Consider the following 188946-nt stretch of genomic DNA (forward strand, 5'->3'; position numbering starts at 1 on the left):
GCACGAACCTCGGGTGAAAACTTGTTCGTTGTCTTGCTCATAAGGGCTCCACCTTCTCAGGAGTTGGAGCCTCCGACAATCCCGGGGCGGTTCATTGCGCTGGCGCAAGCCCGGCGTGAGGCCGGTGTTCAGCAGTTTCCGCCTGAACGCCTGCGCTACTGCCCCACGGACGATTTTCTTGACCTGCACCACGGCCGTCGGCTGACCGAGGGCACCAGCATCGACTTTCGCTATCAGAGGTTCGGTGAAGGCGATGGAGGTGAAGACTACGCCGCCGTTGCGCTTCAGCGCGGACGAAACGGTGTAGTCTCTGCGGTAAGCAACGGAGGGCCGCTGCTCCAATCCATTAGCGATCCGAGCGGATTTTTCTCGATTTACGTCCCCGGGTTGGCCGGGATCACGATACGCGAGGAGTATCGATCCGACGCGGTAGTAAGCAACGGCATCGCCCGTGGCGACGCCAACCTTTACCTTCGTAATGTCTTGCTGAGGATCGAGCGCAGCCAGGTCCGGAAGGACCGCTTTGACGGATACATAGACCGTGTGTTTCCAGGCGTTCGCGTCGACACGCAGTTTCATGAAACCGCCGACCTCTGGATCAGATCGACGGTCACTCGTGAAAACGCCGGCACCCGAGCACTTGACCTCGTCGGAACTGGCCTCCTGCAGGCGATCCAGCTCATCGCGTACGTGGCCAACTACGAACCCAAGGTGCTACTCTTGGACGAGCCAGACGCCCACTTACACCCCAGCAACCAGCGACTCTTGGCTGATACCTTGGCGATGATCGCCGGCACAACCGACACCAAGATCATCCTCGCCACTCATTCTCGACACCTTCTCGACGCACTCAGCGAAATCGAAGACGCCAAGCTTTTCTGGGTAAAGAACGGTGCGGCAACACCGCAGCAGGGTTGGTCTGATATCGCCGTCTTGATGGACCTTGGCGCGCTCGACAAGGGAGAGCGATTCCTCGCCGGCAATTACAAGTACCTCGTGTGGTCGGAGGACAGAGACACCAATCCGCTATCGATAGTCCTAGAGGCGAACGGCATACCTCGCGAAGAAACGCTCGTGTTTAGCTACCAAGCTAGCAGCAAGGTGGACGCGGCCAAACTGATGGCGGCCTTTGCTGAACGGGTTAGGCCAGGCGTAATCACGGTCGTCCATCGCGACCGGGACTTCATGAGCGATGACGAGGTTGAGCGCCTTCGAGCTCAGTTCGAACTCGACAAAGCACCCAACATGCGGCTCCTGATCACGCAGGGTTCTGATATTGAATCCTACTTTACACGTCCCAACCACGTTGCAGAGGTGATGGCCAGTGATCCAGTCGAAGCGCAAGCGCTCGTGGAAAATGTCCTACATGAAAATATGATCGAGTTCGTTACCGCGTTCATCAACAAACGTGGGGAAATAAAGCGGACTCTATACAAAAAGGATCCCGAGGCCTGCCCGGACATTGACGAACTGATAAATGGGCACCAGATTCCGGTAGAGAAGGCGGTTGGCAAGCTTCTGCTGAAGCGTATTAAGAAGCGACTACAGGCCGATGGCTTCAACGGCGGCGACATTGTGCGGCTCAGCGGGGCGCTCGCCGACCCCGATGTTGCAGCCGTGTTTGCTTAAGACAACTTGGAACTGTCCACGTTGGGGTGAACTAAAGTCTAAAATGACAACCCGTGGCACCCGGAGACATAATCCGACTGTGGATCGGCCGCCGACCGGCGGCTTCATGATGCCCGGTCAGTAGCTGCTGTCAGATCCGGACATCTGCATCACCAAAAGAACGGCGATACCTGGGTCGGCAGCAGACGGTCGCAGCCTCGTTGATAACGACTGCACTGGGGCATGAGTCACCCTATCTGGTGGTTCTAATGTCTGGAGCATCGTCGTGCGCTACCGGCCACCTGCTCGTGTGACAGGTCGCGGCACGACATGTGAAACTGTTGTATCTCGCGATGTCGTCGCTCGCTAACGCTGTAGGCAAACCAGATCGCGAGCGGGCAGCAAAAATCCAGGTCCTCCCGAGCGCTTCGCGTAAATACATTCAATATGGCTGTAACTATCTGTTGAATAAGTAAAATTCCTCTTGCTCCGTCGATGATCAGAGGCTTAGGCCATGCGCTTGGGTGATACAGGTGGGCAGGGGGTTTGATTTTGCGCAATATTTCCTTCGGATTGATTGTATGTTTGCTGGCAGCCCATCCTGTGGCCGCCCAAGTCGCGCCTGCACTTCCAAGTCGTCAGGAGTTGCAGCCGGGACAGACGCTGGCGCCAGCTCTCGCACCGCGCGATCCCTCCGGATTGTTCGAGCAATTGCCCGGTGGCCCTTGCCCGTTCCTCGGTTCCGATCTCAGCTTCACGCTACGGACAGTCGACCTCTCGGGTTTGCCGCCCGAATGGGAGGGAATTGCAAGTGAGGCATGGGCTGCCCGTATTGGCCAGTCGATCTCGGTAGCCGAACTCTGCACGATCCGCGATGACGTGGCGCGGCTGCTGCTGGCGCGCAACCTTCTGGCCCGCGTCGAAATTCCCGAGCAGAAGATTGTCGACGGCACGGTTCGGCTCGAAGTTGTGCCTGGTCGCTTCGAGGAGGTAAGGGTGACGGGATCGGCGCCCGCCACCGCGCTGGTGCGAAAGACGCTGGAGCCGGTCACCGAAGCCGAACGCATCGATCTGAATGTCATCCAGCGGTACCTGCTGCTCGCGGCCGACATCCCCGGTGTGGTGCTTGTGCCGACCATTCGGGCGGGTTCGACACGGGGCGGCCTCGTTCTGGAAGTTGCCGTGGATCGCAAGCCAGTGACCCTCTCGCTGGGTGGCCAGAATTTCAACAGCCGCACGCAGGGGCGCATTTCCGGTATAGCCCGGCTTTCCATCGACGGCCTCACTGGCCATGGCGACCGAACGACCCTGCTTGCTTCGACCAGCGCGGACTTCCGCGAGCTGCAGGTCTACCAGATCGGTCAGGAGTATCGAATCGGAGCCGAAGGGCTAACTGCGAGAGGCTCTTTCACTTATGCCATCGGGCGACCAGGCGATGTGCTTGCGCCGCTTGATCTGCGCAGCCGGTCGCTGGTCGGCAATATCGAGCTTGCCTATCCCCTGGTCAGGCATCGCAGGCGCAATCTCAGTCTTGTCGGCGGGCTTGACCTGGTCGATCAGCGCACGCGCGTCTTCCAGACACTGCCGCTCAGCCGCGAGCAGGCTCGCATTGCCTATGTGCGCGCATCGGGCAATGTATCCTCGCGCTATGGAGACGATCCGGCCTCGCTGTCGGCTTCTATCGAACTGCGGCAGGGTCTGGATGTTCTCGGCGCGACCGAGCAGGGGTCATTTGACCTGACCCGGCCATTCGCCGATCCGCAGGCCATGGTGGTGCGCGCCAATCTGGGGGGCAGGTACAGCCCCGCACGGAACGTCAGCTTTATCGCCAACGGGTTCGCCCAGTATACGAGCAGTGCCCTCGTCACCTATGAACAGATGGGCATCGGCAACCTGTCGATCGGACGTGGATACGATCCGAATGCAGCGCCTGGAGATCGGGGCGCGGCGCTGGCGCTTGAGGTTGAATTCGGGCCCATTGTTCGCACCCAAGGCATAGTTGCTCCGTTCGTGTTCTTCGATGCAGCTCGGGTCACCAACCTCGGTCCTCGCGGCTATTCCGACACACTCCGCTCGGTCGGTGGCGGGCTTCGCGGCAATATCATGAATCACCTCGATTTCGGGCTGACCTATGCCCACCCCCTGGATCCGGCCTTCCCCGGTGGCCCTCGCGCCGATGATCGCGTCCTGGTGACGCTGTCTGCAACTTTCCTCTGATTCAAGGAGCTGTTCGATGACTGCTCGCACTATCCGTCGCCGCCTTCTTGTCTGTTCCGCACTGATCTGCGCATCCGTCGCGACTTCCCCTGCCTTTGCCGCGCCCGGCAGTGGTTCGGTCGCGTCCGGGAACGTCACGATCACGCAATCGGGCAGCCGGACAACCGTCAGCCAGGCCAGCGACAAGGCGATCATTAACTGGTCGGGTTTTAATCTGAACAATGGCGAGCAGCTCAGCATCACGCAGCCTTCGGCCAGCGCGATGCTGCTCAACCGCGACATTTCCGGCCGGGAATCGGTCATCGACGGATCGATTACGGCCAATGGGCGCGTCTGGATCGTCAATGCGCAGGGCATAACCTTCGGAAGCAATGCGCGGGTGAACGTCGGAGGACTCGTCGCGTCCACGCTCGATGTCACAGATGCCGATTTCCTCGACGGCGACAATCGCTTCACCCTGTCGGCACCGATCGGCCATACCAGCAAGATCAGGACGCTGAGCGGCGCGCAGCTGGCCAGCACTGGCTCGATCGCGCTGGTCACGCGGCAGATCGACATTGCCAGGGGGTCGACCGTTACCGCAGGCGGCCAGGCCATCCTGGGTTCTGGGCGCGACGTGACCCTGCAGTTCATGCCTGCGCGGACCGACGATCTCGATTTGTTCCGGTTCGTCGCCAATGGCCAGAGCGAGATTTCGTCAACCGCGCTCGGCGATCCGATCACGATCAGCGGCAACGTCACCGCCAAGCAGATCTATGCCGTGGCGATGGACCGCGTGAATGTCGTCGGCCTGATCAAGTTCGACGGCAACCTGATCGCTAATGGCGCGGCGAGCGATGGGCAGGGCGGCATTCTGCTCTCGAACAGCGGCGGCGGGGTCACTGCGCCTGGCACGCTGGGAGCGGGATGGTTTCGAAGCCAGATTCGCGGTTATACCGGTGGTGGTGACAGCCCGATTGTCCAAGGCGTCAGCCAGTCGAATTCACTTGCGGTCAGCGGCTCAATTGCTTCCTTTTTTGGAGGGGGTGCCAGCACTGTCAGTTCCATCACGCAACTCGACGTGGAATCATTCGGCTTTACTTCAGTCGGCACCGGCGCTCTGGTCGTTGGGCCAACACCTGGAACATTTGGCACGTTTAGCATTAGTGCCCCGAATGCATCCATTCAATTGACGGATAATCTAACGGTAACCTTTGGCCCGGTCATCTCGGGTGGAAACGGAATATCGACCCGAAACATCACCACCTTGGGCGAGGGCGGATTGATATTCCTGTTAAGCCAAAACGGCAATATTTCTGTCAACGGCACCTTGATTAACCGTTCCACAGCGACTGGATCAAGCTCATTCCCGATTACTCTCATATCGAGCCGCGGAAGTATCGCTATCGGTGGGCTGGAAGGGTCTGAGGCCTCGGTAGAGGCGGCTGGTAGCTTTACGTCCAACCTTCGTCCGATCATTACGGGTGGCCGATATATCGTTTCTGCTGCAAGTTTTGCTGGAAGTGCCCTTTCCCCGACATTCCGCGCAGCAGGCAGCATTTTCAACGTCCGCACGGGTGGCGAAGCGATCATTCGGGATATCAGCCTAAACGGCACCCTGATCCTCAATGCATCCAGTGGCACGATCGAGAATAGCTCGATTCAGACGATTCGCTCGACAGAATCGGCGGTCGGCAGCCTGACGCTTCGTGGTGCCAACACCATCAACGCTTTCGGTATCACCACCAATCGCATCGATCAGCAGGGTGGGTCGCTCACCGCCAACAAGATCGATCTGCGAAGCAATGGTGGCCTTGCAGTTTACGATCTGCTGGGTGCCAATCTTCTGACCGGGGCAGATGCAGAACTGAGGTTGACCAATGCCAACAGCGCGTCGCAGCTGCGCTTCAACCAGGTTGCGAACAATCGCTTTGCCTTTATCGGCAATGTCGGGGCCAATCCGCTGCTCACCAACGGTCTTCTCGACATCCGAACGGCTGGCGGCCTGGATGTGCAGAGCACGGGGCAGTATCTTGGCGGTGCAACGATCGTCTCAGGGGGGACGCTGACTCTGGCGAGCCAGCTGCGTGCCAGCAATATCGAGCTGCAGGCCGCGACGCTGGACAACCGGTTCGGCCCCAATGCGCTGGTCACCGGCACCGGCGGCAAGTGGGCGATCTATCTGAACGCACCGACGGGCAACAATTTCAACGGGCTCGACAGCGGGCAGACGGCTGTATGGGGCGCGACGCGGGTCACGCTTCCCGCCGCCAACCTGATCACCAACCGCTATGTTTTCGCCATGCGTCCAGTGCTGACAGTCACCCCAGGAAATGTGACGAAGGTCTATGGCCAGACCGTCAATCCTGGAGCAGTGCCGGTGACCATCACCGGTATTCAGCCAGGTGTGCCCGGTGCTTTTCTGGGAGATACGGCAGCGACCGCATATCGAGGCATCCCCATGCTGCAATCCGTAGGGTTCGGCGAACGCGCTCAGGTGATCCCGGCCCCGGCACCATTCTATTCGATTACGGTTGATCCTCAGAGCATCATTGCCTTGAACGGCTATTCGCTCGAACTTCGCGTCGGCCTTTTGCAGGTGACGCCAAAGCCTCTCGACCTTGTCGTCCTCGCAAGGGACAAGACCTATGACGGAACCACGGCGGCCAGCGGCAGCTTTGGCCTGACGGGCATACTCTTCGACGATGCCGTATCGGCGAGCGGAACGCTGAGCTTTGCCGACCGCAATGCAGGCACAAAGGCGGTGACGGCCAGCGGCGTCACGCTTTCGGGCGCTGCGGCCCAGAACTATGCGATCGGCACGATCACCAGCGGCACGGCATCCATTCTGCGCAAGGCGCTCACAGCTGCGGCGCTGGTCGATACCAAGACCTATGACGGCACGACCAACGCCACGGGCCGGGTCAACCTTGCCGGCGTGGTGGCGGGCGACAATGTGACCGTCAACGGGGCTGTATTCAGATTCCTCGATCGGAATGCCGGCGAAGCCAAGGTCGTTGCCGTATCGGGAGCGCAGTTGGCAGGCACGGACGCCGGCAATTACACATTAGGCGCGGTGGCTGACGCGACCGGAACGATATTGCGCCGCGCGGCGGGCGTGACGGTTGCCGCAGACAGCAAGACCTATGATGGCACAACGACTGCGACGGGCCGCATCACAGGGATCACCAATCTGGTCGCTGGCGATGCGGTGACGGCCTCGGTACAGGGCTTCCAGTTCGCCTCGCGCAATGCCGGATCCGGCGTCATGGTAACGGCCAATGGCGTTCAGCTGCAAGGTGCAGACGCAGGCAGCTATGTGTTGTCAGGCCCGGTCACGGCGGTGGCCGATATCCTCGCACGGTCGATCACTGCGCTCGTCCAGGTCAACAGCAAGGTCTATGACGGGACGGTCAGTGCAACCGGCGCCGTGACGGGCTTGCAGGGCGTGATTGCGGGCGACCAGGTGGCTGCCTCGGGTGGCACTTTCAGTTTTGCCAACAAGAACGTCGGCAGTGCCAAGCCGGTTTCGGTCAGCGGCATTGTCCTCAGCGGTACCGATGCCGGCAATTATGTCCTCACGATCCCCACGGGGCTGCTTGCCAACGTGACCCCCAAATCGCTCTCGGCAACCGTGCGGGTCGATGACAAGACCTATGACGGCACCACCGCCGCGCGTGGCACGGTAAGCCTGGGCGGCATCGTTGCGGGAGATAGTGTTGCGGCTACCGAAGGCAGCTTCGCATTCGCCTCGAAGGATGCAGGCACCGGAAAGCCGGTATCGGTCACGGGCCTCAGGCTGGTCGGCGACGATGCTGGCAACTACACGCTCGTTCTGCCGGAGTCGGTAACGGCCACCATTCTGCGTCGTGCTGCGGCGATCCTGATCGCTGCCGATGGCAAGACCTATGATGGCGTCGCAGCCGCTACGGGCAGGGTCACCGGACTCAGCAATGTCATCGCTGGTGACGATGTCCGGGCATCTGGCGGCAGCTATGCCTTTGCGGACAAGAATGCTGGCACGGGCAAGCAGGTCACGGGCTCGGGCTTCGAGATCTCCGGCAGCGATGCGGGCAATTATACCTTCACTTTGACGGCAACAGCCTTCGCCGACATTCTTCGACGGGCGATAACCGGAACGGTGTCGGTAGATGACAAGACATATGACGGCACGACGGCGGCAACCGGCCGGATCGCGCTTTCGGGCGTCCTCGCCGGAGACAGCGTCAGTGCAGCGGCGGCCTTCGCGTTTGCGGACAAGAACGCGGGCAGAAACAGGACTGTCAGCGTCTCGGGAGCCACGCTGACCGGCGGCGACGCCGGAAACTACACGCTCAGCCTGCCGAGCTCCGCTGTCGCCAGCATTCTGCAAAAGGCCCTGGTCGCCAATGTTTCGGTGAACAACAAGACCTACGATGGCACCACCCAGGCAACGGGAAGCATCAGCCTGAACGGTGTGGTGGCTGGCGATGCCGTCCAGGCCAGTGGCGGCAGCTTCCAGTTTGCGGACAAGGCAGCCGGGACTGGAAAGCGCGTATCAGTGTCCGGTGTGTCGCTCAGCGGTGCCGATGCCTCCAACTACACGCTGGTTCTGCCGGAAACGGTAACAGCGACCATTCTGCAGCGGCTGTTGCAGGCCGAGGTGGCGATCAATCCGCGCACCTACGATGGTACCACCAGCGCGACAGGCAGGATAACGCTGGCAGGTCTCATCGCTGGTGACCAGGTCGGCGTGACAGGCGAGCGCTTTGTCTTTGCTGACAAGAATGCCGGGTCGCGCAAAGTCGTGACCGTGTCCGGCGTGACCCTGACTGGCAGCGACGCTGGCAACTACAGTCTTTCCATCCCTGCATCGGTGTTCGGCGATATCCTGCGGCGTGCGATCGCCGGGACCGTTACCATCAATGGCAAGACCTATGATGGCACGACCAGCGCAACAGGCTCGATCGGTCTGGCTGACATCGTTGCAGGCGATGAGGTGTCGGCCTCTGCCAGTTTTGCCTTTGCGGACAAGAATGCCGGCAGCGGCAAGAGGGTGACCATCGCCGATGTCGTTTTGCGCGGTGCCGATGCCGGGAACTACGACGTCACCGTCCCGGCCTTCGTGCTAGCCGATATCGCCAGAAGGCAGCTGACAGCGACCGTGCGGGTCGACGACAAGGTCTATGATGCGACGACAGCAGCAACCGGCAGGGCGACGCTCAACGGCGTTGTTGCAGGCGACAATGTGGCAGCAACAGGCGGGCAGTTCACGTTCGACACCAAGAACGCGGGTGCGAACAAGTCGGTGTCGGTGGCCGGGTTCACGCTCTCCGGGTCGGATGCGGCCAACTACACGATCAGTTTTCCAGCCAGCGCGTTCGCATCCATCACGCCGCGTGCGCTAACGGGCAGCGTCGTCATTGCCGACAAGACATATGACGGCACCACCGGAGCCAATGGGACAATTGCCTTGTCCGGGGTACTGGCGGGTGATCAGGTCAATGCAGCAGGCGGGACTTTCGCCTTTGCCGACAAGAACGCAGGCATAGGCAAATCGGTCTCGATCTCGGGCGTCACGCTGTCAGGGGCCGATGCCGGAAACTATATGCTTTCATTGCCGGCAACAGCCATGGCATCGATCCTGCGTCGCGCGATCACGGCTACCGTGACCGCTGCCAGCAAGACCTATGATGGGACCACGGCGACAACGGGCAGTGTGACCTTGTCGGGTGTCCTGGCTGGAGATCAGGTCGCAACCACCGGAACCAGCTTTGCTTTTGTCGATCCGAATGCCGGTGCCGGCAAGCGCGTCAACATATCCGGCACGGTGCTGACCGGACTGGATGCAGCCAATTACAGCCTGACGGTGCCGGGCAGTGTCTTGGCCGATATTCTTCGCCGTGCCATAACCATTGCAATCGGCGATGCGCGCAAGCGGGAGGGCGATTCCGATCCGGTTTTCGGGTTCACAGTAGAAGGCTCACTTGCTGCAGGGGATGCTGTAACGGGCTCGGCTCAGCGCAGCCCAGGTGAAGCGCCGGGGCAATATGCCATTGGCAGCGGTTCACTGGGCGTTTCAGACAATTACGTCATCACTTTCCGGAACGGTACTTTGACTATCGAGCCTGCGCCCAGGGCACTCGTGGAAGCATCTCCAGATCAGGCGACGCAAATCGAGCAGTCGCAGATTCTCAAGGAGGCGATTGCCGGTGTAGCCGCAGTCGAAGAATGCTCCGAACCGGATGGTTCCTGCCTCGTTGTCAACTATCGTCCAGCTTTAGATGAATGAGCGTGTTGCGGAGCGAAAATGGCTTGGGTCTGAATTTACAAACGAAATCAAACCTTACGTATCCTATACGAATCCGACCACCAGAATGGTGTTTTTGGGCAACGCACGGGATTTCGAGTGATTTTCTTCAATGTTTCTGGGTACTTAGTAATTGCTCCGAAACACCCTGACCTAACAGTGTTAGGGCAAAATGCTCACCGACCAATGCCTTGATCGGTGAGCATCCGCTACATTCTCATCAGATCCTTATAGGTGAATCGTCTCTCTTCTCGCCTATGTGGTAGACGGTCCAGCCAGCGCCTTCGGAATAGAAGCCAATCCCTTCAGCTCCGCTCCTCATGACGTTGCGCGTGTGCCGAGAGAAGTCGCCTTCAATCTTGAACCTGACGAGATCCTCTATCGAAAATGAACCGGGAGCATCTCCGAATCGATATTGCCACTCCGATACAAAAAGTTCAGCGGCTTTATGATTAGAGATAGCGAAGATGCACAGATTACCCATGATATGATGGACGCGAAAAAGCTTGGTTTTCATTTATACCTCACGATTGTTGTTGGTGAGGTGTGTATAGACGATTAATAAATCGATTGCGGGTGGGATCTGCAGTTTATACGTAGGAAATATTTTCTAAGATGAGACTATTCAAAAGTCAATTTGTGAACTTCCAGTGGAACTTGTCGGCTGCCCTGTAGTTAGGCTAGCGCGTCTAGCGAGAAGTCCTAGAACCGCGCAGCAGGTTCCATCCTGATGCAGCCAATCAGCCGTACTGCTCCTAACCCGCATATCCCCTTTGATGTCTGAGATCAGTCGCCCGCTGTCCGGTTGAAGCCGAAAAGGGTCTATCTCATGCGAGTTTGCGATGGTGCGCCAGATTCAGCCGCACTTGCCTCATGTGGTCAGGACCCAACAATGCTCGCGCGGCATCTCACAATCCGTGCTGAACCGGTGTGCGTCCAATATGGTGAAGCTATGGGTTCCTCTGCCGCTCTTGCAGGTCGGGGCAGCTGAAAACAAAAGACCCGCCCAGTGTGCATATCCTTGCGGACAGAGGCCGGGCGGGTGCGATTGCGTTTCAGATAAGCGGGATATCCCAACAAATCAATAACAGTCTCACTCGGCTGGCCACAACAATATGAGTCAAAGTCCTCAAGCTCTCGACAGTCAGGCGCACCTTGGAGAGCAACTGGTCCCTGCATCCTCACAGCCGCTCGATGCGCTCCAGTGCTGCCTCGGCTGCGGCGCGGAAGGGGGCGAGGTCGAGACCGTTGGCGTAGCGGATGGTCTTGTCCTCCCAAGAGAACTGCTCATCTTCCCATTTCCAGGGTGACGGTAGTCCGCCTTTTCTGAGCACCGTGATGTCACCCTCCATCACGTCGACACCAAGCTCAACCTCTGAAAGGTCGGTGAGCCATAACCACAAGCTGGCGCGCATTCCCTTGGACTTAAGCTCGAAATCGCACTGAAAATACTGCTCATCCCAGCGAACCACGGGATCGAGGTTGAGATCTTCATCCGCCGGGTCGAGCGGGACCGGGGTCCAGCCCTTCGGGGCGCGCCAGATGCGGTGCCAGAGGTCCGCCATGTCCATCACGAACTCGATCTGCGTCTGCCGCGCAGCGAGGCAGGCGGTGTAGAAATCGGTGATCTGGCCGTGGTCGAACACCTGCGGCAGATAGCCGATCTTGCGGTCGAGCAGCAGGTTGACCGCGTGGCGTATCTCGGGCTTTTCCAGATAGCTGAGCACACTTTCGCGGAACACGAAACGATCGGCAGTGTCGGTCATCGATAGGCCCTTTCCCAGATCGTCCGGCGGAACCGGGCGAAGTCCTCGCAATCGTCGGCAGGCGACAATTCGCGCTCGAATGCGTCGAGCAGCGTCCACCAGCTCTGCACCGTCCATTCCGAATTGTCCGCCAGCACCTTCGCGCAGAGATCGCGCGGATGCGGGGCGATGACCAGCAGCACGGTATCTTCCGGGCACCAGCCCGCGCGCTCCTCAGAATGATGTTGATAGCACTGCAATTGGTTGGCGCTCAGATCCGCGCCGAATTTCGCCTCGATCACCGCGCCCGCGCAGCTGCCGTCGTCAAAGCCCAGCTCGACCAGAATGTCGATCCGCGCGCCGTTATCGAGCCGCAGTTCTGCCTCGGCGAGCGCATGGGCGATGTCCTGGCGCTCCAGCCGTTCGCACGAGCGCCCGGCACAGCGAAAGGCGGCGCGGAGCAGGGCGAGCGTCCGCGCCTGGCAGCGCGCGGCGGGGCCGTCGGAGAGGAAATGCACCAGCCCGCCGGTAATCTGCGGTTCGTGGAACACGCTCCAGCGGTGCGGCTCCATGGTGAAACAATGGCCGGGGCGGTCGAGCCCGAACAGCCGCGACAGCGCGGCGCGCCCCTGCGTGGGCGAGGGCGGCGGCAGGGCGTTGAGCGGGGTAGAGAGCATCCGCTCGTTGCCGCCGAACAATCGCACCGCGCGGGCCAGCGCCGCGCCGTCATAAGCCGGGGAAGCATGCCCCGCGAGCCGCGCGATATCGCCTGCGGCCACTCTCGGCCCCCTAGGGCGCAGCGCGGGGCCGCGCAGGCTCTGCCGCTCGGCGATGATCACCGATAGCCCTCGGTCCGGGGGCGCAGGCCTTGGATCGTCAGTTCGTCATAGGCGGCGAGGAGAGGGCGGCGGGAGCAGTATTCACCATAGCTGGCGATCAGATCAGCATCGAGTTCGAAAACGTTCATGACAACTCGCACACTCAACGGAAAAGCCAGCATCCATCAATGCATGAAGCCCAGCGCTTTGTCAGCGCCATTCACATCCAAAATGGGCCCGTCCACAATCAAGCTGTCCTAGCTGGCATCAGGACGTACCGCGACGCGTGATCGGGCGCGCTTGAACGCCGCGCCCGCATAACGGTGGGACAGGGGCTGGGGGTGATCGCATACCCATCGGGTCGGTGTTGCCGGTGCGCGATCTGTTTCAGGTCAGATCCAAAATTGGGTGGCAACGAATGACTGCCACCTGATGCACATCAAAAAGATGTATGATCACATATCATATTTCTCTTGCATTTAATGCTCTCCGTGATATGTAGACTTACATATCACGGAGAATCGCAATGGACATACCTTCCCTGTTCGACCTGAAAACCGCCTTTCGGAATGCCCTCGTCGTCAATGCCGAGACGCTCTTCGTGCTGCACGGCGAGAATGGCCTCGGAGCCGAGCTGGCTACGCTGTATCTGGGCCGCACGGTCGACTGCCTGCCGAGCGACGAATATCTCGGCACCAGCACCCTTCAGGCGATCGATCTCGATCGTCATCATGTCTGGCACCGGATCGCAGGCCTGCACCGCATGCTGGACGAGCGGCGGATGTCCTCCTCGCCCGGCACGATCAACACCGATGATATCGGGTTGGAAATGCTCGTCCATCTGGAGATGTTCCTGGCGACCATTCCCCATATCGCGCTGGGTGCTTACGATGGCACCAGCGTCAGGTCAGGTTGCCTCCGGCGCCTGTTCGAGCTGGCATCCGCATGGCATCGCCTTGCCGAGGACATCAGCGATGCCCTGAGCGGACACGCTGGCTTGATGAATTTGCGGCCTGCAGATCTCGCATTGCTGGGCAGCATGAACGAGCGCTCGCTGCGAAACCTTGTGGGTCCGAAAAACCGCATACGCACCCTGCAGGCCGACAAGAAAGCTGCGTCCCGCAAGGGCAAGTCGTCCGTCCAGTCGAGAGCCTTTGTGGCGGTCGACCTGATCGACGCGCTTGACTGGCTGGGGTCGCGCAAGGGCTTCGCGATCGAGCCGCTCAAGCCCGCATTCGTTGTGGAGCACGTCAGCGGGATCGAGGACCCGCGCAAACGCGCGCGAGCAGCACTTGTCGCCCTCCTGGTCGCCCATGGGGAGCTTCGATACGTCTCCGCCAACGAGAGCCTGTCAGAAAAGGATCTGAGAGCCGCCGGCGACGGGAAGGCTTCGGATGCAACCATCAAGCGCCTCGACGATCACATTGCCTTCCTGGCCCGGCAATGAACCTCAATTGGGCCAGATCATCATCATGAAGGAGAATTGAGTATGAACGATAATGCGCATGCCACCCCTGGATTTGGAGCCTCTGCCCAGCTGGGCGGTCAGCCTCAGCAGCCGCTGCGCCTGCTACGGCTGGCCGACGTGATGGACCGTGTCGCGATGGGCAAGTCTACCATCTACGCGCTTGTCGCCCGCAACGAGTTCCCGGCACCGATGCACCTCGGCAGGGCATCCCGGTGGTTGGAGGAGGAAGTGAACCAATGGATTCACCAACGCTCGTCGAGCCGCCCCCAGGCCGCTCACCCTGAATGCTGACAGCACTGGCATTCCAAGGCCGGCCATGGTCGGCCGCATGGCTCCAATCGCAATCGGATTTAGCGCGGAAAGGAAGGTAAGGACCAAAAAGTGGCAAAAAAGTACGGCAGGCATTGGCGCAAATTGCAGCGATCATGGCGTAAGCGCGACAGTCATATCATTGAAAAGGCTCATTTTTATATACAGCAGCGCAAAATGCTCCACGATTGGAACATTGGACGCAGCACTCAGACGAGTAGGAATAAACGAAAGGGGACAGCGACAAGCCACAGTCCGAGGTCGAGAGAAAGAACGATCCTCTCCCGCTCACAGGATCGACCCTTCACTATAAACCGTCATCACCCCTTGTGGTCATCTCTTCCTATCACATGGTTCAACGGCAAGAGACCACCGAACTGGGAGAATCTATCCCAGTGGTGCAAGGTGCAACTGGCACTCATTCCTCTGGCAGAGCTTGGATGCATTACCTTCACGGGAAACCTCAGCCCAGCCTTGGAAGCAAAGCTTGTTGCAAGAGGAGAGAAAGGTATCGTGGAAGAGCTTCGCAACAGGCTTCGCAGGAACCTGCGAGCGGTAACAGGTGTCGAGAAGCTGGAATTCCTGTTCATGCTGGAAGGGCATTCAAAGGACGACGGTAAGGAGACGTATCTTCATATCCATGGTGTGGCCGCTTCTGATCGGCTTACCCCAATCCCAGACGACAATAGAGACATGATAAAGGAGGCTGTAGCGAAAACCGTCGGGCAATGGGAAAGAAGGCGGATCAACGACCGAGCAGTCCATGCAAAAGCATATTGGAAGGCTGGCAGGGCTTACGGGAACTATATCTTCAAATACTTTTCCCGCAAGGACGACCGGATGGGGGGGTATCGGTTGGCTGCTTCTCAGCCGCTCATCGCTGGTACTCGTGAATTCTGGCTGGCCATCAGCGGGCTGGATGGAACCAGGAAAGTTCCTCGCAATGCTCGCCGGGTGCCTCCTGGCTCAGAATACGGAAGGATCGTCGCAGCGCGCAAGGCAACTCGGAAGCGGATCAGCCTTCGACAGTCCGAGATCATGCGTTGGCGTCATGCCATGAAGCGGATGGCAAAGGCCACCAATGGTGCTTCTGCGGTACCCTGAAGGTGCTCAGGCACGTTTCCCATGGGCCGTGGCGATCACGTCGCGGCCCACTTGTCATGGCAACCAATGACATTGCAGCCTGAACCAACCCAGCCTCAGCACCCGATGACAACAAAGCCATCTGGACTGGAAGCGTCTCACGTTCCTGCCAATCGGCTTCAACCTGAAAACATCAGTGGATCGTGTCGGAGCGCCACCGGTTGGCGCCTCGGCCACTTCAACATGCCCTCAGGCGGGCTATAGGGCACGATGTCCGTTCAAACGTGCCAATGGCAGCCACGCAATATGCTGCTGCTTCCTATCCCAAGCCACAAAGGGATCGCCGTGGGCGATGGGCGCTCTGGTCGGCGCTGTGCGCAGCCTCAACGGAATCGTCACCCACGTTTTGCATACTCGTTACATACGCAGTGCGTGAAGCTGTGCTAAGTCATTGAAAAACTGGCGCACCCGACAGGATTCGAACCTGTGACCTCTGCCTTCGGAGGGCAGCGCTCTATCCAGCTGAGCTACGGGTGCATCGCCAAGGGGCATGCCCTTAGCAAGCCGATTGCCGCGCCGCCAGTCCCTTTGTGCAGCGATCATTGACCCCATGGGCGATGGGGCGCTATAGCTGGGGCCCGCACGCTGGCGGCCCTGTTCCCGGGGTCGCCTTTTTACTTTTGGTGCAGTGGCCTCCTGCGCCGATCGTTGGGCGGTTGCGGTTTTTCATGCTCGGGGCCGTTTGAAGGAAGGACAAGGCTGTCATGACGATCACGCCGCTGATGCCCGTTTACCCCCGGTGCGCCGTGCGCCCGGTGCGCGGCGAAGGCTGTTACCTGATCGGAGAACGTGGCGAGCGATATCTGGACTTCGCGAGCGGCATCGCGGTCAACCTGCTGGGCCACGGCCACCCGCACCTGACGCAAGCCATCCAGAAACAGGCCGAGACGCTGATTCACGTCTCCAACCTCTATGGAAGCCCGCAGGGCGAGCATCTGGCGCAGCGGCTGGTCGATTCGACCTTTGCCGATACCGTGTTCTTCACCAATTCGGGCGCCGAGGCGTGCGAATGCGCGATCAAGACTGCGCGCGCGTATCACCAGTCCGAGGGCGGCGATCCCAACCGCACCGTGCTGATCACCTTTAGGAACGCCTTTCACGGTCGCACGATGGCAACGATCAGCGCGTCCAATCAGGAAAAGATGCACAAGGGCTTTGCCCCCCTGCTGCCGGGCTTCCGCTATGTCGATTTCGACGATCTGGAAGGCGCCAAGGCTGCGATCGGCCCCGATGTCGCAGGCTTCCTGGTCGAGCCGGTCCAGGGCGAGGGCGGCGTGCGTCCTGCTTCCCCTGAGTTCATGAAAGGCCTGCGCGCACTGTGCGACGAGCACGACCTGATGCTGGTGCTGGACGAGGTGCAATGCGGCGTCGCGCGCACCGGAACGCTCTATGCCTATGAGCAATACGGGATCGAGCCCGACATCATGGCGACCGCCAAGGGCATTGGCGGCGGTTTCCCGATGGGCGCATGCCTTGCCACCGAAAAGGCGGCGCGCGGCATGGTCGTCGGGACGCACGGCTCCACCTATGGCGGCAATCCGCTGGCCATGGCGGCGGGCGAGGCGGTGCTCGACGTGGTCGACAATCCCGAGTTCCTGGCGCATGTCCGCAATATGGGCGAGCGGCTGCGTGGCGCACTGGAGCAGCTCATCCCCAATCATGATGCGATCTTCGATTCGGTCCGCGGCATGGGTCTGATGCTGGGCCTCAAGCTCAAGGACCGGGCGGAAAACCGCGCTTTCGTTGCGCATCTGCGCGATCATCACGGGCTGCTGACCGTGGCGGCGGGCGAGAATGTCGTGCGCATCCTGCCGCCGCTGGTGATCGAGCAGGCACATATCGACGAGTTCATCGAGCGCCTGTCCGCAGGTGCACGAGACTTCGCGCTGCCTGAGGCTGCTTGATACCTGGCTAGCCCTCTCTCCTTCAGGGGAGAGGGCTGGGAGAGGGGTGAAGGCGCAACGCCGCATGCCCCTCTCCAACTTTGCCTGGGCAGCGATGCTGCCAAGGCTCCGTATCCTCTCCCTGCGAAGGAGAGAGGAGGGGGGAGATCATTCATGACCCGTCATTTCCTGAACCTGTCCAATGCCGGGCACGATGCCCTGGCCGCAATGATCAACGACGCGCTCGACCGAAAGACGGCGCGGCACGGCTGGCCGAGGGGCAAGGCCGATCCCGACGCGCCGCTCGAGGGGCATACGCTCGCCATGGTGTTCGAGAAGAATTCCACCCGCACCCGCGTATCGTTCGACATGGCAATCCGGCAGCTTGGCGGAACCAGCCTGATCCTCGATGCCGGCAGCACGCAACTGGGGCGCGGCGAGACGGTGGCGGATACAGCGCGCGTGCTCTCGCGCATGTGCGATGCCATCATGATCCGCACCGACGATCATGCCAAGATCGAGGAGATGGCGCACTTCGCCTCCGTTCCCGTGATCAACGGTCTGACCGACCTGTCGCATCCCTGCCAGATCGTCGCCGATCTGCTGACCATCATCGAGCATCGCAAGACGCTGCCCGGTCTGGTCGTCGCCTGGCTGGGCGATGGCAACAACGTGCTCAACTCGATCGTCGAGGCCGCAGGGCTGATGAAGTTCACCGTGCGCATCGGCTGCCCCGACGGCTATGATCCCGACCCGGTGTTCGTGGCAGCAGCGCGTACGGCTGGCGGTACGATCAGCTTCCATCGCGATGCGCAGGAGGCAGCGACGGGTGCCGATGTGATCGTCACCGATACCTGGATTTCGATGGGCCAGCTTCACGCCGAGGAGAAATTGAAGGCGATGATGCCGTTCCAGGTCAATGATGCGCTGATGGCCAGGGCGAAGAAGGACGCGCTGTTCCTCCATTGCCTGCCTGCGCACCGGGAAGAGGAAGTGACGGCCAGCGTGATCGACGGGCCGCAATCGGTGGTCTGGGATGAAGCCGAAAACCGGCTGCACGCGCAGAAATCGGTGCTGCGCTGGGTGTTCGGTCAGTTGTAAGAAAAAGGCCCCGAAAGCAGCGCTTCCGGGGCCTTTGTGTATCTTGCAGGAACCGGCGGGATCAGCTGGCGATCAGGTCGCTGTGCTTTTCGGTCAGCTTGTAGGCGCGTTCGTACCATTCCGAGCCCGGATAGTTCGCGCCCAGCACCGCAGCCGATTTCTTGGCCTCGGCAGGGATGCCCAGCGCCAGATAGCATTCGGTCAGCCGGTACAGCGCTTCGGCGGTGTGGCTGGTGGTCTGGTACTTTTCGACGACTTCGCGAAAGCGCAGCGTGGCCGCCAGCCAGTTGGAGGCGCGCTGATAATAGCGGCCGATTTCCATTTCCTTGCCGGCCAGGTGATCGTTCACCAGATCGACCTTCAGCCGCGCGTCCGACGCATAGCGGGTATTGGGATAGCGGCGCATCACTTCGCCCAGCGCGGCAAGCGCCTGCTGGGTAATCTTCTGATCGCGGGTCACGTCGCTGATCTGCTCGTAATAGTTGAGCGAGATCAGATAATAGGCATACGGCGCGTCCTTGTTGCCCGGGTGGATCGACAGGAAACGCTGCGCCGACTGGATCGACTTGTTGTGATCCTTGGCAAGATAATAGCTGAACGCGCTCATCAGCTGCGCACGGCGGGCCCAGGGCGAATAGGGGTGCTGACGCTCGACCTCGTCGAACAGCTCGGCGGCGATCTTGTTCTGGCCGCGATCGAGCCGGTCCTTTGCGGCCATGTACAGCGTGCTGACATCGCGCGCGATATAGTTGGTGTTGACCTTGTCCTTGCCGCCTGCGCAGCCTGAAAGCACGGTCAACGCTGCCGCGCCTGCCAGAGCCAGTTTCAATGCCTTGTTCATGGCCGCAACCCTTATCGGCTAAGCACCCGTGCGCCAAGCGCAAATCCTGGGGGGCGGGAAGGATTCACCGCACGGGTTTTCGCCTAGTTTTGGCTGGCTGTATCGCCGATGAACCATGGGGAATCAGAAGCTGCCGTTGATGTCGAGCCTGACCACGGGGCCGAAGAATCGATCCCGGTCCTCAACAAACGCCACCGGTCCGTCGCGGCGAGCGACATAGAAGGTGCGGCGGAACGCCTCGTTGGTGCCGATAAGGTTCGACAGGCCGAGCCGGACGGTGAGCCCTCGCACATCCTTGTTCTCGACATAGAAGCCCAGGTCCCCGCCATCGATCGGGAATTCGGCGAGCTGGCTCAGGCGCACCTCGTCGGCCTGTGAAAAGTCGAAATAGTTCGCGCCCACCGCCCAGTTGCCGCCGGGAATGTCATAGCGGAATTCAGCGCTGAATTCATGGATGAGGTCGCCCGAGATGCGACGGTTGATGCCGGTCAGCGGGTCGGGAAGGCTCGACTTGCGATACGTATAGTCGATGTCGAAGCGCACCCCGGTCCAGCCGATCACGTCCATCTTGAAGGTGGAATCGATCGAAACGCCCCAGATGGTCGCGCTGTCGATATTGCCGGGGGCCTCGCCGGTCGCGCCGATCGGCACCTGATCGACGATATCCTCGACGAAATTGACGAACGCCTTGGCATTGATCGAGCCCAGCGCGCCCAGATTCTTGGTCGCCTGAAAGTCGATATTCCAGCTCTGTTGCGGCACCAGATCGGGATTGCCGCTATTCTGGTTTTCCGCGCCGAGGTCGGCCGAGGCGACGAAATCGAAGAAGTTGAGCTGGCCGACATCGCGCTGCAGGCGCAGGCTCAGGTCGAGCGACTGGACCGGCTTCCAGGCGAGCGAAACGAAGCCCTTGGGACGGATGAAGCTTCGGGTCAGGCCGTTGGGGCCGGATTGCATGATCTGCGAATATTCGCCGCCGATCGAGGTCTGCAGCGTCAGGTTGGACGAAAGCGGGCGGCCATAGCTGAGGCCGATCTCGGCGCGCTTTTCCTCGACCGTCGCGTCGGAGCCTGGCAGCGGCACCGGGTTGAACCGGCCCGCCGTGTCGAGCAGCTTCAGCTCGGCATCGGTATCGAGCTTGTTGATCGCGCCTTCGAGGCTGAACTGCCAGTCGGCCTTGCCCGCCTTCCAGCCATATTCGGCGCGCGCGATCGTCTCGGTCTCGTCGATCCGGGTCGCCAGGCTGTTGCCCTCGCGCGGACGGCGGTCCTCGAAATCGAGGAAGATGCGCGTGAAGAACGGGCTGTGCTCGAACCGGCGCAGGCCGATGAGCTTGAGATTGCCGCCCCACAAGGGAAACAGATAGTCGCCGCCGATCTCGTAATTATTTTCCTTCTCGGTCTCGAGATAATCGCGGTCGCGCACCACCTCGCCGTCCGAATCCTCGGTGATCCGAACCCAGCGCCGTTGATAGGCGAGGTTGAGATTGCCGATCTGGCCGGTATCGCCGGTATATTTGATGCCCGCCGCGATCCGGGGTTCGTCGCCATTGACATACAGCTCCTCATAGCGCCGGTCGGTGACATTGCCTGCGGCATCGAGCACACGCTCGGTCCCGGCATTGCCGTTGCGGAAGCTGTTATTGGCGAGGCTCAGCGTATAGGCGATCTTCCCCGCCTTGCCGCTCACCGAAACCTCGCCGTTCAGCAGCTGCGGATCGGTGCGCCGGAAGCGCACGCGCGGGCTGTAGCGGAACTGGCCGGTGAGGCTGTCGACCTTGCTGACGATATTGACCACCTGGCCGGTCAGCCCCGGCAGGTTGAGCGTCGCGCCGTCGATCAGCTCGATGCGGATGACATTGGCCGCGCCGATGCGGCCGAGTTCGGACACGGCATCGTTGCTCTTGCCGGAGAAGCGCTCGCCGTTGATCAGCACGTTGCTCGACACCTGGCCCAGGCCGCGCCGGTCCTCGCCCTCGGCGATCGAAAAGCCGGGGATCTGGCGCACCATGTCCAGCGCGGTGCGCGGCGCGAACTGCGTGAAATAGGCGGGGTCGAAACTGCGCAGCGGCGTGGCTGTCTGGTCTGCCGACGCGGGCGTGGCGGGCCCGGCCTCCTGCGCCCGAACCATGGCGGGCAGGCCAGCCAGGGCGATCGCCGCCACGGATGCAAGATACCGGATTTTCACGAAATTTCCCCTGCCTTTTGCGGATGCCGCCCGATTGTCGCAGCTCTTCAACTACATCCGTAGTCGTTCCCTGCGTCCGATCGCATCTGCAATGCGCCGCAGCTTCGACGGGCGCACCTTCGGCTTCGACGAGCAGCTTTCATGTCGCTCATGTGCAATCCCGTTTACCGCCGCCGCCTGGCCGGTTAAGACCTTGGCGTTCAGGGGAAGGACGCGCCATGGACCCGCATGACATTATCGAACACCGCCCGATCGAGCCGCGCAGCGGCGTGCGCCGGATGGAGGGCGTCCCGCGCATCGAGTTTCGGTCTTCGACCTTTGCCTGGCTGTTCCAGTCGGGCACCGGCTGGATGATCCTTGGCGTTGCGCTCGCGCTGCTCGCGGGCGGCATCTATGCAGGCTATGGCTGGCAGACCGGTGCGGTGCTCGCGGTCGTGCTGGGCGCGTGGATCGGCTGGAACGCGATCGAGAACCGCGCGAGCCTGTTCTGGATCGACGACCAGCGGCTGTTCATGCGGCGCGGCATCCTGATGCGCAGCGAGGAAGAGATCGAGCTCTATCGCATCAAGGACGTGAAGGTTGAATTCTCCATCATCCAGCAGATGTTCGACAATGGCACCATCTGCATCAGCTCGTCGGATTCGACCGGGCGCACGGCCTCGGCTGCGCCGCATCCGCGCACGATGATCGAGGTGACCAATGTGCGCGACGCGCGCGCGATCCGCGCCGAGCTGCGCGACCGCGTTGAAGCCATCCGCCAGAAGCGCGGCGTGCGCGAATTCGATATCGGTTAAGGGGTTTACAATGACATTCCGGACTTTCGCACTCGCCGCTGCCACCGCGCTGGCGGCAATCTCTGCCCCCGCCCTGGCCAAGCTGTCGCCCCAGGAGGCGAAGATGGTCGCGGCGGTGGACAAGGACCATGACCGATGGATCGGCGTGCTGGAGGCGATCACCCGGCAGAATAGCGGCAGCCGCAACATTCCCGGCGTCAGGAAGGTGGCCGAAATGGTGACGCCCGAGCTGGAAAAGCTGGGCTTCAAGGTCGAATGGATCGACCAGAGCGCTGCCAAGCGCGCCGGACACCTGATCGCCACGCGCACCGGACGCCCGGGCAGCACCAGGATGCTGCTGATCGGCCATCTCGACACCGTGTTCGAACCCGATTCGCCGTTCCAGAATGTCCGCCGCATCGATGCCAACACGCTCGAAGGGCCGGGGATCGAGGATAACAAGGGCGGCGTCATCACCATGTTCGCCGCCCTCGACGCGATGCAGAAGGCGGGCACGCTTGCTGCCGCGACCATCACCATCGTGCTCACCGGTGACGAGGAGGACGCGGGTGACCCCATCGACATCGCACGCGCGGACCTCGTCAAATGGGGCCAATGGGCCGATGTCGCGCTCGATTTCGAAGGGCTGAGCCAAGTCGACGGCAAGGATATGGGCTCGATCGCGCGCCGCTCATCCTATAGCTGGCAGGTCAACGCTACCGGCAAGGAAGGGCACAGCTCGGGCATCTTTTCGGCGAGCGCGGGCCATGGCGCGATCTACGAGCTCGCCCGGATCATCGACCAGTTTCATGACGAGCTGCCCGAGGACAAGCTGACCTTCAATGTCGGCCTGATCGCGGGTGGATCGGTGGCGCAGCTCGATACCGACCTCGTCCGCGCGCAGGCGGCGGGCAAGACCAACATCATCCCCGCCCAGGCGATCGCGCGCGGCGATTTCCGCACGCTGAGCGACGAACAGTCCGAACGGGTCAAGGCGAAGATGCAGGCGATCGTCGCCCAGCATCTGCCCGGCACCAGCGCCGAGATCATCTTCGAACAGGGCTATCCCCCGATGGCCCCGACCGAAGGCAACCGCGCGCTGCTCAAGCGGCTCAACGTCATCAACGCGGACCTGGGCCTGGAGCAGATGGCCGAGCTCGATCCCTTGAAGCGCGGCGCAGGCGATATCTCGTTCGTTGCGCGCTATGTCGACGGGCTGGTCGGCATGGGGCCAGCAGGCGACGGCGCGCACGCGCCAGGCGAGACGGTGGATCTGCCGAGCATCAAGCGTCAAGCAAAGCGGGCTGCGATTTTGATGAGCCGGTTGGCGATGGAGAAAAGGTGAGGGGCGGGTTTGGCGAACTGAATGGTAGATTATGGATAGGAAATGGACTTATGAGCCATGCTGTTGATCGCAATTGTAGCCGCTGGAGCCCGGTCGTTTACATATCAGGTATTCACCACCTTCGACGGCCCTCAGACGAAAACGAAATCTAACGTCCTCTCGGAGTGACGTGTGTCCGAAATAGCGGACTTGCACGACCCGGTTCGCCAAGTGCCCTGATTGCACCTGCGAGATGTGCAGCCTGGCAGAAAACCAACCATGACCGAGCACATCGTTGGGGTCATAGCTGGCGGGTTCGCTATTCAAATTCTCCAATCGACCAATAGCTACAACATCTCCTCCTGCGACAGCAAACCCACGCGGTGGCCCCCAATCGGGTACCGAGTGGCAGCCGCCAAGGGAAAGCGCAGTAGCTATGATGGTTGTTGAAGCAAGTTTGCGGTTCATGGCTAAATAGTGACGTAGAGACACTATTTGCACAATGTTCACTTTGGTGTCGTTTTGAAGACGGCACATTGTCTCTTCGACCGCCCTAAAGCCGCACCAACCCCGCTCAGCCTGAGCTTGTCGAAGGCCCCGCTATACGGCTCACGTGGGCGCAGGTCCTTCGACTTCGCGGGCTAAAGCCTGCGGCTCCGGAGGAGCGGGGGTGGTTAGGGGTGGCGATTTCCCGCTTGCCTGCGAAGGCAGGCATCCATCTCCAGCCCGCGCATCTGGACTCAACCGTCTGGAGAGGGGCCCCTGCCTTCGCAGGGGACCGGGGAAGGGGCGGGCTTGCACTGGCCCTTCGCGGCTTCGCGTGAATCCATTGTTCAAGCGGAGAGGCGAAGGCGCGAAGAGATGTCATACAGACGCCATCTGAACGCCCAGGCTCTATTGATTTCAGAACCACTTCGTCACCCCCGCGAAGGCGGGGGTCCCGCTTTTGGCGCGACTGTTGCGCGAAAGCGGGATTCCCGCTTTCGCGGGAATGACGGGAGTAACGATTCACGGCTAGTGGAAACCGGACGCCCCGATTGCTAGCGGGCAACGAACGGGTGAGGCATCCGGCTTCCGCGACAGGGTTAACGCTCGGCTCGTCGATTCGCTGTGACGCAGTTCACACCCGATTCAGCTTTGCACGCATAGCTGACCTGTGCATTTTCATCGACGAACCGTGGAGGGACCAGAACGCATGGCCAAGGAACGTAGCCCCGGCTTCAAGCTGGGCATGACCGTGCTGATCGGCGCGCTGCTCGCGATTCCCTTGTTCATGGTCTATGCGCTCGTCTGGGATCGGCAGAGCCAGTCTGAAACGGCGCGCGCCAGCGTCGCCGAGGGCTGGGGCGGGCCGCAGATGCTCGCAGGGCCGGTGATGGTCATCCCCTATCGCCAGCAATCGGTCGAGACCGTCACCGAGAACGGCAAGGCGACGACGCGCGCGGTGACGATCGAGCGCGAGCTGTTCCTCGCACCCGTCACCAACACCGCATCGGTCGATGTCGAGCCTGAACGGCGGACCAAGTCGATCTACGAGACCGTGGTCTATGAGGCCCGGGTCAAGGGCACGGCGCGGTTCGCTCTCCCTGAGGATCTCGCCCGCTTCGGGGTGAAGCCCGAGGAGCTGATGCTCGACCGCGCGGAGGTCCGCGTCGGCATTTCGGATGCGCGCGGGCTGCTCGCCGACAACAGCCTCGCCATGGCGGGCCAGTCGTTGCCGCTGCGCCCCGGCAAGGGGTTGGGCTCCACCAATGGTTCGGGCTTCTTCGCCTTTGCCGACTGGTCCGCGAGCGCCGGTGCGCCGCTCGATGTCGCCTATCGCTTCGGCGTGCGCGGCAACGGCCAGCTGATGCTGATCCCCGATGCCGAATCGACCGACTGGACGGTGCGCTCGCACTGGCCGCATCCCAGCTTTGCCGGGCAGTTCCTGCCGAACAATCGCTCAGTGACCGACAAGGGCTTCACCGCACGCTACAAGATCAGCAATCTCGCGCTGGGCCGTGCGATCGTGCAGCTGCCCCAGCCCGGGGAGCAGATCGGTGCCGGTGCGCAGATGGCGCAGATCGATCTGATCGAGCCGGTGAACCTCTACAGCCAGGTCGACCGTGCGGTGAAATACGGCTTTCTGTTCATCGGTTTCACCTTCCTCGCGTTCCTGATGTTCGACATCATTGCAGGCGCGCGCGTTGCGGCGGCGGAATATCTGCTGACCGGCGCGGGCCTGATCCTGTTCTTCGTGCTGCTGCTCGCCTTTGCCGAGATCATCGGGTTCACGCTCGCCTATCTGCTCGCCTCGGGCGCGATCATCGGGCTCATCAGCGCCTATAGCGCCGCGGTGCTGGGCAGCACCAAGCGCGCCGGGTTCATCGGCGGGCTGCTGCTCGGGCTGTACGCTTTGCTCTATGTGCTGCTCAACCTTGAGGCCTATTCGCTGCTGATCGGATCGGTGCTTCTGTTCGTGGCGCTGGCGGCGGTGATGTATGTCACGCGGCGGGTCGACTGGTCCGGCCTGGGGAAGCGTGAGCCCGAGCCCGAGCCCTCTAGGGACTTGCCGGAAGCGTAAAGCCGTTCATAGTGCATCCAAACGATAAGATGAGGATGCACCCATGGATTTCACGCTTCCGGCGGAGCTGACCGCCTATCTGGCAGAGCTTGACGCGTTCATCGCGAAGGAGATCAAGCCGCTCGAACAGGCGGACGACAATATCCGCTTTTTCGACCATCGCCGCGAATGGGCGCGCACCGATTTCGACAACGGGGGCCTGCCGCGCCACGACTGGGAAGAGCTGCTGCGCGAGGCGCAACGCCGTGCCGATGCTGCCGGACACTGGCGCTTTTCCGCGCCCAAGAAATATGGCGGCAAGGATGGCTCCAACCTGTGGATGGCGGTCATCCGCGAGCATTTCGCGGCGCAGGGGCTGGGGCTGCACAACGACCTGCAGAACGAGCATTCGATTGTCGGCAATTTCCCCTTCGTCGCGATGTTCGAGGAATTCGGCACCGAGGAGCAGAAGCAGGAGTTCATCCTGGGCGGGTTCGAGCGCACGCGGATCACCGCCTTCGGCCTCACCGAACCCAACCACGGATCGGACGCGACGCATATGGAGACGCGCGCGGTGCGCGAGACGCGCGATGGCTTGCCCGGCTGGCGCATCGATGGCGAGAAGATGTGGATCACCGGCATGCATGTCGCGACGCATTGCGCGCTGTTCGCGCGCACCAGCGGCCAGGATGGCGACGCGCGCGGCATCACCTGCCTGCTGGTTCCCACCGACACGCCGGGGCTGAAGATCGAGGAATATCTGTGGACCTTCAACATGCCCACCGATCACCCGCGCCTATCGTTCACCAATTGCTGGGTGCCCGAAAGCGCGATGCTGGGCGAGGAGGGGCGCGGACTCTCGCTGGCGCAGAGCTTCGTCCACCAGAACCGCATCCGCCAGGCGGCGTCTTCGCTGGGCGCGGCGGTGTTCTGCATCGAGGAAAGCGTAAAATATGCGCGCGAGCGGCGGCCGTTCGGCAAGGCGCTCGCGGAAAATCAGGCGATCCAGTTCCCGCTGGTCGAACTCGCGACCCAGGCCGAGATGCTGCGCCTGCTGATCCGCAAGACCGCGTGGGACATGGACAACATGCCGCACAAGGCGATCGAGCGCGAACTGTCCGACAAGGTCAGCATGTGCAATTACTGGGCGAACCGGCTGTGCTGCGAGGCGGCGGACCGGGCGATGCAGGTGCACGGTGGCATCGGCTATTCGCGCCACACGCCGTTCGAGCATATCTATCGCCATCACCGGCGCTATCGCATCACCGAAGGGTCGGAAGAGATCCAGATGCGGAAGGTGGCGGCCTATCTGTTCGGCTTTCTGGGGCCCAGGCGCGCGCTGTTCGAATAAATTCCTCCCCGAGCTTGTCTCGGGGAGGGGGACCGCCGACCAGAGGTCGGTGGTGGAGGGGAAGCGAGGTGGTGCGTCGCTTCATAATCGTGCCATCCCGCCGCCCCTCCACCACCCGCTGCGCGGGCGGTCCCCCTCCCCCAGCAAGCTGTGGGAGGATTTAAGAACAGCCAAGCGTCAACTTTGATTGACACTCCCGCTTGTCGCAGCGGTGCAATGTGTTAGACAGGCAACTTATGGCCTTTCCCTTTTCCGCCATCGTCGGCCAGGACGAAATGAAGCGTGCCTTGCTGATCAGCGCGGTCGATCCGCGCATTGGCGGGGTGATGGTGTTCGGTGATCGCGGGACGGGCAAGTCCACCGCCGCGCGCGCCCTCTCGGCGCTGCTGCCGCCTATGCTGGCGATCGCGGGTTGCCGCTATAATTGCGCACCCGAAGAGGCCGATCGCTGCCCCGATCAGTGCGGATCGCGCAAGACCGCCAAGGTGCCGGTACCGTTCGTCGATCTGCCGCTGGGCGCGACCGAGGACCGGGTACTGGGCGCGCTCGATCTGGAGCGCGCGCTGGGGCGCGGTGAAAAGGCGTTCGAGCCGGGGCTGCTCGCGCGGGCGCATCGCGGATACCTCTATATCGACGAGATCAACCTGCTCGAGGATCACCTGGTCGACCTGCTGCTCGACGTCGCGGCGTCGGGCGAGAACCTCGTCGAGCGCGAGGGGCTGTCGGTGCGCCATCCCGCGCGCTTCGTGCTGATCGGCAGCGGCAATCCGGAAGAGGGCGAACTGCGCCCGCAGCTGCTCGACCGGTTCGGCCTGTCGGTCGAAGTGAAGACGCCGCAGGATATCGAACAGCGCATCGAGATCATGCGGCGCTGCGACGCGCAGGAGCGCGATGCCGCCGCTTTTGCCGCCGACTGGGCCGACGCGGATGCGAAGATCGTCAAGCGTATCGCCAGGGGCAAGAAGGCGCTGCCCACGGTCGGCATGCCCGATTCGACGCTTCAGGATGCGGCCAGCCTGTGCATCGCGGTGGGGGCAGACGGTCTGCGCGGCGAATTGACGCTGATGCGGGCCGCGCGCGCCTATGCCGCGCTCGAGGGCGCGAAATCGGCCGAACGCAAGCATCTGCGCGCCATTGCGCCTATGGCGCTGCGCCATCGCCTCCGCCGCGACGTGCTCGACGAGACGGGATCGACCGCGCGCATAGACCGGGCGCTGACCGAGCTTTTCGGATGACCGACACGCTGATGGCGGCCCGGTTGCTGGCCGCTGCGCCAGCGAGGCTGGGCGGCATCTGGCTGCGCGGGGCGGGGCCCGAGCGCGAGGCTGCGCTGGCGCTGCTGATGGCCGCGTTCGAGGGTCGCGCCGTGCGCCGCGTCCCCGTGCATATCGACGAGGAACGACTGTGCGGGGGGCTGGATGTTGCGGCATCGCTGGCGGCCGGGCATCGCATAGAACAGACCGGATTGCTGCAGGAGGCGGCGGGGGGCCTACTGGTCGTGCCAATGGCCGAGCGGATGTCCGCGCTGGTCGCAGGGCGGATCGCGCAGGCGATGGATGCAGGCGCGGGCTTCGCGCTGGCGCTGATCGATGACGGCGGGGAGGATGAAGGGGCGCCGGTTTCGCTGACCGAGCGGGTGGCGTTCTGGTGCGAGGGGGTGGGGGCCTTGGTTTCAGCCAACGCGCCGCTGGCCCCATTCCCGTCTGTCCCGAGCCCTTCGACGCCGCCTGTCGGCGTCGCTCAGGATAAACTTCAGCCTTTGGCTGAAGTCGAGGGACCTTCTCCAACCTCAGCGAATACGTCCGTCGACATGCTCGGGACAAACGAAGGGGGGGATTTTGCTCCAAGCCTCGCCAGCCTCTCCCTTGCCCTGGGCGTCGATTCCGCACGCGCGCTTCTGTTCGCGCAGACCGCGACGCGCCTGCACGCCGAATGGCACGCGCGCGATCCCGGCGAAGAAGACCTCGCTTTCGCTGCGCGCACCATCCTCGGGCCGCGCGCCACGCGCATCCCGCAGCAGGCGGATGACCAACCGGCTCCGCCCCCCGAGCCTGAAAACGAACCGCCACCGGGCGATGCGGAATCCGAGCAGGACCATCACGATCCCGACGCGCTCGACGATCTGGTTCTCGCTGCAGCGCTTGCCTCGATCCCCAAGGATGTGCTCGCGCGGATCGGCGAGGGACGCGGTGCCCGGCGCGCGAGCGGTGCGGGTGGCGCAGGGCGCAAGCGCGCCTCGCAGCTGCGCGGGCGGCCGCTCGGCGCTCGGCCCGGCCTGCCACGCGGCGGGGCACGACTGGCGCTGATCGATACGCTGCGTGCAGCCGTGCCGTGGCAGGAGATCCGCCGCCAGCAGGAAGCGCAGGACGCGCCGAAACGGCTGCGCATTCGCAAGGGCGATCTGCGTATCCGCCGGTTCGAGGAGCGCGCCGAGGCACTGACGATCTTTGCGGTCGACGCTTCGGGATCCTCGGCGCTGGCGCGGCTGGCCGAGGCCAAGGGCGCGGTCGAGCTGATGCTCGCGCAAAGCTATGTGAAGCGCGCGCAGGTGGCGCTGATCGCCTTCCGGGGTACGGCTGCGGAGCTGCTGCTGCCCCCGACCCGATCGCTCACCCGCGCCAAGAAGGTGCTGGGCGAACTGCCCGGCGGCGGCGGGACGCCGCTCGCGCTGGGTCTCGCTGCAGCATCGGAGCTCGCCGAGACCCAGGCTGCGCGCGGGCGCACGCCGTTTGTGGCGCTGCTTACCGACGGCAAGGGCAATATCGACAAGCATGGTCAGCCGGGCCGCGCCCAGGCGGGCGAGGATGCGCTGGCCGCTGCGCGCCGCTTCGCCGCATCGGGGACGCAGGGCGTGGTGATCGACATTTCCGCCCGGCCCCAGCCCGAGGCGGCGGCGATTGCCGCCGCGATGCGCGCGCGCTATCTGGCGCTGCCACGCGCCGACGCGCGGGGGGTGGAGCAGGCGGTGAGCGCGCTGCAATTCGGGAAAGCGTCATGAGTTCGGTTCGCTGGGAGGTCGAGGGGCAGGACTGGCCCAATCGCGAATATAGCCGCTTCGTGCGCACCGCGATGCTCGACTGGCACGTCCAGATCGTCGGGCCCGAGGGTGCACCGGTGCTGCTGCTCGTCCACGGTACGGGCGCAGCGACGCACAGCTGGCGCGATCTGCTGCCGCTGCTGGCGAAGCACTACTGCGTGATCGCGCCTGACATGCCGGGCCATGGCTTCACGCGAGGGCGGATTTCGGGCGGGCAGAGCCTGCCGGGCATGGCGAAGGCGCTGGGCGAGCTGCTGACCAAGCTGGGCTATGCCGCCCCCTCGGTGATCGTCGGCCATTCGGCGGGCGCAGCGATCGGTGCGCGGCTGATGCTCGACCAACGCTGGGACTCGGCACTGATCGGCATTACGCCGGCGCTGATGCCCTTTCCGGGGCTTGCCGCGCGGCTGTTCCCTGCGCTCGCCCGCGTGCTTTTCGTCAACCCGTTCACCGCGATGATCTTTGCCCAGATGGCCAGCGGCCGGGGCGAGGTCGCGCGCTTCCTCAAATCCTCGACCGGTTCGCGCATCGACGAGCGCGGGGTCGATCTCTACCACCGGCTGTTCCGCACATCGGACCATTGCGCCGGCGCGATCGGGATGATGGCAAACTGGGACCTCGACACGCTCTCGGCCAGCCTGCCCGGTCTGGCTGGACGGACGCTGCTGATCCATGGCGGGCGCGATGCCATGATTCCCGCCGATTCGGTCGAGCGTGCTGCGGCGCTGATCGCCGGGGCCGAGCAGAAGGTCATTCCCGATCTGGGACATCTGGCGCATGAAGAAGCGCCCGATCTGATGGCCGATATGATCCTCGCATTCGCTGCTGCCAGCCCTGCCGTGGCGGCCTGAAAGCGATGGCGGGGTTCAGACAGCGCTGGGTCGGCTGGCGCAACAGCATCATCGGCAACCCCGCTTTCCAGTCCTGGGCCTCGCGCTCGATCCTGGCGCGCGGCATATCGCGCGTGCGGGCAAGGCGGCTGTTCGACATCATCGCGGGCTTCACCTATTCGCAGACGCTCTACGCCTGTGTCGAAGGCGGCATCGTGGCAAGGCTTGAGGACGGGGCTGCAAGCTCGGCCGAGCTAGGCGCGCTGGCGCGGCTGGGCGAGGATGCGACTCACCGATTGCTTCGGGCTGCGGCAGCCCTGGGGGTGATCGAAAGCGTCGGCGAGGATCTGTGGATGCTCGGCGAACAGGGCGTCGCGCTGACCGGCAATCCCGGTGCGATCGCGATGATCCGTCACCATCATCTGCTCTATGCCGATCTGGCCGATCCGCTGTCATTGCTGCGGGGCGAACGCAGCGCGCCGGGCGCGCTCGCAGGCTATTGGCCCTATGCGCTGGGCGACGGCAGCGAGGGCGAGAATCAGGCGGCGGTCTCGCCCTATTCGCAGCTGATGGCCGCCTCGCAGCCGATGGTCGCCGATCAGGTGGTGCATGCCTGGCGCTTTGGCCAGCACCGGCGGATGCTCGATGTCGGCGGCGGCGCAGGCGCGTTCATCGCGGCGGTGGCGGATGTCGCACCGGCGCTCGAATTCGGCCTGTTCGATCTGCCTGCTGTCACCGCCATCGGCGCGCGGCAACTGGGCGAACGGGGCGTGCGCGTCACCCCGCATCCCGGCGATTTTCGCAACGACTCCATTCCGCAGGGCTATGACCTGATCACGCTGATCCGCATCCTGCATGATCATGACGACGACCTGGCGCAGAGCCTGCTGGTCAAGGTGCACGCCGCACTGAAACCGGGCGACACGCTGCTGATCGCCGAGCCGATGGCGGGCACGCCTGGCGCCGAGGCTATGGCAGACGCCTATTTCGGCTTCTATCTGCTCGCCATGGGATCGGGCCGCGCGCGTACCCCGCAGGAAATCGGCGCCATGCTGACCAAAGCGGGCTTTGCAGGCTGGAGCGAGCGACGCACCGGCCTGCCCATCGTCACGCGCGTGATTGCCGCTACGGCCTGACATTCCGCTCATCGCAAGCCGCCCGCTTCCCGTCGCGGAACTAATGCGCCTGAATCTGTAAACCTAGATTGACACTAGAGGGCGTTAATATAAGATGACACCTTGATGGAAGGTCCCTCTTCGGGGGTCTGTCGCCAAGAACAAGGGGAGCGCGCACGTGCAGGCAATGGCCGTCATTTTCGAAACGCCGCACCGCCTTGCGCTTCGCGCCCTCGCGCTGAACGCGCCCGAATCGGGCGATGTGGTGGTCGAGATCGCGTGGAGCGGCATCAGCACGGGCACCGAAAAACTGCTGTTCACCGGCAAGATGCCCAATTTCCCCGGCATGGGTTATCCGCTTGTTCCCGGCTATGAATCGGTTGGTCGCATCGTCGATTCGGGCAGCGAATGCCGCGGCCGGATCGGCGAATGGGTATTCGTACCCGGCGCCAATTGCTTTGCCGATGCGCGCGGCCTGTTCGGTGGATCGGCGCGGCGGCTGGTTGTTCCGTCCGCTCGCGCGCTGCCGATCGACGAAAGCTGGGGCAGCGATGGTGTGCTGTTCGCACTTGCCGCGACCGCCCTTCACGCCATGGCAGGCGGCGAAGCCCCGGACCTGATTGTCGGACACGGCATCCTGGGACGGTTGCTCGCGCGGCTGACCATCGCCAGCGGTGCGCCCGCGCCGACCGTGTGGGAAATCGACGCCGAGCGCGCAAGCGGCGATCACGGCTATGCCGTGGTCCATCCCGATGCCGACGAGCGCTGCGACTATCGCAGCATCTGCGATGTCAGTGGCGACTCGGCACTGCTCGACACGCTGATCGGCCGCCTGGCCAAGCGCGGCGAGGTGACGCTCGCCGGCTTCTACCAGCAGCCCCTGAGCTTCACCTTTCCGCCCGCCTTCATGCGCGAGGCGCGCATTCGCGTCGCCGCCGAATGGGGACCGGACGATCTGGTCGCGATCCGCGCGATGGTTGCCAGCGGTGCGCTCAGCCTTTCCGGACTGGTCAGCCATGTCCAGCCGGTCGAGCGGGCCGAAGCCGCCTATCCGACTGCGTTCACCGACCCTGCCTGCCTCAAGATGATACTCGATTGGAGCGCTTGCGCATGACGATGCTTGAAAACTCTGGTCCTGATGTGGCTGCCCTGCGCGAGGAAGCCGCGCATGAACCCGATCCCGTCGCCACGGGCCCTGTGACCAAGGAAACGCAGGTCATTGCCATCTATGGCAAGGGCGGATCGGGCAAGAGCTTTGCGCTCTCGAACCTCAGCTACATGATGGCGCAGCAGGGCAAACGCGTGCTGCTGATCGGCTGCGATCCCAAGTCCGACACCACCAGCCTGCTGTTCGGCGGCAAGGCGTGCCCGACGATCATCGAGACCAGCAGCGCCAAGAAGCTGGCCGGCGAAGAGGTGAAGATCGAGGATGTCTGCTTCCAGCGCGACGGCGTGTTCGCGATGGAACTCGGCGGTCCCGAAGTCGGTCGCGGCTGCGGCGGACGCGGCATCATCCATGGCTTCGAACTGCTCGAGAAATTGGGCTTCCACGATTGGGGTTTCGATTTCGTGCTGCTCGATTTCCTTGGCGACGTGGTCTGTGGCGGCTTCGGCCTGCCGATCGCGCGCGACATGTGCCAGAAGGTGATCGTGGTCGGATCGAACGATCTGCAGTCGCTCTATGTCGCCAACAATGTCTGCAAGGCGGTCGATTATTTCGGCAAGATGGGCGGCAATGTCGGTGTTGCTGGCATCCTGATCAACAAGGATGACGGCACCGGGGAGGCGCAGGCCTTTGCCGAAGCGGTGGGCATCCCGGTGCTCGCCTCGATCCCCGCGAACGAGGATATCCGCCGCAAGTCGGCCAATTATCAGATCATCGGTCGGCCCGACAGCGAATGGGGCCCGCTCTTTGCTGAACTCGGCCTCAACGTCGCCGAGGCGCAGCCGACGCATCCCCGCCCGCTCACCCAGGACGGGTTGCTCGGCCTCTTCAAGCCCGAGGATACCGGCGGCAATGTCGAGCTGGTCCCCGCGACCCAGGCCGACATGCGGGGCGGCGTGTTCGAGGAAAAGGCCTCGCTCGAAGTGGTGTACGACCAGGTATGACCGACAGCCCCGCCTTTCCTGCGCCACGCAACCCCGACCGGATCGACCTTGCGGCCGTTCCTGTCGAGGGCGGCTGCGCGTCGAAGGACACCATGCGCGCGGCAGCGGAGCAGGCGGGCAAGGGCGAGGTTCTGGCGCGCTATGCTGCCGATTATCCGCAAGGGCCGCACGATCAGCCGCAGAGCATGTGCCCGGCGTTCGGGTCCTTGAGGGTGGGCCTGCGCATGCGACGCACCGCGACGATCCTGTCGGGCTCCGCCTGCTGCGTCTATGGCCTTACCTTCACCTCGCATTTCTATGGCGCGCGCCGCTCGGTCGGCTATGTGCCGTTCAGCTCGGAAACGCTGGTCACCGGCAAGCTCTACGAGGATATTCGCGACGCGGTCCACCTGATGGCCGACCCGGCGCTCTATGACACGATCGTCGTCACCAACCTGTGCGTGCCGACCGCATCGGGCGTGCCGCTGCAGGGCCTGCCCAAGGCGATCAACGGCGTGCGCGTCATCGGCATCGACGTGCCGGGCTTCGGCGTGCCGACCCATGCCGAGGCAAAGGACGTGCTGGCAGGCGCGATGCTCGCCTATGCGCGCAAGGAAGCTTCGCAGGGGCCGGTTGCGGCTCCCAGCCATCGACCGGACCGGCCAACGGTGACTCTCCTGGGCGAGATGTTCCCCGCTGACCCGGTCGGCATCGGGCAAATGCTCGAGCCTCTAGGCCTTGCGGCCGGCCCGGTTGTTCCCACCCGTGAATGGCGTGAGCTTTACAGCGCGCTCGATTGCGCTGTCGTCGCTGCCATCCATCCCTTCTACACCGCCAGCGTGCGCGAGTTCGAATCTGCCGGTCGGCCCGTCGTCGGGTCCGCGCCCGTCGGTGTCGATGGCACCGCTGCCTGGCTCGACGCCATCGGCGCGGCCTGCGGTATCGCGCGGCCCCTGGTCGAAGCGGCCAAGAACAAGTTCCTGCCCGCGATCCGTGCGGCGCTGGATGCCAATCCGATCAAGGGTCGCATCACCGTTTCGGGCTATGAAGGCTCTGAACTGCTGGTCGCCCGGCTGCTGATCGAAAGCGGCGCGGATGTGCCCTATGTCGGCACCGCCTGCCCCAAGACCCGCTGGTCTGAACCTGATCGTGCGTGGCTCGAAGCACGTGGCGTGCGCATCCAGTACCGCGCCAGCCTGGAGCAGGATATCGCGGCGGTGGAAGAATATCGTCCGGACCTCGCCATCGGCACGACCCCGGTCGTCCAGCACGCGAAGAGCGAAGCGATCCCGGCGCTGTATTTCACCAACCTCATCTCGGCACGGCCGCTGATGGGCCCGGCAGGCGCAGGCTCGCTCGCGGTCGTCATCAACGCCGCGCTCGCCAACCAGGACCGCTTCAACCGGATGCAGAGCTTCTTCGACGGCGTCGGTACCGATGCGAATGCCGGCATCTGGCGCGACACGCCGGTCGATCGGCCCGAGTTCAAGAAGAAGTACGCCGCCCGCATGGCCGGCCTCAACAAGTCCGAAGAGGCGGTGGGCACATGACACTCATCATCGATCACGATCGGGCCGGGGGCTATTGGGGCGCGGTCTACGCGTTCACCGCGATCAAGGGCCTGCAGGTCATCATCGACGGACCCGTAGGCTGCGAGAACCTGCCGGTGACCTCGGTGCTGCATTATACTGACGCGCTGCCGCCGCACGAGCTGCCTATCGTCGTGACTGGCCTTGGCGAGGAAGAACTGGGCAAGACCGGCACCGAAGCTGCGATGCGCCGCGCCTGGCAGACGCTCGATCCCGATCTTCCCGCCGTGGTCGTCACCGGATCGATCGCCGAGATGATCGGCGGCGGCGTCACGCCCAACGGAACCAACATTCGCCGTTTCCTGCCGCGCACCATCGACGAGGACCAGTGGCAGGCCGCCGACCGCGCGCTGACCTGGCTGTGGACCGAGTTCGGCCCGAAAAAAGTCAAGCCGCTCGCCCCCCGCAAGGAAGGCGCGAAGCCCAAGGTCAACATCATCGGACCGATCTACGGCACGTTCAACATGCCGAGCGACCTGGCCGAGATCCAGCGGCTGGTCGAGGGCATTGGCTGCGAACTGAACATGGTCTTCCCGCTGGGCAGCCATCTGGCCGATGTGAAGAAGCTGGCGGATGCGGAGGTCAATATCTGCATGTACCGCGAGTTCGGTCGCAACCTGTGCGAGACGCTCGAACGCCCCTATCTGCAGGCGCCGATCGGCCTTGAATCGACAACGCTGTTCCTGCGCAAGCTGGGCGAGCTGACGGGCCTCAACCCCGAGCCGTTCATTGACCGCGAGAAGCACACGACGATCAAGCCACTCTGGGACCTGTGGCGTTCGGTCACCCAGGATTTCTTCGGCACCGCGAGCTTCGGCATCCATGCCAACGAGACCTATGCGCGCGGCATCCGCAATTTCCTCGAGCATGACATGGGGCTGCCGTGCAATTTCGCGTTCAGCCGCACGGCAGGCGTGAAGCCCGACAACGAGGCGGTGCGCGCGGCGATCCGCACCAACCCGCCGCTTGTGCTGTTCGGCAGCTATAACGAGCGGATGTACATGGCCGAATGCGGCGCGCGCGGCATGTACATTCCGGCGAGCTTCCCCGGCGCGGTGATCCGCCGCCACACGGGTACGCCGGTAATGGGCTATTCGGGCGCGACGTGGCTTGTGCAGGAAGTGTGCAATGCGCTGTTCGACGCGCTGTTCCACATCCTGCCACTGTCTAGCCAGATGGATGCCGTGGCGGCGACCCCGGCCAGAATCGAGCGGGAACTCGCCTGGACCGATGAAGCCAAGGCGCTGCTCGACCGGCTGGTCGATGCGCAGCCGGTGCTGGTGCGCATCTCTGCGGCCAAGACATTGCGCGACGCTGCGGAGAGGGCAGCACGGCGCGCAGGCGAAGATTCAGTAACCGAGGTGCGGCTGGTGGAGGAAGCCGTCGCACAGAATATGGGTGAGGTCGCGTGAGCGTCTTGTCCAGTCATCGGCCTTGGGACGGGGCCTCCAATATCCGCGTCGGGTTCGCCCGCACGGATAATCGCCTGGAAGGCGCCCAACCGGCGTTCTTCCAAATCTGGAAGCTAAGGAGAAAATCTCATGGCAGATGAAGGGATGGGTCCAACGACCTACCTCACAGAAAGCGAGGCGAAGGAGTTCCACAAGCTCTTCGTCGCCAGTTTCGCTTTCTTCACCATCGTCGCGATCATCGCGCACGTACTGGTTTGGCAATGGCGCCCCTGGTTCCCGGGCACGCCCGGCTATGAAGCGACATCGAGCCTCGACCCGGTGACCGACGTTCAGCAAAGCTAAGAAGGAAACCTGATCATGCATAGAATGTGGCAATCATTCGACGGCAACAGGATCCTGACTGCGCTTGCGGTCTTCCTGTTCGTCCTCGCACTTCTCATCCACTTCATCCTGTTGAGCACAAATCGCTACAACTGGCTGGAGCCCCCTATGCCGGCAGCTGCACCTGCGGCGGTTGCTGCGGCATCGGCGATTACACCCTGACTTAAGGGTAATGCCAGTGTGTCGCCTTGCCAGGCGATGAGGGCGGACCTGTGGGACCGGTTTTCACCGGTCCGCCCCTTTCACTGGATGCATGAGAACAAACGGGCCCCGCATACGGGGAATAATCATTCACGCTCGCCGCACAGCATCGCGGCGGCGAACGAAGGAGTCTGGCAATGGCGCTCTTGAGCTTCGAGAGAAAATATCGCGTCAGAGGCGGAACATTGGTCGGCGGGGATCTGTTCGATTTCTGGGTCGGGCCATTTTATGTCGGCTTCTTCGGGATCACGACGCTGTTCTTCGCCTCGCTCGGCACTGCGCTCATATTCTATGGCGCATCGCAGGGTGGAACCTGGAACCCCTGGCTGATCAACATCGCGCCGCCGGACCTGAAATACGGGCTTGGCCTCGCGCCGCTGAAGGAAGGCGGATTGTGGCAGATCATCACGGTCTGCGCGATCGGAGCGTTCGTCAGCTGGGCGCTGCGAGAGGTGGAAATCTGCCGCAAGCTCGGCATGGGCTATCACGTACCCGTCGCCTTCGGCGTTGCGATCTTCGCCTATGTCACGCTGGTGGTCTTCCGTCCGTTCCTGCTGGGAGCTTGGGGACATGGCTTCCCCTATGGCATTTTCAGCCATCTCGACTGGGTGTCGAACGTCGGCTACCAGTATCTGCACTTCCACTACAATCCGGCGCACATGCTCGCCGTGACCTTCTTCTTCACCACCACGCTCGCGCTGTCGATGCACGGAGCGCTGGTCCTTTCGGCCACCAACCCGGCCAAGGGTGAGGAAGTCAAATCACCCGAATATGAAGACACCTTCTTCCGCGACCTTATCGGCTATTCGGTCGGCACGCTCGGCATTCACCGTGTGGGCCTGCTGCTGGCGCTGAATGCCGGGTTCTGGAGCGCTGTGTGCATCATCATATCCGGACCGTTCTGGACCCGCGGCTGGCCCGAATGGTGGACGTGGTGGCTCAACCTGCCGATCTGGATGTGAGAGGGGTAAATCACCATGGCAAGCTACCAAAATATCTTCACCCAGGTCCAGTTGCGCGGGCATCCCGAAATGGGGATGCCGCACAAGGACGACAGCGAACCGCGCATCCCGCTCACCACCTATAGCTACTGGATGGGCAAGCTGGGCCAGGCGCAGCTCGGGCCGCTCTATCTCGGCAAGCTGGGCCTCGCATCGCTGCTGTTCGGCGCGCTGTCGATCTCGATCATGGGGCTCAACATGCTGGCCTCGGTCAACTGGAACCCCAATCGATTCCTCAAGGAATTCTTCTGGCTGGCGCTCGAACCGCCGGGTCCTGAATGGGGCTTTTCGGTCTATGTGCCGCTGGCCGAAGGGGGCTGGTGGATCATCGCGGGCTTCTTCCTGACCGCCTCGATCCTGCTCTGGTGGGCCCGGACCTATCTCCGAGCCAGGGCGCTGGGCATGGGCACGCACATTGCCTGGGCCTTTGCGAGCGCGATCTGGCTGTATCTAGTGCTCGGCATCATTCGTCCGTTCCTGCTCGGCAGCTGGTCGGAAGCCGTGCCCTTCGGCATCTTCCCGCACCTCGATTGGACCGCCGCCTTCTCGATCCGCTACGGCAACCTGTTCTACAATCCGTTCCACGCCCTATCGATCGCCTTCCTCTATGGCTCCACCTTGCTTTTTGCGATGCATGGCGCCACTATTCTGGCTGTGGGTCGCTATGGTGGCGAGCGTGAGATCGAACAGATCTACGATCGCGGGACAGCCAGTGAACGCGCCGGCCTGTTCTGGCGCTGGACCATGGGCTTCAACGCCACCATGGAATCGATCCATCGTTGGGCCTGGTGGTTTGCGGTGCTGACCACACTTACCGGCGGCATCGGCATCCTGCTGACCGGCACGGTTGTCGATAACTGGTATCTCTGGGCTCAGGAGCATCAGTTTGCCCCTGCCTATCCCGATACCGGTGTTGTTGATCCGAGCACGAGCTACGTCGCACCCGATCCGGTGCCGGCGGAGCCGAGCCTGATGGCTGCGGACCCAAGCGCTGCGGCGCCTGCGGCTCCCAGCCCGGCAGAAGGGAACTGACAGCCATGTTGACCCTATCAAAACTCACCACCATGGGCGCGCTGGCCCTGGCCGCCCTGTCCTTGAGCGCCTGTGATCTCGGGCCCAAAAAGTCCGAACAGGGCGGTTTCCGGGGAACCAGCGTTGCCCAGATCACCGATCCGGACAATACGATCGACCCGGGAACGGTGCCGCCGCCGCCTTACGAGCTGCCACCGCCATCGGGGCCGAAGGCCAGCGAGGTATATCAGAACGTCAAGGTTCTTGGTCATGTCAGCCAGGAAGAGTTCGACTATACCATGGCGGCGATCACCCAGTGGATCGTGCCGGCAGACGCCCCGCCCGAACAGGCCGGGTGCAATTACTGCCACAATGCCGAAAATCTGGCGGACGACAGCAAATATACCAAGGTTGTCGCGCGCCGGATGATCCAGATGACGCAGAACATCAACCAGAACTATTCGAACCACGTCAAGAAGACCGGCGTGACCTGCTATACCTGCCATCGTGGCAATGCAGTGCCGAAATATGTCTGGACCGATCCCAAGCCGAGCGACGGACGTCTGATGGGCAACAAGCGCGGCCAGAACACGCCGAGCCCGGTGACGGCCTATGCCTCGCTGCCGCTCAGCACGGCCAGCATGTATCTGGGGCTCGATGCCAAGGCGGCGCGGGTGCAGTCGAAGACGCGCCATCCCACGACGCTCAACCTCAAGGGCACCAAGGATGCGGAAGCCAATTATGCGATCATGATGCACCTGTCGCGGTCGCTGAACGTCAACTGCACCTATTGCCACAACAGCCGCGCCTTTGCGCAATGGGGCCAGTCGAGCCCGCAGCGCGCCCAGGCCTGGTATGGCCTGCAGATGGTCAAGAATACCAACCAGGAATATATCCATCCGCTGACCAGCGTGTTCCCGGCCAACCGGCTGGGTCCGCAGGGGGATCCGTACAAGACCAACTGCGCCACCTGCCACCAGATCCAGCGCAAGCCGCTGGGCGGTGCCCAGATGGCCAAGGACTATCCGGCGCTGCTGACGCTCGGACCCAAGGGAGCCGTGCCTGGCGCAGCGCCTGCGGGAACGGCTCCGGCCATGCCCGGCATGGCAGCGCCTGCTCCGGCAGCGGCGGCAGCAGCACCGGCTGCGGCTGCGGCGGCTGGGAACTGACCTGATGAATGAATAGAAATCCTCCCCGAGCTTGTCTCGGGGAGGGGGACCGCCGACCCCAGGTCGGTGGTGGAGGGGAAGCGAGATGGCACTCCGGTGAAGCTCAGCACGATCCCGCCGCCCCTCCACCAACCGCTTCGCGGGCGGTCCCCCTCCCCCAGCAAGCTGGGGGAGGATTTTTGATCGAGTAAGCGCCCATGCACCTGTTCGAAGCCCTGGTTGTCCTCCACGTCATCTGCGGGGCGACCGGGCTGATCGCGTTCTGGGTGCCGATCGCTGCGCGCAAGGGCGGGCAGGCGCATCGAAAATGGGGGCGGGTGGCAACGCTGGCCTTTATCGGCGCCGGGATATTGGCCATCGCGATGGCGCTGCTGTCGCTTTACGGGCCGGAAAAGCGGCTGCCGATGATTACCGACCGGGTTCTGTTCGATGGGCTGTTCGGCTGGATGATGCTCTATCTCGGCATGCTGACCATCGGCTTTGCGGTCTATGGCCTCGCCGTCGTCCGCCACCGCGCCAACCGCGTGGCCCTGCGCGCGCCGCATTATCTCGCGCTGTTCGGTGCTGTGATCGCCTCGGCTGCCTGGTGCGGCTATTATGGCATCATGATCGGTCAGCCGCTGATGGCTGCGCTCGCCGTGGTCGGGCTGACGGCGGTGGCCACGCAGCTATTCTATGTCTGGCGGCCCAGCGCCCCGCCGCGCGCGCATGTGCCCGAGCATTTCCGCGCGCTGCTCGGCATGGGCATATCGGCCTATACCGCCTTCCTCTCGGTCGGGCTGATCCGGCTGGTGCCCGACCATGTCTTCAACCCGCTGATCTGGGCGGTGCCGAGCATCATCGGGGTGAGCCTGATCATCCGCTATACACTTGCCAACCGGCCGAGGGCGGGCAGCGCGACCAAGTCCGTGCAGCGGCGGCAGGCATAGGGGAGTGCGCGCGTGAAGGACTGGATCGTCAACAATCTGGGCATCATCGAAATGCTGATGTCGGGCGTGCTGGTGCTCGGCTTCTGCGCCTGGCAGTATTGGAGCGTCAGCCGGCCCGACAAGGGGGAATAGGGGGCAGTGTCCACATCCGCTCAGCCTGAGCCTGTCGAAGGCCACGGCAAAAGGGTTGCCCAAAGCTCTTCGTCATTCCCGCGAACGCGGGAATCCCGCTTCATCCTCGACGCTTGAGCAGCAAGCGGGACCCCCGCCTCCGCGGGGGTGACGATGTGCTATGCCGAACTGTCTGGCGCGGGGCCTTGGACAGGCTCAGGCTGAGCGGCCGTGGGGTGCAGGGGGGCTTGACGGGTTGCCTGAAGCGCACCGAGCCCGGCCTCGCCCCCTACCGTTCCTTCTTCTTCGTCGGCGCGTTGAAATCCGCCGGTTTGCCCGCGACCCAGGTCAGGAACTTGGCGATCTCGGGATGGTGACGCAACGCCTCCACATCCTCGCCGATCCGGCCCAGTTCGGCATTGGTGAAATGCGCGTGGATGGTACGGTGGCAGATCGGGTGCACCGCCACGCGCGCCTTGCCGCCTTTCGATTTGGGTACGGGATGGTGCCATTCGATCAGCTCGCCAAGGTCGCGGCCGCACAGCCAGCAGGGTTCGGGCGGCGGGGCGGCGGCTTCATCCTCATCCTCTTCCCAGGCGCGGCGTTTGGGCATTATCAGGTCAATCCGCCGTCGGGCCGTTGCCGGGGCCGAGCAGATCGATGACGGCGGTCACCATCGCCTCGGTCGCGAGCGTGATCGATTCGCGCGGCATGACCTTGAAGAACGGGCTGTGATGCGCGGGCAGCGTCAGCTTGCCCGCCCTGGCCGCATCGATATCCGCCTGGGGCGTACCTCCGACATTGAAATACAGGCCCGGCACATCGGTATTGGGCGCGACGAAATAGGCGAAATCCTCTGCGCCCATGCCGGTCTGCGGCTCGTTGGTCAGCAAGGCGGCCTGGCCGAAGCGCCTGGCGAAGGTCTTCGTGATCCGCTCGGTCAGTGGCTTGTCGTTGACCGTTACCGGGGTGGATTCGAAGCCGACCTTCACCTGGGGTAGCTTGTCCTCGGGCAGGCCGTTCAAGCGTCCGACATTCTCGGCAATGCGCTTGATCCCGTCGAGCAGCTTCTTGCGCACCGCATTGTCGTTCGACCGGACGGTAATCTGCAACTCCGCCTTGTCCGATATGATATTGTGCTTGAAGCCCGAGTGGAACGAGCCGACGGTCACCACCCCGGCTTCGAGCGGCGAGATCTCGCGCGAGACCAGGGTCTGCAGCGCCATCACGATTTCCGCGCCCATGACAATCGGGTCCTTGCCCATATGCGGATAGGCGCCGTGCGTGCCCACGCCGAAAATGGTGATATCGACCGAATCCGAAGACGAGGCGGTGAGACCCGGCTGAATCTCGATCTTTCCCGTCGGCGTCCCGGCAGACACGTGGAAGGCGAGCGCATAATCGGGCTTGGGGAAGCGGGTATAGAGGCCGTCCTGCATCATCTTGGCCGCGCCGCCGATGCGCTCTTCCGCTGGTTGCGCGACGAACACCACGGTGCCCTTCCACTGGTCCTTCATCGCGGCGAGGCGGCGCGCGGTGCCGATCATCGAGGTAATGTGCGTGTCATGCCCGCAGGCGTGCATTACCGGCTTTTCGGTGCCATCGATATCGATCTGCTTGACCTTGGAGGCGTAAGCCAACCCGCTGTCCTCGGCGAGCGGAAGGCCGTCCATATCTGCGCGCACCATGATCACCGGGCCGTCGCCATTCTTCATGATGCCGACCACGCCGGTGACGCCGACGCCTTCGGTCACGCTCGCCCCGGCGACGCGGAGTTCGGCTGCGATGATCTTTGCCGTGCGGGTTTCCTTGAAAGAAAGCTCGGGATTGGCGTGGAAATCGAGGAGCAGCTTTTCGAGCTTGGCGTCATAATCGCTCGCCACCGCCTTGCCGAGCGCATCCTGCGCGTGCGCCGCCGGTATGCCCAGCGCGAGCGCCATCGCGCTGCCGATCAGGCCGATAGCCGTGGCTCTGTTCATCGATTTCCCCTTTTTCCCCAAGGCGTTCGCGCGCCGTTTGCACGACTATAACGTGCGGCGCGGGTTAATCTATCGTCATTCCCGCAAAAGCGGGAATCCCGCTTCTGCACGACGGTTGAAGGCTGGCAGGACCCCCGCTTTCGCTGGGATGACAAGGTTCGAGGTTACGGCCGCATCAACAATCAATCCGCCGGACCCACCTTGAATGCGCACAGCTTGTTGCCGTCAAGGTCGCGGAAATAGGCGCCGTAAAAGGCCTGATCGCCCTCGGGGCCGCGCAGGCCGGGTTCGCCCTCGCAGGTGCCGCCCAGTTCGAGCGCCTTGGCGTGGAGCATGTCGACCTTCGACCGCGCATCCATGGCCAGGGCGATCATCATGCCGTTGCCCGCGGTCGCCGGCTCGCCATTATAGGGCCGGGTGATGGCGATGCCCGGCGTGCCCCAGGTGGTGCCGAACAGCGTGAAGCCGTTCTCTTCCATCCGCATCAGTTCGCTGCCGCCCAGCGCGCCGACCAGCCCTGCATAGAAGGTGCGGGCCTTGTCGAGGTCGTTCGATCCGACGGTGACATATCCGATCATGAGCTCTCTCCTGCTGTTCCGGCCCGACTCAGGCCAGTTGCAGATCGCAACCTATCATGGACATGTGTCAAGGCAATGACCTACGGGCAAATCTTCGGCATGTCCGGTGCTGATCCGCACCACGCCCTCGCCCGAGGCCCGGTTTACCCACAAACCTGCGCGCAGGCCATAGGCTTCGCCGGGATGCCCGATCCACACCGATCCGTCAGGCTTCTCGATCCGCTGCACGCCCAGCCCGAAGGCCTGGAAATAGCCGCGATCGTCATCGCCATTGCTGCCGTCGAAGCGCCATTGGGCGCGTGTCAGCTCGGCGAAGGATTCGGGTGTGAGCAGCCCGTCCCCGCCGTTCAGCAGCATCTGGCCGAGCCGGGCGAGACCGCCCGCCGAAATGCGCAAGCCGCCTTGCGGTGCAAAGGCAGAACCGTTCTTTCCGGTCTGGTACAGGTCCAGATCGCAGCGATTGTCGCTGGAGGCCATGGTCGGGCACTGGTCAGGATCGTCGATCCAGTGATCGCGCGCGACGCTGCCGTCCGGGCGATACAGCGTGATGGCGCCGCGCCCTGCACCATCCTTGCATCCGGACCAGTTGTAACAGGCCGGAATGGCAAGCGGTTCGAACACCTCTTCGGTCATGATCCGGTCGAAACGCTTGCCGCTCGCCGCCTCCATCACCGCCGCGATGACCGGAAAGTTGACATTGGCATAGCGGAAATAGGCGCCGGGCGCGTGGGTGGCATCCCAGGCTTCCGGCTTGGCGAGCAGCTCGGCCAGGCTGGCATCGAGCGGGATGAAATAGCCCGCGTCGTCCTTCAGCCCCGATTGATGCGAGAGCAAAAGCCTGAGCGTGATCTTCTGCGTCGGGAATTGGGGATGGACCAGCCGCCAGCCGAGATAGAGCGAAACGTCGCGATCGAGATCGAGCACCGCCTTGTCGACCAGCCGCATCACGGCGACGCCGACTGCGAGCTTGGAGATCGATGCGATCCGCACCGGATCGTCGAGCGTTGCCGCGCGCATCGTCGGGCGATGCGCAAGGCCGGTGACCTTGCCGCGATCGAGCCGGTCGGCGGTGAATTTCAGCTCGATGCGGACATTTTCATCCGATTGCGCGAAGGCGGGGGTGGCGAGCGCCGCTGCTAACATCATCACCAGCATCGTCAATCCCGCGAAGGCGGGAATCCCGCTTTTGCGCCACAGCTGCTCGAAGAAGCGGGACCCCCGCGTGCGCGGGGGTGACGAGGTTGAAGCCATGAACCGAGCAATCAGGCCTTGCACCCACCGATCCGCTTGGCGCTGTTCTTCGCCTTCATGGTCATGCGGCCCATCTGGCCGGAGCTCATGACCATGTCCATCTGCATGTCATAGCTGGTCGAGGTATAGGTGCCGGTCAGCTTGATGTCGCCCTGCTGTCCGGCCTGCTTGCCCTTGCAGGCAATGTCCGCCTTGATCTTGCCACCGGACAGATCGAACGTCTTGTAGCTGCATTCGTCATTCTCGGCCCCGGCAAGGAAATCCGCGCCCGGCTTCTTGGCCTGTTCCTCGGTCAGGCAGTTCTTGGTGGTCTGTACCTGACCCACCATCTGCTTGACCATCGCGCCGGCCATGCCCTTGGCCTCGGGCGGCAGCTTGCTGTCATCAAATTTCACATCGACGATCTCGACCTTGTTTTCCCATTCGCCGGGGCTGAACTTGATCGATTCGGCTTCCTTGGCGATCTCTTCCTTGCTGATCTTGCCGTCGCCATCCTTGTCCGCACCGCCGCCGCTGCACGCGGCCAGCGCCAGCAAGGGAAGTGCCAGGATCGAAACAGTCTGCATCTTCATGGGGAATTCTCCGTTGAGCTAGGGGATGCGCGACCGCATGTCCTTGTTGGCTCGCGACCCTAAAGAGCCTCCTCTGCCAATGCAATCGCATCGCCGCCCTTGCGCCGGTGGCCCCGCCTCCGCATATTTCGTGCCATGGCTGAACTGGTAATCCGACGCGGGCTGGAAGAGCCGCAAACCGATGGCACCTTCGTGCCGCACAAGCCGCAGCGGCCCGAAAAGGCCGAAGGCGGGCGGCGCTTCAAGCTGGTCAGCGAATATACGCCTTCGGGCGACCAGCCGACCGCGATTGCCGAACTGGTCGAGGGCATCAAGGCGCAGGACCGCGACCAGGTGCTTCTCGGCGTCACCGGATCGGGCAAGACCTTCACCATGGCGCAGGTGATCGAGCAGACGCAGCGACCCGCGCTGATCCTGGCACCCAACAAGATCCTCGCCGCGCAGCTATACGGCGAGTTCAAGAGCTTCTTCCCGGAGAACGCAGTCGAATATTTCGTCAGCTATTACGATTATTACCAGCCCGAGGCCTATGTGCCGCGCTCGGACACCTATATCGAGAAGGAGTCGAGCGTAAACGAGGCGATCGACCGGATGCGGCACTCCGCGACCCGATCGCTGCTCGAGCGCGACGACGTGATCATCGTCGCCTCGGTCTCGTGCATCTACGGCATCGGCTCGGTCGAGACCTATTCGGCGATGATCTTCGACATCAAGGCGGGCGAGAGCGTCGACCAGCGCGAACTGATCCGCAAGCTCGTCGCGCTGCAATACAAGCGCAACGATGCGAGCTTCACCCGCGGCAATTTCCGCGTGCGCGGCGATACGCTCGAACTGTTCCCGTCGCATTACGAGGATGTTGCCTGGCGCATCTCGTTCTTCGGCGACGAGGTGGAATCGATCTCCGAATTCGATCCGCTGACCGGAAAGCCCGGCGCGAAGCTTGCACAGGTGCGCGTCTATGCGAATTCGCACTATGTCACCCCGGGCCCGACGATGCAGCAGGCGGCGGCTGCGATCCGCTTCGAGCTGACCGAACGGCTGAAGGAACTGGAAGCTGAAGGGCGGCTGCTCGAGGCGCAGCGGCTGGAGCAGCGCACCAATTTCGACCTCGAGATGATCGCCGCGACCGGAAGCTGTGCAGGCATCGAGAATTACTCGCGCTTCCTCACCGGGCGCCTGCCGGGCGAACCGCCGCCGACCCTTTTCGAATATCTGCCCGAGAACGCGCTGCTGTTTATCGACGAGAGCCACCAGACCGTGCCGCAGATCGGCGCGATGGCGCGCGGCGACCACAGGCGCAAGCTGACGCTGGCCGAATATGGCTTCCGTTTGCCCAGCTGCATCGACAACCGCCCGCTGCGCTTCAACGAATGGGACGCAATGCGCCCGCAGACGGTCAGCGTCTCGGCCACGCCCGGCAATTGGGAGATGGAACAGACCGGCGGCGTGTTCGCCGAGCAGGTCATCCGCCCCACCGGGCTGATCGACCCGCCGGTGGAGATCAAGCCGGTCGAGGAGCAGGTCGATGATCTGATCGCCGAGTGCAAGAAGGTCGCGGCTGCCGGCTATCGCACGCTCGTCACCACGCTGACCAAGCGCATGGCCGAGGACCTCACCGAGTACATGCACGAGGCCGGGATCAAGGTCCGCTACATGCATTCGGACGTCGAGACGCTCGAGCGTATCGAGCTGATCCGCGATCTGCGCATGGGCGTTTACGACGTGCTGATCGGCATCAACCTGCTGCGCGAGGGGCTCGACATTCCCGAATGCGGGCTGGTCGCCATCCTCGATGCCGACAAGGAAGGATTCCTGCGCTCCGAAACCTCGCTCATCCAGACGATTGGCCGCGCCGCGCGTAATGTCGAGGGCCGCGTCATCCTCTATGCCGATCGCATTACTGGCAGCATGGAGCGCGCGCTCAACGAGACCAACCGCCGCCGCGAGAAGCAGATCGCGTACAATACCGAACACGGCATCACCCCGACCACGATCAAGCGCAATATCGGCGATATCATCGCGCATGTGGCGAGCAAGGACAGCGTGCTCGTGGATACCGGCGTCGACGATCGCCCGCACATGGTCGGCCACAACTTGCGCGCCTATATTGAGGACCTCGAAAAGAAGATGCGCGCCGCCGCCGCCGATCTGGAATTCGAGGAGGCCGGACGCCTGCGCGACGAAATCCGCAAGCTGGAAGCGGAGGAACTGGGGCTGCCGGTGGAACAGCGCGTCGCCGCGCCCAAGGGAAGGGCGACCGAGGGCAAGCCGGGCACGCGCAAGATGCGTTATGGGAAGACGCAACGGAAGTTTTGAAGCAATTCGACGCTAGTTGGGGATAAGTTTTGCCCCGGCCATGGCTTTTTTTGTTTATTAGGACTGTTGGGTTCAATCCAACGAGGTCCCTATGGTCAAGCCAGCCAAGCTCTATCAACAACTCGTAGCGTCGCGAGGCGGGATCATCTCGTTTCGTGACTTTGTGCGATTGCTCGAAGCATTCGGTTTTGTTCATGATCGGACTGTGGGCAGTTACCGCCAATATGTTCATCCCCGCGTCCCCCGGTCGCTGCCGGTCCAGCCGGTGGGCAAGGATGCGAAGAAGTACCAGGTGCGCGAGCTGCTTGAAATCGTCGAGGCTTATGGCCTACATATCGAAGAATGACCGAGCCGCGCTATCACATCAATTTGTTTTGGTCGTCGGAAGATGACTGCTGGATCGCGGACGTGCCCGACCTCAAGCCCTGCTCGGCCCATGGTGATACCCGCGAAGAAGCGATCCGCAATATCCAGGACGCCATCGAGGGCTGGCTGGCGGTGGCGAAGGACAGGGGGTTTCCGATCCCCGAGGCGAAATACCGCCCCGCTATTTACGCCGTCCGCGCCGCCTGAAACTCTCAGATTGCGCTCATCAATGTGAATGACTCCGGGCGTAAAAAGCCCAGTGGCAGTACAGGTCCAGTGTCAATAGATTCGGCATCGTAAGGAAGCCGAAATGATATGTTCTTTTGCTCACCGCGAAACTGAGAAAATCTGGCAAGGCAATCGCAGCCGAGACTTTCCAGACGACATCCAGCGCCGCGCCTTGAACCGGCTCAAACTCCTCGATGCCGCAAAATCGCTGAACGACCTTGGCAACCCGCCCAGCAATCGCCTCCATGCGCTGACCGACGACCGTGCAGGGAAGCATTCCATTTTCATTAACAAAAAATGGCGTATATGTTTCGTCTGGAAGGACGGAGACGCGTATGACGTCGAAATTGTCGATTACCACTGACCCGAGCTGGCTTGAGAACGATCATGCCGGGGATTTGCTGGTGTCTGAATTTCTTGAACCGCTCGATATGACCGTCGAAGCTCTGGCCGATGCCATTGCGATGAGCGCAAAGCATATCCGTTCTGTGATCGATGGTGAAAAGCGCATGGATGCCGAACTGGATCTGCGCCTGGGGCGCTATTTCGGAATGTCGGAGGGATTTTTCCTCCGGCTTCAGGACAGTTATGAACTGCTTGAAGCCAAACGGTCGCTCAACGGCGAGCTCGACCGTATCGTCCAGCGCGCCGCCTGAGCCTCTTGCCATCCGCCGTGAAAAGCGGCACGCCATAATGCAGCGGGTTGCACCGTGGTTCCGTCGCTTCTGGCGGGACAAGATGGATCGGATGCGCTCGCATGGCCTTGCCTCTGTTTTCCCGCCTCTGCGTCGGCGCTTTTGCGCTCGCGTCATTGTCCCCTTCCGCCCAGGCCCAGACCCTGTCCGACAAGGAGGGTTATGACTCGCTGCTCAGCTGCGCAGCGTTCTTCTCCGCAGCAGCAGCGGTGACCGAGGACGACAAGCAGACCAGCGACCAGGCGACCGAACTGGCCACCGCGTTCATGACCGGTGCGGTGCTGCTTGCGCCGGGCAGTGACAGCGCCAGGGCGGAAAAGGCGCTAGAAGAGCAGGCACAGATCTTTGCGGTTGCCATGATCTCCGACGACAAGGCGATGACCAAGGATCTCGAAGGTCTGGCCGACAGTTGCGGCACGCTGGGCGAGAGCTATCTGCCCGAGGTGATTGCCCGCGCTGGCCAGTAGAATGGTCAGCCGACCAAGCTGGTCAGCGTATCGACTGTCAGGACCTGGGGCAGGATCACCGGCTCCCGGCCAGGCGCATACCAGACATAGAGCGGCACGCCGGAGCGGCCCTGCGCCTCGAGATAACGGCTGATCTCGGCGTCGCGCCGGGTCCAGTCGCCCTCCAGCACCGCCACGCCCGCCTTTTCGAACGCCGCTGCGGTCGCCTCGCGCTGGATCGCGGCGGCCTCGTTCGCCTTGCAGGTGATGCACCAGTCGGCGGTGAAATAGGCGAAGACCGGCTTGTTGGCGGCGCGCAATTGGGCGAGCTTCGCCTCGCTGAACGGCTGGGCGGGAAGGGTAGCACTGGCGGCGCGGGCCGATCCGCCTGGTGCGGCGTTGGTCGGCAGCGCGACGATGGCGGCGACCGCCACCGCCAGCGAGGGAGCCAGCGCGATCCAGCCGCTCCTGCCCGCGCCCTGCCGAGCGCCCAGCCACCACAGCAGCAGCGCCAGCGCCATCGCGGCGGCGAGACCGAACAGCACCCCGTCATTGCCGGTCTGCTGGCCGAGCAGCCAGACCAGGGCAAGCGCGGTGAGGAACATCGGCACCGCCATGATCCGGCGGAAGCTGTTCATCCATGCGCCAGGACGCGGCATCATCCGCCGCAATGCGGGAACGAAACCGATCGCGAGAAAGGGCAGCGCAAGGCCGAGCCCAAGCCCCGCAAACACCAGCAGCGCGGCAGGCCAGGGCAGGACGAGAGCTGTCCCCATCGCTGCGGCCATGAATGGCGCGGTGCACGGCGTCGCGACGAAAGCGGCGAGCGCGCCGGTCCAGAACGATCCCGCTGCGCCGCCCTTTGACGCCAGGCCCGAGCCGGCGGAAATCGTGCCGAAATCGAACAGCCCCGCAAGGTTGAACGATATCGCGGTGACCAGCAGCAGCAGCGCAAGGATGATGCGCGGATCCTGCAACTGGAAGGCCCAGCCGATCTGCTCCCCGCCAGCGCGCAGCGCGAGCAGCAGTCCGCCCAGTGCGAGACACACCAGCACGATGCCTGCGGTATAGGCCAGCGCATCGCGCCGCGCCGCGCGTTCGTCGCCGCCCGCCTTGGCCAGGCTGATCGCCTTGAGGCTGAGGATCGGGAAGACGCAGGGCATGATGTTGAGCAGCAGTCCGCCGAGCAGCGCGCCGCCCAAAGCGGTGGCGAGCAGCGCCCACATATTGCCATCCGCTGGAGAGCCCGAAACCTGATCATCGATCCGGGTGCCGCCGGGAGCAACCGCGCCCGGCTTCGCCACCAGATCGAGCCCCATATGCTCACCAATGCGCAGCACGCCGCCGATCTCTGCGGCATCGGTGCCCGCGACCTCGGTCTCGACGATCAGCCGGTCGCCATCGCGGAAGAAGCTCTGCGGCGCGCTGTAGCGCAGCGCCTTGTCGGTTCGCGCGAAGAAATGCGGCGCCTGGATCGCTCCGGCGCCGGGGAAGGGGATGGCGATGCGCAGCAGCTTGCCGTCACGCGCGAATGTCGCCTCGGAGCCGAGTGGCGCAGGCAGGCGCTGCCGCCAGCTGTCGAACCGGGCACGCGCAGCCTTGTCGATCCCGCCCCGGCCCACGGTCAGGCTCGTGGTCAGCGTGGCGCTTTCTGGCACGCATATCTCGTCGGTACAGGCCAGCCAGTCGGCCTTGACGCGGATTGGCAGGACCGTGCCGGGCGCGAGCGCGGGATCGAGCTTCAGTGCGACCAGTGGCGCATAGGGGCCTTCATAGACATGGTTCATCAGTCCGGCGATGATCAGCGTCTCGGGCACGGGATAGCGAAGCTCGGCAACCGTCACACCATTCGGCAGCGTCCATTCGAGCGTCATGCCGAGCCCGGCATCGCCCGGATTTTCCCAGTAACCGTGCCAGCCTTTCCTGGGCGCCATGGCAAAGGCGAGGTCGACCGTGCTGCCCGGCGCGGGCTCTGCGCTTTCGGCGACCAAGGATGCGGCTATGTTGTTGGGTCCGCGCTGGAGCGGCTGGGCTGAGGCGGGCAGGGCAAGTCCCAGCAGCAAGATAGCCCAAAGCGTCCGGAAAACAGCCAACATCATCGCCGCCATGTAGAGGGTTTGCCGGCCAAAACCAATGGCCGTTCGGCGGACGTTTCGTTTTGCTGACAGGTGCGGTTACCGCTGGTCGTAGGCGCTCAGACCCTTGCCCAGGCGGTTCTCGCCCAGAGGAATGCGGTCCCGGCTCCAGTTGGCGACGAACCAGGTGTCGCGTTCCACGCCCGGGGCGAGGCTCGCGTCATTGCCGTAGACCTGCAGACCGGCAGAGCTGTAGGAACGGCCCTCGGCGGCCACCGCGATGAACGCCGACCAGTTTTCCTTGTTCTGCCCCTGCACGAAGATGTTGCGGGTGATCTCGCCGCTCGCGCCGCCGGGCAGGTCGATCATGTAGTTGGTGCCATTGCCCTGGCTGTCGTCGAAGCTTGAATCGGTGATCGAGACCTGCGCCGCGCGGCTCTTCACATAATGGCCGCCTTGGCCGCGCTCGAAGCGCGAGCGGGTGACCGTGAGCGATCCGTAATCGCCGATATAGATCGAATGGGCACAATCCGATGCGCAGATGCCGAGGCCCGAAAAGCTCGACTTGTCGATGACGATCCGTCCGCCGGGATTCTGGGCGGTGAGGATGCCCTGCTGGCTGTTACGGAAAAGGCTGTTGAACACGCTGAGATCGCCCCATTCCAGCCTGATGCCGGCGCCATTCTCATCGGGCACGCCGATATTCTGGAAGATAAGCCCTTCCACGCGCGCGCTGCGCCCACGCAGCACCAGCGTTGCCTTGCCTTCGCACACTCCGCCGTCGAAGATCGCAGTGCCCGGCGTCGCCGCGCGATAGGTGATGTTGCCGGCCTCCTGCACCGCGCAGTCGCGCCAGATGCCGGGCGCGACCTCGATCGTGCCGGTGCCGCCGCCGATCCTGTTCACCGCATCGGACAGCGATTTATAGCTCTTGCCCGTTTCGGCAATGCGATAGGGTGTGGGGCGCTGTTGCGCGAACAGGGGCAGGGCGCTGATCAGCGCGATTGCCGCGACAAGGAGAATGCGAAGGGCGGTCATGCGTGGCCAGATACCATGCAGCGTGTGCAAAAGCCTGCGATTAGAGGGTTAACACGGCCCCCGTCCCGTCAGGGGACAGGCGCAGGGCCATCGGTTACCGGATCGGATCGGCGCTTGCGGCCATAGACCAGATCGAACAGCGGCGAGGCCATGAAGGTCGTGACGATCGCCATGATGACCAGCATCGAAAACAATGCCGGGCCGATGATGCCGCGCTGCAGGCCGATATTGATGATGATCAGCTCCATCATCCCGCGCGCGTTCATCAGCGCGCCGATCGCCATGGCGGTGGCATTGTCCTGTCCGGTGATGCGCGCTGCGGCATAGCATGCGACGCCCTTGGCCAGGATCGATGCGGCGAGGATTCCCATGGCGATGGCGAGCAGTTCGGCATTGTTGACCACCGTCAGCTGCGTGTTGAGCCCCGAATAGGCGAAGAACATCGGGATCAGCAGCACCATGATGATCGGTTCGAGCTGGCGTTGCAGCTCGTTCGACAACAGCCCGCGCGGCATGCAGATGCCGAGCAGAAAGCCGCCGAGCACTGCGTGGATACCGATATAGTCCATGGCAAAGGCGCAGAGCATGAACAGCACCAGCACGGCGGCGAGCATCGAATGCGTCACTTTGCCGTCGCGCTCGGTGATCCGGCCCAAAGGTGACAGCAGCCTGCGCCCGAAGATCAGCATGAACGCGGCAAAGCTCGCCCCGCCGACGATCGCCTTGATCGCGACGCCAGGCCCGTCGCCGAAGCTTGCCAGCACGATCGCCAGCACCGTCCAGGCGGCGGCATCGTCGATCGCGCCTGCGGACAATGTCAGGCTGCCGAGCTTGGTGTCGGTCAACCCGCGCTCGTGGATGATGCGGGCCAGCATCGGGAAGGCGGTGATCGCGATGCACGCGCCCAGGAACAGTGTCGCCTGGAACTGGTTGACGTCGCTCGCGAACAGCCCGGGCACGTTCTGCAATCGCGGCGCAAGCAGAATCGCGACGATGAAGGGCACCGCCATGCCGGTAAACGACACCGCCGCCGCGCTGGTAATCTGCGCGCGAAAATGGTCGGAGCGAAAGCCCAGACCGACGAGGAACATGTAGAGGCCGACGCCCAGCTGTGCGCAGACGAACAGCACGTTCTTGGTCTCTGGCGGAAAGATCGCGACCTGAAGATTGGGCAGGACAAAGCCGAACAGCGAGGGGCCGAGCAGCACGCCTGCCATCATCTCGCCGACCACCTGCGGCTGGCCCAGCCAGCGCCGCACCGCATAGCCGACGAGGCGGCAGGTGCCGATGATCAGCGCCATCTGCAAGAAGAAATAGGCGCTGAGTTCCGATGGTGTCACGCGCGTCTGGCCCCCGGGGGCGGATTTCGCAGCGCCCCCTCATGCCGCGATGTTGCGGTATAAGGGGGCAGAGTCAATCGCGGACGATCAATCCAGATTGGGACGCAGCCAGCGCCGTGCAGTGTCGAGATCGACCCCGCGCCGTGCGGCATAGTCGGCAAGCTGATCCTCGCCGATGCGTGCCACACCGAAATAGGCGCTTTCCGGATGGCCGAAATAGAAGCCGCTCACCGCTGCGGTCGGCAGCATGGCAAAGCTCTCGGTCAGCGTGATGCCGGTGGCGTCGGTTGCTTTCAGCAGGTCGAACAGCACCGGCTTCTGGCTGTGATCGGGACAGGCGGGATAGCCCGGTGCCGGGCGGATGCCGCGATACTGTTCCCTGATCAGCGCCTCGTTGGTCAGCTGCTCGCCCGCCGCATAGCCCCACAGGGTGGTGCGGACATATTGGTGCAGCCGCTCGGCAAAGGCTTCGGCGAGACGGTCGGCCAGCGCTTTCAGCAGGATGTCGTTATAATCGTCATGCGCCGCCTTGAAGCGTTCCAGATGCTCCTCGATGCCATGGCCTGCGGTCACCGCGAAGCCCCCGATCCAGTCGCCTGCCGGATCGATGAAATCAGCGAGGCACATGTTCGCGCGGCCCTCGCGCTTGGCGATCTGCTGGCGCAGGAAGGGCATGCGAACCTCGCTGCCCGCAGCTTCGATGACTACATCGTCACCCTCGCGGCGGCACGGCCACAGCCCGACCGCGCCCTTGGCGGTCAGCCATTTCTCGGCAATGATCCGGTCGAGCATCGCATTGGCATCGGCGAACAGCGAGGTCGCGCTCTCGCCGACGATCTCGTCCTCCAAGATCGCGGGGAAATTGCCCGCGAGCTCCCAGGCGCGAAAGAACGGGGTCCAGTCGATGCATTCGCGCAGGTCCGCCAGGTCCCAGTCCTCGAACACGTGGACACCAGGCTGAACCGGCGCGGGGGGCTTCTGGTTCATATCCGCGACGAAGGCATTGGCGCGCGCGACATCGATCGGCGACAGGTCATTCTGTCCCTTGTTCGACCGTGCGAGCCGCACTGCCTCATATTCCTCGGCCACCTTGGCGATGAACGGTTCGGCCAGCGTGCCGCTGACCAGGTTGGAAGCGACGCCGACTGCGCGGCTGGCATCGAGCACGTGCACCACTGGGCCTTCGTACGCCGGTGCGATACGCAACGCAGTGTGGACCTTGGACGTGGTCGCACCGCCGATCAGCAGCGGAATGCGCATGCCGGCCTTCTGCATCTCCTCGGCCACCGTCACCATCTCGTCGAGCGAGGGGGTGATCAGGCCCGACAGGCCGATAATGTCTGCCTGGTTGTCGTTCGCGGCCTTGAGGATGTCGTGCCAGGGCACCATCACACCCAGATCGACCACCTCATAGCCGTTGCACTGCAGCACAACGCCGACAATGTTCTTGCCGATGTCGTGCACATCGCCCTTCACCGTCGCCATGATTATCCGGCCCTTGCCCTTGGCATTCGGGTCCTTTTCGGCCTCGATATAGGGGAAGAGGTGTGCGACCGCCTTTTTCATCACGCGCGCGGACTTCACCACCTGCGGCAGGAACATCTTGCCCTCGCCGAACAGGTCGCCGACGACGTTCATGCCGTCCATCAGCGGGCCTTCGATCACCTCGATCGGGCGCGCGGCGGCGAGCCGGGCTTCCTCGGTATCCTCGACGATATGCGCGTCGATGCCCTTGACCAGCGCATGCTCGAGCCGCTTGACCACGGGCCAGCTGCGCCATTCGGCGGCTTCCTTCTCGGCCTTCTCGTCCTTGCCGCGAAAGGTCTCGGCGAGCGTGATCAGCTTTTCGGTGGCGTCCTCGGTGCGGTCCCAGATCACGTCCTCGCACGCTTCACGCAAAACGGGGTCGATATCGTCATAGATGTCGAGCTGGCCGGCATTGACGATGCCCATGTCCATGCCTGCCTTGATCGCGTGGTACAGGAACACGCTGTGCATCGCGCGGCGCACCGGCTCGTTGCCGCGGAAGCTGAACGACAGGTTGGAGACGCCGCCCGAGATGTGCACGTGCGGGCAGCGCTGCTTGATGTCGCGGCAAGCCTCGATAAAGTCGATGGCATAGCGGCGATGCTCGTCGATGCCGGTGGCGACGGCAAAGATGTTCGGGTCGAAGATGATGTCTTCGGGCGGAAAGCCGATGCCGGTGAGCAGCTTGTAGGCGCGCTCGCAAATCTCGACCTTGCGTTCCCGCGTATCGGCCTGGCCGACCTCGTCGAAGGCCATGACCACGACCGCCGCGCCATAGTCCATGCAGATGCGGGCGTGCCTGAGGAATTCCTCCTCGCCTTCCTTCATGCTGATCGAATTGACGATCGGCTTGCCCGAGACGCATTTCAGCCCGGCCTCGATCACCGACCATTTGGACGAGTCGATCATGAACGGCACGCGCGCGATATCGGGCTCGGCGGCGATAAGCTTGAGATAGCGCGTCATCGCGGCGTGCGCGTCGAGCAGGCCTTCGTCCATGTTGATGTCGATGATCTGCGCGCCGCTTTCGACCTGCTGGCGCGCGACCTCGACCGCCTCTTCATAGCGGTCTTCCATGATCAGCTTCTTGAACCTGGCCGATCCGGTAACATTGGTGCGCTCGCCGATATTGACGAACTGGGCGGTGCTCTGGGTCATTTTTCAAACTTTCGCCCCCTCCCCGTCGCAGGGAGAGGGTTGGGAGAGGGGAACATGCGGAGAGGGTTCGGTGTTGCCCCCTCTCCCTTCGCCGCTACGCGGCTCTTCCCTCTCCCCTGAAGGGGAGAGGGCGCTGGTTCGTCAAGCCGCCATGGTGAACGGCTCCAGGCCCGACAGGCGCGTCTGGACCGGCAGCGTCGGGATGGCGCGCGGCGGGGCGCTGGCGACGGCGCGGGCGATCGCGCCGATATGGCCCGGCGTGGTGCCGCAGCAGCCGCCGACGATGTTGATAAGGCCATCCTCGAGCCACTGGCCGATCAGCTTTGCGGTATGCTCGGGCAGCTCGTCATACTGGCCAAGGTCATTGGGCAGCCCGGCATTGGGATAGGCCATGATCAGCGTGTCCGCCTGGCGCGCGAGCGCGGCCAGGTGCGGGCGCAGCAGGTCCGCGCCGAACGAGCAGTTGAGGCCCACGGTGAGCGGCTTGATGTGGCGAACGGCATGCCAAAAGGCCTCGACAGTGTGGCCGGACAGGTTGCGGCCGGCCATGTCGGTAATGGTCATGCTGAGCATGATCGGCACCTCGCGGCCCGCAGCCTCTGCCGCATCGCGCGCAGCCATCGCGGCGGCCTTGGCATTGAGCGTGTCGAAGATCGTCTCGATCAGGATGAAATCGACCCCGCCTTCGACCAGCGCATCGCACTGTTCGCGATAGACGTCGCGCATCGTGTCGAAATCGACCTCGCGATAGCCGGGATCGTTCACATCGGGCGAGAGCGACAGCGTCTTGTTGGTCGGGCCGATGGCGCCTGCGACGAAGCGGGGCCTGCCGTCGCGCGCTTCGGCGGCATCGGCTTCCTCGCGCGCCACCCGGGCGGATTCCACGTTGATCTCGCGCACCAGATGCTCGGCACCATAATCGGCCTGGCTGATGCGGTTGGCGCTGAACGTGTTGGTCTCGATGATGTCCGACCCCGCGTCGAGATAGGCGCGGTGAATGCCTGCGATGACCGACGGACAGGTCAGCGCGAGAATATCGTTATTGCCCTTCTGATCATGGGTGAATTCGATGCCGCCGCGGAAATCGGCTTCTTCCAGCCGGTGCGCCTGGATCTGGGTGCCATAGCCGCCGTCGAGCATCATGATGCGCGTGGCGGCGATGGACTTGAGCTTTTCGGCGGGGCTCATGCGGCATTCTCCTGAAGCACCGGGGCGGCGGCTGCCTTGGGGGCACGCAGGCCCAGCAGGTGGCAGATCGCAAAGCTCAGCTCGGCGCGGTTGAGGGTGTAGAAGTGGAAATGGCGCACGCCGCCCGAATAGAGACGGCGGCACATTTCGGCAGCGACCGTGGCGGCGACAAGCTGGCGCGTGGTCGGGTGATCGTCCAGCCCTTCGAACAGGTCGTTCATCCATTGCGGAATCTCGGTGCCGCAGGCGCCGGCGATCTTGCGCGTGGTAGCGACATTGCTCACCGGCAGGATACCCGGCAGGATCGGCGCGGTGATCCCGGCCCGGGTATAGGCATCGCGGAAGCGGAAAAAAGCTTCGGGCGAAAAGAAGAACTGGGTGATCGCCTGGTCGGCACCGGCATCGAGCTTGCGCTTGAGATTGTCGATGTCGCTGTCTGCGCAGTCGGCATCCGGATGCGTTTCGGGATAAGCAGCGACCGAAATCTCGAACGGGGCTACCTGCTTGAGGCCCTTTACCAGCTCGGCTGCGTTGGCATAGCCCTTCGGGTGCGCGACGAATTTCTCGCCCATGCGCGGCGGGTCGCCGCGCAGCGCCACGATATGGCGCACGCCGGCATCCCAATAGCTCTGCGCAATGGTGTCGATCTCGTCGCGGGTCGCATCCACGCAGGTGAGGTGCGCCGCAGCGGGAATCGCGGTTTCGGAGGCAATGCGCGCAACCGTGGCATGGGTGCGCTCGCGCGTCGAACCGCCCGCGCCATAGGTCACCGAGACGAATTTGGGGCCAAGCGGGGCGAGCGTGGTCAGCGTGTCCCACAGGGTCTCTTCCATCTTCTCCGTCTTGGGCGGGAAGAATTCGAAGCTCACCTCGACGTCTCCGGCCAGCCCCGCGAACAGCGGAGTACCCAGCGCTTCGCGCGCTTCGGCCAGTTGTTTGAGCGAGAGGGTCATGCGGCAGCCTTTCTGGGCGTTTCGGGTGTTCGGGAATGGGGGTGAATGCGGGCAGGCTCGCCGCGATGCTGCCCCAGCCAGATCTTGACGGTCAGCGTGCCGCCAGAAAGGCTGCAAGTTTCGGCCAGATCAAACCCGGCATGGGCGAGCAATGCCGTCATCGCTTCATCGCTGAACCCTAGCCGGGCATGCGCGTCGCGCTCGCGCAATTCCTCCAGCGCATGCGCGGCAAAATCGACGATCGCGATATGGGCGCCGGGAGCGGCAACCCGTCCTGCCTCATCCAGCACCGCCTGCGGGTTCTGCGCATAATGCAGCACCTGGTGCAGCAGGATGGTGTCCGCTGCGCCATCGGCCAGCGGAAGCGCGTAGAAATCGGCCTGGATCAGATCGACCGTGCCGCCCTGCATGTGCTGCAGCTTGGCGCGGGCCAGGCGAAGCATTTCCGGGCTGCGGTCAAGCGCCGTGCTGTGATCGGCAATCGGCCCGAACAGTTCGATCATGCGGCCCGTGCCGGTACCGATGTCGAGCAGGCGACCCAGCGGCCGGTCGCCGATCAGTGCAGCCAGCGCAGCCTCCACCTCTGCTTCGGGCAGATAGAGCGAGCGGATTGCGTCCCATTCTCCCGCGTGCTGCGCAAAGAAGTCGGCCGCGCGCTGATCGCGGACGCTGCGAATCGCATCGAGCTGAGCGCGGTCGCTGGCATGCTGCGCGCAAAGCGTCTCGCCCACGGCATCTTCACGGCGCAGAAAGGCATCGAGCAGCCGCGCAGCCTCATGATCGCGGCGGGGAAGGGCAGGACGCAGGAAGACCCAGCTTCCTTCCTTGTGGCGCTCTGCAAGGCCTGCCTCGGCCAGAATGCGCACATGCCGCGAAACGCGCGGCTGGCTCTGTTCGAGCACCTGCGCCAGTTCGCCCACCGAAAGCTCCATCACCTGCAACAGCAGCATGATGCGCAATCGGCTGTCGTCCGCCAAAGCCCGGAAGAGAGTTCCCATGTCCATGCGGCATCATATAAAGAATTCTTTATATGTGGTCAATGCGGCTTGGGATCGCGCGCGGAAAAGCCCCTTATGCCCCGTTTGCTAGCGGCCGTTCACGCCTCGTCGCTTATCCCAACCAAAAAGATTGCAAAGACAGAATTTGGGCGCTAGATGCGCCCGTCCGACAGTGGGGGCTTGGCTGAAACTTGTCGGAAAGGTTGTGACGTGTTTAACTCCTTTTGGGCTGTCATCAGCCATTTAGACAAGGACGGAAGTTCAAGATGAAGAGCATTATTTCGATCGCATCGGTTGCCGCACTCTCGCTGGCTCTGGCTGCTTGCGGCGCAGAAAAGACTGAAGAAGCTGCCACCGCCGAAGCGACCGCTGAAGAAGCTGCCGACGCTGGCATGGAAGCTGCCGAAACCGCTGGCGATGCCGCTGCCGAAGCTACCGAAGCTGCTGGCGAAGCCACCGAAGCTGCTGCTGAAGGCGCTGTCGAAGCTGCTGAAGCTGGCGCCGACAAGGCTGCTGCTGCTGCTGGTGAAGCCAAGGCTGCTGCCACCGACGCCGCTGCCGCTGCTGGTGAAGCTGCCAAGAAGTAATGCCTCGCTTCTTCGGAAGCTTGGATAAGACATCGGCCGTCAGCGCTTTGGCGCTGGCGGCCTTGTCATTTGGTCTGGCCGGATGCGGACCTGCAGAGAATGATCCGGGGCCGGGCGGTGTCACCGTGGGCGAGGCGCGTGCGCTGGACGAGGCCGCCGAGATGCTCGACGAACGCCAGGCCAATCCTGCCGCTGCGACACAGCCGCAGCCCCAGGACATTCCGGATCGGCAGCCCAGCAGATGACCGGCGCCAGCGGGCCGCCAGCTATGCCCGGAGTGTCGGTGCGATAGGCCCCGGCCATCTTTGACAGGTTTTCCGGCGCGCAAATCCCCGCTAGAGCCTGTGACCATGACCACCGCTCCCCTTCCCGATACCGAAACGCGCGGCCTGCTGTCGCTGCTGCCGATCGCGGCCCGGCCCTATGCGCTGCTGGCGCGGTTCGACCGTCCGATCGGCTGGTGGCTGCTCTACTGGCCCTGCGCCTATGCGCTGGCTCTGGCGGGCGGGCTGATCACCCACTGGCCGCTGCTGCTGTGGATGTTGCTGGGCGCCATCGCGATGCGGGGCGCGGGGTGCGTGTACAACGATATCGTTGATCGCGATCTTGATGCCAGGGTGGCGCGGACGCGCGGACGCCCGCTGGCCAGCGGCGCGGTCAGCCTCAAGGCTGCCTGGGTCTGGCTGGTCAGCCTGTGCCTGATCGGGCTGATCGTGCTTGTGCAGTTGAACCTCGTCGCCGCGCTGATTGCCATCGCCTCGCTCGCTCTGGTCGCCGCCTATCCCTTCATGAAGCGGATCACGTGGTGGCCGCAGGTCTGGCTGGGTCTGGTGTTCAGCTGGGGAGCGCTGGTCGCCTGGGCCGCAGTGACCGGTTCGGTGTCGCCTGCCGGCCTGTTGCTGTACGGTGGCAGCATCGCCTGGGTGATCGGTTATGATACCATCTACGCGCTTCAGGATGTCGAGGATGACGCGCTGGTCGGCATCCGGTCGAGCGCGCGGGCTCTGGGCGGGGCGGTGCGGTCTGGCATTGCGCTATGCTATGCGCTGGCGATCGGCGGATGGGCGGCAGCGATCTGGCTGGTTCGACCCGATTGGGTGGCGCTGCTGGCGCTGCTGCCGGCAGCCGCCCATCTGGCCTGGCAGGTTCTGGCGCTGAAGCCCGGCGACCCGCAGGATCCGCTTGCCAAGTTCCGCAGCAACCGCAATGCCGGGCTGCTTGCCTTTCTCGCCTTTGCGGTGGTCGGCCTCGCCAGCTGAAACGATGACTTGCGAGGTAATGGCTAGGGCTATCGCGCTCGGCTAGGCTGGCCAACATGAAGCACGACAGCTGCAATCAGGAACCCGCCGGAGCGCAACTTCGCCAATGGCGCGAGCGCCGCCGCCTCAGCCAGCTGCAGCTGGCGCTCGAGGTCGAGATGTCCACCCGGCATCTCAGCTTTGTCGAAACCGGGCGTGCGCAGCCGAGCCGCGATCTCATCATCCGCCTGGCCGATTATCTCGACATACCTTTGCGTGCGCGCAACCAGATATTGCTGGCGGCGGGGCTTGCGCCGGAGTTCGAGGAAACCGGCCTCACTGCCCCCGAAATGGCCGAGGCTCTGGCAGCAGTCGAGCATCTGCTGAAGGCGCATGAGCCTTTCCCGGCGCTGGCGGTCGACCGGCACTGGAACATGGTTGCAGCCAATGGCGCACTCGCCGTGCTGACCGAGCAGATCGCGCCGCATCTGCTCGAGCCGCCGGTCAATGTGCTGCGGCTGGCGCTGCATCCCGGTGGCCTCGCCCCCCAGATCGTCAATTACGAGCAATGGCGAAGCTACATCCTGCACCGGCTCGATCGCGATATCGAGCTGACCGCCGATTCGGGGCTGGTCGAACTGCGCGACGAGCTGGCCGCTTATCCCGGGTCGGCCAATGACAACGCCCCGCCCGGGCGCGCACCGATCGCGCTGCCGATGATCATCGACACCGTTGCGGGCAGGCTGTCGTTCATGAGCACGGTCACGATCTTCGGCACGCCGCGCGACATCACGCTCTCCGAACTCGCGCTCGAAACCTTCTTTCCCGCCGATGCGCATACCATGCAGGTGCTGCGGTCGCTGGCCGGTTCATGATGGAAGGGGGACGGCAGGGGGCTCGCGAGACCTGTGAAGCGAACCACCCTGCCGGAAGTGAAGATGACTGTGCACGAAACGCTGCACACAGCGTGCCAGGACACGAAATCCAAGGTTTTGCATAAGGCTGAATGGTTAACGCTCTCTTGCGATGCGGAGCACGTGTAAAAATCTCCGACACGAATGTGACTGGCCATAAATACCGGTGGCGGGATAGGCGGGACATTTTGGGCCTCTGCGAGATGGAACCCCCGGAAAATCGGGTGTTTGGAGGCCCTGTGAGGCCCATGGAGGCCAGCCAGCCCATGATCGGCATATTGGCCAAAAATAGGCCTGAAACAGCCCACAGATGCCCGGAAAGCCGCAGAAATGCGCTATGCCGACTCAAGGAGTTCAAATAACCGGGTTGAGACGTTCAAATACCCTATGTCATTGTAATGCAATGATAATTCTGGGGCGTTGCCGCGCATTTAATTGAACTTATTTGAACGCGTTACCGGCCAAAAATCACCACCGTCCAGCCCATCGTGCCTTGCCTGGCTGCGAGCACGTTGCGCTGCCTCGCCGGATCATTTCAAGGCTATCACCGACCCCCTTTCGATGCAACCGGATGGTGCAGGCAGGCCGTCCGGGCTTGCCGCCGTTCTCGATCCAGAGCCAATTGGGCAGCCTCTTGGGACCACGGAGTCGGGTTATAAGAATTTGTGAAGTGTGGTGTCATAAGGCCTATTCCGCGTCCTCGTCGATGACGGCTGTTGAAGGTGCGTTGCCAGGCAGTTGCACGGGTATGGCAAGGCGGTTGAACAGGGCCTGCATCTCGACCGTGAACTGAGCGAATGTCATGTTCTCGGCAAAGGCACGATCGACGATTTCGATCGCGCTTTCCAGCAGTTCTGGCGGTGCGGCTTTGGCCGTCGCGATCGCTGCATCCCAAGAGCCGATGCCGTTCATTGCCTGTACTCCTTTGCTGGTGTATGGGCGTGTTTCGGTGCGCGAAACACGGTGATCCTGCCTGCCGTAGCACGGGCCACAAGCCCGGAGCGCGTGTAAGGGAATCGGCAGTCCTTACCGCGCACCGAACCACTCCAGGATCGCGGCAAACCGGCTCACGAGCGACGAGACGTCATCGATCCGAAGGCGATGCATGCTCAGCACATAGAGCTCGTCGCCCTGCTCGGTTGCCTTGACGGTGGCCCTCCACCATTGGCCATCCGATTCCCACAGCAACCGGACCCTGCGATCGTCCTCGCGCAGTGCGTGAGCAGGATTGCTGATGATCTCCGGCAGCAGGCGATAATCGGCGATCGTGAGCTCGGCATGGTGGCGCTTCTGCTTTTCGAGCGTCTGCGGCGAGAAGCGCACGGTTCGGGCGGTCGCGCCGACTGCAGCCGCCTGGTCAGCAGTGAGCGCGGCGATCGGAAAAGGCTGATCGGGCAAGGCCGCAAACTGGTCGAACGCGGGATCCGCGACGATCTCGCGGATGGTCTGCTGCGCCGCATTTGTCAGCCCTGCCTGCGCCGCGTCTTCGACCGATTCGAGCGCCTTGTCAGCGATCGCGCGAAGGTGCTCGGTGCCAGGATTGTAACTGAAGCCCGGATCGATGCCCTTGGGCACCATGATCGGATCGGTCCTGCCGGCAGGATAGAAGCGCTCACGCGCAGATGGCGGGAGATCGGTCGTCACCTTCCATCCGCGCCGCTTCAGCATTCCATCGGAGACTTGTTCGGGGAGGCAGTTGCAGCCCCAACCATTGGGAGGGAAATGCTCCTGCCACCAGGGGTGATCGACTGGCAGGATGATGCCATGCCAGCTCAGATGATCCTGGCGCGGCTTCTCGGCCAGCCGATAGCCGAAGAGGTCATCGAGATTGAAGGCGAGCTGGCGGGTCTGCTTGGCACCTGTCAGCGCATCATCTGCGACAGAGCGGGTTATGCTGACGGCCCCGCCGTTCTGGTCATCGGTGCTGAGGAACAGGATGGTGGCGTGACACGGCTCACGGTGCTCCGCCCCATGGGAGTGGCCGCATGACACGCGGGATCGGCATTGTAGCACCGGTGGGCGTTTCGTCGATCACCGTGAGCAACGGGACGGGAGGCTTGAACCTGCTCACGCCATCGCCGCGTGAAGTCTGGCGCGCGGCAGCGGTCGGCAGTTCCAATATCGACATCGACCTTGGGGCCAACGTCTCGATCGACACCGTATTTCTGGGATTCACCAACGCAACCCCTGATGCGACTTGGAGCGTGGCGACAATGACCAACTCCAGCGGTGCGGGCCTATCCGTTGTCGCCGGCACTCGCGCCTTGCGTGTCCCTGGACCGATCGGGCAACGACAGCATGGCTATTTGCGCCTGGATGCGCCGATTTCGACCCGGTATCTGCGCCTCACGGTCACCCAGATGGGCAGCGGAGCTCCTCTGCAAGCTGGTATCTTGCTGGTCGGCCTGACTGCCGAGCGGCCCTATGAATATCGGGCCGGGCGCGTCGCGCTGGATCTGTCGAAAAGGACCGAGCTTGTCGATGGAGGCTTCGGCATTAATCCTGCAGCGATCGTTTCCTCCTATCGCTTCACGCTTTCAGGCCTGACGGATGAGCAGGTTGAAGATCTCTGGCAGATCGTCATGACAGTGGGAGAAAGTGCTCCCTTGCTGATCGTGGAGGGCCACGACACCCTCAGGTTCTCTCATCTCCACTATGGCCTTTTTCAGCGGCTTGAGCCTTATGAGCGCGAGGAGCCTGAAGACACCCGCTGGGGCTTGAGCATCCGGGATTGGGGGTGAGGTGGGTCACCCGGCAAATACGGCCCGTAAAGGCATAGGGTCGGTCCATGTTTGACCGCATCCTCTCTTTCGCCCGCGACCACATGGTCGACGATGCTCGTGACTGGTGGCGTTGGTGGTCTGTCCGATTGCTGGCGCTGGCGCTGGCGCTCCAGACCCTTCAGCTCACGTCGCCCGACTCGCTGGTCGCATTCTGGCAGGCAATCCCGCCAAGCCTTCGTGCATTCCTGCCTGCCTGGTTGAATGACCTGATCACCGTGCTGCTGATGTTCGCCGCGCTGATTGCCAGGCATTGGAAGCAGCCTCCGCCGCCGAGGGCTCCCAGCTGATGAGTCGCGAGCCGATCTTCTCTGCGATCCGCGCGGCCCGCGCCGGCGCGTCGTTCAACCAAGCCGAGGTCGAGCAGATCGATGGTCTGCTCGACCGGCTTGGGATTGCGCGCGCAGAGGCAGAGAAGATCGGCCTGACTTCCGCAGATTTCACCAGGGCTGCAGCCACGCTCAAGTGCACCGTGGCGCAGATCCGAGCGGTCTGGGAAGTCGAAAGCGGCGGCGGGTGGTTCCAGGACGTCCGCGCTGACATCCTTGCTGCCGACGGGCCAGGCGGCTTTATCGACGGCCCCGACCTTCCCAAGATCCTGTTCGAGGCCCATGTCTTCGATCGCGAGACAAATGGACGCTACCGCGCCTCGCACCCCAATCTGTCGTCGGCACGGTGGAACCGCGCACTCTATGTCGGTGGTCAGGCGGAATGGCTGCGCCTTCATCGCGCCATGCAGCTGGATCGCCGCGCTGCCTTGCGTTCGGCCTCGGTCGGTGGCGCGCAGATCATGGGGTTCAATCACGAGCTTGCTGGCTATGCCACCGTCGAAGCATTCTGGGACGCGATGAAGGTGTCCGAGGCTGAGCACCTGAAGGCCTTTGCAACCTTCATTCAGGGCTCTTTCCTAGCCGATGAATTGCGCCTGATCAGCAACCGCCCAGCTGACTGTGTTCCGTTCGCTCGCGGCTATAACGGGTCAGGATTCCAGAAGAACCAGTACCATATCAAGATCGCTTCGGCGCATCAGCGTTGGAGCGTGCGGTGATCAGTTTTGCTTTGGGTGGGCGGATCGGCAGCTTATCCAATAATGTGACGTTTATGATGCCGCGCTCCTTCGGATAGTCATATCCCTGAAGCGCCTGGATGATGATCCAGGACACCGACAGCCCCTCGGCCTGGTAGCTGAGCTGCTCGATGCGGTCTGGATCGTAGGTTATGATGGCGAATCGGCGACGCGGCATTGCGCCTTGTTCGCATTTTGTTCCGTATGGCGTCAACGCACCTGCGCGTCAGTTTTGGCCAAAATTCATCGCGCTATTTTTGGCCAGCATTTTTGGCCAGCTACAACGAAGGATATGGTTAGCAGAATCCTAAACGGATGGTCGCGCCTGCCGTTATCGGGAGCATCGGACAATGGCGGCAAGAAGGAGACGCAAGCGATGATCGGCATTCTGGCGCAAAAGGGGCTCAGCCTTTTCGGGCGTGGACCCGTTCGGCCGTCGCCCGAGCGCACGAAACTGATCGGTCTGCTCGACATGCTTGTCGATCAATGCGACCGCGAGGCAGAAATGGTCGGAGGCGGTGCAAAGGCCTCCGAACTCTACGGATCGCTGGCCAGCGAAGCTGCAAGCCGCTTTTACCGCATAGAGCCCGAACGGATCGCCGAGCGCCTGCTGCGACACTGACAACCATGGCCTGCCACTTTTCGCGCTTGGCACGCTGCGCGGGATAGGCAATGAATTGCAGCATGGCGACAAGCGAACCGCAGCAATTCGATCCTCCGATCCAGACCGTCGATCCGCGCACCGGCGCTCCGCTGGCACCTGCCACGCCCGCTGCGACGATCATCGTGTTCCGGGATTGTCCCTCGGGCGGCGCGCCCGAACTGCTGATGGTGGAGCGGTCCTCGCAGATGGTTTTCGCCGGGGGAGCGGTGGTGTTTCCGGGCGGACGGCTCGATGCGGATGACCATCTGATTGCCTCGAGCCTCGATCATGGCCTGGATCCGGACGACGCTGCCGCCCGTATTGCTGCGATTCGCGAGACGGTGGAGGAAACCGGCCTCGGCATCGGCTTTGCAACGGCCCCCCAGCGCGAGGCGCTCGCCGAGGCGCGCGCGGCCCTGCATGCCGGGGCGGTGTTCTCTGAACTCTGCCGCGATGCCGGATGGACGTTCGATCTGTCGGCCCTGACGCTGTTCACGCGCTGGCGGCCGCCGTTCAACGAGCGCCGGGTGTTCGATACGCGCTTCTATCTGGCCCGCTGCGATGCGCATGACCATATCGTCGAAGTCGACGCGACCGAAAACCGCCATCTGTTCTGGGCGACCGCAGCCGATGCGCTGGCCATGGCGGACGAAGGCAAGGTCAAGCTGATCTTTCCCACGCGGCGGAACATGGAACGGCTTGCGCAATTCGGTTGCCATGCAGACGCGGTGGCCCATGCTGCGCAATATCCTGCCCGCATGATCATGCCGTTCATCGAGGAACATGACGGGCGTCCCTTTTTGTGCATCCCCGAAGGCATGGGCTATCCCGTGACCCGCGAACCCATGGGTTCGGCCATGCGCGGCTGATCCGATCCAAATAATCAAGTATTGCCGGAACCTGAATGGGCCTCGCGTCGTAAACGGTTCATCCCAACCGGAGATGAACCATGTTGCACTATGCCCTAATCTTTCTGATCGTCGCGATCGTTGCCGGCGTGCTGGGTTTTGGCGGTATCGCCGGAGCCTCGGCAGGTATCGCCAAGATCCTTTTCTTCCTGTTCCTGCTGTTCCTGGTCGCCAGCCTGGTGATGCATCTGGTGCGCGGCCGAGCGTAATCTTCGCGCAGCAGGAACGCACAAAAAAGGCCCGGATATCTCCGGGCCTTTTTCTTTGGACGAACAACCGAAATCAGTCGATCGCACGTTCTGCGGCGCGACCCACCGATTCCACGTCGCGGCCAGCGCCCTTGACGGTATTGCAGGCCGAAAGCAGCGAAGCGACGAGCCCGGCAGCAATCACAAGGCGAAAAGAGGCAGTGCGGTTCATCGGGATTATCCTTCTTCTTCCATGGGTTGTCTTGTTTGTGTTGGGGAATGGCCCGGCCATCAACGCAAGCCGTGCCAACCGGTTGCCTGAAATTCGATTGGAACCTTCCTGATAGCGGGGGGTTGTTGGATCACGGTGCTGCGAGTGCCCGGACTGCGAAATTCCGGGCCACACCACCGATTGAGGACCAATCCATGCTGCTTTGGGGGCAGCTTAAGAGAGGCGAATTTATGACGATCATTCCGGACCAGTCGACCAAAGCGGATGCCGCCGAAATGCGGAACGAAGAGGCCGTGGTGCCGCTGGATGATGCGACGTTCAAGCAGCGCCTTGCTGCGACCATTCCGCACCTGCGCGCCTTCGCGTACAGTCTGTGCGGAAAGATGGATGTGGCTGACGATCTGGTGCAGGACACGATGCTGAAAGCCTGGGCTGCGCGTGCGCGGTTCCGCCCCGATACGTCGATGCGCGCCTGGACGTTCGTGATCTTGCGCAACTGCTATATCTCGCAGATGCGCCGCAACAAGTTTACCGCGCCCTATGACGAGGGTGTCGCCGAGCGTACGCTGACCGCCAATTCGGACCAGCAGGCGCCGTTGCATCTGGAAGATGTGCGGATGGCCCTGATGCAACTGGGCGCAGATCAGCGCGAGGCGATCATTCTCGTGGGCGCAGGCGGCTTCTCTTACGAAGAGGCAGCAGAAATCTGCGACTGCGCCGTCGGCACGATGAAGAGCCGGGTGTCACGCGCGCGTGCCGCCCTGGCAGCGATGCTGGACGGCGATTCGCCGATCGGCACACGTCGTCAGCGCAATGCGGCGGATGAAGCGATGAGCGACATCCTTGGTACGCTCGACAAGCTGAGCGAGGGCGTTACAGCGCTTGCCGCATGACAATGGATAGTCCGGCATGGGTCCGGATGCCGCGTGCCTGAACAGGAGCGCGATCATGTTCTACCCGGGTGCGTCGCCGCACCCACAAACTAGCAAGCAGCCACAAGGCTGGACGGGAAGTGAAGACAGTGCGTGGTGCCAGTTCCCTAGATCGTCTGGAGGCAAGTGCCATGCGTACATCCTGTTTTGATCCGGTGGTGATGCGCCAGGCGCGCATCGGTCGCAGCCTGCGCGAAGTCTATGACGGTGTCGCCGACAGTCCGATGCCTGACCAGTTCGACGCACTGCTGAGCGAGCTCGACAAGATAGCGGTACCCGAGCGCCGCTGACCCGTTTTCGTCTGCGACCTCAAAGGCCCGCCGGTTCCGATGCCGGCGGGCCTTTTTGCTGGCCTCGGCCTGTCGTGTGTTCATGCGCCGCAAAAAAGCCGCGATCCCGAGGGATCGCGGCCTTTGAACCTGGCATTTCTCGTAGTGTGATCAGCTGATCAGGGCACGCAGCATCCAGGCGTTTTCTTCGTGCTGGCCGATCCGCGCCGTCAGAAGGTCCGCAGTGAACACGTCATCGGCGTCTTCTGCGACTTCGACGAAATCGCGCATGCGCTTGGCGATGGCTTCATTGTCGGCAATGAGACCCTTGAGCATCGCATCGGCCTGACGGGGTGTCTCGCTGGAATCGACCACCGAAAGCTTGGTATAGTCACCGAAGGATGCCGGGGCGATCTCGCCCAGCGCGCGGATACGCTCTGCGATCACGTCGGCTGCGGCGTGCAGGTCTTCATACTGCTCCTCGGTCAGCTTGTGCACGCTGTAGAACGACGGGCCGACGATGTTCCAGTGAACGCCAAGGGTCTTGAGATACAGCGAATAGGTATCTGCCAGGCCGTGCTGGAGCGCCTTGGCGACTTCCTTGCGGTCCTTGGGCTCGATGCCGGTATCGACCTTGTCCGATTTGGTGGTGGCTTTGGCTGCAGTTGCCATGAAATATCTCCTGTTTTTTGGCATGGGGAATGGGCCTTGCGAGATAGCAGGCCCTGCCATGGAGCTTACGCGTCTTGATGGGGCAGGTTCCCGTTGCCGGGAGTCTTTCCGCCCAGACCAGCGCCCCTCGAGATGCTGACTCTTGACAAGAGGTTACATTTCTTCGCTAATTACCCCAGGAGTGGGGCTATGAATGACGAACTGCAGCCGCCGGTGGTGAGGCGTAATTCGGGTGAACAACCACCCATCGCACTGGTCGGATGGACGCATCTCGATATGCCCAATGGCATTGACCTGCGGATCGAATGCGCACGCTCGCGCATCGCGCTGGAAAATGACGCTATCGAGCATCGCGATATCGTCATGACGCGCAATCAGGCATTGCTGCTGGCGCGCTATCTGCTCAAGGTGACGGGCCAGACGCTGCCCGAAGAGCCCAAGCCGACATTTTGGACCCGGCTGCGGGCCGGTCTTGCCGGGACGCGTTCACCCGAGCGGGGCCCGGCAGGCAAGTTCGCGTCCTGATGCGCCACGGCCGCGATTGCGGCTTGATCCTCGCAGGCTTCGGTTCTAACGGCAGCGCCGATGGGGCACTTTCGGAACCTGACCAGATGCATCTTGCCGGCCTTGCTGCTGGCGATGCTGTTCGGTGCCCTCGCGCCCCGCGGATTCATGCCGCATCTGGGGCCTGAGGGGCTGACGATCGAACTGTGTTCCGGGCTCGGCAACAAGGCTGCCACCATTGCGCGCGATGATCCGCGCTATGAGGATTATGCGAGGCTCGCCGCCGCCAGGGCCGACCAGCAGACGGATGGTCAGGGCAGCGACGAGGACAATCCGATACCGCCCTGCGCCTTTGCCGGCATCGCCATGCTGGCGGTGCCAGCCGATCCTGTGACCGTGCCGGAGATCGCACCAGCAGGCGAGGTGCCGTCGGCGCTGCATCACCAGCTGCAGCGCGCGCGCCACCATGCTGCAACTCCGCCTGCAACCGGACCGCCCGCTTTTTCCTGAACCCTTGATGCTGTCGCAGATGCCTGCTGCGCGCCCTGAACGGGCGTGACCAGCGGCGCGTGCTGCGCTCTTTCTTTTCCCCGTTCAGGGATTGCATGACCTCATGAATACCAAAGCATTTCTGCGCGCCGCCTTGCTGGGCGGTGCGGCCTTCGCCTGCGTTTCCCCCGCTCTGGCTCAGGGAGTCGGCCAGCGCACCGATCCTGTCATCGTCGTCACCGCCAGCGTGACCGGTACGCCGACCGCGCCCAGCGTTGAAGAGGCCCGCAAGAGGCTCGAACAGGTCCCCGGCGGCGTCGGGCTGGTCGAAGACACGGTTTTCGCCGAAGACTTTGCCCAGAGCATCGGTGATGTGCTGTTTCTGACCCCCGGCGTCTTTGCCGATACCAGCGCTCAGCGTGAGTCCCGCATCTCGATCCGCGGATCGGGCCTCAATTCGGGCTTCGAGCGCCGCGGCATCACCGTGCTGCGCGATGGCGTGCCGATCAGCCGCGCGAGCGGTTCGACCGAGTTCCAGGAAATCGACCCGCTCACCATCCGCTATCTCGAGGTGTTCAAGGGCGCGAACGGCCTGCAATTCGGCGCGGCTTCGCTGGGCGGTGCGGTCAATATCGTCTCGCCGACCGGGCGCACCGCGCATTCGCGTTTCTCGGGCCGGATCGAGGGCGGCAGCTTCAACAGCCTGCGCGGCAACCTGAGCGCCTCGGGAGTTTCGGGCGATACCGATTATTATGTCGGGCTGACCGGGCTTCGCGACGACGGCTTTCGCGAGCACAGCGACGTGCGCAGCCTCTATGGCCATGGCAATATCGGCTTCAAGCTGGGCGACAATGTCGAGACGCGTTTCTATGTGACCGCGCTCAGCGACAATTTCGAGCTCAACGGTTCGCTGCGGCTCGCTGATGCGCTCGCCAATCCGCGTGCGGCCGGACGCCCGGTCACGGTCGGCCCGTTCCGTCCCGGCGGTCCGGTCACGGTGCTCGATCCCGGCCCGGTCGCCGATGACTGGGACCGCAATCTGGATGTCTTCCGCCTGTCGAACCTCACCGCGATCACGCTGGGCAGCAGCACGGTCGAGATCGGCGGCTGGTACGCGCGGCGCAAGCTCGACCATGCCATCACCCGCTTTGCCGGCATCATTGACCAGAAGGAGGACGAATTCGGCGTCTCGCTGCGCGGGCTTGGCGAGTTCACGCTGCTGGGCGATGCGGTCAGCCGCTGGACGCTGGGCGGCTATTACGCCAAGGGCGACAACCGCGCGCGTCGTCACCGCAACCTCAATGGTCAGCGCGCCGGTCTGGTCAGCGAATCCGATCAGGATTCGACCAGCCTGACGACCTTCGGCCAGCTCGATCTGGGGCTCACCAGCCGCTTCACCGCAATTCTTGGCGGCCAATATGTGCAGGTGGTGCGTGATGTCGATGCCGTGCTGGCGGACGTGTCAGGGCGCGGCGAGTACGAGCAGTTCAGCCCGCGCTTCGGCCTGCTCTATCAATTGTCCGACACCGCGCAGCTCTATGGCAACATCAACCGCAGCTTCGAACCGCCAAGCCTGGCCGACCTGACCTCGGGCGGCGCGCGGCCCTTCGCCCCGCTCAAGGAGCAGCGCGCGACCACGTTCGAAATCGGCAGCCGTGGCCAGGCGAGCTTCATCGCCTGGGACGTCTCGCTCTATCGCAGCGAGGTGGAGAACGAGTTTCTCGACTTCGGCGTGCCGGGCGCGAACGGCTTTGTCTCGTTCACCGACAATGCCGACAGGACCATCCATCAGGGGATCGAACTCGGTCTCGACGTGTATGTCGCGCGCGAGGTGCTGGCAGCACGCGGCCAGGCCTTCACCCTGCGCGGCGCCTATACGTTCAACGATTTCCGCTTCGATGGCGATGCCACTTATGGCGACAATCAGCTTGCAGGCGTACCCCGGCACATTTTCGTGTCCGAAGCCCGCTTCGAGCAGAAGGACAGCTGGTACGTTTCGGCCAACCTGCGCTGGGTGTTCGATGGACCCTGGGCGGACTTTTCCAATACCGAACGGGCCCCCGGCTATGAACTGGTCGGCATCACTGCCGGGGTCGACGTGATCCCGGGCGTGCGGCTGTTCGGATCGGTCGAGAACCTGTTCGATACCGTGTTCATCTCGAACGTTGCCACCAATGCCAACCAGTCGCTGGAGCGCGCCGCGATCTACACCCCGGGTGTCGGCCGCGCGATCTATGGCGGCATCCAGGCCCGCTTCTGAGCGGAAAAGAGAGGGAGAACAGCATCATGGCAAATCGTCCCAAGCTCGCCCGCTGGTCGATGGGCAAGCACCAATGGCTGGCGCTGATCGGCGGCATCAGCCTGTTCATCTGGGGTCTGTCGGGCATGGCGCATATCGTCATGGTGCTGTTCGGCCCGCAACAGGCAGAGTTCATGCCGCCGATGCGTCCGGTCGACATGACCGGGGCCGTGCCGGTCCAGCAGGTGCTCGCCAATGCCGGGGTAACCAGCGCCCGCGCGGTCAAGGTCGTGGTCGGCAAGCAGCAGAACCTGTTGCAGGTGACCGTGACGCCGCAGGCCCCGCGCCGCTATTTCCGGCTGGACACTGGCGCGGAACTGCCCGGTGAGGATGCCCGCCAGGCCGAGTTCATCGCCCGGCATTTCCTCAAGGAGCAGCGTCCTGTCGCCGAGATCGTCCACCAGAAGGCATTCGATGCCGATTATCCGTGGGTCAATCGGCTGCTGCCGGTCTGGCGTATCCGCTTTGCGGGCGATGATCAGCTGACGGCCTATGTGCACACCGAGACCAGCAGCCTTGCTGCCGTCAACAACCTGACCAAGACCCGTCTGCAAGGCGTGTTCCGCGCGCTGCACAGCTGGGAATGGGTGCCCGAGGGGCTGGACTGGCTGCGGGTGATCGTCATTGCCCTGATGGTCGGCAGTCTTGCGGCGCTGGCGGTGACCGGCATCATGCTGCTCGTTGCGATCCGCCGGGGCAAGCGGCTGGCAGGATCAAAGGGCTGGCACCGCGCGATGGGCTATGTGCTGGCGCTGCCGCTGCTGATGTTCTCGGTCAGTGGCATCATCCATCTGGTGCAATCGGCTCTGGAGCAGCCCACGAGCAAGCTGCGTCTGTCGCCGCCGGTGCGCGTGGCAGGTGCGCGCTATCCGGTCGAACGCAACTGGGCCGAGATAGCGCGCGGGCTGGACGTCAACGCGCTGTCGCTGGTCGAAGGACCCGATGGCCGCGCGCTTTACCGCCTGGGCCTGGTTCAGCCGGGCGGTGCAATGCCCAAGGGCGAGCACGATCACAGCGCGCACAAGGGGCACGCCATGCCGATGGGCGACACTGCGATACGCAACGCTCGGTTCGAGGGCGTGCAGCCGACCGGCCCGGCGCTCTATATCGATGCCGCCACCGGCAAGCCTTGGGCCGAGGGCGACAAGGCGCTGGCGCGCGATCTGGGCCGCCGGTTCAGCGGCGCGCCCGACAGCGCCATCAAGCGCATGGAACTCGTCACCCGATTCGGCCCGGATTATGATTTCCGCAACAAGCGGTTGCCGGTCTGGCGCATCGATTATGGCGCTCCGGTCAATGCGACGCTGTTCGTCGATACTGCCACCGGCGTGCTCGCCGACCGCACCGAGAACTGGCAGAAGCCCGAGCGCTACATCTTCAGCTTCATCCACAAATGGAACTTCCTGTTCCCCATCGGCAAGGTCGGGCTGAATGCGGTGGTGGGCAGCTTCATGCTGGCGTTGCTTGGCTTCATGGGCGGTATCGGGCTTTACTGGGACTGGCGGCGCAGGCGCGGGCGTGCACAAAAGCCGCTTGCCCGTTGATGACATTGGCCCCTAGTCTGGCCCGAACAGACTGGGGGTCCGATGAACCGTTCGCTTGCACTCGCCCTGGGGCTCGCCGCCCTGGCCGTTCCGCTTCAGGCTCAGGCCGCGCCGCCTGCATCAGCCTCAACCAGCCCGATTGCCGGAACGGAAAAGCTCGACGGGCTCTATCCGGTCCATGTCGACAGGAAGGGCGGGCGCATCCTGCTCTCGCTTCCTGCCGCAGGGGCCGATGGCGTCGTGGCGCGGATGCTTTATGCCACGGCCTTGCGCACGGGCCTGGGCTCTGCACCCATCGGGCTCGACCGCGCGGCGCCCGGCCCTGCACAGATGCTGCTCGTTCGCCGCATGGGCAAGAAGGTCGCATTCGAGCTTGAGAATCCGCGGTTCCGGGCCAGCAGCGGCACGCCTGCGGAACAGGCGGCTGCCGCCAATGCCTTTGCCACCTCGCTGATCTGGATGGGCGATGCCATCGAAGGGCCCGACGGGCGGCTGCTCGTCGATATCGCGCCATTCCTGGCACGCGACACGCGCAACGTCACCGCGCAGCTCAACAGCAGCGGCGAGAAGGGCTGGCGGCTGGTCGATGGCCTGAGCGCGGCCGATCCCAATGCAGTGCGCGCCTTCCCGATGAACCTGGAGTTCGAGGCACGCCAGACCTATGCCAGCGATACGCCGGGGCTCGAGGTGCGCAACATTGCCCCCGACAGCCGTCAGGTCACACTGGTCGTGCGTCACAGCCTGATTGCCATGCCCGAAAGCGGCTATGTGCCGCGCCAGTTCGATCCGCGCGGCGGCAGTTTCGCGACGCAGATCCTCGATTTCTCCGCGCCACTCGGCGGCCAGATCGTGCAGAATCTCGCCAACCGCTTCCGGCTGGAACGGCTCGACCCCGATGCCCCGCGCTCGCGGGTGCGCAAGCCGATTACCTTCTATATCGACAATGCCGCGCCCGAGCCGATCCGCACGGCGCTGCTCGAAGGCGCATCCTGGTGGAAGCAGGCTTTCGAGGCGGCGGGCTATATCGATGCCTATCGCGTCGAGATCCTGCCCGAAGGGGCCGACCCGCTCGACATCCACTACAATGTCGTCAACTGGGTCAACCGGGCGACGCGTGGCTGGTCTTATGGCTATGCCGTAACCGACCCGCGCACCGGCGAGATCCTCAAGGGTGCGGTGCTGCTGGGGTCGCTGCGCGTTCGCCAGGACATGCTGATCTACGAAGGCTTGGTCGGTGCGGACAAGACCGGAACCGGGGGACCCAACGACCCGGCGCAGGTGGCGCTGGCGCGCATCCGTCAGCTCGCCGCACATGAAGTCGGCCATGCTCTGGGGTTGATGCACAATTTTGCTGGCAGCACGCAGGATCGCGCCTCGGTCATGGACTATCCCGCACCGCGCATCGGGTTGAAGGACGGGGTGCCCGACCTTTCCGATGCCTATGGCATCGGGATGGGACGCTGGGATGTCCACGCGATCGACTGGCTCTATGGCGATCCGGTAAGTGGCGATCCCGATGCCGCCGCGCGCGCCAAGGCGGAAGCAGCCGAGCGCGAGGGGCTGCGCTACGTCTCGGACGAGAATGCGCGCAGCGTCTCGGCGAGCCAGCCCTGGGGCAGCCTGTGGGATGACGGAGCCGATCCTGTGGCCGAGCTCGACCGGATGATGCAGGTGCGTTCCGCCGCGGTTTCGCGCTTCGGCCCGGCGGCGCTGGCTGCCGGAGAGCCGATGGCTGCGCTGCGCCGCAAGTTCGTGCCGATATGGCTGGTGCACCGCTATCAGATCGAGGCGGCGGCCAAGCTGCTCGGCGGGCGCTATTCCGGATATGCCATGGGCCAGCAGGCCGCGTTTCAGGGGGCACCGGTATCTGCTGCCGAGCAGGTGCGCGCGCTCGAATCGCTGCTCGCCACGATGAAGCCGGAGGGGCTTGATATCCCTGCAACCCTGGTATCGCAGCTGTCTGCCGGCTATTCGGGAGATTACGACCGCCAGACCGAGATCGAGATCATGCCGATGGCAGGCGCAGCCGCGTTCGATCCGCTGGTCGCGGCGCAAGTGGCGGCGCAGCAGACCCTGAACGCGCTGCTCGCGCCCGAGCGGCTGGCGCGCATGGCAGAGCAGCATCGCGCCGACAATGCCATTCCCGGCGCGCACACGGTTGCGCAGCGGTTGCTGGCCCTTGCCGATGCGCCGGTCGCCAACGCAAGGCTGGGCGCAATCCGACGGGCGTTGGGCACGCGGATCATGGTGTCGCTCGCCAGAGCGGCGGCGTCACCCGATGCTGGCGTCGATGCCGCGACGCGGATCGATCAGGCGCTGCACGAATGGGCCGATGCGCAGACCGGCAAGCGCTTTGCCGATCCGGCAGATCGGGCCTGGGCGCTCTCGACCGCGCGATTGCTCAGCGATCGCGACGCGTTGAAGGCCATGTTGGCAAGCGACAAGGCCGATCTGCCAATTCCGCCCGGCATGCCGATCGGCAGCCTGGAAGACTAGGGCAGGTCCCGTCCGCTCCGGTTGCACGGACTGCATTCAGGGTCCGCCATTGGGGCGGTTTTCTGCGCGACGGGGCCCAGCTTATGGGTCTTGCACCACGATTGCTATGTCTTATACTGTTTGCAAAAAACAGAAAACCGTGCAGGTGAGGCTGGGCAATGGTGGAGACGGTATCGACCCGGGTTGTGGGACCATCCGACAGGCTGGGCTATTGGAACGACATTATCGCATCGACCTATCGGGGGATGGTGGTGAACACCGCGCAGAGCCGGTTCGATGCCCGCTTGAGTCTGTGGGATCTGGGGCCCACCCGCATGGTCCGGCCGCGATCCAGCGCTGCGACCGTCACGCGCCACGCGGATCGATCCACCATCGGCAGCGAGCGCAAGATCATCGCCCATTTCGTCAACCAGGGGCAGATAGAACTCGTCCATCGCGGGCGTCTGGCGCGGCTTGGGGCGGGCGACATGGCGCTGTGCGCCGCCGAGGAATATTACCAGTTCAACTGCCAGACCGATCATGAGCTGATGGTCGTCGAACTGGACGGGGATGATCTGGCGCGGCGGTTGCCCGATCTGGACGATCATCTGGCGCGCACCATTCCCGGCCATCATCTCGGCTCTCGGATTCTGGGCCGGTTTCTGGGATCGCTGTGGCAGGAGGCGACCACGCCGCTTCCTCCGGCACTGGCAAGGACGCATTCGGCGGTGCTGATAGACCTTATTGTCGGCTGTCTCGCGCATGATGCCGGCGAGCCCAGCCGTGCCCAGGACCCTGTGCTGCAGCGGGTACGCGAGGTCATTATGGACCGGCTGGGTGATTTCGATCTTGGCCCGGCGATGATCGCGCACGACACGGGCATCCCCTTGCGGACACTGCAGGGCATGGCGGCACGGGGTGGCACCACCATCGGCCAGATGATCACCGATCACCGGTTGATCCGTGGCGCGTGGCTGCTCAAGTCCAAGCCGCAGTCGAGCGTGACCGATATCGCGCTGGAATGCGGCTTTGCCGACCCGTCCTATTTCGCGCGGCGGTTCGTGCAGCGGTTCGGCACCTCGCCCAAGGCCTATCGCACCGCGCATTGATCCCGTTTTGCCGCGCTGTCGCCATCCCATGATCAAGGGTGGCGCTTTTGTCCGTGTTCTGGCGCGCTCGTCCGCGCCGCCGCCCTGCGCCATGCTCTAAGCCATCCCCACAATCACGCTGAAGCCAGGCCGGAAACAGGGCCGGACGAGAGGGGAGAGTTGCATGAAGAGGATGCTTGGTTCCGCAAGCGCGCTGGCGCTGATCACCGCGCTGATGCCCGCTGCCATGGCGCAGGAAGCCGACCGACTTCAGGCGGATCCGGCCGAGCGGGGCGGCATTCAGGAAATTGTCGTTACGGCGCAGAAGCGATCGGAAAATGTCCAGGACGTGCCGATCGCCATCACCGCCTTTGGCGGGGAAGCCCTGCAGGAGCGCGGCATTGCCGATATCTCTTCGCTCAGTGGTCTGGCGCCGAATGTCAATCTGGATGGCGGCACGCCGTTTTCCGGAACATCGGCAGTGCTGTCGGCAACCATCCGCGGGATCGGATCGGACGACTTTGCCTTCAACATCGATCCCGGCGTCGGCATCTATCTGGACGGCGTGTTCCTTGCCCGCACCGTCGGGGCCAATCAGGACCTGCCCGATGTCGAGCGGATCGAGGTGCTGAAAGGGCCGCAGGGCACGCTGTTCGGTCGCAACACGATTGGCGGGGCGGTATCGATCGTGACGCATAATCCGGGCGACGAATTCCGCCTGAGCGGTGATCTGACGACCGGCAGCTTCAGCCTGCTGCGCGCGCGTGCCACGATCGACGTTCCGATTGCCGATGGTCTTGCCGCATCGCTGACCGGGTCGGTGACCAGCCGCAACGGCTTTCAGCGGCGCATTCCCTATGAGGGTACCGCGGACGAACGGCGGGCGATTGCCAATTCGGACAGCTTCCTCGCGTTCAACAATGCCGATTATGCGACTGCATCGCGCCAGTCTGGCGACAATTCGATGAGCCTGCGCGGCAAATTGCGCTGGGACGATGGCGGCAGCGTGCGCGTCACGCTGTCGGGCGATTATACCAACCAGGATTCTCCGGGCCAGACCAGCTCACTGATCGCGGTTTCGTTCCCCGCCGGCCCCTTTGCACCGACCAACCCCCTGCCGGGTACCGCGATCAATCCGGTCAATCCCAGCGGCGGCTTCCTGTTTGCCGGGCTCTACAATTTCTGCATCAGTTCCACGCCTGCGCAGATCGCGGCGCGCGGTGCTTCGGCGATCTGCGGAGCGCGCGGCACCAGCGCCTTTCCCGGCGGACTGCTGGCGCCGCTGGCAGGGGTGAATGTCGATGGCAATCCGTCCAATGATCGCCTGCCATGGGATGGCCGTTTCCTCCTCGACGATCCGGATCTCAGCTATGCGACCGGGCCCTCTTTCAACAAGCTTCAGGCCTGGGGCGTCGCGGGCAATTTCGAGGCGGATATCGCCGATGGTCTGATGGTCCGGTCGATCACCGCCTATCGCAAGACCAACTGGCGCGCCGGGACCGATGTCGATGGCTCGCCGCTGAGCATGCTCGAGCTGACCTTTGCGCAGAACCAGAAGCAGTTCAGTCAGGAACTGCAACTGCTCGGCACCGATCTGCTCGACGAGAAGCTGAACTTCGTGCTCGGTGCCTATTATTTCAACGAAAGCGGGGATCTGCACGATTATGTGACCTTCGACGAAGGCCTGCTGCAGGTCGATGGCCCGAACGAATTCGACACCCGCAACTATGCGTTCTTCGGCCAGGTCGATTTCCGCCCCGCCGAGTGGATCGGCATCACTCTGGGTGGCCGCTATACCAGCGAACGCAAGCTGTTCGAGGGCGGCCAGCAGGACCTGAATGGCGGCAACTACAAGCTGTTCAACTGTGCCACGCCCGATGGCACGATCAATCCGTTCGGCAATTTCCCGCTGGCACCTCCGGTCGCGGCGGGCGGGCCACCCTGCCTTGCCGCACTCGGCTTTCCCGATCCGACCAACCCGGTGCGGCTCTATGTTCCGGGCGTCAATCGCAAGACCTTCGATGACTTCTCGCCCAAGATTGGCGTGCAGTTGCACCCGGCCGAAGACGTGATGGTCTATGCCAGCTATTCGCGCGGCTACAAGACAGGCGGCTGGACGACCCGGCTCACCAACCCGCAAGGCAATGTCGCGCCCGATTTCGACGAGGAGGTCGCCACCACCTGGGAAGCAGGGATCAAGTCGACCCTGCTCGACCGGCGGCTGCAGCTCAACCTTGCGGCATTCACGACCCGCTACCAGGATGTGCAGCTCAACCAGCAGGTGGGCACCTCGCCTACCATCGACAATGCAGGCACGGCCCGGATCAAGGGTTTCGAGCTGGAGATGGTGGCCGCGCCGATCAACGGTCTCACGCTCAATGCCTCGCTGGGCTATCTCGACGCCACGTTCACCGAATTGTCGGCAAGCGTCTCTCGCCCCGACGTTGCCGGGCCCATTCCGGGTCTGCGGCTGGGGGCAGTTGTCGGCGGCCAGTTGCCCAAGACGGCAAAATGGTCGTTCAACTTCAGCCCGCGCTACGAGGTCGATCTGGCCAATGGCGCCTCGATCGTCATGCTGGCAGACTATAGCCACCGCAGCGCGGTGTGGAACGAGGTGGCGCGCTATCTGCCGCTGCGCCGACCGGCGATCGACATCTTCAACGCCAACATCACCTATCGCGAGCCCGATCGCCGCTGGGAACTGACCGTGGGCGGGACCAACCTGACCGACAAGCGCTATCTGGTTTCCGCCGGGGCGAACGATGCGGCGGGTGTCTATTTCGGCAGCTTCAACCGCCCGCGCGAATGGTATGCGCGGATCGGCTTCAAGTTCTGACCTCAACCGACAGGGCGCACGCGATGCGCCCCGTCCCACCTCTGGAGTGCGACGATGAGCCATGATTTCAAGATGCTGATCGACGGTGAGCTGCTGGGTTCGGACAGCAGCCTTGCCGTGATCAATCCCGCAACCGCCCAGCCTTTCGCATTTGCGCCCAGGGCCGATATCAACCTGCTCAACCGCGCTGTGGATGCCGCTCGCAGGGCATTTCCCGGCTGGGCCGCGCTGCCGGTGGAAGATCGCTCCGACCGGATCGAACAGCTTGCCGCAGCCCTTGAAGCGCGCGCAGCGGAATTCGCGCGGCTGCTCACCAGCGAGCAGGGCAAGCCGTTCGATCAGGCGATGGGCGAGGTCATCGGCTGCACCTTCATCCTGCGTGCCTTTCGCGATCATCGGCTGGAGCCGAAGGTGCTACGCGAACGCGACGGCAACCGGGTGGTCGAGCATCGCCGCCCGCTGGGCGTGGTTGCTGCGATCACGCCCTGGAACTTCCCGCTCATCCTGCTGATGAACAAGCTTGGCCCGGCACTGATCGCGGGCAACACGATGGTGATCAAGCCCGCACCGACCACGCCGCTGACGACGCTGCTGTTCGGCGAACTGTGCGGCACGATCCTTCCTGCGGGTGTCGTCAACATCCTGGTCGACGACAATGATCTCGGCGTGCACTTCACCACCCATGCCGATGTCGACAAGGTGGCGTTCACCGGATCGACCGCGACTGGAAAGAAGATCATGGCCTCCGCCGCTGGCACCGTGAAGCGCGTGACGCTGGAGCTGGGCGGCAATGATGCGGCTATCGTGCTCGACGACGTGCCGCCCGGTCTTGCCGCGCGCAAGGTGTTCGACGGTGCGATGGTCAACGCGGGCCAGGTCTGCGTGGCAGTGAAACGCGCCTATGTGCCCTCGTCGATCTACGATGCGTTCTGCGAGGAGATTGCCGGGCTGGCGCGGGCAGCCATTGTCGATGACGGTCTGAAGCAGGGCACGATGATCGGCCCGGTGCAGAACCGGATGCAGTTCGAGAAGGTGAGCGAGCTGATTGCCGATGCCGCGCGCACCGGCAAGGTGATTGCGGGCGGTGCGCCGCTCGACCGCGACGGCTATTTCATTGCGCCGACGATCGTGCGCGACCTGCCCGAGGACGCACGGCTGGTGCAGGAGGAGCAGTTCGGGCCGGTGCTGCCGGTGCTGCGCTATGACGATATCGACGATGTCGTCGCGCGCGCCAACGCGTCCGAATATGGCCTGGGCGGCACGGTATGGGGCATGGACGTCGACCGCGCCACCGCAGTGGCAGAGCGCATCCAGACCGGCACCGTCTGGGTCAACCATCATCTCGCGATCGAGCCCGACATCCCGTTCCGCGGAGCAAGGCAATCGGGGCTCGGCGGAGAGCTGGGGGCAGAGGCGCTGCATGAATATACCCAGGCGCATATCGTGAACGCGGTGGCGCTTGCCTGAGTTTCGGCTCCGTCCGCTTGCCCATTGACCGGGACGGAGCCGGATAGCCCTTTCCATGTCGTGATGCTGCGCCATCACTCCCCGGCGGAGAACCTAGACCCATGCCTATTTCAGCCAGAGCCGCCGTATCGCGAACCGTCGGCCAAGCGCCTGTTATCGAACCCGTCACCCTGAGCGATCCGCAGCCCGATGAGGTTCTTGTCGAAATCTGCGCGGTCGGCATCTGCCACACCGACATGGTGATGCGCGACGGCCATCTGCCGGTGCCCTTTCCCGTGGTGCTGGGGCATGAAGGCTCGGGCATCGTCCGCGCCACCGGCAGCGAAGTGGACGATCTTGCACCGGGCGATGCCGTGGTGCTGAGCTTCATGTCGTGCGGCCATTGCCCGTCGTGCGACCACGACCAGCCGGCCTATTGCCACAGCTGGGCTCCGCTCAACTTCTTCGGATCGCGCGCCGATGGCACGACCAGTCTTTGCGATGCTTCGGGCCAGTCAGTGCACAGCCACATCTTCGGCCAGTCCTCCTTTGCGACGCACGCGCTGGTCAACCGCCGCAACGCGGTCCGGGTCGATCCCGACCTGCCGCTCGAACTGCTCGGGCCGCTCGGCTGCGGCATCCAGACCGGCGCGGGGGCCGTGCTCAATTCGTGCCGGGTGCGCGCCGGATCGAACGTTGCCGTGATCGGTGCGGGCGCGGTCGGCCTGTCCGCGATCATGGCCGCAAGGATCGCCGGGGCGAGCAGGGTCGTCGCGCTAGATATCAATGACGCACGTATTGCACTGGCGCTCGAGCTGGGCGCCAGCCATGGCTTCCATTCGGCCAGCGGCACGCTGCTCGATCATGCGCGGGCGGCGGATTGTCCGGCGGGGTTTGACTATATCTTCGATACGACGGGTCTTGCCGATCTGGTCAATCAGGCAATTCTGGCCCTGGCTCCGCTGGGAGAGCTTGCGCTGGTTGGCGCCTACCCGTTCGGATCACGGGTCATCGCCGATGCCGCGCATCTGATGAGTGCCGGGCGCGTCGTGCGCGGCGTAGTCGAGGGCAGCGCCGATCCGCAGAGCTTCATTCCGCTGCTGATCGACCATTATCGCCAGGGCCGCTTCCCGTTCGACCGGCTTGTCGAGTTTTTCGAATTCGAAGACATCGAGGGTGCGATTGCCGCCGGAGAGAGCGGCAGGGTGGTCAAGCCCATCGTGCGGATGCCGGTCTGATCGCCACCGCCTGAACGTCCGGTACAGGGCCCCGTCCGGAATTATCCGGGCGGGGCCTTTTTGTCAGTCCTGTCCCGTCTGTGCTGCCGCCTTGTCGAGATCATAGGAACCCAGGCCAGGCTTGTAGCTTTTCTCGTCGATGAACTGGCGGATACCTTCCTTGCGACCGTCGGTCTTGTCGTGGAAATTCGCCGCTTCCTGCATGCGGACCAGATAGTCCTCGGCCTCGTCATAGGTCATCACGCCGACCCTTCGCACCGCATCCTTGGCAAATTTCAGCGCGACGGGGTTCTTCTTGAGCAGCAGCTGCGCCACCTCGGTCGTGCGCGCCTCCAGCCGCTCGAGCGGGACGCTTTCGTTGACCAGCCGGATCGCGCTCGCCTGCTTGCCGTCGATCAGCTCGCCGGTCAGCGTCAACCACATCGCATCGCGCATTGGCAGCAGATCGACAACCACCTTGGTCACGCCGCCACCGGGCAGGATGCCCCAGTTGATCTCCGACAGCCCGAATTGCGCCTCGTCGGCGCAGATCGCCAGATCGCAGGCGAACAGCGGACCGAAACCGCCGCCGAAGCACCAGCCGTTGACCATCGCGATCGTCGGCTTCTGGAACCAGCGCAGGCGTCGGAACCAGCCATAGCTCTCGCGCTGCGACTTGCGCACGCCGCGCAGGCCCTGCGCTTCGGTCTCGCGGAAATATTCCTTGAGGTCCATGCCGGCAGACCAGCTGTTGCCTTCGCCACCCAGCACCAGCACGCCGACATCGTCGCGATACTCCAGATCGTCGAGCACCTCCATCATCTGGCGGTTGAGTGCAGGGTTCATCGCGTTGCGCTTTTCGGGACGGGCGAATTTCACCCATGCGATGCGGTCTTCCACCCGCACCGAAACGACCGGTTGTTCAGACATTGTCACTCCTTTTCTCTGGATATTCATGCAGAATTCGAGCTTATATTGTTGCTCTAGCATACAAATTGGGCGCGACCGATCCGGCTTCCCGGCCGGACGGACTAAAGCGAGATCAGCGCATCCAGGACGATCACGCCTTCGCCTTGCGGGTAGACGATGACCGGATTGAGATCGACCTCGCGAATGTCCGGCGTGGCCATCAGGGTCCGGCCCAGATCATGGATCAGCCGTGCGACGGCTGGCACGTCCATGACCGGGCTGCCACGGAAGCCATTGAGCAGCGGCGCCATGCGCAGCCTCGAAATTTCCGCCGTGATTTCGGCAATGCCGAGGTCAGGCGGCAACAGCCGCACATCGTGCAGCAGTTCGGCGGTCACCCCACCAAAGCCGACCAGCAAGGTCGGTCCCCAGAGCGGATCGCAGCGCGCGCCGACGATCAGTTCGACCCCCCTGGGTGCCATGCCCTCGACCAGCACCCCATCCAGGACCAGATCGGGTCGTGCTGCAGCGACGCTCGTCGTCAGGCGCTGCCAGCCTGCGATCACCGCCGCGCGGTCTTCCAACCCGATCACGACTCCGCCAGCATCGCTCTTGTGCGGAAGAGCGGGCGATTGTGCCTTGAGCACCACCGGATAGCCCAGAATGTCGGCCGCATCGGCCGCCGCTTCTGCACTGGTCACCATTCGTCCAGGCGGAAAGGTGATGCCCAGCGGTGCCAGCAGCGCCTTTGCGCGATATTCGGGAATCGTGGTGCCTGGCAAGCCCAGCCCGGTCAGTGGGGCTGCCTGCACTGCATCATGGTCGCTGTCCGGTTTCGATATGGAGACTGCCCTTGCCAGTGCCCGCAAGCCGCGTTCGGGCGTCGGAAGATAGGTTACGCCCCGTGCGCGCAGCGCAGCGACGTCCTCGTCCAGAACACCGCCGCCCTCGTCGACGCCGCACACGATCAGGGGCTTGCCGACATGCTTCTGGTCCAGAGCGTCAAGCACGGCAGAAAACTTGACATGCGATGTGCGCGTTTCGATCTGGATCAGCGCGAGCAGGATGGCGCCGACGCGCGGCTCCTGCGCCAGCGCTGCGAGCGTGCGGCCATAAAGCCCCGGGTCGACCAGGCCCTGGGCGGTAACATCGAGTGGATTGGTGACCGGTACGAACGGCGGCAAGGCCTCGCGCAACAGCGGGCTGGTCGTCGCGTCGAGCGCGGGCAGGGCGAGACCCGTGGTTTCTGCCAGATCGAGCAGCATGGCCTTGAGCGCACCCGATTCGACCACCACGCCGATGCCGGGATCGGGCAGGGCAGGGCAGCGCACCAGGATTTCCGTCACGTCGCCCAGCTCCTCGAGCGATTCGACCAGGACGATCCCGGCACGGCGGACATGCACGGCCATGAGCGCATGGTCACCGGCCATCGCGCCGGTATGCGTGGCGGCACTGGCCGCGCCTGCGGCACTGCTGCCGGGGTGCAGCAGCACCACCTGCTTGCCTGCCAGCCGTGCGCGCCGTGCAGCAGCGAGGAACCGGGACGGATTGCGGATATGCTCGGCAATCATCGCGATCACCGCCGTTTCGGGCTGATCGGCCAGATAGTCGAGATAATCCTCTATCCCGCTCGCGGCTTCGTTGCCGGTCGATATATAGCAGGACAAGGGTATGTCGCGGTGGATCATGGTCGTCGCCAGCACCGCTGCCATTGCACCGGATTGCGAGACGATGCCGACCCGCCGGTCCCCCTCGGCCCTGGCTTGCGGCATCTCGATGAAGGTCAGCGAGATATTGTCGATGAAATTGACCAGACCCAGGCAGTTGGGTCCTTCCACCACCATGCCGGCCTTGTACGCGATCGCGGCGATTTCCTGCTGGTCGGCCAGGCCCTGCGGACCATCCTCGGCAAAGCCGGCGGAGAAGATCACCGCCGCCCCGCATGCCCGCGCGGCCAGCCCGCGCACGGCGTCGAGCACGCCTGCCCGCGGAATCGCCAGCACCGCCGCATCGACGCCCATAGGCAGGTGGTCGACCGTGGTTATGCAGGGTCGTCCGCCGATCTCGTCCCTTTTGGGGTTCACGAGATGGATCGCGCCGTCAAAGCCCTGACGTTCAAGGTTGCTCAGCACCGAGGCCCCGAGCGATCCCGGCTTGTCCGATGCGCCGATAATGGCGATCGATTTCGGCTTGAGCAGACGAGCCAGATCGGCGCGCGCAAGCGCCTCGGCGGGGCGGCTCAGGACGGTATCCACAGGCAATCTCTCCGGCAGGAAGGGCAGGGCATCAACCGCCCATTTGCCGAGATTGTATGCTAGGCATACATTTTTGCAACCGGAAAAAGCGACGAGTGCTGCGGCTCAGTCGGCTGGGGTGCGTTTGCGGGGGCGAGACCGGTCCTTCTGGCTGGCAACCCGTTCGAGCAGGGCCCGCAATACACCCCTTTCCTCGCTGGTCAGCGTGCTCACGCTCAGCGCGTCCGATTCCCGGATGGCATCCAGCATCGCGCCAAGCCGTTGCTCGCCTTCGCTGGTGAGGTGCAGCGCATTGGTGCGTGCATCGCGTCCCGGCCGCCGCTCGACCAGGCCGCGCTCTTCCAGGATATTGACCTGTCGCATCGCGCTGGACCGGTTGATGCTCAGTGCACGGCCGAGTGCCGTCTGGTCGCAGCCGGGATTGTCGCGGATCAGCACCAGCGCGGTCAGCTTGGCTGGCGAAACACCGAAAGGCTGCAAGGCGCGGCGCGCATCCTGTTCAGCGGCCAGACTGGCGCGCTGAAGCTGGTAGCCCACCAGCTGCAAGAGGTCACGACCCTGCTTGATCGGCATCGGCAATCCTTTCCTCGCGTGGCCTGATCGTGCCACCACAGACGCAGCGTGCCTTACCGCATCGCTTGCACGGACGACAACTGTCCTGCAGCGGACGGGCTGGGCGGCCGTGCGCAGATCGGGACCGGCAGCACTATGCTGATCGACTGGGCCTCGCGGACAAAAGGCAAGCAGATCGCCAAGCCCGGGCCGAGCCGATGTCCTTCGGCAAGAGCCCTGTCAGGCGCGCATTGCCCCGGCAGGCTGGTGCAGGGGGCAAGCTGCGGCCCGCGTCTCTGTCGATGTCTGGGGAAATGGAGGCCCGAGCCGGAATCGAACCGGCGTGCAAGGATTTGCAGTCCTCTGCGTCACCACTCCGCCATCGGGCCACCGTGGGGAAGGACGCAGCATTGTGCCGGTTCGCGGGGAAAGTCAAGACTCAAGCGCATCGCTTCGATGGGAGGCATCGATCCGGCGGTAAATACTGCCATTGTGGCGCAATTGCTGTATTGCCATGATAATACAGCCATGCCATAAGCAGAGCAACGGCAATGTCGATTGCATTTTGCAACCGGATAGCTATCAAAGCGGAATCGATGTTCCGTTTGGGCTTGCATCGCCGTCCGCATATTCTAGGGCGCTTGGACATGACCGATACACAGACTCTTGCTCCGACCGATTTCGCCGCTGCCCGCAGGCACATGATCGAAAGCCAGCTGCGTCCCACCGATGTCAGCGATCCCGTAGTCATTGGTGCGATGGCGGTAACTCCGCGCGAAAATTTCGTTCCTGCCAGCCACCGGGCACTCGCCTATATCGACCGAGCCATTTCGATCGGGGGCGGACGCGTACTCAATCCGGCGCTTTCGACTGGACTGCTGCTCACCCGCGCCGAACTGGCCAGCGATGACAAGGTCCTGCTCATTGGTTCGGGCACAGGTTATGCTGCGGCGCTGCTCGCGGGCATCGTCTCGCATGTCGTCGCCGTCGAAGAGGATCGTGCCTTGGTCGAACAGTCCAAGGTCCATCTCGACGCCCTGGGCAATGTCACGCTCGTCGAATCGGCGCTGGCTCAGGGACACGCGGCGGGGGCGCCCTACGACCTGATCATCATCGATGGTGCTGTCGAGCAGGTGCCCGAGGAGATCGTGGCTCAGCTGACGGATGGCGGCAGGCTGCTGACCGGGCTCGACGAATCGGGGGTCATGCGGCTCGCCAGCGGTCGGCGCCAGGCCGGTGCCTTCGCGCTGGTCCCGTTTGCCGATACAGACATTGCACCCCTTGCGGCCTTTGCACGGCCCAAGCGCTACACCTTCTGAAGCAGGCGCCAGGCTTCTGGCACCGGCGATGGACGACAAGAGAACCGGATTGATGAAGACTTCGCTTTGGATGGCCGGTTGTGGGGCGGCTCTGGTTCTCGGCAGCGCACCGTCGCACGCAGAAACACTGCGTGATGCGCTGATCGCGGCCTACCAGACCAACCCGACATTGAATGCCGCGCGTGCGCAGCAGCGGGCGACCGATGAAGGTGTGCCGATCGCGCTCGCCGACGGCCGACCCAGCTCGCAGGTCCAGGCGCAATATTCGGAGAACTTTCTCAACCCCGCCAACGCCTTTACTGCTCCTGCGCGATCGGTGAACGGCACGATCAACATGGATGTGCCAATCTATTCGGGCGGCAGCGTGCGCAACGCCATCAAGGCTTCCAAGGTGCGGGTCGAAGCGGGCCAGGCCGATTTGCGCGGAACCGAGGCGACCGTTTTCAGCAATGTCGTCGCCGCCTATATGGATGTGATCCGCGACGAGGCGATCGTCGGTCTCCAGCGCCAGAATGTCGAAGTGCTCGACGTCAACCTCCAGGCCTCGTCCGACCGGTTCGAGATCGGAGACCTGACGCGTACGGATGTCGCCCAGTCCGAGGCGCGGCTGGCCATTGCACGCAGCGACCTGCAGACCGCCGAGGCCAATCTCATCCGCAGCAAGGAAACCTTCATTCAGCTGGTCGGCCGCGCGCCCGAAGCGCTTGAGCCCCCGCCACCTCTGCCCAACCTGCCTGCTGCCCCCGAAGCTGCCGTCGCTACCGCGCTCGACAGCAATCCCGACCTGGAAGCAGCGCGCGAGCGGGTCAAGGCAGCGGAGTTCGACGTCAAGTCCGCCCGCGGGGCGCGCCTGCCGCGGGTCGGCCTGTTCAGCCAGGGCAATTACCAGAATTTCCTCGGCACCCTGGGCAGTACCCTGATTCAGGGCAATTTCGTCCAGCAACAGTCGAGCGCTGCGGCAGGCGTGCAGCTGACCGTGCCGGTCTATCAGGGCGGCCGCCCCGGCGCCCAGATCCGCCGCGCCCAGGCGGTCTCCGGACAGGCGATGGAACAGGAAATCGCGGTCGAGCGCGGGGTCATTGCACAGGTGCGTGCGGCCTATGCCAGCTTCAATGCCTCGCTTCAGGTGATCGAATCATCGCAGCGCGCGGTCGATGCCAATACGCTCGCGCTGGAAGGCGTTCGTGCCGAGAACAGCGTGGGCAACCGCACGATTCTCGACATTCTCGATGCCGAGCGCGAGATGCTGAATGCGCAGGTGCAGCTCGTGACCGCGCGCCGCAATGCCTATGTCGCCGGGTTCACGCTGCTCGCCGCAATGGGCCGGGCAGAAGCCCGCGATCTCGGGCTGGATGGCGGTCTGCTGTATGATCCGGAAATCAATTACGAGCGCGTCCGCGACAAGATCATGGACTTCGATTCGGACGAGGACCCGGTCGCCCAATCGACGCGCACCGTTGACAGCCCGGCGCAAAATGCCGCACTGATCGGCCCGCCCAACCAGTAGGTCGGGCAGGACGTCGAATCGAATCGGATCAGGGGCACGGGGACATGACACGCGATATTGGCGAGCCGAGCCTTGAGGAGATTCTCGCCTCGATCAAGAAGGTGATCGCCGAGGATGGCCGCAAGCCGCGCCGTCCCGCGCCGCAACGCCCCGCGCCTGCCCGCCAGAGCGCGCCCGTTGACGATATCCTGGAACTGACCGAAAGCGTCGAACCGGAAGCCGCGCCGGAGCCGGAAGAGGCCCCGCTGCTCAGCCGCGCGGGCGAGCAGTCGATGCGCGAATCGCTGGCCGTGCTGGCAACGCTGACCGAGCCCGGCGTGAGCCCGCAGATCGTGCGCTCGGGCGAGACTTCGCTCGAAGGCATGGTGCGCGCGATGCTGCGCCCGATGCTCGCCGAATGGCTCGACAAGAATTTGCCGCCGATCGTCGAGGCGATGGTCGCGAAGGAAATCGGGCGGATCACCGGCCGCAAGGGCTGATTCGAAGCCGATCAAGAGCTTTGCACCCGGCGTTGCCCGATGGTAACGCCTGCAACCATGAAGACAACGATCCTTGCCGCGCTGCTCGCCAGCGCCCTGTCGCCCGTTCTCCTTGCCAGCCCTGCCGCCGCCCGGCCGATGACCGAGACGGACCTTGCGACCTTCAACCGCCTCGGTGCGCCTGCCGCCTCGCCCGACGGCCAATGGGTCGCCTATCAGCTGACGACGACCGACCTTGCGGCGAACAAACGCAGCACCGGATTGTTCGTGCTCGACCTTGCCGACAGCAAGGCCCAGCCGATTTCGGTCGCCGATTCTCCCGGCCATAACGAAAGCGCGCCGGTGTTCGCCCGCGATGGAAGGCATCTGTTCTTCCTGTCGAACCGTTCCGGGACTGCCCAAGTCTGGCGCGTCGCGCTGCCCGGCGGCGAACCGGTTCAGGTGACGCAATCGGCTCTCGATCTCAGCGGCTTCAGCCTCTCGCCCGACGGCAACAGCCTCGCGGTCTGGGCGGATGTGGCCGAGGGATGCTCGGTCGATGCGTGCGATGCCAAGCCCAAGCCCATGGGCACGGGCCGCGAATATGACCGGTTGTTTGTCCGCCACTGGGACAGCTGGCGCGAGCCCGGCACCTATTCGCGCATCTATGCCTATGCGCTCGGCACGGATGGCAAGGCGGCTGGCCCCGCGCGGGCGGTGAGCGCATCGATCGAGGGCGATGCCCCGAGCAAGCCGTTCGGCGGCGGTGAGGAGATCGCCTGGAGCGCGGACAGCAAGGCGATTGCCTTCGCCATCCGCAAGTCCGATGGCGACGAGCCGCGCTCGACCAATCTCGACATCGTCTGGCAGCCGCTCGCCGAGGGCGCAGCCGCACAGAACCTGACCGAGGCCAATCAGGCCACCGATTCGCTGCCCGCCGCTTCGCCCGATGGCCGCTGGCTCGCCTGGGCGGCCATGGCGCGTCCCGGCTATGAGGCCGATCGCATGGTGGTGCATCTGCGCGACATGAAGACCGGCAAGGTTACAAAACTCACCGAAAGCTGGGACCGCTCGGTCGGCTCGATCGCCTGGGCGCCCGATTCGAAGAGCCTGCTGGTCACCGCACAGGACCTGCTCGAGCATCCCGTGTTCCGTGTCGATGTGCCCAGCGGCAAGGTCACGCGGCTCACCGAGCGCGGCAATGTGGGCAATGTTGTGCCCTTGGCCGATGGCGGGATGATCTACACGATCAACTCGGTTTCCGCGCCCGACGATCTCGTGCTGATGGATGCGAAGGGCCAGACCCGCCGTCTGACCAATGTCAACGCCGAGAAGCTCGCCGGGATCGATCCGGTGATGTACGAACAGTTCACTTACAAGGGCGCGAACGGCGATCTCGTTCATGGCCAGATTCTCAAGCCGCAGGGCGCGAAGGGCAAGCTGCCGGTCGCGCTGCTGGTGCATGGCGGGCCGCAGGGCAGTTTCAGCAACAGCTGGTCCTATCGCTGGAACCCCGCGGTGATGGCCGCGCAGGGCTATGCCGCAGTCAGCATCGATTTCCACGGCTCGACCGGATACGGTCAGGCATTCACCGACAGCATCAACAGGGACTGGGGCGGCAAGCCGCTCGAGGACCTCAAGCTAGGCATGGCCGCGCTCCCGGGCATCGACGCCTCGCTCGACACCGCCAATGCCTGCGCGCTGGGCGGCAGCTATGGCGGATACATGATGAACTGGATCGCGGGCCAGTGGCCGGACGGCTTCAAGTGCCTGGTGACGCATGCCGGCGTGTTCGACCTGCGCGCCATGGCGTTCGAGACCGAGGAGCTGTGGTTCGACGAATGGGACCATGGCGGCCCCTGGTGGCAGCGTACCGACGCGGAAAAGTGGAACCCGGTCAATTACGTGACCCGCTGGAAGACGCCGACGCTCGTCATCCACGGCGAAAAGGACTTCCGCATCCCCTATTCGCAGTCGCTCGCCGCGTTCACCGCGCTGCAGCGCCAGGGCATCGAATCGAAGCTGCTGATCTTCCCGGACGAGAACCACTGGGTGCTGAAAGCGCAGAACAGCGTGCAATGGCACCGCAACGTCTTCGACTGGCTGGCGAAGCACCTGAAGGGCGAGAAGGTGAAATAAGCGCGGCGGGGCTTGGCTTGATGCGGCAATTGCCGCTAATGGCGGCGCATGACCGACAAGACCGAACTGCCGAAAACTTTCGACCCCGCCGCGATCGAGGCGAAATGGTATCCGCATTGGGAGGAAACGAACGCGTTCCGGCCCGAGCGGCCCGGTGCAGAGCCCTATACCATCGTCAACCCGCCGCCGAACGTGACCGGCAGCCTGCATATCGGCCATGCGCTCGACAACACGCTGCAGGACATCATGATCCGCTACGAGCGGTTGCGCGGCAAGGATGCGCTGTGGGTGGTCGGCACCGACCATGCCGGCATCGCGACGCAGATGGTGGTCGAGCGCCAGCTCGAGGCAGCGCAGGACAAGCGCACCAATTACAGCCGCGAGGATTTCGTCAGCAAGGTCTGGCAGTGGAAGGAGGAGAGCGGCGGCGCGATCACCCGTCAGCTGCGGCGCCTGGGCTGTTCGATGGATTGGTCGCGCGAGCAGTTCACCATGGACCCGCATTTCAGCAAGGCGGTGCTCAAGGTGTTCGTCGACCTGTACAATCAGGGGCTGATCTATCGCGACAAGCGGCTGGTCAACTGGGACCCAAAGCTCAAGACCGCGATCAGCGACCTCGAGGTCGAGACGCGCGAGGTGCAGGGTCATTTCTGGCATTTCCGCTATCCGCTCGCTGATGGCGTGACGCTGGATGACGGGCGCGACCATATCGTCGTTGCGACGACGCGGCCCGAGACGATGCTGGCGGACATGGCAGTCGCGGTGAATGCGGCCGACCCGCGCTACCAGAGCGTCATCGGCAAGTTCGTCGAGCTTCCGATCACCGGACGGCGCATTCCGATCGTCGCCGACGACCATGCCGATCCCGAATTGGGTTCGGGCGCGGTGAAGATCACGCCGGGGCATGATTTCAACGACTTTGAGGTCGGCCGCCGGGCCGGAATTGCAGCTGCGGACATGCTCAACATGTTCGATGCCGAGGCGCGGGTGGTGCAGACCGCCGATGGGCTGATCCCGGCAGAATTCATCGGCGTGGACCGGTTCGATGCGCGCAAGCTCGTGGTCGAGCGGATGAAGGCGCTGGGCCGTCTCGTACCGCATGTCGTCACCGGCAAGGACGGCGAGGTCACCGAGCACGATGCCGAACCGCGCACCATCCAGACGCCCTATGGCGACCGCGGCGGCGTGGTAATCGAACCCTGGCTGACCGACCAATGGTATGTCGATGCCAAGACCCTCGCCCAGCCCGCGATCGAGGCGGTAAAGACCGGCGTGATCGAGATCGTGCCCAAGAGCTGGGAAAAGACCTATTTCCACTGGATGGACAATATCCAGCCCTGGTGCGTGTCGCGGCAGCTCTGGTGGGGTCACCGCATTCCGGCCTGGTATGGCTCGGATGGCCAATGCTATGTCGCCGAAACCGAGGATGCGGCACAGGCACTGGCGGGCGATGGTGTGACGCTCGAGCGCGATGGCGACGTTCTCGACACCTGGTTCTCCTCCGCGCTCTGGCCGTTTGCGACCTTGGGCTGGCCCGATGCCGCCCCCCCTCCGTTTGTCCCGAGCGAAGTCGAGGTACGTCAGGGAACGGTGGAGCAAGGTCCCTCGACTTCGCTCGGGACAAACGGGCTTGGGGGTGCGCCGAGCAATCTGCTCGCCAAGCATTACCCCAATGATCTGCTGATCTCCGGCTTCGACATCCTGTTCTTCTGGGATGCGCGCATGGCGATGATGGGGACGCATTTCATGGGCCAGGCGCCCTGGAAGCGGCTGTATCTGCACGGGCTGGTCCGTGCGGCGGATGGCGCGAAAATGTCCAAGTCCAAGGGCAATACCGTCGATCCGCTCGGCCTGATCGACAGCTATGGCGCGGACGCGCTGCGCTTCTTCATGGCGGCGATGGAAAGCCAGGGCCGCGACATCAAGATGGATGAGCGGCGCGTCGAGGGCTATCGCAATTTCGCGACCAAGCTGTGGAACGCTGCGCGCTTCTGCCAGGCGAACGGCATCGGCGCGAGTTCTTCCGTTTCGGCACCGGCGGCGACGCTCGCGGTCAACCGCTGGATCATCGGCGAGGTGGTGGAAACGGTCGCAGCATTGGACAAGGCGCTCGGCGACCTGCGCTTCGACGCAGCGGCGAACGCGATCTATCATTTCGTCTGGGACCAGTTCTGCGACTGGTATCTGGAGCTGATCAAGCCGGTGCTGTCCGCCGAGGGTGATGCAGGCGAGGCGGCAGAGACCCGCGCGGTCGCGGGCTGGGTGCTCGACCAGATCCTGGTGATGCTGCACCCGTTCATGCCGTTCATCACCGAAGAGCTGTGGCACGCGCTCGGCGAGCGATCGGGTGACCTGATCGTCGCGCAGTGGCCCGCGCCGCAGGCCGAGGTGGACGCCGGAGCCAAGGCAGAGACCGAATGGCGCATCGATCTGGTGGGCAGCATCCGGTCGGCCAAGAACGAACTCGGTATCGCGCCGGGCACACGGCTCAAGGCGTATGTGCAGGATGCCAATGACCAGACCAAAGCCTGGGTAAACGGTTTCTGGACCGGCGCGCAGCGGCTGGCGCGGATCGACTTTGCGCCGCTGGACGGGGCCGCGCCCGAGGGCGCGAACCTGCAGATCGTGGTCAACGAGGCGACCTTCGTGCTGCCACTCGAAGGCATCATCGACATCGCCGCCGAAAAGGCGCGCCTGACCAAGGCGCTGGAAGCCGTGTCCAAGGAAGCCAAGTCGCTCGAAGGCCGACTGTCGAACCCGGCGTTCGTCGAGAAGGCCAAGCCCGAAGCTGTGGAAAAGGCGCGTGCCGACCATGCGGAGAAATCTGCGGAGGCCGAGCGGCTGGCGGCGGCACTCGCCCGGCTTGGCTGACCTTCGCGCCCCGAACGGCTCCGGGAGGGCAGGCGCATGAGCCTGTCCTACGCCCGGCTGCTCGCGCGGCGTGTGTATCGGTCCTTATGGTTCACGCCTGCGGCCTATGCGGTGCTCGCGGTGCTGGCGCTGCTGCTGGCGCCGGCGCTGGGCGTGCTGCTGCCGAACGAATTCCACAAGCTGATCGGACTCGACGGGGTCGACGATCTGCTCGGCGTCCTCGCCAACACGCTGCTGGCCGTCGCGATCTTCTCGCTGGGCATCATGGTGTCGTCGCTCCAGGCAGCGGCATCGGCGGCGACCCCGCGCGCGCGTCCGCTGCTGATGCAGGATCGCACCGCGCAGAACGCGATCTCGGTGTTCATCGGCGGGTTCATCTATGCGATCGTCGGCACTGTCGGGCTTTCCACCAGCTATTTCGGCCAGCCGTCTCGCGTCATCCTGTTCCTGACCACCTGTCTCGTCATCGTCTCGGTCATCTATGCGCTGATCCGCTGGATCGCGCGGCTCAGCAATCTGGGCGATGTGTCCGAGGTTATCGACCTGCTCGAAGATGCCGCCGAAAAGGCCTTTGCCGATCTTGCCGCGCGGCCACTGCTGGGCGGGGTCGAACTGGTGGCGATGCCCGATGGCGGCGTGCCACTCTATTCCGAGCGCTTCGGCTTCGTGCAGGCGATTGACGACCAGCTGTTCGCGGCGCTGTGCGCCGAGCAGGACCTCGACGTCTGGTTGGCCGTGCGTCCCGGAACCTATGTCGATTCGAGCACGATCCTGCTCAGGACATCGCGCGCTCTGGATGAGGACACGGCGCAATCGGTCCGCCGCGCCTTCGTGATCGCGGGCGATCGCACGTTCGAGGCCGACCCGCGCTTTGGTCTGATCGTGCTGTCCGAGACCGCCTCCAAGGCGCTGTCACCGGGCGTCAACGATCCGGGCACTGCGATCGATGTTCTGGGCACCTCGCTGCGCATTCTGGCAGGATGGAGCACCGCGGCGCGCGCTACCCCGGCCCGTGTCACCTGCCCGCGGCTCCACGTTCCGCCGATCGCGATCGAGGATCTGGTCTGCGATGCCTTCCGCTGGATCGCGCGCGATGGCGCAGGGCAGCTCGAGGTGCAGATTCGGCTGCAAAAGGCGCTGCGTTCGCTCGCTGCGCACGATCCGGTGCATTTCGGCGAGGCCGCGCGGGGCATGTCGCACGAGGCGTTTGCGCGCGCGAAGATCGGGCTGGCGCTGCCGGGCGATGTCGAGATTCTTGAGCGGTTCGTGCTGGACTGAGGGGTGCCGAAGGTGGGGCGGGCGTCCTTCCAAAATCCTCCCCGAGCTTGTCTCGGGAAGGGGGACCGCCGACCGAAGGTCGGCGGTGGAGGGGAAGCGGGATGGCATATAGGCCGAAGGGCATCACGCACCCGCTGCCCCTCCACCACCCGCTGCGCGGGCGGTCCCCCTCCCCCAGCGAGCTGGGGGAGGATTTTTCCATGTCGCGCCAAGCCTGCCAACCACCGCATCCTCCACACCTGCCCCCTTGCCCCGGCGACGCACGTTCCCTAAACGTTCGACGGTGAACGATCTCGCCCCCACATCCGAATTCCCGCCGCCCTCGGCCAACGACCCCGCCTATCTTCGGGGGCTGAACACGCCGCAGCGCGAGGCGGTGCTGTCATCCGACGGCCCGGTGCTGGTGCTGGCGGGGGCAGGAACAGGCAAGACCGCCGCGCTGACCGCGCGGCTCGCGCATCTGATCGCGACGCGCCGCGCCTGGCCATCGGAAATCCTCGCGGTCACCTTCACCAACAAGGCCGCGCGCGAGATGCGCGAGCGCGTAGGAAAGATTATCGGCGAGGCGGTGGAGGGCATGCCATGGCTCGGCACCTTCCACTCGATCGGCGCCAAGATGCTGCGCCGTCATGCCGAACTGGTCGGGTTGCAGTCGAACTTCACGATCATCGACACCGACGACCAGTTGCGGCTGCTCAAGCAGCTGATCCAGGCGGCGGATATCGACGACAAGCGCTGGCCCGCGCGCCAGCTCGCCGGGTGCATCGACCGCTGGAAGAACAAGGGGCTGAATCCGCACGAACTCGATGCGGCAGAAAGCGAGCTCTATGCCAACGGACGCGGGCAGGAACTGTACACCGCCTATCAGGACCGGCTGAAGGCGCTCAACGCCTGCGATTTCGGCGATCTGCTGCTGCACATGCTGACATTGCTGCGCACCGACCGCGCGGTGCTCGAGCAATATCAGCAGAAGTTCAAATATATCCTGGTCGACGAATATCAGGACACCAATTCGAGCCAGTATCTCTGGCTGCGGCTGCTCGCCCAGGCGCGCAAGAATATCTGCTGTGTCGGTGATGACGACCAGTCGATCTATTCGTGGCGCGGCGCGGAAGTCGCCAACATCCTGCGCTTCGAGAAGGATTTTCCCGGCGCGCGGATCATCCGGCTCGAACAGAATTACCGCTCCACGCCGCATATCCTGGGTGCGGCCTCGGGCCTGATCGCGTCGAACAGCGACCGGCTGGGCAAGACGCTGTGGACCGAGGTCGATGCGGGCGAGAAGGTGCGCGTGCTCGGCGTATGGGACGGGCCCGAAGAGGCCCGGCGGATCGGCGAGGAGCTCGAAAGCCTGTCGCGGCGCGGGATAAGCCTCGACAGGACCGCGATCCTGGTCCGCGCGCAGTTCCAGACGCGCGAGTTCGAGGACCGGTTCATCGCCATCGGCATGCCCTATCGCATCATCGGGGGCTTCCGCTTCTACGAGCGCGCGGAAATCCGCGATGCGCTCGCTTACCTGCGCGTCGTCAACCAGCCGGCAGATGATCTGGCGTTCGAGCGGATCTTCAATACGCCCAAGCGCGGCTTGGGCGACAAGGCACTGGAAAAGGTGCACCGGCTGGCGCGCGCGACCGGACTGCCGCTCAGCGCCGCCGCCTTCCAGATTCTCGACAGCGATGAACTGCCGGCGCGCGCCCGCACCGCGCTCACGGCGCTGATGCGCGGCATCGCGCGGTGGCGCGACCTGCTCTCGACGATGAACCCGGCAGACCTCGTGCGGCAGATTCTCGACGAATCGGGCTATACCCAGGTGCTCCAGGCCGAACGCTCGGTCGAGGCCTCGGGCAGGCTGGAGAACCTTTCCGAACTCGCGCGCGCGATGGAGGAATATGAGAGCCTCGGCGATTTCCTCGAGCATGTCAGTCTCGTCATGGACAACGAGGCTTCAGCGGAAGAGGCCAAGGTCACGATGATGACCATCCACGGGGCCAAGGGGCTGGAATTCGAGCATGTCTTCCTCGCCGGATGGGAGGAGGGGGTATTTCCCTCGCAGCGCGCGCTCGACGAGGGCGGTATGGCGAGCCTCGAGGAGGAGCGCCGCCTGGCCTATGTCGCGATCACCCGCGCGCGCGCCAGTTGCACGATCGTGCATGCGGCCAACCGGCGCATCTATGGCCAGTGGACCAGCTCGATCCCGTCGCGCTTCATCGGCGAATTGCCAGCTGAGCATGTCGAGGAGGAAAGCTCGCTGACCGGCGGTGCGTCGCTCTGGCGCGCGGGGCTATCCGAACGCGACGATCCCTTTGCGCATCTCGCGCGCGATCCTGAGCGCGCGGCGCGCCGGGGGCCCGGCTGGCAGCGCGCGGCGCAGGTGCCTGGCGGCTTCAATGCCACGCCGCAGCGCGTTGCCGAGGCCCGGTCGAGCGCCATCAGCTTGGGCAATGCCGGGCGAAGCGATGTCGCAATCGGCACCCGCGTCTTTCACCAGAAGTTCGGCTATGGCCTCGTTGCCGAGAAGGAAGGCAACAAGCTGGAGATCGACTTCGAGAATTCGGGGCGCAAGCGGGTGATCGACAGCTTCGTCAGCCTCGCCTGAGAGCTCGGTTCAGATACGTTCTGCCCGCGCCACCGATTCCGACGCGCGCAGCGCCATGATGATCTGCATCAGATGGCCGACATCGTGCACTTCCAGGTCGGATTCATAGGTATGGAACGGCTGGTCACGGTTGGTGAGCTTGAGGTTGACGATGTTCGCCTTGTGATGGCTGAATATGCCCGCCATGTCGGCGAGGGTGCCTGGACGGTTGTACAGGATCGCCCGGATGCGCGCCGTCGCGCCGTCCGAATCTCCGCCCCATGACAGGTCGATCCAGTCGGCATCGACGCCGCTGACCAGGTTGAGGCAGTCGATCGTGTGCACCTCGATATTCTCGCCCTGGCGGCGCAGGCCGACGATGCGATCACCCGGCACCGGATGGCAGCATTCGGCCAGCTGGAACGCGACACCCGGTGTCAGTCCCTTGATGGAAATCGCCCGATCCTGGCGCGGGAATTCGCGCAAGGCTGCCTGATCGCTGCTGCTGCCGGGCACCAGCGCATCCATCAGCGCGACATCGCTGATCTGGTTCTTGCCCACCGCCAGCATGAGTTCGGTCTCGTCGGCCATCTGCAGCCGTTCCAATGCCTGTTTCAGCGCCTTCTTGCCGATCTTCACCGGCAGCCGCCCGGCAATTTCGTCGAAGATCACCCGGCCCATTGCGGCGGTTTCCTCGCGCTCCTTGTCGCGGACATAGCGCCGGATCGCGGCGCGCGCCTTGCCGGTGGTGACAAAGCCCAGCCAGCTGGTCTGCGGTTCCTGGCCCTCGGACTTGAGAATCTCGACAATGTCGCCATTGGCGAGCGGCGTGCGCAGCGGAACGTTGCGCCCGTTGATCAGCACGCCGACCGCCTTGTTGCCGAGATTGGTGTGCACCGCATAGGCAAAGTCGATCGCGGTCGCGCCCTTGGGCAACTGGTGCAGCGCGCCCTTGGGCGTAAAGGCAAAGATGCGGTCCTGGTACATCGCCATGCGGGTATGCTCGAGCAGTTCGTCGGCATCCTGCGCGGTGTCGAGAATCTCGATCAGGTCGCGGATCCAGCCTGCCTGCCCGTCTGGGCGGGTGCCGCCCTGCTTGTAGGCCCAGTGCGCAGCCAGGCCATATTCGCTCTGCCGGTGCATCTCGTGCGTGCGGATCTGGATCTCGACCCGCATCGACTGGCCGTGGATGATCGCGGTGTGCAGCGAGCGATAGCCATTGCGCTTGGGCGTCGAGATATAGTCCTTGAAGCGGCCCGGGATCATCTTCCACTTGCGGTGGATATGGCCGAGCGCGGCGTAGCAGTCCTCGATGCTGTCGACGATGACGCGAAACGCGATGATGTCGGTCATCTGCTCGAACGAGACATGGCGTTCGGCCATCTTGCGCCAGATCGAATAGGGGTGCTTTTCCCGGCCGCTGATCTCGGCGGTAAGGCCATGCGCGGCGAGCTCTGCCTTCAGCGACTCGGCGATGGTCTCGACCTGGTTCTCGCCGCTGGCCTTGATCTGGTCGAGCCGCCCGCAGATCGTTTCATAGGCTTCGGGTTCGAGTTCGCGGAACGAGAGCATCTGCATCTCGCGCATATATTCGTACATGCCGACGCGCTCTGCCAGCGGCGCGAATATGTCCATCGTCTCGCGCGCGATGCGCTTGCGCTTGTCGGCGCTCGAGATGAACTTCAATGTGCGCATGTTGTGCAGCCGGTCGGCCAGCTTGACCAGCAGGACGCGCAGGTCGTTCGACATGGCGAGCAGGAACTTGCGCAGATTCTCCGCCGCGCGCTCGTTCTCGGTCTGAGCCTCGATCTTCGACAGCTTGGTGACGCCGTCGACCATTTCGGCGACCTTGGGACCGAACAGCCGCTCGACCTCCTCGATCGTGGTCAGCGTATCCTCGACCGTGTCGTGCAACAGCGCGGTGATGATGGTCTCGACGTCCATCTTCAGGTCGGTCATCAGACCCGCGACCTCGATCGGATGGCTGAAATAGGGGTCGCCGCTGGCGCGCTTCTGGCTGCCATGCTTCTGCACGGAAAACACATAGGCGCGGTTGATCAGCGCCTCGTCCGCATCAGGGTCGTAATCCTTGACCCGCTCTACCAGTTCATATTGTCTCAGCACCGGCTGAATGTCGGAGCTTTGCAAGCAATTGCAACAGAAAAACGCGCCTGTGCAGAGGGCCTTGATGGGGTCCGCTTGGGGGGCAAGGGATCAAGGCATCGGGGTCTGCACAGGCGCGGCAGGTTTGCCGGGCGTCAGAGGCGGGCGATGTGGGAGTATCGCAGGCCCTGTCTGCCCGGCCGGAGGGCGAATGGGGGTCAGCCCTTGGCGTTGCAGGTGGCGAGCTCGTCGCTGGCCATGGCTTCGCTGCGGGTTGTAAAGGCGGTGACGTCACCCATCTTGCGAGCAAGGCGGGTGCAAGCATTGATCGGGCGCGAGGTCGCCTTGGATCCGGTGCATACCGTGCCTTCGCACTGCCAGACGACGCCCTGGATGATCTTGGTGGTCTTTTCGACCGGTGCCGCGAGCTCTGCCATGAAATAGCTGCTGCCCGGAGTCTGGGCGCTGGCGGTGCTGGCCTGCATCATCACCATGCTCGAAAGCGAGGCGGCAGCGACAAAGGCGATCTGGGTGAGGGTCTTGCTGAAGCGGGGCATGGTGTGTCCTTTCTAACGGCAGTCCGGGGGGCAAATCGGGGGGTGCAATTTAGGTTGCGAATCACTACTTATAGAAATAGGTTTTTAGTTGCAACTAGAAACTGAATTTTCGTTGGCAAGACCGCAAATTTGGATAAGATGGCGGTTTGAAACTGGATTTGATGACCATGACCCACGGTAACCCTACCAAATTGCGCGAACCGCTGGCCGAGATTGCTGCTTGCTGCAGCCTGCCGCAGGCGCTCGAGACGATGGGAGAGCGCTGGTCGTTCATGATCCTGCGCGCCTCGTTCAACGGGCTGCACCATTTCGAGGAGTTTCTGGAAGAGCTGGGTATTGCCCGCAACATCCTGTCGAACCGTCTGACGAGACTGGTCGAAAGCGGCATTCTGAAGCGCGCGCCTTGCGTCGATGACCGGCGCAAGATCGAATATCGCCTGACCGACAAGGGCCTCGATCTGTTGCCGACGATGATCGCGCTGCGCCAATGGGGCGAGAAATGGGAAAGCGGCGTTCCGTCGAACCCCGTGCTGGTGGACGAACGCGATCGTCGTCCGATTCAAGCGATCTCGATCCGCGCGCACGATGGCAGGGTGCTGACCCATCACGACCTGTGCTGGATCGATATTGCCGACCTCAATGCCGGCGATGGCGACGACAGCGACCACGATGGTGTGGTGAAGCGCATCGCCAGCATCTGACGGCGCGCCGGCAATGATGCTGTTTAGCTGCTGGCGCGGATGATCAGCTCGGGTTCCAGCTGGACCGGGTCGCAGATTTCTCCATCGATCTGACGGAAGACCATGTCGACCAGCATCCGTGCACCTGCCTGAAGATCCTGACGAATGGTGGTGAGCGGTGGGGTAGTGTGCGCTGCCAAAATGATATCGTCATAGCCGACCACGGCGACATCGCCTGGCACCGACAGCCCGCGCTCTGCAAGCGCACGAAGCGCACTCATCGCGACCACATCGGATGCTGCGAAAATTCCGTCTATCCCGGGATTCGCATCCAGAAATTCCCGCGCAGCGCTGTAGGCGGCTTCCGATGTCAGATGAATCGGCAGGCTGTGGACCGAGTCCGACAGACCGGCTTCGGCACAGGCCTGGAGAAAGCCCTGCTGGCGCTGACCGAATTCGGGCGGGCTGGGATTGCCCAGAAACAGCAGATTGCGCTTGCCGCGCTCGATCAGGTGCCGCCCGGCGATGAGCCCGCCGCGCACATTGTCCGAACCCACTGTCACGTGCTTCTGGCCGGCGATCCGCGCGCCCCAGACCACCAGTGCGCGATGCCGCTCCGCTGCGGCCTCCAGCACGGCCATCTGGTCGGACTGTCCGATGACGATCGCGCCATCGACCCGCCCGGAATCGAGCAGATCGTCGAGCCAGTTGCCGTCCGAAGGGATGACGCGCGAGAGAAGCAGGTCAAAGTTCCGCTCGGTCAGGGCATCGGCGAGATAGCCGAGCATCGTCATGAAGAACGGATCCGAGGGGTGCTGATCGACTTCATGTCCCATCGGCATCACCACGCCGATCGCCTGGGCACGGCGCAGGCGAAGATTCTGCGCGACCTGGTTCGGCTTGAACCCGTGCAGACGCGCAAGCTCGACCACGCGTTCGCGCGTCTTGGCGTTGATGATCGTCTTGCCAGCCAGCGCCCGCGATACCGTGGACACCGATACTCCAGCGAGCTCGGCGAGCTCCTGCATCCCTATCTTGCTGATGGTACGCGCCTTTCCCCAAAAAAAGTTTTCGCGCCGCTCCCTTTGCCGATGTAAACCCTCGGGGGCCGATCGTCGAGCATCTTGTCAGCATTCGCTTGCATTTCCAGTCGCAACCTGTATTAATACAGCAATACACATTAAGGAGATGGCGTCATGGCCTTCAGTTGGAAACATGTCCTGATTGCTGCGGCGAGCGGCGTCGCGCTGGCAGGCTGCACCCTGGTCGATGGCGCAGAGATGCTGATCGAGGACGAGTCGGGCGAATCGAACGAAGGCTGGTCGAGCCAATGGTCGGGAGAGCCGTTTGACCGGATCACGCTCGCCGGGCCGGACAATATCAGCTTCACGACCGAAGGCGAACATGCGGTCAGTGCCACCGGCGATGCCAAGGCGCTGGAAAGGCTGCAATATCGCGTCCGGGATGGCGAACTGCGCATCCGCCGCAAGAAGTCCTCCTTCAGCTTCGGCGATTCGGGCGAGGCCAATATCAAGATCAGCGCTCCGGCCTTGCGGGCGCTGGTACTGGCGGGATCAGGATCGGCCAGGATCGACCGCATGGAAGGCGACGAGATCAAGCTCAGCATAGCCGGGTCGGGTGATGCAGAGGTCGCGCAACTTGCCGCCAAGAAGTTCGATGGAGCGATCGCGGGCAGCGGTTCGCTCACGCTGGCAGGCAGCGCGGACAATGCCGACATCTCGATCGCAGGATCGGGCAGCGTGCAGGGCGAACGCTTCACCAGCCCCACCGTCGACATCTCGATTGCCGGCTCGGGCGACGTCGTCATGGCTTCGGACGGCAGTGTCGATGCCAGCCTGATGGGGTCGGGCGATGTGACCATCAAGGGCCAGGCCAAGTGCAAGAGCAGCTCCATGGGGTCCGGAACGATCACCTGCGGTTGAAGCTGCCCGGCGCAAAAGCGGTTGCGTGCCCGTGACGCATGCTAGACACTTGTCCATGCCCTGAATACCGGGGCAGGGGAGGGTGTGTTGACCGCATCAAGCAATACCGATGCCATGGAAGGCAATCCGGGCTTCTGGGACCGGCATGTCATGCCGCGCCTGATTACCTTCTGCTGCGCGCAGCCTGCAATTGCCAAGGCGCGCAGCCGCATCGTTCCGCGCGCCACCGGCCGGGTGCTGGAACTGGGCTGCGGCGGGGGTATCAATCTCGACCATTATGATCGTGCGCGCGTCACTGCGCTTGCCGGTGTCGATCCCTCGCCACAACTGCTCGACACCGCACGGGGCAAGGCACGGACGATGGGCTTCGATACCGATTTTCGGGCGGGCTATGCCGAATGCCTGCCCTTTACCGATGCGAGCTTCGATACCGTGCTCACCACTTTCACCCTGTGTTCGGTGCGCGATCCGCAGGCGGTGCTGCGCGAGATGCGGCGCGTGATGGCGCCTGGCGGCACCATCCTGTTCCTCGAGCATGGCGCTGCTCCCGATCCTGCGCCTGCCCGCTGGCAACAGCGTATCGAGCCGCTGTGGAAGCGGATCGCTGGCGGCTGCCATCTGACCCGGCCGGTCAGTGTCGCATTTACGGGCCAGGGATTTCGCCTGAGCGATTGCGAAGCCCGCTACATGCCCGGCACACCGCGTTTTCTGGGCTGGATCGAAATGGGTGAGGCTTGCGCATGAGAGGCGCCCTGATCGCGTTGGCACTCACCATGATGCTGGCCGGCACGGCATCGCCATCGGCATGGGCAGCGGAGCGGCGCTTTGCGCTGTCGGATTTCGACAAGATCCGCATCGAAGGCGATATTGCGGTGGACGTGCGTTCGGGTCGGACATCCGGAGCAACGGCAAGCGGCGATGCGCGCGCATTGCAGGCGCTGACCCTGACGGTACAGAGTGGCACGCTCCATATCCGCCGGGCCCGTTCCACCGCGCCTGTCGAGCGGCGCCAGCAGGCTGGTGCGCCCGAAGGGGTGCCGCAGGTTCTGGTCGATGTGCGCGGGGTGCAGGCGCTGGTGCTGCTGGGCAATGGCAGCGCCCGGATCGACCGGCTGGTCGGCGCGCGGCCGAGCGCCACGATGGACGGCAACGGCTCGGTCGAAATTGGCCGGGTCGCGGCCGAAGTCCTGGCGGTCAATGTGAACGGTAGCGGAAGCCTGAAGGTTAGCGGCACGGCGCAGCGCGCCCGGGCCGTCATGATCGGCGATGGGCTGATCGAGGGAACGGGGCTTGTCGTCGCTGCGCTGGACCTGACCAGTGAAGGCCCGGTGCGCGCGATGCTGGACGTCAGCGGACCTGCGCGAATTTTTGCCAGGGGCGGCGCGGATATCGCGATTGCAGGCACGCCGCAGTGCACCGTCCGGCAGATCGGCACCAACGAGATTCGGTGCGGATCGCAGGAATAGGTCGCCGGGCTACGACGATCCGGGCCGTTCAGCGCCCGCGCCGGTCCATGTACCAGATCACGCCGTGCAGCGCTGCACCGCCGGCCAGACCAGCCAGAAAGCCGATGGACGGCTGGCCCAGAAAGCCCCCTGCCACCGTCCCGACCAGAGTGCCCAGAGCCATGAATACGCCCCCTGCGCGAGCCGGGGGGCGATTGGTTTCGGATGTCTTGTTGACCATGTCCGTGCCTTGCCACGGGCGACGCGAATATGCCATCTCCAATCGCGCAAGTCGCCATCCGGCAACCCTAACGCTTCGTTTACCACGCCGGTTGAGCCTTCTTCCACTGGCCTGCTGTAACCGAATGTGAACCATCGCGAGCGCCGGTGGCATGCATAACCATGGGGACAGACAAGCCGACATGAATCCGCCCTATATCGGAAGCCGGCAAGCCTATGAGGATGCCTGCAAGCTGCTGTCGCATTACGGAGAAACGGCAGGCCTGGAAGCCTCCGACCGGGCCGAGGCGGCACGCGCGCGCGGCAACCACATCCATTTCTGTCACTGGCGCCAGATCGAGCGGCTGCTGGTCATCCTGTCGATCGACCAGAGCATCGGGACGATTCACTGATCTGCAGATATTGTCCGCGCTTGCGCGGCTACCACCCCGCCGCTGACGCACCAGTCGGCGCGGCCTGCCAGCGGCACCGCGTCGAAAAGCGAGGCGTCGGTTCCGGTCATCCAGACCTGGCCGCTGCGATCGGCGAGCTGCTCGTACAGTGCGGCGCGGCGTGCCGGGTCCAGATGCGCCGCGACCTCGTCGAGCAGCAGGATCAGGCGGCTGCCGCGTCGTTCGGCGACCAGATCGGCATGGGCGAGAATGATCGCGATCAGCATCGCCTTCTGTTCGCCGGTCGAACAGAGGGCGGCCGCCTGGCCTTTCTGCCGCATGGTGACGATCAGGTCGTCGCGATGGGGACCTGCAAGCGCGCGGCCTGCCGCCGCATCGCGCGACCGTCCGGAACGGAGCGCCGCGATCAGGGCATCGGCTTCTACCGGCCCCTTGCGTTCGAGCGCCAGCGACGGCTGCGCGAACGGCCCGGTCTCCAGGGCTCCGATCTGGAGGTCGAGCGCGTCCAGTGTATCGGCGCGTGCCAATGCGATCGCCGCGCCATGTTCGGCCATGCGCGCTTCCAGCGCATCGATCCAGCCCGGATCGGCCGGACGCTCGGCGGCGAGCAGCCGGTTGCGCTCGCGCATCGCCGCCTCGTAGCGCGCAGCGTGCCGGGCATGCGCGGGGTGCAGCGCCAGCACCAGCCGGTCGAGAAACCGCCGCCGTCCGCCTGCACTTTCCAGGAAAAGCCGGTCCATCGCCGGGGTGAGCCAGACCACGGCGAGCCAGTCGGCCAGGTTGTTCGCAGCTGCTGCCGCGCCATTGACCCGCACCTGCCGCCGGGAGGGGCTGTCTGATGCCGTGCCAGTGCCGATCCGGACATCCTCGCCGAGCAGCGCCGCTGCAACCGTGAACCCGCCGGGCCCCTGCTGCCGCGCCATCTGCTCGATCGCGGCACGGCGCATGCCCCGGCCGGGCGCGAGCAGCGAGATCGCCTCGAGAATATTGGTCTTGCCCGCGCCATTGTCGCCCCAGATCACGTTGAACCGCGCGCCCGCCTGAAGCCGGGTCGCCTCATGGTTGCGAAACTGGGTCAGCGAGAGGGAAGATAGCGCCATCTGCGGCCCGCTATAGCGGCTTGGGCGGACCCATGCGCGAAAAATCGGCGGGGTGCGCCATGGCGCGAATGACCCCGCCCCAAAACATCGTGAATATTCCCAAAATTTCGCATTCAGTTTGTGGCAAGAATTGCGTCGGCGCGCGTATCACTATGAATTTACGAGATTTTTCAGTTTGGCACGGGCTGTGCAACGTATCTGACATCTCCCGACGGACAGGCCGAAGGGACACATAGTTACTCTGAAAGGACCCACATCATGTTCTCGCTCTCGCAGTTCAACACGAACCTCGTCGCTGCCATCTGCGCTCTGGCCACCTCGGCACTTTTCATCGGCCTGAGCGTAGGTCCGGCTGAAATCGGTACGATGTCGACGATGATCGTCTGACGCGCACCATTCACGGCAAGCTTTCAAGGGAAGCCATCATGAACAACCGCTCCTTCCACCTCGACAAGTCGAACGGCAAGCTGATGGGCGTGTGCTCCGGCATCGCCAACTATTTCGACTGGGATGTGAACCTCATCCGCATCGCCTTCGTGCTGGCCGCGCTGTTCGGCATCGGTGCGCCGGTGCTGATCTATCTGGTGATCGGTCTGATCGCCTCGGACCGCTGAGCCCGGAGCGTCGGATGCCGGATCAGACTTTCGTGCTGAACGGCGTGAAATCGGTGGCGGTATCGAACACTTCCACCCCTTCGCGCCGCTTCAGCCAGCCGACCACGGCATAGGTCACCGGCGTCAGCACCACTTCCCAGCTCACCTTGAGCAGCCAGTTGGTGATCATCACGGTGATGACCTGGCTGGTCTCCCACTCCCCGTAGAATGCAAGGGGATAGAAGATCAGGCTGTCGACTCCCTGGCCGACCACCGTCGAGCCGATGGTGCGGGTCCACAGCAGCTTGCCCGCCGTCCAGATCTTCATCCGCGCCATGACATAGCTGTTGACGAACTCGCCCGCCCAGAAGGCGACGATCGAGGCGAAGACGATCCGGGGGACCTGGCCGAATACCGATTCATAGGCCGCCTGGCCGTCCCATCCTTCCGCCGGGGGCAGGCTCACCACCACCCAGCTCATGAACGCCATGAACAGCAGCGCGCCAAAGCCGGCCCAGATCACGCGGCGCGCGCGCGCATAGCCATAGATTTCGGTCAGCACGTCGCCGATGACATAGCCCAGCGGAAAGAACAGGATGCCTGCGCCATAGACCCATTGCTGCCCGGCGATGGTGATGAAGGTCGGCTTGGCCGCGCCGATGACATTCGACAGCAGCAGCACCGTCACAAATGCCGCCATGACAAAGTCGTAATAGCGGAAGCGATGGGTAGCAGGATCGAAGCCGGTGCCCGTTGCAAGGCTGTGGCTGGTCGCGGCGGGCTCGGCAGAGGGGCTGTGCATCATCGCCAGCCATATCGCGGTTTACAGCGCCGTGCAAAGCCCGCTATTGCGCCCGCACCACGGCGCGCGCCCTTAGCTCAGCTGGATAGAGCACGAGACTTCTAATCTTGAGGCCGCAGGTTCGACTCCTGCAGGGCGCGCCAGTGGACCAGCTGGCCTGTTGCACCGGTCACCGTGTCCTGGACCGGGCTCAGAATTCCGACCAATCCTCCGCATCTGCCTTGAGCGCCAGATTGCCGCTCACCATGGGGGCGAGCGGAGCAGAGGCAGGGCGGGCCTTGGCTCTGGGCATGGCGGGGGCGCCGGATTTCTGGCCGGCATTGAACTGATCGACGACCTGTGACAGGTTGGTGGCCTCCCCTGCCAGGCTGCGGGCCGCTGCGTTGGTTTCCTCGACCATCGCGGCATTCTGCTGGGTCATCTTGTCCATCTCTCCGACGGCGATGTTGACCTGCTGCAAGCGTGCGGCCTGCGCCTGAGCCGAGGTGGAGATTTCCGAAATGCGCGTGTTGATCGCAGCCACACGGTCGCTGATCTGCAGCAGCACCGAACCGGTCTCGTCGACCAGGGCTACCCCGTCGGAAACCCCGGCGGTCGACGCGGTGATCAGTTCCTTGATGTCCTTGGCGGCATCGGCGGAGCGCTGGGCAAGGGCGCGCACCTCGTTCGCGACCACGGCAAAGCCCTTGCCGGCATCGCCCGCGCGGGCCGCCTCGACGCCTGCGTTAAGCGCGAGCAGATTGGTCTGGAAGGCAATGCCGTCGATGACATCGATGATGTTTGTAATCTGGCCGGACGATTTCTGGATCGCGTCCATCGCCTGCATGGCGCGGCGAACCACGGCCCCGCCATTGTCGGCGGCCGCGTGCGCCTCCTCGACCTGCTTCCCGACCTCTCCCGCGTTCTGCGCGGTCTGCTGCACCATGCTGGTGACTTCGCGCATCGCGGCGGCGCTTTCCTCCAGGCTGGCGGCCTGCTGTTCGGTGCGAGAGGCAAGATCGTCCGATGCGGAGCGGATTTCGGTTGCACCAGTCAGCACGTGCGAGGCCGCCGACGCCGTCTGCGTCAGAAGCTCTCCGAGCCTCGAATTGGTGTCATTGAAGCTGGTCCGCAGGCTGTCATGGTCGGCATCAAAGGCGCGTTCGATCCGATAGGAAAGATTGCCACTCTTCATCTGCTCCAGCCCGGTCGAGATTTCGGCTACGACGAGGTTCAGGCTCTTTTCGGCGCGGATCCGTTCTGCCGCATTGTCGCGGAATACCAGCATCGATCGGTTCATGCGCCCGACACAGTCCCGGTGCTCGGTAAACGGGAGCGGACTTTCGATGTCTCCCGCAGCAAGCCCTTCCATGCGCACAACGGTGCTGACATACGGGTCGCAGACCAGCTGCTTGGCCTTGAACAGGAGCAGGGTGACACAGCCCATGGCAGCCAGCGCAAGGCCCGTCTGGCCAAGACCAGCAGGCGCGTCGATCCAGCCTGTCAGTCCGGTAGCAATCGGTATGGCCATCAGTCCCAGCACCAGAGCGATGATCCAGTCGAATTTCTTGCGGATCGGCATGTGAGCGTAGAAATTGTGGATCATGATGAACCTGCGCTGCGAAACGTGGATGTGGTTGCATATCGTTCATCCGCTGCAATCGATAAGCACTGGTTAACGGAAGAGCTGGGATCGCAGTGGCCGTACAAGGCGCCGGTTGCTGATTTTGCCATGTCTGTGAACATTTACTTGGTGGTTACTTGAATCAATGGCAGTGGTTCGGTGTCGTTAAGGGTCGGGAAAATCGGAAAAATCTGGCGGTGGAGCCATGATTGCCGCAGTCATTGCCTGATTGCGCAATACCGATTCAAATATATACACCTGCAATGACTTGCAGTCGTGCAGGCGTTCGACGTTAACCTCTTGCCATTGTCCAAAAACCTGGACACATGTGCGATTGATATCTTCGCTCGTTTCGCACGGGCGCGGCTGTTCGAAGTGCCGAGGCCCGCAAGGCGATCGCCGGCATTTTTTCCGAAGAAATGTTCAGACCGCATGCCAGATTATGCCCGAGCGGCTGTGGTACGCGCGTTCCGTTCGCCGAGTCGCGATTCCGCCAAGCCAAAATTTTGCGCCCGATAACAATCCTTCCTCACACTTTGCGATTCATGCTGCTAGAGGGCACGCATTCACACCAGTTAATCGGACGCATAATGGCTTTCACTCCCGCCAAGGTTTTGACCACGCACCATTGGAACGAAGGGCTCTTCTCCTTCACCGTGGAGCGGCCAAGTTCTTTCCGCTTTGTCAGCGGCCAGTTCGTGATGCTGGGGCTGATGGTCGACGGCAAGCCGTTGCTGCGCGCTTATTCCGTTGCCTCGCCGATGTGGGATGAATCGCTCGAGTTCCTCAGCATCATCGTTCCCGACGGACCGCTGACCAGCCGACTCTACAAAATCCAGTCGGGCGACGAGATCCTGCTCGGCGGCAAGCCCACCGGCACGCTGACGCTTGATGCGCTGCTGCCCGGCAAGCGGCTGCACCTGATCGGCACCGGCACCGGGCTTGCGCCCTGGATGTCGATCATCCGCGATCCGGAAGCCTATGAGCGGTTCAAACAGATCACCGTGCAGCACACCGTGCGCCAGATCCAGGATCTGGCCTATCGCGACATCCTGGAATCGAAACTGAAGGACGATCCGCTGGTCGCCGAGGAAGCGGCCAAGCAGCTCGTCTATGACTGCTCGGTCACCAAATGCCCGACCTGGGTGGACGAGAACCGCCGCATCACGACGCGCATCGAATCGGGTGACTATCCGCTCGATCCGGCAACCGACCGCGTGATGCTGTGTGGCAGCATGGCGATGATCAAGGAAACCGGCGCGCTGCTTGAATCGCTCGGGTTCGAGGAAGGTGCCCAGTCCAAGCCGGGCACCTATGTGCTCGAGCGCGCCTTCGTCGGCTGATTTCGGGGCGGAAGTTCACGCCCGGATCGTCTCCAGCGCGGTGCGCAACGCATCGGGCAGGGGAACCGGGCGGCGGGTTTCGCGGTCGACATAGACATGCGTGAAATGCCCCGCTGCTGCTGCGGCATCCTCGTCGTTCGCGAACAGCCCGACCGCATAGCGCACCGAACTGGTGCCGATATGGTCGACGCGCACCCCGGCATGGATCAGGTCGGGAAAGGCGGTAGGCGCGAAATAAGCGCAGCCGGTTTCGACCACGAGGCCGATCACCGCACCGCCATGAATGTCGAGCGCGCCGGCCTTGATCAGATATTCGTTCACCGCGGTGTCAAACCAGAAATAATAGACCGAATTGTTGGTGTGACCATAGATGTCATTGTCCGACCAGCGCGTACTGATCTGCGTGAACGCCTTGAAATGGGCGCGGGAGGGGCGGACAGGGCGGCTCATGCGGCGACCGTGAAGCTGTTGACGCCATCGGCATGGCGGATGGTCACGGTGCGCCCGATCGGATCGCGCGACGGGTCGGCGAGCGCGGCGAGCTGCCCGGCCTTGTCGGCATCGTCGGGCCGCGCCACGATCCGTCCCTTGTCGGTTCTTGCGACCACCACCGCGCGCGCGGGCACACCCTTGGCATAGCCGATGGTGAAGCTCTCGATCGTGCCGGTCGCGTCTTCCTCCAGCCGCTCGGGCGAGGCTTGCGCATCGACTTCGGCCTGCATCGGAGCATGATCGACCGGCGACCAGCCCTCCGGCGAGGTCGTGCTGTAGATGCCGACTGCCTCCTTGGACAGGAAGCCGCCATTGGCGAGCACCAGCCCGAAACTGCCCGGATCGGCACGCAGCGTCTCGGCCATCGCGGCGATGGCGTGCATCGAGTAATTATTCCCCGCACCGCCGGCGAAGGGCAGCCCACCAGTCAGCGTCAGCGGCGTGGTGCGCCAGTCGACGCCCAGCGCTTCGGCGGCCAGCAGCACCGCGACCGGGAAGCAGCTGTAAATATCGTAATGCGAGATCTCGGCAGGGCTCTTGCCAGCGCTTTCGAGCGCACCCTTGAGCGACACCTCGATCGCGCGCGAGCGCGACAGGTCGGTGCGCAGGCTGACCGGCTTGTCCATCGCCTCGCCGCTGCCGTGCAGGAACACCCATTTCTCGCGCGGCACGCCCATCGCTTCGGCCTGACCGATACTGGTGAGGATGACCGCTGCCCCCTGGTTCACCGCATCCTGCGCCACATGCCATTTGAGATAGGGATCGGCGACGGGATAGTTGCCATCGGAAGGCGTTGCGAGATAGTCGGCGCTTATCGCCTTGGGGAATTGCGCATAGGGGTTGCGTGCGGCAACCTCGCTGAATCCGGCCCAGAGTTCGGACATTTCGGCGACATGCTCGGCCTTGCTGCGGCCGAGGCGTGCGCGCAGGGCGTTTTCGAACAGCGGATAGGTGAGGATCGGCGCGCCGATGCCGTTTTTCAGCTCGTGCCGGTCGAGCAGCATCGGGCCGAGCCCGCGATCCTCCATCTCCCCCTCGATCGTCTCGTTCCAGTCGATCGGCACGCCCTTGCGCGCGGCGGTCTTGGCGGCAGCGATCGCCTCGGAGCCGGAGAGCAGCACGCAGCGCGCATCACCCGCGTAAATCGCGGCGGCAAATTCGTTGACCAGGGATTGCGGGCTCTGGCCGCCGACGATCGAATAGATCGCGCGCGCGGGCGTGACGCCCAAACGCTTCGCCAAGCCGAGCGGGGGCTTGTCGCAACCACCAAAGCCCTCGGGCACCATGCCCGGCGCGCTGTCAGCGAAATGGCGCACGACGGTCACCACGTCGATCGCGCCACGCACTGCTTCGGCTGCACCGGTGTCTGCCAGCGCCGCTTCGGCTGCGCGCTGCATCAGCGATTGCGGGCTGGGCGCTGTGGCGGCATCGCTGCCGTCCCAATGATCGACCGCCTGGCCGACACCGATCAGGACGGGGGTGTTGGGGTTGAGGGTCATCGCCGTCTCTCCTGTTGTGTTCTTGGCTTCATCGTGGTGAATTCGTCATTCCCGCGAACGCGGGAATCCCGCTTTGTCGCTGGCGCCGAGAAGAAGCGGGACCCCCGCGTGTGCGGGGGTGACGATGACAGGATGGCCGGAGCAATATCCGCCGCCCATCAAAACCGCCCGTTTATCCGGATCACCATCGCGTCGCCCTGCTGGCGGAAGCCGAGCGCAGAGAGCGCAGGCCCTGCACTGGCGGCCAGCCCGCCGAGGCGGAAATCGGCGGAATAGCGGCCATTGCCCTTGATGCGGATATCCATCTGCTCAAGCCCCGACTGGCCCTTCAAGGGCACCAGCAGATCGCCTCCATCGCAACGCAGATTTCCACTGAGGCCGCGCTGCAGCGTCAGCCCGAACAGGCTCTGTTCGATATTCACCCGCACCGCGCCCGAGGCGGCGGCGCAATTGCGTCCGGCAAAGGCAATGTCCACCCCGTCGAGGCTGACGCTGCGCAGCGGCAGCGGCGCGAACAGGTCTGCGGTCGCGATCTCGCCAACCGCTTCGCGCATTGCGATGGCGTCGCTGCTCTGGGCCAGCTTGAAGGCCAGCGGTGGCTGACCTGCCGCGTCGGCAGCGCGCGTCATCCCCAGCACCATCTCGCCGCCGAGCAGCCCGGCAGGGGAGAGCCCCGCATCCAGATCGCCGAGGCTGAGCTTGCCGATCCTCAGATCGCGCACTGTGCCCGACCATATCGTGCCTTCGACCGCGCGCGCGCTCACCCCGCTGGCGCCGAGGCCTGCCATGTCGAAAACAATGCGCAGCGGCAGCAGCACGATCAGCGCAAGCAGCAATGCCAGCGCGATCAGCACCGCCCGCTTGCCGCTGCGGCTCATGCGCCGATCTTCACCAGCCGCGCCGAGACCGAAACGGTGCCGTTGTCCATCCGGCGTATGACCAGCGTTTCGGGGACCACGCCCCGCCGCTCCAGATCGGCGAGCCAGGCGAGAAACGCGGTCGAGCGCGCCGAGCCGATCGCGATTTCGGCGCGGTCATTGCCCTGCGGCGTGTTGGCATCGAGTGTGAACCCGCGCTCGCCGGCCTCGCTCGCGAGCAGCAGATGCAGCGCGGCGATCGCTTCGGCGGGGCGCTTGTCGGCGGGCAGCGAAAGCGCCTGCGCCTTGGCTTCGATCCGCCCGGCCTGCATCGTCGCTTCGTAAAAGCTGCGCTTGGCATCGGTGGCCAGGCTGTAGAGCGGAGTATAGATGCCGGAAAAGCCGATCACCGCCGCCGCCAGCAGCGCGGCGATGCCGACCAAGATCTGCTCGCGGCGCGACAGCGCGATGAACCAGTTCTTCGCCGCCTCGGTCATGGCGCCAGCACCGTAATATCGGCGACCGCCTGACCGGTCGCATCGCTGCGGTTGGCGGCGGTGACCTTGTAGCCATTGTTCTGCAGCGCGATCAGCACCGCGTTCAGATCCTCGACGCGTGGGGCGGCGATCATCGCGCCGACAATCCCGCCGGGGCGGTAATCGGCCTGGCGGATGACGACGCCGGGCACCGGCTGCATCGCGGCGAGCAGCCCCGACATCGGCACGCTGACGACGGAATTGCCAGTGCCGCGCGCTGCCAGCTTCGCATCCAGCTGCGATTCGGCCTGGCTGGCATCGGTCACGCCCGGTACGTGCTTCTGAGCGGTGGCAAGAGCACGGCGCTCGGCGAAATCCGCACCAAGATAATTCTTCCCGATCTCCATCAGTGGCACGGCCAGGCTGATCAGCAACAGCGCCCCGAACAGCCAGGCGAGCGTGCGGCCCTGGCCGGGCGCGAGGGCGAACAGAGGCGTTCGGCGCGCGAATTCACCCTGGCGCAGGTTGAGCGGCGGATCGGCCAGAGCAGCGATCATGGCGGCATCGCGAGCATCGCTATCGAGCGAGATGGGTACATTCTCGCCCAGCATCAGCGCGCCGAGCGCTTCGTCCGGCGGCAGGATCAGGTCGCCCAGCCGGTCTGCGCCCAGGTCGCCGAAGGTCGCGCTCGTCGCCAGATCGCTTGCAGGCAGCAGCAGTCCGACCGGTACGATGATGTCGGGATCGAGCCCGCGCAGCGCGAGCTCGGCAAGGTGATCGGCCAGCGCCGCGCGCGCTATCGTGGCGCAAAGCACGCGCATACCGCCATCGCCTTCGCCTCGGCCGAGCGCGCGAACCGCGACGAAGACATCCCCGCCGATGCTGAGATCGACCGCACGATAGCGCGCGGCGGCCTCGGCCTGGGGGGCGCTCATATCGCCCATGTCGAGCGTGCGCAGAACGGTATCGGCGGCAGGGACCAGAGCGACGACCGGCGCATCCGCATCGCGCGCAGCCTGTGATGGAGGGGTGAAATCATGGCCGCGCGCCACGATATGGCCATTTTCCGCGCGCCACCAGTGCAGCGCGGCGTCCGGGCCGGACGGGCAGGTGACGATCAGGCCGGCATCAGCCATGACAGTGCGCCATCAGCGGGGAATCAGGCGAGCAGGTACAGGACAAGATCGCGAAACCCCCGGTCAGCGACAGAATCAACTGACCTCCCGTTAGCCAATCGGGCGGGCCGAGTCACCGGTCGTTTGCGGCTCGAACGGTTCGGGAGCAAGATTTTCGTCGCGGGTCTCGATCACCGGTTCCGGAGCCAAGCGGCGCGGGCTGAGGATCGCGAACGAGGCGACCAGCAGCACGACCGAAATCGCCTCGATGATCATCGATTGGGCAATGTTCGCGGTCAGCGGATCGCTGATCAGGCCGAAGACACGTCCGGTGAACGCAAGCGCGACCATTGCCGCGGCACCGAGCAGCCATTCGCGCTTGCCTGGCATCAGCCCGACCAGTGCGGCCAATCCGGTGCCGATGAAGAACGCGCCCATGTCGGCGCGGATCGCGCTCAATCCTGTCGCATTTTGCTGGCCCAGCTCGAACTGCGCGATGATCGTCTGCGGATCGAGCAGCGCGCGTGCGCCGATGATCACGAACAGCGCGGCAAATCCGGCGACGAGCAGGCGAATGACCCAGACCATATGCGATCGATCCTTTCCCAAAGGCTTTAAATGCCTTGTTATGGACCCGCGCGCGGCGTGTCCAGCTTGGTACATGAACGGATGGGTGGTGCATTCGATCCGACAGGCCGATGCAAACTGGTGCAAGCTGCGGGCGCATGGCCAAGCTGTCACTTTTGCTGGTTATCGCTCGCATCGCTTTCCGATAGCCTCGCTGGAGGCAAGAACAGGGCGAGGAGAGCGGCGATGGATCTGGGGCTGACCGGCAAGAAGGTCATCATGAACGGGGGGGCGCATGGCCTGGGCCTCGCCTCGCTGCGCCATTTCGCCGCCGAGGGCGCGGATGTCGCGTTCCTCTCGCGCGATACCGCAAAAGTCGATGCGGCGGTCAGGGAAATCGATGCCGCAGGTCCGGGCAAGGTACACGGCACCGCGATCGACATCACCGGCAATGCGGAAGGCTATAAGGGCTGGCTGAACGATTGCCTGGCCAAGCTGGGTGGCTGCGACATTTTCGTCCACACCGCCAGCGCGTCGGGCCAGGGCGCGACCGGCGACTGGCAGCGCTGCCTGGACATGGACATCCTGAACGCCGTGCACGGGGTGGAAGTGCTGACCCCGGCGCTGACCGAATCGGGCAGCGGATCGATCGTGTTCATGTCCTCCACCGCCGCGCTCGAGACCTTCGTTGCGCCCCAGGCGTTCAACGCGCTCAAGGCCGCGCTGATTACCTATGGCTCGCAGCTCAGCCAGGCGCTCGCCGCGCAGAATATCCGCGTCAACTGCATCTCGCCTGGCGCAATCTATTATCCCGGCGGCAACTGGGAGATGATCAAGGATGTGGTTCCCGCGCTGTACGAGGGCACGCTGGCAAAGATGCCGATGGGCCGGTTCGGCGAGCCCGAAGAGGTTGCCAAGGCGATCGTCTTCGTCGCCAGCCCCGCCTGCCCGTACATGACCGGCGCGAACATCGTCATCGATGGCGGCTTCACCCAGCGCGTCCAGTTCTGATCCCCACGAAAGGCTCCCCATGAAGCTTTACCAATCGATCGGCCCCAACCCCCGGGTCGTGCTGATGTTTCTGGAAGAGAAAGGCGCGGTCATCGACCGGGCCTTTGTCGACATCATGAAGGGCGAGAACCGCGCTCCCGATTTCGTCGCCAGGAACCCGTTCGGCCAAGTGCCGCTGCTCGAGATGGACGACGGTACGTACCTGTCGGAGAGCACTGCGATCTGCGGCTATATCGAGGAGAAATTCCCGACGCCTGCGCTGATCGGCAGCACGGCGGAGGAGCGCGCGGTGACCGACATGCTGGTGCGGCGGCTCGATTATGACGTGGTCGCGCCGATGACCATGGGCTTTCGCGGGGCAGAAGGCCTGCCGATGTTCCAGAACCGCGTCCGCTGCCTGCCCGAGGCCGCCGATGGCCTGAAAGCCTGCGCGCGCGATGGCCTAGCCGCGTTCGATGCGCTGCTGGAAGGCAAGACCTGGCTGGCAGGCGATCGCTTCACGCTGGCAGACATCATGCTCTACTGCCTCACCGAATTCGGCAGACAAGTCGGGCAACCGCTGCCCGAGGGCCTCGCCAACCTCGCCGCCTGGTCCGAGCGTGTCGCGTCGCGGCCCAGTGCCGCCGCCAGCCTCGATGCCAAGAAGGGGATCGCGCAATGAGCCTCGACCGCGACACTTTGCTCGACATCTACACCCGCACGATGAAGGTCGCGCGCTTCGACGAGAAGATGCGCTCGCTGCTGATGAGCGGCAAGCTCGCCACCATCTATTACACCATGCGCGGGCAGGAGCTGGTCACATCGGCGATGATGGCCGCGCTGAACCAGGACGATTACTTGGTCACCACCTATCGCGGTCAGCATGACCAGATCGCCAAGGGGGTTCCGCTCGACCTCTTGATCGCCGAGATTGCTGGCCGCGCCACCGGCACCTGCAAGGGCAAGGGCGGGTCGATGCACATCACCCATCCGGCGACGGGGGTGATGGTGACCACCGGCGTGGTCGGCTCGGGGCTACCGATCGCCAATGGCCTCGCGCTTTCCAGCCAGAACCGCAAGGACGGCAAGGTCACCGTCACCTGTTTCGGCGATGGCGCGACCAATATCGGCGCGTTCCACGAGGCGATGAACATGGCGCAGCTCTACAAGCTGCCGGTCATCTTCCTGTGCCAGAACAACCGTTATGGCGAGCATACCGCCTTTGCCGACCACACCAGGGTGGACTCGATCGTCACCCGCGCCGCCGCGTACGGGATGAAGGGCGTGAAGGTCGATGGCAACGATGCTGTCGCAATGTACGCTGCGGCCAAGGAAGCCGTGGATCGCGCCCGCGCCGGCGAAGGGCCGACGCTGATCGAGGCGATGTGCTACCGGATGATGGGGCACTTTTTCGGTGCGGACTTCTCGTACATGCCGCCCGAACATATCGAGGAAATGAAGGCGGAAGACCCGTTGCCAAAGCTGAATGCGCTGATGCTCGAGCATCAGTTCACGCAGGCCGAGCTGGACGCGATCGTCGCGAAGCTCGAGGCCGAGATCGAGGCGGCGGTCGAGTTCGCCTTCAGCAGCCCGTTCCCCGATGCCGATGAAATCCGCAAGGACGTTTTCGAAGAGGAGATCGCGGCATGAGCGAGGCCGAAACACTCGAAGCCGTCGCGCCCAGGGCGAAAAAGCCGAAGCAGATCACCATGGTTCAGGCCTTGAACGCCGCGATCGACGAGGCGATGGCGGCGGACGAGGGCGTCATCCTGCTCGGCGAGGATGTGGGGGCAAAACAGGGCGGCGGCGTGTTCAAGGTGTCGTCGGGCCTGACCGAGAAATATGGCGAACACCGCATCCGCGCGACGCCGATCTCCGAACAGGCGATCATGGGCGCGTGCGTCGGTGCAGCGCTTACGGGCATGCGGCCGATTGCCGAGATCATGCTGATGAACTTCGTCACCGTGGCGATGGACCAGATCGTCAACCACGCCGCCAAGCTGCGCTTCATGAGCGGCGGGCAGACCAATGTGCCGATGGTCATCCGCACCACCACCGGCGTCGGCGTCGGCTTTGGCGGCCAGCATTCGGACATGCTGGAAGCCTGGTTCGCGCATGTGCCGGGGCTGAAGATCGTCACCCCATCGAACGCCGCCGATGCCAGGGGGCTGATGCGCAGCGCGATCGAGTGCAACGATCCGGTGATCTTCATCGAGAATATCCTGTGCTACGGCCTCAAGTCCGATGACCCCGGCACCGATTACCGCGTGCCGCTGGGCCAGGCGGCGATTGCGCGCGAAGGCAGCGACGTGTCGCTGATTACCTATGGCCGCACTGTGCTCGATGCGCTGGAAGTCGCCGAAACGCTGGCCGCGGAAAGCGTGTCGGTCGAGGTCATCGATCTGCGCACCATCGCGCCCTTTGACGAGGCGACCGTCACCGCATCGGTGCGCAAGACCGGTCGCGCGGTCGTGCTGCACGAGGCGGTGCGCGCCTATGGCACCGGCGCGGAAATCGCCTCGCGCCTGCACGAATCGCTGTTCAACGAGCTCAAGGCCCCGGTCCAGCGCATCGGCGGCGCCTTCTCCGCCGTGCCGATGGCGAGCGTGCTCGAACAGGCCTGGATCCCCAAGAAGGAAGAGATTGCCGCCGCAATCCGCACGACGATGGACTGGAAACGCTGATGGCGTCCGAAATCCGCATCCCCAAGCTGGGCATGAGCGTCACCGAGGTCACCCTGGTCGAATGGATGTTCGGCGATGGCGAGACGGTGGAAAAGGGCGACGTGCTTTACACGGTCGAGACCGACAAGAGCACCACAGAGATCGAGGCGCAGGACTCGGGCGTGCTGCGCGTGACGGGTGAGGAAGGCGAGAGCTACAGGATCGGCGATGTGATCGGGACGATTGGCTAGGCGCTCGATCGGTCGCCAGGCGACGAAAGCGCTGTCCGTCGCCTTGGACGCAAGCCCGCGCGGGGTCCCATACGATCAGTGCGGTGAAACGCCCAGTTCGAAGCCCGTCTTGTCGTGCAGCGCAAACTTGTCGATGATATCGGCACTAGCGCGATTATAGCCGACCATCTCGACGTTGCGCCCATCGCGGCGTAGCCGGGCAACGATTTTGTCGAGCGCAGCAACGCCTGAAATATCCCAGAAATGGGCGCCTGTCATGTCGATCATGATGTTGGGTGCTGTCTCGGGCACATCCATCGCCTCGACGAAACGCTCGACCGATGCGAAGAAGATTTGGCCGACCACCTTGTAATGCGCCGTCTGACCATCCTCAGACAGCGTCCGCGTGACGCCGAACATCCGTTGGACTTTGCCGGCAAAGAAGATTCCCGAAAGCAGCACGCCTGCCAGCACGCCGAGAGACAGGTCGTGCGTGCCGACCACCACTGCCACGGTGGTCAGCATGACAACGGATGAAGGCCAGGGGTGCCGCCGCAGATTGGGGATCGAGTTCCAGCTGAACGTGCTGATCGACACCATGATCATGATCGCTACCAAGGCCGGCATCGGCACCTGCCCGACATAGGGGCCAAGCACCGCGAGCAGGAACATCAGGAAGGCCCCTGCAATGAAGGTCGACAGACGCCCGCGCCCGCCAGAGGTCACGTTGATGACCGACTGGCCGATCATCGCGCAGCCGCCCATGCCGCCGACCAGCGCGGCTGCAATGTTGGCACCGCCTTGCCCGGCGCACTCGCGACGCTTGTCGCTGCCCGTTTCCGTCATGTCGTCCACGATCTGCGCGGTCAGCAGCGATTCGAGCAGGCCGACCGCTGCCATCGCCGCCGAATAGGGGGCGATGATCGCCAGCGTCTCCCAGGTCAGCGGCACATCGGGCCACACCAGGCTGGGCAGTCCCTCGGGCAGGATGCCCATATCGGCGACGGTGTTGACCGGCGCGCCGCTCCAGATGGCGATCACGGTGAGGACAATGATGGTGACCAGCGGTGCGGGGACCGCCGTAGTGAGGCGCGGCAAAAGATAGATGATCCCCAGCCCGCTTGCGACCATCGCATAGGCCTGCCAGGTGACACCCGTCAGCTGTGGCAGCTGCGCCATGAAGATCAGGATGGCCAGCGCATTGACGAACCCCGTGATGACCGAACGCGAGACGAACTGCATCACCAGGTTGAGCCGCAACAGACCCGCCGCGATCTGCATCATGCCCATCAGGATCGTGGCAGCGAACAGATATTCCACGCCATGGTCGCGCACCAGCGGCACCACCAGCACCGCCACGGCAGCGGTGGCTGCTGAGATCATGCCGGGTCGCCCGCCGGTAAAGGAGATCACGATGGCGATGGCAACGGAGGCGTAAAGCCCGACGCGCGGATCGACCCCGGCGATGATGGAAAAGCCGATCGCCTCAGGGATCAGCGCCAATGCGACGACTATTCCGGCGAGAATATCGGCGCGCGGGTTCGAAAGCCAATCGCGGCGAAGCGTGGCGGAGAATGTCATGAGAGATGAGTCCAGATTCGATCATCGGCAGGAAGCTGCCGGATTGTCCCGGGGATAGGCGCCGGGCCGAGCCACTCGCGCGGGTGCGAGTCCGTCGATGTGCGCGCTATGCTGCAAAACCTGCAAAAATACAAGTCCCGCGCGCTATCGGTATCAGCGGGGCAGCGCCTAGCTGAACAATCCCCGGATCGCGCGCCAGATCGGCATCGGCGGGCGGCCGGCCAGCACGCGCATCTTGTCGAGCAGCGTCGATTTGCCCGCATAGAAGCGCGCGATCAGGCCGTCGGGCAGGGTGTAGAAGCGTTCGAGCACGCGGTAGCGCTCATCGGGTCCGGCGGCCTTGAACAGCATCTTGGTGAGCATGCGGTAGAAGCCGTCGGCCTGCCAGTGGTCGAGGCTGGTCTTGCGGCTCATCTCGGCGAGCGCGGCGCCCGACAGGTCGGGCATCTCGGCAATATGCGCGGCGAGGCGCACAGCATCGGGCAGCGAATAGCCGGTCAGGCCATGGAACAGCGCCGCGCGCGTGCCCGCCTTGGCAACATCGCCGCCGGTCGATTGCCAGTATCCGCCGAAATCGCCGCCATAGACCACCGGCAGCGCGCCGGTCTCGGTGCGGCTCACCCGCTCGACCTGCCAGCCCTTGGAATCCGCATAGGCGCTGATCCGCGCGGACAGCGCCTGAGTGTCGAGGTCGGATGTGTCGCTATAATAGGTGTCCTCGACGAAGATCTCCATCGGGCTCACCGGCAGGCAATAGACGAAGCGATAGCCGTCGATCTGCTCGACCGTCGCGTCCATCACGATCGGGCGGGTGAGGCCGTGCGGTTCGCTGAGGTGCAGCATCTGCCCCATGAACTTCTGCCAGCCGCAGCGTAAGTGGCGCACATTGCCGCCGCCGCGGGCATCGATGACGCCGCCTGCCTCGATCCGCGCGCCGTTTTCCAGCACGACATTGGTCTGGCTGGCGGCGAGCGCGCGCACCCCGGTGACGATATTGTGTGCGGGGATCGCCTCGCGCAGATAGGCGTCGAACCGGTCGGAGAGGATCGAATAATAGCTCTCTTCGAGGCCGCGTTCGTGCCCCGGAAACTTCACGTCATAGCCGCGCCAGCCATGGCAGACGAGGGGGGCGACCAGCCAGCGGTGCTCGCCCGCGACATCGGGGCCGAAGAACGACCAGATATGGTTGCCGCCCAGCGAAGCGCTTTCCTCGATCAGCAGCACCTCGAGCTCGGGCCGCTTGCGGCGCAGCGCGAGCGCGATCAGCCCGCCGGCCAGGCCACCGCCGAGAATCGCGACATCGCATTTGAGCGTCTTGCTGGAAATATTGCGCGGGGATTTCATTGCGTAACCGCCCTAGCGCAGGCGACACTGCGATGGAAGGGCGGAAGGGCCGCTTTGCAGCGCAGGCGAAGCACGCTACAGCAGGCGCATGCTGGGTTCCTCGCATATCGTGCTGTCCGCCATCGCGATGACGCTGATCGTCGGCGTGCGCTATCTCATTACCAGCGGGCTGTTCGCCTGGCTGACCGACAAGGTGCGTCCGGGGCTGTACCAGGGGTTGAAGCCGCAGATCGGCCGGGAAATCCGCTGGTCGCTCTACAGCGCGGCGATCTATGGCATCCCCACCGGCATCGTCGCCTGGGGCTGGCAGAACCGGGGGTGGACACAGATCTATACCGACTGGAACGCTTATCCGCTCTGGTATCTGCCGATTTCGGTGCTGCTCTATCTGTTCGCGCACGATACATGGTTTTACTGGACGCACCGCTGGATGCACGTGCCCAAATGGTTTCGCATCGCGCATGCGGTGCATCACGACAGTCGTCCGCCGACGGCCTGGGCGGCGATGAGCTTTCACCCCATCGAGGCGCTGACCGGGGCAGTCGTCATCCCGGCGCTCGTCTTCCTCATCCCCATCCATGCCGCGATGCTGGGCTTCGTCCTGTTCATCATGACGCTGATGGGGGTGACCAACCATATGGGCTGGGAGCTGTTTCCGCGCTGGCTGGTTCAGGGGCGGTTAGGCCAGGGGCTGATAACCGCGAGCCATCATCAACTGCACCACGCCCGCTATACTTGCAATTATGGACTTTATTTCCGCTTCTGGGACAGGCTATGCGGGACGGACAAAGGGCTGGGGGCCTTTCAGGACAGAAAGTCGCGACCGCGCGAGGACGCATCGCTCAGCGATGCCACCCGTTCGGCCTGATCCGGAGAAAGACATGGGTAAGCTTCTTCCTACATGCGCAATCGGTTTCATCGCGCTGGCCGCGCTGCCGGGCGCCGCACCGCTCAGCACGGTCGAGATTTCGGTCGACCAGCTCCGCTCCACCAAGGGGCTGTTGCAGCTGTGCCTGACAGCGAATGAGAAGAGCTTTCCAGATTGCGACAAGGACAAGAGCGCCTATCGACTGACCGCGCGGGCCAAAGATGGCGTGGCGCGGTTCGAGAACCTGCCTGCGGGGCAATATGCGCTGGCGATCGTCCATGACGAGAATGGCAACAACAAGCTCGATACCTTTGCCGGCATTCCCAAGGAAGGCATCGGCTTTTCGCGCAACCCCAGCTTCAGCTTCGGCCCGCCGCGCTTTTCGCAGGTAGTTTTCGTGGCACAGGGCAGCGGCACCAGCCAGCGGGTGAAGATCAAATATTATCTCTGATGCTCTGGCTATGCGGCAAATCATGGCCAGCCGTTAACGAAATCGAAGCCCTGAACCGTCATTCTCCGCGTTGACTGCCCGTCTCCATCCTGGCGACCGCGGCGTGAGAGGGAACCGGCATGCGCAAGGGCAAACAGGGTGGCGAGCCTCTGGCCATCGTGCCGGTTGCGGTCGGCAAGCCGATGCAGGGCCTCAGGCTGGTGCTGCATTATGCCGCCTTCGCCATTCTTGCCACCATCGCCAATCTGGGCACCCAGCAGATCGTGCTGAGCATCGATGACGGATGGCTGTTCTATTATGCGGCCCTGATCGGTGGCACGGGCATGGGGCTGGTCCTGAAATATCTGCTCGACAAGTTCTGGATCTTTGCCGATCCCGGCCGCGATCTCGTGACCAATGCGCAGCAATTTTCGCTCTATACGTTGATGGGCGTTGCCACGACGCTGATCTTCTGGATCGTGGAAACCGGCTTCTGGTTTGTCTGGGGCACGCATGAAGCGCGCGTGGCGGGCGCGCTGATTGGCCTCGCCATCGGCTATTGCGTGAAATATCAGCTCGACCGCCGGTTCGTCTTTGCCGGTCGAGGCGGGCTGGCTGTACGCTATGCGGCGCCGCCGGCCTGAACCATGACTGGCCGCGCATGATCGAGCGGCAGGCCCATTCGCTTGCCACCAGTCCGCTGGCGCTCAAGGTCATGCTGACTGCGCTGGCGATGCTGATGACGCTGACTGGCGTCACCTTCCACCTGGTCAGCCAGAACGGGCAGGGCGGTATCTTCGTGGATTTTCACGCCTTCTACGCAGCGGGAAGCCTGGCGCTGGAAGGGCATGCGGGCGATGCCTATCGCATGGCGACCATGGAGATCGTGCAGCAACGGATCGCAGGCCATGAAACGTTCATGCCCTGGACCTATCCGCCGCCCTTCACGCTGTTTGTGGCGGGGCTTGCCACACTGCCGCTGGGCCTTGGCTATGCGTTGTTCACCGGTCTGTCCCTTGCCGGCTATCTGCTGATGCTCAGGCGCATCGCTGGCAACTTCCTGCCGGGCGTGGTGCTGGCGCTGCTGCCGGTACTGGTGCTGGGCGTGATCACCGGACAGAACGGCTTTCTCACCGGCGCGCTGACGGGATGGTTCGTGCTGGCCCTGCTCGCCCGCAAGCCTGGCGCTGGCCTGCCATTGGGGTTGATGATCATCAAGCCGCATCTTGCCGCAGGAATTGCGATGCTCACGGTTGCGCAGCGGCGCTGGCAGGCGGTGGTGACCGCCGCTGGCGTGGTGCTGGCCGCACTGGTTATCCCGACGCTGGTCTTCGGCCTGCCGATCTGGACGGCCTTTGCCGATGGCGTGCGTGAATCCGGTGCGTTTCTGGCCGAAGGGCGCTATCCGATGCACCGCATGACATCGCCTTACGCGTTCGCGCTGGGTCTGGGGGCAGCGCCCGGTCTGGCCTTTGCGATACAGGGCGCCAGCGCGCTTGCAGCCATCGGCCTGTTGGGGCTGGCCTGGCACCGGCACCTGTCGCCACGCCTGCTGGCTGCCTGCGCCTGCGCCGCCACACTGTTCGTCAGCCCCTATGCCTATGACTATGATCTGACGCTGCTGGGCGTCGCCCTGGCCCTGGTGCTGCCCGATCTGCTGCGGCGCACGGGCCGGGCAGAACAGGCCGCGCTGCTGATGCTGGCCTGGTCTGCCACCGGCTATGGCCTGATCGCATCGCTGCTTGGGAATGGCGAAGCGGTGCGTGTCCCGCAACAGCCGCTTGCGCTGATGGCCCCGCTGCTGCTCGTGCTGATCGGCTGGGCGGCCATGGTGAAGCGGCGTCGGCTGCTGCCCCGGCCGGACATTGCCGCCGCTCCGCCCGGAGCTGTGGACTTGCCTGTGGGCGCCCTAGGCACAGTCTCTGCGGCATCGTAACGGCAGCCCACACCCCTGGCCAACGCTTACGCCTGCGCGAAATGCCGGGCACCGCTACCAGATATCGATCGTCATGGTGATCGATCCCTTGCCTTTGCCCTTGCATATATAGGTGATGGCGACCGGCACCACGCTCTTCCCGCGATATCGGGGCTTCACCACCATCCGGTCGATGCTCTTGAGGTCGATTAGCCCGCTGATCCGGTCATGTGCAAAGTCGAGCGCTACCTCGGTGTTAGCGGGGACATAGACGCTGTTCTCGGGCGTTGCAGGTCCCCCGAACCGTTCGGGAAAGGGACGGACGCGGATCAGATCGCCGCGCCGCACCAGCGCTTCGGCCAAGGCGTGGCTGGTGACATGCGAAAAGTTCATCTCCCGCTCCCCCGAATCCTGCCTCCCTGGCCGCTCTGTAGCGGAGGCGGTCAGCGCGCTGGGCATCACGATCGCCGCAGCGATCAGCCCGGTCAGTCCTGCCCGCGCGCACCAGAGCCCGAACCCTGCCATAGCTTGCCCCCACATGCTGCCTGTGTCCGCCCGCCAGCCTAGGTCAGATGCACGCGCCACGGCAGCCCCGCGCAGGGCAGATGCAGCCGAAACGGATCAGAAACAGCGCTGGCCGGATGTCAGGCTAGCGGAGATGGGCTCGGAGCGCGACCGGCCGCGCGGGGTCGCGCAGGTGGGCTAGCCCTCGCCCTGCCCCGCGCTGGTCAAGCTGCGCTGGTCCGACGCCGCCCTTGCCGCAGGTGCCCCGCGCAACAATCCCTCGGTGCTCAGGTCCTCATCCAGCCCGGGCCAGTGGATGCCATATCCGCCTGCGCAGGCTTCCCAGTCCGAACGCTGCTTGGAGATGGCGTTCAGCAACCGCGGATACCAGGCCAGCGGCGCAGAGATGGTCCTTCCGTCCATCAGGTCCCCGATCAGGCTGTGATCGTCGAAGCGCACGCCCAGAACCCGGTCGTCGGTGACCTTGGCCGAAATATTCATGCCATTTCTCCAGGAACATCGCGCGATGCTCCTTCGCCATGGCGATTATGCTACTGATCTCGTGTGGGCGAAAGCCCCGGCTTCGCGCGACGGAAACCGGGGCCAGCCACAGCCTGATGGTCGCCCCCCCTTGTCGACATCGACATGGGGCGGCTCGTTCGGTTCTTGGCTGAAGAAATAGAACCGAAAGCCATCAAGTCGTAACAGAGTGGGCATCCCCCCTCACTCTGCCGGCAGATACAGCTCGCCGCCCTCCTGCTTGAAGCGTTCGCTCATCTCCGCCATGCCCTTGAGCGCGGCCTCGCGGCTGGCCGCGGCCGTCTCTGCGCCGCTGGGTCCCGTCGCGATAAAGCCTTCCACGCCCTGGTTCTGCTTGGTGGCGAAGTCGCGGACTTCCTGGCTGATCTGCATCGAACAGAATTTGGGACCGCACATGGAGCAGAAATGCGCGGTCTTCGCGCCCTCGGCGGGCAGGGTCTGGTCGTGAAATTCTTCGGCCGTGTCGGGGTCGAGGCTGAGGTTGAACTGGTCGCGCCAGCGGAACTCGAAGCGCGCCTTGCTCAGAGCATCGTCGCGCACCTGCGCCGCCGGATGGCCCTTGGCAAGGTCGGCGGCGTGCGCGGCGAGCTTGTAGGTGACCACGCCGACCTTCACGTCGTCGCGATCGGGCAGGCCCAGATGTTCCTTGGGCGTGACATAGCAGAGCATCGCCGTGCCATACCAGCCGATCTGCGCGGCGCCGATGCCGCTGGTGATGTGGTCGTAACCCGGCGCGATGTCGGTGGTGAGGGGGCCAAGCGTGTAGAAGGGCGCTTCGCCGCACACCTCCAGCTGCTTTTCCATATTCTCCTTGATCTTGTGCATGGGCACATGGCCGGGGCCTTCGATCATCACCTGCACGTCGGACTTCCATGCGCGATGGGTCAGCTCGCCCAGCGTGTAGAGCTCGCTGAACTGCGCCTCGTCATTGGCATCGGCGATCGATCCGGGGCGCAAGCCATCGCCCAGCGAATAGGCGATGTCATACGCCTTCATGATCTCGGTGATCTCGTCGAAATGCTCGTAGAGGAACGATTCCCTGTGATGCGCGAGGCACCATTTCGCCATGATCGATCCGCCGCGCGAGACGATGCCGGTGACGCGCTTGGCCGCCATCGGGATGTACGCCAGCCTGACGCCTGCATGGATGGTGAAATAGTCCACGCCCTGTTCGGCCTGTTCGATCAGCGTATCGCGGAAAATCTCCCAGGTCAGCTCCTCGGCAATGCCGCCGACCTTCTCCAGCGCCTGATAGATCGGCACGGTGCCGATCGGCACGGGGCTGTTGCGCAGGATCCATTCGCGCGTGTCGTGGATGTTGCGGCCGGTGGAAAGGTCCATCACCGTGTCCGCGCCCCAGCGGATCGACCAGACCATCTTGTCGACTTCGGATGCGACGTCCGATGCGACCGCGCTGTTGCCGATATTGGCGTTGATCTTGACCAGGAAATTGCGGCCGATCGCCATCGGTTCGGTTTCGGGGTGGTTGATGTTGCTGGGGATGATCGCGCGGCCGCGCGCGACCTCATCGCGGACGAACTCGGGCGTCACGTAATCGGGGATCGACGCGCCGAAGCTGTTGCCGTTGCGGCGATATTCCTTGAGCCGCTCGCGGCCCAGATTCTCGCGCTCGGCGACATATTCCATCTCGGGCGTGATGATGCCTCGGCGGGCATAGTGCATCTGGCTGACATTCATGCCGGGCTTGGCGCGCAGCACGGTCTTGCGGACATTGGGGAAGGGGGGCACGCCGCCCGAACGATCGGGGCCGAGCCGGCCGTTATCCTCGGGGCGAACCTCGCGCTGCGGCACATGGTCGACATCGCCGCGCGCCAGAATCCAGTCACGGCGCAGCTCGGGCAGGCCGGCGGAAATGTTGATATGCGCATCGGGATCGGTATAGGGGCCCGACGTGTCATAGACTCGGACCGAAGGCTCGCCGCCCGCCAGATCGATCTCGCGCATCGCGACGCGGATGCCGCTGCCCGATTTGGTCGCGACATGGATCTTGCGGCTGCCGCGAATGGGCCCGGTGGTCACGCCGATCTCGGTGCGGGCATGGATATCAGCCATCGTTATGCTCTCCTTGTGCGGCGGGAGAGCGGATGCGGGCGCAAGTCTGGACAGCGCCGCTCCCTCCCTCCGCCGGTATCAGCCGGTTCAGGTTCAACGGGTCGTGGGACGCAACGCCCACCTCTCAGCCGCTCGGCTCCCCGGGGATGGGGCGGAGATTAGAGTCATGTGGCACGATTGACCAGCAATTTCCGCTTGTCGGTGCTGTATTGTACGTATAATACACCGTCATGCTGACGTTAACGAACATCGTGCGCAAATATGGGCGCAAGACCGTGCTGAACGGCGTGTCCGCCACCTTTCCCTCGGGCCTGACGCTACTGGTCGGGCCGAGCGGTGCTGGGAAGTCTACCTTGCTGCGTTTGCTCGCCACGGCGGAAAAGCCCAATGCGGGGGAGATCGCGTGGGATGGCGCGGCGCTGCCGGGCGCGCGCAGGGCCTTGCGGGCGACGCTGGGCTATGCGCCGCAGGCGGTCGATCTGCCCGAGGATCTGACTGCGCGCGAATTTGCGCTGCATATGGCGGCGCTGAAGGGGCTGGATGCCAAGGCAGCCGATGCACAGTTTGGCGCGATTACCGAGCGGATCGGGCTGCATGCCGATATCAACAACCGCATCTCGACCTTTTCCGGCGGGATGCGGCGGAGGCTGGTATTCGCGCAAGCCATGCTCGGTGCGCCGCGATTGCTCGCGCTCGATGAGCCGACGGCGGAGCTCGATAGCGAAACGGCCGCTTCGGTCAGCGCGCTGATCGTCGAGCGGGCGGCCAAGGCGGCGGTGGTCATGACCACGCATCTGGCCGATGCACTTGCGCCCCAGGCGGTGCAGGTGCTGCGCGTCGATCAGGGCCGGGTCGCGCCGCAATGATGCCCCGCGCCCAACCTGTGCCACAACCGGCGGCGGTGCTGCGCTCGTCGCTCAGCACCAGCCTCGCGCGCTATCGGCGGAGCTGGGGGCTGTGGCTGTTACTGCTGATCGCGCCCATCGGCGCGCGCTTCATGATCTCGGACGAGAGCGGCAAGGGCATCGTGATCGCGATCAACGACCAGCTGCCGGTGCTGAGCTCGGCAATGCTCGGTGTGTGGCTGGGCATCGTCGTGACGACGCTGCTGCTGCCTGCGGGTTACATCTACCTTCGGGCGAATACCAATCGCCGCCAGCCCTGGCAGGTCGAAGAGGTGACCGCTGCGCCGCGCGTCGCGATGCTGATGGGCCGGTTTCTTGCCGATGCCGCGGTGTTGCTCGGCACGCTCGGCACGCTGACACTGGCTGGCTGGTTGCTCGGCTGGCTGATGGTGAGCGGGCCGTACAGCCCTTGGCGGATCACCTATCCCTTATGGCTGATCGCCGCGCCGCCGCTGGTCGCGCTGGCGGCCTTGCGCATCCTGTTCGATGCCGTGCCCTGGCTGCGCGGGGCGCTCGGCGATCTCGCCTATTTCTTCGTGTGGGTCGCATCGCTCGTCCTGCCGATCCTGGGGGCGGACCAGCCCTCGTCCTTCGGCACCAATCTGCTCGACTATCCCGGCTTCGTCCGCCCCTTGAAAGGAGGCGAGACGGTGGGAAGCAACTCGATCCAGATCGGCGGCGTGGACCCGGGCACCCTCAAGCCCGGGCGGATCGACCTTGACGTTGCCGCCGGGTTGAATGCGCCGGGCTATGTCGCTGCGCGGTTCGCCTGGATTGGTATCGCGGTGGGACTGGTGCTGTTTGCGGGGCTGATCTATCGCCCCCACCGTTCGGGCCGAAAGCGGCCGGGACACGGACGGATCGCGAAGCTGCTCTCTGCAGGGCCTCCTCCCGCCGCGCGCGTCGATGCGCCGCCCGCGCATGCCACCCGGTCGGCGTCCATAGGGCTGGTATTGGCCGAATTCCGGCTGATCGGGGCGGGGCGGCTGTTTCTGCTACTCGCGATGGCGGCAGCACTGGCCGGGACTGCTGGCGACTATCGCCATATCGGCAGCGCGGCGGCGCTGCTGCTTTTGGTGTTCGCCTTGAGCGCGCATGCCGGACGCAGCGAGGCGCGTGGATTGCTGAGGCTTACGGCGACCACGGCGACACCGCCGATGGCGCGCCGCGCGGCGTTCATTGCAGCAGGGCTGTGCTGGTCGCTGGTGATCGCGCTGCCCGCTGCGGTCGTGCGCGGTTCCGGCGAACCGCTGCTGCTGGCGCTTTCGACCGGGGCGGCGGCCGCCGCAACGGCCATGGCGTTGGGCGCGCTGACCGGTTCCTCCTTCGCTCCGCGCGTGGTGCTGCTGATCGGCTGGTACGTCTATTTCTCCAGCTGATCCCAATTCATGGCACCATGGCGCGTGCCCTCGACCCTCGACGTTCATCTGCCCTATGACCGCCAGCATTGCTGCTGTCATATCGCGGCATTAGGATCGCGCCACTCACGACCTACAGGAGAGAACCATGCCCGCACATGAAATAGATTATGAGATCAAGGGCCAGGAGCTGCAATTTGTCGAGATAGAGCTCGATCCCGGCGAAAGCGCGGTGGCGGAAGCCGGATCGATGGTGTGGAAGGACCCCGCGATCCAGATGACCACCATATTCGGCGATGGCAGCGACGATCAGGGCGGCGGTTTCATGGGCAAGCTGCTCGGAGCGGGCAAGCGCCTTGTCACCGGCGAGAGCCTGTTCACCACCGTGTTCACGCACACCGGCTCCGGCAAGGCGCGCGTCGCCTTTGGTGCGCCGGTGCCGGGATCGATCCTGCCCATCGACCTCTCCCAATATGGCGGGCGTCTGATCTGCCAGAAGGACAGCTTCCTCGCTGCGGCCAAGGGCGTGTCGATCGGCATCCACTTCCAGCGGCGCATTCTCACCGGCCTGTTCGGCGGCGAGGGCTTCATCATGCAGAAGCTGGAGGGCGATGGCATGGTGTTCGCGCAGATGGGCGGCACGATCGTAGAGCGCGAACTCAGGGCCGGCGAGGAACTGCATGTCGATACCGGCTGCATCGCCGCGTTCACCGGCAATGTCGATTTTGACCTGGTATCGGCGGGCGGCATCAAGACCTCGCTCTTCGGTGGCGAGGGTCTGTTCTTCGCGCGGCTCCGCGGGCCGGGCCACGTCTGGATCCAGTCGCTGCCCTTCTCGCGCCTGGCCGGTCGCATGCTGGCGGCTGCAGCGCCGCGTGGCGGCCAGAACCGCGGCGAAGGCTCTGCGCTGGGATCGCTCGGCGATCTGATCAGCGGCAACAATTGAAGATCCAGGGCCCCGCGCACCATGCCGGTGCGCGGGGCCCTGAAGTGCGATCAGAAGGTGTAGGTCACGCCCACGCCGCCGAAGAACTGGTTGGCGTCACCGCGGATCGAGACGATGGGGCTGTCGGCGAAATCGCCCTGCAGCCGTGAATAGCTTCCCAGCGCGAACACGCCCCAGCCGCCATCAAGCGCGTTGCCCGACAAATCGAGGCCGAGCAGCACCGAGGTCTGCAGTGACTTCAGGCCACCATCGGCGCGGAAGCGCGGCAGGCCCGATGCGGCGCTGCCGGCGGCATCGATGCTGAAATAGGTATCGGCATAATCGCCGTCGACGAAATCGGCCGAAGCGGACAGGTTGATGACGCCCTTGGTGCCGAGCAACCGGTTATAGCTGACCTGCGGGGTGACGATCGCGCCCGAGTGGACGCCGGTGACGTCGAACAGCGCGTCCGTCTGCAGGGTGATGCTGTCGAAACGATTGAAGATGCGGTTGATCTTCACGCCGCCCGATGCACCGAGTTCCAGCGCGACGGACTCCTTGCCCAGCCGCCTGACCACTGCGTCGCCGATGCGGTTGGTGCGTTCCAGCCGGGCACGGACAACCGGCCCTGCGATATACTCCACCTTGGGCAGCACCGGATCCTTGACCAGGTCGACGAACAGGCCCGGGCCGCGTGCCGCGAAATTATAGCCCTTGTAGCTGCCCTGGATGATCGGCGCGGGGAAGAAGACATACTGGTCCGAGCCTTCGTAGCTTGGCACCATGCCGGCGCCCAGGCCGACCGTCATGTAGAAATCCTTGGCAAAGACCGACTGCGACATGGCGGCTGCGGTGGCCAGCAGGCGCAGCTGTTCCGGTGTCGGACCAGGCTTGGCCGGCGCTGCCTTTTCGTCCTGCGTCTCGGGAGGGGCGGGGGGCTGGTCGGCGACAGTCTGCGCCAAGGCAGGGGCGCTCACGCTTACCAGCAGGGCAAGAGTCGCAAGGGTTCTGGCGATCATCGGGCAAATTCCATGAAGGCTGGGCGCCGCCGGAGCGGCAGCGGGTTGGGAGGACACCCCGGAGGCCGATATAATGCTGCGGTGCAACAGATCAAGCGCCGTGTTGCGGGCCCGCCTGTCAGGCCGGACGTGGCAGCTCACCAGCGGCGGAAGGTCGGGCGGCAGCCAGCGGCGAGCGGGCAAGGACACGGATGGACAGCAGGATCAGCAGAAGCAAAAGGGGCGCCATCAGCGACCAGGCGTCGATCCCGAGACGATCGTCGCTCAGCCTGACGGGCTTGTTGTCCATGGTTATCGTGCGGATCAGTCCATAGCCGGTCGCTGCCCAGCCCAACGCAACCAGCCCCGTCTGTTCGAGCGCGCTGGTGCGCTGCAGCATGTCGGGCAGCACAAAGGCGACAGCGAGGCCCAGGATCGCGAGGTCGTAATCGTAATTATAGGGACTGACGAACAGCGAGACGCAACAGATCGCGGCGGCGAGCCGGTGCGGCGCGGCCTTCTGCCTCCACAGCCAGATCAGTGAGCCGACTGCGCAGAGTGCGACGACAGCCTGCAACGCCATGGCCGGACCGGCCCCGGCGCCGAGAGTATGGGCAAATGCATAGACCGATGTCATGCGGAACATCGGATACAGACCCTGTTTCAGATATTCGCCCGATTCCGCAACGCCGTCCAGAAAGCCCTGCCAGACGTCCGGACCCAGCACCAGCGTCGGGATGAGCAACAGCGTGATGACGGTCGCTGCTGCGATCAATACCGCTTGCCAGCGCCGCTCCAGCAAGGTCAGCAGGGTGATGCCCACCGCAAGATGCGGCTTGATGACCATCAGGCCCAGGGGCAGACCCGCACCGGGCTTGCGCTGCAGGAAGCCAAGCAGAAACAGGCCGATCAGCGACGCGGTCAGAAATCCGTTCTGCCCGGTGCGCATCAGCAGCACCAGTGTCGGCAGCATGACGATCATCACGCCCGGCGTGTAGGAGCCGGCAATTCGGCGGATGACGTGGACGTATAGCACGAAGCTGAGCCCCATGAACAGCAGGAAGCCGATGCCGATCGGCAGCTTGGCAAGTCCGGCGACAAACAGCGTGAACGGCGGAGGATAGGTCCAGGGCATGAAGGAGCGGGTGCCCGTTGCGGCTTCCTGCGCTTCCATCATGGTCACCATGCGATAGGCGTCGTCGGCGCGGCCCTCCAGTGCCAGCGTTCCTGCGATATGGAAGGCGTCATAATCGGTGAGGGTCTTCTTTGCCCCCACCCATTGCGGCGCCTGGAAATAGATGGCGGACACCAGGGCCAGCATCGACAGCACGACCATGATGGCGATGGCGAGCCGCCACCGGGTGAAGGGGCTGTCCGGCTGGAGTTGCGGATGTTCGGCCACCGCCCGATCTTGCGACATGGTCATCCTGCACGGTCCGGGCAGGCGAGAGCGGGCGATCTGGTGCGGTTCGGCATCACGGCAGGTGTCCATGCGCCCGACATGTTCGGGCCGATAATGTCCTGCGGCATGTAGCGATGGACCCCTTCGATAGGGTTAACGATCTCTGAGCGAAGAGTAAATATATTTACAGGGTGACAAGAGCCAGCTTCGCATCTGCGGCAAAAATACAAGAATTCGTCGAGAAAATGAAGGTTCCGAGGCCAGGATAGGGGTATCAGAGGTCATCAGATGTCAATTCGTGACATCGCGTGATTCGCAGTAAGGAACATCTCATGGCCTATACCGACCAGATCCGTGCCAACGAACAACTCGTCGCCAGCAAGCAGGGCCGCTGGACCGGCATCAACCCGGAATCGGTGGCGCGCATGCAGCTGCAGAACCGCTTCCGCACTGGCCTTGATATCGCCCGCTACACCGCGAAGATCATGCGCGAGGACATGGCTGCCTATGACGCCGACCCTTCGCAATACACCCAGTCGCTCGGCTGCTGGCATGGTTTCATCGCGCAGCAGAAGATGATCGCGATCAAGAAGCATTTCGGCACCACCAAGCGCAAGTATCTGTACCTGTCGGGCTGGATGGTTGCCGCGCTGCGCAGCGAATTCGGTCCGTTGCCCGACCAGTCGATGCACGAGAAGACCAGCGTGCCCGCGCTGATCGAAGAGCTGTACACCTTCCTGCGCCAGGCCGATGCGCGCGAGCTCGACCTGCTGTTCAGCGGCATCGACAAGGCGCGCGCCGCCGGTGATACCGCGAAGGAGCAGGAACTGCTGGGTCAGGTCGAGAATTTCCAGACGCATGTCGTGCCGATCATCGCCGATATCGATGCCGGCTTCGGCAATGCAGAAGCCACCTATCTGCTCGCCAAGAAGATGATCGAAGCCGGTGCCTGCGCGCTGCAGATCGAGAACCAGGTGTCGGACGAAAAGCAGTGCGGCCACCAGGACGGCAAGGTTACCGTGCCGCACGAGGACTTTCTCGCCAAGATTCGCGCCTGCCGCTATGCGTTCCTGGAATTGGGCGTCGAGGACGGCGTCATCGTCACTCGCACCGACTCGCTGGGTGCGGGCCTGACCAAGCAGATCGCGGTCAGCCACGAGCCGGGCGATATCGGCGACCAGTATAACAGCTTCCTCGATTGCGAAGAGATCGACCCTGCCACTGCGCGCAACGGCGATGTCATCCTGAACCGCAACGGCAAGCTGCTGCGTCCGAAGCGTCTGCCGAGCAACCTGTTCCAGTTCCGCGAGGGCACTGGCGAGGACCGCTGCGTGCTCGACAGCATCACCTCGCTGCAGAATGGCGCTGACCTGCTGTGGATCGAGACCGAAAAGCCGCATGTCGAGCAGATCGCGGGCATGATGGATCGTATCCGCGAAGTCGTTCCCAATGCCAAGCTGGTCTACAACAACTCGCCCTCGTTCAACTGGACGCTCAACTTCCGCCAGCAGGTCTATGACGCGATGGTCAAGGAAGGTCTGGACGTGTCGGAATATGACCGCAGCGCACTGATGGACGCGAAATATGACGATACCGAGCTTGGTATCGCCGCCGACAAGCGCATCCGCACCTTCCAGGCCGATGGGGCTCGCCGCGCAGGCATCTTCCATCACCTCATCACACTGCCGACCTATCACACCGCTGCGCTTTCGACCGACAATCTGGCGAAGGAATATTTTGGAGAAGCGGGCATGCTGGGTTATGTACTTGGCGTCCAGCGGCAGGAAATCCGCCAGGGTATTGCATGCGTGAAGCACCAGAACATGTCTGGCAGCGACATCGGCGATGCTCACAAGGAATATTTCGCTGGCGAGGCGGCGCTGAAGGCCGGCGGCGTCAACAACACGATGAACCAGTTCTCCTGAGCGAACGGTTCGTGGTGATCGGTACTGCGTAAGTAAAATATGTCTGACCGATAAAGTTTTCCTGGGGAGGAAAAAGGTTACCCCGCCGGTGGCAACATCGGCGGGTTTCCTTTTTTCGGTCCCACCCTTTTCTGCTATCTTGCTACGCGACTCGCGCGACAGGAGGGGAAGATGGGAAAGGTCATCGGGCTGGGTGGCCTGTTCTTCAAGTCGCCGGACCCGGATGGTCTGCGCGCCTGGTATAGCCGCGTCCTCGGCCTCGCCTTCGACGAATGGGGCGGGCTCGTCTTCCTGCCGCAGGATGCCGCGAATCACCCCGGCGCAGGCACGGTGTTTTCGCCCTTCGCCCAGAGTACGGAATATTTCGCGCCCTCGACCAGGGAATTCATGTTCAACCTGATGGTCGACGATCTGGAAGCCGTGCTGGCGCGCTGCAAGGCCGAGGGGGTGGAGCCGGTCAAGACCTTCCCTGCCGAAGCCAACGGCCTGTTCGCGCACATCATGGATCCGGAAGGCCGCAAGATCGAATTGTGGCAACCCAAGCCCATGGAGTGACCCGCGCATCCGCCGGGCCGCAACAGGCGTAGCTCTGGCAGTCGCAAATCCGGGGGGCGCTCATGAAACTGCCGTTACTTACCGCCTTGCTTGCTGTTGCCGCGCCGATCGCGGCCCCCGCCCAGTCCCCTGCCACTGCTCCGGATGTCACCGCAGCGCGCGCCAGTCTCGTCGGGCGCTGGCAGGGAGAACTCGGCTATCGCGATTACGGTGCCAATCGCTGGTTCGGCATTCCGGTCAAGACACAGATCATCGATCAGGGCGACGGTGCGACGATGCTGCGCGTATCCGATTTCGATGATGGCCCGAAGGTCGGCACTGTGCGCATCACCAGCGGCGAGCTGTTCGACGCCCAGGCAGGCACGGTCTCGGTTGCCACCTTCCGCAAGGCGCGCAGCGTCGAAGTGACAACGTATGCGGTGCGTATCGATCCGGCCTCGCGCGATGCGACGCACTGGACGATGATCGAGGAGACGAAGGGCGCAGACGATAACCGCCCGGCAGCGCTCCGCCTGACCACCGTGCGCGATGGCGACAAGCTGGAGACGCTGAAACAGATCGATTTTCTTGACGACGACAAGGCCGAATGGCTGACCCGCAACCGCACGCGCTTGACGCGCGTTGGCGACTGACCGCATCGTCCAACCCAGCATCTCCTGCCAGAAAGCCCTGCCATGCTCCGCTATGCCGCCGCCTATCTGTTCACCGGGCTTGCCTTCGCGCTGATCGACAGCGTGTGGTTGAAGACCATGGCCCCGCGCCTCTACCAGCCGCTGCTGGGCGATCTGCTCGCGCCGTCCTTCAGGCTCGCGCCCGCCGTGGTCTTCTACGTGCTCTATATCGCGGGCATCCAGATCTTCGCGGTGGTGCCTGCGCTCGCCGATGGCCGCTGGCAGACCGCGCTGGTCAAGGGGGCGCTGCTCGGCTTTTTCTGCTACATGACCTATGATCTGACCAACCAGGCGACGCTCGCCACCTGGAACACGAAGATCACCGTTCTCGACATCCTCTGGGGGACATTTCTCACCGGAACGTCGGCGCTGGTCGGGTTTGCGGTGACTCGCGCGGTGTTCAGATAACATGATGATTAACGATCGATAATGTGACGCGCGCGGCTCTCTCGCTCTAGCCTTGGGACGCTGTTCCAGACAGCGTGCGAAGGAGAGACCGCCATGCCGACCCGAGGTGAACTGGGCAAAAGCCTGATGCTGTCGATCAGCCATATTCCGCACGGTCGCAGCAATCGCAGCGGATCGCCGCTCCAGCCGAAGTACATCACGGTGCACAATACCGAAAACTCCAGTATCGGAGCCGATGCCGAGGCGCATGCAAATTTCCTGTCCAAGACCGGCTATTACATCCACAACGGCAGCAAGCGCTGGGTATCCTGGCATTTCACCGTGGATGACGACAGTTGTGTCCGGCATCTGCCGCTCAACGAGGTCGGCTGGCATGCCGGATCGAGCCAGGGCAATGCGCACAGCCTGGGCATCGAGATCTGCATGAACAAGGGCATCAACCAGAACAGGGCGTTCGACCGGACCAAGACGCTGATCGCCTGTCTGTGTTATGACCTGAACCTGGAACCCGAGAGCCGGGTCGTGACGCACCGGCACTGGTCGGGAAAGAACTGCCCCCGCCTTCTGCTGAACAATGGCCAGGAGGGAGCGATCTGGCAGGCTTTCATCGCCGATGTCCGCGCGATCCTGAACAGCATCGACGATCCGGCGCAGATCTAGGCGCCATCGACACTCTCGGGCAGTTTCCAGTCGATCGGGGCCAGCCCCCGTTCCTGCAGAAACGCATTGGCCTGGCTGAAGTGGCCGCAGCCCAGAAAGCCGCGATGTGCCGATAGGGGCGAGGGGTGCGGGGCCTTGAGCACCAGATGTCGCCCGCCGCGATCCACGCTGTCGACCCCCGCCGCCTTCTTCTGCGCGTGGCCACCCCAGAGCAGGAACACGACCGGGTGCTCCAGCGCGTTGACTCGCGCGATCACCGCGTCGGTGAATCGTTCCCAGCCCTTGCCCTGATGCGATCCGGCATCGCCCATCTCGACGGTCAACACGGCGTTGAGCAGCAGCACGCCCTGGCGCGCCCAATGTTCCAGAAAGCCGTGGCGCGGCGGTGCCAGCCCCAGATCGCGTTGCAGTTCCTTGTAGATGTTGACCAGCGAGGGCGGCACCGGAACGCCCGGGCGCACGCTGAAGCACAGGCCGTGCGCCTGTCCGGGGCCATGATAGGGGTCCTGGCCCAGAATGACGACGCGCACCTTGTCCGGCGGGGTCAGGTCGAGCGCGCGAAACCAGTGGCTGCCCGGCGGGAAGATGCGCGCGCCCTGGGTCTTGCGATCGAGCAGGAAGCGCTTGAGGTCAGCCATATAGGGCGCGGCGAATTCCGTTGCGAGCGCCGCGCGCCATTGCGGTTCGAGCCGGATGGCTGCTTCGCTGGTTGCACTTTCGCTCATGCAGCGGACCTTGGCGCGGTGCTGGCCATGGCGTCAAGCCAAGGCTTTTTCGCCTGAAGCTGTTTTGATGGTATACGCGGCGCGTGTCGCGAATCGCGACGCAACAGCAGGGGTTGCCATCATGCCGCTCACCCACGCCAAGCCCGTCACCTTCATCAACACCGCCAATCGCCGCGCTGCCGAAAGCTTCTATCGCGACGTGCTCCAGCTTCGGTTCGTCGCCGATGACGGCTTTGCCGCCGTTTTCGATCTTGGCGGCGCCGTTCTGCGCATTACCGAGCTGCAAGGCTATGCCGCGAGCCCGCACCCGGCGCTGGGCTGGTCGGTCGAGGATATCGAACAGACCATGGAGCATCTGGTCAGCCGGGGCATCGCGCCGAGGATTTACGAAGGCTTTGAACAGGACGCGCTCGGCATCTGGACCGCGCCGGATGGCGTGGCCAAGGTCGCATGGTTTCAGGACCCGGACGGCAACCTGCTCAGCCTGACCCAGAGCAGCTGAACTTCGCTCAGAGCGAGTGCACCAGATGCCCGCCATCGACCGTCAGGATGCTGCCGGTCATGAAGCGGCTCGCGTCTGATGCCAGCAGCAGCAGCGGGCCGTCAAGATCGGGCAGTTCGCCATAACGCCGCATCGCAATGCGCTTGCGCAACGGTTCGCCCGCTTCGCCCGAGAGCTGGTCGCGGTTGATGTCGGTCAGGAAATAGCCCGGCGCGAGCGCATTCACGCGGATGTTGAACCGCGCCAGTTCCATCGCCAGCTGCCGGGTCATGTGCAGCACGCCGGCCTTGGAGACGGCATAGGGGCCGGTTCCCGCCGCGGTCTGGAATCCGGTGATCGAGGCGGTGTTGATGATGTTGCCGCCGCCGCGCTCGCGCATGCCGCGCGCTGCCTCGGTCGCGACGTTCCACGCGCCTTTCAGGTTGATGCCCATCACGAAGTCGTAATCGTCCTCGGTCTGGTCGAGCGCGCGCTTGGTTACCGCAACCCCGGCATTGTTGATGCAGCTATGGATCGCGCCCGCGGCCGCCATGCCTTCGCGCACCGAGGTGAGATCAGCGACATCCATGCGGATCGCCTCGGCGCTGCCACCGGCCGAGCGGATTTCCTCGACCAAGGCTTCCAGCGCGGGCAGGCGGCGCGCGGTGACGATGACATGCGCGCCGCTCTTGGCCAGCAGCCGCGCGAAATGCGCACCGAAGCCCTCGCTCGACGCGCCGGTGACGAGGATGCGCTGGCCGGTCAGGTTTGCGGTGAGCGTCATGCGGCGGCTCCTTCTTGAGCATGTTTGTGGTCGCGCTTGATCTTCTTGGCGAGCGACCATTTGTGCACTTCGGTCGGGCCGTCATAGATGCGGAAGGCGCGAATTTCGCGGAACACCTGCTCGACGATCGTGTCGCCGCTGACCCCAGTGCCGCCCATCACCTGCACGCAGCGATCGGCGACGCGCATCAGCGCCTCCGACACGGCGACCTTGGTCATCGAGCTTTCGACCGTGCCAAGCTCGCCGGTGTCGAGCACGCCCGCGCACCAGGCGATCATCAGCTCGGCCTGCTTGAGGTCGATCAGGTTCTCGGCGAGCATGAAGCCGACGCCCTCATGATCGACCAGCGGCTTGCCGAAGGCATGTCGGCGGCAGGCATAGTTGCTGGCGATTTCATGCGCGCGGGTCGCCGCACCGAACCAGCGCATGCAGTGCGACAGGCGGGCAGGCGAGAGGCGCACCTGCGCATATTTGAAGCCCTCGCCGCTCTGGCCCAGCATCTGGTCAGCGGGCACGCGCAGGTTCTCGATCGCGATCACCGCATGGCCGCCGGGCATCGAGCTGTCGATGGTGTCGAGCACGCGCTCGATGCGGATGGCGGGATCGGGCAGATCGACGAGGAACATGCACGCGCCGTCGTCCGATTTCGCCATGACGATGCCGACCTTCGCGCCTTCCGCACCCGTGATGAACGCCTTGCGCCCGTTGATCACCCAATGGTTGCCGTCGAGCTTCGCGGTGGTCTTCATCATTGACGGATCGGACCCCGCGCCGCCTTCTTCGGCCGGTTCGGTCATGAAAAAGGCCGAGCGCGATTCGCCGGAGACCAGCTGGTTCAGGAACCGCGCCTTCTGTTCGGGGCTCCCGACATTGCCGAGCAGATACATGTTGCCCTCGTCGGGCGCGGCGGTGTTGACGGCGACCGGGCCGAGCGGCGACAGGCCCGATTTCTGCAACACGATCGCGGTCTGCGCCTGGGTGAGGTGGCGGCCGTCGGGCAGGATATGCGGCGTCATCACGCCAGCTTCGCGGGCGAGCGCGCGCAGTTCCAGCACCAGCTCTTCCGACGGCCCATGCGCGCCGCAGCGCGGATCCCTTTCATACGGCGCGACAATATCGCGGACGAAGCGCTCGACCTTCTCGGCAATCGCATCGACTTCAGCGGCGGAAAGGTGGGACATAGGGGCGGACTCCCGGGTACGTGGCATCTGTGTGGCTCGGGTATCAAAGCTGGAGCTTTAATCAACTGATTAAAGTGCAGGGGGAGCACGTTCGAGATACCATGCGAAGCAACCAGTCTGATGAGAACGACCGGTTCCGGGAAGACCCGCTCACATCGAGGACAAGGCGGGTTAGAACATTGCGGTCTAATATTCGGCGCAGAGGAAAAATTCGTCGCTATCTTCGAAACGCACTCGGCGGAACGAAATCATCCACTCGGTATGGCCACTCACGCCGACGGTTGTCAGCCGAAATGCCACAGAGCGGTCGAGCGTGACCGGGTGCTCCAGAAAGACAATATGGAAAGACTTGTCTTCTCGGACAAAGCTTTCGGCCAAGTCCCTGATGTGGCACCCCACATATGCCCTTAACCAGGCCGTTGCCCAATCGGTATTGCGCAAAACGTAACGGCTAGTCTGAAACGGCAGCAACTTGTGGGCAAATTTTGCAGTCGCGATGAATCCATCAAGGTCTTCATCCGGCGGAACCTGTTGGGGGTCATATCTCAGGACCTCTATCGCGGGGTGCCTAGCGATACGCCAGTTCGCAATATCTCTCATTCGGTAATTCACTCGGGTTTCATTCATCGAACTCACCAACAAAAAACCCCGCCGCGCCGAAGCGCAGGCGGGGTTTCATGTCTCTTATCCCGGCCCTTGCAGGCTCGGAAAACCGATCAATCGTGGTGCGCGACCAGGTTGACGGCCGAGTGCTTGCCGCGGCGATCGACTTCGAGGTCGAACTCCAGACGGTCGCCCTGGTTGAGGCCTGCCATGCCGGCACGCTCGACCGCGCTGATGTGCACGAACGCGTCGGGCTGGCCGTCATCGCGGGTGATGAAGCCGAAGCCCTTCATGCTGTTGAAGAACTTGACCGTTCCGGTGGCACGTTCGCCGGTCAGCTCGCGGCGCGGAGCCTCGCTGCGCGGACCGCGATCGCCACGGTCGCCGCCGCCCGAACCTTCGGACACGGGGATCAGCTCGCCGTCGATCTTAAGATCGCTGGCCGAAACCTTGCCGCCACGATCGACCAGGGTGAATTCCAGGCCCTGGCCTTCGGCGAGATTGGAAAGACCGGCACGCTCGACTGCGCTGATGTGGACGAACACGTCGTCGCCGCCATCTTCGCGCTGGATGAAGCCAAAGCCCTTCTGGGCGTTGAAGAACTTCACCTTGCCCTTGGCTTCGCCGACCACCTGGGTGGGCATGCCGCCAAAGCCGCCGCGGCCACCACCGCCGCCGCCGCGCGGGCCGCCGCCGAAGCCGCCGCCACCGCCGCCGCCGCCGAAGCCACCACGGTCACCGCCGCCAAAGCCGCCACCACCGCCGCCGAAACCGCCACGGTCACCATAGGAAGGCGGAGGCGAAAAAGCGTCGAAATCATCCTCGCCAAATCTGTCGCGTTTATCCCGGCCTCTGCCGCCGCGCCGACCCCTGTCAAAACTCATGCCGAACTATTCACTTTCAATGTCGTCCTGGATCACTTGCTCAAGAACAGGGCGGACGTGAACCCCATCGCTCAACTTCAGGCCGGTAATTGCGCCGATCCGGCATCATGCCAGCGGTCACGCATACCGCACAAAACTTAACACACCCCAACACAAGTCAATGAAAGCAGCCGGTTTTTCGACGCAGCCGACAGCCTTAACGGACCAGAAACCTGTGGAAGAACGCATTTCAAGGCTTGCGCATCATTTTGCGCCCGCCAAAGGCGCGTACTTCCATGTGATTCTCTTAACCCAAATTCCGGGGCTTGGCGAACGATAAATGGCGGATCGCTTGGCTTTGGCGCACGCCTGACGCGCTTGGGCCACACTGGCTGAAAGGCAGGGCCCGCCCCGGGGACCGCGACCTGCCGCAAAATCGACCTCGCGCGCCGTCGGCAGGCCTTGCCAGACCCCGATGGCTGCGGCAATTGGGGGCGATGGACAGCATCATCCCGCTCTTGAGCGATCCCGCAGCCTGGGCAGCACTCGTCACGCTCGTGATTCTGGAAGTCGTGCTCGGCATCGACAACCTGATCTTCATCTCCATCCTGTCGAACAAGCTGCCGGCACATCAGCAACAGACCGCGCGCCGTGTCGGCATCGGCCTGGCGCTCGTGATGCGGCTTGCCCTGCTGTCGATGATTGCCTTCATCGTGTCGCTGACCACTCCGGTCTTCGATCTCGGCATCACCGGCGCGCCGGGGCAGAATGGCGAGCCGACATTCGAAACCCAATTCTCCTGGCGCGATCTGATCCTGATCGCCGGTGGCCTTTTCCTGGTCTGGAAGGCGACGAAGGAAATCCATCATAGTGTCGATGACGAACCTTCGGGCGAGGCGCTCGACAAGAAGGGCAAGGCCGCGATCGGTTTCGGCGCGGCGATCGTGCAGATCATCGCGCTCGACATGGTCTTTTCGATCGACTCGATCCTGACCGCAGTCGGGATGACTGACGAGGTGCCGATCATGATGGCGGCCGTGATCATCACCGTGGGCGTGATGCTGGTTGCCGCCGATCCGCTGGCCAATTTCATCAACCGCAACCCCACGGTGGTGATGCTGGCTCTGGGCTTCCTGCTGATGATCGGCGCGGTACTGATTGCCGACGGCTTCGGCGTGCATGTGCCCAAGGGTTATATCTATGCCGCCATGGCATTTTCTGCGATGGTGGAAACCTTGAACATCTGGGCCCGGAACGGCCGGGAAAAGCGGCGCGTCGCATCGCCGAGCAACACCAACGGCGAGACAGCATGAGCGTTTATTTTCACGAGGAAGACCTGCCGGCAGACGTTCTGGCTCCGGGGCCGGTGGCGGTCGACACCGAAACCATGGGGCTCATCACCCCGCGCGACCGCCTGTGCCTGGTGCAGATTTCGGACGGGCGCGGTGACGAGCATCTGGTGCGCTTCATGCCCGGCAGCGATTATGCCGCGCCCAATCTGCGCGCCGTGCTGGCCGATCCCGAGCGCTTGAAGCTCTATCATTTCGCGCGGTTCGACCTCGCTGCGATCAAGCACTATCTGGGGGTGATGGCAGCGCCCGTGTTCTGCACCAAGATCGCCTCGCGCCTGATCCGCACCTATACCGACCGGCATGGCCTCAAGGAACTGGTCCGCGAGGTGTTGGGCAAGGAATTGAGCAAGGTGCAGCAGTCGAGCGACTGGGGCGCACCCGAGATCAACGATGCCCAGCGCGATTATGCGGCCAGCGACGTGCGCTTCCTGCATGCATTGCACAAGGCGATGGATGCGCGGCTGGTGCGCGAAGGGCGGCGCGAACTGGCGCAGGCCTGTTTCGATTTCCTTCCCGCGCGCGCAGAGCTCGACCTCGCCGGCTGGCCGGAAATTGATATTTTTGCGCACGCCTAATATATCGCGCCCCTTGAAGGACGTTCGTTCATCGCGCGTTCGCACATAACAGGCTTGAACAGCGATCGATGACCCAGCGTGCCGACCAGATGCGAAATCGCCGCCAGCTGTTTGCCGCGCCCGGCAGCAGCCATGACCGGCTGGTGCGCTTTCTGGGCATGTTCCTGCCAGCCGGCATCGGTGTGCTCGTCGCCTTTCTCGCGCTCGCCCCGCTGCTGCGCAATACCGAGGTCAGCTTCCTGCTCGACAAGAACCAGGTCGAGATCGCGCGCGAGCGCATGCGGGTGACGCAGGCGCTGTATCGCGGTCAGGACAGCGAGGGGCGCCCCTTCTCGCTTGAGGCAGGCTCTGCCGTGCAGAAGAGCTCGCGCAATCCCGTGGTCGAGATGAACGATCTGGCCGCACGCATCCTCCTCAAGGACGGTCCGGGCGTGCTCGAGGCGGGGCGCGGCAACTACAACATGGATACCGAACAGGTTTCGATCGTGGGGCCGGTGCAGTTCAGCAGCGCCAATGGCTATCGCATGGTAACGCGCGACGTGGACATCGATCTGCCCAAGCGCAGCATGGTCAGCCGCGGCGAGGTAACCGGACGGCTGCCGACTGGCACTTTCCGCGCCGACCGGCTAAGGGCCGACCTTGCCGCGCGGACCGTGACCCTGGAAGGGCGCGCGCGGTTGCGCATGACCCAGGGCGGAATGCCATGACGGGTTGCAGGAAGACAGGATACAAGATGCGGTTTTCAGGCAGGATTTTGGGGCATGCGCGGCGCGTTGTTCTGGTTGTGCTCGCGGGCGGAGCGATGCTGGCCGGACCGATGATCGCACCGGCCGGCGTCAGCGCGCAGTCGCTGATGAACCATAACAGCAATGCACCGGTCGATTATGCTGCCGACCGGATCGAGCTGCAGGATCGTGCCAACAGGGTGCTGCTTTCCGGCAATGTCGACATCACCCAGGCGGGCCTCCGCCTGCAGGCAGCGCGGATGACCGTGGCCTATCGCAATGCGGGCGGCATCGAGATCGAGCGGATCGATGCCAATGGCGGCGTGGTCGTCACCAAGGGCGAAGAACGCGCCAGCGGCAATGTCGGCATCTATGATTTCAACCGGCGCATCATCACGCTGATCGGCAATGTCGCGCTGCGCCAGGGCGGCAACACGCTAAACGGTGGGCGTATGGTGATCGACCTGACCACGGGGCGCTCCACCGTCGACGGTCGCTCTGCCGGCGGCGCGCCTGGCCAGACCGGCAGTGCGGGCGGGCGCGTTTCGGGCACGTTCTCGGTGCCCAAGCGGGATTGATCTGCGCGAGAGCGAGCACTTCAGCCGTCACCCTGAACTTGTTTCAGGGTCCATTTCTCCCCACGCGGCATCGGTTCGTCGGGCGCAATGGGTCCTGAAACAAGTTCAGTATGACGGGAGTGGTACAGCTTGACCCTTCCATGCACAAATCCTGCCATTTGCTGAATATCGCCGGTTTTCATCGCCTTGTTCCATGCTATGGGAAAGGCAAGGCAGAAGCGGCGGCGCGGGTCGCGGGCTTGGTTTGCAGGAAGTCAGAATGAACGATGTCGCCCCCCAGGGCCTGCTCAGCGGTACCGCAGTCGATCCGGCGACGTCGCGCGATGGCCTGAACGTCGTCTCGATCGCCAAGAGCTATGACAAGAAGGTCGTGCTCTCGGACGTGTCGCTGCAGGTCGCCAAGGGCGAGGTTCTCGGCCTGCTTGGCCCCAATGGCGCTGGCAAGACCACCTGCTTCTATTCGATCATGGGGCTGGTAAAGCCCAATTCGGGCCGCATCATGCTCGATGGCGTCGATATCACCCAGCTGCCCATGTACCGCCGCGCGATCCTGGGTCTGGGCTATCTGCCGCAGGAAACCTCGATCTTTCGCGGCATGACGGTCGAACAGAATATCAGCGCGGTGCTCGAACTGGTCGAGCCGGTCGTCGAGGCGCGCGCCGAACGGCTCGAGACGCTGCTCGACGAATTCGGTCTCACCCGGCTGCGGTCCTCGCCCGCGATGGCGCTGTCGGGTGGCGAGCGTCGCCGTTGTGAAATTGCGCGCGCACTGGCGGCAAGCCCCTCGATCATCCTGCTAGACGAGCCGTTTGCCGGGATTGACCCCTTGTCGATCGCCGATATTCGTGACCTCATCAAGCAGCTCAAGTCGCGCGGCATCGGCGTGCTGATTACCGATCACAATGTCCGCGAGACGCTCGACATCGTCGACCGCGCCTGCATCATCTATGATGGCAAGGTGCTGTTCGCCGGTACACCCGAGGCTTTGGTGGCCGACGAGAATGTCCGCCGCCTGTATCTGGGCGAAGGCTTCGCGCTGTAATGGCACGCCGGGGGGCAAGGGGCTGATCCGATGGCTTTGGGGCCACGCCTTGACCTGAGGCAGAGCCAGTCGCTGGTGATGACGCCGCAGCTGCAGCAGGCGATCCGTCTGCTCGCGCTGTCGAATATCGAGATCGAGGCATTCATCGGCGAGGAGCTGGAGCGCAATCCGCTGCTCGAACTGGGCGGCGAAGACGGTGGCGGCGATATCCAGCTGGGCGGGGTCGATGCGGTGTTCGATGCGCCCGCCGCGCCGCTATCCGATGGCGAACCGGTGGGCAGCGACGAGCTGATCGGCGCCGGGATGGGCGAGATCGACCGCCCGCTCGACATCGACCTCAACGGCGAGGTGTTCCACCACGACAGCGTCAGCGACTGTCCCGAGCGCGCAGCGGGCGAGGGCGCAGCCGGGCTGGATGGGGCGCTGTCGCTCAACGACATCGCCACCGGTGGCGGTGCGGACAGCGATGGCTGGGAAGATTCGCTCGAATATGATCTGTCGCTGCGTGAACATCTGCATGCCCAGGCGGGGATCGTGCTATCGGGCGTGCAGCTGTTCATCGGGCGGCATCTGATCGAGCTGATCGACGAGAACGGCTATCTGCGTGGCGATCTGCTGCAGGTCTCGCACCAGCTGGGCGTGCCGCTCGTCGAGGTGGAGGCCGCGCTGGCGGCGGTGCAGACGCTCGAGCCCACCGGCGTCGGTGCCCGCGATCTTGCCGAATGCCTCGCGCTGCAGGCGAAGGAGGCGGACCGCTACGATCCGTGCATGGCGCGGCTGATCGACAATCTGGAACTGCTGGCGCGCGGCGCGCTGCCGCAGCTCAAGCGCCTGTGCCGGGTCGATGACGAGGATCTGGCCGACATGATCGCCGAGCTGCGCCAATATGATCCCAAGCCCGGCAGCCGCTTCGGTGGATCGAGCATCGAGGCGGTGGTGCCCGACCTGTTCGTGCTCGAGCGCGAAGGCAAATGGATGATCGAGATCAACAGCGCCACGTTGCCGCGGCTGCTGGTCAACCGCTCCTATGCGGTGTCGCTCACCGGCGGGCGGCACGATGCCAAGTCCAAGGCGTGGCTTGGCGAATGCCTGGCCGAGGCCAACTGGCTGGTGAAAGCGCTCGACCAGCGCCAGCGCACGATCATCAAGGTGGCGAGCGAGATCGTGAAGCAGCAGGAAGGCTTTTTCCGCAACGGCGTCACGCATTTGCGCCCGCTGACGCTGCGCAGCGTGGCCGACGCGATCGAAATGCACGAATCGACCGTCAGCCGCGTCACCAGCCACAAATATCTGAGCTGCGCGCGCGGGCTGTTCGAGCTCAAATATTTCTTCACCAGCGCGATCCAGGCGACCGATGGCGGCGACGCCGTCTCCGCCTCTGCGGTCAAGAGCCATATCAAGGCGCTGATCGACGAGGAGGATGCGAAGAACATCCTGTCCGACGATCAGCTGGTCGACATGCTCAAGGAACGCGGTTTCGACATCGCGCGGCGCACGGTCGCCAAATATCGCGAGGCTTTGGGGCTCGGCTCCTCGGTCCAGCGCCGCCGCCAGAAGAAGCTGCAGGGCGCGCGGTGATCGATCGCCCCCTGCCGCAAGCGGCGGGGGCTCCGGATCACTGCAGCGTCACGCGCGGGTCGTCGCTGTCGCGCCGGCCGAAGAACTGCATCAGCTGCACCAGCAGATCGGCACGCACCTTCAGCCCTTCGGCTTCCAGCAGCGCCTGCTTGGCCGCCGCATCGAACGGGGCGATCTGCGCGATACCGTTGACCAGCGAGCGATCATCCAGCCGCGCCACCGAATCCCAGTCGACGCTATAGCCCTGCGCATTGGCAAAGCGCTGCGATTCGCGTTCCAGGCTGGCGCGCTCGACGCTGGACAGCGCCTGGTCGATCTCGTTCTCCTCGATCAGCTCGGCCTCGATCTGGCGGAAGGGCGTGGTGACATCCAGTTCGCGCAGCACGCGGAACCGGGCAAAGCCTTCGAGCACGAGATTGTACCGGCCATCCTCGAGCGCCTCGACATCGACGATGCGGCCGACACAGCCCATGTCGAACAGCGGGGGCGGCTCGCCGCCCCCACGCGGCTGGATCATGCCGATCTGCCGGTCGCGTGCCATCGCGTCGCTGACCAGCGCGCGGTAGCGCGGCTCGAAGATATGCAGCGGCACCTGCAGTCCGGGGAACAGGATGACCCCGGTCAGCGGAAAGATCGATATGCGCTGGGCTACCATTGCGGCTATCGTCCTCAGCCGAACAGCGCGGCGGAAAGCTTGCGCCGCGTGGCCGAGACCCAGGGGTCCTCGAGGCCCACCGCTTCGAAGATCTGCAACAGCCGCGCGCGGGCCGCGCCCTCGTTCCAGTCCTTGTCGGCGCGCACGATGGCAAGCAGATGATCGGCCGCCTCGTCGCGCGAGCCGGCAGCGAACAACGCGACGGCGAGCTCGAACCGCGCGGCATGATCGTCGGCATTCGCCTCGACCGCAGCGCGCAGCCCTGCAATCTCGCTGTCGTCGGCCTTGTCGGCGACCAGCGCCAGAGCCGACCTGGCGCGCTCCAGCAGCGGATCGGACGCGATTTCGGGCGGCAGGTCGTCGAGCAGCGCCTGTGCTTCTGCGGTCTTGCCCGCCGCAGTGAGCGAGCGAACCAGCCCGGCAATGGCTGCCACGCTATCGGGCACCATATCCAGAATCTGCGCAAAAATGCCTGCAGCGCGCTCGCCATCGCCTTCGGCCAGCACCTCCTCGCCCATGTCGAGCAGCGGCGCGATATCCGGGCCCTGCGGCGCGCCATCGCCTGCCTGGATCGGCAGCTTGTCGAGCAGCTGGTCGATGATGCCCGCAAGCTGCGATTCGGTCCGTGCGTTGGTCAGGTTGGCGACCGGCTGGCCCTGGAACATCGCATAGACGGTGGGGATCGACTGGATCTGGAACTGCGAGGCGATGAAACGTTCCTCGTCGACATTGACCTTGACCAGCACCACGCCACGGTCGGCATATTGGTCGGCGATCTTCTCGAGCACCGGGGTCAGCGCCTTGCACGGGCCGCACCATTCGGCCCAGAAATCGAGAATGACCAGCTTGGTCATCGACGGCTCGACCACATTCTTGCGGAATGCCTCGACCGCCTTGTGCTCCTCGGTCGTCAAACCCATGCTTGCCAAATCAAATGCTCCTGCTGCCTGGCGCGCCTGCCCTTGTTTCGGCATGGCCCTGGGGAGGTCGCTCCTCCCGTGTTGCGCGCGCCCTTATCCGAAACCCCAAGATGGTGCGCAAGCGGCTTATGCCAAGCCCCGCAAAAGGAATCGTCGCGAATCGAAAATAGGGGCTTGCCGGACCAGAAAGCCGCTGCTAATTGCGCGCCTCACCCGCTGGACCGACACACCGGACCAGCCGCCGAGCGGGCGTAGCTCAGGGGTAGAGCACAACCTTGCCAAGGTTGGGGTCGAGGGTTCGAATCCCTTCGCCCGCTCCAGTTTTCTCCCAGAAAACCAATTGTTTGAACCTCGCGAAGCTCGCGAGGCGCTGGTGACAACGGGCGAGTTCCTAACGATTGTCACCACATTGTCACCGGGCCAAATCCGGCTGGGGACAACTCAGGCGTGCTCACTTCTCATCCAGATGGACAATTACGCGTCCGGCGGTTGGATTAGGCCATGCATGCGGGAGTGCCAGTGCAGTGATTTGCCCGCTCCTGCGCAGAACCAACCACTCGTTTAGCCGCTGATCCCTGGGCTCGAAGCCTGTCCTCCTTCAATCAACCCGTGAAGGGTCCGCTACGCATGCGCGTGCGGCCGCAGCCTTGCTGCGGTGATTGCGTCCAGTCTCCGGCCTGTGGGGCGACTGTCGAGCGGGTTGGTCCGCTCCTCGACAGGAGCCACATCATGCCACTTGCAACTGCACAATCGCTTGGCTGGAACCTCTCCCGGACGTTGATGACGGTGATCGTCCTCATCAAGACCGGCCAAGGATATTTCGTAATCCCCGCCGATGAATTCGATGGCGACCCCGAACAGGTCGTTCGTGAATATGACCCATTCGCCCGTTGACCTTAGGCAGAATCGGACTTTTCGAACCAACTTCCGTCGTGCTAATCTTCCAGTGCAGATTGCGCTGAGGTGGTGGTGGCGAGCGCGTCCAGACAAGGGACGCTTATGACCATTTTCCTCATCCTTGGGGCCGCTGCAGGCTTTTACATGCTATGGCTGCTCTTCCGGCTCGCCAGCCTCGCCCTGCCAGTATGCGTCGCGACCGGCACGGGCTTTGCCCTACTCCGCCACGAATTCGGCTATCCGGCAGCAATCCTCGCTGCCTTTGGCGCTGGCATCGCCACGCTGCTCATCGGCCAACTTCTGGTCGCTTTTACCCGATCTCCGTTGCTCAGGCTGGCGATCGCGCTGCTTTTTGCTGTGCCTGCTGCTTTCGCCGGATATCAGGCCGCGCACAGCCTTGGTTCGTTGGCAACAAACAGCAGCTCTGTATTGGCAATTCTCGGTTCGATTGCAGCGTTCGCCACATCCGCTTCAGCCTGGCAAAGTGTGATGGGCGGCAGCGATCATAACAACGCAAACTCGGCAGACGGCCGGTCCTTGAGCAGCAATCCTCATCCGGGCGGAGCAATCATTAGCGACTAGGGGCAACGCTGTGTTGGCTGTGCGCTTCGATACAACGACGAGCGGTTTGGCTGGTTTCAAAGCCGTCTAAACCGGAAACCTCACAACGGTGAAACTGCGATCTACGTCAAGGATGCCATTTCCTGCAGGATCGCACCAGTACGGCCTCTTTCGACACGCGCCTATGTCAGCAAGACGCTTCGCTTGGCATACTTGCCGCAACGGCGCGTTTCGGACTTTCTTCCCCCGGCGTGCCGCCGTTCCTCGCGAGGCAAGAAAGACCGATCACCCCGTCCTTCGCTAACGCTACGGGCTGACGCTGCAGCGTCTGCCACTGACTGACCTTCATCCGCGCATCGAGGCCGCACTGGAGCGGTCCGACTAACGGAAAAGGAAATACTCATGGCAAAGATCGGCAACTTCAAGAAGGTTTCGGGAGAGCTCCGGGGCCAGATCGCCACTCTTGCACTTCAGGCCAAATCGGTTCGTATCGTCGCAGACGAAAGCACCAGCCCCAACGCTCCCAGCCACCGCGTCCTCGTCGGCGAAATCGAGGTCGGCGCCGCATGGGAAAAGCGTACCCAGGATGACCGGCCCTACCTCTCGGTCAAACTTGATGATCCAAGCTTTGTTGCCCCAATCTTCGCCCAGCTCTTCGAAGCCGAAGACGGTAGCCATGATCTGGTCTGGAACCGTCCTGCCCGACGCAGCGATAGCTGAACCGCGAAGTCATCGCCCGGGTAACACCGGGCGATGACGAATCCCTAGTATATTGGGTGGCAGTATATTAGGCTTCCGCCGACCCACGAGGCATGAAGCTTCGGGAGATTTTTGCGACGAATTTAAGGCGAATGCGTCACGCCAGTGGGCTTTCGCAGGAGGAATTGGCGCATCGTGCCGGAATCAACCGCAACTATGTTGGCCTTCTTGAACGCGCGGCCAATTCGCCGACGCTCGACACCATCGAACGACTCGCAGAAGAACTTGGAGTCGCCCCGGCCCGCTTCTTTGATGACCAAGCGGATCATTGACCGGAAGTCGCCTCCACTCCACCGAACCAGCAACGCAAATTTACAATTTCTCAACCGCAGCAAGCAGATGCTGGTACCTGCTCGTGCGCGGCATGACATGGGATGGTCCGAGCGTTATGCGGAAAGACGCATAACGCTCTCGCGATTTAGGGAGAAGGATGGCCTGCTTCTCCGCTCGCCTTGCGATGAGGCAGCCATTAAACTGGCAGGGCGCCAAGGAGGGACCTATGTCGGCTCCTGATTTTGAAGATCAACCACCGTTGATGGACCGGCTGAGTGCTTATGACGAGCGCCACCTGGTGACATATCTGCGCCTTCTCGACGCTGAGAAAGACGGCGCATCATGGGAAGAAGCCGCGGCGATCATCTTTGCAATCGACCCCGCCAAAGAGCCCGAGCGCGCCAAGCTGGTTCACGACAGCCACCTTGCTCGTGCCAAATGGATGACGCAGAGCGGCTACCGTCATTTGCTGGACCCGCGCGCGAACTAAACTCCGAAGCTTCCACCGTTCTGGCGCAATCGATTGTGCCTGCCTCGCTGATAGCGCGCCACAGACTCCAGCACTTCTCGGACCTTGCCGGTAGCATGATCGTCCGACTCGAAAAAACCTCACAGGAGAGCTGTGATGGAGGAGAAGCCCGACTGGCGTTCGGAGAGTTACGCCAAAGCCTTTGAAGGACACGACCGTGCTGACTTCGCGCAGGAATTTCTGCGCCGCAATCCTGATTATCGCGAACAATATGCTCGTGCCATCGACGCAGCGCCGATAGCGCGCAAACGTCTGGCCAAGCACTGGGGGTTGGTCTTTCGCGGCAGACCCTGAACATACCGCCACGCAAAGCCCCGCCATCTGGGACCCTTCCGCATCCGCTACAATTATCCGGCTGCAACCGGATCCAGCCATGACCGGCAGCTTCAATAAGCTTACCGCTGGCAAAGGTGCGACGGTCATCGCCAGCCATATCTCCGATCAATCGTCACATCTGGTGCTGACATCGAGCGGACGACGCTATCGGCTGACTATCTCAACAGGAGCATCCGATACCGACCCGCTCACCTATATGCTGCCTGCGGACACCTTTTGGGAACTGCGAAGGACCGCAATGTCGGCTTTCCATGAACATATTCATCTTGGTCGGCTGCGTCAGCGACCAGTTTCCCTCGACCCGGGGCCGTCCGAACGCTGGCGTTTGGTGCAATGGTTGAGGCTGCTCGATGCATTGCCTGAAGGTGTCAGCGCACGCGAACTCGCAGTTGACCTGATTGCCCGCGATGCGCGCCACTACTCCGCAGCTGAATGGGATGGCTCAAGCGAGCGCAAGCGGATTGGCCGCTGGCACCGCCACGCGCTCGCAGTCCGCGACGGCGGCTACCGTCGCCTGTTGAACGCCATCTGATCGGGACATTCCAGACAGTCGCGATATGTCCGTTCACCCAATTCCCTGAAAATCCGATCACTCGCCTCCTGCTCGCCGGTCCAACCCCGTGTGTCCGGCTCTTCACAGGAGGATCGTCATGGATGGAGAATTTGTACCCGTCGTTCCGCGCTACGTCCGAACGCCAGACGCAGCCGTTCACCTTGGGCTTTCCGCTCGCACGCTGGAGAAGCATCGGTGCTACGGAACAGGGCCAGCCTTTCACAAGCTGGGGCGCCGTATCGTCTATGCCATCGCTGACCTGGACGCCTGGGCACAGAATGGACGCCGCAACTCGACGTCGGACCCTGGAAAAGGCATCTGTCTGTCCGCTCGGCCGGTGCGCCGCTGATGCAAGCTTTTGGCACCGCAGCGCAGCTTGAGCTGTTCCGCTCGGTCCCAGGCGAGATCGCAGCACGGGACGCGCAAGATCTCATGGCGTGGCCATTCTTCAGTCTCGCCAAATCAAAGCGCTGCACACCGATCGATTTTACGATGGGCGCGACGTGGATTTCAGTCGAGGCCGTGCCGGAGCATGGCATGGCAACCATCTGGGACGCCGACATCCTGATCTGGGCGGCTAGCCAGCTCGTCGAGGCCCGCGATGCAGGAAGACCCACGTCGCGCCTCATTGCGGCTCGACCGCACGAAATCCTGACCTTCATCGGGCGCGGGACTGGCAAGGACCATTATGAGCGGCTGCGCGCGGCGCTTGACCGGCTGCAATCCACCACCGTTGCGACGTCAATCCGGCAACAGCACCAACGCCGCCGCCACCGTTTCTCCTGGATCAACGAATGGCGGGAAACACTGGACGACCATGGCCGGGCGACCGGCATCGAGATGATCCTGCCAGACTGGTTCTATGCAGGCGTGCTCGACAGAGGGCTGATCCTGACCATCGACCGGGCCTATTTCAGCCTGACTGGCGGCGTGGAGCGCTGGCTTTACCGGATTGTGCGCAAGCATGGCGGCCATCAGCGCGGTGGCTGGAGCTTCGACGTTCCGCACCTGCATCTCAAATCAGGCGCGCTCTCGCCGCTCAAGCAATTCGCGTTCGAGCTGCGCACGATCGTCCGGCAGCAGTCGCTTCCGGGCTACCATTTGAGCCTCGCGCACAGCTTCGGCCGCGAGCGGCTGATTTTCAAACCCATCCCCGTCGACTCGTTCGTCGCTGCGGCCCGGCGCGTTGGCTTGCCTGTGGAGAAGTTGCCATGACGCTCGGCCTATCGAAAACCGCCAGACTCGGCCCATCGAAAACCCGATCCTCGGCCTATCGGAAACCCGATTGTGCCGGAAACCCGCAGAAATCTGCGACAGATCGGCTGCTCTCTAACGATGCTAATAGAAAAGAATCCTTCGGATTCTTGCTAACGGCTTGGTCGCCTGTGGAAAAAGCTGGCGCAGCGCCGACGCTTCCAGACCTCGGGATCGGCGCTCTGCGCTCACGGTCGGGACGGCAATCATGAGCAGTCCGGCATTGCAACGGTCTGCCGCCAGACCGCAACCACGCAGCGCATTGACCGAGGTCGAACTGACCTGGATCGAGAAGCGCTACGAGCAATGGATCCGCTTCGGCCGCATGGCGACGGATCGGATCATCAACCGCCGCACACGCATCGTCGGCTTCCGTCCTGGGACAACCTTCGCGTTTGTGCGCTGGTTGTCGAACGACTTCGGAACGGTTCACTCCAGCATCGACATCGTCACCGCCGTCAAACCCGGCGAGGCTTACACGACGCTGCCATTCGTGCGCCCGGGCGGTGAAATCCTGTTGCATATCGAAGGCTGGCCCAAGGTGGCACAAGTGCTCCAGGCCATTGATGCCGTAGAAGCTGCCGGGGTCGATCCGTGCGACGCATCACCCGATCATTGGCGCCATGTCTGCAACCGCTTGAGCGCCGGAATGCCGGCTCGCGCCTATACGGCTGAGCGCCACGCAGCCTGGCTTCGGCGCAAGGCGCTCGAAGCGTGAGCCGCCGTCCGTATCTGCGCGCGACGATGCTATCGGCATGCCTGTTCAGCGCCGGATTTGCCGCCGTCGCTGTGCGGTCACCGCGACCGCAGTTGATGTGGAACGCGAGCGCCAGCGCGCCCATCGGTCTCTACCGGATCGATAGCGATGCGCCTGTGACGCTCGGCCAGCTCGTCGCTGTCGCGCCTAGCGCCGAGATTGCCCGATTTCTCGATGACCGCCGCTATCTGCCGTCCGGCGTGCCGCTCATGAAGCATGTTGCGGCTTTGCCGGGTCAGCAGGTCTGCCGCGTCGGTGCAGTCATCACGATCGATGGACGGCCAATGGCTGTGGCCAAATTGCAGGACCGAATGGGTCGCGCGCTGCCTGTCTGGCGCGGCTGCCATAAGGTCGGTGCCAGTGAAATCTTCCTCCTCAATCCTGCCCCCGACAGTCTCGACGGGCGCTATTTCGGGGTGCTCCCGGCAGCAGGCCTGATCGGCACCGCGCGCCCGGTCCTCACACGCAATGCACCCGGAGAGCCGCTGCGCTGGCATGTGCCAGACAGACCCACCTCTTTCCCGACGACCAACCAGGAGATCAAGCCATGATGATCGGCGACTTTCAATCCACGCAGGACGGCTTTGCAGGCCGCATCAGGACGCTCATGCTTGATGCTGCTGTGACACTTGTTCCAGCGCCTGCAAACGACAGCGAGAATTCGCCCGACTGGCGCGTTCTGCTTGGCGATGCGGACACCGGCATCGAAATCGGTGCGGGATGGAATCGCACCGGCGAGCGCGCCGGCGCCTATGTCGCGGCGCAGATCGATGACCCGGCTTTTGTCCAGCCTTTGCGCGCCAATCTACTGCGCTCGATGGGTAGGCATGACGAACATCACCTGCTCTGGTCACGTCCGACACATCGTGATCGGAGATAGCCATGGATCGTCGTTCGCGCTCCGCGAGCAGGCGGCGTCCATTGCGGATCGCCTATAGTCTGCACCGCTATCTGCTCCTTCCCGGTCTGTGCCTCGCACTTGGTGTCAGTTCAGTGGCCGCACTGCAGGCAGCGTCTACTACCGGGCCAGACCAGTTCGCGGCCCATCCTTATGCACCGCATGTCGCGGAAGCCTCCCAGCGCTTCGGGATACCCGAACTCTGGATCTGGGCGGTCATGCGGGCTGAAAGCCGGGGCAATTCCCGCGCGGTTTCGCCAGCAGGAGCGATGGGCCTGATGCAGATCATGCCGGGCACCTGGACAATGCTCACCGAGCGCCACCGGCTTGGCTCTGATCCGTTCGATGTCCGCTCCAATATTCTCGGCGGGACAGCCTATCTGCGGGCTATGTGGGACCGGTACGGCGACGTCAGCCTGATGCTGGCGGCCTACAATGCCGGGCCGGGCCGGGCGGATGATTATGCAAATGGCCGTCGGCGGCTACCTGCAGAGACAGTCAGCTATGTTGCTCAGATCACTCCAAGTCTTGGCATAGCCAGCACTGCGGCCCTTGCTGCAAATCCGGCACCAGCTATGCAATCTTGGCGTCACGCGGCGCTGTTTGCAGCGCGTGACGATGGCGACGCAGAAGTCATGACCGATGCAACTGCCGTGCAGCCGGAGCGCGCGATCAGTGCACCACCACCGGCTTCTTCGCAGCCCGATGAACCGGCTCCGCACCCTCTGTTTATCCCGCTTTCGCCGCGGATCCCGTGATGGTGTTCTCAGTCGCAGTTCTGACGATCACGGCGATTTGCGGGCTAGTTCCGGCGGTTTGGCAGGCGTGGGAGCGAGAGGTCAGTTTTGGAGGGCAAGATAAAAGGACTGCCAGCTGGCTAGTCCTATGTGGTTGGGATGATTGGCAAATATTGTATGGCAAGAAAGTATGCCTGCCAGACGCTGATTTGAATTCGGCTTTATTTTCAATCCAAAATAGTATGGCACACCGCCCATGAGCGGGGACGACAATGAATTTCGTGTCCGGCCGGGAAGGGGGAGGGACAGCGGCAAGGGCGCGGGCCAAAGAGGCCAGAAGCTGGCAGCACAGGTACGCCGTGCTGCAGCACGATCAGGCCAGACGCGCCTACGCAGAGGTGGGTCGCGAACTGGCCGAAGCTCTGGCAGAGCGGGCCGAGGTCGGCTTGCGCTTGCCGCTATGCGACACCGCTCGCCGGGTCAGCGGCGCGTTACTGTGCTGGCCCGTATCGTCCGGCACAAAGGCGCGCAATATCGCGCCGCGCCGCTTGCTCGCCACATCTCCTATCTCGAACGCGACGGGGTGACCCGCGACGGGCGCGATGCATCCATGCTCGATGCCCGCTCTGACGAGAGTGATCGCGATGCCTTTGCCAAGCGGTGCGAGGATGACCGGCACCACTTCCGCTTCATCGTCAGTCCCGAAGATGCTGGCGACATGCAGGACCTGCGAGACTTCACCCGCGAGTTGATGACCGACATGGCCAAAGATCTCGGCACCAAGCTGGACTGGGTGGCGGTCGACCATTGGAACACCGACAATCCGCACATTCATATCCTTGTGCGCGGTGTGGCTGATGACGGCACCGACCTGATCATCGACCGCGGCTACATCAGTGACGGCCTGCGCCGCCGCGCCGAGGAGCGCGTAACGCTTGAACTCGGACCGCGCAGTGAACTGGATATCCGCACGGCGCTTGAACGCGAAGTCGATGCCGAACGGTGGACTGGTCTTGACCGCCAGCTCGTGCAGCTCGGCGAGAACATGGCGGGCCGTGTCGACCTTCGCCCTGGCGGCGATGGCGAAACCGGCATGCGCCGTCTGCTCATCGGCCGTGCCGCCAAGCTGGAACAGCTCGGGCTTGCCTCCCGCGAAGGTCCTGCAGTCTGGACCATTGATCCCGGTGCCGAGCGCGCCTTGCGCGATCTTTCGGTCCGCAACGACATCATCAAGACCATGCACCGCGCCATGACCCGGGACGGCGGACGCTTCGATCCATCTGCCCTGGCCCTGCACTCAAAGACGCCCAGTGACCCCATTGTCGGGCGTCTGGTCGAGCGCGGTCTGCAGGATGAACTGGCGGGCAGCGCCTACGCCATCGTCGATGGCACCGATGGCCGCACGCATCACTTACGCTTCGACGACATGGACATGACCGGCGATGCGAGACCGGGATCAATCGTCGAGCTCAGATCTTGGGAGGACGCCAAAGGCCAGACCCGGTTCTCGCTGGCAACGCGGTCGGACGTCGCCCTTGCGGACCAGATCACATCGCCAGGCGCAACATGGCTCGATCGCCAACTGGTCGCGCGCGGACCAGTAACAACAGGCAATGGCTTCGGGCTCGAAGTGCGCGACGCGATGGAAGCGCGCGCGCAGCATCTCGAGGCGCAGGGCCTCGCGCGCCGACAGGGGCAAAGACTGATCCTCGCGCAAGATCTGATCGGCACGCTTCGGAACGAGGAGCTTGCGTCGACTGCGCAAGCGATCGCCGCGCGGACCGGGCTTGAGCACAAATCATCGGCGACCGGCGACTACGTAAGCGGCATCTACCGCGAGCGCGTGGCTCTGTCGTCCGGTCGGTTCGCGATGATCGATGATGGCATGAGCTTCCACCTCGTGCCGTGGCGACCAGCGCTCGACAAACATCTGGCGCAACACATCACAGGCACCATGTCGCCCGGCGGGACGGTCGATTGGAGCTTGGGTCGCGGGCGGGGGATCGGCCTGTGACGCACCATTCCCTACAGGACCAAAGCCCATGAATGACAAGATCCTCTGGGGCCAGATACTGGCCGTGTTCGCAATTATCCTGCTCACCATCTGGAGCGCCACCCAGTGGGCCGCCGCCGCACTAGGCTATCAGTCGGAACTGGGAGAGCCGTGGTTCTGGATCGGCGCTTCCCCCATCTATCCTCCTCCGGCTTTCTTCTGGTGGTGGTTCGCATTCGATGCCTATGCACCGACAGTATTCGAGCGCGGTGCCCTCATCGCAGTATCAGGCGGATTCCTGTCCTTCATCGTTGCTATTGCCATGTCCGTCTGGCGCGCCCGCGAGCGCCGGAAGGCGGAAACATTCGGCTCTGCCCGCTGGGCCAATGCAGGTGAAATCCGCAAGGCCGGCATGCTCGGCGATGCCGGCGTAATCCTTGGCCGGTTCGGCGGATCGTATCTGCGCCACGACGGCCCCGAACATATCCTCTGCTTCGCGCCCACACGGTCGGGTAAAGGTGTCGGTCTGGTCGTTCCAACCCTGCTGACCTGGCCAGGATCGGCGATCATTCACGACATCAAGGGCGAGAACTGGCAGCTCACGGCAGGCTTCCGCGCTCGCCATGGCCGGGTCCTGCTGTTTGATCCGACCAATCCCGCTTCCGCAGCCTACAATCCTCTGCTCGAGGTCCGGCGCGGCGAATGGGAAGTGCGCGATGTACAGAATGTCGCCGACGTGCTGGTGGATCCTGAAGGCAGCCTCGAGAAGCGCAACCACTGGGAAAAGACCAGCCACGCTTTGCTTGTCGGCGCGATCCTTCACGTGCTCTACGCCGAGAAGGACAAGTCGCTCGCCGGGGTCGCAGCGTTCCTGTCCGATCCGCGCTGCGGGATCGAAACGACGCTGCACCGGATGAAAGCCACCCGGCATCTTGGAGACAAAGGTGTACACCCCGTCGTGGCCGCAGCGGCGCAGGAATTGCTCAACAAATCGGACAATGAGCGGTCCGGCGTGCTGTCGACCGCGATGTCGTTCCTTGGCCTCTACCGGGATCCGGTGGTGGCCAAGGTCACCAGCGCATCGCATTGGCGCATCGCTGATCTGATGGCCGGTCCGCATCCAACCTCGCTGTATCTCGTCATTCCGCCAGGCGACATAAGCCGAACCAAGCCGTTGATCCGTCTCATCCTCAACCAGATCGGTCGTCGGCTGACCGAAGATCTCAACCCTGGCAAGCGCCCGCAGCGCCTGCTTCTCATGCTCGACGAGTTTCCGGCCCTCGGACGGCTCGACTTCTTCGAAAGCGCGCTGGCCTTCATGGCGGGCTACGGGATCAAGGCGTTCCTGATCGCGCAGTCACTGAACCAGATCGAGAAGGCCTATGGCCAGAACAATGCCATCCTCGACAACTGTCACGTCCGGGTCAGTTTTGCGACCAATGACGAGCGGACCGCCAAGCGTATATCCGACGCCCTTGGAACCGCGACAGAAATGCGCGCCATGAAAAACTATGCAGGACACCGACTTTCACCGTGGCTAGGGCACCTCATGGTGTCGCGCTCGGAGACGGCGCGGGCCTTGCTTACGCCCGGCGAAGTCATGCAACTGCCGCCCGATGATGAAATCATCATGGCCGCCGGGCTCCCACCAATCCGCGCGCGCAAGGCCCGCTATTTCCTAGACCCGCGATTAAACATGCGTGTGCTCGAGCCACCGAAGCCAGTACATGCCACTATCGCGAAAGCTGCTACAGATGATTGGTCTGGCCTCGAACCCATCCAAACCGAACAGCTTCTTCAGGTTCTCAATGCCAATGGACCGTCTGCAGCTAGCGAGGCTTTGACACCCACCACACCTAGGGCCTCCGTCAAGAAGCGAAGCACAAAGTCGAAAGCCGACAATCAGGCCGACACCAGCGGCATCCGCCGTGAACCCGGCCTGCCTGAGCATGAGAATATCGCGCCAGAGCCGGATCGCCCGTTCAACCCGTTCGACCCCGACGCTGACACGTCGCAAGATGAGAATGCGCAGAACCGGCGGGCCATTGACCGCGCAATGCGGCGCAATGCGCGCACTGCTTCGCTCGACCCAGATGATGGAATCGAGCTGTGAAGAAGCCTGATCGTCAAAAGATGACATTCCGGATCGATGCCCACCTGGCGCGACAGCTTTCGGAGCGTGCGCGATCCAGGCGGGTGTCGCAAACCGAAGTCTTGGAAGCCGCGCTCGCTTCAATGCTCACGCCTGACCATGAGGAGCGGGTCGAGGCTGTTCTGACCAAACGGCTCGACCGGTTATCAAGGCAACTTGAGCGCCTTGAATGGCATGTCGAGCTGTCGAATGAAGCATTCGCGATCTTCGTGCGGTTCTGGCTGACCAGCAATGCGCCGCTGCCCGACGAGGCTATGCGCGCGGCACAGGCGACGGGCAAGAAGCGGTATCAAGCCTTTGTGGAGTCATTGGCAAAGAGGATGGAGGCAGGGCCGAAGTTGCGGGATGAGGTTGAAGGTTAAGGAAGGGCTCAGCGAAGCTTCCTGGGCTTTCCGGCGGTTTCATTTGGGTCATGCAATCACCCATTGCGTGTTGCCATCAAATGCCGTTTCCGCAGTTCCGAAAAATGTTGGTAAGATGGTCTGGATCTGGGACTTTCTTGCCGTTCAAAAGCGCCGGGCGGAACGTCAGCTCTATGTTTAGAGCAGACATTCGGCGTTCGCCTGAGTGGTATCGAACCGCGACAGAAGTGGCGCCGGATCCGGTTTTGCAGCTTTCGGGTAACCCGATGCGGAAAGCCGACCTTCGATCAGTCGTCAACTGAAGCTGATAGGCCACATACTCGTCATGCAAACTTCGGCCAGCGGCGCCCGAAGCAGATATCTGTTGATCGTGCTCGATGGCGCCTCCGCCGGGAGCGGCGATAACGCCGAACTGCGGAAAGTGGGACGACCCCAATCGGGTGGATAGTGGATTCTTAAATGCAGCACTTCCGCACTGCCCTGTGCGATAAAAGATGCTAGGCTGCCGGGCCATGGGAATGATGTGGTTTGGGGGCGGATGACGTACTGGAATGGCAAGGCAGCCGATGCTGCACATCTTCGCCTGTTCGTGTCTGACGACGGCTGGCGGCTGTTCAAGGACAAGATGAGTGCCGACGGCGAGCGCATCGAGGAAGCGGGGACTCAGCGCGCCGTCGAAAGCGCCCTGCTCAATGTCCTGAATGCGACCAATGTCGTCGTGCTGACCGGCACCGGTTCGTCGTTCGCGGCGACCAACGACGCGGCCAAGCTCTCGCCGGCGGGCATGTGGGACGTCTGGGTAGCGGTGCAGACAAAGGTCGGCGCACCGGCGTTCCAGGCGGTGTGTGATACCTTTGCCAGCGCGAAGATCGACGACAATATCGAGCGGCTGCTGACACTGTGCAAACTTTATCTGGAGCTGCACGAGACCGCGGTGACCGATCCGACCTACATCCGGATCCATGATTTCGTGGAAGCGGCCGAACAGGCGATCCTTGCCCGCGTCGACTTTGTCGATCGCACCACCAACCTCGATGCCCATGCGGGATTGATCCAGAAAATCGGGCGCCGCGGCGTGCGTAAGGCACGGTCGAAGCTGTTCACGACCAACTATGACCTGTGCTTCGAGGAAGCGGCGCGGCGGCACCGGTTCACGATCATCGACGGTTTCTCGCACGGTCTCGATCAGGTCTATGACCGCAGCCATTTCGAATTCGACATCGTGCGCCGCTCGGGCCAGCGCGACGCGCCCGATTACATCGAGAATGTCTTCCACCTCTACAAGCTACACGGCTCGCTCGATTGGCGCCGGCAGGCCGCCGACATCTACCGGTCGCGGGGTCCGGAAGGAAAGCCGGTGCTGATCTATCCGCGCTCGAGCAAATATCAGGAGAGCTTCGAGGCGCCCTATCTCGACATGATCGGAGCGTTCCAAGCGGCGCTGCGCGAGCCCGACACGGCGCTGCTGATTTCGGGGTTCGGCTTTAATGACGACCATATCAGCCGGCCGATCCTTTCGGCGGTCGAGGCCAATATGTCGCTGCGACTGGTCATCTGCGATCCGGCATTCGTGCCGCCGGCCGAGCTCGATGCCGCACCGCAGACGATGCCCGCCGTCGCCGATCCCGGGAACCCGTTCCTTGCTGCGTTCAAGCGCATGGTGGCGGGCGGCGATGCGCGTATCCATCTCATGAACGGCCGGTTTCAGGATCTAGTTTCCGCTCTTCCCGACCTGGTCGGCGAAACCGACCGCGAGCGGCACATGCAGCGTGTCAGAACGCTCCGGGACCTGGGGGCGCCGACGACGTGACCCGCATCAACCCGATCAATCCAGAACGCTATATCGGCACGATCACCCAAGCTACCGCGTCCTATGTTCATGTGAATCTGCCCAATGCGGCGGCGGTGCCTGAGCGGCGCGGGCTGTCGCTCGGCGCGGTCGGCGACTTCGTGTTCGTCGATTGCGAGCGGTTTCAGATTCTCGGCCGGATCGTCGAGACCAAGATTCCCGATGCCGAGCGGCTGACGGTCGAACCGTCGCTCGGCAAATCCGCGGTCACCAATCCGATCGGCAAGATCCAGCTGCTGGCGGCGGTCGAGCAGCGCTCGAACAAGCTCCGGCGCGGCCTGCCCGATTTTCCGCGTATTGGCGACGGCGTCTATCTTGCCGAACCGAGTCAGCTGACGACGCTGATCCGCAATGCGGTGGCCAATGAGGACGAGCTGACGCTCAGCATCGGGCGGATCGATGCCGCGGACGGCGTCGATGTCTGCCTGCCGCCCGAGAAGATCTTCGGCCGGCATTGCGGGGTGTTCGGCGCGACTGGCGGCGGCAAAAGCTGGACCGTCGCCACGCTGGTCCAGCAGTTGAAGAAGGCTGGCGGCCGGGCGATCGTGCTCGATCCGACCGGCGAATTCGCCGACATGGGCAATGTCGACGAAGTCTTCGTGTTCGACGCACCCGCAGGGGCGGCAAGGCGCGTCCATTTCCCCTATCGCCAAATCACCGAGGACGATCTGTTCTCGCTGTTCAGGCCGTCTGGCCAGAGTCAGGGTCCAAGGCTCAGGGAAGCAATCAAAAGCCTCAAGCTGGTCGCGGCCAGCGCTGCCGCGCCGCCAGCGGGAGTGTTCGTCAATAACGGCCTGATCGAAAAGGCCGGACGACCGCGCGCACCTTATTTCAACGCGCTGCACGCGCATGCCGCGCAGCTACACGATCCGGCGTGCGACTTCGACATTGCCAACCTTGCCGAGCAGGTGAAGAACGAATGCGTCTGGGCGAGCGGCCAAGGCAATGCTGCGGCGTTTGGCAACACCGACCAGAATTCGCTCGGCTATTGTGAATCGCTGATTGCGCGGATCAACACGCTGCTCGGCTCACGCGAGCTCGAATGCATCTTCAAGACCAACGGCACGTCTTTAGTGACCGAGCTGCGCGCGTTTCTGGCCGACGATAGCCGCGACATCGCGGTCATCTCGTTCAAGGATGTGCGGTTCGAGCACAATACCCGCGAAATCCTGCTTAACGTCATCGGCCGGTTCCTGCTGGCCGAAGCCAGAGCTGGCGCATTCCGCACGTCGCCACTGGTTGTATTCCTTGACGAGGCGCATCAGTTCCTCGGACGCTCGGTCGGCGATGAGCACAGCACAGTAAAGCTCGATTCCTTTGGGCTGATCGCCAAGGAAGGCCGCAAATACGGCCTGACCTGCGTCCTTGCCACGCAGCGGCCGAGGGACATCCCGCAGGACGTGATGAGCCAGCTCGGCACGTTGTTCGTGCACCGGCTCACCAACGATCAGGACCGCGAAACGGTCGAGCGCGCCTGCGGCGACCTCGATCGCGGTGCCGCGCAGTTCGTGCCGATGCTGGCGCCCGGCGAAGCGGTAGTGATCGGCCCCGATATCCCCGCCCCCGTGCCGCTGTTCATCCACCCGCCCGAATATCCACCGGATTCGAAGGGACCGGAGTTCCAGAGCTTTTGGCGCGGGCGCAGAGAGCGTGCGGCGGCGGCACTTCCCGTCCCACCGGTTCCAGTTCCGCCGATCCCGGCCCCACCGAACCCAATATCGCCGCCGCCGACCCAAGCTGCCGTTATTCCTTCTCCGCCGCCGATTCAGCCGACAAACCCGCAATTTGCGGACGATCTCGACGACGAGGTGCCATTCTGAAAATTTGGCGCGGGACTATAGTACTGCCATCATAGCCTGGATGCGCGGGCATAGTCGGGCCCCGAGGGACCGATCAGTCTCGGTGGACGTGTTCCTCCTCATCTCCGGACTGGCTGAGCCTATAATTGAGGAGTGCAAGACTTGAGCGATAGCGATTGCCAGCTTCGGGATCCGTCGAAACGACAACAAGGTCGGTCAGGTCCTTCGCCTCTGCCTTTGTGAAGATCATTGCCAACGCGTCGTCGGCGGAGATCGCCCTCGGTGCGCAGGTCGGATTAGTCGCCGCTTGAAGCAGGTAGGTCGCGAAGTCGAGACTATGTTCCAGCACGTTGGTCTTCGTAGCGGTGGGCACTTTTTCTACCGGCTTTACGAGCGGGGGTAGCGGCGTAGCTTCATTCCCGCCATTATCGTAAAAGATATAAGCTGAAGCGCAGACGTTACTGGCGAGGAGGTCGCGCTGCGGACCCCTTGTCGGATTGGTCTGTGAAACGTTTGCGATCGGTCTTTGGTAGCGCTTGGCTTGAAAGATCAGCGGAACGATCCGGCGCTCGTCTGGCCCCTTCTTGGCTCCCGGCTGGACCGTCCTACCGTCAAAGTCGAGTATAATGCCAAAATCACCACCATTCGTCTGCTCGCCGCCGCCAACTTCCAGATCGATTTCGCTGATCGCAAGGGTTGCGCCGGTGCGTGCGATGAGCGGAGCAAGCGCTGCGGACCAGATTTTTCCTTGGGTGGATAAGGCTTCAAGGAGGTGCCCAGTCAAGCGCCCCTCTAGCTTGTTGGAAGTGCAGCGTTCGAGCTGAAACCCGGTCTGCGCGTCAAGCGCCGAGAAGAAGAGCCACCAGTCAGCGAGGTCGCGATAGCTGGGCGGATGGATAAGCACGCGGTCGAGCACCAGCTTCCAATCGTCCAAGTTGGCCAGATTCTCCTTCAGCAGGAGAATCATCGCAGCGTTCCCGGCATCAGCAAGCCAGGCACCAGTGCCGCGGAGGGCATCGCTTTTGCGCTTTCCTACCCCAAGCATGGCAGCATCGAATTCATTCATGCCCCGAATTATCTGCTTATCCTTAAGCAAAGACTGGGCGCGCTCTACCGCGGCCATGATCTCCACGAGATCCATCCCGAATGTTCCAAGGAAGGAATGTTCTTCTTTGACCATCGACAAGCCCCTAATCACGATAAATTTGTCTCAAACGCCTAAATTGGCGCCGGGTCGTATATCATGATTCGCGTCTGCAAATTGTCACCGGAACGCCGGCGCGGGCGTCGATCGAAAGGTTCGAAGGAGGTCAGAACGGCATATGAAGGCGCAGTAAGCTGACATTTGCCCCACCGTATCGGAACGGCGTATGTTGGGTCGGCAACGGCTATCTTCATGAAGTGATCGGGAATAGCGGCATTCTCGTGCCGACTGCCGAGAGTCCGATATTCAGCACCGGCCTACCTCATGAGGAAAAAATTTGCACTCTTTGCAGAACTCGAAGGTACGCAAACTACGCTTGTCCCTGTTTTTCTGCGCCCTGCTACTACGACGCTAAATCCTTGTTGAATATCCACCTTTTCTGCGTCTCTTAATCGTCCCCGTCGAGCAGGACGATCTTGTCCTGCTCCCGAAGCGGGGTATCCGATGGGCGTTGAGCCGCTCCGAATTGAAGCACGATCACGCGGAGCACGCATGCTGCGCACGGCAATGGGCGCGTCGATCGCGACCTGGCTTGCCGACCCGCAGGTCATCGAGATCATGCTCAATCCTGATGGGCGGCTCTGGGTCGATCGGTTGGGCTTGGGGCTGTCCGATACCGGGGTGCAGCTCACCGCAGCCGATGGTGAGCGCATCATCCGGCTCGTGGCCCATCATGTCGGTGCCGAAGTTCACGGCGATGCGCCCCGCGTGTCTGCGGAGCTGCCGGAAAGCGGGGAAAGGTTCGAAGGACTGCTGCCACCGGTGGTGGCTGCTCCCACATTTGCCATTCGCAAGCCTGCTGTGGCGGTGTTTCTGCTGGAAGATTATGTCAATGCCGAGATCATGTCCGGACCCGAAGCAGACCTGCTTCGGTCCGGCGTGGCAGATCGGCTGAACATCCTGGTCGCCGGAGGCACTGGCACCGGCAAGACGACGCTGACCAACGCGCTGCTCGCAGAGGTCGCCAAGACCACCGATAGGGTCGTGCTGATCGAAGACACCCGCGAGCTGCAATGCTGCGCGCCCAATCTTGTCGCGATGCGGACCAAAGAGGGCGTAGCCTCCCTCTCCGACCTCGTGCGCTCCAGCCTTCGGCTTCGTCCTGACCGGATCCCGATTGGCGAAGTGCGGGGCGCAGAGGCGCTCGATCTCCTCAAAGCCTGGGGCACTGGTCACCCCGGCGGCATCGGAACAATCCATGCCGGAAGCGCGATCGGAGCGCTGCGGCGCATGGAGCAGCTCATTCAGGAGGCAGTTGTCACTGTCCCGCGCGCGCTGATTGCCGAGACCATCAACCTTGTCGCCGTGCTTGTCCGTGATGGCACCGGACGGCGGCTCGCCGAACTGGCCCGCATCGACGGACTTGACCCTGTCACCGGCGACTATCGCTTTATCGCCGCCACCCACACCCAAGGAGACACCCCATGACCCAAGCCCTTCGGCGCGGCGCTGATCGCGCTGCCCTTGCCGCTACCAGCGCCTTCGTCCTGCTCGCGACCGCCACTCCGGCACGTGCCGGCGGATCATCAATGCCGTGGGAAGCGCCGCTCCAGTCCATCCTCGAGAGCATCGAGGGGCCGGTCGCCAAGATCGTTGCGGTGATCATCATCATCATTACTGGCCTCAGCCTCGCCTTCGGCGATACGTCGGGCGGCTCTCGCCGACTGATCCAGATCGTCTTTGGCCTGTCGATTGCTTTTGCCGCATCGAGCTTCTTTCTGAGCTTCTTCAGCTTCGGCGGCGGAGCGCTGATCTGATGGGCCAAGGTTCAACTGCAGGTCCGGACGACATCGCGGGCTTTTTTGCGCCAGTGCACCGCGCGCTGGCGGAACCTATTCTGCTCGCTGGTGCCCCCCGGGCCTTGACCATTGTCAATGGCACGCTGGCCGGCGCCATTGGCCTCGGCTTGCGGCTGTGGCTCGCCGGCCTTGCCATCTGGGCAATCGGCCATGCGCTATCGGTCTGGGCAGCCCGGCGCGACCCGCAGTTCGTCGATGTCGCGCGCCGCCACCTCAAGTATCCGACCTGGGTGCGGCCATGATGTCGCTCCGGGAATATCGGACCAAATCCGCCAGCCTCGCAGACTTCCTCCCCTGGGTCGCGCTGGTGGGGCGGGGCGTGGTGCTGAACAAGGATGGATCGTTCCAGCGCACGGCGCGCTTCCGCGGACCCGATCTCGACAGTGCCACGCCCGCCGAATTGGTGGCGGTGACCTCGCGCCTCAACAATGCCCTGCGCCGTCTAGGTTCCAGCTGGGCCGTGTTTGTCGAAGCACAACGCGTGCCCGCGCAGGCCTATCCGCAGAGCAGTTTCCCGGATCCCGTCTCGGCGCTGATCGACATGGAAAGGCGCGAACAATTCCGGGAGGAGGGCGCGCATTTCGAGAGCAGCTACTACCTTACGTTCCTCTGGATGCCGCCACCGGAAGATGCAGCCCGTGCCGAAGGATGGCTGTATGAAGGAAAAGCGGCCACAGGCGTCGATCCCAAAGAACTCGTCAAATCCTTCGCCGATCGCACAGACCGCGTCCTGCATCTGGTAGAAGGCTTCATGCCCGAGACGGGCTGGCTCGATGATAGTGCGACGCTAACCTATCTGCACAGCACGGTTTCTACCAAGGCCCAGCGTGTTCGGGTGCCCGAAACGCCAGTCTATCTCGATGCTTTGCTGACCGATGAGCCGCTGACCGGTGGTCTCGAACCCAAACTGGGTAACGCGCATTTGCGCACGCTCACGATAACCGGCTTTCCGACGGCAACCTTTCCAGGACTGCTCGACGAGCTGAACCGGCAAGCCTTCGCTTACCGCTGGTCGACCCGCGCGATCATGCTCGACAAGACTGATGCCACCAAGCTTCTGACCAAAATCCGTCGCCAATGGTTTGCCAAGCGCAAGTCGGTCGCAGCCATCCTGAAGGAGGTGATGACCAACGAGCAATCGGTGCTCATGGACTCAGACGCTTCGAACAAGGCCGCCGATGCTGACATGGCACTGCAGGAGCTCGGCGCCGACCATGCCGGCATTGCTTATGTGACCGCTACTGTCACCGTATGGGACACCGATCCCGCGCTTGCGGCCGAGAAGCTGCGCCTGGTTGAAAAGGTTATACAGGGCCGAGATTTCACCTGCACGATCGAGGGGATGAACGCGATCGAAGCATGGCTCGGGTCACTCCCCGGCCATGTCTACGCCAATGTCCGCCAACCTCCAATTTCAACTCTCAATCTCGCCCACCTGATCCCCCTGTCAGCAGTATGGGCGGGAGCGGAACGGGACGAGCATTTCGGTGACGCCCCCTTGCTTTACGGCAAGACCGAAGGTTCGACCCCGTTCCGCCTTTCTCTTCACGTCGGCGATGTCGGACATACCCTCATTGTCGGACCGACAGGGGCGGGGAAATCCGTGCTCCTGGCGCTTATGGCGCTCCAGTTCCGGCGGTATGCCCGCGCCCAGATCTTCGCCTTCGATTTTGGGGGATCGATCCGGGCCGCAGCGCTAGGAATGGGCGGCGACTGGCAGGATCTCGGCGGGGCACTCAGCGCCGATGACGAGGACAACAATGCCGTTGCCCTGCAACCGCTCGCCCGCATCGACAACCCTGGCGAACGCGCTTGGGCCGCCGAATGGCTGGCCGCCTTGCTCGCCAGCGAAGGTGTAAATGTTGACCCTGCGGCCAAAGAACATCTCTGGTCGGCGCTGACCTCACTTGCGTCGGCCCCTCCCTCAGAACGCACCCTCACGGGTCTTGCCGTATTGCTGCAATCGCAGGAGCTGAAGCAAGCCCTCTCGCCCTATCTTGTAGGCGGTCCCTGGGGTCGGTTGCTCGACGCCGAACAGGAACGGCTCGGGAAAGCATCAGTGCAGGCGTTCGAGACCGAAGGCCTGATTGGTGCATCCTCGGCTGCGGCGGTTCTCGCCTATCTTTTTCACCGGATCGAAGGGCGGCTTGATGGCTCGCCCACCATGATCATCATCGATGAAGGCTGGCTCGTGCTCGACAGCCCGGCGTTTGCTGCACAGCTGCGCGAGTGGCTGAAAACGCTGCGCAAGAAGAACGCCAGCGTCATCTTCGCCACGCAGAGCCTGGCCGACATCGAGACCTCGGCCATTGCTCCAGCCATCATCGAAAGCTGCCCGACGCGCATCTTTCTGCCCAACGAGCGCGCAGCCGAACCGCAGATCGCACGGGTCTATGAGCGGTTCGGCCTCAATGATCGCCAGATCGAGATCCTGAGCCGGGCAACACCGAAGCGTGACTATTACTGCCAGTCGCGGCGCGGCAACCGATTGTTCGAGCTGGGCCTTGGCGAGATCGCACTCGCTTTCAGCGCCGCGTCCTCCAAATCCGACCAGACGCGCATAGCCGAACTCGTTGCCGAGCATTGCAGCGAAGGCTTTGCGGCGGCTTGGCTCCGGCACCGCAGCCTCGAATGGGCGGCCGAGCTGCTTCCTCCCCTGCCGCCCGCATCCCAGGAGAAGGATCCTGATCAATGAAGATGCCCCTCTTTCGCCATACGGCGATTGCCGTCAGCCTTGCCGCCGCGATGGTCAGCACCGCGATCGTAGCTGTCCCGGCCCATGCCCAGTTCGGAGGGATAGTCTATGACCCCTCCAACTATGCCCAGAACGTGATGACGGCCGCCCGGTCGCTTCAGCAGATCAACAACCAAATCCAGCAGATTCAGAATCAGGCCACGAGCCTGATCAACGAAGCGCGCAATCTGACCAGTCTGCCGATCTCGACGATTGAGACGCTGCAGAGCCAAGTCGACCAGACTCGGCAGTTGCTCAACCAGGCGCAGCGGATCGCCTACGATGTGACCGACGTCCAGCAAGTGTTCAACGGACGCTACAAAGGCTCGGCCCTCTCGGCGGGGCAAGCCCAGATGGTCGCCAACGCGAATGCGCGTTGGCAGGACAGCGTCGGTGCATTCGAAGATGCGATGAAGGTGCAGGCCGGGATCGTAGGAAATCTTGGCGCGACCCGCAGCTCAATCACCACTCTGGTTGGTGCCAGCCAATCGGCCACCGGTGCCCTTCAGGCTGCACAGGCCGGTAACCAGCTGCTGGCACTGCAGACACAGCAGCTCGCCGACCTGACCGCAGCCATTGCCGCGCAAGGCCGTGCCCAATCGCTCGAAGCCGCGCGCAATGCTGCCACTGAGGCCGAAGGCCGCGAGCGCTTCCGGCGTTTCCGGACCCGCAATTGAAATGAGCCGGGTGGTCAAACTTGCCGCGGCAGCAGCATTCGGTGGCTTGCTTGCGGCGGTCGCAGTTGTTTCGACGACCCGGCCGACTGCGCCACCATCGGCTCCGATCCTCGTTCCTGACGAGGCACCGCGCCCCAAGGCCTATTCTGCCGAACTCAAGCGCTGCCGGACGATCACCGTGCCGGAAGCCCCCTGCGACGCTGTTTGGGATGCCGAACGCACGCGATTTTTCCACGGAAGGGACCGTCAGCCATGAATGACGCCGGCGTAATCGACCAGTTTCTGGCGGTCTTCACCCAGTACATCGACAGTGGCTTTGGCCTGCTCGGCGGCGAAGTGGCGTTCCTCTCCTCGACCCTGATCGTCATCGATGTGACCATTGCGGCGCTTTTCTGGGCCTGGGGAACGGACGAAGATGTGCTGCAGCGGCTCATCAAGAAGACGCTCTACATCGGCACCTTCGCATTCATTATCGGCAATTTCTCTAGCCTTGCCGGTATCATGCTTCAGAGCTTTGCCGGACTCGGGCTTCAGGCCAGTGGTAGCGGCATGGCCATGGGCGATTTCATGCGCCCGGGCGTCGTTGCTGCCACCGGTCTCGACGCCGGCCAGCCCCTGCTCGATGCGACAGCGGACCTGGTCGGCCCCGTCGGTCTTTTCACCAATTTCGTGCAGATCCTGATCCTTCTGATCGCGTGGCTGATCGTCGTCATCGCGTTCTTCGTGCTGGCGATCCAGGTCTTCGTCACAATCATCGAGTTCAAGTTGGTCACCCTGGCGGGGTTTGTCCTGCTGCCTTTCGCCTTTTTCGGACGCACTGCCTTCATGGCCGAACGCGTGCTCGGCCACATCATTTCCTCCGGGATCAAGGTGCTGGTGCTGGCCGTCATCACCGGCATCGGCACGACATTGTTCGCACAGTTCATCAACGCTGGCCTGGGGGTCGAACCCGACATCCAGCAAGTCATGGCCATCGCCCTTGCCGCATTGACGCTTCTTGGCCTGGGCATCTTCGGACCGAGCATCGCCAATGGGATCGTTGCAGGGGGCCCACAACTCGGTGCAGGAGCTGCTGCCGGAACGGCGATCGCTGCCGGCGCAACTCTCGCTGGCGGCATCGCTGGTGCGAAACTCGCCGCCGGTGCCGCAGGATCAGCCATGGCTGGTGCCGCCAGTGGCGGTGCTCGCGCGGCAGGTGGGGCTTCCGGCGCCTACTCGGCTGGGGCTGCCGGGAAGTCTGGCAGAGCTGCCGTCACCTCTGGCCTCGGCAACGTCGCAAAGTCCGCAGCAGGCGCAGCGACCTCGCCCCTTAGGCGTGCCGCCGACAACCTCAAGGCCAACTATGCTGCGGCAAGGGAAGGCGCGCCGAAAAGCGCCGCCGCAACTTCATCCTCCGATGGCCCACCGGCTTGGGCCACTGCCATGCGGCAGCGGCAGGCGATGAGCCAGGGCGCCTCGATTGCGGCGCACACGCTCAAGGGCGGCGATAGCCACTCCAGCGGTCAAGGCCCCGACATCACTGACAAGAGCTGAATCACTCAAGAGGTCCTTCCCATGTTCCGACGCCCATCCATCCGCTATGGTACCAGTCCCGAACCGATCACTCCGTACCAACGCGCAGCCCAGGTCTGGGATGACCGGATCGGTTCGGCCCGTGTTCAGGCCAGGAACTGGCGCCTCGCCTTTTTTGGCTGTCTCGTTCTCTCGGGTGGGCTCGCAGGAGGTCTGGTCTGGCAATCCGCACGCGGCACAATCACCCCTTGGGTGGTCGAGGTCGACAAATTGGGGCAGGCTCAGGCCATTGCGCCGGCAGATGCCGATTTTCGTCCAACCGATCCGCAAATGGCCTTCCACCTCGCCCGTTTCATTGAGCAGGTGCGCTCCATTCCGGCCGATCCCATTGTGCTGCGGCAGGACTGGCTGAGAGCTTACGACTTCACCACTGATCGGGGCGCACAGGCACTCAATGACTATGCGCGCGGCAACGATCCATTCGCCCAAGTCGGCAAGGTCCAAGTCGCAGTGGATGTCTCAAGCGTCATCCGTGCATCGAACGACAGCTTCCGCGTCGCATGGACCGAGCGGCGCTACCAGGACGGGGCGCTGATCGAAACCTCTCGTTGGTCTGCCATTCTGACCACAGTCGTGCAGCCGCCACGTACCCCGGACGCCCTGCGAAAGAATCCGCTCGGCCTGTTTGTCAACGCCATCAACTGGTCAAAGGAGCTTAGCCAATGATCCCCCATTCGCGCGTGCTGCGCTTTTCGATCCTTCTCTCGGCAATCGCGATCGGCGGCATGCCTGTCCCCGTTTTCGCCAGCGAGGCTCCCGCACGTTCTTTGGCGCAGCCGCCGGTGGCCACACCCGAGCCCACAGACCCGCGCACACGCATCGGGCGTGCGAATGCTGCGGCGCGCGTACAACCGGAGCGGACAAGCTATTTCAATGCGATCCAGCAATATGCCTATGCTGAAGGTGCCCTGTTCCAGATTTACACCTCGCCGGGGCATGTCACCAATATCATGCTCCAGGAAGGGGAGGAGCTGGTTGGGCCGGGGCCGGTCGCGTCGGGCGATACGGTCCGCTGGATCATTGGAGATACGGTGAGCGGCAGCGGCCTCATGCGCCGCGTCCACATTTTGGTGAAGCCGACGCGGGCCGATATCAGCACCAATCTCGTGATCAACACCAATCGCCGCACCTATCACCTGGAGCTGAGCGCCACGACTTCCACCTATATGGCAGCGGTCTCATGGTCCTATCCGCAGGACGCCCTGATTGCTCTGCGCAACGCTGAAGCCGAGACCGAGCGCAGCGCCCCGGTTGCCGCTGGAATCGACTTTTCGTCTCTTAGCTTTGACTATCGCTTGTCAGGAGACCGGCCGGCATGGCGACCGGTACGTGTCTTTGATGATGGGCGGCAGGTCTTCATCGAATTTCCGGCAAGCATCGCCAACGGCGATATGCCTCCTTTGTTCGTAGTTGGTGCAGACGGTTCGGCGGAACTCGTCAATTATCGGGTGCAAGGACGCTACATGGTTGTCGACCGGTTGTTCGATAAGGCCGAGTTGCGCCTCGGTGCTGGCCGCAATGTCCGTCAGGTTCGCATCCAACGCGAAATTCCCCGCAGCAGGGGGCGGGCATGAAAACGCCGTCCCATATTGATCCGCCGTCTGCCGACGACCAGCACGAGGACGAGTCCGACAAGCTGAACGAGGAAGCCCCGGTGGCGCCGTCCAGCCCGGACGGCTTTCGCCTTGGCGGAGAGCCCCCACGCGTAATGCGGCTATCGCGCAAGGCTCTTGCAACGCTTGGCGTGGCTGCCAGCGTCGCTATTGGCAGTTCGTTATTTTACGCTCTTCAGCCCAAGACGCCTGTACCGCCGGAAAACCTCTACGATACCAACAGTCGCAATCGCGCTGATCAGGTAACGGGCGCCCCTGCAAATTATAGCGATGTCCCCAAACTAGGGCCTCCGCTACCGGGTGATCTGGGAAGGCCGATCGTCGCTGCACAACAGGATGGTCAAAATGTCCCGATCCCCCCAATCGGATCGCCGGCCAATGGCACGCCAACGCCGGATCCGAGGCGTGCAGCCGCTGAGCAGACGCGGGAACGAGCCGCGCAGGAACGCGACAGTGCGCGAACGAGTCAGCTTTTCCTCGCTGGCGGCACACGCAATAGTGACAACCGCACGCCTTCAGCTGGTGGTCTGCAGTCGGCAATCTCGAACGACATCTCCGCCGCTTCTCAGGTGCCCCTGCCGACGCCGACCTCTAACCGCCGTGGATTTCTTGAGCAGCGCGGAAGTCGCGTGACGGAAAGCCCGGAACGGATCATGCGTCTCAGCTCTCCCCATGTCGTGCAGGCTGGCAGCATCATTCCCGCAGCGCTGATCACCGGCATTCGTTCAGATCTGCCTGGCCAGATCACGGCGCAGGTGACCCAGAATGTCTATGACAGCCCGACCGGACGCATTCTGCTGATACCGCAGGGATCACGCCTGATCGGCGAGTATGACAGTGGTGTCGCAGCAGGCCAGAACCGTGTGCTGCTGGCATGGGATCGGCTCATTTTTCCGGGTGGTCATTCGATCTTGCTCGACCGCCTGCCGGGCGCGGATGCCGCCGGCATGGCAGGTCTTGAAGACCGCACCGATTATCACTGGGGCAACATGCTGAAGACCGCTCTGATTTCCACCCTATTGGGAGCGGGGACAGAACTCGTCGCCAGCGACGATAGCGACCTCGTCCGCGCGTTGCGTTTCGGGACCCAAGATACGGTCAACCAAACCGGACGGCAGGTGGTGCAACGCCAGCTCAACGTACCGCCGACCCTGACTGTACGACCAGGGTTCACCTTGAGGATTGTGGTCACACGCGATCTGGTCCTTGAACCATTCTAACAAGGAGTGCCCCGATGACCCGCCTTAAACTCGCTGATCTCGCAGACGAAAAGCCCGTCCGGCTTACCTTGGAAATATCAGCGCGACTGCATCGGGATCTGACGGCGTACGCGCTTGCGGTGAACGGCGGGGATCCCAAGGGTGCCCCCACAGTCGAGCGGCTCATCCCGCCCATGCTGGAGCGCTTCATCACTACCGACCGAGGTTTCTCGAAGGCTCGAAAGTCGATTCAGACAGGGTAGCGTTCGTTGATGAGGGTGAAAAAGCGCTGCAGAGCGGGATTTTCATTATCGTCGCGCCAGTAGACCGAAAATTCCAGCCGTGCCGTGCCGTTCTGGTCATGGATTTCCCGGAAATTGAGGTCAGGCCAGGTGACCCCTTGCGATGCTTCGGTCACCACAGTGATGAAGCGTCCGACCGATACTATGCTGAGGACGCTTTCAAGACTGGTGTCCTGGGTGATGATGTTTGGACGATAGCCCTGCTCGGTCAGGCGAGCCGCAAGGAGGTTGGCGACGATCGGCCCTATGCCGCCGCTCGGCACAACGAAAACCTCCCGCCGAAGGTCGGTCCAATAGATCCGATCATTTTCGAGCAACCGGTGGCCATCGAGAAGGGTGACCATGAGCCGATCCGACCAAACCCGACGTGAGCGGACGCCACTCTCTTCCATGCCGGTCGGTGCGACCGCGACATCGATTGTTCGTGATTGCAGGGAATGCATAAGCTTTTCGGGCCCTGCCTCCACCCCGTCGAACTGCACGTCCGGGAACCGCGTCAAATAGTCGGCAAAGGTCTGCTTGAGGTTCCCGGCCATCAGCGACGAACTGTACCCCACCGCGAGGCGGCCCTGTTCGCCATAACTGACTGCACGCGCCGTGGTTTGCAGATTGTCGATATCCGTTAGGATGCGCCGTGCCGACTCAATGAACACCCTCCCCATCTCGGTCGGCTCCGCTCCGCGTGTCGAACGGTTGAACAGTTTGATGCCGAGCTGATCTTCGAGCTGTGTTACGCGCTGGCTCAGCGTAGATTGTCGCATATGCAAAGCTGCTGCCGCGCGGGACAAACTGTTCATATCGGCGGTAAGAACCGCATAGCGCAATTGCCGAGCTTCGATCGTCACACAGCCGCTCCCCTGACGTCTATATTTTGACCATTGAGGCGCAAACACGCCCATTTCGCAACACGAATTCTTTGAAATGGTTAGGTTTGGGACGGTCGTCAGTGTTCGTACTTGTCGGCTCTGCGTAGTTAAGGACACAGGATTTCAACAATGGCGGACGCTCTCTGGAGCGAATCTTTAACGGCTCCACGCTATCCGACGACAATGTCCATTGAACCACGCGCCCCGCGCATTGCTGTACTGATTGACGCAGACAACGCCTCATCTCGAATCGCTACTCGCCTCTTCGAGGAAATCGCAAAAATCGGGGAGGCCAGCGTTCGCAGGATCTATGGGGACTTTTCCGGAACCCGCCTCAAGTCGTGGGCCGACGTGCTCTCAACACACGCAATCCGGGCGCAGCAGAACTTTGCATACACGACGGGAAAAAACGCCTCCGACATAGCGCTGGTGATCGACGCCATGGACCTTTTGCATACCGGGCGTTTCGATGCATTCTGCCTGGTTTCGTCAGACAGTGATTTCACCGGGCTTGCGGCCCGCATCCGCGAGCAAGGCATCGACGTCTATGGCTTTGGCGAGCAGAAAACCCCCGAGAGCTTCCGCCAGGCCTGCCGACGCTTCATCTACACGGAAAATCTTCTGCCTGAGGCGCCGACCTCGGAAGAGCCCGAACGCGCCGACCTGCGTCCCGCGGCAGCCAAACAAGCCCCAAGCACGGCCGCCCCGCTTATTCGCAAGGCCATCGCGCAGCTGGACGATGACGGTGGCTGGGTTCCCTTGGGCCGAGTGGGTCAGCGTCTCGCTGAACTTGCCTCGGATTTCGATCCGCGCACCTATGGTCAAGCCAAGCTCAGCGATCTCGTCGACAAGGCGGGCGCTTTCGAGGTCCGGAGAACGGAGTCAGGTCATGTCCAAATCCGGGTTAAAATCGTCAACGCCAAGGGCAAAAAATAGATACCACGGCGAAATACCGTCTCCCATTTCAATTGCGTGGTTTGGGACATCTATCGGGGCTGCCAACTCTACAGGCGAGAAACCCTCGCATTTTATCTGTCCGAAATTTCCACGTACCCAATTAGCTCGGCAGAATAGCTGCCATCGCCAGTGGCTAAGCCCTTGTGTTTGAGTTCACGTTGCAGGGTCGGCTCGACCACATTCGTGAAGAGCCCGAGCCTTTCTTCAGCAGTCAAGAAGGATCTAGCGACCGGTGCGTTCAGGTACAGGGCCGACTGCCTTTCGACAGCAGGCATCCGTGTGCCGTCCGGCTGAACTGCAATTGTCTGGATCGTGGTCCGCCGCTCACCATTCGCGACAGCGGACTCAACAATCCAGAACGACAGAAGGGTCTGGCTGATGTCATCGCTGGATACGGACAGGCCCAGATGTTCTGGCTCCAGCCCCCTCCAGCGGCCCAGCTCTTCCTGAACCAACGGGTGGTCCAAGCCGAGCAATTCGATGCCTTCCTGGCTGGTGGCGACATCGCGATCGAGCGTGAAACGCGCCTTGCGTGACCCATCAGCGGCAATCAGATCGTAGGTTTGATCATCCACCTTTGCGAGCCGTTGGTGTCGGTCGGGAAGAGAGGATGACATGAACTGGACGATCCGCCCCATCCCCGTCGAGACGTCTGAAAATGGCTGATACTCGTCGAGGCTGAATCCATCGAGGTCTTGGAACAGATCAAACACGACCTCCCGTGCCTCTCTGGCATTAGATAGCGCAGCCTCGAGTTCTACGGTGGTTCGTTGCAGGGTGGGGTCAGACAGCGCCTCCTGATAGACGCGGTCGTAGTTCAAGCGTTCGGATAGCTGGCCCAAAATCTGGGCCCGGAGATCCTCAGCGACATTGCCCTGATCGTCAACCTTGCCCAACGTCCGGGCGATCTCGGTGAGCTTGTCATCCAAGAGAAGGAATATCCGCCCCTCAATCGTGTCGGAAAGAACGAGATTATAGACCTGCGCAGTATGTGTCTGGCCGTAGCGATGGATGCGCCCGATCCGCTGCTCCATATCCATCGGATTCCAGGGTAGATCGAAATTAAACAGGATACGGGCAAACTGAAGATTGATCCCTTCACGCCCGGCTGCGGTGCAGACCAGAACACGGGGGCCATCTTTCATCCGGAAGCGGCGCTCAGCCGCGGTCTTGGCGCCATGGTCGCCGCCGCGCAGCACGACAACGCCTTGGCCAGGATACGCTTGCTCGATCTCACGGGCGATCAGATCGACCGTACCGAGATAGGTCGCAAAGATGACGACCTTCTCGCCAGGATTTTGACGCCAAAGCGTTCCCAAACCATCCAGCAGCTTTTGGACCTTGGTCTCGCGTGATGGCGGGAACGATTCGAGCAGGTCCCCGATACGCAGCCGTTCCTCCGGCAGATGAAGATCCACGACCGACGAGGCGATATCTTCGACATGCGACGCAGCAAATTCGCTGCCATAGGGATCCGAGGCCATTTCCAGAGCATCGTCGTCGAGCTTTCTTGCAAGCCGATACTTGAGATCAGCCATCACTCGGTCGACTTCGCTATGCCCCATCGGGTCGCGGCCGAGGTCCCATTCCAGATGGATCAGTTCGCGGGCTTCATCGTACAGTCGCTCGCGACCTTCGATATCGAGCTCGCGGTCGCGGAGAAGGGCTTCCTTGAGTGTCAGCATCAAGAGACGACGCTTCAAGGTCCGGCGGACAGCAGCGAAGCTCGAAGCCGCGATCTTCTGGAAAATCGCCATCAGAAAGCCTAAAGCCCGCCCTTGGTTACCTTTGCGCTTGGCCAGATCGAAACCGTCCTCGAGATACTCCCGCAACTTTTCGTAAAAGTCGCGTTCCTGCTCCTGCATAAGGAAAGACTCGGTGTGTACCCAGCGCCTGGAAAACAGCGGCTGACCGTCTGGCTTGCAGGCGTCCGCCTTCGTCCGGCGGTACATGACCGTATTCAGGCGGTGCCTGTGCTCCACCATCTCCTCGGGTCCGCCAAACAAGGTCGGATTGAGCAGCTGGATCAGCATCCAGAATTGGAAGTGATTGCCCTGATGAGGCGTGGCCGATAGCAGGAGGAGGTCCCGCGTATGCCCCTTAAGAGCCTCCGCCAGCTTGTAGTTTTCGGTTTTCTTGACCTTCCCACCGGTCCTGTAGGCGGTAAGGTGATGGGCCTCGTCAAAGACCACCAGATCCCACCTTGGGGCGTCCAAAAGGCGCTTGATCCGATTTGGTCGCTTAAGCGTATCGATACTCGCAATCAGCAGGTCATGCTTCGCGAATGCGTTGGTCTTTCGATCGGTGATGTCACCTTCTGAACCGAAAACCTCGAAGTCGAGATCGAAGATTTCGTTCAGTTCACGCTGCCAGTTATTCACCAGCCCTGCCGGCACCACCATGAGCGCGCGGTTGAGTTCTCCCCGACTGGCAAGTTCTCTGAGGACCAGCGCCGTCTCGATCGTTTTGCCCAGACCGACCTCGTCAGCGATCAGAAACCTGCGGGGTGAAGCCGTCGCAATCCGGTGTGTAAGGACCACCTGGTGCGGCAAAAGGTCGATGCGGGCCGACGTCAGCGCCGATGCGCTTTCCATCAGCGGTAGGACGTGCGCCTCGTAAGAGAGCCAAGCTTTGCGCGCCCGATCCTCGGTGCCTTCAACCGACCGAAGAATACGCTCGGTGCGGGAGAGCTCGAGCCGTACCGCAGCGACCGGCACGCGGCGTTCGCCGACACTGAAGAAGGCGCGGAGATAGCCGTCACGAGCAGGGTCGAGGACGACGCCTTGGCCAAATTCTGGATGCGTAATCCGTTCGCCGGGCTGCAACTGGGGTGATGAAACCACGCGTCGGCCTCAGGTAATTCGCAGATGGAAGAGGCCTGCGGGCTTGGCGCCTTCACGCAGCAGGATTTCCTGCGGGTACTCGTTGGCTTCACCCCACAGAATACGACCGAAGGCCAATAGGCTATCAGTATGGGGCGCAGCGCAGCGCCATTCGACGGAGTCTGTTGCAGGATGAAATTTAATGCGCCCATGGCCTGAAGGCAGCCAAAAGATCAAAGCGGCCTCACTTTCATAATGTGCCTGGAACGAGAGAATCGCGTCTTTGACTGTTTCGGCTAGCCACGCCTCGGCATCACCAGGGGCCAGCAGGTCAAGGCTACCTTCCAGACCCGCTACGACCAGCGTGTTGTTCTGGTTGCTCGGTAGATCTTCCGGCCAGCTCCTTGCCGACTGTAGGAACTGACGCAGGCTCCAAACCTCGTTGGCCACACAGACCTGATTGCGGGCTTCTTCATCCCAAATCCAGCTGGTGCCACGCCGCTGCCAGACGGTATCGTGAGTATGCTTCATAGATCATACTCCTCAAACAGCGACCCCTGCTGAGGCTTGGTCGCCTGGGACGCGGCCCAGGAATTATAGATCGTCACCGCTCGTGATGCCGCATTACGGTTGGCTTGGTCCGGACCGTTCCGTTGCAGCCATTCCAACAGAGGTTTCAGCGCCACGTGGGGTTTGAAGTTTTCGTTTTTCAATGTGTCAGACGCGTTGATGCCGCTGCCATCGAAGCAGGAGCCGATCAGTACCAGAGCTTGATCCAAGTCTGATGTTAGGCGACGCTTGTGCTTACCAGACCAGTCACGGGCAAAGTCGAGTGGGTTGACGCGGGTGAAAACCTTGCTCTTTTCCGAGCACCAACCACGCTGTTCGAATTCGTCAGGGGTCGTGATCGAGCCTTTGAGGAATTTCTGGAGCTGATCACGTTTCATCTCGGTAGCGGTGCCGAACGTGCGTAGGAACTGGCGCGTGATCGGCTCCGCGTTGACCGGGGGCGGCTCTTTGCCCTTGTCGGCGTCCTCATCAATGAGCTGGTTGATCCCGACCAGCGCATCCTTGACGGAGATCGGTCTGCCTTCATCCACATAGACTTTGCCATAGTGACGAGAGAAATACTCCAGCGCCTTACCGCGTCGGATCACTTGGATGTCGGCGGCTGGCAGCCCCTCCTTGGCATGATTTTCCAGCATTGCCTGCAGTTGGCGCACGTCGGCCATTACCTCGCGCCGCATGCGCCCCCAGCTGACTGGTGTCGGCTCCTCCGTGCGTTTACGGCAAACGTGGATAATGTCGTACTCAATGGTCTTTGATCCGAACTCTCCGTCGCCTTTTGTCTCGTCAGAACGGATCGGATAGGTCGCCTCGAGATAGTAGCCTGCATCGAAAAGAGACTCGAGCACGGCAACCCATGGTTCGTCTTCACTGTGGTGAAAAGTGAACGCCAAAATCCCGCTCGGTTTCAGGATGCGATGTGCTTCACGCCAGCATTGGGTGAGGAGCCTTTTGTAAAAACCATCGGGGTCTTCTGGTTCACGGGCACGATTGGCCACGGCCTCGAGAGACTTTGGTGTATATTCAGCGCTGTAATAATCTGGGTACTTGTCCTTCAAGACAAGTCGAAGCCAGACATAAAAGAAATCAGAAAGCTCGGAGTAGTGCAACAGCCCGCCGAACGGCGGATCCGTGATGACCAGGTCAAGGCTGCCATCGGACACCTGCGTCAGGTCAGTCGATGAGCCGCAGAATGGTTCGGCTGCGCGGACGGGATCTGATGGATAGACTTTGAAGCTTTTTCCAGAAATCTCGCTAGCAAGGTCAGGATCTCGACGCTTTAGCCCCTCGGCACTAACCGCTTCCCAAGGTTGCAGCGCCCATTCCCGAGCTTCCAGTGCTCCTTCTGTACTTGAGGCCCAATTTCCCCGCCCAAGTGCAGGAAACACGCAATTCTCTACAACAGTCGATTTTGGATGATAATTATTGTTTGAAAACATTGGCTCCGGCGTATCCCGTTGCGGATTCCAAAAGCTGAACAGGCACTGATTTCTTAAATACTGCTGAAAAGCACCCAGAACATATTCCCGAGTCTGCCAGTCATAATCACCAATGGTCGCGATAGATTTTAGCAATTGGCTATGCACAAGCAGCTGCCGTGGATTGAACATCGTCCACCAATGGGTGAATCCATGGTTCGGAACTCCACCCTGCAAATGGTGGGTCATGAAACCATATGGCAGCTCTGACCGCGGCCAGTATGCGGCTAAATCGGTTTCCTTTCGGGCTTCCCATTCTGCCAACGCAGCGTCGTATTGTGCCGCATGGTTCTGATCGAAGGGCGCAAAAAACCGGCCACTATACGGAGCGCCGCTCTTGTCTCGCTTTGGCGCATACCCTTGGACTGCGTAGCCGGCCATTGGCCCAGTCTTGCCCGAAGACTTGATGGTATCGAGAACGTCTTGGACTGTACCGCAGGCGCCACAGGCGTAGTTCGATTTCTTGGGAACCGTTCCGACATCGGGCGCGAATGTGACATTGGTTTCTGGGCACGTCACTTCGTCGGGCAGTTCGCCTCGCACTTCCAATAACCGAATTTTTGACGCGCGCTCCTGATCCCACCTGGTCGATGATGCGACATCGTCTTGCGCTGAACCGCCAAAGGGCTGCCCGTTAGAATCTTGCTTGGAGCTGCCGGCGAGCCATTCTGGGTGCACAAGCAGGGTCAGCTCAACCTTCTTATTTGTGCCTTTGCCAAGATTGATCAGTTGGGTTTCACCACATTCGGGGCATACCACGCCCTTCTTGCGGTCAAGGGTGGAGTGCGGGTACTCCGATGGTGCAACATAGAGTGGCACGTCGGGTGCCATACGCGCTGCATTTTCTTCGACATGGAATTCCGCGCGGCAATTCCGGCAGGTATGCTCCCAGTGTTTCACACTGATCGTTTTAACCGCCATCACGGAGCTGGTCATTATCGGTGTACGATGGCCGCAGCCGGTGACCTGACAAGGGCCATGCTTGGACCAGAAAGTGTAAATCACCTCGGGGCCTTCATAGCGGTATTCAGGCCTCTGCTCCGGCGCTAGCGACAGCGGATCAAATTCGGGCGGCATCACACGCTTTGATGGCAGATGGGTCCAATTTCCCTTCTCGCCATTCGGTCCATCGCAGAAATAATACGGCATTATCTGAGGCTTCACCTCAGCTTCGATGTCGGCCAGCAAATGAACCGCCCCGGGATTGTCGGAGGCTCCAACTCCTGAGAAGGTGGAGCCCTTATGAGCAAGACAACGAACAAGTTTTCACCCGAGGTTCGTGC

At 63.2% G+C, this 188946-nt stretch carries 182 protein-coding genes, 4 tRNA genes, 1 pseudogene, 1 riboswitch and 1 other annotated feature; of the genes and pseudogenes, 125 read left to right on the forward strand and 62 right to left on the reverse strand.

The genetic code is table 11. The features are described 5' to 3' along the window. The 3 genes from C7451_RS12210 to C7451_RS12220 all read left to right on the forward strand — a co-directional run. Positions 1-1629: AAA family ATPase (locus C7451_RS12210; RefSeq protein WP_110299260.1), on the forward strand; the 1629-nt coding region annotated here is incomplete at its 5' end. Between the two features lie 582 nt (positions 1630-2211). Then, positions 2212-3825 carry a ShlB/FhaC/HecB family hemolysin secretion/activation protein gene (locus C7451_RS12215; RefSeq protein ID WP_167398530.1) on the forward strand — a complete coding sequence of 538 codons (1614 nt, stop codon included), beginning with the start codon at positions 2212-2214 and terminating at the stop codon, positions 3823-3825. A 16-nt stretch (positions 3826-3841) separates the two neighbouring features. Next, positions 3842-10075, forward strand: a complete 6234-nt coding sequence (locus C7451_RS12220) for a YDG domain-containing protein (protein ID WP_110299262.1) — start codon at positions 3842-3844, stop codon at positions 10073-10075. 238 nt (positions 10076-10313) lie between these two features. Here the strand turns inward: C7451_RS12220 and C7451_RS12225 are convergent, their stop codons facing one another. The 4 genes from C7451_RS12225 to C7451_RS20390 all read right to left on the reverse strand — a co-directional run bounded on the left by C7451_RS12225 (position 10314) and on the right by C7451_RS20390 (position 12805). Further along, positions 10314-10610, reverse strand: coding sequence for a hypothetical protein (locus C7451_RS12225; RefSeq protein WP_146215360.1), 297 nt, complete (start codon positions 10608-10610; stop codon positions 10314-10316). Positions 10611-11274: 664 nt separating this feature from the next. Continuing rightward, complete coding sequence (locus tag C7451_RS12230) at positions 11275-11859, reverse strand: hypothetical protein (RefSeq protein WP_110299264.1); 585 nt, start codon at positions 11857-11859, stop codon at positions 11275-11277. Then, complete coding sequence (locus tag C7451_RS12235) at positions 11856-12617, reverse strand: PDDEXK-like family protein (protein WP_146215361.1); 762 nt, start codon at positions 12615-12617, stop codon at positions 11856-11858. The genes C7451_RS12230 and C7451_RS12235 overlap by 4 nt, the downstream gene beginning before the upstream one ends. 56 nt (positions 12618-12673) lie before the next feature. After that, complete coding sequence (locus tag C7451_RS20390) at positions 12674-12805, reverse strand: hypothetical protein (protein ID WP_279629494.1); 132 nt, start codon at positions 12803-12805, stop codon at positions 12674-12676. 452 nt (positions 12806-13257) lie between these two features. Between C7451_RS20390 and C7451_RS12240 the strand changes: the two genes are divergently transcribed. The 3 genes from C7451_RS12240 to C7451_RS19795 all read left to right on the forward strand — a co-directional run bounded on the left by C7451_RS12240 (position 13258) and on the right by C7451_RS19795 (position 15537). Further along, positions 13258-14103 carry a hypothetical protein gene (locus C7451_RS12240; protein WP_146215362.1) on the forward strand — a complete coding sequence of 282 codons (846 nt, stop codon included), beginning with the start codon at positions 13258-13260 and terminating at the stop codon, positions 14101-14103. Positions 14104-14145: 42 nt separating this feature from the next. After that, entirely contained in the window at positions 14146-14415 is a 270-nt protein-coding gene (locus C7451_RS12245) for a helix-turn-helix transcriptional regulator (RefSeq protein ID WP_110299267.1), read from the forward strand. 90 nt (positions 14416-14505) lie between these two features. After that, positions 14506-15537 carry a hypothetical protein gene (locus C7451_RS19795; protein ID WP_146215363.1) on the forward strand — a complete coding sequence of 344 codons (1032 nt, stop codon included), beginning with the start codon at positions 14506-14508 and terminating at the stop codon, positions 15535-15537. 439 nt (positions 15538-15976) lie between these two features. Here C7451_RS19795 and C7451_RS12255 read toward each other — a convergent pair. Beyond that, positions 15977-16053 (reverse strand) — tRNA-Arg (locus C7451_RS12255). A gap of 227 nt (positions 16054-16280) precedes the next feature. Between C7451_RS12255 and C7451_RS12260 the strand changes: the two genes are divergently transcribed. Next, positions 16281-17480 (forward strand): aspartate aminotransferase family protein, encoded by a 1200-nt coding sequence (locus tag C7451_RS12260; protein ID WP_110299269.1) that lies wholly within the window; start codon positions 16281-16283, stop codon positions 17478-17480. Positions 17481-17633: 153 nt separating this feature from the next. Continuing rightward, positions 17634-18560: an ornithine carbamoyltransferase gene (gene argF / locus C7451_RS12265; RefSeq protein ID WP_110299270.1), complete on the forward strand. Its 927-nt coding sequence runs from the start codon at positions 17634-17636 to the stop codon at positions 18558-18560. Positions 18561-18621: 61 nt separating this feature from the next. Here the strand turns inward: argF and C7451_RS12270 are convergent, their stop codons facing one another. Further along, entirely contained in the window at positions 18622-19401 is a 780-nt protein-coding gene (locus C7451_RS12270; RefSeq protein ID WP_110299271.1) for an outer membrane protein assembly factor BamD, read from the reverse strand. A 123-nt stretch (positions 19402-19524) separates the two neighbouring features. Further along, the gene (locus C7451_RS12275) at positions 19525-21588 is read right to left on the reverse strand and encodes a TonB-dependent receptor plug domain-containing protein (RefSeq protein ID WP_146215364.1); all 2064 of its coding nucleotides are present in this window, start codon (positions 21586-21588) and stop codon (positions 19525-19527) included. A gap of 218 nt (positions 21589-21806) precedes the next feature. Between C7451_RS12275 and C7451_RS12280 the strand changes: the two genes are divergently transcribed. The 18 genes from C7451_RS12280 to C7451_RS12365 all read left to right on the forward strand — a co-directional run bounded on the left by C7451_RS12280 (position 21807) and on the right by C7451_RS12365 (position 42341). Further along, entirely contained in the window at positions 21807-22382 is a 576-nt protein-coding gene (locus tag C7451_RS12280; RefSeq protein WP_167398531.1) for a PH domain-containing protein, read from the forward strand. A gap of 10 nt (positions 22383-22392) precedes the next feature. Then, positions 22393-23706: a M20/M25/M40 family metallo-hydrolase gene (locus C7451_RS12285; protein WP_110299274.1), complete on the forward strand. Its 1314-nt coding sequence runs from the start codon at positions 22393-22395 to the stop codon at positions 23704-23706. A 1174-nt stretch (positions 23707-24880) separates the two neighbouring features. Next, the gene (gene creD, locus C7451_RS12290; protein WP_110299275.1) at positions 24881-26248 is read left to right on the forward strand and encodes a cell envelope integrity protein CreD; all 1368 of its coding nucleotides are present in this window, start codon (positions 24881-24883) and stop codon (positions 26246-26248) included. A gap of 43 nt (positions 26249-26291) precedes the next feature. After that, the gene (locus tag C7451_RS12295; protein ID WP_110299276.1) at positions 26292-27578 is read left to right on the forward strand and encodes an acyl-CoA dehydrogenase family protein; all 1287 of its coding nucleotides are present in this window, start codon (positions 26292-26294) and stop codon (positions 27576-27578) included. Between the two features lie 236 nt (positions 27579-27814). Next, on the forward strand, positions 27815-28813 hold the full coding sequence (gene bchI / locus C7451_RS12300) for a magnesium chelatase ATPase subunit I (RefSeq protein ID WP_110299277.1): 999 nt from the start codon (positions 27815-27817) through the stop codon (positions 28811-28813). Then, positions 28810-30576, forward strand: a complete 1767-nt coding sequence (locus tag C7451_RS12305) for a magnesium chelatase subunit D (protein WP_110299278.1) — start codon at positions 28810-28812, stop codon at positions 30574-30576. Before bchI ends, C7451_RS12305 begins: the two co-directional genes overlap by 4 nt. Beyond that, positions 30573-31466, forward strand: a complete 894-nt coding sequence (gene bchO, locus C7451_RS12310) for an alpha/beta fold hydrolase BchO (protein WP_110299279.1) — start codon at positions 30573-30575, stop codon at positions 31464-31466. Before C7451_RS12305 ends, bchO begins: the two co-directional genes overlap by 4 nt. A gap of 5 nt (positions 31467-31471) precedes the next feature. Continuing rightward, complete coding sequence (locus tag C7451_RS12315) at positions 31472-32581, forward strand: acetylserotonin O-methyltransferase (RefSeq protein ID WP_244181856.1); 1110 nt, start codon at positions 31472-31474, stop codon at positions 32579-32581. Between the two features lie 166 nt (positions 32582-32747). Then, positions 32748-33674 carry a chlorophyll synthesis pathway protein BchC gene (bchC, locus tag C7451_RS12320; RefSeq protein WP_110299280.1) on the forward strand — a complete coding sequence of 309 codons (927 nt, stop codon included), beginning with the start codon at positions 32748-32750 and terminating at the stop codon, positions 33672-33674. Then, on the forward strand, positions 33671-34669 hold the full coding sequence (locus tag C7451_RS12325; RefSeq protein WP_060978489.1) for a chlorophyllide a reductase iron protein subunit X: 999 nt from the start codon (positions 33671-33673) through the stop codon (positions 34667-34669). The genes bchC and C7451_RS12325 overlap by 4 nt, the downstream gene beginning before the upstream one ends. Then, positions 34666-36198 (forward strand): chlorophyllide a reductase subunit Y, encoded by a 1533-nt coding sequence (gene bchY / locus C7451_RS12330; RefSeq protein WP_110299281.1) that lies wholly within the window; start codon positions 34666-34668, stop codon positions 36196-36198. Before C7451_RS12325 ends, bchY begins: the two co-directional genes overlap by 4 nt. Beyond that, positions 36195-37649 (forward strand): chlorophyllide a reductase subunit Z, encoded by a 1455-nt coding sequence (bchZ, locus tag C7451_RS12335; protein ID WP_110299282.1) that lies wholly within the window; start codon positions 36195-36197, stop codon positions 37647-37649. Before bchY ends, bchZ begins: the two co-directional genes overlap by 4 nt. 129 nt (positions 37650-37778) lie before the next feature. Next, a complete protein-coding gene (gene pufB / locus C7451_RS12340) occupies positions 37779-37991 on the forward strand; it encodes a light-harvesting antenna LH1, beta subunit (RefSeq protein WP_110299283.1) in 213 nt (70 codons plus the stop codon). A gap of 24 nt (positions 37992-38015) precedes the next feature. Then, the gene (gene pufA, locus C7451_RS12345) at positions 38016-38192 is read left to right on the forward strand and encodes a light-harvesting antenna LH1, alpha subunit (protein ID WP_337957741.1); all 177 of its coding nucleotides are present in this window, start codon (positions 38016-38018) and stop codon (positions 38190-38192) included. 176 nt (positions 38193-38368) lie between these two features. Then, entirely contained in the window at positions 38369-39193 is an 825-nt protein-coding gene (pufL, locus tag C7451_RS12350; RefSeq protein WP_110299284.1) for a photosynthetic reaction center subunit L, read from the forward strand. Positions 39194-39208: 15 nt separating this feature from the next. Beyond that, the gene (gene pufM, locus C7451_RS12355; protein WP_110299285.1) at positions 39209-40264 is read left to right on the forward strand and encodes a photosynthetic reaction center subunit M; all 1056 of its coding nucleotides are present in this window, start codon (positions 39209-39211) and stop codon (positions 40262-40264) included. Between the two features lie 5 nt (positions 40265-40269). Beyond that, complete coding sequence (gene pufC / locus C7451_RS12360) at positions 40270-41412, forward strand: photosynthetic reaction center cytochrome PufC (protein ID WP_110299286.1); 1143 nt, start codon at positions 40270-40272, stop codon at positions 41410-41412. 197 nt (positions 41413-41609) lie between these two features. Then, complete coding sequence (locus tag C7451_RS12365; protein WP_110299287.1) at positions 41610-42341, forward strand: hypothetical protein; 732 nt, start codon at positions 41610-41612, stop codon at positions 42339-42341. A gap of 400 nt (positions 42342-42741) precedes the next feature. Here C7451_RS12365 and C7451_RS12370 read toward each other — a convergent pair whose 3' ends face one another. The 5 genes from C7451_RS12370 to C7451_RS12390 all read right to left on the reverse strand — a co-directional run bounded on the left by C7451_RS12370 (position 42742) and on the right by C7451_RS12390 (position 46832). Further along, positions 42742-43065: an HNH endonuclease gene (locus C7451_RS12370; protein WP_208625209.1), complete on the reverse strand. Its 324-nt coding sequence runs from the start codon at positions 43063-43065 to the stop codon at positions 42742-42744. Positions 43066-43072: 7 nt separating this feature from the next. Next, positions 43073-44431: an amidohydrolase gene (locus tag C7451_RS12375; RefSeq protein ID WP_167398532.1), complete on the reverse strand. Its 1359-nt coding sequence runs from the start codon at positions 44429-44431 to the stop codon at positions 43073-43075. Positions 44432-44613: 182 nt separating this feature from the next. Beyond that, complete coding sequence (locus C7451_RS12380; protein ID WP_110299288.1) at positions 44614-45009, reverse strand: VOC family protein; 396 nt, start codon at positions 45007-45009, stop codon at positions 44614-44616. A 54-nt stretch (positions 45010-45063) separates the two neighbouring features. Further along, entirely contained in the window at positions 45064-46155 is a 1092-nt protein-coding gene (locus C7451_RS12385) for a serine hydrolase domain-containing protein (protein ID WP_244181870.1), read from the reverse strand. A gap of 116 nt (positions 46156-46271) precedes the next feature. Continuing rightward, positions 46272-46832 carry a DUF3617 domain-containing protein gene (locus C7451_RS12390; RefSeq protein ID WP_110299290.1) on the reverse strand — a complete coding sequence of 187 codons (561 nt, stop codon included), beginning with the start codon at positions 46830-46832 and terminating at the stop codon, positions 46272-46274. A gap of 135 nt (positions 46833-46967) precedes the next feature. Here C7451_RS12390 and uvrB point away from each other — a divergent pair, with 135 nt between their 5' ends. The 6 genes from uvrB (at position 46968) to C7451_RS12420 (ending at position 50904) form a co-directional block, all read left to right on the forward strand. Further along, positions 46968-49148, forward strand: coding sequence for an excinuclease ABC subunit UvrB (uvrB, locus tag C7451_RS12395; RefSeq protein ID WP_110299291.1), 2181 nt, complete (start codon positions 46968-46970; stop codon positions 49146-49148). Positions 49149-49239: 91 nt separating this feature from the next. Continuing rightward, positions 49240-49494, forward strand: coding sequence for a type II toxin-antitoxin system HicA family toxin (locus C7451_RS12400; RefSeq protein WP_110299292.1), 255 nt, complete (start codon positions 49240-49242; stop codon positions 49492-49494). After that, positions 49491-49721: a type II toxin-antitoxin system HicB family antitoxin gene (locus tag C7451_RS12405; RefSeq protein WP_110299293.1), complete on the forward strand. Its 231-nt coding sequence runs from the start codon at positions 49491-49493 to the stop codon at positions 49719-49721. The genes C7451_RS12400 and C7451_RS12405 overlap by 4 nt, the downstream gene beginning before the upstream one ends. Positions 49722-49824: 103 nt before the next feature. Continuing rightward, on the forward strand, positions 49825-50106 hold the full coding sequence (locus tag C7451_RS12410; protein ID WP_110299294.1) for a type II toxin-antitoxin system RelE/ParE family toxin: 282 nt from the start codon (positions 49825-49827) through the stop codon (positions 50104-50106). Between the two features lie 40 nt (positions 50107-50146). Continuing rightward, a complete protein-coding gene (locus C7451_RS12415) occupies positions 50147-50398 on the forward strand; it encodes a HigA family addiction module antitoxin (protein ID WP_341866629.1) in 252 nt (83 codons plus the stop codon). Positions 50399-50499: 101 nt separating this feature from the next. Then, positions 50500-50904 (forward strand): hypothetical protein, encoded by a 405-nt coding sequence (locus C7451_RS12420; RefSeq protein WP_110299296.1) that lies wholly within the window; start codon positions 50500-50502, stop codon positions 50902-50904. Positions 50905-50909: 5 nt separating this feature from the next. On the opposite strand, the gene C7451_RS12425 is transcribed toward C7451_RS12420, so the two are convergent. The 7 genes from C7451_RS12425 to C7451_RS12455 form a co-directional block, all read right to left on the reverse strand. Continuing rightward, positions 50910-52979 (reverse strand): protein-disulfide reductase DsbD family protein, encoded by a 2070-nt coding sequence (locus tag C7451_RS12425; protein WP_425266484.1) that lies wholly within the window; start codon positions 52977-52979, stop codon positions 50910-50912. A gap of 78 nt (positions 52980-53057) precedes the next feature. Further along, the gene (locus C7451_RS12430; RefSeq protein WP_110299297.1) at positions 53058-53996 is read right to left on the reverse strand and encodes a right-handed parallel beta-helix repeat-containing protein; all 939 of its coding nucleotides are present in this window, start codon (positions 53994-53996) and stop codon (positions 53058-53060) included. 68 nt (positions 53997-54064) lie between these two features. Continuing rightward, positions 54065-55336 carry a cation:proton antiporter gene (locus tag C7451_RS12435; protein ID WP_110299298.1) on the reverse strand — a complete coding sequence of 424 codons (1272 nt, stop codon included), beginning with the start codon at positions 55334-55336 and terminating at the stop codon, positions 54065-54067. 87 nt (positions 55337-55423) lie between these two features. Continuing rightward, entirely contained in the window at positions 55424-58021 is a 2598-nt protein-coding gene (gene metH, locus C7451_RS12440) for a methionine synthase (protein ID WP_110299299.1), read from the reverse strand. Between the two features lie 141 nt (positions 58022-58162). Continuing rightward, positions 58163-59209 carry a homocysteine S-methyltransferase family protein gene (locus tag C7451_RS12445; protein WP_110299300.1) on the reverse strand — a complete coding sequence of 349 codons (1047 nt, stop codon included), beginning with the start codon at positions 59207-59209 and terminating at the stop codon, positions 58163-58165. Continuing rightward, complete coding sequence (gene metF, locus C7451_RS12450; protein ID WP_110299301.1) at positions 59206-60162, reverse strand: methylenetetrahydrofolate reductase [NAD(P)H]; 957 nt, start codon at positions 60160-60162, stop codon at positions 59206-59208. Before metF ends, C7451_RS12445 begins: the two co-directional genes overlap by 4 nt. Beyond that, positions 60159-61166: an ArsR/SmtB family transcription factor gene (locus C7451_RS12455; RefSeq protein ID WP_110299302.1), complete on the reverse strand. Its 1008-nt coding sequence runs from the start codon at positions 61164-61166 to the stop codon at positions 60159-60161. The genes metF and C7451_RS12455 overlap by 4 nt, the downstream gene beginning before the upstream one ends. 260 nt (positions 61167-61426) lie before the next feature. Between C7451_RS12455 and C7451_RS12460 the strand changes: the two genes are divergently transcribed. The 4 genes from C7451_RS12460 to C7451_RS12475 all read left to right on the forward strand — a co-directional run bounded on the left by C7451_RS12460 (position 61427) and on the right by C7451_RS12475 (position 63860). Beyond that, a complete protein-coding gene (locus C7451_RS12460; protein ID WP_110299303.1) occupies positions 61427-61747 on the forward strand; it encodes a hypothetical protein in 321 nt (106 codons plus the stop codon). Between the two features lie 20 nt (positions 61748-61767). Beyond that, positions 61768-61992, forward strand: coding sequence for a hypothetical protein (locus C7451_RS12465; protein ID WP_244181857.1), 225 nt, complete (start codon positions 61768-61770; stop codon positions 61990-61992). A gap of 105 nt (positions 61993-62097) precedes the next feature. After that, positions 62098-63006 carry a 4-hydroxybenzoate octaprenyltransferase gene (ubiA, locus tag C7451_RS12470; protein WP_110299305.1) on the forward strand — a complete coding sequence of 303 codons (909 nt, stop codon included), beginning with the start codon at positions 62098-62100 and terminating at the stop codon, positions 63004-63006. 56 nt (positions 63007-63062) lie between these two features. Beyond that, complete coding sequence (locus tag C7451_RS12475; protein WP_110299306.1) at positions 63063-63860, forward strand: helix-turn-helix domain-containing protein; 798 nt, start codon at positions 63063-63065, stop codon at positions 63858-63860. Positions 63861-64586: 726 nt separating this feature from the next. Here C7451_RS12475 and C7451_RS12480 read toward each other — a convergent pair. Together C7451_RS12480 and C7451_RS19985 are read right to left on the reverse strand one after the other, a co-directional pair. Continuing rightward, positions 64587-64811 (reverse strand): hypothetical protein, encoded by a 225-nt coding sequence (locus C7451_RS12480; protein ID WP_110299307.1) that lies wholly within the window; start codon positions 64809-64811, stop codon positions 64587-64589. Positions 64812-64925: 114 nt separating this feature from the next. Then, positions 64926-65543, reverse strand: coding sequence for a tudor domain-containing protein (locus tag C7451_RS19985; RefSeq protein WP_167398534.1), 618 nt, complete (start codon positions 65541-65543; stop codon positions 64926-64928). A gap of 78 nt (positions 65544-65621) precedes the next feature. Between C7451_RS19985 and C7451_RS19990 the strand changes: the two genes are divergently transcribed. From C7451_RS19990 to C7451_RS12500, 4 genes are read left to right on the forward strand one after another with little or no spacing between them, the layout of a single operon-like run. Continuing rightward, positions 65622-65888 carry a hypothetical protein gene (locus tag C7451_RS19990; protein ID WP_167398535.1) on the forward strand — a complete coding sequence of 89 codons (267 nt, stop codon included), beginning with the start codon at positions 65622-65624 and terminating at the stop codon, positions 65886-65888. Beyond that, positions 65885-66640: a hypothetical protein gene (locus C7451_RS12490; RefSeq protein ID WP_146215365.1), complete on the forward strand. Its 756-nt coding sequence runs from the start codon at positions 65885-65887 to the stop codon at positions 66638-66640. Before C7451_RS19990 ends, C7451_RS12490 begins: the two co-directional genes overlap by 4 nt. Positions 66641-66687: 47 nt before the next feature. Continuing rightward, complete coding sequence (locus tag C7451_RS12495; RefSeq protein WP_146215366.1) at positions 66688-66969, forward strand: DUF7940 domain-containing protein; 282 nt, start codon at positions 66688-66690, stop codon at positions 66967-66969. Beyond that, the gene (locus C7451_RS12500) at positions 66969-67727 is read left to right on the forward strand and encodes an N-acetylmuramidase family protein (protein ID WP_110299311.1); all 759 of its coding nucleotides are present in this window, start codon (positions 66969-66971) and stop codon (positions 67725-67727) included. Before C7451_RS12495 ends, C7451_RS12500 begins: the two co-directional genes overlap by 1 nt. Here the strand turns inward: C7451_RS12500 and C7451_RS12505 are convergent. Further along, entirely contained in the window at positions 67687-67923 is a 237-nt protein-coding gene (locus tag C7451_RS12505) for a hypothetical protein (protein WP_110299312.1), read from the reverse strand. The two genes, C7451_RS12500 and C7451_RS12505, sit on opposite strands and share 41 nt — an antisense overlap. Before the next feature lie 114 nt (positions 67924-68037). Here C7451_RS12505 and C7451_RS12510 point away from each other — a divergent pair, with 114 nt between their 5' ends. The 3 genes from C7451_RS12510 (at position 68038) to C7451_RS12520 (ending at position 69505) form a co-directional block, all read left to right on the forward strand. Next, positions 68038-68367, forward strand: a complete 330-nt coding sequence (locus C7451_RS12510; protein ID WP_167398536.1) for a hypothetical protein — start codon at positions 68038-68040, stop codon at positions 68365-68367. Positions 68368-68429: 62 nt separating this feature from the next. Then, positions 68430-69257, forward strand: a complete 828-nt coding sequence (locus C7451_RS12515) for an NUDIX hydrolase (protein WP_167398537.1) — start codon at positions 68430-68432, stop codon at positions 69255-69257. 80 nt (positions 69258-69337) lie between these two features. After that, positions 69338-69505 carry a DUF1328 domain-containing protein gene (locus tag C7451_RS12520; RefSeq protein WP_023839674.1) on the forward strand — a complete coding sequence of 56 codons (168 nt, stop codon included), beginning with the start codon at positions 69338-69340 and terminating at the stop codon, positions 69503-69505. 73 nt (positions 69506-69578) lie between these two features. Here C7451_RS12520 and C7451_RS12525 read toward each other — a convergent pair whose 3' ends face one another. Then, positions 69579-69716, reverse strand: coding sequence for an entericidin A/B family lipoprotein (locus tag C7451_RS12525; protein WP_110299314.1), 138 nt, complete (start codon positions 69714-69716; stop codon positions 69579-69581). Between the two features lie 230 nt (positions 69717-69946). Here C7451_RS12525 and C7451_RS12530 point away from each other — a divergent pair, with 230 nt between their 5' ends. Together C7451_RS12530 and C7451_RS19995 are read left to right on the forward strand one after the other, a co-directional pair. Then, on the forward strand, positions 69947-70609 hold the full coding sequence (locus C7451_RS12530) for a sigma-70 family RNA polymerase sigma factor (protein WP_110299315.1): 663 nt from the start codon (positions 69947-69949) through the stop codon (positions 70607-70609). A gap of 170 nt (positions 70610-70779) precedes the next feature. After that, the gene (locus tag C7451_RS19995) at positions 70780-70938 is read left to right on the forward strand and encodes a NepR family anti-sigma factor (protein WP_167398538.1); all 159 of its coding nucleotides are present in this window, start codon (positions 70780-70782) and stop codon (positions 70936-70938) included. Positions 70939-71088: 150 nt separating this feature from the next. Here the strand turns inward: C7451_RS19995 and C7451_RS12535 are convergent, their stop codons facing one another. Then, positions 71089-71589 carry a Dps family protein gene (locus tag C7451_RS12535; RefSeq protein WP_110299316.1) on the reverse strand — a complete coding sequence of 167 codons (501 nt, stop codon included), beginning with the start codon at positions 71587-71589 and terminating at the stop codon, positions 71089-71091. 189 nt (positions 71590-71778) lie between these two features. Here C7451_RS12535 and C7451_RS12540 point away from each other — a divergent pair, with 189 nt between their 5' ends. From C7451_RS12540 to C7451_RS12580, 9 genes are all read left to right on the forward strand, one after another. Beyond that, entirely contained in the window at positions 71779-72114 is a 336-nt protein-coding gene (locus tag C7451_RS12540) for a hypothetical protein (RefSeq protein WP_110299317.1), read from the forward strand. Positions 72115-72207: 93 nt separating this feature from the next. Then, positions 72208-72603: a hypothetical protein gene (locus tag C7451_RS12545; protein ID WP_146215367.1), complete on the forward strand. Its 396-nt coding sequence runs from the start codon at positions 72208-72210 to the stop codon at positions 72601-72603. 103 nt (positions 72604-72706) lie between these two features. Then, on the forward strand, positions 72707-74842 hold the full coding sequence (locus tag C7451_RS12550) for a TonB-dependent receptor family protein (protein WP_110299319.1): 2136 nt from the start codon (positions 72707-72709) through the stop codon (positions 74840-74842). Between the two features lie 26 nt (positions 74843-74868). Beyond that, positions 74869-76425, forward strand: coding sequence for a PepSY domain-containing protein (locus C7451_RS12555; protein ID WP_110299320.1), 1557 nt, complete (start codon positions 74869-74871; stop codon positions 76423-76425). Positions 76426-76467: 42 nt separating this feature from the next. After that, on the forward strand, positions 76468-78921 hold the full coding sequence (locus tag C7451_RS12560; protein ID WP_110299321.1) for a zinc-dependent metalloprotease: 2454 nt from the start codon (positions 76468-76470) through the stop codon (positions 78919-78921). 158 nt (positions 78922-79079) lie between these two features. Next, entirely contained in the window at positions 79080-80009 is a 930-nt protein-coding gene (locus C7451_RS12565) for an AraC-like ligand-binding domain-containing protein (RefSeq protein ID WP_110299322.1), read from the forward strand. Between the two features lie 163 nt (positions 80010-80172). Then, the gene (locus C7451_RS12570; protein ID WP_208625210.1) at positions 80173-82824 is read left to right on the forward strand and encodes a TonB-dependent receptor; all 2652 of its coding nucleotides are present in this window, start codon (positions 80173-80175) and stop codon (positions 82822-82824) included. Positions 82825-82878: 54 nt separating this feature from the next. Beyond that, on the forward strand, positions 82879-84291 hold the full coding sequence (locus C7451_RS12575) for an aldehyde dehydrogenase family protein (RefSeq protein ID WP_110299323.1): 1413 nt from the start codon (positions 82879-82881) through the stop codon (positions 84289-84291). A 101-nt stretch (positions 84292-84392) separates the two neighbouring features. Then, on the forward strand, positions 84393-85508 hold the full coding sequence (locus C7451_RS12580; protein ID WP_110299324.1) for an NAD(P)-dependent alcohol dehydrogenase: 1116 nt from the start codon (positions 84393-84395) through the stop codon (positions 85506-85508). 63 nt (positions 85509-85571) lie between these two features. Here the strand turns inward: C7451_RS12580 and C7451_RS12585 are convergent, their stop codons facing one another. From C7451_RS12585 to C7451_RS12600, 4 genes are all read right to left on the reverse strand, one after another. After that, positions 85572-86417 carry a p-hydroxycinnamoyl CoA hydratase/lyase gene (locus C7451_RS12585; RefSeq protein ID WP_110299325.1) on the reverse strand — a complete coding sequence of 282 codons (846 nt, stop codon included), beginning with the start codon at positions 86415-86417 and terminating at the stop codon, positions 85572-85574. Positions 86418-86518: 101 nt separating this feature from the next. Next, positions 86519-88651, reverse strand: a complete 2133-nt coding sequence (locus tag C7451_RS12590) for an acetate--CoA ligase family protein (RefSeq protein WP_425266486.1) — start codon at positions 88649-88651, stop codon at positions 86519-86521. Positions 88652-88756: 105 nt separating this feature from the next. Next, entirely contained in the window at positions 88757-89224 is a 468-nt protein-coding gene (locus C7451_RS12595) for a MarR family winged helix-turn-helix transcriptional regulator (protein WP_244181860.1), read from the reverse strand. A gap of 294 nt (positions 89225-89518) precedes the next feature. Beyond that, positions 89519-89592, reverse strand: a tRNA-Cys gene (locus C7451_RS12600). Between the two features lie 258 nt (positions 89593-89850). Here C7451_RS12600 and C7451_RS12605 point away from each other — a divergent pair. The 7 genes from C7451_RS12605 (at position 89851) to C7451_RS12635 (ending at position 101371) form a co-directional block, all read left to right on the forward strand. Continuing rightward, positions 89851-90522, forward strand: a complete 672-nt coding sequence (locus C7451_RS12605) for a protein-L-isoaspartate O-methyltransferase family protein (protein ID WP_167398539.1) — start codon at positions 89851-89853, stop codon at positions 90520-90522. 52 nt (positions 90523-90574) lie between these two features. After that, the gene (locus tag C7451_RS12610) at positions 90575-92029 is read left to right on the forward strand and encodes a TolC family outer membrane protein (RefSeq protein ID WP_425266487.1); all 1455 of its coding nucleotides are present in this window, start codon (positions 90575-90577) and stop codon (positions 92027-92029) included. 44 nt (positions 92030-92073) lie between these two features. Further along, complete coding sequence (locus tag C7451_RS12615) at positions 92074-92508, forward strand: DUF2497 domain-containing protein (RefSeq protein ID WP_110299328.1); 435 nt, start codon at positions 92074-92076, stop codon at positions 92506-92508. Positions 92509-92565: 57 nt separating this feature from the next. Then, the gene (locus tag C7451_RS12620) at positions 92566-94626 is read left to right on the forward strand and encodes an alpha/beta hydrolase family protein (RefSeq protein ID WP_110299329.1); all 2061 of its coding nucleotides are present in this window, start codon (positions 92566-92568) and stop codon (positions 94624-94626) included. Between the two features lie 48 nt (positions 94627-94674). Then, complete coding sequence (locus tag C7451_RS12625; RefSeq protein ID WP_110299330.1) at positions 94675-97497, forward strand: valine--tRNA ligase; 2823 nt, start codon at positions 94675-94677, stop codon at positions 97495-97497. A gap of 36 nt (positions 97498-97533) precedes the next feature. Further along, positions 97534-98775 carry a DUF2254 domain-containing protein gene (locus C7451_RS12630; protein ID WP_110299331.1) on the forward strand — a complete coding sequence of 414 codons (1242 nt, stop codon included), beginning with the start codon at positions 97534-97536 and terminating at the stop codon, positions 98773-98775. A gap of 283 nt (positions 98776-99058) precedes the next feature. Then, positions 99059-101371 (forward strand): ATP-dependent helicase, encoded by a 2313-nt coding sequence (locus tag C7451_RS12635; RefSeq protein WP_110299332.1) that lies wholly within the window; start codon positions 99059-99061, stop codon positions 101369-101371. Between the two features lie 9 nt (positions 101372-101380). Here the strand turns inward: C7451_RS12635 and C7451_RS12640 are convergent, their stop codons facing one another. Both C7451_RS12640 and C7451_RS12645 read right to left on the reverse strand, forming a co-directional pair. Continuing rightward, positions 101381-103474: a RelA/SpoT family protein gene (locus C7451_RS12640; RefSeq protein WP_110299420.1), complete on the reverse strand. Its 2094-nt coding sequence runs from the start codon at positions 103472-103474 to the stop codon at positions 101381-101383. Positions 103475-103671: 197 nt separating this feature from the next. Beyond that, positions 103672-104010 (reverse strand): DUF8200 family protein, encoded by a 339-nt coding sequence (locus C7451_RS12645; RefSeq protein WP_110299333.1) that lies wholly within the window; start codon positions 104008-104010, stop codon positions 103672-103674. Between the two features lie 161 nt (positions 104011-104171). Between C7451_RS12645 and C7451_RS12650 the strand changes: the two genes are divergently transcribed. Further along, positions 104172-104711 (forward strand): winged helix-turn-helix transcriptional regulator, encoded by a 540-nt coding sequence (locus tag C7451_RS12650; protein WP_425266488.1) that lies wholly within the window; start codon positions 104172-104174, stop codon positions 104709-104711. A 23-nt stretch (positions 104712-104734) separates the two neighbouring features. Here C7451_RS12650 and C7451_RS12655 read toward each other — a convergent pair whose 3' ends face one another. Continuing rightward, positions 104735-105718, reverse strand: coding sequence for a LacI family DNA-binding transcriptional regulator (locus C7451_RS12655; protein ID WP_110299334.1), 984 nt, complete (start codon positions 105716-105718; stop codon positions 104735-104737). A gap of 168 nt (positions 105719-105886) precedes the next feature. Here C7451_RS12655 and C7451_RS12660 point away from each other — a divergent pair, with 168 nt between their 5' ends. The 3 genes from C7451_RS12660 to C7451_RS12670 all read left to right on the forward strand — a co-directional run bounded on the left by C7451_RS12660 (position 105887) and on the right by C7451_RS12670 (position 108099). After that, positions 105887-106633, forward strand: coding sequence for a head GIN domain-containing protein (locus C7451_RS12660; protein ID WP_110299335.1), 747 nt, complete (start codon positions 105887-105889; stop codon positions 106631-106633). Positions 106634-106720: 87 nt separating this feature from the next. Further along, positions 106721-107377: a class I SAM-dependent methyltransferase gene (locus C7451_RS12665; RefSeq protein ID WP_341866630.1), complete on the forward strand. Its 657-nt coding sequence runs from the start codon at positions 106721-106723 to the stop codon at positions 107375-107377. Then, positions 107374-108099, forward strand: a complete 726-nt coding sequence (locus C7451_RS12670; protein ID WP_110299336.1) for a GIN domain-containing protein — start codon at positions 107374-107376, stop codon at positions 108097-108099. The genes C7451_RS12665 and C7451_RS12670 overlap by 4 nt, the downstream gene beginning before the upstream one ends. A 28-nt stretch (positions 108100-108127) precedes the next feature. Here the strand turns inward: C7451_RS12670 and C7451_RS20395 are convergent, their stop codons facing one another. Further along, positions 108128-108262, reverse strand: a complete 135-nt coding sequence (locus tag C7451_RS20395) for a hypothetical protein (RefSeq protein WP_279629495.1) — start codon at positions 108260-108262, stop codon at positions 108128-108130. A gap of 238 nt (positions 108263-108500) precedes the next feature. On the opposite strand from C7451_RS20395, the gene C7451_RS12680 reads away from it, so the two are divergent. Continuing rightward, on the forward strand, positions 108501-108710 hold the full coding sequence (locus C7451_RS12680) for a hypothetical protein (RefSeq protein WP_110299337.1): 210 nt from the start codon (positions 108501-108503) through the stop codon (positions 108708-108710). Here C7451_RS12680 and recF read toward each other — a convergent pair. Beyond that, positions 108704-109810, reverse strand: a complete 1107-nt coding sequence (gene recF / locus C7451_RS12685; protein WP_110299338.1) for a DNA replication/repair protein RecF — start codon at positions 109808-109810, stop codon at positions 108704-108706. The genes C7451_RS12680 and recF overlap by 7 nt on opposite strands. A gap of 258 nt (positions 109811-110068) precedes the next feature. On the opposite strand from recF, the gene C7451_RS20400 reads away from it, so the two are divergent. Together C7451_RS20400 and C7451_RS12690 are read left to right on the forward strand one after the other, a co-directional pair. Further along, positions 110069-110197: a hypothetical protein gene (locus C7451_RS20400; RefSeq protein WP_279629496.1), complete on the forward strand. Its 129-nt coding sequence runs from the start codon at positions 110069-110071 to the stop codon at positions 110195-110197. Between the two features lie 38 nt (positions 110198-110235). Beyond that, entirely contained in the window at positions 110236-110424 is a 189-nt protein-coding gene (locus tag C7451_RS12690; protein ID WP_066279275.1) for a PspC domain-containing protein, read from the forward strand. Between the two features lie 22 nt (positions 110425-110446). On the opposite strand, the gene C7451_RS12695 is transcribed toward C7451_RS12690, so the two are convergent. Beyond that, a complete protein-coding gene (locus tag C7451_RS12695) occupies positions 110447-111205 on the reverse strand; it encodes a queuosine precursor transporter (RefSeq protein ID WP_110299424.1) in 759 nt (252 codons plus the stop codon). Positions 111206-111271: 66 nt separating this feature from the next. On the opposite strand from C7451_RS12695, the gene C7451_RS12700 reads away from it, so the two are divergent. Further along, a tRNA-Arg gene (locus tag C7451_RS12700) sits at positions 111272-111348 on the forward strand. Positions 111349-111395: 47 nt separating this feature from the next. Here C7451_RS12700 and C7451_RS12705 read toward each other — a convergent pair. After that, positions 111396-112790, reverse strand: a complete 1395-nt coding sequence (locus tag C7451_RS12705; protein ID WP_167398540.1) for a methyl-accepting chemotaxis protein — start codon at positions 112788-112790, stop codon at positions 111396-111398. A gap of 608 nt (positions 112791-113398) precedes the next feature. Between C7451_RS12705 and C7451_RS12710 the strand changes: the two genes are divergently transcribed. Next, the gene (locus C7451_RS12710; protein ID WP_110299339.1) at positions 113399-114151 is read left to right on the forward strand and encodes a ferredoxin--NADP reductase; all 753 of its coding nucleotides are present in this window, start codon (positions 113399-113401) and stop codon (positions 114149-114151) included. Positions 114152-114166: 15 nt separating this feature from the next. Here C7451_RS12710 and C7451_RS12715 read toward each other — a convergent pair whose 3' ends face one another. The 6 genes from C7451_RS12715 to C7451_RS12740 all read right to left on the reverse strand — a co-directional run bounded on the left by C7451_RS12715 (position 114167) and on the right by C7451_RS12740 (position 119178). After that, a complete protein-coding gene (locus C7451_RS12715) occupies positions 114167-114601 on the reverse strand; it encodes an acyl-CoA thioesterase (RefSeq protein ID WP_110299340.1) in 435 nt (144 codons plus the stop codon). Further along, positions 114598-116142 carry an acetyl-CoA acetyltransferase gene (locus C7451_RS12720; protein WP_110299341.1) on the reverse strand — a complete coding sequence of 515 codons (1545 nt, stop codon included), beginning with the start codon at positions 116140-116142 and terminating at the stop codon, positions 114598-114600. Before C7451_RS12720 ends, C7451_RS12715 begins: the two co-directional genes overlap by 4 nt. Before the next feature lie 158 nt (positions 116143-116300). Next, positions 116301-117020, reverse strand: a complete 720-nt coding sequence (gspN, locus tag C7451_RS12725; protein ID WP_110299342.1) for a type II secretion system protein N — start codon at positions 117018-117020, stop codon at positions 116301-116303. Next, positions 117017-117496 (reverse strand): type II secretion system protein GspM, encoded by a 480-nt coding sequence (gspM, locus tag C7451_RS12730; protein WP_110299343.1) that lies wholly within the window; start codon positions 117494-117496, stop codon positions 117017-117019. The genes gspN and gspM overlap by 4 nt, the downstream gene beginning before the upstream one ends. Continuing rightward, a complete protein-coding gene (gspL, locus tag C7451_RS12735) occupies positions 117493-118611 on the reverse strand; it encodes a type II secretion system protein GspL (protein ID WP_110299344.1) in 1119 nt (372 codons plus the stop codon). The genes gspM and gspL overlap by 4 nt, the downstream gene beginning before the upstream one ends. Before the next feature lie 90 nt (positions 118612-118701). Continuing rightward, positions 118702-119178, reverse strand: a complete 477-nt coding sequence (locus tag C7451_RS12740) for a DUF4345 family protein (protein ID WP_167398541.1) — start codon at positions 119176-119178, stop codon at positions 118702-118704. Positions 119179-119403: 225 nt separating this feature from the next. On the opposite strand from C7451_RS12740, the gene C7451_RS12745 reads away from it, so the two are divergent. From C7451_RS12745 to C7451_RS12765, 5 genes are read left to right on the forward strand one after another with little or no spacing between them, the layout of a single operon-like run. Continuing rightward, entirely contained in the window at positions 119404-120168 is a 765-nt protein-coding gene (locus C7451_RS12745; protein ID WP_167398542.1) for an SDR family NAD(P)-dependent oxidoreductase, read from the forward strand. 19 nt (positions 120169-120187) lie between these two features. After that, the gene (locus C7451_RS12750; RefSeq protein ID WP_110299346.1) at positions 120188-120829 is read left to right on the forward strand and encodes a glutathione S-transferase family protein; all 642 of its coding nucleotides are present in this window, start codon (positions 120188-120190) and stop codon (positions 120827-120829) included. Further along, entirely contained in the window at positions 120826-121797 is a 972-nt protein-coding gene (locus C7451_RS12755) for a thiamine pyrophosphate-dependent dehydrogenase E1 component subunit alpha (RefSeq protein WP_110299347.1), read from the forward strand. The genes C7451_RS12750 and C7451_RS12755 overlap by 4 nt, the downstream gene beginning before the upstream one ends. Beyond that, positions 121794-122831, forward strand: a complete 1038-nt coding sequence (locus tag C7451_RS12760; protein WP_110299348.1) for an alpha-ketoacid dehydrogenase subunit beta — start codon at positions 121794-121796, stop codon at positions 122829-122831. Before C7451_RS12755 ends, C7451_RS12760 begins: the two co-directional genes overlap by 4 nt. Continuing rightward, positions 122831-123061, forward strand: coding sequence for a biotin/lipoyl-containing protein (locus C7451_RS12765; protein WP_060977995.1), 231 nt, complete (start codon positions 122831-122833; stop codon positions 123059-123061). Before C7451_RS12760 ends, C7451_RS12765 begins: the two co-directional genes overlap by 1 nt. Before the next feature lie 75 nt (positions 123062-123136). Here C7451_RS12765 and C7451_RS12770 read toward each other — a convergent pair whose 3' ends face one another. Beyond that, entirely contained in the window at positions 123137-124621 is a 1485-nt protein-coding gene (locus tag C7451_RS12770; protein WP_110299350.1) for a SulP family inorganic anion transporter, read from the reverse strand. Between the two features lie 41 nt (positions 124622-124662). After that, positions 124663-124717: a sequence feature (sul1 is cis-regulatory element that is thought to sense ions involved in sulfur or methionine metabolism; They are found in Alphaproteobacteria), on the reverse strand. A gap of 72 nt (positions 124718-124789) precedes the next feature. Then, positions 124790-125965, reverse strand: coding sequence for a lycopene beta-cyclase CrtY (gene crtY, locus C7451_RS12775; RefSeq protein ID WP_110299351.1), 1176 nt, complete (start codon positions 125963-125965; stop codon positions 124790-124792). Positions 125966-126053: 88 nt separating this feature from the next. On the opposite strand from crtY, the gene C7451_RS12780 reads away from it, so the two are divergent. The 4 genes from C7451_RS12780 (at position 126054) to C7451_RS12795 (ending at position 129199) form a co-directional block, all read left to right on the forward strand. Further along, positions 126054-126833 carry a sterol desaturase family protein gene (locus tag C7451_RS12780; RefSeq protein ID WP_110299352.1) on the forward strand — a complete coding sequence of 260 codons (780 nt, stop codon included), beginning with the start codon at positions 126054-126056 and terminating at the stop codon, positions 126831-126833. Positions 126834-126846: 13 nt separating this feature from the next. After that, positions 126847-127284, forward strand: coding sequence for a DUF2141 domain-containing protein (locus C7451_RS12785; RefSeq protein WP_110299353.1), 438 nt, complete (start codon positions 126847-126849; stop codon positions 127282-127284). Positions 127285-127403: 119 nt separating this feature from the next. Continuing rightward, positions 127404-127907: a GtrA family protein gene (locus tag C7451_RS12790; protein WP_110299354.1), complete on the forward strand. Its 504-nt coding sequence runs from the start codon at positions 127404-127406 to the stop codon at positions 127905-127907. Positions 127908-127924: 17 nt separating this feature from the next. Then, complete coding sequence (locus tag C7451_RS12795; RefSeq protein ID WP_110299355.1) at positions 127925-129199, forward strand: glycosyltransferase family 87 protein; 1275 nt, start codon at positions 127925-127927, stop codon at positions 129197-129199. A 54-nt stretch (positions 129200-129253) separates the two neighbouring features. Here C7451_RS12795 and C7451_RS12800 read toward each other — a convergent pair whose 3' ends face one another. The 4 genes and pseudogenes from C7451_RS12800 to thiC form a co-directional block, all read right to left on the reverse strand. Next, a complete protein-coding gene (locus C7451_RS12800) occupies positions 129254-129703 on the reverse strand; it encodes a hypothetical protein (RefSeq protein ID WP_110299356.1) in 450 nt (149 codons plus the stop codon). A gap of 177 nt (positions 129704-129880) precedes the next feature. Then, the gene (locus tag C7451_RS12805) at positions 129881-130183 is read right to left on the reverse strand and encodes a DUF2442 domain-containing protein (protein WP_110299357.1); all 303 of its coding nucleotides are present in this window, start codon (positions 130181-130183) and stop codon (positions 129881-129883) included. Positions 130184-130241: 58 nt separating this feature from the next. Further along, positions 130242-130301 (reverse strand): annotated as a pseudogene (locus C7451_RS20255) (hypothetical protein); the annotation flags it as partial. Positions 130302-130405: 104 nt separating this feature from the next. Then, on the reverse strand, positions 130406-132295 hold the full coding sequence (gene thiC / locus C7451_RS12815) for a phosphomethylpyrimidine synthase ThiC (RefSeq protein ID WP_110299358.1): 1890 nt from the start codon (positions 132293-132295) through the stop codon (positions 130406-130408). 47 nt (positions 132296-132342) lie between these two features. After that, a riboswitch (TPP riboswitch) is annotated at positions 132343-132448 on the reverse strand. Positions 132449-132525: 77 nt separating this feature from the next. Between thiC and C7451_RS12820 the strand changes: the two genes are divergently transcribed. From C7451_RS12820 to C7451_RS12830, 3 genes are all read left to right on the forward strand, one after another. Further along, the gene (locus tag C7451_RS12820; protein WP_110299359.1) at positions 132526-133161 is read left to right on the forward strand and encodes an ATP-binding cassette domain-containing protein; all 636 of its coding nucleotides are present in this window, start codon (positions 132526-132528) and stop codon (positions 133159-133161) included. Further along, the gene (locus C7451_RS12825; protein ID WP_244181862.1) at positions 133158-134579 is read left to right on the forward strand and encodes a hypothetical protein; all 1422 of its coding nucleotides are present in this window, start codon (positions 133158-133160) and stop codon (positions 134577-134579) included. Before C7451_RS12820 ends, C7451_RS12825 begins: the two co-directional genes overlap by 4 nt. Positions 134580-134706: 127 nt before the next feature. Next, positions 134707-135504 carry a TIGR00266 family protein gene (locus C7451_RS12830; RefSeq protein ID WP_110299360.1) on the forward strand — a complete coding sequence of 266 codons (798 nt, stop codon included), beginning with the start codon at positions 134707-134709 and terminating at the stop codon, positions 135502-135504. Between the two features lie 50 nt (positions 135505-135554). Here the strand turns inward: C7451_RS12830 and C7451_RS12835 are convergent, their stop codons facing one another. Further along, positions 135555-136502 (reverse strand): MipA/OmpV family protein, encoded by a 948-nt coding sequence (locus C7451_RS12835; protein ID WP_110299361.1) that lies wholly within the window; start codon positions 136500-136502, stop codon positions 135555-135557. Between the two features lie 118 nt (positions 136503-136620). Then, positions 136621-137907 carry a glycosyltransferase family 87 protein gene (locus tag C7451_RS12840; RefSeq protein WP_167398543.1) on the reverse strand — a complete coding sequence of 429 codons (1287 nt, stop codon included), beginning with the start codon at positions 137905-137907 and terminating at the stop codon, positions 136621-136623. 308 nt (positions 137908-138215) lie between these two features. Between C7451_RS12840 and C7451_RS12845 the strand changes: the two genes are divergently transcribed. The 5 genes from C7451_RS12845 to C7451_RS12865 all read left to right on the forward strand — a co-directional run bounded on the left by C7451_RS12845 (position 138216) and on the right by C7451_RS12865 (position 142102). Further along, the gene (locus tag C7451_RS12845) at positions 138216-139808 is read left to right on the forward strand and encodes an isocitrate lyase (RefSeq protein ID WP_110299363.1); all 1593 of its coding nucleotides are present in this window, start codon (positions 138216-138218) and stop codon (positions 139806-139808) included. A gap of 171 nt (positions 139809-139979) precedes the next feature. After that, complete coding sequence (locus C7451_RS12850; protein WP_110299364.1) at positions 139980-140363, forward strand: VOC family protein; 384 nt, start codon at positions 139980-139982, stop codon at positions 140361-140363. Between the two features lie 62 nt (positions 140364-140425). Further along, positions 140426-140995, forward strand: a complete 570-nt coding sequence (locus C7451_RS12855) for a hypothetical protein (protein ID WP_146215369.1) — start codon at positions 140426-140428, stop codon at positions 140993-140995. A gap of 42 nt (positions 140996-141037) precedes the next feature. Further along, a complete protein-coding gene (locus tag C7451_RS12860; RefSeq protein WP_110299366.1) occupies positions 141038-141442 on the forward strand; it encodes a DUF2177 family protein in 405 nt (134 codons plus the stop codon). A 93-nt stretch (positions 141443-141535) separates the two neighbouring features. Further along, a complete protein-coding gene (locus C7451_RS12865; RefSeq protein ID WP_110299367.1) occupies positions 141536-142102 on the forward strand; it encodes a peptidoglycan recognition protein family protein in 567 nt (188 codons plus the stop codon). Here C7451_RS12865 and ung read toward each other — a convergent pair. After that, complete coding sequence (ung, locus tag C7451_RS12870) at positions 142099-142827, reverse strand: uracil-DNA glycosylase (RefSeq protein ID WP_110299368.1); 729 nt, start codon at positions 142825-142827, stop codon at positions 142099-142101. The genes C7451_RS12865 and ung overlap by 4 nt on opposite strands. Before the next feature lie 121 nt (positions 142828-142948). On the opposite strand from ung, the gene C7451_RS12875 reads away from it, so the two are divergent. Next, positions 142949-143329 (forward strand): VOC family protein, encoded by a 381-nt coding sequence (locus C7451_RS12875; RefSeq protein WP_167398544.1) that lies wholly within the window; start codon positions 142949-142951, stop codon positions 143327-143329. Between the two features lie 7 nt (positions 143330-143336). Here the strand turns inward: C7451_RS12875 and C7451_RS12880 are convergent, their stop codons facing one another. The 4 genes from C7451_RS12880 to C7451_RS20405 form a co-directional block, all read right to left on the reverse strand. Then, positions 143337-144092, reverse strand: coding sequence for an SDR family NAD(P)-dependent oxidoreductase (locus tag C7451_RS12880; protein WP_110299370.1), 756 nt, complete (start codon positions 144090-144092; stop codon positions 143337-143339). Further along, positions 144089-145273 carry an acyl-CoA dehydrogenase family protein gene (locus C7451_RS12885; protein WP_110299371.1) on the reverse strand — a complete coding sequence of 395 codons (1185 nt, stop codon included), beginning with the start codon at positions 145271-145273 and terminating at the stop codon, positions 144089-144091. The genes C7451_RS12880 and C7451_RS12885 overlap by 4 nt, the downstream gene beginning before the upstream one ends. 186 nt (positions 145274-145459) lie before the next feature. Next, the gene (locus C7451_RS12890) at positions 145460-145873 is read right to left on the reverse strand and encodes a hypothetical protein (RefSeq protein WP_110299372.1); all 414 of its coding nucleotides are present in this window, start codon (positions 145871-145873) and stop codon (positions 145460-145462) included. 116 nt (positions 145874-145989) lie between these two features. Continuing rightward, positions 145990-146760, reverse strand: coding sequence for a cold-shock protein (locus C7451_RS20405; protein ID WP_110299373.1), 771 nt, complete (start codon positions 146758-146760; stop codon positions 145990-145992). A gap of 476 nt (positions 146761-147236) precedes the next feature. Between C7451_RS20405 and C7451_RS12900 the strand changes: the two genes are divergently transcribed. From C7451_RS12900 to C7451_RS12915, 4 genes are all read left to right on the forward strand, one after another. After that, on the forward strand, positions 147237-148052 hold the full coding sequence (locus C7451_RS12900; RefSeq protein ID WP_110299374.1) for a TerC family protein: 816 nt from the start codon (positions 147237-147239) through the stop codon (positions 148050-148052). Next, on the forward strand, positions 148049-148666 hold the full coding sequence (locus C7451_RS12905; RefSeq protein ID WP_110299375.1) for a ribonuclease D: 618 nt from the start codon (positions 148049-148051) through the stop codon (positions 148664-148666). The genes C7451_RS12900 and C7451_RS12905 overlap by 4 nt, the downstream gene beginning before the upstream one ends. Positions 148667-148734: 68 nt before the next feature. Next, on the forward strand, positions 148735-149373 hold the full coding sequence (lptC, locus tag C7451_RS12910) for an LPS export ABC transporter periplasmic protein LptC (RefSeq protein WP_110299376.1): 639 nt from the start codon (positions 148735-148737) through the stop codon (positions 149371-149373). A 26-nt stretch (positions 149374-149399) separates the two neighbouring features. After that, positions 149400-149969 carry an LptA/OstA family protein gene (locus C7451_RS12915; RefSeq protein WP_110299377.1) on the forward strand — a complete coding sequence of 190 codons (570 nt, stop codon included), beginning with the start codon at positions 149400-149402 and terminating at the stop codon, positions 149967-149969. A 20-nt stretch (positions 149970-149989) separates the two neighbouring features. On the opposite strand, the gene C7451_RS20000 is transcribed toward C7451_RS12915, so the two are convergent. Further along, the gene (locus C7451_RS20000) at positions 149990-150151 is read right to left on the reverse strand and encodes a hypothetical protein (RefSeq protein WP_167398545.1); all 162 of its coding nucleotides are present in this window, start codon (positions 150149-150151) and stop codon (positions 149990-149992) included. 77 nt (positions 150152-150228) lie between these two features. Here C7451_RS20000 and lptB point away from each other — a divergent pair, with 77 nt between their 5' ends. Both lptB and rpoN read left to right on the forward strand, forming a co-directional pair. Further along, positions 150229-151011, forward strand: coding sequence for an LPS export ABC transporter ATP-binding protein (lptB, locus tag C7451_RS12920; protein ID WP_110299378.1), 783 nt, complete (start codon positions 150229-150231; stop codon positions 151009-151011). Between the two features lie 30 nt (positions 151012-151041). Further along, on the forward strand, positions 151042-152589 hold the full coding sequence (rpoN, locus tag C7451_RS12925; protein WP_110299379.1) for an RNA polymerase factor sigma-54: 1548 nt from the start codon (positions 151042-151044) through the stop codon (positions 152587-152589). Between the two features lie 37 nt (positions 152590-152626). Here the strand turns inward: rpoN and C7451_RS12930 are convergent, their stop codons facing one another. Both C7451_RS12930 and C7451_RS12935 read right to left on the reverse strand, forming a co-directional pair. After that, positions 152627-153244: an LON peptidase substrate-binding domain-containing protein gene (locus tag C7451_RS12930; protein WP_110299380.1), complete on the reverse strand. Its 618-nt coding sequence runs from the start codon at positions 153242-153244 to the stop codon at positions 152627-152629. A 14-nt stretch (positions 153245-153258) separates the two neighbouring features. Next, positions 153259-154164, reverse strand: a complete 906-nt coding sequence (locus C7451_RS12935; protein WP_110299381.1) for a tetratricopeptide repeat protein — start codon at positions 154162-154164, stop codon at positions 153259-153261. A gap of 245 nt (positions 154165-154409) precedes the next feature. Here C7451_RS12935 and C7451_RS12940 point away from each other — a divergent pair. The 19 genes from C7451_RS12940 to C7451_RS20410 all read left to right on the forward strand — a co-directional run bounded on the left by C7451_RS12940 (position 154410) and on the right by C7451_RS20410 (position 169894). After that, a tRNA-Gly gene (locus C7451_RS12940) sits at positions 154410-154484 on the forward strand. A 409-nt stretch (positions 154485-154893) separates the two neighbouring features. Then, positions 154894-155058 (forward strand): hypothetical protein, encoded by a 165-nt coding sequence (locus C7451_RS20005; RefSeq protein ID WP_167398546.1) that lies wholly within the window; start codon positions 154894-154896, stop codon positions 155056-155058. Positions 155059-155163: 105 nt separating this feature from the next. Continuing rightward, positions 155164-155643 carry a hypothetical protein gene (locus C7451_RS12945; protein ID WP_110299382.1) on the forward strand — a complete coding sequence of 160 codons (480 nt, stop codon included), beginning with the start codon at positions 155164-155166 and terminating at the stop codon, positions 155641-155643. Between the two features lie 381 nt (positions 155644-156024). Next, positions 156025-156342: a DUF736 domain-containing protein gene (locus tag C7451_RS12950; RefSeq protein WP_110299383.1), complete on the forward strand. Its 318-nt coding sequence runs from the start codon at positions 156025-156027 to the stop codon at positions 156340-156342. Between the two features lie 131 nt (positions 156343-156473). Further along, the gene (locus C7451_RS12955; RefSeq protein WP_244181864.1) at positions 156474-156653 is read left to right on the forward strand and encodes a helix-turn-helix domain-containing protein; all 180 of its coding nucleotides are present in this window, start codon (positions 156474-156476) and stop codon (positions 156651-156653) included. 227 nt (positions 156654-156880) lie between these two features. Beyond that, positions 156881-157144: a DNA -binding domain-containing protein gene (locus tag C7451_RS12960; RefSeq protein ID WP_110299385.1), complete on the forward strand. Its 264-nt coding sequence runs from the start codon at positions 156881-156883 to the stop codon at positions 157142-157144. A 135-nt stretch (positions 157145-157279) separates the two neighbouring features. After that, positions 157280-157477, forward strand: coding sequence for a transcriptional regulator domain-containing protein (locus tag C7451_RS12965; RefSeq protein WP_110299386.1), 198 nt, complete (start codon positions 157280-157282; stop codon positions 157475-157477). Positions 157478-157556: 79 nt separating this feature from the next. Beyond that, positions 157557-158051, forward strand: coding sequence for a DUF2285 domain-containing protein (locus C7451_RS12970; protein ID WP_244181866.1), 495 nt, complete (start codon positions 157557-157559; stop codon positions 158049-158051). Between the two features lie 118 nt (positions 158052-158169). Next, the gene (locus C7451_RS12975) at positions 158170-158421 is read left to right on the forward strand and encodes a helix-turn-helix transcriptional regulator (RefSeq protein ID WP_081097054.1); all 252 of its coding nucleotides are present in this window, start codon (positions 158170-158172) and stop codon (positions 158419-158421) included. Next, positions 158421-159287 carry a replication initiator protein A gene (locus tag C7451_RS12980; protein WP_110299387.1) on the forward strand — a complete coding sequence of 289 codons (867 nt, stop codon included), beginning with the start codon at positions 158421-158423 and terminating at the stop codon, positions 159285-159287. Before C7451_RS12975 ends, C7451_RS12980 begins: the two co-directional genes overlap by 1 nt. A 247-nt stretch (positions 159288-159534) precedes the next feature. Beyond that, complete coding sequence (locus tag C7451_RS12985) at positions 159535-160044, forward strand: DUF2840 domain-containing protein (protein WP_110299388.1); 510 nt, start codon at positions 159535-159537, stop codon at positions 160042-160044. After that, positions 160041-160634, forward strand: a complete 594-nt coding sequence (locus tag C7451_RS12990) for a S26 family signal peptidase (protein ID WP_110299389.1) — start codon at positions 160041-160043, stop codon at positions 160632-160634. The genes C7451_RS12985 and C7451_RS12990 overlap by 4 nt, the downstream gene beginning before the upstream one ends. Beyond that, a complete protein-coding gene (locus C7451_RS12995) occupies positions 160631-160963 on the forward strand; it encodes a DUF736 domain-containing protein (protein ID WP_110299390.1) in 333 nt (110 codons plus the stop codon). Before C7451_RS12990 ends, C7451_RS12995 begins: the two co-directional genes overlap by 4 nt. A 2-nt stretch (positions 160964-160965) precedes the next feature. After that, entirely contained in the window at positions 160966-161739 is a 774-nt protein-coding gene (locus C7451_RS13000; RefSeq protein WP_110299391.1) for a lytic transglycosylase domain-containing protein, read from the forward strand. A gap of 235 nt (positions 161740-161974) precedes the next feature. Further along, positions 161975-163732 (forward strand): relaxase/mobilization nuclease domain-containing protein, encoded by a 1758-nt coding sequence (locus tag C7451_RS13005; RefSeq protein ID WP_110299392.1) that lies wholly within the window; start codon positions 161975-161977, stop codon positions 163730-163732. 28 nt (positions 163733-163760) lie between these two features. Continuing rightward, positions 163761-165824 (forward strand): conjugal transfer protein TraG, encoded by a 2064-nt coding sequence (locus tag C7451_RS13010; RefSeq protein ID WP_110299393.1) that lies wholly within the window; start codon positions 163761-163763, stop codon positions 165822-165824. Positions 165825-165844: 20 nt separating this feature from the next. Further along, positions 165845-166225, forward strand: coding sequence for a CopG family transcriptional regulator (locus C7451_RS13015; RefSeq protein ID WP_110299429.1), 381 nt, complete (start codon positions 165845-165847; stop codon positions 166223-166225). A gap of 538 nt (positions 166226-166763) precedes the next feature. Beyond that, a complete protein-coding gene (locus tag C7451_RS13020) occupies positions 166764-168035 on the forward strand; it encodes an SIR2 family protein (RefSeq protein WP_110299394.1) in 1272 nt (423 codons plus the stop codon). Continuing rightward, positions 168032-169894, forward strand: coding sequence for an ATP-binding protein (locus tag C7451_RS20410; RefSeq protein WP_110299395.1), 1863 nt, complete (start codon positions 168032-168034; stop codon positions 169892-169894). Before C7451_RS13020 ends, C7451_RS20410 begins: the two co-directional genes overlap by 4 nt. A 73-nt stretch (positions 169895-169967) precedes the next feature. On the opposite strand, the gene C7451_RS13030 is transcribed toward C7451_RS20410, so the two are convergent. Further along, on the reverse strand, positions 169968-171053 hold the full coding sequence (locus C7451_RS13030) for a hypothetical protein (RefSeq protein ID WP_110299396.1): 1086 nt from the start codon (positions 171051-171053) through the stop codon (positions 169968-169970). 468 nt (positions 171054-171521) lie between these two features. Here C7451_RS13030 and trbB point away from each other — a divergent pair, with 468 nt between their 5' ends. The 11 genes from trbB to C7451_RS13085 are packed head-to-tail and all read left to right on the forward strand — an operon-like array spanning position 171522 to position 180934. Further along, positions 171522-172505, forward strand: a complete 984-nt coding sequence (trbB, locus tag C7451_RS13035; protein ID WP_110299397.1) for a P-type conjugative transfer ATPase TrbB — start codon at positions 171522-171524, stop codon at positions 172503-172505. Continuing rightward, positions 172502-172834, forward strand: a complete 333-nt coding sequence (locus C7451_RS13040) for a TrbC/VirB2 family type IV secretion system protein (RefSeq protein WP_110299398.1) — start codon at positions 172502-172504, stop codon at positions 172832-172834. Before trbB ends, C7451_RS13040 begins: the two co-directional genes overlap by 4 nt. Then, positions 172834-173118, forward strand: coding sequence for a VirB3 family type IV secretion system protein (locus C7451_RS13045; RefSeq protein ID WP_110299399.1), 285 nt, complete (start codon positions 172834-172836; stop codon positions 173116-173118). The genes C7451_RS13040 and C7451_RS13045 overlap by 1 nt, the downstream gene beginning before the upstream one ends. After that, positions 173115-175571: a conjugal transfer protein TrbE gene (gene trbE, locus C7451_RS13050; protein ID WP_110299400.1), complete on the forward strand. Its 2457-nt coding sequence runs from the start codon at positions 173115-173117 to the stop codon at positions 175569-175571. The genes C7451_RS13045 and trbE overlap by 4 nt, the downstream gene beginning before the upstream one ends. Beyond that, a complete protein-coding gene (gene trbJ / locus C7451_RS13055; RefSeq protein ID WP_110299401.1) occupies positions 175568-176287 on the forward strand; it encodes a P-type conjugative transfer protein TrbJ in 720 nt (239 codons plus the stop codon). Before trbE ends, trbJ begins: the two co-directional genes overlap by 4 nt. A 1-nt stretch (position 176288) precedes the next feature. Further along, positions 176289-176543: a putative entry exclusion protein TrbK-alt gene (gene trbK-alt / locus C7451_RS13060; RefSeq protein WP_110299402.1), complete on the forward strand. Its 255-nt coding sequence runs from the start codon at positions 176289-176291 to the stop codon at positions 176541-176543. Continuing rightward, complete coding sequence (gene trbL / locus C7451_RS13065; RefSeq protein WP_110299403.1) at positions 176540-177820, forward strand: P-type conjugative transfer protein TrbL; 1281 nt, start codon at positions 176540-176542, stop codon at positions 177818-177820. Before trbK-alt ends, trbL begins: the two co-directional genes overlap by 4 nt. A 21-nt stretch (positions 177821-177841) precedes the next feature. Beyond that, positions 177842-178525, forward strand: a complete 684-nt coding sequence (gene trbF / locus C7451_RS13070) for a conjugal transfer protein TrbF (protein ID WP_110299404.1) — start codon at positions 177842-177844, stop codon at positions 178523-178525. Next, positions 178522-179433, forward strand: a complete 912-nt coding sequence (gene trbG, locus C7451_RS13075) for a P-type conjugative transfer protein TrbG (protein WP_110299405.1) — start codon at positions 178522-178524, stop codon at positions 179431-179433. The genes trbF and trbG overlap by 4 nt, the downstream gene beginning before the upstream one ends. Next, positions 179430-180692: a TraB/TrbI/VirB10 family type IV secretion system protein gene (locus C7451_RS13080; RefSeq protein WP_110299406.1), complete on the forward strand. Its 1263-nt coding sequence runs from the start codon at positions 179430-179432 to the stop codon at positions 180690-180692. The genes trbG and C7451_RS13080 overlap by 4 nt, the downstream gene beginning before the upstream one ends. Positions 180693-180706: 14 nt before the next feature. Then, the gene (locus C7451_RS13085) at positions 180707-180934 is read left to right on the forward strand and encodes a DUF2274 domain-containing protein (RefSeq protein WP_110299407.1); all 228 of its coding nucleotides are present in this window, start codon (positions 180707-180709) and stop codon (positions 180932-180934) included. Here the strand turns inward: C7451_RS13085 and C7451_RS13090 are convergent. Further along, on the reverse strand, positions 180922-181818 hold the full coding sequence (locus C7451_RS13090; RefSeq protein ID WP_110299408.1) for a LysR family transcriptional regulator: 897 nt from the start codon (positions 181816-181818) through the stop codon (positions 180922-180924). The genes C7451_RS13085 and C7451_RS13090 overlap by 13 nt on opposite strands. Before the next feature lie 204 nt (positions 181819-182022). Between C7451_RS13090 and C7451_RS13095 the strand changes: the two genes are divergently transcribed. Next, positions 182023-182775: an NYN domain-containing protein gene (locus C7451_RS13095; RefSeq protein ID WP_110299409.1), complete on the forward strand. Its 753-nt coding sequence runs from the start codon at positions 182023-182025 to the stop codon at positions 182773-182775. A gap of 92 nt (positions 182776-182867) precedes the next feature. Here C7451_RS13095 and C7451_RS13100 read toward each other — a convergent pair whose 3' ends face one another. From C7451_RS13100 to C7451_RS20280, 3 genes are read right to left on the reverse strand one after another with little or no spacing between them, the layout of a single operon-like run. Continuing rightward, a complete protein-coding gene (locus tag C7451_RS13100; RefSeq protein ID WP_110299410.1) occupies positions 182868-185639 on the reverse strand; it encodes a DEAD/DEAH box helicase in 2772 nt (923 codons plus the stop codon). A gap of 9 nt (positions 185640-185648) precedes the next feature. Beyond that, complete coding sequence (locus C7451_RS13105; protein ID WP_110299411.1) at positions 185649-186149, reverse strand: hypothetical protein; 501 nt, start codon at positions 186147-186149, stop codon at positions 185649-185651. Continuing rightward, positions 186146-188851 (reverse strand): hypothetical protein, encoded by a 2706-nt coding sequence (locus tag C7451_RS20280; RefSeq protein WP_244181869.1) that lies wholly within the window; start codon positions 188849-188851, stop codon positions 186146-186148. Before C7451_RS20280 ends, C7451_RS13105 begins: the two co-directional genes overlap by 4 nt. Positions 188852-188946: the final 95 nt, after the last annotated feature.

It is taken from the genome of Blastomonas natatoria, assembly GCF_003201955.1.
In the GTDB taxonomy this organism is placed as follows: domain Bacteria; phylum Pseudomonadota; class Alphaproteobacteria; order Sphingomonadales; family Sphingomonadaceae; genus Blastomonas; species Blastomonas natatoria.

Excerpts from the sequence above, each read along its gene's own strand:
- C7451_RS13040 (WP_110299398.1), top strand. The coding sequence starts at position 172,502 with ATGACCCAAGCCCTTCGGCGCGGCGCTGATCGCGCTGCCCTTGCCGCT.
- C7451_RS12875 (WP_167398544.1), top strand. The coding sequence starts at position 142,949 with ATGCCGCTCACCCACGCCAAGCCCGTCACCTTCATCAACACCGCCAAT.
- C7451_RS12995 (WP_110299390.1), top strand. The coding sequence starts at position 160,631 with ATGATGATCGGCGACTTTCAATCCACGCAGGACGGCTTTGCAGGCCGC.
- C7451_RS19995 (WP_167398538.1), top strand. The coding sequence starts at position 70,780 with ATGCGTACATCCTGTTTTGATCCGGTGGTGATGCGCCAGGCGCGCATC.
- C7451_RS12615 (WP_110299328.1), top strand. The coding sequence starts at position 92,074 with ATGACACGCGATATTGGCGAGCCGAGCCTTGAGGAGATTCTCGCCTCG.
- C7451_RS12575 (WP_110299323.1), top strand. The coding sequence starts at position 82,879 with ATGAGCCATGATTTCAAGATGCTGATCGACGGTGAGCTGCTGGGTTCG.
- pufB (WP_110299283.1), top strand. The coding sequence starts at position 37,779 with ATGGCAGATGAAGGGATGGGTCCAACGACCTACCTCACAGAAAGCGAG.
- C7451_RS12755 (WP_110299347.1), top strand. The coding sequence starts at position 120,826 with ATGAGCCTCGACCGCGACACTTTGCTCGACATCTACACCCGCACGATG.
- C7451_RS12780 (WP_110299352.1), top strand. The coding sequence starts at position 126,054 with ATGCTGGGTTCCTCGCATATCGTGCTGTCCGCCATCGCGATGACGCTG.
- C7451_RS12715 (WP_110299340.1), bottom strand. The coding sequence starts at position 114,601 with ATGAGCCGCCCTGTCCGCCCCTCCCGCGCCCATTTCAAGGCGTTCACG.
- C7451_RS12385 (WP_244181870.1), bottom strand. The coding sequence starts at position 46,155 with ATGATGTTAGCAGCGGCGCTCGCCACCCCCGCCTTCGCGCAATCGGAT.
- recF (WP_110299338.1), bottom strand. The coding sequence starts at position 109,810 with ATGGCGCTATCTTCCCTCTCGCTGACCCAGTTTCGCAACCATGAGGCG.
- C7451_RS12900 (WP_110299374.1), top strand. The coding sequence starts at position 147,237 with ATGGACAGCATCATCCCGCTCTTGAGCGATCCCGCAGCCTGGGCAGCA.
- C7451_RS12855 (WP_146215369.1), top strand. The coding sequence starts at position 140,426 with ATGAAACTGCCGTTACTTACCGCCTTGCTTGCTGTTGCCGCGCCGATC.
- C7451_RS12230 (WP_110299264.1), bottom strand. The coding sequence starts at position 11,859 with ATGACCGACACTGCCGATCGTTTCGTGTTCCGCGAAAGTGTGCTCAGC.
- C7451_RS12480 (WP_110299307.1), bottom strand. The coding sequence starts at position 64,811 with ATGAACGGCATCGGCTCTTGGGATGCAGCGATCGCGACGGCCAAAGCC.
- C7451_RS12655 (WP_110299334.1), bottom strand. The coding sequence starts at position 105,718 with ATGCAGGAGCTCGCCGAGCTCGCTGGAGTATCGGTGTCCACGGTATCG.
- trbJ (WP_110299401.1), top strand. The coding sequence starts at position 175,568 with ATGAAGATGCCCCTCTTTCGCCATACGGCGATTGCCGTCAGCCTTGCC.
- C7451_RS12285 (WP_110299274.1), top strand. The coding sequence starts at position 22,393 with ATGACATTCCGGACTTTCGCACTCGCCGCTGCCACCGCGCTGGCGGCA.
- C7451_RS12280 (WP_167398531.1), top strand. The coding sequence starts at position 21,807 with ATGGACCCGCATGACATTATCGAACACCGCCCGATCGAGCCGCGCAGC.
- C7451_RS12430 (WP_110299297.1), bottom strand. The coding sequence starts at position 53,996 with ATGACCGCCCTTCGCATTCTCCTTGTCGCGGCAATCGCGCTGATCAGC.
- C7451_RS12550 (WP_110299319.1), top strand. The coding sequence starts at position 72,707 with ATGAATACCAAAGCATTTCTGCGCGCCGCCTTGCTGGGCGGTGCGGCC.
- C7451_RS12985 (WP_110299388.1), top strand. The coding sequence starts at position 159,535 with ATGAGCAGTCCGGCATTGCAACGGTCTGCCGCCAGACCGCAACCACGC.
- C7451_RS12605 (WP_167398539.1), top strand. The coding sequence starts at position 89,851 with ATGACCGATACACAGACTCTTGCTCCGACCGATTTCGCCGCTGCCCGC.
- C7451_RS12325 (WP_060978489.1), top strand. The coding sequence starts at position 33,671 with ATGACGATGCTTGAAAACTCTGGTCCTGATGTGGCTGCCCTGCGCGAG.
- C7451_RS12595 (WP_244181860.1), bottom strand. The coding sequence starts at position 89,224 with ATGCCGATCAAGCAGGGTCGTGACCTCTTGCAGCTGGTGGGCTACCAG.
- C7451_RS12520 (WP_023839674.1), top strand. The coding sequence starts at position 69,338 with ATGTTGCACTATGCCCTAATCTTTCTGATCGTCGCGATCGTTGCCGGC.
- C7451_RS12260 (WP_110299269.1), top strand. The coding sequence starts at position 16,281 with ATGACGATCACGCCGCTGATGCCCGTTTACCCCCGGTGCGCCGTGCGC.
- C7451_RS13080 (WP_110299406.1), top strand. The coding sequence starts at position 179,430 with ATGAAAACGCCGTCCCATATTGATCCGCCGTCTGCCGACGACCAGCAC.
- C7451_RS12965 (WP_110299386.1), top strand. The coding sequence starts at position 157,280 with ATGGAGGAGAAGCCCGACTGGCGTTCGGAGAGTTACGCCAAAGCCTTT.
- C7451_RS20400 (WP_279629496.1), top strand. The coding sequence starts at position 110,069 with ATGTTCTCGCTCTCGCAGTTCAACACGAACCTCGTCGCTGCCATCTGC.
- crtY (WP_110299351.1), bottom strand. The coding sequence starts at position 125,965 with ATGAAATCCCCGCGCAATATTTCCAGCAAGACGCTCAAATGCGATGTC.
- trbE (WP_110299400.1), top strand. The coding sequence starts at position 173,115 with ATGATGTCGCTCCGGGAATATCGGACCAAATCCGCCAGCCTCGCAGAC.
- bchI (WP_110299277.1), top strand. The coding sequence starts at position 27,815 with ATGGCCTTTCCCTTTTCCGCCATCGTCGGCCAGGACGAAATGAAGCGT.
- C7451_RS12620 (WP_110299329.1), top strand. The coding sequence starts at position 92,566 with ATGAAGACAACGATCCTTGCCGCGCTGCTCGCCAGCGCCCTGTCGCCC.
- argF (WP_110299270.1), top strand. The coding sequence starts at position 17,634 with ATGACCCGTCATTTCCTGAACCTGTCCAATGCCGGGCACGATGCCCTG.
- C7451_RS12510 (WP_167398536.1), top strand. The coding sequence starts at position 68,038 with ATGGTTAGCAGAATCCTAAACGGATGGTCGCGCCTGCCGTTATCGGGA.
- C7451_RS13000 (WP_110299391.1), top strand. The coding sequence starts at position 160,966 with ATGGATCGTCGTTCGCGCTCCGCGAGCAGGCGGCGTCCATTGCGGATC.
- C7451_RS12625 (WP_110299330.1), top strand. The coding sequence starts at position 94,675 with ATGACCGACAAGACCGAACTGCCGAAAACTTTCGACCCCGCCGCGATC.
- ung (WP_110299368.1), bottom strand. The coding sequence starts at position 142,827 with ATGAGCGAAAGTGCAACCAGCGAAGCAGCCATCCGGCTCGAACCGCAA.
- C7451_RS12760 (WP_110299348.1), top strand. The coding sequence starts at position 121,794 with ATGAGCGAGGCCGAAACACTCGAAGCCGTCGCGCCCAGGGCGAAAAAG.
- metH (WP_110299299.1), bottom strand. The coding sequence starts at position 58,021 with ATGACCCAGAGCACCGCCCAGTTCGTCAATATCGGCGAGCGCACCAAT.
- C7451_RS12370 (WP_208625209.1), bottom strand. The coding sequence starts at position 43,065 with ATGCCCAAACGCCGCGCCTGGGAAGAGGATGAGGATGAAGCCGCCGCC.
- C7451_RS13005 (WP_110299392.1), top strand. The coding sequence starts at position 161,975 with ATGAGCGGGGACGACAATGAATTTCGTGTCCGGCCGGGAAGGGGGAGG.
- C7451_RS12225 (WP_146215360.1), bottom strand. The coding sequence starts at position 10,610 with ATGAAAACCAAGCTTTTTCGCGTCCATCATATCATGGGTAATCTGTGC.
- C7451_RS12905 (WP_110299375.1), top strand. The coding sequence starts at position 148,049 with ATGAGCGTTTATTTTCACGAGGAAGACCTGCCGGCAGACGTTCTGGCT.
- C7451_RS12405 (WP_110299293.1), top strand. The coding sequence starts at position 49,491 with ATGACCGAGCCGCGCTATCACATCAATTTGTTTTGGTCGTCGGAAGAT.
- C7451_RS12820 (WP_110299359.1), top strand. The coding sequence starts at position 132,526 with ATGCTGACGTTAACGAACATCGTGCGCAAATATGGGCGCAAGACCGTG.
- C7451_RS12475 (WP_110299306.1), top strand. The coding sequence starts at position 63,063 with ATGAAGCACGACAGCTGCAATCAGGAACCCGCCGGAGCGCAACTTCGC.
- pufL (WP_110299284.1), top strand. The coding sequence starts at position 38,369 with ATGGCGCTCTTGAGCTTCGAGAGAAAATATCGCGTCAGAGGCGGAACA.
- gspM (WP_110299343.1), bottom strand. The coding sequence starts at position 117,496 with ATGACCGAGGCGGCGAAGAACTGGTTCATCGCGCTGTCGCGCCGCGAG.
- C7451_RS13020 (WP_110299394.1), top strand. The coding sequence starts at position 166,764 with ATGACGTACTGGAATGGCAAGGCAGCCGATGCTGCACATCTTCGCCTG.
- thiC (WP_110299358.1), bottom strand. The coding sequence starts at position 132,295 with ATGGCTGATATCCATGCCCGCACCGAGATCGGCGTGACCACCGGGCCC.
- C7451_RS12955 (WP_244181864.1), top strand. The coding sequence starts at position 156,474 with ATGCGTCACGCCAGTGGGCTTTCGCAGGAGGAATTGGCGCATCGTGCC.
- C7451_RS13095 (WP_110299409.1), top strand. The coding sequence starts at position 182,023 with ATGTCCATTGAACCACGCGCCCCGCGCATTGCTGTACTGATTGACGCA.
- C7451_RS12750 (WP_110299346.1), top strand. The coding sequence starts at position 120,188 with ATGAAGCTTTACCAATCGATCGGCCCCAACCCCCGGGTCGTGCTGATG.
- C7451_RS12270 (WP_110299271.1), bottom strand. The coding sequence starts at position 19,401 with ATGAACAAGGCATTGAAACTGGCTCTGGCAGGCGCGGCAGCGTTGACC.
- C7451_RS12380 (WP_110299288.1), bottom strand. The coding sequence starts at position 45,009 with ATGATCGGATATGTCACCGTCGGATCGAACGACCTCGACAAGGCCCGC.
- C7451_RS12610 (WP_425266487.1), top strand. The coding sequence starts at position 90,575 with ATGAAGACTTCGCTTTGGATGGCCGGTTGTGGGGCGGCTCTGGTTCTC.
- bchC (WP_110299280.1), top strand. The coding sequence starts at position 32,748 with ATGGCCGTCATTTTCGAAACGCCGCACCGCCTTGCGCTTCGCGCCCTC.
- C7451_RS12490 (WP_146215365.1), top strand. The coding sequence starts at position 65,885 with ATGACACGCGGGATCGGCATTGTAGCACCGGTGGGCGTTTCGTCGATC.
- trbB (WP_110299397.1), top strand. The coding sequence starts at position 171,522 with ATGGGCGTTGAGCCGCTCCGAATTGAAGCACGATCACGCGGAGCACGC.
- C7451_RS12525 (WP_110299314.1), bottom strand. The coding sequence starts at position 69,716 with ATGAACCGCACTGCCTCTTTTCGCCTTGTGATTGCTGCCGGGCTCGTC.
- lptC (WP_110299376.1), top strand. The coding sequence starts at position 148,735 with ATGACCCAGCGTGCCGACCAGATGCGAAATCGCCGCCAGCTGTTTGCC.
- C7451_RS20395 (WP_279629495.1), bottom strand. The coding sequence starts at position 108,262 with ATGGCTCTGGGCACTCTGGTCGGGACGGTGGCAGGGGGCTTTCTGGGC.
- C7451_RS12745 (WP_167398542.1), top strand. The coding sequence starts at position 119,404 with ATGGATCTGGGGCTGACCGGCAAGAAGGTCATCATGAACGGGGGGGCG.
- C7451_RS12540 (WP_110299317.1), top strand. The coding sequence starts at position 71,779 with ATGAATGACGAACTGCAGCCGCCGGTGGTGAGGCGTAATTCGGGTGAA.
- C7451_RS12495 (WP_146215366.1), top strand. The coding sequence starts at position 66,688 with ATGTTTGACCGCATCCTCTCTTTCGCCCGCGACCACATGGTCGACGAT.
- trbL (WP_110299403.1), top strand. The coding sequence starts at position 176,540 with ATGAATGACGCCGGCGTAATCGACCAGTTTCTGGCGGTCTTCACCCAG.
- C7451_RS12845 (WP_110299363.1), top strand. The coding sequence starts at position 138,216 with ATGGCCTATACCGACCAGATCCGTGCCAACGAACAACTCGTCGCCAGC.
- trbK-alt (WP_110299402.1), top strand. The coding sequence starts at position 176,289 with ATGAGCCGGGTGGTCAAACTTGCCGCGGCAGCAGCATTCGGTGGCTTG.
- C7451_RS20005 (WP_167398546.1), top strand. The coding sequence starts at position 154,894 with ATGCCACTTGCAACTGCACAATCGCTTGGCTGGAACCTCTCCCGGACG.
- C7451_RS20390 (WP_279629494.1), bottom strand. The coding sequence starts at position 12,805 with ATGAACGTTTTCGAACTCGATGCTGATCTGATCGCCAGCTATGGTGAA.
- C7451_RS12505 (WP_110299312.1), bottom strand. The coding sequence starts at position 67,923 with ATGCCGCGTCGCCGATTCGCCATCATAACCTACGATCCAGACCGCATC.
- C7451_RS12500 (WP_110299311.1), top strand. The coding sequence starts at position 66,969 with ATGAGTCGCGAGCCGATCTTCTCTGCGATCCGCGCGGCCCGCGCCGGC.
- C7451_RS12945 (WP_110299382.1), top strand. The coding sequence starts at position 155,164 with ATGACCATTTTCCTCATCCTTGGGGCCGCTGCAGGCTTTTACATGCTA.
- C7451_RS12795 (WP_110299355.1), top strand. The coding sequence starts at position 127,925 with ATGATCGAGCGGCAGGCCCATTCGCTTGCCACCAGTCCGCTGGCGCTC.
- C7451_RS12460 (WP_110299303.1), top strand. The coding sequence starts at position 61,427 with ATGAAGAGCATTATTTCGATCGCATCGGTTGCCGCACTCTCGCTGGCT.
- C7451_RS12960 (WP_110299385.1), top strand. The coding sequence starts at position 156,881 with ATGTCGGCTCCTGATTTTGAAGATCAACCACCGTTGATGGACCGGCTG.
- C7451_RS12660 (WP_110299335.1), top strand. The coding sequence starts at position 105,887 with ATGGCCTTCAGTTGGAAACATGTCCTGATTGCTGCGGCGAGCGGCGTC.
- creD (WP_110299275.1), top strand. The coding sequence starts at position 24,881 with ATGGCCAAGGAACGTAGCCCCGGCTTCAAGCTGGGCATGACCGTGCTG.
- C7451_RS12720 (WP_110299341.1), bottom strand. The coding sequence starts at position 116,142 with ATGACCCTCAACCCCAACACCCCCGTCCTGATCGGTGTCGGCCAGGCG.
- C7451_RS12555 (WP_110299320.1), top strand. The coding sequence starts at position 74,869 with ATGGCAAATCGTCCCAAGCTCGCCCGCTGGTCGATGGGCAAGCACCAA.
- C7451_RS12400 (WP_110299292.1), top strand. The coding sequence starts at position 49,240 with ATGGTCAAGCCAGCCAAGCTCTATCAACAACTCGTAGCGTCGCGAGGC.
- rpoN (WP_110299379.1), top strand. The coding sequence starts at position 151,042 with ATGGCTTTGGGGCCACGCCTTGACCTGAGGCAGAGCCAGTCGCTGGTG.
- C7451_RS12390 (WP_110299290.1), bottom strand. The coding sequence starts at position 46,832 with ATGAAGATGCAGACTGTTTCGATCCTGGCACTTCCCTTGCTGGCGCTG.
- pufA (WP_337957741.1), top strand. The coding sequence starts at position 38,016 with ATGTGGCAATCATTCGACGGCAACAGGATCCTGACTGCGCTTGCGGTC.
- C7451_RS12785 (WP_110299353.1), top strand. The coding sequence starts at position 126,847 with ATGGGTAAGCTTCTTCCTACATGCGCAATCGGTTTCATCGCGCTGGCC.
- C7451_RS12365 (WP_110299287.1), top strand. The coding sequence starts at position 41,610 with ATGCACCTGTTCGAAGCCCTGGTTGTCCTCCACGTCATCTGCGGGGCG.
- C7451_RS12825 (WP_244181862.1), top strand. The coding sequence starts at position 133,158 with ATGATGCCCCGCGCCCAACCTGTGCCACAACCGGCGGCGGTGCTGCGC.
- metF (WP_110299301.1), bottom strand. The coding sequence starts at position 60,162 with ATGACCCTCTCGCTCAAACAACTGGCCGAAGCGCGCGAAGCGCTGGGT.
- lptB (WP_110299378.1), top strand. The coding sequence starts at position 150,229 with ATGAACGATGTCGCCCCCCAGGGCCTGCTCAGCGGTACCGCAGTCGAT.
- C7451_RS13015 (WP_110299429.1), top strand. The coding sequence starts at position 165,845 with ATGACATTCCGGATCGATGCCCACCTGGCGCGACAGCTTTCGGAGCGT.
- C7451_RS12800 (WP_110299356.1), bottom strand. The coding sequence starts at position 129,703 with ATGGCAGGGTTCGGGCTCTGGTGCGCGCGGGCAGGACTGACCGGGCTG.
- C7451_RS19990 (WP_167398535.1), top strand. The coding sequence starts at position 65,622 with ATGCTCCTGCCACCAGGGGTGATCGACTGGCAGGATGATGCCATGCCA.
- C7451_RS12695 (WP_110299424.1), bottom strand. The coding sequence starts at position 111,205 with ATGCACAGCCCCTCTGCCGAGCCCGCCGCGACCAGCCACAGCCTTGCA.
- uvrB (WP_110299291.1), top strand. The coding sequence starts at position 46,968 with ATGGCTGAACTGGTAATCCGACGCGGGCTGGAAGAGCCGCAAACCGAT.
- C7451_RS13105 (WP_110299411.1), bottom strand. The coding sequence starts at position 186,149 with ATGAAGCATACTCACGATACCGTCTGGCAGCGGCGTGGCACCAGCTGG.
- trbF (WP_110299404.1), top strand. The coding sequence starts at position 177,842 with ATGTTCCGACGCCCATCCATCCGCTATGGTACCAGTCCCGAACCGATC.
- C7451_RS13010 (WP_110299393.1), top strand. The coding sequence starts at position 163,761 with ATGAATGACAAGATCCTCTGGGGCCAGATACTGGCCGTGTTCGCAATT.
- C7451_RS12420 (WP_110299296.1), top strand. The coding sequence starts at position 50,500 with ATGGCCTTGCCTCTGTTTTCCCGCCTCTGCGTCGGCGCTTTTGCGCTC.
- gspN (WP_110299342.1), bottom strand. The coding sequence starts at position 117,020 with ATGAGCCGCAGCGGCAAGCGGGCGGTGCTGATCGCGCTGGCATTGCTG.
- C7451_RS12220 (WP_110299262.1), top strand. The coding sequence starts at position 3,842 with ATGACTGCTCGCACTATCCGTCGCCGCCTTCTTGTCTGTTCCGCACTG.
- C7451_RS12585 (WP_110299325.1), bottom strand. The coding sequence starts at position 86,417 with ATGTCTGAACAACCGGTCGTTTCGGTGCGGGTGGAAGACCGCATCGCA.
- C7451_RS20405 (WP_110299373.1), bottom strand. The coding sequence starts at position 146,760 with ATGAGTTTTGACAGGGGTCGGCGCGGCGGCAGAGGCCGGGATAAACGC.
- C7451_RS12565 (WP_110299322.1), top strand. The coding sequence starts at position 79,080 with ATGGTGGAGACGGTATCGACCCGGGTTGTGGGACCATCCGACAGGCTG.
- C7451_RS12650 (WP_425266488.1), top strand. The coding sequence starts at position 104,172 with ATGACCATGACCCACGGTAACCCTACCAAATTGCGCGAACCGCTGGCC.
- C7451_RS12860 (WP_110299366.1), top strand. The coding sequence starts at position 141,038 with ATGCTCCGCTATGCCGCCGCCTATCTGTTCACCGGGCTTGCCTTCGCG.
- C7451_RS12570 (WP_208625210.1), top strand. The coding sequence starts at position 80,173 with ATGAAGAGGATGCTTGGTTCCGCAAGCGCGCTGGCGCTGATCACCGCG.
- C7451_RS12835 (WP_110299361.1), bottom strand. The coding sequence starts at position 136,502 with ATGATCGCCAGAACCCTTGCGACTCTTGCCCTGCTGGTAAGCGTGAGC.
- gspL (WP_110299344.1), bottom strand. The coding sequence starts at position 118,611 with ATGGCTGATGCCGGCCTGATCGTCACCTGCCCGTCCGGCCCGGACGCC.
- ubiA (WP_110299305.1), top strand. The coding sequence starts at position 62,098 with ATGACCACCGCTCCCCTTCCCGATACCGAAACGCGCGGCCTGCTGTCG.
- C7451_RS12880 (WP_110299370.1), bottom strand. The coding sequence starts at position 144,092 with ATGACGCTCACCGCAAACCTGACCGGCCAGCGCATCCTCGTCACCGGC.
- C7451_RS12850 (WP_110299364.1), top strand. The coding sequence starts at position 139,980 with ATGGGAAAGGTCATCGGGCTGGGTGGCCTGTTCTTCAAGTCGCCGGAC.
- C7451_RS12950 (WP_110299383.1), top strand. The coding sequence starts at position 156,025 with ATGGCAAAGATCGGCAACTTCAAGAAGGTTTCGGGAGAGCTCCGGGGC.
- C7451_RS12535 (WP_110299316.1), bottom strand. The coding sequence starts at position 71,589 with ATGGCAACTGCAGCCAAAGCCACCACCAAATCGGACAAGGTCGATACC.
- C7451_RS12840 (WP_167398543.1), bottom strand. The coding sequence starts at position 137,907 with ATGACCATGTCGCAAGATCGGGCGGTGGCCGAACATCCGCAACTCCAG.
- C7451_RS12670 (WP_110299336.1), top strand. The coding sequence starts at position 107,374 with ATGAGAGGCGCCCTGATCGCGTTGGCACTCACCATGATGCTGGCCGGC.
- C7451_RS12515 (WP_167398537.1), top strand. The coding sequence starts at position 68,430 with ATGGCGACAAGCGAACCGCAGCAATTCGATCCTCCGATCCAGACCGTC.
- C7451_RS12455 (WP_110299302.1), bottom strand. The coding sequence starts at position 61,166 with ATGGACATGGGAACTCTCTTCCGGGCTTTGGCGGACGACAGCCGATTG.
- C7451_RS13030 (WP_110299396.1), bottom strand. The coding sequence starts at position 171,053 with ATGGTCAAAGAAGAACATTCCTTCCTTGGAACATTCGGGATGGATCTC.
- C7451_RS12970 (WP_244181866.1), top strand. The coding sequence starts at position 157,557 with ATGACCGGCAGCTTCAATAAGCTTACCGCTGGCAAAGGTGCGACGGTC.
- C7451_RS12630 (WP_110299331.1), top strand. The coding sequence starts at position 97,534 with ATGAGCCTGTCCTACGCCCGGCTGCTCGCGCGGCGTGTGTATCGGTCC.
- C7451_RS13085 (WP_110299407.1), top strand. The coding sequence starts at position 180,707 with ATGACCCGCCTTAAACTCGCTGATCTCGCAGACGAAAAGCCCGTCCGG.
- C7451_RS12885 (WP_110299371.1), bottom strand. The coding sequence starts at position 145,273 with ATGTCCCACCTTTCCGCCGCTGAAGTCGATGCGATTGCCGAGAAGGTC.
- C7451_RS12805 (WP_110299357.1), bottom strand. The coding sequence starts at position 130,183 with ATGAATATTTCGGCCAAGGTCACCGACGACCGGGTTCTGGGCGTGCGC.
- C7451_RS12770 (WP_110299350.1), bottom strand. The coding sequence starts at position 124,621 with ATGACATTCTCCGCCACGCTTCGCCGCGATTGGCTTTCGAACCCGCGC.
- C7451_RS12245 (WP_110299267.1), top strand. The coding sequence starts at position 14,146 with ATGAACGATAATGCGCATGCCACCCCTGGATTTGGAGCCTCTGCCCAG.
- C7451_RS12315 (WP_244181856.1), top strand. The coding sequence starts at position 31,472 with ATGGCGGGGTTCAGACAGCGCTGGGTCGGCTGGCGCAACAGCATCATC.
- C7451_RS12305 (WP_110299278.1), top strand. The coding sequence starts at position 28,810 with ATGACCGACACGCTGATGGCGGCCCGGTTGCTGGCCGCTGCGCCAGCG.
- C7451_RS12790 (WP_110299354.1), top strand. The coding sequence starts at position 127,404 with ATGCGCAAGGGCAAACAGGGTGGCGAGCCTCTGGCCATCGTGCCGGTT.
- C7451_RS12690 (WP_066279275.1), top strand. The coding sequence starts at position 110,236 with ATGAACAACCGCTCCTTCCACCTCGACAAGTCGAACGGCAAGCTGATG.
- C7451_RS12530 (WP_110299315.1), top strand. The coding sequence starts at position 69,947 with ATGACGATCATTCCGGACCAGTCGACCAAAGCGGATGCCGCCGAAATG.
- C7451_RS12765 (WP_060977995.1), top strand. The coding sequence starts at position 122,831 with ATGGCGTCCGAAATCCGCATCCCCAAGCTGGGCATGAGCGTCACCGAG.
- C7451_RS12445 (WP_110299300.1), bottom strand. The coding sequence starts at position 59,209 with ATGAGCCCCGCCGAAAAGCTCAAGTCCATCGCCGCCACGCGCATCATG.
- C7451_RS12975 (WP_081097054.1), top strand. The coding sequence starts at position 158,170 with ATGGATGGAGAATTTGTACCCGTCGTTCCGCGCTACGTCCGAACGCCA.
- C7451_RS12980 (WP_110299387.1), top strand. The coding sequence starts at position 158,421 with ATGCAAGCTTTTGGCACCGCAGCGCAGCTTGAGCTGTTCCGCTCGGTC.
- bchO (WP_110299279.1), top strand. The coding sequence starts at position 30,573 with ATGAGTTCGGTTCGCTGGGAGGTCGAGGGGCAGGACTGGCCCAATCGC.
- C7451_RS12680 (WP_110299337.1), top strand. The coding sequence starts at position 108,501 with ATGAATCCGCCCTATATCGGAAGCCGGCAAGCCTATGAGGATGCCTGC.
- bchZ (WP_110299282.1), top strand. The coding sequence starts at position 36,195 with ATGACACTCATCATCGATCACGATCGGGCCGGGGGCTATTGGGGCGCG.
- C7451_RS12710 (WP_110299339.1), top strand. The coding sequence starts at position 113,399 with ATGGCTTTCACTCCCGCCAAGGTTTTGACCACGCACCATTGGAACGAA.
- pufC (WP_110299286.1), top strand. The coding sequence starts at position 40,270 with ATGTTGACCCTATCAAAACTCACCACCATGGGCGCGCTGGCCCTGGCC.
- pufM (WP_110299285.1), top strand. The coding sequence starts at position 39,209 with ATGGCAAGCTACCAAAATATCTTCACCCAGGTCCAGTTGCGCGGGCAT.
- C7451_RS12375 (WP_167398532.1), bottom strand. The coding sequence starts at position 44,431 with ATGAACAGAGCCACGGCTATCGGCCTGATCGGCAGCGCGATGGCGCTC.
- C7451_RS12935 (WP_110299381.1), bottom strand. The coding sequence starts at position 154,164 with ATGGGTTTGACGACCGAGGAGCACAAGGCGGTCGAGGCATTCCGCAAG.
- C7451_RS12865 (WP_110299367.1), top strand. The coding sequence starts at position 141,536 with ATGCCGACCCGAGGTGAACTGGGCAAAAGCCTGATGCTGTCGATCAGC.
- C7451_RS12560 (WP_110299321.1), top strand. The coding sequence starts at position 76,468 with ATGAACCGTTCGCTTGCACTCGCCCTGGGGCTCGCCGCCCTGGCCGTT.
- C7451_RS12425 (WP_425266484.1), bottom strand. The coding sequence starts at position 52,979 with ATGTTGGCTGTTTTCCGGACGCTTTGGGCTATCTTGCTGCTGGGACTT.
- C7451_RS20000 (WP_167398545.1), bottom strand. The coding sequence starts at position 150,151 with ATGAAAACCGGCGATATTCAGCAAATGGCAGGATTTGTGCATGGAAGG.
- C7451_RS12830 (WP_110299360.1), top strand. The coding sequence starts at position 134,707 with ATGCCCGCACATGAAATAGATTATGAGATCAAGGGCCAGGAGCTGCAA.
- C7451_RS12580 (WP_110299324.1), top strand. The coding sequence starts at position 84,393 with ATGCCTATTTCAGCCAGAGCCGCCGTATCGCGAACCGTCGGCCAAGCG.
- bchY (WP_110299281.1), top strand. The coding sequence starts at position 34,666 with ATGACCGACAGCCCCGCCTTTCCTGCGCCACGCAACCCCGACCGGATC.
- C7451_RS12740 (WP_167398541.1), bottom strand. The coding sequence starts at position 119,178 with ATGGTCTGGGTCATTCGCCTGCTCGTCGCCGGATTTGCCGCGCTGTTC.
- C7451_RS12295 (WP_110299276.1), top strand. The coding sequence starts at position 26,292 with ATGGATTTCACGCTTCCGGCGGAGCTGACCGCCTATCTGGCAGAGCTT.
- trbG (WP_110299405.1), top strand. The coding sequence starts at position 178,522 with ATGATCCCCCATTCGCGCGTGCTGCGCTTTTCGATCCTTCTCTCGGCA.
- C7451_RS13045 (WP_110299399.1), top strand. The coding sequence starts at position 172,834 with ATGGGCCAAGGTTCAACTGCAGGTCCGGACGACATCGCGGGCTTTTTT.
- C7451_RS12930 (WP_110299380.1), bottom strand. The coding sequence starts at position 153,244 with ATGGTAGCCCAGCGCATATCGATCTTTCCGCTGACCGGGGTCATCCTG.
- C7451_RS12890 (WP_110299372.1), bottom strand. The coding sequence starts at position 145,873 with ATGAGAGATATTGCGAACTGGCGTATCGCTAGGCACCCCGCGATAGAG.
- C7451_RS12410 (WP_110299294.1), top strand. The coding sequence starts at position 49,825 with ATGATATGTTCTTTTGCTCACCGCGAAACTGAGAAAATCTGGCAAGGC.
- C7451_RS12915 (WP_110299377.1), top strand. The coding sequence starts at position 149,400 with ATGCGGTTTTCAGGCAGGATTTTGGGGCATGCGCGGCGCGTTGTTCTG.
- C7451_RS12645 (WP_110299333.1), bottom strand. The coding sequence starts at position 104,010 with ATGCCCCGCTTCAGCAAGACCCTCACCCAGATCGCCTTTGTCGCTGCC.
- C7451_RS12705 (WP_167398540.1), bottom strand. The coding sequence starts at position 112,790 with ATGATCCACAATTTCTACGCTCACATGCCGATCCGCAAGAAATTCGAC.